Below are 230686 nucleotides of genomic sequence, written 5' to 3'. Positions count from 1 at the left end.
ATGAATGAAGGGTAGCTAGCGACAGCTCCACTTCCTATTTAGACTTTTAAGGCCTCGAATCCGAGGCCGACAGCGTCAAACTATGGTTTGAGGACAACTTTAATGCAATTATCTTCTTTATTTTGAAAAATTCGATAGCCAAGCGCGGATTCTTCTAGTGGCATCGTGTGTGTAATGATTTTTGTCGGATCGAGATCACCGTTTTTAATCTCTTCATATAAATAAGGCATGTAATGGCGAGCGGGAACATATTGTACAGGCCGCCATAAATTCCGGTGATCTGCAAAGTCCATCGGGGTAATCGCCATATTTTTCAGAAAAACCAAAAGAGCCGCCGGAATCATAGCGCGGATTCGAGTTATCGCATTGACTTTCCAAATCTTGTTCACAGTAGACGCAGACGCTACAAGCGACTGTGAACGGAATGACGACGCGATCCCCTTTTTTCACTTTTGTTACGTCAGGCCCTACTTCTTACTTAGGAATCTCGTGATTTTAATCACGAGTAGTTCAAACGAGGTCAGGTAAATGCTCATTCGATGCCTGCTCGTATAATTCTATAAATATGTTCGATTTTCTCCATAAATGGGTCTGACCAATGCATATTGGTATCTTCGTAGCTGTGCAATTTAATTGGATTACCGAACCCAAAGCCAAGAGAGAGTTGGCGATATTTGTTCCCTCTATCACTCATCTCAAGCTCAATTGATACGATCGCCTTATATTTTATCGTTTCAAAACGTAGTTTCGTTCGACTATCTTTCGATTCAATGGAAACAACTGTGAAATTGTTTTTGTGAAATAACAAAAGCTTGAGCATTTCCTCTGTGTAAATCCCTTGCGGGTATAGTTGCAGCAAGCCCTCTTCCAATCCCAATGTTTTGATTTGATTAATCGCTGTTTCAATGCTGTTTCGTTCATACCCTTTTGGAATATCTGTCAGATGAATATTTTCATAAATTGTGTCCAAATTGAAAATCATGGTCGTTCCCCTTTCTTTTGCATGTGAACTACTCAATTATCTTATCATTTTTTGGCGGATCGTCCTTTACTTTAATACTCCGTTGAATTAAAGTAATCAAGTCGAAATAATAGAGGGGCGTTAAACAAAGGATACAAACGAGATCCCAAAATAGGCATTTTAAAAGGAGTGGCTGGATGTGCTTACCGAACAAAAGATGAAAGCAGCTTTACAACAATATTTAGATGGGTTTAACCAACAGGATGCGGACGCGATCATTACCCTTTTTGCAGACAATGCGAGGATTGAAGATCCCGTTGGCAGTGAGCAAATCGTCCAAGGAAAAGAAGCAATTACTACCTTCTACAAAGGCGCTGTCAAGGTTGTCGAAAGATTGGAGTTAGATACACCGATTCGAAGTTCGTACAGTAACTACGCGGCGATGGCCTTCACCATTCATATGGTCATCGATGGACAAAAGCGGGTCACGCGAGCGATTGATGTGATGACATTTGACAACACTGGGAAAATTATTGACATGAAAGCTTACCACGGACCGAGCGACAGCGCCCAACCGCAGCTTTAACTTCCTTTATGAAAATGGCTCTAGCAACGATCGACAATGAGCGTTTTCTAGAGCCACTTCTTTTCCTTTTTCTTGACGTTAACACCTCAATTACCAATTCTGTAACGGCGCATTCGACCACTGCAAGGCACGCGCAGGAATCTTCTCCGATGCAGTGGCGCTTTTGACCCTTAGAGCCACGACACGCCGCCCCCCTTCCAGCTTTTCAAACAAGCGACTCCCGTTTCAAGGCGAGTAAACTGAGCGTCCAAATCACAATACTATTGACAATGAGAACAGCTGAACCTACGACAAAAGAGGTATCCGCGCTCAAATCAAATACACCCGTTACGAACGAACCGACAACAACTCCTAAAGAAAAGAGAGCATAAAAGACAGCAAACGCTTTTCCCCTGTTCTCCGCGCTGGTATGTTGAACGATCAAAGCGTTGATCGAAGGGAAAATAAACGCGAAACCCGTTCCATAAAGCATCATGATGCCATACATGACCGTTTGACCCGTTACCATGCTTAACAAAAATAAAGCCGCCCCAATGATCACCATCCCAACGGTCATCGTATATTCGTGCGGGAAACGATCAAACAAGCGATTGGTCGGCAAAATGAAAATAAAGATTGCAGTAATCCCAAATACGCCGAACAGCATGCCGCTTAATGCGCTGCCATAATTCAATGCTTCGACCTTCAATGGCAACATATACGCTAACACGCCTTGGGCAAACATTAAAGAAAATGAACCAATATAAGCGTACAGCAACGGCAATACTTTTAATAAGCCTACAAAAGAAGTCGTGTTTTGCTGACCCGCCTGTTTAACTTCAGTCAGCTGGGCAGGCGTATGCGGGAGCAACCAACGAGTAACACCTGCAGTTACGATCATTAAGGAACCGATCACGATAAAGACCCACTCGATCCCAAATTTACTCGTTACTATTCCTCCAAAAGCAGGACCAATCACGGCAGCAAGACCGACCGCCGCGCCGGATAAAGCCATCGTTTTCCCCCGTTTCGCGCCATCACCCCGATTCGCTAAAAATGTAAACGCCGCCGGCACGAGAATACCACCGCTTAATCCATGGAGAAAACGGGCAACCAATAACTGTGGAACAGTGTTCACAAACGCATAGGCGAACAACACCAATCCAGAAGCAACCAGTCCGAACAACAACACGCGCCGCGTTCCTTCCTTATCAATCCAAAATCCTGAGAATATATTTCCAACCATATTCGTCAACGAATACATACCCACAACGACTCCAATAAAAAAAGGAGTCGCGCCTAAACTTTGCGCAAATGGACTCATAATCGGTAATTGCGAAAATGTATCCACAAACGAAATCATGATGATGAGATAAATGAAGATTGTCATGCTCCTATTATACGATGTTAGGCCCAAATGATAAACGCGAAACTTTAAGACAAGTTGTTCCTAAACGATAAGGTAGGATCAAGGTGTGTTCGAGCCCAGTTTGGAGTTTGGAGGAAATCCTCACGTTAAGTCGAATAACTACCTTGAGATCAGTAACTTTCATTTACTTTAAATCGACTAATAAATGTAGATCTTTGAAAAGGAGACTGAGCGGCATGAAAAACAAGACGCGATTGCGCGTATTGCTTCCCATTTTTGGAGCGTGTGTGATTTTAGGGGGAACCGCCTTAGCGAAAAGTCCCGTTACGATATTCGTCAATGGGAGTCCACTGAATCAAGCGAATGAAGCGAAATTTGAAAATGGCAGAGTCGTTGCGCCTGTTCGCGCCGTAGCCGAAGCGATCGGAAGCCGCGTGGATTGGGACGCGAAAACACAGTCCGTCAACATCCAAACGGAAATAAGGAAAGATGAAGTTGAACAATGGATCCGACAACAAGGAAAAGAGAAAGATGATTATTATTTCGATGGGTTATCCGTGGAGGAAGTGAAGGATGATTTGAATCACGAATCCTTCGTCTTTGCAAAAATAGATGGCGCCGTTCATCTCGGAAATTTCTTCGTTTTTCACGAACAAGCCAACGATTCCTATCAACTGATCTATGAACAACCGTGGCGCGTTGAGTCCTGGGGGATAAAAAATTTCTCTGTAGATGGCGTTGAAATTCCGATGTATAAACTAACCACGCGCTCAGGCGGAACAGGGGTCGATGTTCGAGAGGCCCATCTCATGTTTATGAATGAACGAGGTCAGTGGATAGAGTCTTGGAGCGGAACACTCAAGGATCGATCCATTTTTCAAAACAAGCAACACCTCATCATGGGCGGTTACCAATTGAACGATGATCAGGGACAACTCTACTACTGGCAAACAGAAAAAACCATTTCCCTAGAAAACAACAAACAAATCGGCGAAGCCCGGACGACCACAAATGTGTATGAGTTCAAGCAAGGGCGATTTGTGGAGATGAATTAGCGATCGGGAGATTCATAATAAAAAGCGGTTGCTTTCATTTTAATGAGAGCAACCGCTTTTTTCATTCTAAACGTTCCATTCGAAAAATATGAGCAGCGGTCCTCCACTTTTCCGCGAGGCGAACGATCCACCGCGCTTAAGCTTGTCCTTTTACGCGCTTAAAAGCGAGCAGATTCCTCTATTCGTATTGAATCACCAAATCTTCATGCTTAACCCAGCCACGCTTTTTGAAATAGGCCATAATCACCCAGCTAATCAACGCGGGGGCAATAAAATGCAAGCCTAGAATCGCAATCAACACATCGCTCGTAAAACCCATCGTTTCAAACGTCATAATCTGTCCAACAAACCCACTCGTTCCCATCCCCGCCCCCGCCGCGTTATTCTCCAACTTCAGCCAGACGGTGCCAATCGGGGCCAACACCATTCCCGCAATCGTGGGTGGAACGATGATCAGCGGTTTTTTTAAGATGTTCGGCACTTGCAACATTGATGTTCCGAGGCCTTGCGCCAAAAATCCGCCGACCCCGTTTTCCCGATAACTTTGGACAGCGAAGCCGACCATCTGCGCGGAACAACCAATCGTCGCCGCCCCAGCCGCGAGCCCATCTAATGAAAGCATAAAAGCAATCGCCGCGCTCGATATCGGAGCCGTCAAGGCCCACCCCATTAACACCGCCACGATGATGCCCATCACAAACGGTCTTTGCTCCGTAGACCAATTGATGACGCCGCCAAACCAGGTCATGAACTGGTCGATTGGAATGCCAATTAGCTTCCCCGTAAAGAATCCGACGAAAATGGTTACAAACGGTGTGACTAAAATATCGACTCGCGTCAATCCGTAAACGAGTTTACCACACTCCGTCGCAAACAAAGCGGCCACGTAACTCCCAGACGGACCGCCAAGCTCCGCCCCATAAGCCCCCGCGAACAACGCCGAGAATAAAACAAGCGGCGGAGCCTTCAAGCCATAAGCGATCGCCACGCCAATCGCGCCGCCCATAATTTTCGTATCCATAGCGAATTTACCCATTTCAGTCAGGAATTCGCTGATCATTGGATTGGGAATTTGCTCGCCAATCGTTTTAATAATCAAACCAATAATTAAAGATGAAAAAAGTCCCAAAGCCATATAACTGAGCGCCGTAATAATGTACTCTCGCGGAGAAAGTAACACCCCTTGCTTTTTCAAAAATGTTCGCATCTTTTTTTCCCTTTACAAAGTATTTGTGAGTCATTTCACATAGGTGTCGTGACTTCTCAAGCGATTTCCTCAGGTTATCGCTTCTCGCCCCTTTTTCATATAAAAACTCACGTTCTATTATAGGAAACTTTCACAAAAGCGCAAGTCGGCTTAAAGCCAGGTTGAGCTCTGAACGCAAGATTGTTCGATTTGATCAACTTGTACTCACTTTAAATTCCCATTTTAAACCCATTATTTACAATCACTTGAACGGGCGCTATAATTAGACAAAATTAGACAAGGGTGCCTTGACCAGTAAAGGCATATTTAACTTTCTAAGTTACTAAAGTATAAAGTAGTGAAGATTCCAGACTTGTCTAGTTAGCTTTAAAATGTTTGTTCAGGAGGGAAAAGCAGAATGAACGAGATAAAACAGGAATTAGAAAATGTGAAAAAAAAAAAGGCATTCTCAATACATTTCTAAACTTTGATAAGATGATTACTCCAGCTATTATTAAGATTATTTTTTGGATTGGACTTGTCATTTGTGTTGTATTCTCATTAAGCTTGATCTTAGCGGGGCTAACCGCGTATGGTGGCGGCGTTCAAGTATTTATCGGTATTTTAACATTAATATTTTCTCCTATTATCGTAAGAGTACAGTGTGAGCTACTAATTATTGTTTTTAAAATTCACGAATCATTGGTAGAATTAAAAAATAAATAACGTTTAAATAGCGGCCGATCCGTTATTTCGAAAACCAAAACAGTCACCTTATGCTTAAGGTGACTGTTTCTTTTTTAATCCCCTGCTAATGACTAGACAGAGGTTTCTTGAATCCAAATAACTGCCCGGGTCGAGGACCGATCTTCCCTCTCATTCGCCGCGCAAATAAGGACACCAGAGCAAGTAGCGTAAGGCCCTCCCTTTTAGCGTTCAATCGGGGGATCCTGTTCTCTTTTAGCGGCCTGATTTAAAGTTCTCAAATTGACAACTTGATCATCGCTCGTTTTATAAACGATATGTTCTTGACTATATTGAGTTGGCGTATCCAGTCCCGTCGCCGCGGATAAAGCATACAGCCCCTGGCGTAAGGTGACCAAATAATTCAGTACCCTGTACTTTTTTTCTTCCACGACTAAAGCTTTTTGCAGGTTTGGATCTGTCGTCGCAACGCCGACCGGGCATTCACCCGTATGGCACTTTTCTGTTCCAATACAGCCAACCGTAATCATAAACGCGCGCGCAATATTAATAAGATCGGCGCCCATCCCAAGCGCAATCGCAATCCGGTCCGCGGAAAATAATTTGCCAGAGGCAATAATTTTAATTTTATCCCGCAGTCCGTAAGTGATCAACGTTCGGTCCACAATTTGTAATGCGGCTCGCAAAGGAAGCCCGACAGAGTCCGCCATTTCGCGGTAGGTTGCCCCCGTCCCTCCTTCTCCCCCATCAACCGTAATAAAATCGGGATATTTTGCGCGATCCAGCATCTGATTAGCCAGTTCCTCCATGTCGCTATGGTCCCCGATCACAATTTTAATGCCAACGGGTTTACCCGTGTGTTGTTTGATTTGATCCACAAAATCTAGCATCGACGGGATGTCGTGGAATTCCTTAAAGCGATTCGGACTATTGATCGTTTTCCACGGTTCAACACCGCGTGTTTGCGCAATCTTTGGCGTTACCTTTTTTCCGTCCAAATGGCCGCCGCGAATTTTGGCCCCTTGCCCTAATTTGAGTTCAAATGCTTTCACCTGCGGAATTAAACTTTGCTCTTTCAATTTTTCCCATGAAAAAGTACCGTCCAACTCGCGAACCCCGTTTAACCCGGGGCCAATTTGCATCATAATATCTACGCCACCGCTCAAATGATACTCAGACAGTCCGCCTTCTCCTGTGTTCATCCACGTTCCCCCCGCCATACCCAATCCTTGCGACAAGGCAGAGATCGCGTGATCTCCTAACGCTCCGTAACTCATCCCGCCCATCCCTATTTGCCCTTTTACGACAAAAGGGCGCTTACAGTTTGGACCGACCACGACAGCGTCCTCATCAGCAAGCAGCCATTTATCGATCGTATCTTCTGTCGGAATATCCGTGCGTGAAAATAAATAATCTTTTTCAATATACATTTTAGTCTGAATTTTCTCGGTGTTATCGACCCGCAATTCATTCATTTGTTTCGGAATCAACGTGTTCTTAATATAATAACCGGCTTGATCGAAATCTCGCTTTGATCCAAAGCCGATGACGGTTTTTAAATACTTCCCCGACTTTACTATCGTTTGAAAATCCAATCGGGTAAAAGGTTTGCCGTCATTATCCCCATCCATGATGTACTGCCTCAGCTCAGGGCCAATATGTTCTAAAAAATAGCGGGCCCGCGCCAATAATGGAAAGTTCTTAAGAATCGAGTGTTGTTCTTGTTTTCTGTCCAGGCGATAAACATACATTAAAAAAACGACAGGTGTAAGAAACATGACAAGTAAGATAGCCAAAACGATGATCGCAATTATTGTTAGTGTATTCAAATAAAAAAACTCCATTTCATTTGAATGATATGAATCACCACGAGGCTGCGCATGATTGATGGAGCTAGCACAAATAGAGACATAAGTTCGTGAAGGATTGAACATATCAATGTAGGAAAAAATCTGAGAGTAGATCAAACGAAGTTGATGAAGCGGGAGCATTTTCTTTCTATTTGCAAACGATTTCATTGACCAAGACGTTCTGAAGCGATTTTCGATCGTTTCAAACGGAATCAGTCGGCAATCAACGTTTTTTGTTTTGCTGCGCAATGACTTTAAAGCAGGCTCTCTATAAAGACGTATGTATCCGATGACAAAGATATGCCCCATTTTTAAATCGCGCCTCTAGAACAGCATGCGTTGCTTCCTGCCGTAATTGCTCAATGGGTGCTGACCCTTGCAAAATCTTAACGTTACCCTTTCCCGCAATCCCCTTTTCACCCACAAAACACACAACTTTTCACCTAGGTCTGCTATACTAGTCCTAGATGATTTAAATTATCGAATAGGTGGTCATAGCTTTGAAACTACTTAAATTCATCCTATCTTTTACGATCCTGTTGTTAATTTTGCCATACAATTCTGGGGATGCTCATCAAACAAGTGTCGCCCAGGCAACCAAACGGATCAATGGGAAAAACGTATCCCTCGTATACATTGACTTAAACAATAAAAATATCGAGGTGAAACCTGTTCTGGCGCGGAATCAGATAGGGGCAACAGAGAGCCTTGAAAGTATGGCCAAACGGTCCAACGCCTTCGCAGCTATGAACGGAACTTTTTTTATGTCGTATGAAAAAGGGGATTTTAAGCCGCCCTGGGGAACGATCTTAATCGATCGCGACTTGAAAAATCAAGGGTGGACAGGGGCCTCAATCGGGTTCAAGCAAGATAACACACCGAGCATTGGCGGAATTACGGACTTACATCACGACGATTTTCAGCATATGACAAGCGCGGGACCGACCCTGTTGAAAAATGGTCAGATCGTCCTCAATCCACTTGCCGAAGGCATGACGGATCCTAAACTAACAACGTTAAGCGGTCAAAGAAGTTTTATTGGCTACACCGCAGACAAAAAACTAGTCATGGGCACTGTTCCAAATGTGACCTTACCTCAACTGGCTCAAATCTGTAAACAACTTGGACTTGATTCTGCGCTTAATATGGACGGCGGCGCATCCTCTGGTCTGTATGCCTCTGGCAAATACATCACCGCGCCTGGTCGCTTACTGAGCAACGCCTTGGTCGTCGTTCCAAGAAGCCAACAACCGATTAAGATTAAAATCAACGGCGCATATCATACCTTTGATGTCCAGCCATTTATACAAAACGGTCGAACTCTAGTTCCTTTAGCTGGGATTGCTAACGTTTTGCAGGGTCAAGTCGATTGGGAACCGATAACGCGTACTGTAACGATCACGAAAGACCACACGACCATCCAATTAACAGTTGATTCCAAGTCCGCGCGAATGAATGGCGTTCTGACCGAAATCGATGCGCCCGCAAAAATTGTTGAAAATCGAACGATGGTTCCGCTTAGCTTCTTTTCAACATCCCTCGGCGCCTCGGTCGAATGGAATGAAGAAGAACGAACAGTAGAAATGATGACGAATCGTTAGTTGAAAAGGATAGATTCAATCGAAAATCGCTCTATATACATATTCACCAATCCCTTCAACCTGCTTCGCGCAGCGTTGCCGGGATTTTTATTTTGCTACAAAACCGAAAGCGCTGGCGCGTCCCAGGTAATCCCTTCCCGCAAGCTGAATCATGACAAAACAATAAATTTTGTTCACACATTTGACACAATTAACTTTACGTGTTAGAATATTTAGACAATTCAGAAAGGGGATGATGACACATGAAAGCGCTTACGAGGTGGTTTGGGAGGTTTATCGTGTCCTATTTAGCCATTCTGTTTGTCATCATGCTTCTTCCTGTGTTTTTGATTACACCGAATGTACCTGAATTTGATCGTGTGATGGAGTTTTTGTTTAAGAATAAAGAGCTGATTTAAGGCCGATTGCTAACATATGATAACTAAAAAAGGGCTGCCGAAGAAAGTTAGTGATATTCCAAGACGAGCCCGAATGCCCTACACCTCTTTACATAAATGGTGTAGGGCTATTTTTGGCTTTTATAAGCAAAAAATTTTACTGGTCTATAAACCTGTTTAACGCATCTTCAATTAGCGTATCCCCGCCAACCAGATCAAATGATTTGCCGATAGTGTGATTATTTTTTAGGGCGGCTACAATGGTTGCGGCAACATCTTCGCGAGGAATCGACGCTCGCTCTAGATCCACCGCAATGCTCACCTGCCCCGTTCCCGGATCATTCGTCAAAGGACCTGGACGAACAATCGTATAGTCAAGCCCGCTTTGCTCCAACCAACGATCCGCGTAATGTTTGGCCGCGCTATAATGCGGGGCGCGAGGTAACCATTTATCTCGATGATGAACCCCGATCGCGCTTACCATGATATAGCGTTTCACACCCGCTTGCTGAGCCGCTTCCATCGATTTAATTGCTCCGTCCAAGTCGACCAGCATCGTTTTGTCCGCGCCCGTATGTCCACCCGAACCGGCTGTAAACACAATCGCATCGACGCCTTTTGCCGCTGCGGCGATCTGATCAACCGAATGCTCCAAATCAACTACAACGGTCTCCACACCTTGCTTTTTAAATGTGGCGGCCTGCTCCTCTTTTCGAACCATCGCCACCGCTGTCAGTCCATTCGTTTGTTGTATCTTTTGGACAAGAAGTTGCCCAATCTGGCCATTCGCCCCGATAATTAGCGTTTTCATGTACCTGCTCCTTTCTTCTATTCACGAGCTTCATCCAAAAGGATACCATACTAATCCATATCTACACATCGTTGACAGACCCTCACTCCCCTTTTATGATTGAAATGGTAGGAAATGTTTTAACATGAGGAGATGCCTATGAAACGATTATACTTTGCAAGTTTAACGCTGTTCCTAGCGTTTAGTTTAACATCCTGTTCAACCCAAACGAAAGTTACACAGCCTGAGCCACTCGATGGAGCCATCCAAGATGCGCCTGAAAATGAGGGAACTCTCGAAGAAGCGGTCAGTCAAGCGATTCTAGCGCAATACAACTCCTCTGCCGAGGCAGAAACAACAACGGAAGGACACATCATCCTTGATACAGAGCGAATAAATGGTGGGGTGAAAGTGTATATGATCGCCAGCTATGGCGCCTTCGGTTTTGAGAATGGTATTTTTACAATCGTAGGCGGGACTGGCTCGATCCCAACGATCATGACTTTTTCGAAAGACGAAAACGGCGGTTACACATTGCTAGAATATAAGGAACCGTTGGATGGCTCACTCTATGCCAATTCACTAAAGGAAATGTTTCCGCCCGAATTACACACGAGACTATTTGCCGCTCACGACGAATATCCAGAGCTCGTTAAACAACAAGAAGAACAGGCGCGGGCCTATTTAAAAAGCATCGGAAGATCTGCCGAAGTAAGCGCGAGATATGTTGAGAAAGAACTACCGACAATCCATGTCGAAGCCTCCAATCGTTTGTTTGGTGAATGGGCAAAAGATCGTACTTTAATCCATAGCTGCCCCTACTGGCTCGGCACTAAAGAAAGGATAGAAAATGGCGAAAGGTACATATATGAAACCGCGCAACGGAAAATGAGTGATGGATCTGATCTCCTCATTTTTCAGAAGAAAAAAGAAGATGGAACGATCGTCGAAGAAGAAAAATATAAAATTGTGGGAAGCGAACCTGAATTCATAGATTGAGAGGCGGACATGTCTCGTAGGCGAGGACATCAGGACGTGAACAAGTGAGAAGCACGATCCTAAACGTCATGATGAAGGGCATCACGACGAGAACGCGAGCATTTGGCTGGCATAAACGTCATGATGAAGGGCATCACGACGAGAACGTGAGCATTTTGCTGGCATAAACGTCATGATCTACTAATTGAAAAAAGCCATCTAAGAAGATCAGCGAACTGATGATCAAAGATAGCTTTTTTCCTCCAAAAGTACATCACTTACGATGATTATAACTAGATCGGTCTGTAAATCACTTTCTCCGCGGTTTTACCAAAGAAGTGATAGCCCGATCCCCCTTCGCTTAATGTATCTAAAAGTTCGTCTGGTTTTGTGACTAAAACCCCGCCGACAACGTCCACGTCTCGTTGAAAGAAAGGCGTAGGGCGCATACTGCTTGTTGGTCCGACAATCACAATCTGCGCCTCCCTTTTACAGTAGGATAGCAAACTATGAATTGTATCGTTTATTAAGGTTGTCCCCGTCGTAATCAATACATCCGCTTGTGGAATGATTTCTCGCGCTTGATCGGCATGTCTAAAAAACGGCATTTCCTCCTCTTTTAACGCTCTTGCGTCCAATTCGAGCACAAGAAACGGTTGCTTATTCTTTTTAAAACGGCGCAAATAAGGAACTAGAGCCCCGATCACAACAACCAAAGCGTCCCCAGGAATATCGATGACATCGAGTGGGTCCACACCTTTTTCAACGACAAAATTTTGTGGTTCCCGAGCATCCAAACAAGCATGAGACAACGCGTTTAACACCGCGATCGCAAATGATTTTCTTACAGCGCTCTGTGAATGAATATCCTTCACATAGTTCGTTACTCTCGCTCCTTGTATTTTACCAGGAATCGGAAATCCCGAAGCCGAGCTTGGACAACAAACGGCCCCAGGAATCGACTTGATCGGTGTATAACTTACACCTCCATATCCATTGCTGAGTTTTACCCCGATGAAAAACAATCCGATCACTGCCCGTTCAATCGTAATCGATGCCAATCGCTCTTCTCCGAGAATTTCGGTAATCTCGTTCAGACTCGCTTGTAAAATATCATCTTTCACAATGACATCCAACATATTGATCCCCCCTTAAACCCTGAAATCTCATCTCATATCTTTTTTGCAATTTCAAAATGACAATCACCGAATAAACTAGGATATACACCCGATCGGTGAATCGTAAAATTGGATCGTTCAATAAATTCCCTAAACCGCTCAACATCACATAATGGATGATCAAATAATTTTTTAGATTGGCCGAGCTCATCGAGACCGCTATCCTGTTCCCCGCAATCCGGACTGCAAAAATAATGATTGGAAATCAATAGCCCACCCGATCGTATATAGTTTGAAATCTCAGTTAAGGTCGGCACAAGTTGTTTCCGATGTTGATAAAGTGTATGAGAGCAAATTACGATATCAAAAGATTTCGGATCAAGTGAGGATAATCCATCATTAACGACTGTTATTTTTTGCGCGCTTTTATCCCTGCCTATTAATTCATTCATAAAAGTTCTGCCTGCTTGGTCAATTAGAACGGTTGCGTCAACATTTGTATATAATCGAGAAAATTCATACGCGTACAATCCATATGGATGGCTCAAATCCAACATTTTGCATGGACGCGTAAGGATTTTCCAATATTTTATTTTCGTTATGATTTGCTGTAAATCAGCGTTTACAAGTTCACGGTGGTCATTCACATGAAGCTCCAGCTCCGATTCTGAACGTGTAGCTTGAACCTGATCCCCTTTTAAACGATCTTTCATAGCTGACATGTTTCTATCCCCTCTCCACTCTCCATAAAAGTTGATTATTTTAATCTAGGCATAACCTCTTGGGAAAATCTTACTAACGATTGTTCCAATAACCGCCCTGGCAGCAGACCGAAAAAAGAGGGCAACAAATTTAAGTGCTGTATGCCTAGCTCCTCTCTTAACTGAGCTATTTTCATTGCGCGCGTTTCGGGACCTCCAATAATCGCAAGCTGTCGCAAAAGTCCCTCCGGTTCGATATCCTGTTCAGAATTTATCTGAGCAAATCGTTCAGTACGAATCCTTTTAAAAACGGCTGAAATATCAAGGAGCGTAGGCCAAATTTCTTCACGCGCTTGCTCATCGTTTTCTCCTACATACACAAAACGACCCACAGGAACAGAATCTACCGCCCCTCCTGATTGTTTGTAAATATGGAGGCATCTTCGCAAACTATCGATCGATTGAATCCCATGCAAAAGTAAATGATAACCTGACTCCGCAACCCACTTGACAGACTCATCCGAATAAGCCGCAACATAAATGGGCGGACCCGACAATTGAACAGGTCTTGGAGAAAACCCCAGCTCCGTCTCCCCCATCTGAATCGTCCCATTTTTCCAATAATTCAAAATCTCACTTAAGTTATCGCGGAAAAGCTGAGTCCGTTGCGCAGCGTCGATCCCGAAGCATTCAAAGTAATTTCCACCGTGGCCTCTCGAAATCCCAAAGTTGACTCTTCCGCCCGAAATTTGATCCAATGTAGCCACTTCTTCAGCCAGTCTTAACGGTTGATGGAGCGGAACGATCAATGCTGAAAATCCGATGCGCAATTAAGACGATAAGGACGCAAAAGCCGCGCCTAAAATAAGTGGTGAATAACTAAACACATTCGGCCGTAAAAAATGTTCTTCATTAATCCAAATAGAAGAATATCCCCACGCTTCTAACTGTGGAATGATCGATTGTTGTCGTTCAATTGTCAACGCCTCTAAGCCGCCACTACTTCCAGACAATCCAAATCGCATCATTTATTTCCCCGCCAAAATTTCTTTTGCTTCTTCTTCCGTTAGATCATATTGGAAAAAGGTCTGATAAAAATTCATAACCTCCCGCTCCAAATCTACATTTTCAAATAAATCAGGGTACATGTGTTTTGCCGCAAATAACACCATCAGCGGTTGTTCACTCGTTCGATTTGCCCATATGTGCGCACCTAACGGTGTACTGTAGATGCGATCGTTTTTAACAGCTTTCAGTGTTTGGAAACGGACGTCTTGTTTTAAGTCTTCGATCTCGCTTGGCTTAGCCACAATGATCACGTCTGGATCCCATTGCAACAACTGCTCAACGGTGAATCCTTTATTCGCCACTTCAGCGCTTTCATCGGTTACGCTTATTCCACCGGCTTGCTCGATCCACCATTCAGCAATCTCATGAGGCTGCGACAAGTTTGTGAAGTTCGTATTCAAGGCTGTTACTCGCTCATTTTCTGGAATTTGATTCGTTACCGCTTTTATTTTTGCGATGGTTTCATCGAAATAAGTCGCGTAAGCCTTCGCCTCCGCTTGCTTGTTAAAGATTTCTCCAACCAATTTAATCGTTTCTTTCACTTCCTCAGGCTCTTTCCATGTTAAATAGATCGCCGTCAGCCCATTTTCCTCCAACTGCTTGACCACTTGATCGTCCATTGAAAAGACGATATCTGGGGCCGCAAGCAAGATTTCTTCGATATTCGGATCGCGCGACTCCCCTTGCATCGTCGGCTCCGTTCCTAAATTTGGCGCGAATTTCGGCAAGTATTTCCATCGATTTTGCTTGGCGAAACTTTCGGGTAGTCCGTTTATAATTTTATCCCCTTCACCAACTGCCAAGACAAACGTGCTTAGCACCGGAACGGGACCAATTAAAACTACTTTATTGATCTCAGCGGGGATCGTCACTGTTCGATCGGCCATATCTACAATTTCACGCGTCGTTTCAACTGATTTCGTTGCTTGTTCACCTGCATCTGTTCCCGCTTGCTTTGCGCCTCCCGAACAAGCGGATACAACCATGGACACTAAAATAAAGAACGTTAAAAAATATCGTTTCGAATGCTTAACCATTTTATGACTCCCTTTTTCCTCTTAAAGTAGTGGAACACAGACACGCGCTTCCTCTTTTTTATCCCCTGAGATCGGAGCCGCTGTCACCTCAATTGGCGTTGCGTACAATGCGCTTAATCGTTCGCTCGTTATGACTTCGCTCGGGGACCCATACGCTTGAATTCTTCCGCCTTTCATAATCGCCACTTTATTCCCTGCTAAAAAAGCGTGATTCGGCGCATGTGTAATTAATACAATGGAAATGCCTGTTTCAGAAATTTGTTTAATCAACCGTAAGATTTTACTTTCATTGCCGTAATCTAAGCTCGCGGTCGGCTCGTCCATAATCATAATATCCGCTTGTTGAACAAGCGCTCGAGCGACCAGCGCCATTTGCTTTTCACCGCCGCTCAACTCACTGAACACGCGATGTTTTAAATGTGAAATACCGATCTGCTTGATTATATCGTTTGCAATTTGCTGGTCTTTTTTTGATGGCGCGGAAAGATAACCGATATGCGGGTTTCTGCCCATGATGACCATATCGAATACGGAATACGGAAAAACAACGGTTGTCGATTGAGGAACATACGCAACTTTTTGAGCTACCTGTCTCGCGTCTAGTTGTTTCATATTCGAGCCATGGATATAAACGTCGCCAGACTGTACATCATAGATGCCAAGTAAGCAACGAATCAACGTGGACTTTCCTACGCCATTCGGACCCAAAATGCAGAGCACATCCCCTTTTTCTAAAGAAAACGAAAGACCATTTAAGATAGGACGTTGTTTGGAATGGCTAAAATATAAATCCTTCACTTCTAACATCAGGTCCACCCTTTCTTAATCTTTGATAGTAAGAAAACGAAAAATGGCGTACCGATCAACGCAGTTAAGATCCCGAGCGGAATTTCAATCGAACTCGCGGATCGACTCACGTTGTCTACAAGCAACAGAAAGGATCCCCCGATTAAAAATGAAGCGGGAAGCAAATAGTAGAAATTTGAACCAACGATCATGCGCGCCATATGCGGAATGACCAATCCAATCCAGCCCACAACTCCGCTAATACTAACAGCAGCTGCCGTCATCAACGTCGCGCACAAAATGACGATCATCCGTACCGCTCGAATTTTCACTCCTAATGCTTTAGCTTCTTCATCCCCAACAGACAGAACATTCACTTGCCAACGAATCACAAACAGCGCCAGCAAGGAAATGGAAATGGGGATCAGGGCGATCGTCATGTCCTGATTGCTTACTTTAGATAAACCGCCCATCAACCAAAAAGTAATGGCCGGCAACGTATCTTCTGGATCCGCGATATACTTTAATAATGAAATCAACGCTTGAAAAAAAGCGGAGATAACAAGTCCTCCTAAGATAAGGACGACAATCGAATTTTTACCGAATATGCGGCTTATCCCAATTGCAAGACCTACCGCCAACAGCGAAAACAAAAAGGCTGACAATTGAATCCCAAACCAAGGAAAAGAAAGCGTCATTGCCATTGCCGCGCCAAAGCCCGCGCCCGCTGAGACACCTAAAATATCAGGAGCAGCCATTGGATTTTTTGTCAAATTCTGAAAAGCGGCGCCCGCTACGGACAAGACTCCGCCGACAACAATGGCAGCGATAATTCGCGGAATCCTCACATTAAAAATAACTGTCTCCATCGTATCCGACCATGTTTGTTGAACATGTATAAATTTGGAAAACATGATTCCAAGCACAAGATCCGGGGGGATCGGATACCGCCCAATCGCAAATGACGCCATGGCCAACATGAGTAACAAAACAATCATCACGCTAAACTTGAAAGAAATTTTACTATCTAAACGATCCATCGCATCTCCTTCTCTTAAAAATAAAATAACTCTCCACACAACTACGCTGATTGTTCTAAAAATTAAAAAAATCCAGCTCAAAGAAGGCTAGATTAAATAACCTTTCTTCTTTATAGAGAGAATAGGCCATTCGGTTTCCCAAATAACCCCGTGGGTAATTGCTACCCAGGCCTTTATCCATGAGTTTCCTGTTAGGAGTCCAGGCTCGAAGAAAAAACGATATTCCGTTTTTAGTCGATCAATTCGTACGCGGCTCACCTCCTTGTCAAAAGTAAATTAACATACCTCCAACTACAACAGTTATAACAAGATATAACTAATTAGATCTAATTATATCCAGTTATGTGTAATCCGTCAAACATTCCCTTAAAACGACAAAAAACCTGAGATCTTTTTGCTTCAGATCTCAGGTTTTTTTCAATTGGGCTCAATTATATCCAGCAAACGATGATGAAGCGCTTATTTTGAGGGCTGCAATGAATCCCCTTGGTCCATTGTATACAATTGCTTGTAATGCTGATTGGTTTCCATTAATTCGCGGTGGCTGCCTTGCATTGAAAGATTGCCCTCTTTCATAAAGATAATTTTGTCCATTTGATCAACACCCGCTAGATGATGAGTAACCCAAATGATTGTTTTATCTTTCGCCGCGGCAAACATCGTTTCAATCAGGTTTTTCTCTGTAATCGGATCGAGCCCGATCGTCGCTTCATCTACTAAAATAATCGGTGTGTCTTGAAGTAACACTCTAGCAAACGCGATCCGCTGTCTTTCTCCGCCTGAAAAACGATGTCCCATTTCCCGCATTTGGGTGTGAAGACCATCAGGCAACGAGGCGATCAGCGTGGTGAGTTGCGCTTGTTCCGCTACTTTCATCACATCTTCATCTGTCGCGCTTGGGCGGCCCATTCGAATATTGTTGGCGACAGAGGTAGAAAACAAATGCGGTGTTTGATTTAAAACGGACACCGCTTTTGAAAGGAACCCACTGCGCATCTCTTGGCCGTTGACGCGGATCGAACCGAAATCGGGTTGAATCGCGCCTGCAAGTAGTTTGAGCAACGTTGATTTACCCGTTCCGCTACGTCCTAAAATAGCGATTTTTTCACCCGATTCAATGGTCAATGATAACTGATCGATGACGTCGCGCGATGAATTCGGATAAGCGTAAGAAATATTGTCGATCTCTATTTTAGCGGAACGGCTATCAGCCCACGCTTGCCCGCTTCTATAATTTCTCGGCAAATCCGTCCGCTCAATCGCTTGAATCCGTTCAACGGAATCGGTGTACGTCGGGATGCGCTCAACCGCTTCCGACAACGGGGCTAACGCATCGGTGACAGAGAAAATCATCAAGGCAAAGGCCGCAATAATCGTTGGCGCGATCACATTGATTTCCGCTTGTTTCCCCGACCAAACGACAACCATGATAATAACAACCGCAATGACGAGCTGCGTCAGCGCATCGCGCAAATAATGCCATCCTTGAATCGTCCGTTCTGTACGCATCATTTTTGCGTCTTGCGCAACCGCCTCATCTAGAAACTCCGTTGTACGACCACTCGCTTGCCAATCGGCCATACCAAAAATAGCATCCGTTAATTTTCCGTACAATGTCTGCCGTTCTTTTTTGCGTGTTTGATGATGTTTGCGCATGAAAAAGAACGATAAAAATGGAATCAAGAACACAACGACACCAAGAACCAAAGCCATGATCACGCCGAAGATCAGCTCAAATGAGCCGAACACGGCAACGACGATCGCATAAATCGCTAACCCGATCACGCTTGGGAAAATCGTTCGTAAATACAGATTTTGCAAATGCTCAATATCGTCCGATAAGACACTGAGTAAATCCCCTGTCTGATAGCGCGAGCGTAAAAATAAAGCTTGGGGTTCAAGAATGTCATATAATTTCCTGCGCATTTTTTCTAAAATACGCAACACGATATCGTGGCTCACAAGGCTTTCTAAGTATAAAAACACAGCCCGACCGATACTAAAGGCGCGGACAGCGACAATCGGAACGTAGACAACCATGATATTGACCGGTTGTAAGGCTGATTTTGAAATTAAGTACCCCGAAATAAAAAGAAGCATCGCCCCCGAGCCAATCCCTAACACACCTAACAAAACGGAAACGAGCATCCGTCCTCGATTCGTGTTCAAATAAGGCAGTACCCACTCCCTCATCGCTGTCCCCTCCTTTCGTTAAACGATGACGTTAATTTCGCGTATGTTCCATTTTTAGCTAACAAGTCGCGCGGTTGACCGGTTTCGACCAGTTCACCATCTTCTAACACGAGTAAATAATCCATCTCATTCATCCAGTGCATACGGTGGGTCGCAAAAAAGATGAGTTTATTTTTGAACAACGCCATCATCTCTTGTTTCAATTCATATTCCGTCTCGATATCGAGATGAGCGGTCGGCTCATCGAGTAAAATAATCGGGCGTTTACTCAACAAGGCTCTCGCAATCGCGACGCGCTGTTCTTGTCCCCCGCTTAACGAGCGTCCCCCTTCGCCAATCAGTTCATGAATCCCGTTGGGTAGTTCTTTGACAAACGACGCGAAACCGATCTGTTCAATTACTTTTTCTACCTCTTCATCGGTCGCGCTCGGTTCATAAAATCGAATGTTGTTCGCGAGTGAAGTCGGAAAAATGTACGGATGTTGCGGAATGTAGGCAATTTGTTCCAACCAATCTTCCCGTTTAAAAGTGGTAGACGCAATCTCATTGACGACAACCGCGCCTTCCACTGGATTCAAAAATCCAGCGAGCAAATGCAGCAACGTTGATTTTCCCGCCCCGCTGGCGCCGACCAAACCAATCATCCCGTTGCCTTGCCACGAAAACGAGATATTTTTTAAAATAACCGTCTCTTCCCTTTGCGCTGTCACATTTTCTAAGCGCAAGACACTTGTTTCATTCCATTCCATCGGTTGTAGCGGATCGATCGGCTGCGAAACGTTTTCCATCTGAATCACTTTTTCCACTTCCGCTAAAGCGATTTGACCATCCAATGTCGCATGAAAATCTTGCCCGACCTGACGAATGGGCAGAAAATATTCGGGCGCTAAAATCAGAATCGTTAAAGCAGGCAATAACGTAATCGCCCCGTCGATCAATCGAAATCCTAAACCAACCGCAACAAACGCGATCGCCAAGCTGGTAAAAAAATTAAGAGCAAAAGAAGATAAAAATGCAAAGCGCAACGTTTGGTTTGTCGCTTTGCGATATTCATGGCTCACATGAGATATCTTTTTACCGTGCGCCACACTTTGTCCAAGATAAGTTAGCGTTTCAAGCCCCTTTAAAGAATCAATAAAATGATTCGAAAGCACACGATACGTTTCATATTGTCGATCCGCCATTTTTTGCGCGGCGAGACCGAGTAAGATCATGAAGATAACAATAATCGGCACAGCGACAACAACGATCACGGCGGAGGCTTTATCCATAGTGAACACATAAATTCCAATAAAAGCAGGGACGATGAACGTTCGAATCATTTTGGGGATCGCCAATTCGATATACGCTTTTAGATCGTCGATCCCTTCCATCGCCAGCGTCACTAACCGTCCCGTTCCATACACCTGAATGAACGATGGACCCTGATCAAAATAAGCCCGAATTAAATTTTTGCGCAACATTTTACCCAAACGTTCCGCAAATCGTTCAATGATTACCCGCTGGACAAGGGAACAGAGATGTCGTAACAAAAAGGCGCCAAAAAAGAAACTAATGTCGTTGATAACGATGGAAAGCCCGACCCCTTCAAATAAAAAGGTAATTGCCCGAGCGAGAAAAATCGCTTGGGCAATGATTGCAACGGCTTCAATAACCGTTATAAATCCGAGCAAAATGTAGACTTGACGGCTTCCCGGGTAGGATGGCAAGCCTTTTTTGCGTCGACTCATGAATATCCTTTACCTCCATCTTGTTGAACGCGCTGACGAAACACATAGTAACTCCACCCTTGGTAACCAAGCACGAATGGGAGTAACGTAAGAGAAAAGTAAGACATCATTTTTAACGTATAAGCCCCTGATGCGGCATTATAAATCGTTAAATCGTAAGCGCTGCTAATTGTGCTAATCATAATCCGCGGGAACATCCCGATGAAGATGCTAGCCGTTAAGAAAACAATCGTTAAACTGGTCATCGCAAACGCCCAACCATCTCTTTGTTTCACATTTAAAAAGCTAGCAGCCAATAACGCGACCCAAGCAAGCAACGGGAGGAGAATCCAACTCGCTCCATGATTTGTGAAAATATCTGTCATTTTCCACCCGAACCCGACAAAAGCAAGTGTGAGCGCAATTGTAAAGGGAGCAATTCTTTTCGCCGCCGTTCTCGCCCGTTCTTGCAATGTCCCTGTCGTGCGAATCGTAATAAATTGCAAGCCATGCGTCAGGCATAAGAACAAGAACATCACGCCGCCTAATAGCGCAAAGGGATGGAGAAACTGAATGAATCCGCCGACCATTTCTTTGTTTTGATCAATCGGCATCCCCGTCATAAAATTAGCAAGCACAACGCCCCACAGGATCGGAGGCAAGAAACTTCCAATAAAGAGCGCCCAGTCCCAAGTGTTGCGCCATTTTGTCGCTTGAAGCTGTCCGCGAAACTCAAATGACACCCCTCGTATAATGAGAGCGAGCAACATAAACACTAGTGGAATGTAAAATCCGCTAAACATCGTGGCATACCAGTGCGGGAACGCGGCAAACATCGCTCCCCCTGCGGTAATTAACCACACTTCATTGGCATCCCAAAACGGACCAATCGTTTCGATGTAGGCGCGTTTTTCATGATCATTTTTTCCAAGAAAACGAACGACGGCGCCAACACCGAAGTCGAACCCTTCCAGAACAAAGAAACCGATGAACAAAATGGCAATGAGTATAAACCATAATTCATTAAGAGACAATGGCTGGTTCCTCCTGATCAAACGGATCTTGTGACTGGCTCTCGTCTGTCTGTTCGTCATGATCCTCTTTTTTAATATGTCTCACGAATAAATAAACACTAACGCACCCTAAAAGCGTGTAAATCATTGTAAACGAAATGAGTGAAAAGAGCACCTCATTAAATGTAACGGACGGCGACACCGCGTCTTCCGTTTTCATTAAGCCAAACACAACCCACGGCTGACGACCCATTTCCGTCATCATCCACCCTGTTGAATTCGCGATGAACGGCAATGCAATCGCAAAGACCATCCACTTTAAATAACGGGTTTTATCTACCAGTGTATCCTTACGCGCCGCATACCAACCGTATAGACCGAGTAACAACATGATTGTCCCCGCGCCTACCATTGCTCGAAAACTCCAAAACACGACGCGAACGGGAGGAATGTAGTTTCCAGGTCCGTATTTTTCGACATAATGTTCTTGCAATTGATTCATACCTTCAAGTGTTCCGCTAAACTTGTTATAAGCTAAGAAACTTAACATCCCCGGAACTTCAATAGAAAAACGATTCTCTTTCGCCTCAGGATCAATGCTCGCAACCAACGTAAACGGCGCGGGATCCTGACTCGTTTCCCATTGCGCTTCGGCTGCCGCCAGTTTCATCGGTTGAGATTCAACGATATATTGCGCTTGTTTATGACCTGTAAATAGCATTACAACAGACGCGGCCAACCCGATTGAGATCGCAATATTAAATGAGCGTTTAAACATATCTAAGTTCTGCCTGCGGGTAATCTTCCACGCGCTAATCCCCGCCACTAAAAAGGCGCCCGTTACAAAAGCAGTAAACAAAACGTGCGGGAACTGCGACCATAGATGAGGATTCGTTAAGATTTCACCTATACTATTCATCTGCGCCCGCCCGTCGACAAATTCATAACCAACTGGATTTTGCATAAAGGAATTCGCCGTTAAAATCCAGAAAGCCGATAACATCGTACCAATCGCCACGAGCCAAATCGATAACAAGTGGACACGTTTGGAGAGACGATCCCATCCGAATAGCCAAATACCGATAAAGGTAGATTCCAAGAAAAAGGCCAATAATCCTTCAATCGCTAGCGATGGACCGAACACGTCACCAACAAACCGTGAATACGTTGACCAGTTCATACCAAATTGAAATTCCTGTAAAATCCCTGTCACAACACCAACCGCAAAGTTGATGAGAAATAGCGTACCCCAAAACTTTGTCATCTTTTTATAAATCTCTTCGTCTTTAACAACGTACATTGTTTGCATAACCGCGATGATCAGCGCCATCCCAATGGAAACCGGGACAAAGAAGTAGTGAAAGATCGTCGTTGATGCAAACTGAATCCGCGCTAATTCAAGAACATCCATTTGCTTCGCTCCTTTAATAGAAAAGTCATGTACGTGATATCACAATGGAAAGCAGCATCTACTTCAAGCTACCAGATGGCAGCCGATGGATGACGGTCGGATCTGAACATGACCGTCATTTACCATGTTTCAACCATGCCATAGTAAATAACCTGCTGTTACTACCCATTATATCTTTAAAAAGGGAGCTAAAAACGCGAGCTTTGTTACGATTGATTGACGAAGAGGTGACAGATTTATGACAGGGATAGGCAAAAACAGGGGTAAATGTATGGATCTAGAAACAGAGTGAGATATATACATTTGCGGGCCACTTTTTATGATGGTAGGGGACTCGAAGGTAGTATTTTGTCGGACAATCAGATTAAGTTAGCTTCCTATAACTAAAAAAAGGACAAGGATTTCTCCCTGTCCTGACGTCCTTATTTGTTGACCGAGGTCACGTTTTTAATCTCGCTCCAGTCGAATGTACCTTCTCGAATTTTTTCTCTGCGTTGCTGATCAATAATATCCGTCGGCCGTCCCCCATTTGGCCAATCCGTGTCATGTCCTTTCCAAATTGGTCGGTCATGAGATAGTAAATAAGCAGCTAAGTCTGCGGCTTCCTGATCCGTTAATGGTTCAGACGCGCCAATCGGCATGTTGTTTTTAATATATCCCGCCATTTTCGTTAAACGTCCTAACCCCGCGCCATCATTAAATGAGTTGTCTCCCCAGAGAGCCGGACCACTATTCGCGCCTGTACCAGAGCCATCTACCGCATGGCAAGCAATACAACTCTTTTCAGAATATAAACTTTCTCCTCTTTCAATACTCGGCTCTGGAATCTCATCCATCGTGTTTAACATACGCCACGGTAAATCCGCTCCCACTTCAATTCCTTCAGAGATATACGTTAAATAAGAAATCATCGCGCGCATCTCATCGCTGTCTGCTTCTAACTTTTCCCCATTCATACTGCGTACCATGCAACCATTAATTCGATCTTCAAGCGTCACGGCATGTCCCGCGCGCGGGATGTATTGCGGATATTGCGTTGTAACCCCGACCATGGAAGAACTCAAAGATAATCCTCCGTCAGCATGGCAACTCATACAGGATAGTTCGTTACCAACCTTTTCGGGTAGAACCGTATTCGTTTCATTAAACACTTCTTCACCATATTGAATTACCGCAGTCATTGGATCGTTCGGATCTAAGTCCGCCATCAATGGCGGATTGTGCTCAGGCTCTTTCGTTGCGCCTTGCTCGTTAGCAGAACACCCCGCAAAAATAGCCAATAAGGCCACAATAGAAACAAATCCCCCTAATTTTTTTAACATCCTATCCCCCACTTTCAACAATATTAAATAATTTTACCTTGAAATCACTTTTTTTAAAACCCGATTAACAAAATAGTCATAAAGTTTTTATTCAATCTACATAAACTCCCCATTCTTTGAAGCTTGGAGAGAGCAGCGCGATCGCGTCAGTCTTTGGCTTCAAACGATATCCGCGCACCAACGATGAAAAAAAGAGGGGATAAGGTTTCCTCCTTATCCCCTCTTTATGTTCATTCGCGAAAAATCGCTCCACTTTACTCCTCATCACTTGCCCGATAACGGTTATATGGCAGCGGGTTCCAAGTGCGATATTTAAGATCTTCGCTCCGTAACGGCGATGGAATATCTTCAAATATTTTTCGGGCCACTTCCAACTCTCGCTCGGCTTCCGATTTATCTTGATACATGAATTCATCAGAAGCCTCATCTGGCGCTTGATTTACCTTTTCTTCCAAATTCTCCACGACCATTTCTTGTTGCTTATAGATCGCTTCACGCGCGGCCGCGACCCAATCTGGCTGTGTTGTTCGAAGCGTATCGGTGACATAGCTGTACTCATCAAAAATTCCTTTGTAAACCTGGTCCGCATTCGATCGAGCATCCATAATCGCTGTCTCTAAATCTTCGATCGTTAATTGCTGCGGCTCAAGCGGCGTTCTACGTTTCGGTCCGCCCAATCTTGAGTGAGTTAAGTAGTAAGGAAAAATACTATTGACCGTTTGACCGAGAGGTAAGATAGACTGATTATTCTCATCCAATCCTTTCGGTTGTACCCCTTGCATTGCAATCCGCGCAGATTCTGGACGCACAATTTCCTTAGGCGGCAATAGGCCGTAGCGCAGCATTTCCCGAATACCCGTGCCCGAAATTCTTAAATGGTATTGTCGATCATGCGGACACGTTTGCTCCGTCGCTAGACTATCGCAACGCGTACAATAATAAACTTCATGGAACAAGCGAATATCGATGCCTAGTTCTTCCGCTGTGTAAACATCAAAAATATTATGACACGCATATTGTTCATAGTAATCGCCAACCCCCGCATGATCACGACCGATCAGCGCATGTGTGCAACCATAGTTTTTCATAATGAGCGCATGTAACACGGCCTCGCGCGGGCCCGCAAAAATATACGTCACCCGTAATGGAGCGAGTAGTGTTCTCTCCTGTGGATAATACGTTTCAAGCACACTTCGATAAGACAGCATGCGAAACTCGTGACGCGTATATTCACGCTTCGCCATCTCTACTAACGGCTGGACGAACAAGCCATCCAACTCTTCTAACGCATTTCTATGAATATATTCATGTCCGCGGTGCAGCGGGTTGGCTCCTGTAATAAATCCGCCCACGGAGTTAAACTTCTTATCTTCATAAAATAGTTTCCATGTATCCTTTGGTTCCATCCGCAAACTTTCAAACGGACCCCAATGGACCCGACGCAACAATTGAATCGGTCCGCCTAAAGCGGTGTCCCCCATTCGGCGGTAAATCGCGTCAACACCCGGATGCTCGCGATCATTCGTGCCGAACAAATGCATCGCGCGGAATTCTCGATCATATTCAAAGATATCATCTAATTTTAGAATCGCGACAGGCTCTCTTGTTGTATCGACAAGCGCCACTTCATCCCCAACCGAAAGCGTCTTGATCGTCTCACTGTTACGTTCGCCAATCGGGGCAAAACTTAACGGCACTGGCCACACAACCCCGTTGCTTAAACGACCGTCTGTCAGCACGGACACGTAGTCCTCTTCGACCATAAAACCTTCATTTGGCGACAAAACACCTGTTGCGATCATTTCAAGTGTAATCACAGCCTCTAAATCTACCATAATCGTTGGGAGCTGTTTCGCTCGTTCCATCGCTTCATCGCGTTCGGTTCCCGTTAAGACACGATTCACCAATTTCCCGCCATGCGGCTGTTGTGGGTAACGCGCAAATGTCTCTTTATCCAACACGTATGTATCTTTATTCATCCCTCTCACCCTTTCGAAATCTCCTACCATTTAATATTCCATCTATTCCACGCTTATTCCTGCTACTTTTTTAGATTTTACTACAAGCTGACTCATCTGTCTTTAGATAAATCAGAAATAATGTCGAAAGAACGGATTCCGTATTGTTCCGTTCCATGTATAAAAATTGCATATTACACCGTTTAGTGAATAAATCATCAACGGGAATCACCCTTAGCAACCAATCACAATAAAGGGTTTAAGACTATTTAAGCGCAAGTTTAAAATTCATTATAATACGATTCAAGAAAAACGAAAAGAAAGGGGATAAGGTTTTTTCCCTTATCCCCTGTTCATATTACTGAGCCATATACGCGCTCATGTCTTGTTCCACTGTTGTGATGCCGCTAATTCCAAAGTTATCGACGAGTACTTTGGCCACGTTTGGCGATAAGAATGCCGGCAACGTTGGCCCAAGTTTAATATCTTTTACGCCAAGATACAATAAAGCCAATAGCACGATCACCGCTTTTTGTTCGTACCAAGCCAAGTTGTATTCAATCGGCAGCTCGTTAATATCGTTCAAGTTAAAAATTTCTTTCAATTTCATGGCAATCACAGCCAAGGAGTAGGAGTCATTGCATTGACCCGCATCCAACATACGTGGGATGCCATTAATATCACCAAGCGGAAGCTTGTTGTAGCGATATTTTGCGCAACCTGCCGTTAAAATAACGGTATCTTGTGGAAGTTGTTCCGCAAATTCCGAATAGTAACCGCGTGATTTCATTCTTCCATCGCATCCAGCCATCACAAAGAACTTTTTAATGGCCCCAGTTTTGACCGCGTCAACAATTTGATCGGCAAGCTGTGTCACTTGATTGTGAGCAAATCCGCCAACAATCTTCCCTGTTTCGATTTCTGTCGGCGCTGGCAACCTTTTCGCGTGTTCGATAATTGCAGAAAAGTCTTTTTTCTGCCCCTCTGCGCGATCTGGAATGTGCTTGAACCCTGGGTACCCTGTGGCCCCTGTCGTATACACACGATCCGCATAGCTTTCTCTTGGTGGCACAATGCAGTTCGTCGTGAATAGGATCGGTCCATTAAAACTATCAAACTCTGATCTTTGTTCCCACCAGGCATTCCCGTAGTTTCCATAGAAATGTTCATACTTTTTAAAAGCGGGATAGTAGTTTGCCGGAAGCATTTCCGAGTGGGTGTACACATCAACCCCTGTTCCCTCTGTTTGTTCCAATAGTTCTTCAAAGTCTTTCAAGTCATGTCCACTGACTAAAATAGCTGGATTATCACGAACGCCAATTTCCACTTCTGTCATTTCAGGGTGCCCGTATGAAGTCGTGTTCGCTTCATCTAGCAATGCCATCACGTCAACCCCATATTTCCCTGTTTCCAACACTAAATTAATAAGGTCATCGACTGACAAAGAGTCGTCTTCGATCGCAAGCAAGGCCCGCTCTGTAAAGTCTGCAATCTCATCACTCTTGAACTCTAAATTCAAAGCATGTTCAGCGTATGCCGCCATCCCTTTTAATCCAAATAAAACGAGGGAGCGCAAGCTGCGCACATCTTCATTTTCAGTCGCTAAAATTCCAACCTGCTGATCAACAGATTTCGTTAAGAAATCGCTGTGCTGTCCTGCCCATGTTGCAAAATCAGGGTAAGCGCGATCAGCTAACAGACCTTTTTCTACCAACATCTGTTTAATCGCGTCACGTTCCTCCAACGCTTGTTCGATGCGGTTACAAATCGATTCATCGCTAAAGTTGGCATTGGTAATCGTTGAGAATAGACCATCCCAAATGATCCGATCTGTTTTTGGCTGATTTAAGCCCGCCTTACGCGCTTGTTGATTGTATTCTGCTACACCTTTTAATATATAAATTAGTAAATCTTGAAGATTCGCTACCTCACTTGTTTTTCCACATACCCCAACCCGTACATTGCACCCCACATTTTTTAATGCCTCTTGGCACTGATGACAAAACATACTCATCTTTGTTTTCCCCCCTGTTGGTAATCGGTTGTTTTTCTTATCCTTAGGATACTACCGTAACGGAAATGGTTAAGTGAGATGCGTCACAGATGCAGTGGTGTCATAAAATAGTCACATTTAAGGCGAAGTGATGGGAGGTGATCTGCGAAAATCGCTGATGTTTGTACAGCGGGATTTGGAAAACAAAAAAAGCGCCGGTTCAAGCGCTTTTCTGTCATTACTAACTCATCTCATTCCGCAGCCGCATGCCGACGGCTAATGCACAAACACCGTTGTGTTTTCGGGAATCTGTTTATAGAACCATTCGCTTTCTTCCATGCCCATCCGAATACACCCGCTTGAACCACGCGCTCCCAAGCGATCGTCGATTACATTGCCATGCCGGTCTGTTGTCACACTGTGAAACAAATAGGACCCGTTGAATCGCACCCAGTTTAAACCCCCGCCCTCTAATTTTGGATTATAAAAAAAGTCGCCTCTTGCTCCGATTTTAAACAATCCCCTACTCGTCGGGGCTTCATTTACACCCGTCGAAACAAGAATTGAACGCTCTAATTTCCAGTCTCCCTGCGTTCCAACAAACACATTTGTCAGTTGCCTGTCCAAATCGACCCAGATGAGGTACGAGGTCTCGCTTGCCAACCCTTTTCCGTTCACATACGTTTCTAACTGCTTCTCAAGCAGCGGCGTTACATTCGTTTTCGGATCTTGCGGGATGTTTAGCGTTTTGATTCCATCCACGTTCGCTTTGATCCATACGCCATCCCCGCTTGTCCCTTTTGGACGGACACGATACCACTCATAAGAACGATCTTCTAAAATCTCAACCTGTTTGCCAGCCTCTAAAACACCGATTGCCGCCTGCTCATCTTTCTCTCTTTCTTTCTCATAAAAAGGGGTGGAAGCATCTATTCGAGCAAACACAATGGAGGGCTTTACCATTGCCTCCACCGCCTGATAATCTAACGCTTCCGACTCCTCAGACGTCGCCTCGCTCCCTTTGGCTTCAGCTGCCCGCGGTTGTTCACTCTGTTCCTTTTTCGGAAAATAAAAGACACCCGCTGCAAGCGCCAGTAGCGCAAAAATCCCCATCCATTTTTTCAATCTCACGACCCCCGCCTAATTTTCTTCCATCATTTAAAACGTCCACTCTTCTTTCTTTCGACAATATTCTTCAATTATATCATTCTAACGAGCCGATGCGGCAGACCTCACTGTAACGGGAATTTTGACCGTTGGAACGTCTTCTCGCACATCACCCACCTTTGTAACGGTCTTCCAGACCGTTACATTCCATATTCGCTGGATTTCTGCGGTTGATCCCTCTCCAACGGGAGTATCTACCCTTACAGCCGCGTCGGGTTGTCCACCCGATCTCTAGCGGGAATTTTGACCGTTGCGCGCGCCTTCGATCATCAGTAAAGCAAACAGCGACAGGAGACCGATCCGCCGAAGCGGATCGCGCCAACCCATCGCTGCCTATTTTTTCTCGTGTTACTCAAATATAAAATCTTCATCCTTAATCGGCTCAATGTTCGCTTTCTTATATCCGTTCCCCTTTTGGCTAAAAAAGTCGTGTGATTTCGTTTCTGTGGATAGCCCGTTTAACACAACAGGATTCACTTCTTCGTCTTCAAAGTAAGAATCGAATCCAAGGTTCGCCAATGCCTTATTGGCGTTGTACCTTACGAAAACTTTAACATCGCTAGATAGGCCGACCGGATCGTAAACATCACTCGTATACTCGACTTCATTTTCATATAATTCCTGCAACGAACGGAATACGAAGTCTTTCAATTCCTCTTGCTTTTCCGCGGAGAATTTTCCATACAGTTCCTGGGCCAGCAAACCGACATAGACACCGTGGATCGATTCGTCGCGGATGATTAGATTAATAATTTCGCCGCTATTCATCATTCGTCCTTGCCCGTAAAAATAGAGCGGATAATAGAAACCCGAATAAAAAAGGAAACTTTCTAAGAACACGGACATCACCATCGCCTTGTACAAAGACTCTTGATCCGTGATGTTATCATAATAGTTTCGAATCATGCCGGCTTTGCGTTGAAGATATGGATTAACCTGTACCCACCTGAATAGTCCATCGATTTCCTCTTTGGAAGCGAGTGTCATAAATATATTCGAATACGATTTGGCGTGCACCGCGTTTTCCATCGCGGCCATAAACGTGAGGACCGCTTTTCTTTGATGCCCTTCAACATGTTGCACGATGGACGTCATGCCATCATCACCTTGAATCGTATCTAACATCGTCAATCCAGCCAATACTTGCATGTAGGCGCGTCTTTCTTCATCGGTCAGCGACTTCCACGAGTGAATATCGCCCGTGAGCGAAATTTCCTCTGGCAACCAAAACTGACGCGTGTTTTGCGTATAAAATAATTGCGTGAAACTATCATCATGCTGCGACCAATTCGCCGCCGTGTAAACTGCTTTTGTCAACGTATGCCCTCCTAAACCGAGCAAGATAGGCATTCTTCTTGCCCTGTGTCTTTCGTTCTCGCGTAATAGAGCGTTTTTACTCCTTTGTGATGCGCGTAAAGATCGATTTTTGTTAAATCTCTGGTCGTGTCTGAATCTTTCATAAATAATGTAAAACTAATGCCTTGATCGACATGACGCTGAATCGTAGCGACCATATCGACGACGCGGAACATATCCATATCATACGCTTCTTTATATAAAAACCACGTTTGCGGCGTTAAACCTGGCATCGGATAATACGTTTTGGAATTTCCGTATGTCCGTTCCTCAATTCGTTCCATAATCGGCATAACGGAAGCTGTCGCCGATTGCACGTAGGAAATCCCGCCTGTCGGAGCGATCGCCAATCGATAGGAATGATAGAGTCCGCTCTCCTTAACTCTCTCGCGCAACGTTTCCCAGTCTGCGGGCGTCGGCAGTTCCATCCCTTCAAATAACTTTTTTACCGTATCCGATTTTGGATGGTATGGCGTCTTTACATAATCGTCAAAATAGGTTCCATCATGATAAGTCGAGTTTTCAAAGCCATAGAATGAACTTCCGTTCTCCATTGCTAGTTCATTCGATTTGAGGATCGAATAATAGTTTACAGCCGCAAAAAATACGTCGGCAAACTCTCTAGCCTCCTCACTTTCGTATGCAATCCCGTTTTGAGCGAGATACCCGTGTAAATTTAAGGCGCCTAATCCAATCGAACGCATTTCTCGATTCGCCCGCGCAACCGCTGGGGCATTGACAATATCGGTCGATTCAGAAACGATCGTCAACGCCTCTGTGCCTAGCCGTACTGCCCGCTCGATCGACTTATTTTTCATAATATTAGCGATATTTAGCGAACCTAAGTTGCAAGAGATGTCCAAACCGATCTGGTCCTCTTTCCCATAGTCCGCGTACTCCGAAAGTTCGCTGTACTGCAGAATCTCAGAACAGAGATTCGAGAATTTAACTTTTCCTAAATGATTCAATGCGTGCGCCTGATTGACATTACCTTCAAACATGACATAAGGATAACCCGACTCAAAACGAAGCGCCGAAATTTTTTCTAAAATCGCCCTCGGATTCACTCGATCTTTGCGCACATTCGGATTATTGACGAGCTGATCGTACATTTCATCAAAATCCATCTCGTCTAAGTGGACGCCATATTCTTTGTAAACCGTGTACGGGTAGAAGACATAGGCAAACTTGTTCTCGCGCGCGAGTTCGATGAATTTATCTGGAATCACCACGCCGATCGACAACGTCTTCACGCGAAAATCTTCGTCCGCGTTGATTTTCTTCGTCTCAAGAAAATCGTTTATATCAGCATGGAAAACCGATAAATAGACGGAACCCGCTCCCGGACGTTGCCCCATTTGATCCGCATACCGGAACGCGTGATCGAGCATTTTCATGACGCCAACGACACCCTTTGCCACGTTCTCAATTCCCTTGATCGATTCGCCCTTCGCCCGTATTTTGGAGACATTCAAAGAAACGCCGCCGCCGATTTTAGACAATTGTTTCGCCATCGATTCAGCCATGTTAATGTCGTTCAGACTGTCACCGACTTCAAGCAGGAAACAGGACACAAGTTCGCCTCGTCTCGCTCTGCCCGCATTTAAAAATGTCGGTGTGGCTGGTTGGAATTCTTGCTCAATCAATGCCGTAACATACGCTAACGCTTTTTCCGCATCCCCTTTTCCAAAAAACAGGGCGTTGACCGCGATTCGGTCCTCATACCGTTCAAGAATCCGCTCGCCATCGTTCGTCTTTAAGGCATAGTCGTTATAAAAGCGAAACGCGGACATGTACGATGGAAAACGGAACCTCTTCGCATAGGCCGCTTCGTACACTTTCTTAATTTCGTCAAATTCGTACAGCCCAAATAAATCAGCGTCGTAATAATCGTTATCGATCAAGTAATCCAACTTCTCGCGCAAATCATGAAAAAACACTGTATTCTTATTTACATAATCGATGAAATACGATCGTACGGCCTCTTTATCTTTTTCAAGCTTCAATTTCCCATCATGATCTCTGTGGATCACTTCGTTATTAAGCTGAATGTGACGCAAAGCAATTCCACCTCTCTCTTAAATTGTTCTATGTCCTGAGCTGTCCCGCTCAATTCAAACTTGTGTAAGAGCGGAACCTCAAATTCCTCTGCAATTAAATCTCCCGCCATCCCAAAGTTCGCGCCCCAATTTCGATTCCCGCTGACCGCTACCCCTCTTAGTAAGTGGCCATTGCTGTTCAAAAATTCACGGATGGGCGTGGGTACCTCTCCAAATCCAAACGTATATGTAATCAGAATGTACGGCTCTTCTGCGATCGTTCCTGGCATAATTTCTTTAACAGGCAAACCCGTTTTTTTAACGAACCTGCGCACATTCCCTGTCATAGAGGAGAAATAAATCATCATATGATGACCCCCTTCTTCTTAATTCATCATTTTAGGCGTAAATAAGTTTGCCCCACTAAATATAGTACAACTTTATCTACTTTTCCACTACTAATAGTTTAAATGTGTTGTTTTTTGAAAAAATACAGGTGTTTTCAACTTTTCAAATCGATCTCACTCCATAGTAAACAATCACATTTCGACCATTTTCGATCTTTTGCTCACTCGTTCATCATAAACGGAATCTCGGCTTTTTTACAAACAAATTTTAAAATTAGCAAAAGAAAATTCGCCCTCTGTAAACAGAAAGCGAATTTCGGAATGACCTATTAGCTACATTGCAACGATTTTATTTAGATTTCAAATGTCCGTATCATGGTCTTTTACATGGCGGTCCAAATGAGAAATACACTCGGTATTTCCGACAACTTGTTCAGAAATGAAGTCCAGCTTCTGAGTCTATCTGATCGAGCCATCCTCTTTGTTTCTCTCACCCAGGCGCCGCTCCCCTTATCACCCTACTTTATTTTGCCTTATTCATGGAGCTATGTTTTCGCCCGTACGTAAAATAGATGACCAAGCCGATGGCGAACCAAATCCCGCAGGCGATCCACGTGTGAACAGACAATTGCGTGATTAACAATAGACAAAGCAGGAACGCGCAAATCGGCAATACGGGAAAAAACGGCGCTTGAAAACCGCCAGTGGGAACACTTTTATTCCGCCTTAGGAAAATAACGCCGATGGAGACAGTGGTAAAGGCGAGCAGCGTACCCATGTTGACCAGTTCAATCAGTTTTGACAATGGAATGAAGCCCGCGCAAAAAGCAATCAATGCAGAAAAAACCCACGTATTTTTAACCGGTGTTTTATATTTTGGGTGCAACTCGTACATGCTTTTCGGCAACAATCCGTCGCGCCCGAGCGCGTAAAGCAATCTCGTGCCTCCGTACAACATTACGAGGGTGACCGTCATCATCGCAACAACCGCCCCCAGCGAAATTATACCGGCCATCCATTCATGGTTGATCAGCTGTAAGGCAAAGCTAACCGGATCGCTTACGTTCAACTGCGTATACGGAACCATCCCCGTCAACACGAGCGAGATGACGACATAAAGCAGCGCGCAAATGAGCAACGAACCGATAATCCCAATCGGCAAATTTCGTTGCGGATTTTTGACCTCTTCCGCAGCGGAAGAAACCGCGTCAAACCCAAGAAACGCAAAGAAGACAAGGGCCGCCCCGCTCATCACTCCTTCGATCCCAAAAGGCATGAACGGTTGCCAATTGACGGGCTTCACGTAAAAAATGCCGACAGAAATAAATAAAACGATCACGCCAAGCTTAATGAAGACCATGATCTTATTTAGCTTTGCCGATTCGTGAATGCCGCGCGACAATAAAACAGCGGTGGCCATGACGATCACGACTGCGGGGGCATTGACGTATGTTCCATCCGCAGGCGAAAAAGGGCCCGAGATCGCTGTTGGAAGAATGATCTGAAATCCGGCTAATAGGGTGGACAAATAAGAAGCCCACCCCGTTGCAACTGCGGCAACCGCAAGCCCATATTCCAATACCAAAGCCCAGCCGATCAACCAGGCGACAATTTCTCCAAACACAATATATCCATAAGTATAGGCGCTGCCCGTAACAGGGATGGAAGAGGAAAACTCCGAGAAACACATCCCGACCAACGCGCAGACGAGAGCGGCGATCAAAAACGAAAAAACGATCCCAGGTCAAGCATAGTTTGCCGCGACCGTTCCGGGCAAAATAAAAATTCCCGTGCCGACGATCGCCCCAATCCCGAGCAACACGAGATCAAATGCCCCCAACGACTGTTGCAGCGGATTATCCCTCTTTTTTGTCAGTAACTCGCCCAAATTTTTCTTTCTAAACAACACATTCCTCATCCATTATCCCTCATTTTCATCTCCCGCGAAGCAGATGTTGCCCCACATCCCCAGGAAACTCATTGATGTTCATCTTTTCAACAAAAAAAGAAGTAGCCTCCTCCGCCGCAAGTTAGGGCATCTCAACATAAGGTTGCTACTTCAGTTCATCTGCATGTAATCTGACTCTGCCGTTCTAGCGAAATCCGATTGCGCGACAGAAACATCCAAATATCTTTTGTCTAAATGTCCCGCTCATATTATATCCTTGATTCTAGCGCGGCAGCTCCATTTAGCCAATAGGGAGCCCGGCTTCAATTAAGTCGAATTTGTTAAGATTTTAGTCGATAACCGAGGAAAAAATGAGGCAACAATGTAATTTGACATCCATGCGGCGGCATCACAGTTTACAACATTGCGCTTTTTCACCCCTTAATTTTTTACCTTTCCCTTCTAGCGAATCGAAACGTTTTCATATCAACTTTCAGAAACTCGTCATCATTAAATAGACACCTGTAAAAAGCAGGATGATGTATGTAAATCGTCTAAATGTATTTTGACTGATTCGCTTAAATAACAGCTGACCGACAACAATCCCCGCTAATAATGATGGAACACCAGCCATAGATAGCAACCAAATTTCCTCATTCGTTCCGCTAAACAAGATTTGCAGCGCCAAACTAATGGAGTAGATAAAAAGATAGTAAGCTAGCGTTGTGCTGCGTAATTCTTCCTTTTTGATAGCGGATCCAGCAAAATAAAGCAACAATGGCGGTCCAGGCACGCCGATGCTTGCCGTTAGCAATCCCGAAATTGCGCCCGTAACCGCGTCCCGCTTAGTAGTCCGTCGAATCGTCACGTTCAATATAAGTAAAATCGTTAGGATAAGAATGAGGAAACCAACCGATCGTTTTAACCCAGTCATCGGTAAATGTAGATAAATCAAGATCCCGCCGACTACACCAGGCAAACTTCCCTTTATCAAGTTCCAAAGCAATAATTTATTTACTCCATCTCGGATCTGACGCATCATAAAGACCGACAGGAATAGCGATAGGATGATATTAATTTGGATCGCTGTATGAGCGGAATAGACCAGGAACAGAAAAGGGGTCCCCACAATCGAAAAGCCAAAGCCAGTGCTTGATTGCAGAAGAGAGGCCATGAATATAATCAGGATGAGAGCAATCAAATCCACCGCGGTATTCCCCCTTCCCCGAAAACATCGGGCGCGCTACATGCAACTACATTTTGACAGTATAGTACACTTTGAGGCTCAGACCAAGGGGGTCAACTGTTTATATTGCTAACCTCCTTATCCCATAGGCCCAAATGATCATTTTAACGATAAAAAGATGCGATAAGACAAGCGCCTTATGTATCATTGGTGATATCTAATTGCCTTCGTTATATAAAATATGAGAATGATCACGTTGAAAGGATTAAGATTGGATGGAAAAAATGTTTTTATTTTGGATGACAGCCTTTTCGCTGCTGGTTGTCTTGGTTTCATCGGTTGATGCCAAAGGGGATGGAACAGGTGGAAGGCCTGGCAAAGGCATCGCTTTTGCGCTCGAAACATCCAGCATTAAAAATGGAGAAAAACAGGTCCCCCTCGATCAAGAGATCAAGCTATCTTTTTCTCACAATGTCGTTCACCCGGGCATCACTCAGCAAAACAAGGCGGCGATCTCGTTACTCGATCATGCGGGTGAAGATGTTGACATTGAAATCCATCTCACGGATGACCAAATCGATTCAGAAAAACAGCGGGAAATTACGATCAAACCGACGGACCCGCTAACAAAGGGAACAACGTATCGTTTGCAAATTGAACCTACTTTTCAGGCAGAAAACGGCATGACATTAGATGAACCGATTGAACTCGCTTTTACAACAGAATCGGTGCCAAAACAGACAGTACAAGCTGGGTTTATCGTGATCGGACTTTGCGCCGTCGGCGCTTTGGTCTCTATCGTAGCAAGACAAAAAAAAATAACCGATACGTAAAAGTTACGCCGATTGAAAAATATTTAATCAATCACGGAAACATCAGCCACCTGACCATTGAAAAGAAAGGGTACGGCGAAACGAAACCGATTGATTCCAATGAGAGTGAAGAAGGGCAAAATGAAATCGAAGGGTAGACATCGTGTTTAACAAGAACGATTAAAGCTCCACACTCCACATACAGAAAGCCAAGTTTCTTCTCCGACGAAGAAACTTGGCTCTTATCATACTGTTTTCTGGGACATCCAACCTCGAGAATCAGCGACTAGGCATCAGCTGAAACAACGAGCTTCCCTCTCGCATGTCTTGTTTCCGTTTTTTCCAAGGCGCTCATCGCGTCCGCAAAAGGATAGATTTGTTCGAGAACAACGTCCAGTTGACCCGAATTAATTTCTTCAATCAGTATCTTCACAGCTTGCTGGATGTCGAGTTGATGTTCAAATTGATGGACGAAAATGCCGCGTTCCGCCAGAACCTGATCGTCGCCAGAAACCGTGATCACTTTGCCGCCGTCTTTGACCACATCCATACTATCTTTGACCGTCCCGCGCTGAATCGCCAACGCCGCGTCGACTCCACCCGGTTTCCAGTTTAATACATCCTCTTTCCAATTGGAGGCCCGATAATCGACCGCCGCTAGCGCCCCCTGCGCTTTCATATAGTCGTGGTTTTTACTTGAAGCGGATCCAATCACGCGAATGTCCCTGGCTTTGGCCAATTGAATCACAAGCGTGCCGATTGCCCCGGACGCCCCTGCCACAAACAACGTGTCGCCTTGTTTTAAATCAAGGGCGCGAATCGATTCCAACGCCGTTTTCCCCGCTACAGGAAGAGAAGCGCCTAGCGTGAAATCCATCGAATCGGGCATCTGGACCATCACTTGAGGCGAAGCGGCCACATATTCGGCCCAACATCCCCCTTTTGGATAGAGGCTACTGCTTAAAATGACGCGATCCCCCACTTTAAAATCGGTCACGTCTTTACCTGTTTTCGCAACGATTCCCGCCGCCTCCGTCCCAATCGTATAAGGGAATGAGGCGTCTTGCGGAATAAAATAACGATCATGCACCCCAACCCCAAATGCTTTTACTTCAACTAGCGCTTCGTTGTCGTCGATCTCTGGAATCGCCACCTCTGCCAATTCTACTCGATCATTCTTTGCGTCCACTCGAACAAACGCTTTCATTTTGCTCATCATTTCCGCCTCCTTATTTCAATGACATACCCTCTCATCAAATGCTGTCTACCTATCTCGGATGCTACTCATGCGCTGCTTCCTCTTTCCCCATTCAACTAATAATTAGCACACTAATTAAATGGGCAAAAAGGGATGAATTAATCATCCGTATCTTCCAGATTGTTCATCATTTGACGCATTAGCCGACGCAAAATTAACTTTTCCTCCGACGAAATGCCATCCAACAGCTTCTCTTGTTGCTGTTTCCACACATCTTGAACCGGTTTTTGCAGCGCCCGTCCTTCATCCGTTAAGTAAACACGACTCACCCTGCCGTCTTGCGGGTCTCGCTTACGGTATACCCAACCGTATTCCTCTAACTTTCTTAACATATTCGTCGCCGTTGGCGGTTCAATCTCCATCCGTTGGCTTAATTCCAATTGCGTGATGCCTTCCTCCATCCAAAGTTGGCACAACGCATGTTCTTGACCAACATGAATCTGGTAAACGCGCAACGTTTCGGCATAATTTTTTCGCATCTGCGCGCACAACCTTCTTAAATATTCGCGGATCTCATCCTCGACCATGGTGATTCTCCCTCTCGCAATTAATTAGTATGCTAATTATATTCAGATCTACAGTAAATGTCAATGACCGAGCAAGGGGTTTAAGGCTGTTAGTCGGAATTTGCAATCTAGGATCAACTCATTATTAGCGACCCATCTCCCCCCTTTTCCATACACAAAAGCAAGAAAGCGCTTGGAACCAAATTTGATGCGCTAGTATAGTAGTAGACCTTTGAAATTGTAAGTAGAGGCATCTTGTTAAAAGGAGAGGGTACAATGGGAAAATTATCGAATCGCATTGCATTCATTACAGGGGCCGGAACGGGACTCGGTCGAGCAATAGCCATTGCTTTTGCTAAAGAGGGCGCGACAGTTGCGCTCAATGGCAGGCGTGAGGAAGCGCTGCGGGAAGTACAAGCCGAAATCGGAGAGAAGCAAGCGATTATCTTGCCGGCTGATGTAACCGATCAATCTGCTATTCATGCGACACGTGACAAGTTGCTCGCTGCGACGGGAGGCCAGTTGGATATTGTTGTGAATAATGTCGGGGGCGTACCCACGCTCAATTCCATAAGTGAACTCACGTTGGACGAATGGAAGCAAATGATCAACTTAAACCTAACGAGCCAGTTTATCGTTGCGAATGCCTTCTTGCCAGCGTTGCGAAAAAACGGCAATGGAAAATTGATCTCTGTCACATCCGCCTTAGCCAGTTCTTATATGGAAACATATGGCGCTTATTCCGCAAGTAAAGCGGGCGTCGAAGCGTTAATGAAAACGCTTGCCATTGAAGAAGAGAAAAACGGTATCCAGGTGAATATATTTGATCCGATTTATTTCACTTCAGAAGGAAATCCAGATACCGATATCGATCCCGCTGATATTGTTGCCATTTTAATCGACTTGGCAGCCACCTCCTCCATCGAAAAAAGCGGTGAGGTCGTCAAGCCGCTAAAAGCATAATCGCAATAGATACCTAACATGGACAATGAGCAGGATGAACAGCCCTCTTGACAGTGGTTATTCATCCTACTCGCCCTTTTAAAAATGCAATAGTGGAAAAAAGCGGATGGGGTGATTGCAATCGACGTATCGGAAAAATGGAGAAACAAAGACATTAGGGTGACAAAAATCCCCGAACAGGGCGCTTTATTACGAAACAAATGGGAATCTTATTTCGCCGCTCATCTTAGCAATCAAGAAAAAAATGAGATTCATTTACTAGATCAGGAAAGTTGTCGCGGCCATCTGTGGCATGTATTCAGTTATGAAAAGAAAGATTGTCTTGAAGGTCAAAAAGCTGAAGATGCTTTTAACCTTGAGCCGAAAAATACGTGCTATCTCTTCTTCCAGGATGCGGATGAGGTCCTGCTCCTCGAAAATGCCTCAATGTTGAGCGCCGCGGACTTCGTTCATGTAACGAAAAAAGATATGTACATTGTGGATAACCAATTTCGTTGGACCTTTGTCATCACACACGAAACAGGTTGGCTCGGTCCCTATTTTAGCCGAAGCGAAAATACATAATAAATAGATAGAATGAAGACTTTCTTATTCAGTTAATACAAAATTGTAACGTCTATTTTGAAAATCGAGCCCAAATATGACCTTAAACATGCTAATATAGGTTTGCCTGGAAAAAACTAGATTCATAGGAGGAAATTGACTTGAGAAGAAGGTCTATTTTGGCGCTTTCGTTGTCCATTGCGGCCGGAAGTGTATTCACACCTTTGTTTGATGCGCCATCTGTTTATGCCGCTGACTCAAACACGAAAACAATATCAAAGGATGAAGCTGTAGCCCTCGCGAACAAATATGCGCCAATTCCCGCGGATTACACGCTAGATCATCATAATTTGGAAAAAGAATATTTGGAGCATTCCACTTCCGCTTGGGTCTTACACTTTTCCAAAGAACGGGCAGGCGGGATCCACTTTACGATCGACGCCCAGTCAGGAAAGCTATTGAGTTTTTCACGCTATCAGGAAAATCCGCTTGAAAGCAGCGGGAGCGTTGTCGATCGCGCTCAAGCGGAACAAACGGCCCAGCAATTTTTACAAAAAACAGTCGATCAACAGGAACGCGATAAGTTATCTCTCGCGAATGAATATGAAAACAATTTGACCCATTTTGGCATGGCGGGCGTCCATTCCTTTATGTATACACGGGTCGAAGGAGAGATTCCTTTTCCAGAAAATTTTATTCATATTTCAATCGATCAGGCAGGCAACGTGATTCAGTTTTCACGACGTTGGCACCTTGGAACGTTACCGTCCGCGAATCCAGCCGTTTCTTTGCAACAGGCTCAGCAAAAGCTGGCAGATGAGGCGAAGCCCTCTCTTACTTATGTTCGTTTAAGCGATCGCGTTGGCGATCATAGTCCTGGTGTCAAACCATACTCGTTAGTCTATCAATATGGAGCGAATGATGGCATGATGGTTGACGCCTCAAAGGGATCCGTGTTAAATCCGCTTGGCCAACCGCTCAGCGCCGATTCCAAAATTCAACCGCTCGGCGACACCAAAATTCAAGCCCCTGCCACGAAACGAATCAATCGAGATGAAGCCCAAAGTATCGCGGAAGAGTTTTTAAAAAGAATTCCCGGAACGTATACTACTGATGGATCTTCGGGTTCAGGAACGAGCATCGGCAGTGATGGGATTTCCCGCCACTCATGGAGCTTTGGCTACGTTTCTACTGACGAAAAGGATCAAAACAAAGAAAGCATCCGCTTAGAAATCGATGACACCGGGCAAGTAAGTGGTTTTTCTAATGATGAAGTTCGGTGGATGGGGCAAAATCAAAAAGTGGACAACCCTATCGCTTGGGATCAAGCCAAAAATAACGCGATCGACACGATCAAATTACTGTTTCCCGATCGGTTGGGCGAATTATATTTGGTCTCACAGAAACCATCTGATGACGTCTTAAAGAAGCAGTTCGAATCAGGAACTGGCGGATATTCTATCTCTTTCGGCTGGTTGAAGGACAATATTCCAGTTGAAAATGCATTTCTTCAAGTTGAGGTGAATGCGGAAACCGGAAAGATCATGCATTTGTGGTCAAGAGCGAACCAAAGCGAGTCGTCTAATCTTGATACGCTGAAGCCAACGATCGATGCCAACCGCGCCAAACAGATAGAGGCAGAAAAACAGAAAGTGATGTTAACTTATTTTCAACCCTCATTCAACGGGCTTTACATGCCATTCAGCGCCCCAGAAACAACGAAACCGAATTTGGTTTACCGCCCAGTTGGTGAGGCCGGCGTTGTCGATGCTGTAAAAGGGGAATGGGTGTCATTCCGAACATTACGTGAAAGTCAACAACCGCAGGACATCAATCAACATCCAAGCAAAACGGCTATATTATTTGCGATTCAACACAACATTTTAAAAACCGAGAATGGACAAGTAAATCCAAGCAAAGTGGTCACTCGCGGGGAACTCGTTGCCATGATGTTACCCATGGCGCAGCAACTTCCAATCAGCGCGAAAATGCATCGTTATGCAGATGAGACGTCGAGACAATCGTACACGTTTACGGACGTGAGTGAAAAAAGCAGCGTGTATCCCGCTGTTCAACAAGCGCTTCGCATCGGACTGATTCCAAAAGAAGGAAACCAATTCCATCCAAATGCGGAGGTCAGTCGCGTTGAAGTCGCTGAAATGATTGCCAAACTCGTTGGCTACGACAAACTGTTAACAAAACATGACATATTCAAAACGAGTTATCTGGACGTCGATCCGCGCCACGTCCCTGCTGTCGCCTTAAGCCAAGCGCTTGACCTCTGGAAAGGAACAGAAACCGAGTTCAAGCCAAATCAAAAGGTGACACGCGCAGAAGTCGCTGAAATCCTATATCAAATAGCTCAAACGTTTAAACTATAATGACTAGAACCAAAACAGCCGCCCCCCCTTCTTTCAAACTAAGGGGCGGCTATGATTTGGGCGCGCTATTTTTGAACGAAAAATCATCTGAATCCTTCCCCCTTTGCTGGCCCTACCACATTCCTTTCCCTGTTATGGAACCATCGTTTTCAATTCATTAAACGTACTTTCCAAACCGTCATCGACAACCGAGGCCTCCTGTATATGCGAAACGATTTTTTCATGAACGGAACTTAAAATCTTGTACGATTCATTGATCTGATCTTGAATTTGATTCGAGTAAGCCCTTTGGGATTCGATATGAGTTCCGACATTATAGACTTCCTGTCTTGTCAAATCAAAAGCCTGTATGATCGATCTCATTTTTTCCGATAAATTATGACAAGTGTCTTGCGCCTCTGCAATTAACTTCGTATTTTCTCTTGAATTGCTGAGCGCTTTGGAAACCTCCTCTTGAATCGCGTGGATAAGTTCCGTTATTTCCACCGTGGAAGTATTCGTCATATCCGCTAGTTTCCGAACTTCGTCAGCGACGATGGCAAAACCGCGACCATGCTCCCCAGCCCGCGCCGCCTCGATTGCCGCATTCAGCGCTAATAAATTCGTTTGTTTAGAGATGTCGCCAATTGCTTGTACAATCGAAGTAATTTGTTCCGATCGTTCACTAAGTTGATTCATAGAAATGGAATCGCGTTCGTTGTCTGATTGTAATTGGGTAATTACTTGGTCCAATCTTGTTAATGCTTTTTCTCCCTCCATTGTATTTTGGACCGATTGATCAGCGATTTGACTGAGGTTTTCCCCTGTAACTGAAAGAGTTTGAGCCTCTTGCGCTCCCTCCGCGCTAATGCTCTGAATTTTTTCAACCGTTTGCTTCAAGGAGTCAACAAGAACGCCTAGTTCGTCATGTTGGTCATTGACGAGTTCATGCTGCCTGATGATTGCCCCCATCTGTTTAGAAAGGGAATAAATTTCACCTTCCAGCTTTTGTCGCTCGGCCAATTGCGATGCCAACTGGTCCCCTGAATTTCCTTCCTGTTGATCAGTTTCTTTCTTTACGTCCTTTTTCCAAAACATACACATTCGCATCCTCTCTAAAAACAAATATCTTTTTAATTGATAGTCCTAACGGACTACTCTATATCGGAAAATCAAGCTTTATTAGCCGTATATCCTTCATATGCGCATATCTCGTCTGAGAACGCGCTCTAATCATAAGGTAAAACGTGAAAATACAGGCCTATTATACCACAATTGGAATGATGTCCTTAGGGATATGTTCCGTTTATACCTCGAAACGCAATCCCGTGGTTTTGTAACATTGCTTTGGCGAACACAAAAAAATGGTTCTGATTATGGAGCGAACATAATCAAAACCATTTTTAATCGATTATTATGAAGATGAAACACGAGTTTTGGCCGCGCTATTAAAGTGACCCCAATTTTCTTTCCAATTCAGCCACTTGCTTTAACATCGAATTTCGACTGTCACTCAATTGAACATTCGACCCTAACCCTACATCATGAAGAATCTCTCTTAACTTTTCAAAATTCTGTTTCTCCTGTTCGGTCAGGACTATATCGCGATCACCTTCTTCGTCAGAAGCTGGAAAAACATTACCTAATGTACTGTACAAACGTTGAAACATCAATTTATCATCATGGGACAGTGTCCCGCTTTTTAAAATCGCCACCCAAACCCCGCTTCTTGCTGCATTCAATTGATCCGCGACCCGATTCGGTTCGGTCCAACCATGATTACTTTGCTTTTCAATGACACCTTCTAATTTTACAAATGTATATTGAATTTTCGTAAATAAAATTTCATCCTCTATAAAATTCACTTTCAAGTGTCCCCATACGACAAGCGCGACTAACAAAATATTTAGCCCTATTGAAAAACGCATGATAGATCTTTGTCTTTTGTCCAATGTCTATCCCCTCCATGATTCCATATTACCCGTTCACAACATGATTATCCATTTATTTCTATAATTTATATGAACTAGTCCATTGGACCCGCCAATGATCAAAGACAAGCAACAAAATAGCGGATAAAAACGTGTTTTAATGCCTTTCATCACGATTTTCGCCAATGACCAATGAACTAAATGTGTCTAATTGTTGAACTTTTTATTGCCATATGTGAAAAGGGGGTGTTAGAATACTTTTACAAATTCTAATCATGCCATTCGTCAAAAGAATCTGAATTATAAAAATTCATTTAAAGGAGTCTTCATAAGCGTTTTTCATCTAGAAAAGGGCTTGATTGGGATGAAAAACAAAAAGGCAGGTGGTGTTCACAACTGTTTTGGTAGCCCTTACATTGTAATTTTTCCTAAATCAAATGACATACGATAAAAGGTAGGGGTCCTCGTCCTACCCTACACCCAAACTGGGTGACTAGAGGGTTTCATTGAATTCACGGTTGGATCAGATTTCAAAAGGAAAAAAAGGAGGTATGATGAATGGGTATTGATATGTCGGTCGCAGGCCTTCCGGAAATGTCATTCGTTACATGGATGATGGCTGCGCTTCCAATTATTGTCGTACTTACTCTGATGATGGGTTTTAAAATGAGTGGGTCTCGAGCGGGTGTCATTTCTTGGGTCATCGGCTTGGCCGTTACGTATTTTGCGTTTGGAGGCGGAGTCGACGTGCTCCTCAGCGGTACAGCAAAGGGGATTTGGGAAACGATTTTTGTTCTATCGATCGTTTGGACCTCTATGTACATGTATAACGTCGTTGATTTGACAGGAAGCTTTAAAGTTATTGCCGCTACCTTTACAAGATTAACGAACGGAAATCAGATGTTGCAATTATTGATTCTTGGTTGGGCGTTCCCAACATTTATTCAAGGGGTATGCGGTTTCGGAGTTCCGGTTGCAGTAGTGACTCCCCTCTTAATTGGACTCGGATTTAGTCCGATTAAAGCGGTTGTGACCGCATTGCTTGGACACTCTTGGGGAATTACGTTTGGTTCGCTTGGATCGTCTTATTCCGTTCTGCCAAGATTAAGTCCAGTCGACCCTGATGGAATGGCTTTCTGGGCCTCCCTCATGATCGCTTTTGGCGGATTAATGATTGGGTGGTGTGTCGTTCACAACTATGGCGGATTTAAAGCCGTTAAAGAAGGTTTCGTCGCTGTTCTCTTCATGTCCGTCGTGATGAGCGGAACGCTTGTGCTTGTCGTTAATTTCGTTTCGCCAAACCTTGGTTGTTTCGTAGCCGGAGCCGCTGGGCTAGTGGTCGGAAGCTTTGTGTTACCTAAACTGAAAGCCTATCGGCCAGCAACGGATGCGCCACCGATCAAGGAAGACCCTGAAGTCGCGGGCAAATCTTTTATCACTGCCTTCTCGGCCTATATTATTATGGTTGGCGTTGTATTCGTCGTTTACCTAATCAAACCGATCAAAAGTTTTCTGGATACATTCAAGGTTGGACTTCCCTTTGGAGAAACCACAACGTTGTTTGGTTATATCCAAGACGCCGAAGCGAAATACTCAGCATTGAAAATCGTAACGATGCCAGGGACCTTGATTTTAATTTCCATTTTCCTTGCCGCCTGGTTCTACAAATCGAAGGGTCTCTTACCTCAAGGCGCCATGAAAGATGCTTGGACTAAAACCGTAAGACAATCCGCGGGGTCATCTGCCACTATTATTTCCATGACGATGATGGCGGTACTCATGACAGTCGGAGGAATGACGACATATCTTGCCTATGGGATTGCAACAGCAACCGGAAGTTTCTTCCCGCTGCTTGCCCCGCAAATTGGGGTCATCGGCGCATTTGTCACGAGTTCATGCACCTCTTCGAACATTCTGTTTACCAGTTTGCAATATGAGGTAGCAAGTATTCTCGGGATGTCCGCCTTCATTATTTTGGGCGCTCAAACGACTGGGGCAACGCTCGCCAATGCTTTCGCTCCAGGCAACGCCGCCTTAGGCGCGGGTGTATCTGGTTTGGCTGGACAAGAAGGCGCGATCTTAGCCAAAACATCCGTGTACACCATACTGCAAGCCGGATTCGTCGGCGTCCTTGCTTATGTCATGATTAAAATGGGTCTGGGAATGTAAGGTCCATTCATACCCTAATCTTAAGAACACCAACTTTTAAAAGGAGGCTACTTAAAAATGGCCGAAACATATCCGGAGAAATCAGAAAAGGCAACTGTTACGACGATAAAGAAAAATGCGGATAGAACTTCACAATTGAAAGTGCTTAGCCTGATCTTCATGTTTATTATGTTTACCATTTCATTCTTTGCGCTTAAAAGCGGCAATGAAACGTTCATGTGGATTGCTTTAGGACTCATGGTAGCATCCGCGGGCTTTCTCTATGCGAGAAACTAATTAAATAGTACACAACGTCCCTGGGAGAGTTCCCGGGGATTTTTTATGAAAGCGTTGGATTGTACCCGAGTTTCCACTTCATCATAAACCATTTTCGTATTTTTGTCTAGCCTAAATTTTCAGTAAATTCATAATTTTATTAAAATAATCAATTGGTTAGAGAAAAAACGGGGTTCTGCTCCCCCTCCTCTTCGCTGTTCTACATTAAACATCAATGTCCTTCAGCCAACTCCCTCCACTACTTTAAGTCTATCCAGACATTTGTAAAATAGGTAATTGTGCCCATCGTTGTGTTCGTTTATAATTTAAAGTATTCATTTTGTAATTTGCTAACCAGGGGGTCCAACGATGTTAAATCATTCACTAAAGAAAGACGCAATCGCAAGACTAGAACAAGCATTGGAAGAGTACAAATACTCCGCCAGAAAAGTCGAAAACGACGCGATCGAGTTACATGACACACGTGTTTACAGCGTTAGTATCATTCAAAAAGTTGAAGATTACGTGAATCAGTTGGCCAATACGCCGAAGGAATTTGAGAAATACTTTTACGAAGTACATATTAATCTAGCAAGTTTTAAAGCGCTAAGCGAAATTTCGTATGATGAAAAAGAAATGATCAAGTTAGCTGGTGGAGGCTCCGCAGTCGGCGTTGCCGCGGGGGTCGCAACAGCGGCGTTTGCTCCAACGGCAGCAATGGCTATTGCGACGACATTTGGGACCGCTTCAACTGGCGCCGCTATTTCCACTTTATCGGGCGCCGCCGCAACGAATGCGGCTTTAGCTTGGTTAGGTGGCGGAGCTCTTGCCGCGGGCGGCGGAGGTATGGCTGGCGGTAGCGCCTTACTTGCGTTGGCGGGTCCAGTTGGCTGGGGCATCGGGGCCGCTAGTTTAGTCGCGGGCGGTTTATTTGCGCGCAAAAAGAATAAGGAAGCGGCTTTAAAAGCGGGCCAAGAACGAATGAAGATTGTCAAAGCAAGAAGAACGTTGGACGCCACATCACATGAAATCAATCATTTAAATGCCGCTACTCATTCTTTGGCAGCCCAGCTTGATCAAGCCTTATGCTCCTTTACAAACGAGACAAAACAGAACTCTTACCCTTCCTTTTCAGAAAACGAGCGTCATGCGCTCATGTCTATCATTAATAACACCCAGAGCCTATCTCGGTTGTTCATGAAGGAAGTCGGCAATTAGATGGCGACAAACGTTTGGAAAGATCAATTCATCGCCGCTGGAGTCGATGGATTTAACGAATGGAAAAACCGTTCCATCGCCCGCCAATTGGATCAAATCGTAAATGAAAAAATGGCATCTTTCGATCAACAAGATCATTATTTTGAAGAAGCGTTGACACATATGATGCGCATGCGCCAATTCCTCTCTGAACCGGGAGCAATCCTCGGTTCAGAGAAGGCAAAGCATGGGGAAATAGCTGAACACTTGGAAGTTAACGCGCGGAATGCTTGGTCTGTATTAAATGGAGAAGGTGAAGTCGCCACATTTGAAGGCGTAGGCAGAACCGCGCCTGAAGATTTTATTTTGGACGGGGTTAACTATCAGTCTAAGTTTATAAACGGGACGAACAACACGTTGAAGCATGTATTGGACCATTTCAATAAGTATGAAGACACAACAATGAATTATTCCATTCCAAAGGACCAGTTCGAAGTCATTTCAACCATCCGAGCTGCTCATGATCCTGAACAGTTGCATAGTCGCTCGATTCAAGCCATTTTAGAAAAAGTTGAGGAAATTGAATTTCGAACAGGGAGAAGCTTTGAGGATGTTATCAAACCTTCTATTTCTACCTATGATGATGTACAACTTGGCAAAGTTGGAGAGACCGTCTCCAGACATGAGAGTCAGTTGGCAGACGAAAACCAAAAAGTCTTAGAATCAATTGAACAGGATGCAAGGGAAAAAACGAAGGGAATCGAATCCAAACAAGGCCCCTCGGTTGGCGAGGGATTAAAGGTTGCGGGAGCGGCTGTCGTCGTTGCGGCAGGATTGAACACACTCACTGTCATCTATCGTAAAGTAAAAGCGGGAAAGAAGCTCAATCAATTCGATAAAGAAGATTGGAAAGATATTGGCCTAAGTTCCGCCGTGGTCGGCGCCAAAGGAGGGGTCACCGCAGGCAGTATCTACACGTTAATAAACATAACATCGCTTTCCGCTCCCTTTGCTGGGGCTGTTACAAGCGCCGCCGCTGGATTATCCTTGTTGATTTTCAACCTAAAAAGAGACAAGATTTCAACGGATGACTTTGTAGCGCAAGGTCAGATTCTCTGCTTAGAAGCGGGCATCGCGGCGATTGGCGGCGCCATCGGACAAACCCTAATCCCTGTGCCGATTCTAGGCGCAATTTTAGGAACCATCACCGCCAACATCGTGTGGGGATTCGCAAAAGATCAACTCGGCCACAAGGAGCATCAGGTCCAACAAACGCTAAACGCCTATGTTTTTTCCGTGCTCGAAACAATCGAAAGCGCTTATCAAGAAATCATCGCAAAAATAAACGACACCTACACGCGCTACAACACACTCATCGAAGCCGCTTTTGATTCCAACATGAATGCGGCGGTTTTAGCCGCGGCTTCAATAGACTTGGCTGTGGAACTTGGTGTCGATCAGAAAACTATACTAAAAGACGATGATGATTTAGACGCGTTCTTTTTAGAATAAAGATTGACTAATTTCAAGTGAAACAGGGGAGCAAAAGACCCTTCGAAAATCACTTCCCCTCTTCACTTGACGCTCAACGCGCATTCAGCTAGTATTGTGAACGATTCAATTACAGATAGAAACCCCAACATTGTAATCATTTGCGTAAGCTCCAATTTCTTTTTGTTTAACCGCCCTCCCAAACTTCTTCAAACAGTACCTATTCATCTAGGATTAAAATTTGAATATTTTTCGCAGGATTTTAAAGATGTCAAAAGTGGTTCTTCGATACACTTTGTTGTACACATATCTTTTCGGATTGCGCAGCCACCCATATCCTCTCGGCATTTTCAAACCGGCGCGGTGAACGATTTGCCTCTTTAGACTTGTTCTCGCAGAAATTCGTTTCTTTAAACTCGGTTTTCTAAAACCAAACTTCATAATAGACCCCGCCCCTTTCATAATTTAGCCATCCATCGCTTCCTATCATTCAAGTAGTCTACTCTATATTTTACCAGATAGATTGGAATTTTTAATTGAATATAAAATATATTAAAAAATTTGCCACTTCCCCCTCTTTCGGCTACCTTAAAGGTATCCTAACTTTTGAAAAAACGACTATACATACGCGAGGGAGAAAATAATGAAATTTGCTTATCTATTCATCATCTTATTTACTTTGAGTTCATGCGTCCCAACAGGCTCAGATCAACACAGCGATGCTCGAACTAACAACAATAAAACTACTCACGACTCGAAACGGCCTGCATCACAGGATTTCCCTACATATTTAGCTAAAAACGAACAGGAACTATCTGTTCAAGATGCTGAAACAGCTTATGAATTGTGCGCAAAAGCGCTGACTGACTACTATAAAGCGATCTGGAACGGCGAAGATATTGAATTAGACTCATTTATAGATAACGACAACCTTAAACACTATACGCAAAAGAAGATTCAAACCCAATCTAATGTGTATGCCGCATTTAATAGTAAGGCGTATGATGTTTTGATTGACGCTTGGGAGATAGAGTTTACGAATGATGAGGATGGAGGGTTTCTCTATTTAAAATTGCCTGCGGAAGTAATTATGACGCACGGTAGCCGTGGTGAAGTGACTGAGTTCCTTGTTCGGAATGTAAACGGCAAGTTGGCCATTGTCGATTGGTATACGGGCGCAAAAGATGGATATGACTTCACCGTTCGCGGAGAAGAACTAACGATTAACAACCCTGACATTTGGAAGGATAGCATAATAGAGTAGATTTTGCGCGTATTAAAGTGAAAACCCACTTGTCTCAGGAATTCGACTGACATTCATATCCTAGCGCGAAAAAAGCTGCATATTTCCTTCCTCTAAAAGGGGGACTCGCCCATATACTGAAAAAGTCGCTCAGATCCGCCAAAAAAACGGTCCTGCTTCTTTAACAAGGCCGACTAACTCGTAATCCCCTTTTTAAAAAGAGCCAAGTCTCCTATTTTCATGAGGAGACTTGGCTTGAATCTATATCTATATCACCGGATCACGAATCATACGCTACACTAGCGGATTAACGTGCCTTCTGGCAAGACGAGACGCGCTTTTTCCCTCACTTCTTCCCGCGCTAGCTCTTCCCCCATTATTGTGATGATGCCGCGGTCCTCTTGCGTGCGGATTAAGCGTCCAATTCCTTGCTTCAATCGCAACAACATATAAGGGAGATCAACCTGTTCAAATGGATCCGTCGCCTCTTTTCGCTTCGCTGTGAACAAGGGATCGTTCGGAGGAAAGGGCAAGGACCACATCAGGACATGGGAAAGCGCCTCACCCGGAATATCTAATCCTTCCCACAAACTAACAGCGCAAAGAATGCTGTCGCGATCATTCTGGAATTGGGAGATCAGATGACTAATCTCCGCTGAACCTTCGAATAGGAAACGAAAGTCCGCTGATTCCGAATAGTCACCAACAGCTTGCTGAAACTGGGTTAAGTCCTCTCGGGACGCAAACAAAATTAACGAGCCGCCTTCCGACTGCTTCAGTAATTGTAGTGTCTGTTTCATTTTATCGACCGCAGGATCATCGGGAATGAGATTGACTTTCATTTGTTCACTGTAATCAAAGGGCGAGGAGACGGAAAACGATTGATAGTTTTCAATCCCTAGACTGGATGCCACATGTTCAAAATCTCCTTGGATCGATAACGTCGCCGAAGAAAACACGATCGGCATTTTTTGGTGAAACAAGCGTTCCTTTAACACTTCCTTGACCATCTTCGGCATAATCACAAACGTGATTCCATCCTCATCTTCCTTCACCCAAGAGATAAGCTGCTTTGGCTCTTTAAATAACCCCAAAGCGAGTTGGATCATTTCCAGATGCTCCTCCACGATTTTAAGTTGGTAGGCATCCAGCGTAAACAAGCCGCTTTCCAACACAATCTGCTCTTCAATCTCGGCAATCATCTCGCGGAAGCGGTTGATCTCCCCAATCAGTGTGGAGTCCCATTCGATTTCTCTTCGATCCGAAGCGGGAACAGGATGGCTACGCTCGTCAAGCAAAGCAAACACCGCTTCACTTTGCCCGATCGCGTCTTCAACCGCATAAGCAAACGACTCGCGAATTTCCCCTTCCAGCAACCGCGTTACGATCGCTTCGAACACATCATGCTGTAATTGATAGGTCAACGCATTTTGCGCCGCTGTTTCAAGCAGATGCCCCTCATCAAAAACGACAGAACTGTGAGCAGGTAACAATGGCAATTGTCCGCTACGCTGTCTCGCTTCATACGTCCAAATATGTTCCATGTAAAAATCATGAGAACAAATAATTAAGTCCGTCGACTTCCGATAATGCTCCCGTGAGAGAGTCAAGGCGCAGCGATGCCGTTGGGAACAAACCAAACAATCTTGAAACACGTCCCATCCCAACTCACTCCATTGCGCATCGGTCATATCCGGGTAATCTTTTCGATCCCCATATGGATAGAAAGACTGCAACGTATCGGGCGAACGAACAAACGTGGGTAGCCCTTGGTAGATCTCACGGTAAAGATTCGCGTCCTCCCTCCCAGGTCCGCGAGCTTCATCTAACTTATTTAAACAAATATACTGATCATGAGATTTTCCTAAACGGGCATCAATCACAAGGTCCAGATGACGGGCCAGTTTTGCAATATCCCCCTCGGGCTTGACCAACTGCTCAATTAAAGACTCGTCCGCGCAGGCAATCACGGCCGGTTTTCTCGTATAACGGGCATATAGAATCGCGTACAACAAATAAACGAACGTCTTCCCCGTTCCAACGCCGCCTTCGGCAAAAACAGTTTCTTTTTTGCGATAAGCTTGTTCCAATTGGAAAGCCATATAAATTTGTTCATCTCTAACCTCAAATCCAGCTTCGGGCAAAATATCATAAAACACATCCCCAATCCAATCGCTCGCTTGCTGAACAAACGACTGCTTGGGGTCAAATTCAAACGGATACGTACTCAATCGATTTGTCCTCCAAATGTTCAAATAAACACTTGCCCATTATAGCACAACTGACGTCTACACTTTTCTCATAGTAGCAGGAGGTCCACAAGTTAGTAGCCACTTTTTCAGCAAAATCGCTCAGATTTCCTTTTATCTCCATTGGGATTTTATATCAATAGTTCACCCCTTTTTGGATAAGCTAACAACATCAAATTGCAGACGAAAGGAGTAGGTTTGGATGATTCATAAGGATCATGACAATAGAATCGTTAAAGTTGGAATAGGCGTCAGCATTCTTTCAACAATTTGCTTAATTGTTATGCGCATGGTAAGTCCACGCAGAAAAAATCATACTGGGATAACCCTTTGTCCTTTTCTCATGTTAAAGAAATTAATCCCCTCACGCCTACGTTAACTGACCACTGAATTAAACAACGTGGATGTGGAATAAATCGGAAGGAAGGAAATGAAATTGGTACGAAATTATAATATAACGAGGAATGTCATTCGAGTCATTTTGGTGTTAGGTTCCTTATTGGTAGCTTGGCGACTGCCTAAAAAATCTTTTGTGAAATATTTACCCGTAACCTTATTTTCGACCGCGGCTTTGTTTGCGCAAATTTACTATTTGACCGTACATAAGCTTTGGAAGTCAAAAGGCGGCATCTCCGTCATGGTGTGCAATACGTTGGTCCTGATAGTTGGGCCCTTCTTTTTCGCAAATTTATTAGTCTTTCATTTAGCAAAAGGAAGGTTTCTATTGTATGCCCTCATTAACATCGTCGCCGATTTCATCTATGCCTTCCCAATTATGGCATTGTTTAAAAAGCTAGGTTTCTTCAAGATAAAATTAAGCTCAAAAGTTTTTTATCTGATCATTGTTACAAATGCTTTTATAAATTATATTTTCCAAAAGTTCTATGAACAAGCCAATGTCAGAAATGTAATGCAAAATGAAACTTTACTTTTAGACAAGCGATAGCAGAACAAAAGATAGGTTAGGACTTGCCGAGAAGCAGCATTTGCTCTACGCCCGACGTCTATTTCGGCGAGTCCCGACTTTAATTTATACCTCTACCCTTTTTCTCAAAGATTTTGTTTAACTTTACTGAACGCGTTAACGGCAGATTCAGAAGTCGTTCCCCTAGGTCCACTCCAACCGCTAAAAAAAGCGCGTCCATTCCATTCCGCATCATCCTCTACTTCAAAACTCAGCACAATGTCCACTAACTGTGGGTAGGAAGTAGGGTAAGCGAGTTGAAAAATTTCAGTTAGAAACGTCCGTTCATCCTCCGTCTCTTCCCCACCCGTTCGGTTCATAATCTCCAACCCGTTTTCCCAAACGTAAATTACAAGCCCCCCGAAGCGCACTCTCCTTTTTAACATACCTTCTTTTTTAAACAATAAATCTATTACAAATCACCTATGGTTATGGTAGTATATACCTAATTGTTGGGAGACAAGCGGTTATTGAAATGATAGCGCATCTCCCCTGAGCAATTGGAGCGTTCTGTAAAAGTTACAAATAACTTTGATCATTACGTTTCCAGATTTAAAAATATAACAGTGTGGGATTCAAATGACGCAGGAGGGTTTAAAAAGATGAAAAAGTTACTTAAGTCACTCGTTATGACTGTACTAGTAAGTTCAGCAATGAGTAGTTTTGCGCTTTCAGCAAATGCCGCAACCGAGGTTCATCCTTATATCGATTCTAACAACCGCACAATGGTTCCAGTTCGATATATTACAGAACATTTTGGGGCAAAAGTAGATTGGAACGGTCAGGCGCGCAAGGTGTCAATCGATCACAAGGGAGCCCATATTTCTTTTACAATAGACAACACCCAAGCTCTCGTAAATAACAAGCCCGTTATAATGGACACGAAACCCGTCATTCAACAAGGCATCACCTATGTTCCCGTTCGGTTTATTGGCGAGGCGCTCGGCGCGGATATTCAATGGTTGGCGGAAACAAGACAGGTTTCTATTACGCTAGCAGGAAAAAATATGTTACTAGCTGTCCAGACCAAATTAACGGAACAACAAATCAAAGAATTAATTAAAGTGTATGATCTTGTAGAGACTGCCATTAGCAATTCACTTGACTCCGAATTATGGTTCACTGACCTGTTTGAAAGTTCGGCTAAAAAAGTCGCTTCCCCTAAATTAATTGGGATCGCATCTAAACGATTCATTGAACAGGATTTGGGACAGTATATAAGCTATTATCATGAGGCATCAGGAGAAGGTGGTTTATTCCCAACTATTTCTTTTGATGCTAGAATGCAAATCGTTGAAAATACAGAAAGTAAAGTCAAAGTGAAAACCTTCCAACTTGAGAATGAATCTTATCTTTGGAGCGAAACCGTCTATCTCACATTTGTAAAAGAAGGCGGCAAATGGACGCTGGATCGAGTGGATTCTGTTCCTTACTATGATGAGCATCTGAACCTGACAAGAAGTGAAGTCCAACAATATTTAACTTCTATTTATGAATCATACGGGGAACGAATTGAATTTGTTGGAGAAAAAACCGTCATGGTCAATACGGGTAGGGATGTTAATCATGGGCCAAAAACACCTGAAAAAACGTATGTATTCAAAGTAAGCAATCAGGAATACACGCATATTGTCCAATTTGCAGCTAAAACGGGCCAAATGGTTTGGGAGTAATCGATACATCCGTTGGAAAATCCCTATTCTTTTTAAAAGAATAGGGATTGTTATTTTTAAATAAGAGGATGACATCTTTCGAACTTATTTAGTACTAAGGTAAAATTTTAAGGTGGGAAAGCAATGCCGAATATGGATTGGACAAAACTCAATAACTTACAAATAGGAAGATATGCGGAGTATTTTTCAAAAATGGAATTCGCTTCATATGGCTTAGAAGTATACACCTCAGAGGTGGATGATCGTGGAATTGATTTTATTGTTAGAGATAAGAATGGTCGTTTCTGCGAGATCCAAGTAAAATCCCTTAGAGGGACAGGCTATGTTTTCGCCCAAAAAAGTAAATTTGATATTACCAACAGGAATCTTTACCTCGCTTTACTTAGATTTGAAGCTGGAAAATTACCAGATATGTTTCTAATACCCGCGCAAGTATGGGAAGTTCCAAATGAAGTTTTTGTTGACAGAAACTATGATAAGCCTGGACAAAAAAGCGCCCCAGAATACGGAATAAACATATCAAAAAGAAATTACTCCATACTTGATAACTTTAAATTTGAAAAGACAGTTGAATGTTTTTTAAAATAAAGAAAAAAGTAAGGTTGCGGATGTTCAAGACAAGTTTTGTTTCTCAAAACCTATCAAGCGCTCCCCTGGTCTAGGTCTTCGCCCTTGATAATCAACAATCAAATCAATCATAACTTACATCTGCTCGTAAACTACATTATAATCATGATTACATGAAACTATAAGTGGAGGGAATTCAATTCCTTCACGCAATAAAACAAAACTTAGTCTATCGCAGTTTCATAACAAGATAATCTAGGGAGGTTTCGGATATCGATGATGAAGGCAGTTAATACGATACGGATCCAAAAAGGCAGAGCTGATGAAGTGATTGCGCGCTTCGCAAAAGCAAAGTCGGTTCACACGTTTGCGGGATTTATCTTTATGGAAGTGTTGAGAAAAGAAAATACGGAAGAATATGATGAATTGCAAATTTGCACGACTTGGGAAGACCATGCCTCTTTCGAAGCATGGAGAGAAAGCCGAGCAGCGGAAAAAGCCCACACCCAGCAAAACAATCCGAGCCAAAAGCAAGAAAACAGTCCCATTCTTGGCGCTGAACTTACCACTTTTGAAATTTGTGTCCAGCATCACCCAGCAGAAAAATAACGCTAAATAAACATCGAGGTAAGATTTGTAAAATCACATCACCTTCCTTTCAGGAAGAATTGAGAAAAGCATCTTGTCCAATAGGGATAAGATGCTTTTTGAGATGCAGACTTTTATACACGAAACATGTTCAGTGTCTCCAAAAGAAAACCAGTTAATTGCTATTTGGCTCAAGATAAAAAGTCCTACCAATTAACCATTTACTAATCTTGTAGGACTTTTCTTTGACGTCTTTGCTATCGCTGCTTTATACTTATCGACGACTCTATCGTCAGTTCAAAACATGATCTGAACTGTTTCAGTGATAATTTGTAAACCCCTTTCAATCCTTGGACTAAAACTCATTCCCTATAATCTCTAACAATTGTCGTACTGAGCTCTTGTTAAATTGGATGCTCTGACTAGCAACCCCTTTTACCTGCCTCTCTTTTGAACCATACGTATTAATCTGGATATATTTCTCTCCACCTTTAACAAAAACCGTATAAGTAGCGTCTACAGTGCCATGCACACGGACATTCTTAGTCATTTTACTCATACTTTTGACTAATGCCACGAAAATCCCCTCCAACTATCTCTTATCCGTAACGATTAGACTTTCAATGTGTTTGATTCCGCAATCTCATCCCGAATCTTCTTAAATAAAGCTTAAGCTCCTGGATCGCGCTATCTTTTAAATCTAGTAAATTAAATTCGAAAAATGGAGATGTATCCATTTTGTTCCTTTCTTCCAAATCAGTGTAAAAACGATAAATGATTCCATTCGTTAGAATTGCGAATTTTGCTGAAGTTGTGCCAAAATAACGAAATAATTGTGAATCATGCTTTTCTAAAATTTCATTAACAGATTTTGCTTCGATTAAAATTACTGGCGAACCATCATGAATAATTGCATAGTCAACCTTCTAGAAGAGTCACAAATCTAAATATTCAATTATTTTAACACGCTGTTGGTGCCCAGTATAGGTGATTATGCTTAGTCATCCAAACATTGGGTATTATGACTTATTATAGCGCATATCGTCTTCTTCATGTGACATCTTCTCTTTCACCTAAATTCAACGAGGATTTGCGCTTTTTATAAGGGGAAGCCGTCAAGGTCGATTGATCATACGCTTACTTTCATTTGTTCGCCCGCGTCTTGCGCCTGCCCAAGTATAACGAAATAAAGTCCTTGGCGTCTTAGGAGCTTGTTTTGTTATACAGACTGATCCGACTAGCAGTCCCAATCCAGAACCAGTATCCACTCAACACCCCGCTACCTGGTTCCCGTTTAGTACTAGTCCCAAAGGGGTCCAATCGATCAAGATGCCCCTTTTTCTATTGCTACTTGCCCACCCGAACCGTTGCTACGCCTGCTTTTCCACCCATGTGCCCTTATGTAAACAAACAGGATTTTAAACTCCACGTGGTTCCGTTTTGGAACTGGTCCGCCCTATATATATTAAAATATTTAAAAGATTAAAGAGATGATAGATGATGATGATTGTGGAGTAATCGGATTACCTTTTTAGAATAAATCTAAACTAACAACCATTTCAAAAACCCACATTATAATGTTGTGGTAATTTTTCTCGGTATGATTTACATTTAGATTAAGACAAAGGAGGAATGAAGAATATGAGTCATCATGAGAAATGCACAATTGCCTACGTCGTAAAGTCGCTTCGTCTCCGTCAACATTATACACGCCAACAGTTGTCTACACTTGCCAGAGTCAGCATCCGCTCGATCGAGGAAATCGAATCAGGCAGGCGCACAAGTCCAAGACTGCAAACGCTTACGTATATCCTAGTCGTTTTGTGCGAAGGCAAGGCTGTGAAGGCCGACCTCACCGAATGGGAGTTACTCCGCGCCCTGATAGAAAGCATTTTAAAAGTGTCTACTTACATAACATATGGACGGTGGGAGCTGTCCTAATTCTTTCCCTTTTTTAAAAAAGTTACTGCTATGGGTCACGTCGATTTAATAGACTACGTTCCTTTCCTCCCTGACAGGGCTTCCACGACCCCTTGTCAGGAAGGAAAGTTGATCGCCATTCTAAATAATGGAGGCTGTTGTTCCGATGATGAAATTAGACTCTACCATTCCCCCTCTGCATCCAATTGTACTGTCCGACTGGATCGAAAAACTCGGAGAACGCGCTTTTGTCTGCTGGCTGAAATTTCACAGTTGGAAAACGGATCCTACTTCAAATGGGCAGCCGTATTGTTTGCAATCTTCCTTAAATCAATTGATCAAAAAGTTAGCTATCGGAAAAAATACGTTTTACGAAAAAATCTTAAAGCCGCTCACACGCTATGGCCTTGTCAAATTGAAACGAACCGAACAAGCGAATCGCGAAACACACCTGATCGTTTACTCTTTCCCGCAAAATTGCCCTGAAAAAGCGCGGCTGCCATTAACGCCAATCACTGCTGAACACGACACAGACCAAGCGGATCCCGATTTAAACGAGCCTATTGAGAGCTCTAGCTCCATTCACGCTTTCGTTCCCACTATACCAACCATCGACGCGACTCCCCCTGAAAAAGAGGAGCAGCTTCCGACCGAAATAAGCGATGGGATTTTTACCGAACTTCCCGAAGCGATCACCCATCTCTCTAGTATTGTCAACGTCTATGAACAGGTTTGCGAACACCCAGCCTATTCAACGGCATCTTTTTTGCGCACATTGTCCAAATGCTTAACTTACAACGTCAATCGACACTATTTTTCCGCTTACTTCCTTAAAGCGCTATTCAACGATTGGAACAAGCCCACGCGGAAAAAACCGGCGCAACAACAGCGGCCACCGCAAACGCGGGATTCACGCGAAGCCGCTCTACCGTTAATTGCTCCAATCATAGGAACAAGTCCGAAACGATTTCCTTCCCGATCCTCACAACGCCGCAATTCTGATCTGCCCGAATGGGTGATCAAGCAACAACAGCGGCAAGAGCTCGGTCTCGTGACCGACAAAGAGGACAAGCTCTCGCCCGAACAACAAGCAATCGCAGCTGATCTCTTGCAAAAATTGGAGGCGTTAGGCTCATGAATCCATATCTTTCAAAGCAACCCACATACGGCGATAAACGTTGCCCTGCCTGCGGGCTGACTGTAGCCCTGTTTCTCAATGGGGATCTCGTTCCTTGCGTCTATGGACCGCCCGCTTTTTATCACTTTGGGTGCAGACACCCGCCAACCGATACCCAACGGCAGCCCACTGATCGATTCCGTTAATTTCTATTAAACAATACCCACTTACAAAAGGAGGAATCTATGGATGTACCCGATTGTCTGGAAACCGAGCCCAAACTTCACACCCAATGTCCGTTCCATAACCACCCTGCCGCCCACTCCACCGTTAATCGTGTTGCATACGATGGCCGGTTTTATGGCGGGCACGCTCGCCCATTTTCAAAACCCAACGACCCAAGTGAGCAGCCATTACGGTGTCGGGCGCAACGGCGAGATCCATCAATACGTCAAAGAAACCGACGGCGCCTGGACGAACGGGCGGGTCCTGAAGCCAACCGCTCCGCTTATTTTACAGCGGCGCGGCAATCCGAATCGTTACACGATCACGATTGAATTTGAAGGAAAAGACCGCGGCGGCACGCTCGATGAAGCGCAGTACCAGGCGGGACTTTGGCTGATCAAACAGATCGCCGCCCGTTGGCAGATCCCGCTTACCCGCGATTACATCATCGGACACAACGAAATCGATTCCGTGAACAAAGTGTATTGCCCGGGTCCGCTTTTTCCATGGACCCTACTCATGAAAGATTTGCAAACAGAAAAATCGCTCGTTTCGATTTGTGACAATGGCCGCCCGATCGCGATGGGGTTTATTGAAAATGGACTGACCTACGCCCCGATCCGCAAAGTCGCGGAGGCGTTAGGCTATGACGTCAAATGGGAAGAACTCGCTCGACGTGTCAATTTAAGGAGGTGATGCTTTTGTACTCAAAATAATAAATTATTTTAAAATAATTGTTTACAAGGTAATCGAAAGGCGCTATACTTAAATCAATGAAGCGAAAGGAGGTTGGTCGACAAGGTTCGACAAGTTCCGACCGGGGTCAGACCCGTTCCTCTAGGGGTATAGGTATCCCTACAGCTTCAGACAACCAATTGAAGGGAGGTGAAACAAGATGATGTACACGACAAAAGACAATAAGCAAATTAAGCTTGGGTTTCTCGTCGGAGTCAGCGATTTGGGCAAACCGATCTTCAAAAGCCGCTCATACAAAAACGTCAACTCCGAATTTGCGACATTGGATAATGTCCAAGCCTTTGGCGACGCCCTCGCCGTCCTATCTGAATTGCCGCTGGATCGCGTGATCTTAGCGACTGAATCCGAAGTCATTCGCATGTAACTGAAATCCAAACTAAGTCCCATGTCCTTCCGTTAACCGCCTCGGTTGACCCGCCTCACGACTATTTCCTCACGAAAGGAGGTGCGCCTCATGCCTCGTGAAATTGACGAAACCGTCATCGCTTTGTATTTTGCAAAAGACGATGGAACCACCGTGAAATTTGAAATTCCCGCCGCAAGGGAAGATGTCACGGACGCTGAAGTCAAACAGCAAATGGAAGAAGTCCTCGAAATTGGCGCCGATCTATTCGGCATCGTCTCGATCAAAGGAGCCGCGATCACGCATCGCACAGTCACACCATTTGATGTTCAAGAAGCTTAATTTAAGAAAAATCTAAAACAACCCAAAAACAAAGGGGGGACCTACAGCATGGAACATCTGGACCTCATCCAGTGGATCAGCAACCTAGGTTTCCCCATCTTCGTTTCCTGGTATCTGCTCACCCGCGTTGAAAGCCGCATCGAAACACTCACCGCATCGATCACCGCAATGACCCAGGCGATCCAAAGCCAGGCCACTGCGCAAAAGGAAACGTAGACGGGGGAACTTTACACGCTCAAGCGCCAATGGACGCTAACCCTCTGTCGAATAGCAATTGAATAGATCCGATATTCGATAGAGGCATAGCGCCGATCAGTAGATTTTGGGACCTGTACCGATATTTTGGTAAACTAACATCGAACATCTCCCAGACAAAGCCAATTACTTCCTAGTTCTCCATATCTTCGGCTATCTTTTCGATTTCGCTTTTTGAAAATCCAGTTAATTTTGCGATTACCTCGGCTTCCAACCCTTCCCTTATAGCATTACGCGCCACTTCCAATGATTCCAACGTATCGGTGTCAATAAACTGCATCATCCTTTACTCAGCTTCGTCTTTGCCATGAAAACCCTTGAATAAAGCTATAGCGCTTCACGGAGTGAAGCGCCATAGCATGGATTTCGTAATCTTTGCAATTTCCATCAATACAAATAAGCGAGGGAGAAACCAATCTAAAGTTCACTAAGAAATAACATAAAGATGTACCCACCAACAAAAATAAATCCCACCGCAGACAAAATTAAAAATAACCTGCATGCAGTCAAAAAAATCTTGCCGAACCATTTACTATTGAGCCAGCTCACCCCGCCCCCCTCATTTTCCAAATCCATATCACGGTGATCATTTATGAAAGGATGACATCATTAGAGTCCTTTGTCTCCTTCTTCAAATGATATTGACCGTAAAAATCTAAAGCAATAAGAATGATACGCTCAATCAGACACATCAAATTATCACCCCCTCCTTTCATATACGTTATAGGTAAAATTTGGTTTCAAAAACCATGAACGCAAGTCTTAGGAGGATGTCTTTGATGTAGTTCGAGCAGGGATTAACCCACTAACGAGGTAAGGCGCTAAAGTGTTCTGTTGTGGATTCGACTGGGGATTGGTGAGACCTCGCCGTGGGCGGTTAATGTTTTCTGAGTGACATTTAGGCACTTAAACTATATGATTTAGAGAAGAACTTTTGTAGCTTTACCGAAAAGCATGCATCTTAAATTGGTTTGAAGGGAGTGTGAACGCATGAGAATGAAACCGTTTGAGCTGTGGTTGATTTGGCAAAATGTCGAGACACGTCAGCATTACCATGTAGGTAGGTTACTTCTTGAAGATGGCATCTATACATTTTCATATGCGACAAATGGGTATAGAAGAAAATTGGCAGAAGCTATGGACAATGGCTATCGACCTCACTTAGCATTCCCAGATACTAATAAGACGTATACTTCCCGTAATCTTTTCGGACCGTTTGCGCGACGTTTACCAGATTCCCGAAGACCTGATTATCCATCAGTACTCCGAGAATTGGGACTTTCATCAGATTGTACAGAAATAGACATTTTACGGGCAACAGGCGGAATTTTAGCGACAGATTCCTATGAGTTTGTTTCACCAATCCTGGTTAAAAACTGATTACCAAGCAAAAGTGTGGGCTGTTCATCCACAAGCACTTCCTCATCGCAAAGTCAATATTTCGATTACCGGCGAGCTAAGTCAATTTATGAACATTCAGGAATTGTTAAGACCACTACTCTTTTCGTGTATATCCCTAAACATCGTAAACAAGATCCGCAGCTGCGCCGCGCCTTTTATTTCTTCATCTGTGTAGTCATACCTTCCATACACGTTATAGGTAAAATCCAGTTTCAAGAACCCATTACCCCACGCAAGTCCAGAAGGAAGCCTTTGATGTCATCGCACTCCCATATCTCATAGGATTTTGACATGATCCGACTGCTGACTGGTCCAGTGACAAAGGTACAGCTAATAACGGCCCGTTAAAATCAGCTCCATACGGAAACTTAAATATTGTGTATTACAAGAAGTAATGATAGTATGTATGTGTATAACTAAGTACATAACTACACACATGTATAGTATAATAAAGATAATAAAAAAGTCGGGCGATTCATTCAACGCCCGACCACGCAACTACATGCCGCAAAAAGGTGCGGCTGACCAAATTATATATGCAACTGAAATAGTCACCTTACTTTGGCGAGCAGAGGTGGCTATTTCTTTTTATTCAAATGGACGACAATGCTTACAACTAATGTTAGCAACGCTATTAGCACTAAACTAAAATTAGCGATCAAACTAATTGCTTCGAATGTCGTCATGAGCTTCACCTCCCTTTTTGCAGGGAGTTCAGCCGCCACCTTGCTTTATGTAATTGCCCCTCTATTCTAGCAAATCCCTCCTACTACGTCTATTCATTCCTGAACAACATACCGAATAGAAGTCGGAATACTTAGCACGCCCATCAATTGAATGGGATTGCCGGCATGTTTGCCGCTTTCATCGAAACAAATAATTAAATCAGTTTTCTTTTGATAATCCATATTACACACCGCTTTTCTTGACAAGAGCATACCTCCCGCCGATAATGAATACTATAAAAGAGATACGTACAACTCATGTCACTCGTACATGCGTTTACGTAATCGGAGGAAAGGAACTCATGTCACACGTACATGCGTTCCTTTTTTGTTCTGTAGGATGCTACAAATCTCCCCGCTTCCTTCTCAAACAAAGCCTATCCCCACTGTTTAGACGCACTCATAAAAAATGGAGACTATCCAACAGCTACGTAACGGACGCTCAAATATATTTCATTTTAATTTTTGAAATTACTTTAGAAAGTGCGCGTTAGCATTAAAGTATGTTCTAACTGATTACTCGCCTCTCGATTAGTTGCTGACTCAAAATCTAGGCTTTTCATTGAATCATCTGTGAAAGGAATACTTTCAGGCTTGGCACTTGAATAGGCCGTCACCCTATGACAGTCAGATTTCTGCGCCATTATTGAAGTGTTTTTTGTCTGATATCCTCAACTTCCTCTGTTGTCAAGCCAGTGACTTCGGTAATATCCTTTGTGGGGAGCCCCTTAGATAGTAATTTTTTTGCTACTCTTTCCATGCTCTCTTTAGCCCCTTCTTCTCTTCCTTCTTCTCTTCCTTCTTCCCTAAACATATCCGCCAAAGTCATGACTGCGTCGCTCCCTTCTGGATAGGTTTTTTCAATCGTATGGATGATTTCGCTTACATCGAACTTTGTTAAGTTTTTACCTGCGCTGAACACATATCGCATCAACGTTTCAAAATACCCGATCCCTGTCTGCTTATTTTCTAATTCTTGTAGATAGGTTACCGCTCGGTAAATTGAGTTTTTAAAGTCTTTATTGTCTTCGTTGTGTATATCCCTAAACATTGTGAATAAAATCCGAAGTTGGGCCTCGCCTTTTATCTTTTCATCTGTGTAGCTTGAGATGTCGTACAATAGGTATTCGTAATTCGGTATATAGCCTTGAACGTCCTTTGGTAGCTCATTATACCCTTGTATCATATCGCCTAAATTCGTTTTTTACGTTCCAATCTCCTTTTCCATGGTAGATAACCAACGGAATAATCATTGGCAATTCACTCATATCTTCTTTTTTGCTTTTCGCTTCCCAAATCTCGATCATGTACTTCAGAAGTTGAAAAGCGGTTTCTCTACTCGTGTAGCTTTTATGCTCAAAAAGGAAATAGATAAAGCCCTCTTCATCACGTATATCCACTTTAAAAAGTAAATCCTAAAAGTTCTCCCGTAGTTCCTCGTTAATAAAACTATCTTTTTGTGGTTCCAACGTATCGGTGTCAATAAGCTGCATCATGTTTTACTAAGCTTCGTCCTTGCCATGATAACCCTTAGAATAAAGTTAAACGATTGGCGACTGGACCTCACAAGGTGAGGCGCGAAAGGGGTTATCGTGGATAATCAGGCTCCTGCTTCTAGCTTCAAGATCTCTTTTGCCCTGTCTCTAACTTCGTCTATTTGTTTATTATTTGATGCAATCGCTGCTTTTACCGCATCAATATTTAAACCCTCCTCAAATTTTTTTCCCCTTTGACGTTCGGGTTTGCTTAGATTTAAAAGTGTAATCTTCCTTCATTCTATTAACAACGTCCATATTCGATCCGTTTCCCTCGGCTAGTTTTTTAAATTCGTAATAATACCGAATAAAGCATGCTTTGCCTATGGCTTTTAAGAGCTTGTCTACTTTACTAATACTCATCTTTATCAATCGCCTCGTTTTACGTTACTTACCTTCCCGCCCCATATATTCAATATATCTCTCGATAGTTAGGACATAATGCCCCTTCGAGTTTTCATATTCTTTTTCAATCGTTTGTTTAAGACTTGGATTCCATTCTTTTTCTTCATTATAAATCCCGCGATTTAAGATTCCGTTTAAACGGCCTACATAATCATTCGCTGAACTTTCTCCAATTTTATATTCATCCATCAAAAACTTTTTAAAACTTCCTTGTTTCAAAACTAATCCACCACTTTATTAAAATGTCGGTTTATATCGTTCCAAGTAAAAACCATTCGCCAATCTAGAAATGTGCAAAGGTATTGTTCGATTGGAATCATCCTCAAAATAGTAGACATCCTTCTCTCTTAAAAACCTATTCCAAACCTCTCTCTTTCTTGTTTTATATTGATTATCGCTACCCCAGGCAACAATGATCGTATCTGCGGTTTCAATCGCTGATTGGAGATATTTGTTATTCTCTACGCCAACATTCTCTGACTGCGCTGATAATTTTTTCGAGTCTGTTTCAATATAAGCAAATAAATTAACGACTTCTAACGAACCATAATCATTATCTATGCAAAAATTCAGACAGCGATTAATAGATAAATCATTCTTTAATACATTTGCGACACTCGGATTCAGCATGATAATCGTCGCCTTCTTTAGATCCTCATTCCACTTTCTTGTTAGTGAATATCTAAATACAGGGTCTGTCGGATTATCAAAAATGGCATTAAACTCCATAATTTCCCCTGCCACTCCGCTCACTCTCCCTTACATAATTTGCTTTAACCAGGTAGTTTTCACATATTCTCTATGATTGTCTGATTCGTTTTGAATTTAATTCTTTGCATCTAAGTATAATAGTTTACTGAATATTAAGATAGATCCAACTTGGGTACTAATCATGAGATATAGAGAGACCCTTGTAGGAACTTCTTATGGAATTTCTACTGCATTCCCATAGAACCGCCGTTTTTCAATAGTCGTTTCAAGCTCAAATAGCCCTACATTTCCAAGATGGAGTTGTAGGGCATAGATACATCGTTTACATGACTTCGGTGGATCGTTTTACTTCGATTCCACATCATCAGCTACTTTTGCAATTACTTCGGTTTACAATTCCCGTCTCTATGATATGGCTCCATAATGACTGGCAGGGTCCTTCTCATCAAAGTACCCATTATCTGTTGCCGGGATCTGCCAGAAGTAGCGAATACTTATCCCTTCCCTTTTCGTTAACAAAAGAAATTCCTCCATAAAAATACCACGACCGGGGTCACATGATGGACTGCTTTGAATCCCAAATCCGCCAACAAGATCATAGCCACTTTCTACATACATCCTTAATTGGTCCATGATGGGCGCCAATATCGTTTGACAATGTTCACGGTATTTTTGGATATCGTATTCTTCTCTTGTCATTGAAGGCCTGTTTAATCCTAAATACGTAAATTCAGGACACGGCAGCTGAACAATACCGTAACTTTCTTGATCACACCACTCCACAGCGCTTTTCATCAGCCCTTTACTTCGGGCTTCCTCTGGGATAACCGTGTTTTGATTTAGGATGCAATGTGAAGCGATTATAATTTTTTTGCTACGCTCCATAGGACTGATCATTCCTTTCCTTCGTTGAATACCCCATCTTTAACAAAAGTGTTGCAGGTAATTGTTTAATTAAAAGTAATACGAGAATACAAGATAAAATCTTATCGACAAAGTTTGAGGTGATTCTGGGAATAAAAGCGGCGGCAAAAATGGATTGACCCATTTGGCTTAGCCACAGTACAAAAATGTCGATACCGCCTCCCGTTAACCCGCCAAACATAGCGATTGAGATTGGTGTTCCAATTAAAGGAGCAACGATAGAGATAATAATGCCCGATATAATAGCAGACCCCCAACCAAAACCATACTTCCTAGCAATTAAACCGACAACAAGCCCAATTCCGCCGTTTACCAGGCCGAACGGGATCGCCGTGGGGCCGGAAGTAACCCCCATAACTAGATTAGTAACAATTCCAACACCTAGGGCCCAAAAAGGACCAAGAAGAACAGCGATGAAAATAGTGCCAATGGCGTCAAGGAACAGCAATGGGATCTTTAAACTTGACACGATCGAACCAGCAAGCACATTTACGGCAATTGCAAGACCGGCCAAACCTAACTTAAATGTTTGCTTATTCATAAACCCTCCATTATCCAAATATGTTATTATATTCATTAAGGATTATTATATAGCATTAAATTATATTATGTATAAATTTTTATAATTAAGGGGTAAAGAATGATCAATATCTGCAATGTTTCATTTCAGTATGAAAATAACGGGCCCTCCATCCTGGAAAATATATCCCTATCAATTGATGAAGGGGAGTTTGTCGTTTTTTTAGGAAGGAATGGGTCTGGAAAATCAACTCTGTCCCGTCTCTTGAATGCGCTGCATATCCCAAGCAAGGGAAAAATCTTGGTAGATGATTTAGATACAAGCGTAGTTGAACATCAGTGGTCTATTCGAAAAAAAGCTCAAATGATATTCCAAAATCCAGAAAATCAAATTGTTGGCACAACGGTAGAAGAAGATATTGCATTTGGACTATCAAATATTGCTTATGAACAGAAAAATATGGATAAACAAATCGAGTGGTCTCTTGAAAAGGTAGGACTGCAAAATAAGAAGAAGAATTCTGTATATGCTTTATCAGGCGGAGAAAAACAAAAACTAGCAATTGCTGCCGCTTTAGCGTTATCCCCAAAATATCTCATACTGGACGAAGCCACATCTATGCTAGATGAAGCCGCAAGAAATTCTGTATTATCCACTATCGTTGAATTAAAGAATAAGCTTGGTCTCGGTATCATCTATATCACGCATCATTTGGAAGAGATCGTTCAAGCAGACCGCATCTTTTTATTCCATGAAGGAAAGATTGTGGGCGAACATACTCCTGCTTCATTATTACAGGAAGAAACGCTAGCGCAACAATGTGGATTAGAAATTCCATTTCTACCTGCGCTTAGCAATCGATTACAAGCGGGTGGGATCACTCTTCCAGCCTGGCCTACTTTAGAGGAATTGGTGACGGCATTATGGAAATAGTAGTAAAAAATTTATCTTTCTCCTATGATGCAAAAAGAACCCCAAACGTTTTGAAAGAAATAAATATATCTTTCCAACAGGGAGAGTTTGTCGGGATTGCTGGTCATTCAGGATCTGGAAAGTCTACCTTTATTCAATTGTTGAAAGGATTGTTAAAGCCTACGGAAGGTGAAATCTTAATTCAAGGAGCAAATCCACACCTGCAAAAGAGATACGAGCTTTACAATACGATCGGTTTTCTCTTTCAATACCCCGAACATCAATTATTCGCTTCTACTGTTTTTGAAGACATTGCCTTTGGTCTAAAAAATCAGTCAGAGAACATGAAAGACATTGAGATTGAAAAACGCGTCAAAGAAGCAATGCACAAGGTTAATCTTGATTTTAACTCATTCAAACATCGGCACCCATTAGACTTAAGCGGCGGAGAAAAACGCCGTGTCGCGCTTGCTGGCGTGTTGGCTCTTCGTCCCCAAACCATAATCTTGGACGAACCAACCGTTGGCTTAGACTTTCCATCAAGGACCGCCTTGTTTAAGGTTCTTCATCAACTGAACAACACAGGAGTGACCATTCTTTTAGTCACTCATAGATGGGAGGAAATTATTTCGCATACCGAACGGTTAGTTGTGTTTAAAAACGGAAGCATTATCAAGGACGGAAAACCCTTAACCGTATTATCAGATGTTGACTTTTTACATGATAACCATTTAAAGCCGTTGCCTTTTATTGCGCTCAATCATTTTCTCCAAAATAAAGGGTTGTCGGTTTCGGATCAGCCGTGGGATGTAGATCAAGTCGCCCAGGTGATTTTAAAAAGTTTGGGGGTGAAAAAGTGAATAATGGAGGGTTGTTATTTCAATCAAATACTTCCTACATAGGAGAAAGAGATCCTCGCTCAAAAATATTGTTTGCCATCGCAGTGACATTGGCCTTAATCATAAATAATAATTTAATCATGGCATCGCTACTACTAGCTGGTCTTATTGTTTTGTGGAAAATAGCTGAACTTTCTTGGAAGGTATTATTCATTGCAATCGGCTCCGTTCTTTTCCTTTTTTTGTCCACAATGATATACCATATTTTTATTTTACCGCCTGAAACGGATACGAATATAATAGGAAACGCGAATGCGCCTATAAATCTGGACGGGATCTATTCAGGACTCTCCATGTGCTTACAGATTGCGGGCATTATCATCATTTTGACTATGCTTGTTTTAACAACTTCCCCGATCATCCTTGCTGAAGGAATGGAGGCATTGATGAAGCCGCTAAAAAAGATTAAATTCCCCGTCCATGAAGGGGTCATGATGTTTACCATTTCGATCCGATTTTTGCCTATTCTAGCCAATGAGTTTGATAAAATTAGAAAAGCTCAAATCGCTAGAGGTAACGGTTTCCATCGAGGTACTATCCTGAAAAGGGCGCGTGGTATATTTCCATTGCTCATGCCGATGTTTGTCCAATCCATACTACGCGCGGAAGAGCTTGCAACAGCGATGGATGCCCGTTGTTATCAAGGGGATCGAGTAGAGAGAACACCTCTTAGATTACATAAATCATCGAGGGCTGATATCATTATCGTCTTTATCGCAATCCTTTTATTGCTCATCACTGTTTGTATTCGACTAGGGCTTTGCTAGTAAGAGCAAAACAGGTAACCCACTCACCTGCCTCATAGGGATTCGACATGATTCGATTGGGGACTGGTCCCTTTACCTTTAGCAAGGTGAAGCGAAGCTTGGCCGTGGGCGGTTACAAGCAGTTCCTCATCGTAAAGTCAGTATTTCGATTACCGGCAAGGTAAGTCAATTTATGAACATTCAGGAATTGTTGAACGACAAAGAGGAATTACGGTTAGTGTTGTGTTAAATAGTTTCGACAATATGTATACCAGATTGGTGTATATTCGTTTTGTAACAAAGCCGTTATATTGATCACTAGCATGCTTGCCGTTTTCATCGAAACAAATAATTAAATCAGTTTTCTTTTGATAATCCATATTACACACCGCTTTTCTTGACAAGAGCATACCTCCCGCCGATAATGAATACAATAAAAGAGATACGTACAACTCGTGTCACTCGTACATACGTTTACGTAATCGGAGAAAGGAACCCATGTCACTCGTACATGCGTTCCTTTTTTGTTCTTATGATTCTCTATAAATTTCCCCGCTTCCACCTCAAACAAGGCCTACTCCCATTCTTGCGAGATTTCATGTGCCCACCTATCTAGTAATTCGACATGATTCGAGCGGGGACTGGCCCCCTTCAGTAAGGTGAAGCAAAGCTTCGCCGTAGCGGTTATCTTTAATCAAATTCAATAAATTCCGTTTTTTATGCATACCGTAACTTCTCCTATTCTTCTGCTAGTTTTCTAATAGCCGAATAGACTTGTTGCGCGCTAGTGGCTTCTTCAAATTCAACAGCATTCTCTTTTAAATTTTCGAAGAATTTCTTTTGAACTTCTACAATACGTTGATCACCTATCCTCATATTTTCCGCCTTTGTCTCTACAAGCAAATACACATTTGTGTCGTCTTCTTTTTCAATCATATAAATAAAATCAGGAGTTGTAGAGCCACCCGTATATTTGGGCACTTGAATAGCTCTTCTTGGCAATTTCCCAAAGACAGTTACCCTCTTATGATAATCATGTCTCAGTAGTTCCCTTTCTGGCGTCACACTGTCATATCTCATTGGTGGAACTTCATAAAGGTAACGACCGTCTTCAATCGCTTGATGATCTATATTAACACCAAGAATTTCTGCATTTAGATCATCTACAAAACTATCCGTGTCAGGATTGTAAAGAGATGTATGCGCTTGAAAAGCTAATTTTTTATATTCGTAAGTCTGCGCGAATACTTCATCAAAACGCTTCTTAAATTCACGTGTTATATTTTGCAACGACACTTCACTTAAGTATCTTGAGTCGCCTCGTAAATCAGATTTCATCACGCGAAATAAATTTGTATGAATGGCTTTAACAGGAATACCTGTCGCCGTATGAATGGCTTTAACGAATTTTCCGTAAGACATTCCAGGTAAATAAATTAGTTCATATTCACCATCTCTTTCTTTTAACCCAACACTCTTCTTATCTTCGCTTGCATATACAGATTCATGTATTTGTATAGGAACTTGCCGTTCATATAATTCTGCATTACCAACGATATCATCAGCCATCTGTTGAATCGTCTGAGGGATGCGCTCGAATTTCAACATATAGCGATTCGAAAATTGCCGCCAAAGTTCTTTTACTTTTTCCCAGTTTTCTTTCCTTAATTTCACTCGGGTTTTAGTTTGAGAGTTTTGCGGTTCATCTACTCTACCCTCCCGTAATCGTGTGGTGTTCAATTCGGGATACAATTCAACCAACCATACAAAGCCATCTTTCTGAACACCATCTATTTCAACAGCCTTTTTAAATTCATTTTTACGATTGATTATGCCCAACTCATCCAAATTCCCAAGTAATATTTCATCTGTAAATGCTGAATCTGTTTTCTGACGCTCTGTAACTATTAAGGTAATCATTTCATCTGTTAACTTTTCTTCGTTCAATTGAAGCTTGGCGTCACTATTGATCTCACCTACAAGATTTTTTGCAAAATCTTTTTCATCATACCCAATTAAGAAAGCTAGTCTAGATGGCCATTCATCTTGCTGAACTCGCTTTCCTGTTTCGTCGACGGGGAGTCGTAATCCACGCCCAACCTCCTGTATTTTACTGTTTTCACTACCGGATGTTCGTAATTTAGCGATTACAAAAACATTAGGATTATCCCAGCCTTCGCGTAACGTCCATTTTGAGAATAGAAAGCGTCTTGTCTCCCAATCTCCCTTGTCATTTTTAAAGCTAAGTAACTTTTCCTTATTTTTCAATATATCATCAACTTGCGCTTGAATTGCCTCTTCACCTGAACCACGATCTTCACCAAAATAACCTGCGTGAACATTTTGCTTGTCGTCTCCGAGAGCTAGACTTATTTGAGTTGCCCTTAAAAATTCTAGATACTCTTGTTCTCTTGGTAAACGTTTAAATTCATATTCTGAGACTAATCGAGATAGTTTTTCTTTCAATAAACGCTCAAAAGTTTCCTTTAACCAACCGTCTTCTTTACGGTAACTATTTATATTATCAATAAAAAACAAACTTAACGTTTTGATTTTCGGCTCATTATTATCTCTAGCACCGTTTCTCAAGAAATTTTTCTGCTCAATTTCAAAATGCTTATCAATCGCATCCCTAATAATCAATTCTTGATAGGAAGATCGATACGTTCCTGGGATTAAAATCATCCCTTTGGCAAGCTCTAATTCATTGCTTAACAATCTAGAGCCGGCATATTCAATGTTTCCTTCAAATCCAGAGTCCACTTCGGCTAAATTATCGCCAACACGCAGTTCCCAATTGTTACTACCTTGTTTGAGCACCAATTCTCTCGCAGTAACACGGTCTATAATATAACGATTTTTTGCCTGTTCTTCTGTTAAGTTAGGATAGTAAATATCAATCCCTTTGACTAAGCCGTTGTTGAAACTATCTATAGCATTCAATTCAAATTGCGGATTTCCACGATAATAATCTTTTTTTATTACCTTGTTTTTTCCTCTCCCTATCGTGGTATCGGGAAAGGTAGCTCCAAAACGAACAATTATCTGGGGATTAATCGTTTCAATCGCTCGATAATTTGCCTTATCCCGATGAAAACGATGTGGCTCATCAATAATTACGATCGGACGAGTATTCTGAATCCCTTGTATTGGACTTGTTATGCCTCCCATTAATGTTTGATCATAGTCATTTTTCTTCATGTTTGAAGAATTTAACATGCCTGCATTGATCAATAGCACTTGAATTGTATTAGAATTTTGTCTGCTTCCCTCAACAAAATTAAGCAGATGCGCAGGGAAATTTTTCCGCCCAGATCTCGCTCTGAAATCTCCCGCATTGATAACATTTAGTTCAATCCTGGCATTCTCGTAAATGGGAGCAAAGTATTGCTTTGCATAGTCGCTTTGGATAAAATTTTTCGTTCCTTCCTTTATTGCTGGACTTGGGACAACTATTACAAATTTAAAGATTCCGTATTGCTGATGCATTTCATACATCAATCTAGTATAGACAAATGTTTTACCTGTCCCCGTCTCCATCTTGACATCAATATTAGATGATTCATGATATCTTCCGAGAATTAGAGGGTTAGCATACACATCTCCCGCATTTGGATCAGTGGAGGCATGATCTATGCCCGTAAAACTGTCCATTATCGCTCTTAGAGCTTCTTCTTGGTGAGGTAGTTCTTCTAATAAGATTTTCATCTTTTATGCCTATCTCCTTAATACCTTTTTATCAGATTGACTCTGCTATCGAGTTGTCTTAAACCAATCTCAAGTTCACGAACACTTTCTAGGTTAAATGAGTAGCCGTACAATACAATCGTTTGAAGACTTAGTTGATTAGTTCCGATTAAATTTAAGAGTGTTTTTGTTTGCTCTGCATTCCATTCAGGAAGAACTAAATATAATCGGTGTTGTTCAATATAAGCAGCCTTGTAACCGGCAATGTCGAGACTTTCCGCTTGCACATCCATTTTATACCCATCGGTTACGAGCCATGTTGTCACAATCGTATCGACACCGCTAGCATTCCCCTTTACCTTTAACCCTTCCGACGAAAATGGTTGAATCATATCATCGAATCCGCTTTCTAATAAGTTGACTAACTGTCCACTATTATCTACAAATAACCCCGATTCGATATCGAATGATTCAATATCATTTAGTGTAGGTTGCTCAGGAGCCACAGCATAATAATGCTTAAACCCACCATCAAAGTGTTCTGGTAATGCTAATCCAGCTTCTTCTTGAATTCTTTTACTCGCCCTTTTAATCCGCTCACGGCTCATTTGGTCTATAGACATATAGCCCGAATTATAGGCAGATTCGCCCCCTTTATTTGGAACCTTTGTTCCATTATTATCGAGGAGATATGTCATTTCAGGAAGTTGAACCATAATATACTGACGATTTCCACCGTCTTCAGCATTTAATTGCATGACTGCATCAGCGGTTGTTCCTGATCCCGCAAAAAAGTCTAATATAATACTATTTTTATTAGAAGCATGAAAAATAAGCCCTTTTTACCAATGCAGAAGGTTTAACTGTGTCAAACAACCCGTTAATTCCCATCAGTTGATTTAATTCCCTTTTTGCAGTTTCGGCTGTACCAATAGATTTAGAAAAAAAGCCCCAAAATGGCTCGGTTTGATAGTTTTTTTCCTCATTAGGTCTAATTTTAATAATTATTTTCCCTTCTCTTATGCTTAAACTTCCTTTATTCCTGTATTCTTCAATTGAATCTTTTCCTAATTTCCACTGCATCCCTTCTGGAGGACTTATTCCCTCGATGTCAAAGATCATTGTATTTCTACCTCGAGTCCCTTCAGAACTCATTGACTCCAACACATATTCTCTATAAACTCCATCCTTATCTGTAAAAGGATATTCTTTTTCACCAGTAACAATTAAATTGAAATGATTGACTGTAACATTAGAGTATACCAATATAGTTTCTATCTTAGGTTGTAATTTATCAAAAGACGTTTTTGTGTTTTGTGATTTTGTTTTTGATTCCCATCCAATACTCCCAACATAAGATATTTCTCCAAAAATTTCATCACATATCAACTTCAAATTCGAGTGTTCGTTATCGTCAATAGATATAAAAATTATACCTTTCTCAGAAAGTAGCCTCTTTGCCAACCATAGTCTTGGGTACATAAATGTTAACCACGCTGAATGTGTAGCTTTTCCTTGGATACTTTTCAAACGCTCTAGCTCTGTATCACTCATCCCAAACATATCCTTTAATGCTTGGTCGCTATATTCAAATTTATCGGGGTAAACAAATCCATCCGAACCTGTATTATAAGGAGGATCTATGTAAATCATATCAATAGATTGGCTATAATTATTTTGAAGATGGCGCAATACCTCTAAATTATCCCCTGTAAAAAACAAGTTCTTACTATTTCTATTCTCAGCTAGTCCATTATGATCAAGGTCGGGAACTATGACCGTTTTAGCAAACTCACCCGCTTGTTTCTTTGCATAGTCTTTCCCGATAAAATCTAATTGATATCCACTGGACAGTTCTTCGATATTTTTATCTTTCAGCATTCTTTGGAATTTATCTAGATCAAAATTTCCTTCCTCTACCAAATTCCCTTCTTCATCGAATTTGTCCGCAGTAAAAAATTGTGGAAGTTTTCCTCTTAATTCATTTATAAAAGCAGTATTGGGTTTAACTTCTTCATTGTATTTTAAGTTGTTCTTCAACAAAATCTAGTCACTCCTTATCAGTTACATCCGTTTCAGTTCCTTCAACTTAATTTTACTAGTTTATGAATAAAAGATAAGTTGAGTGTCAACTCCCCTTCTCTTGATCCCATCGACCCACCTAAAACAATCGTTTCTAGCCACATGATACCATATAAAACTTTCCTGTTTTTCCTTTTACTATAGATTACAGTTTCATCTAATTCTTTATTAACGTAGATACATCACCACAGAGGAATGGTCCCAAAGCTTGAACCGCCAACATCCAAGAAATAAATTTCTATCCCTGCCCCCTATATAATAAATCTACGCTAACTCTCTCGATTCCATATCATTTAAACTTTTACCATTATACTTCCATTGTATTCTGCCATTTTCTGAACCCCCTGATATGGCGGAAGCGGCAGAACTCGGACTATTGAATATATAGTCATCTGTGAATTCATAAAGATTTTTATTCCTATTTTCTTTTAGTGCACCGCTGCTAACTAAGGATTCCCTCAATTTTGTAATTCCAGGAGGCGCCGATGGTCTTTCTTGTATCACTGCTGTAGAACCTTTAAGAACGATGTACTTGTCCTCTTCAATTGTCATTTTAGCCTCTGCGCTGTTCACGCTAAAACGATAAATAAGTTCCCTTTTGATAGTTTCTGTATCAGACTCAATTCTTTGCGGCTCCAACACATCGATTCCGACGGATGATAGAATCAGTCGAATCGCATTTAAGAATTGTTTCATTTCCGCAGTATCTACTTCAGAAAGGTTGGGACTAGAAGGGATTTGATTGTTCGCAAGCTCCGCTCTCTCTGATTGTTGAAGCAAGCGATATATTTCAGATTCAAGATACTGGATTTGAGTTTTCGTGATATAGTCATCTTTTGAAGTAAATACAATCGCTTCATCCCAAAAATCCTTCTGTTTTTCACCACGAGCATGGCTTTTAAGTCTTGCGCCGACGGACTCGCCTTCACCAACATAAACGATCGCTTTATCTGGGTCTTCGATACTGTTTCCTAACAAAATATAACAACCAGGCCTGGTAGACTCTTTCCGATCTAGAAACTGAGATAATTTTGTTCTTGGAAATATAGTTGCATAGATTGTCATATTCGATATTTCAACGGTTCTAAGTCCATTTGGATTCCCATCTACTAGAAACAAACGTATTAAACTTCCTGCCATTTTCATCCCTCCAAAAACTCAAACGACATCCCTCTACCTTCCCTCATAAAATGAGATTTTACGATGGTGACGGCAAATAAGGCTTCGATTAGATTGGCGATTTCTGTTGCTGTTGTTTCTTTGTTTAATCCAATCTCCCCGATCCAAAGCAGCTGAGATTTTCCATCATCCGATTCTCTCACAGCATACCCGTACTGACTCAATCGATCGTAAATGCTTTGCCAGTTTTCCTTGGGCGTTCCTTTTGCATTGAATTTTAATTCGTAAAAAGGAAACAACGCTTTTTGTTGCGTTCTCAAATATTTATGAAATCCATACTGTGTGGATACTTTCTCCTTCCCCTTGCCAATGTCTAACACGATAAACCGCGATGTTTCATCCGCATATACCGCTCTCGGGTTCCCCCTGTATCCAATGGTCCCCAAATATAATTCACACGGGATCGCTTCGGGGTTGTTTTTGAGATAGAGATCATAATCGATGACGTACCCTTGCCAGGCGCCGTTACTCGTTTTGACTTCCCACCTCGGCTCTGTTTTTTCATTCCTTTTTACGCGAATCGCGCCATGAAACAACGTTCGATCAAATGGATATTCTAAGATGATTTGTTTGATTTCGTCAGCTACGACTTGGTTTGCTTCGAGATTGTCGCTTAATTCCGTGCTGGCATCTCGTGGTTTGAAAAATTGGTAAGATGAATAGGGTCCGCCAAACGGAGAGGTGGTTGCTTGTAGATAATCATGAAAACTCATCGTTTCTACTTGTTTTGCTTTTTCATGTAATTTTTCTTCAAAAAAGACTTCGTTGAGTAATGAAGGATTATGCTGTTGGAGGTATGTATAAAGCGCTTCATCCTTGATTTCTTTCCACTCGATTCCCTTATCCTCGCAGATTGATCGAATTGAAGGGGGAACGGCTTCCCCAATGATCATTGCCCTGTTGTCGCCCTGCTTGATTTTGTTTACCCGCTGCAGATAGTCTTCGATCTGATCGACGTCCGCTTCGATCACAATCCCCTTTTTCAATTCGACAACCAACAACCGATCTTGAGCGTCTTTAAACATGAGGTCCGTCCGCCGATTTTCCAACTGCCCCTGTCTTTCCAATAACGTAAGACCCGTTTCGATTAACTCGGGGTGAAGCGCGACAATATCTTCAATTTCCTGTTCAGATAGAACAACCATGCTGATCTCTCCCGATATTTCAATAGATTGGTATTGATTGAGCTCTCTTCACATTAGGTATTTAGCCTCAATTATACCACAACTAGAATTAACTTCATCGAGCGTAAAATCCATTCCCCCTCATGCTTTAAAACATTCTTTTGCCACTGGAAATTATTAAGGGATTTTTATATAAAAGGGGCGCGGACGAGGCAGTTTTTTGCGATTCTTAGCAAACCATCCCAAACAGCCCTACACTCACAAACGTAGAGTATAGGGCTTATCTAACAATGCGGTTTACTTAATGCAGTTCTTTTTGTAATTTTTCAATGTGCTCTTTAGTTAGTCCGGTTACTTTGGCAATTAGTTCTTTATCCATGCCCATCATCAGCATGTTTTTTGCAGTTTCTGCTTTTGCTTCTGCTTTACCTTCTGCTAGGCCTTCCGCTCTACCTTCTGCTCTACCTTCTGCTCTACCTTTTTTATGCCAAGAGGTTGTAATCTCCATCATTTGTTTGGCCTCCTCTGGTTTTAATTTGTTCAATTCTTGTTCGAATTGTTGTTCTTCTTGTCTTGATAACTTTAAATACGTTTCAAAAAATCCTGTGAGTAGTTGCGTTCGCGCTGGATCTTGTTCAAGTCGAACTAACATGCGCAGAAATTCTACCTTTACTTTTACCCGTTCATCCTTGGCGTAACCCATTTTGCTCAGTAATGCCGCTGCAACGGGATTATCCTGTTTCAGATAGTCGCGCCAATTCTGTTTTTTTAATTCAATTTTTAAATACTGAAATTTCATCACGTCGAAAAAGGGGAAAGAGATGTCTAAGGTGTCCTGTTCATCTCTGTTTTTATCGTAGCTGAAGATTGCGATCGGTAAGATTTTTCTGCGATATTTTTCATACAATCGGCTAAAGTAGACGAACATTCGGTCTTGGAAGTCAGGTTGAACGTAGGATTGAGGCTCGACATGAATAATGATTAAAGCCTGTTCGCCTTTTAAACGTGTTTCGACCAACAGGTCAACTCGTCGTTTCTCGCCCTGCACAATATCGGTATACACTTCTTCAGATAAGAAAGCAGTATGTTTGAAATCAATCGATTCATACGCTTTTGGAAAAAACAGTAACATAAATTCCTCAAAAAACGTCCGAATTAACTCTTTGAATAAGCGATCATGGTCAACTCTTTCTTTTGGTTCATCCGGATAACTGTCGTCTTCCATCATACGGTTCACCTTCCTCAAAACCTTACTGTATCTATATTATAGCAAGTTTTTGACGCGCGATCATTGCATTTTTTACGTTTGCCAAAGGAAATTGTTAGCCTGTACCTCACAAACACAATCCGCGCGCGACGAAGTATCCTCAAATCCCTTTTCCAAATTCAGCATTGACTCTCTCGTAACGTTATACTTTAAAGTAAAAAGGGAAGGGGGAACACGATGATGAAAGTTAAAGAAGTCGCTGATTTGGTTGGCATTAGTGTGCGTACGCTGCATCATTATGATGAGATCGGGTTGCTAACTCCTGAGAAGACAACCGAGTCTGGCTATCGTCTTTACTCAGATGAAAATATCGAGACGTTGCAACAAATCCTATTTTTCAAAGAACTCGACTTCCCTCTTAAAAAGATAAAAGAGATCATCAATCGTCCATCGTTTGATCGTCAGGATGCGCTCCAGCTGCATCGGAAGATGTTGCTAGAGAAACGCCAACGGATCGACAACATGATCACGACCATTGATAAGACCATCCGACATGCAAAAGGAGAGATTCAAATGTCGAACAAAGAGAAGTTTGAGGGTTTTGACTTTAGTCATAACCCCTATGAACAAGAGGCGCGTGAGCGTTGGGGAGATGAGGCGGTTGAAAAGTCGAACGCGAATCGAAGCAAGTTGTCAGAAGCGCAACAAAAGGAGATAAACGAGAACATGAATGACATCTATCGGAAATTGGCGGAACTCAGAAACACTTCACCTGACTCAGCGGAAGCGCAAGCGGGGATTAAGGAATGGTATGATTTTTTAATTCAGCAAACGGGCCATGCGTATTCCCTAGACGCATTCCGAGCATTGGGCCAAATGTATGTGGACGACGAACGATTCACAAAGAACATTGACCAATTTGGCGATGGCTTGGCAACATTTATGCGCGATGCGATGACTGTTTATGCGGATAACAACACAAAATAAGACGTAGCAACCGAAAACAGCCCTATGCCTCACAAACGTGGAGTATAGGGCTGATCTAACAATGTGGTCTACTTAATGCAGTTCTTTTTGTAATTTATCAATGTGCTCTTTGGTCAGTCCAGTTACTTTGGCAATCAGTTCCTTATCCATACCAATCATCAACATGTTTTTTGCAGCTTCCCCTTTTCCTGCTACCCCGCGTTCTGCTCTACCTTTTCCGCTACCAGGAGTAAAGTCTCTACTTAGTGTTTTGAGGTGATCCTAAACACCCTCCACCCTTTTGCCGATACTAGGATAATAGGCTTATATAAATAAAAAATAAAGGATGGAAAATGAAATGGGCAGATTTATTAGGTTTAGAACAATCAGGACTAAGATGTTATTTGGCTTTTCGTTAGTATTGCTATTGGTTGGTATTTTAGGCGTTTATAATTACCTGGCGGTTAACCATATGAGCAACAATACGAGGGTGATCATAGAGGAAGATACACCCATTGTAGCGCTAGCTGGGGACATCGCATTTAATGCCGCTGAGATGTTGGCTACTGTGAGAGGGTATGTATTAAGCGAAGGGGACCCTGAATACGTAGAACTATTCAACAGGTATTTAGAGGAGGGTAAGCAATTCCAGGAAGCTCTCTTGTCTTTAAACGCCTCGACCGAGGTTAACCGTTTGTTTGAACAGAAACATGAATGGGAAACGTTGGTTGTCAATGATGTAATAAATGAGTATCAAAAGGGAAACATCGACACAGCAATGGAAAAGTTAACAGAAATGACAACGCTTTCTAGAGAGGTCAAAAATGGATTTAAGAATTTAGCGGTTGAACAACAAGCCCAGTTAATGGAGCTCGGAAATACAGCTATAAGAGAAGGACAACAGACATTGGTATTCGGTATCGTTGTGTCTGTACTTCTTGTGGTTATAGGGATCGCAACAGCGATCGTTACTTCGAATTCAATTTCAAGTCCAATTAAAATGATCATTGAGCGTATGAGAGCGATCGCGGCAGGCGATTTAAGCATGGAACCACTGGAAACGAAGCTTATCGATGAAACAGGGCAACTTTGTCAGGCAACGAATGAAATGAGTAAAGATATGAGAGAATTATTAACTGAAATCAATCGTGTTTCGGAAACAGTCAGCAGTCAAAGCGAAGAATTAACCCAAGCGGCAAGTGAAGTGATGGCTGGATCTGAACAAATTGCGGCGACAATGGAGGAATTGGCCTCTGGATCAGAGATGCAAGCGGACCATTCCGGTGAGCTTTCTTCCCTAACAAGTGTGTTCACATCAAAAGTGGTAGAAGCGAATGAAAATGGTCATGATGTTCAGCAAGCCTCTAATGAAGTACTACAGTTGACAAGCGATGGTTACCAATTGATGGAAACCTCAAGAAGTCAGATGAACATTGTTGATGAAATTGTGCGAGATGCCGTGCAAAAGGTGCAAAATTTAGACAAGCAGTCGCAACGGATCTCAGAGCTTGTTTCTGTTATTCAGACGATTGCCGATCAGACAAATCTTTTAGCTCTAAACGCGGCGATCGAAGCTGCTCGCGCCGGAGAGCATGGGCGCGGATTTTCGGTTGTTGCAGATGAAGTCCGTAAACTAGCGGAAGGTGTCTCTGTTTCAGTCACGGATATCACTGATATTGTTCACAGCATCCAGCAGGAAACACATATCGTAACGGAGTCATTGCAAGACGGCTATATCCAAGTTGAAAAGGGAACGGAACATATGAGAACGACCGGAATGACCTTTGGCGATATTACGAAAGCAATTGAAGATGTCGTTCAAAATATAAATATAGTGACCACAAATTTATCGGATATTACAAATGATAGCCATGAAATGAATCGTTCGATTCAAGAGATTGCAGCAATTTCAGAGCAATCCGCCGCTGGAATCGAAGAAACATCCGCTTCATCGCAACAAACGAGTAGTTCAATGCAAGAAGTTAGCTCAAGCTCAAATGAATTGGCTAGCTTGGCCAATGATTTAAATGAATTAGTTCACCGTTTTAGAATTTAATTCACCTTTAACTGAAATTCCCGCTTTTTTATCTAATCAAGTCAGGTAACATCCTATATGCTCCACCCTTCTAGACAAGGGTGGAGCATATTTAAGATTTGGCGATAGATTTTAATGGAATACGATTCCAGTCCGGATATAATCTTGCGGAAAAAGCGGAAAGTGGACGCGCCTTCATACGTGCCGCTGAACATGGAATCCGCTTCACCCATTTTCAATTGCGCATGCGCCACTCGCTCGTTTCTTCATTTCAGCGCCTTCACTTTTGACGCTATAGGCTAAATAAAATTTGGGAAAGGGAAAACTTTTAGATTTACCATCAAAATGAGCGAGTATTCATACGTCCAAAGTTGAAGCGTTAGGCTTTCTTCCTTTTGGGCCAAATAAAGTTTGAAATTGAGATTACGAAATCGATCCCTAACGCGAGTGTCCATACTTTTAGCGCGCCAATCAAGGCCTCTGTTCGAGATGGATTATGAATGAGATAAACCATTCCTGTCAACAGGCCGGCGCCGATCAAATAAGCGAGTACATGTCTTCCCCAACTTTTTAAATAGTGAATGGCATAGTCCATTCCAAACCGTTGAATCGGCTTGGCCCCCTCCCTCGTTACATAATAACGGAATCTTTCATCTGTCCATTGAATGATGCTTTTCCCATAAGCGATAGAAACACCGATATAAACAGCCGCAAGAGCATGCATCGTTGTTGCCGTTGCTCCGCGATACAAATCCACACTCGTAGCCAGTAACAAAATTAAATCAATGACAGGCGTTAAGGCAAGTAATAACAAGCCGAGTTTATTTCTCTTTAGGACATACCGAGTGACTAAACCCAAAACAATCACGATCCAAAAGCCAATTTCACTAGCAATGATCATCCAGGCGACAAAATTCAAGCGTGGAACCCCCTCTCTTTTACTAATAAAATTCCCGCGCGACCCAACTGTATGTAAAAAAATACGAGTTATATACCTAACCATCCAAGCTTACATAATAACAGATGTATAATTTTCCCACCCCTGTAGACCCTAATAGGAATTGACGAGGGGGAGATTACGATGACGAAAAATACCCATGACACTGGAATGCTGCCAAAAACCTCTAAATCCTATTGGCCCGATTCCGTTGGATTACCTCCTTTTCCTCGCTTAGAGCAAAACATCGATGTGGATGTGGTCATTGTTGGCGGCGGCATGACTGGGCTTACGTCTGCCTATCTATTGGTAAATGAGGGGTTAAAAGTGGCTGTATTGGAGGCCGATCGATTACTGAATGGAACGACGGGTCATACGACCGCAAAAGTAACCGCTCAACACGGTTTAATTTATGATGAACTGATCAGCTCGATGGGCAGAAGCAAAGCGCGGTTATATTATGAAGCCAATCTGGACGCTTTGCAGTTTATCGAGCAGATGGTGGAGCAGCACCACATCGATTGCGACTTTCAGAAACAGGATGCATACCTATACGCGACGACGGAGGAATACAAGCTAAAAATTGAAAAGGAAGCCGCGGCCTATGAGAAGCTAGGCATCGATGGCGGGTTAGTGGATGAGATTCCTTTTGATATAGAGATCCAAAATGGACTTGTCATGAAAGAGCAGGCGCAATTTCATCCCTTAAAATACATGGCGCAGCTGGTCCGCTTGATTACTGAAAAAGGCGGATTGATCTATGAAAATACAACAGCGGTTAATATCCAAACGGATGATCAGCATCCAACCGTTCTCACCCGAGAAAACCATCGCGTGACCGCTAATCATGCGCTGATCTGCTCCCACTTCCCCTTTTACGAAGGTTTGGGCCTCTATTCTTCCAGAATGTATGCGAGTCGTTCCTACGTTCTTGCCGCAAAAACGAAAAAGAAGTACCCTGGCGGAATGTACGTCAGCGTGGACAAACCGACGCGTTCACTGCGTTCCGCGATGATCAATGGCGAGGAATTCGTGTTGATAGTCGGTGAAGATCACAAAACAGGTCAAGGTGGGGACACGCTTGATCATTACAAAAAGCTGGAGACTTTTGGCGAACAAGTTTTTGGACTTGAGAAAATCGCCTATCGCTGGTCCGCGCAAGATCTGATCACACTGGACAAGGTCCCTTATATTGGTGGAATAACAAGTAAGGAATCGAACATTATGATCGCGACAGGATACAGAAAGTGGGGAATGACGACCAGCGCCGTTGCCGCGTTCCTGTTCCGCGATGTTGTTTTGAAAAAAAAGAACCGATACCAAGATTTATATTCTCCCTCACGCTTTTACGCCAATCCAAGTTTGAAAAACTTTTTCGTCCAAAATGCGAATGTCGTCGGCCAATTACTAAAAGGTAAATTTGAAATGCCTCATAAAACGTGGGACGAGATCGGAAATGACGAAGGTGGGATTATTAGCATCGACGGGGAACGAAAAGGAGCTTATCGGGATCCAGCAGGCTGTCTCCACATTGTAGATACCACCTGCACCCACATTGGTTGCGAAGTGGAATGGAACAACGGGGATCGAACATGGGATTGCCCTTGCCACGGTTCGAGGTTCTCATACACAGGGGAAGTCGTCGAAGGTCCCGCCGAAAAGCCATTGCAGCAGTATGATTACAGCATGATTGATAATTTGACATCGGATGATTCCGGTTACTAAAGATAGTAAAAGGGTAGCTTCAGAGAAACGGTTTTCCACAACATCGTAAAAAGGCTTCTCTGAACAACTACCCTACTTTTACTTGTTATCACTGACCCCCACAACCTCCCCCCAGTTCTTCACATCCTCTTTTTTAGTTTAAAAAAGGCGGACTCGCCTATATCTCGGAAAAGTCCCCCCTTCCCATTTGCCAGATTCATTTTGTATCGGTAAACTAAATCATTGACAGTGTTTATGTCCCATGCCTGATGATAAATAAAAGGCTTTTTGATCAGTGAAGCATCGAAATAGTAGACAAAGATCAACTAAAAGGAGAGAGTCAGCTTATCCATGAAATATCAAGTTGTTAATGGTGTAAAAGTGTGGGGAGACCCGATGGAGGGCGCGGTGGAGCAGGCCGTAACGTGCGCGAAGCATGGTAATGTCGAGGCGGTTTTGTTAATGGCCGATCACCATGTTGGGTATTCGCAGCCAGTCGGCGGTGTCGTTGTGTACGAGGGTCAGATTGCTCCATCTGGGGTCGGTTATGATATTGCCTGCGGGAACAAAGCGGTTAGAACCAATCTCACCTACGATGATGTGAAACCTAAAATTTCAACAATCATGGACGAGATTGAAGACGCGATTGTGTTTGGCGTTGGCGGCGTGAATAAAGAGAAAGTCGATCATGAGTTGTTTGATGATGAAGACTGGAATGTATATAAAGAGTTTGGCCAAAGGGAGCATGATTCTCTCAAAAAGCTAGCGAGGGATCAGCTGGGCACGGTCGGTTCGGGGAATCATTATGTCGATATTTTTGTGGAAGAGTCGACGCAGGCGATCTGGGTTGCCAATCATTTTGGCAGCAGAGGTTTCGGGCATCGAACAGCAACGGGCTTCCTCAATTTAGCGAGCGGGCTAAAGTTTGGCGATAAAGCGCCGCAAGAAAGTATGAATCAACCCCCGACGCTGATTGACATGGATTCGGAGTTAGGCGACTTGTATTTTAGGGCGATGAGTTTGGCGGGCCGCTACGCCTATGCCGGCCGTGACTATGTGCTTGATCGCGTGCTTGATATTTTGAATGCGGAGTCCACTTTCGAAGCGCACAATCATCACAACTATGCCTGGAAAGAAGAACATAACGGCAAAGAATTTGTCGTTGTTCGAAAAGGGGCTACACCTTCGGCGCCAGGTCAGGTGGGCTTTATCGGGGGCAGCATGGGAGATATTTCGGTAATCGTGCAAGGTAAGGACACCCAGGAAAATAAAGACGCTTTCTACAGCACGGTCCACGGCGCGGGACGCGTCATGAGCCGAACACAAGCAGCGGGTCGAATGAACTGGCGAACAAGAAAACGCCGCGGCGGCGCGATCAGTGAGGACGAAATGATGACAGCAGTCAAACAATTCGGCGTAGAACTGCGCGGCGGCGGACCCGACGAAAGTCCGTTTGTATACAAAAAGTTGCAAGACGTACTCGACGCCCACAAAAATACGTTAGACGTCCTGCACGTATTGAAACCAATTGGTGTCTGTATGGCTTAATGTCTGAAACGCGGCTGCAAGGATTAAATCTACTGAACAAGCAATCTTGTCTACTAGAATAATCTAGCGGGCAAGATTGCTTGTTTTAGTCTCACGTTTACGCAAATTGCGATGGTGGCAAGCTGTTTACTTAATGCAATTCTTTTTGTAATTTATCGATTTGTTCTTTGCTCAGTCCTGTTACTTTGGCAATCAGTTCTTTATCCATGCCAATCATCAGCATGTTTTTTGCAGTTTCTGCTTTTCCTTTTGCTACTCCCTCTGCTAGGCCTTCCGCTCTACCTTCTGCTCTACCTTTTTTATGCCAAGAGGTTGTAATCTCCATCATTTGTTTGGCCTCCTCTGGTTTTAATTTGTTCAATTCTTGTTCGAATTGTTGTTCTTCTTGTCTTGATAATTTTAAATACGTTTCAAAAAAACCTGTGAGTAGTTGCGTGCGCGCTGGATCTTGTTCGAGTCGAACTAACATGCGGAGAAATTCTACCTTTACTTTTACCCGTTCATCTTCGGTGTATCCCATCTTACTCAGAAGCGCAGCTGCAACTGGATTATCCTGTTTCAGATAGTCGCGCCAGTTTTGCTTCTTTAATTCAATTTTTAAATACTGAAATTTCATCACGTCGAAAAAGGGAAAAGAGATGTCTAACGTGTCCTGTTCATCTCTGTTTTTATCGTAGCTGAAGATTGCGATCGGTAAGATTTTTCTGCGATATTTTTCATACAATCGGCTAAAGTAGACGAACATTCGGTCTTGGAAGTCAGGTTGAACGTAGGATTGAGGCTCGACATGAATAATGATCAAAGCCTGTTCGCCTTTTAAACGTGTTTCGACCAAGAGATCAACCCGCCTTTTTTCGCCTTTTACAATATCGGTATACAATTCTTCTGACAAGAATACGGTATGTTCGAAATCAATGGATTCATACGCTTTTGGAAAAAACAGTAACATAAATTCCTCGAAAAACGTCCCAATTAACTCTTTGAATAAGCGATCATGGTCGACTCTTTCTTTTGGTTCATCCGGATAACTGTCGTCTTCCATCATACGATCCACCTTCCTCAAAACCTTACTGTATCTATATTATAGCAGGTTTTTGGTATGCCAACTAACTTATTCAAAAAGGACATTGATCAATTCGGAGATGGCTTGAGGGAATCCCTTTTGAAAAATGAGCTTCTTTAAAAATCAACACTATTCCATGCTGTTATCCATAAAAAGGAGTCTGAGCATTAGCCGATTTAAGCGCATCCCTCGCCGCTGACGGCTACGAATAGAGATGATCCTAAAGAGTTAGAATAAGGTATTGGTGACTCTTTATGGTAATTCCATTTCATTCGTGGGGGGCGATAACATGTCTGATTTATCTCCGATTAAAAGACTTAAGGGTCGAATTACTCAGCGCTTTATTACCTCCTCTGATTTTGTGAATCGGTCGGATGCTAATCAACGCAAGGAAATGGAATTGTTCTACAGCGCAAGTGTAATCGATGAGAAGAAGTTAAAGTAAGATGTTTTGCTTCCCTTTTTGAAAGATCAGTTTTCCAATTAACGTCAATATTAAATCAACAGGCAATATTCGATAGTTTCCTTTATAATTGGGGGTACACAAAATTCGGATTCGGTATCGGTTCGACATTAATGGAAAACATCACATCTAAGAGGGGGCGCGAGGTGGACTATTTTTCGCTAATATTAAGCGTTTTATTTTTTGTGAACATCTTTTTTGGGATTGTCATTATCTTTTTCGAACGACGCAACTCCGGGGCAACCTGGGCTTGGCTGATGGTGCTTGTTTTTCTGCCGATCGTCGGCTTTGTCCTGTATTTGATCTTCGGGAAAAACTTGTCGCGCAAAAAGATGTTTAAGTGGGTCGGCAAGGAAAAGATCGGAATAAAAGAACAGATTACGGACCAAATTGAATCGATTAAACAAGGGACTTTCCCCTTTCAACATGACGACTGCTCAACGCGCAAAGAACAAATTTACATGCACCTCGTTGATGATGGGGCGTTGTTTACAGAAGATAATGAGGTGAAGATTTTCACCGACGGGCGGGAAAAATTCGATGCGTTGCTCCACGATATCGAACAGGCGACCAATCATGTTCATATTCAGTATTACATCATTCGCGAGGATGGGTTGGGGCGGCGTTTGGTGGAAGCGCTGACGAACAAAGCGAAGCAAGGCGTTGAGACAAAGCTGCTCTATGACTACATGGGGTCCAGAAAAATCACGTCCTCCTTTTTCAAAGCGTATCGCGAAGCGGGCGGACGGACTGAAGCTTTTTTCCCCTATTTGCATTTAAACTACCGAAACCACCGCAAACTGGTGATCATTGATGGCGCGATTGGCTATGTTGGCGGCTTCAACGTCGGGGATGAGTACCTCGGATTGGATCCAAAGTTTGGTTATTGGCGCGATACGCATCTTCGTACCGAGGGAAAAATTGTCCATGCCTTGCAAACGCGCTTTATCTTGGATTGGAATCAAGCGTCCCGTCGAAATAAACTGACCTACCAACCACGCTTTTTTCCAGATCCGCAACCAGCTGGCAACGTTTCGGCCCAAATTGTTTCAAGTGGTCCCGACACGGAGCAGCAGCAAATTAAAAATGGCTATGTGAAGATGATCTTCTCCGCCAAACAGTACGTTTACTTGCAAACGCCCTATTTCATTCCAGACGACACCCTGTTAGACGCCTTGAAAATTGCGGCTCTGTCTGGCGTCGATACGCGGATTATGATTCCCAACAAGCCCGACCATCCGTTTGTCTACTGGGCGACATTGTCCAATGCGGGCGAATTGCTGAAAGCGGGCGTCAAAGTGTACCTTTATGAGAAAGGATTCATCCATGCAAAAATGGTCGTCGCCGATGACGCGATCGCCTCGGTCGGCACCGCGAACATTGACCCGCGTAGTTTTCGATTGAATTTTGAAGTGAACGCGTTTTTATATGATGGCGAAACAGCGTCAGCATTGCGCAAAACGTTTGAAGACGATATGCTCGATTCAAAGGAACTGACGGTAGAAGATTATGAAAACCGCTCGATGTTCACCAAATTCAAGGAATCCGTCTCCAGACTGCTCTCCCCTATTTTGTAAGCGTCAGGAGACAAACGATAGACCCTGTCGAATCTAAATGAAACAGGTTAATAGCGATTCGACAGGGCGGGCGTCACCAAAGCATGAAAGGAATGATAGATATTTTCGGATACCTCTTTACCTTCGTCGCTAATTTTCTATTGAGTTATTTTTGGATTTATGATCAAGCTAGCTTTGGCAAATCTTTACGTTTTTCTATTTTTATCACGCTTGTCGTCGTTGTGATGGATTGGATTATAAGAAAAAGAATAACCGATTCGTCAACCGATCGTTATTAAAAGGATGGATATATTCAAATTACAAATTCTATTGTGTCCATTTCATTAGGCTCACACCTTTCTCCCTCTTCCATGTGGAATACATAGAGGTGTGCCAAATAATGGATCGCTTGAAATATTACAGTTCATTCGAAATACATCCTTTACCATAGTAGAAGTGACTACCTGCTCGGGTTTCCCCTGTGAATACACCTTTTGATTACTTACAGCCACAATATGATGAGCATAACGACAAGCAAGATTTAAATCATGTAAAACCATCACAATTGTTCGACCTTCTCTTTCGTTTAGCTCAAATAGTAAGTCTAATATTTCAATTTGATGCGCCATGTCTAAATAGGTTGTCGGTTCATCAAGTAAAATGAGATCTGTTTGTTGGGCCAACGTCATTGCAATCCATGCTCTTTGGCGCTGCCCGCCAGATAGGGAATCTACAGCTCGATGGGCGAATGCTTCCATCTGAGTAGCCTCTAAAGCTTGACTCACTGCTTGTTCATCCTCAGTCGACCATTGTTTGATCCAGCTTTGATGCGGATATCTTCCTTGCTTCACGAGTTGCAACACTGTAAGGTCTTCTGGCGCGATGGGGCCTTGCGGCAAGATCGCTAGTTTTTTGGCTACTTCTTTTGTAGATAACTTGCCGACTATCTCTTCTCCTAGTAATACATGCCCTAATTTTGGTTTGATAAGACGAGCAAGTGAACATAATAAAGTAGACTTACCACAGCCATTTGCCCCAATTAATACTGTTATTTTTCCAGCAGGAATGTGTAAATGTAAATCACGTATTATAATCGCGTCACCATACCCTAATGTAAGGGCTCTTGCTTCTAACACACTCATCTTCTCAACTCCTTTTTATATTTGAATCAGACTGTTTACATGTTCCGATTTCTATACAATAAAAAAATAAAAAAGGGCGCTCCAATTCCAGCAGTAAAGACTCCAGCTGGAATATCAAGCGGTAAAAATGCGGTCCTTGCGACAGTATCCGCCATGACCACGATGATTCCGCCTAGACATGCCGAAATCGGTATAAGACTAGCGAAGGAACGACCGACTAGCATTCGAGCCATATGCGGAGCAATTAACCCAACAAAACCGATCCCGCCCGCAAATGCCACCGCTGAACCTGCTAATGACACACTTATGAATAATAGGATCAAGCGATGAAGCTGTACGTTGACACCAAGTCCAAACGCGACATCATCCCCTAATTCTTTAACATTTACTGCTCTAGAAAACAAAAGGGAGAGTGGAATAAAAATAAGAACCCACGGTAACATGGACATAACCTCTCGCCAACTTGCGCCATACAGACTTCCCGTGATCCAAAGGTATGCTTTCGTCGTTGCAGCAGTCTCATTTATCACAATAAACATCGTCACGATAGCCCCCATAGCCGCCGCAACCCCAATACCGATCAATATGAGACGAATAGGGGTGACCCCTTTATTCCAGGATAGTAGATAAATCACGAGCGACACGAGCGCAGCCCCTAATAACGCCGCAAATGGCAGCCATTGAATACTAACTGTTCCCATAAAGTAAGTAATGAAAAGAATTGCGCCTACAGATGCTCCGCCCGTAATCCCTATAATGTCAGGGGAAGCAAGCGGATTTCGAACAATCCCTAGTAAAATTAAACCAGATACACCGAGCGCCGCTCCAACAAGAAAAGAAAGTAACGTTCTTGGTAGCCTCAGTGTATTCAGAATAAAGTGATGTTCATCATCACCAAATCCAAATAGGTGCTTCATAACGGCTAAAGGGGAAATAAAACTACTCCCTATTGATAAACTAAGCAGGATTAGGAACAAAGAAAGAATCACTAGAATAGAAAAAATGCATAGCGTTTTTTTATTTACCTGAAAGGAAATAGAACCTGTTTTATTTCTTATTGAATAAAATTTAGTCATTTCGTGTTAGCCCCCTACGCGCAATATAGATGAAAAAGGGGACTCCCAAAAAAGCGGTCATGACACCAATCGGCATTTCTTGAGGCATTATAATAAATCTTGCCGCTATATCTGCCAGAAGCAATAGACTTGCTCCAATCAAAGCGCTATAGGGAATCATCCACCTATAATCCAACCCAATCAGCCCACGAACGATATGAGGGACGATCAAACCAATAAATCCAATCGAGCCAGCTATGGCAACAGACCCGCCCGCTAGAAAAACGACAACAACCCCCATCGTGACCTTAACTAACATTGTTTTCTGACCTAATCCCTTTGCAACATCTTCACCTGAAATCAAGATATTAATCGACTTGCCTAAAGACAACGCGACTAAAATTCCAGGGATCATAAATGGTAGTACCGCTAAAAGCATTTCCATATTTCGGCCTGCGACAGACCCTGCCAACCAAAATAAAACACTTTGAATCCCTTGCTCATTTATAACTAATAATCCTTGTGTGAAAGAAACAAAGAGAGCGGTGACCGCAGCCCCAGCTAATACAATTTTAATCGGCGATAAACCATCGCGACCAAGAGATCCAAGTAAATAAACGAGCCCCCCAGCGACCCCCGCCCCCAAAAAAGCGATCCACATATAGTGGAGTAATGAAGTAACAGAAAAAAATGTCGCTGAAACAACAATGAAGAATACCGCGCCTGCATTAATACCCACTATATCTGGCGCTCCAAGTGGATTTCTCGTCAAAGCTTGCATGAGCGCGCCGGCTATGGCGAGGCTAGCGCCAATTACAGCGGCAATCACGGCTCTCGTCAATCGTGAAGTCGTTATAATAACATGTTCAGTTATGGACTCATCATAATGAACCACGGCATCCAATACAGTCTGCAATGGAATCGAGGTTTGCCCTAGCGCGACACTTAAAATAAAACAAACTAAACATAAGATTATCCCCAAAATTAAACCTACTATTTTGGATGTTGTATTGGAAAATATATTTTTCATGCTATCCTCTATCCTTTTTACTTCCGAGATTAGACAAGGCAGGAGGAAGATGACCTCCCGCCCCGTTTAAAAAATGATTATTTTTCTAATTCGAATCTGTCATATATATCGTCTAACATAAGGTTTGCCGCTTTAATTCCGCCTCCCATGTTCCAAGCTATGTAATCGACAACATACACCTGATCCTTTTTAACAGCGTCTAGATTCGCCCATAACGGATGATTCGTCCATTCTTCATACGTATTTTGGACTGCTGCATCATCTTCCATGAAAATATAGAAAACATCCGCATTCATTTCCGTTATACTCTCTTTGTCCGTTAATTTTGTTACCGGAAGATCAACCTGCTGATTTTCAGGACGTGTAAATCCAAGTTCAGCTAAAATGGAACCTGCAAAACCAGTATTATAAATACGAGCATGATCCGCTCTAAAGTTAAGGATAGAAACATTGAGTGGCCATTGATCCCCTAATTTCTCTTGTACTTTCCCTTTGAAGTCCGCTACTCGAGCATCCCATGCAGAAAGAATCTCAGCTGCTTTCTCCTCCTTATTCATCGCTTTTCCCATTAATTCAACTGTTTCTTTGAATTCAAAGACAGTTTCATGTGTGACTGTCGGCGCAATGAGCGATAATTGTTCATACACTTCTTCATGACGTAACTTTGACGCAATAATTAAATCTGGGTTTAACTTTGCTATCTCCTCCAAGTTCGGCTGCGTTTCTTGTCCAACGATAGAAACTCCTTCTAAATCAGCTTTAAGATAATCATAGATCGGTAGTTCTAGCCACGATTCAACCATCCCAACTGGTTTAATCCCAAATGCGGCGGCAGCATCGTTTGCGCCTTGGTATAAAGTAACAATCCTTTCAGGAGTCCCTTCGATTTTTGTTGTTCCCATGGCGTGGGTGATTTCCCGCGTCGTTCCTGTTGCTTCTGTTCCTTCTGTACCATCGTTATCTTTGATTGCGCCTCCCTGCGCGGATTGATTTCCACAAGCAGCTAAAAAAACAACGAAAGATAAAATGAGCGCAAGGAAAAATAGTGAGAGATTCCATCTAAAAGAGTATGTATTTGCGGACATAGTCGTCCCTCCTTTTATTGAAACTGATAATCATTATCATTATATGATGGGATTATATACTACTCACATATTAATATCAAGGAATTGAGAACAGTTTATTTGCGATTTGATAGAAGCCGATTTAAGATAAAATAATACGTCATTGTAATAAATAGAGACTGTTATTAAAAGAGATGAATTTATTCAACGATTATTTGGAGGGTCGGTTGACAAAATGACTATTTTAACGAGGTTCAGCGGCGTAGTTCTTATTAGGGCATCAGCAATCGCATCGATTTTAATCGGACTTATGTACATGCCAGCTGTTTTTAAGTTTTACGGATCGGTTATGGGACTTGGTCTCGAATCCTACGGCATTCTGGCGATTACAGAATGGTGGGGAACGTACGCGGTCGGTGGAGGGGTCGGTATCTTGCTCGGTTCGTTTTTGGCAAACAAATTGGGAGTTTCAAATACAGCTAGACGCATCAGTTTAGCTGCGGCTCTTATTTCTATGTTTTTGCTCATTGTAGCGCAACTTCCTCCTCTCTTTTGGTGGATGTTTGTTGCAACCGCTGTTTTTTCATGGCCCAGCGCGCTTGGTTGTTCCCTTCATTTTTTCTTGCTTCTGTTCGCTTTATGGGGAGCAATCGCAATCATCTACTCGATCGAGCGTGAAATACTCTAGGCAATCGTATACAGGAAACAAGAGCGTGATCCCCTATCGGATGACCCTCTGTAAACTTATTTCACTCTTGCAACCGACCAGATCCTCCCTATAAAATTGAACGTAACTAACACCTCGACGCGCGGGGAAAAAGAAATATCCAGAGGATGATTGCGCGCTCTAATGGACATTTCTCCCCTTACAGCGCTCGAGATCATCGATTTGCCTCCTGTAAGGGGCGGAAGTCCCGTTACAGATCGAAAAAGAGAGACCCTGGCTAGATTCAGTGACTCTAATGGACATGTTGGACCTCCGTAAAGAAAGTGGACATTAAATAACAGAAAAACAATTGGATTCATTTAATCATTTCGCAGCTTAACATGATGTACTAGACAGGGTTAAGCTGCTTTCTTGTTGAATTGCTGGGCAAATCGAACAGGAGATAAATATCCTAATGAACCATGAATCCTTTTACGATTGTAAAAGAATTCGATGTATCGGTAGATCTCATCATAGGCTTGTTGCTTTGTTTGAAATTTCGTGCAAGTAAATAAGCTCCTTTTTAAGAAGACTGTGAAAAGATTCAATACAGGCGTTGTCATAACAATTCCCTTTGCGGCTCATGCTTGCTTCCATTTTGTATGCTTCGAGTTGTTTACGGTATTCGACGGAGGCATATTGTGAACCGCGATCAGAATGGTGAATCAGCCCCTCCTTTGGCTTCTTTGCTTTGTAAGCATCATCTAAGGCGCCAAGGACTAAGTCTGTGGTCATCCTTGACCCGAGTCGCCAACCAACAATTTCACGTGTGCAAAGATCTAAAATGCTAGCCAAGTACATTCGCCCCTGACGGCAAGGGATATAGGTAATGTCCGCTACCCAAATTTGATTCGGGCGATCTGTTTCAAAGTTCTGGTTTAAGATATTCGGAGCGATGGTCTTCAATGAATTGAAACCTTACTTCTTTGAATTGCTGAAGATGTGCACTGCCTTTTTTAAAATCGCTAATTCCTCTTTTAAATCATCGATTTGTTGATTTTGTTCCTTTATGATTCGCTCTTGTTCCCATACTTTCTCGGTGTTTATTATCGGTTCATCCTCGAATTGCCGATATTTGGCCAACCATGAATGCAGTGTTTTAGCCGGTATGTTTAGCTCCTCGCCAATCTCAGTCACTGTTTTTGTTTGCTCTTGTATATACTTGACTGTTTGTCTTTTAAATTCCTCATTGTATCTTTGACGCGTTTCACGTTGTTCACTCATGTGAACACCTCCTCGTTAAGCTTTATTATAGTTTTCTCTTAACGGGTGTCCACTTTTTATTCTAGCTCTACAACTCCCGTTACAGATCGGAAACAGAAATCCTGGATAGATTCAGTGACTCTAATGGACATTTCTCCCCTTACAGCGCTCGAGATCATCGATTTGCCTCCTGTAAGGGGCGGAAGTCCCGTTACAGATCGGAAAAGAGAAATCCTGGCTAGATTCAGTGACTCTAGTGGACATTTCTCCCCTTACAGCGCTCGAGATCATCGATTCGCTTCCTGTAAGGGGCGGAAGTCCCGTTACAGATCAGAAACAGAAATCCTGGCTAGATTCAGTGACTCTAATGGACATTTCTCCCCTTACAGCGCTCGAGATCATCGATTCGCTTCCTGTAAGGGCCAAAAGTCCCGTTACAACTTCCCCCTCAATCTCTTCCTAACTCCTTTGTTCCAGTTGCATCCTCTTCTTCTGCTGCATGAGGAATAAAAACACACCCCATAAAACGAGAACCCCGCCCGCCACTTGCCAGTCCGTCACACGTTCGCCCAATAATAGAACCGCTAACAGTGTCGCTCCAACTGGTTCTCCCAAAATACTCATCGAAATCGTTGTCGAGTTGACATAGTTTAATAGCCAGTTATAAATCAAATGGGCAAGAGTCGGAAAGACAGCTAATAATAGAAAAATCCCCCACTCACGGATCGGATAGGCTACAAAAGAAACGCCCGCAATGAAATTGTAAAGCGCTAATGATAGGCCCGCGAAGAAAAATACACAAAAACTATAAACCCAATGCGTCATTCTTTTTACGACATTTTGTCCAATTAATAAGTAGCAAACAACTGCCACGACACTTAAAAAGGATAACAAGTCACCGATCAAAGCTGAACCACTGATTGCAATATCCCCCCACCCCACGAACACAACGCCGATAAAGGCCATCCCGACTGTCAACATTGTAGAGAGGCTGACTCTTTCTTTATAGACAAAAAAACCGCCGACTAAGGCAACAATCGGTTGCAAAGCGAGGATGATCGTAGAACTAGCCACGGTCGTCAATTTCAATGAACCAAACCACAAGGCAAAATGCAATCCGAGAAACACGCCAGAAGAAACTAACAACAACCAATTTAGTTTGGTTATTTTTGTGATTTCCGCTCTTTTCATCCACACAACGGGGAGTAATAACGCGCAAGCGATCAACATCCGATACATACTTAAAATCGTCGAGGGCGCCTTGGACCACTTCACAAAGATAGCCGCAAACGAAATGGCGATGATAGAGATGACGAAAGGTAAGACGATGGATGGGGTTGAGTTATCTGTATCGATTCAGTTCTCCTCCTATATGTATAGGTAACAAGAATAGCTTGCTAATTAACTAGTCTGTTGCAACCTCGATTTAAATCATGTATTTTTAATTATAGGTTAATTCCTATAAACCACGCAAAGGAGATCCTTTTCATGATCATTCAATTCATGCGCTATAGAAAATAATCGGTATAGACTATTTTAAATCTTTGTAATTTTTTTCAAGATAATTATGAAGGTTTATTTGTCTATGCCTTTTTCATTTTTCTATAAAACGAATGAATGAGGTGGATCCTTTGTTTGAGGTTAATAAAAGAATACGAAGCGCGAAATTTGTCAGTCGTTTTGAATCTATTTTTAAGTGCCCTATTTGTAACTTACCAATGCATGTTTTTGAGTTGAAAAGTTTACTATGTTCAAATAATCATACGTTTGATTTTGCTAGGCAAGGATATATTAATTTGACGACACGGCAAATTCAATCGAAATACAGCAAGAAACTTTTTGAAGCGCGAAGAAAGCTGATTATAGAAGATGGTTTTTTTAAACCGATGAATCGGGCAATTACTGATTTTATATGTCAGCATGCGCCCCGTGAAATGGAACCAATGTCTATCATTGATATGGGATGTGGTGAAGGATCGCATCTCTCTAACATTTGTGATGCAATGAGCTCTTATCATAAAAAAACCGTGACAGGAGTAGGTGTCGACATTTCAAAAGACGGCATCTCTCTCGCTTCTAGAGACTATGACAATAAGATTTGGATTGTTGCCGACCTTGTAAATACCCCTTTTCGGGATCAACAGTTTGATGTTATTTTGAATATTTTATCGCCTTCAAATTATGCGGAATTTAACAGGTTGCTAAAGACGGATGGCATTGTAATTAAAGTTATTCCTCAAGCTGGCTACTTACAGGAGTTAAGAAAGACGCTTTTCGATACACCGGAAAAACAAGTTTACTCTAATGTGGATACAGTTGAACTATTTAGCGCGAATTACCAGGTGATAGATTGTTTAAGGTCATCTTATACAGTAACCCTTAATCGATCATCCGTTCATTCCTTGCTAATGATGACTCCTTTATCGTGGGATGCCACGGAGAATCAGATTAGAACATTTTTAAAAGAAGAATCAACTGAAGTAACCGTTGATTTGGATGTATTAGTTGGTAAAAGGCGGAATTAAACTCGAATACGATCATAGACAAAAGGCTGGATGGTTGCCCGACCACATCCAGCCTTTTATCATTTGTTCCTTCTCAGCGCATTTATTTCCGCAAAATCTTTTCCATCGCTTTACCCCTTGCCAGCTCATCGATCAGTTTATCTAAATAGCGAATTTCGCGCATCGTTGCTTCTTCGATCTCTTCGACGCGGACGCCACAGACAACACCTTTAATCAACGCCCGCGCTGGATTCATGTGAGGAGCTTCTGCAAAAAAGGTCTCAAAGTCTGTCTCTTTTTCCAATTGCGCCTCTAATTCCTCCTGGCTATATCCCGTCAACCAACGGATGATTTCATCGACTTCTAATTTTGTACGCCCTTTTTTCTCTGCTTTCAAAACATAATGCGGATAGACTTTAGCGACACTCATCGTATAAATCTTGTGTTTGGCCATCGTACTGAGGCTACTCCGCCAAAACGTTTACTTGGAACGTAACGCCAAATTTGTCCTTTACTTGCCCATATAGTGGACTCCAATCCGTCTTTTGAAGGGGCATAATCACTTGTCCGCCGTCGTCTCCCAATGCGGCAAAAATCTCTCTCGCTTCCGTCTCTTCTTTGGGATGGATCGCGATCTGAATCGTATTGCCTGGTTGATAAGGCATCCCTTCAAACGTATCGCTGAACATAAGGTCCGCTTCCCCCACTTTTAACTGCCCATGCATCACGCGCTTCTTCATGTCCTCCGTCAACGGATGATTCGGGTCCCCCGGCATATCTCCGAACGTCATAATACCTAACACTTGCCCGCCAAGCGCTTTCTCGTAAAATTGGATAGCTTCTCTTGCTCTACCGTCAAAGATTAAGTACGGATTCATCTTCAATGACATCATTCAACAGCTCCTTTGTTTCGCTTCATTCTTTTACAAATGGTAGTCCTCACTCATTATTACCATAAATATGCTTTTTAGGGCAGAGAATTTGTTCTCAAGCCAGATTTATAACATCGGCATTTTTTGAAAAAGTCAAAGGATAAGCCTTATCATATTTGTATGAAAGTTCTTTATTTGTAAATCATTATCTGTTTTTGAGGAGGAGTAAAGAATGGATATTTTAAAAGACAAGGTCGCCTTGATTACAGATGGAAGCAGAGGGATCGGGGCGGCGACGACTGTTCTTTTAGCAAAAGCAGGCGCAGACGTGATCATTAATTATCATAGCAATGAAAAAGTAGCGAACGAAGTAAAAGCGGAAGTCGAATCTTTCGGTCGCAAAGGGAAAATCATTCAAGCCGATGTTCGAAATCCGAAAGATGTGAAACGAATGGTGGACCAGTCTGTTAGCGCGTTTGGAAAAGTGGACATCCTTGTCAATAACGCGAATATGGATTCCGTTTTTAAGCCATTCATGGAGACGACTTGGGACGAGTTTTCTGATAAATTAAACAATGAAATGCGGGCTGCTTTTTATGCCTGTAAAGAGGTTGTCCCTCATATGGAAAAACAAGGCGGAGGGAACATCGTCTTGATCTCCACCTCATTATCCCGCACTCCTGCCGGGGACTTTATCGCCCATGGTTCAGCGAAAGCTACGATTAATATGTTTGCCAAATATTTAGCGCAAGAATTGGGTCCAAAAAATATTAAAACGAATGTCGTCGCTCCCGACTTGGTGTTAACTGACGCCACAAAAGATCAACCAGCTGAACAACATGAATTCCTTCGTACCTTAACTCCATTGCAACGGATCGCAAATCCAGAAGATATTGCCGGCGCGATCTTGAGCGTCGTTGCCGATTGGAACGCGCACATGAATGGAGCCTACATCCCTGTGAATGGCGGAATCGACATGAGTTAATCATTTAAGCAGACCTTTTTTTAGAATCCAATTCAATTCGTCGGATTTTAGCCCCAGTGGCACATTCTGCCCTTACAGTGTTCGATATCTTGGATGATTGGCTGTAGCGGGAGTAAGCGCCGTTACACAGCGGATTTACTCATTCGATCAGCAAATGACGGCTCCAACGGTCAAATCTCCCCTTACAGCGATCAATATCACGGAATACGGGCTGTAAGGGACAATGGAGCCGTTGCAAATCATCATCCCGCCTGGACTGCTTTCACTCAAGCTCCGTTTAGTCAAACGCGCTACTCTTCCCCAGGAAACTTCCAGGAAATTTGGGCGTGACCTTCTCGATCGGTGTAGATCGTGAGCACCCCTTTTTCCTCCGCTTTCCTGATCAAAGCCCGAATTGAAAATAGGCTGAGTTCCGCATCCAGCGCAACCATCTCTGTTACAATCGCTTCCATCGATTGCCCTTCCGAAACACGACTCACAAACTCGATCAAGGCATGCAGTTCGTCATCGTTGAAACCTAGCTTCTGATAATCTTCAAGCAAATATTGCGGGACGGCAACCTCTTTGACCTCTTCAGACTCGATCTCGCCATCCAGAGTCAATTCAAATGGCGCGCTGCTTGCTTGGGGGGAAGTTACACCCACATGATGCACCGTAAAAATGTCCTCTCGCTCCTCCTGCCAAATCCATTCCATTTCGTGGCGCATCAACTTTTCAATCGACTCGTACACTCTCTCCTTACTGATCCCAATCGCTTTACTCATCGCCTCGAGGTTAATCCTCACCTTATGCGATTGTTGTTCATTCGCCGTAAAGCAAAAATACAAATAGGTCAACAATTCTTGCGTCGAGAAAACCGGCCATTGCCCTACTTTATCGATCTCGCCTATAAACAACATCAAAGTGAAACGAGGGACGGGAAACGAGCCTTTTTCATAAAGCCCATCGAAATCAACACTAGATTCCCCTTCATGCGGGTCCCATCCCTTTATATCAAATAAAAGGTAGTCTACCAGCCGCGCCATGTAATCTGACTTTTGGAAGTAATTTAAATCATTTTCCGTAAAAAAACTTCTTGGTAATTCGCACAAAGATGATGGCGAAGAGTCCATCACCGTAATCACCTCTTTCAATGTTTTATTGCTATACCCATGTTAATCTATTTTTCGGTTTCTAACCATGGTTAAAAATGAGCGGGGTGTTTGATAGAGGCAGGATATCTACCAAACAGTAAAAAGCGAAACACCCTATGGATGAGCCCATAGGGTGTGTCTTGAACAACTTAGTCTTACGCTCTCGCTTCGAGCGTATAGTGGCAAACAATCCATATATCTTCGAACAGCGTTCGATCCAGACCGTTGCGCGCGCCTTGCTCATCCGTTGCTTTGAGCGCGTCAGGAATGTCTTGGTCGCGGATCGTGATCGTCCAGTCTGCTGGGTTGATCTCAGATGCGCTGACTTCCCCCATGAATATATTTTTTATTCCCGTTAGCGCTTCTTGTGGCCGCTGCTTATCCTCGCTATTTAATCCCGTAGGCGGTCCATTCTGGCCCGCCTCTCCGTCCGCTGGCTTACTTTGCGTCCCAGCTTTGAAAGTGATTGGCTTGCCTTCAATGGTCAGGGTCAATTCATCCAATTCCACCGAATCATTCACCTTGACAAGCAAGATGACTTGCTGATCACGATCAAATCTAACCTCATGCTTTGACGAAGCGCGGAATCCATCGGTCCGAAGTTCGACATGTAATTCATGCGCGTCGGTTTGCGGATTAGGATCATTCAGGAACTCATGCCAGGCAGCCGACAAGTGTTGTTTTGCCGAAAAGGTTGCGATCAGTCCGCTGTCCTTTAAGACAGCATCTCTCTCTTCACGCGCCTTTTCCCTCAATCGTTTCCCGCCATCACGCGACGTATAACTTACATGCAATAACACGTCGGAAATGGTTGCGAAATCAAAGTGATTCGTGTCTTTCGGCAGCTCCAATAACCAACTGCTGTCCGCTCCCGCTCCTTCAAACGGTAAGTAACGAGCATCTTGAAAATTGAGCTCAAACAGGCCCGCGTCTTGTTGGGCATGGCTGGTGACCATCGTGTGAAAGGCCCCAACCGTTTCGTAAAATTCTGCTTTGTTCGGATCACTGTTGAGTCGCGTCTTCCCTTTCGTCAAAGTTAAGGTCGCATTGACACTTGTGTAGGGTCCACTGACACAAGGAATTGTCATACGAACCGCTTTAATCCGACGCATGTAATGCCCTGGGTAGTCGTAGTCAAACAGCGTTTCAGGCAAATGAATCTCACATTCCCCTGTTTCGCGTAAGCGAATCAACTGATACGGATCAAGCTGTAACAAAGAAATATCTTTGTTCAGTTCAAACTCGCGGCGATCGTTATTCAAGTAAGCGACATCCATTCGTTGCAACTCAAAGCGCAATCGTTCGCCAGACAACAACCCTCTGCGCAGATTATCCCAATGTCCAAACGTAATAAACGTTTCCTGATGTCGACCGAGCTCAAACTGGTACGCTTTTTCAGCGCGTTTCGCCGTTGTGTAAGCCAGTTCATAACTTTGGAAGTACAGGTTGGATAATTGAGTGACCATCCAATTGTACAAGTTCTCGTTGGTAAACTTTTGGACAAGGAAATCCTCTTCCACTTTCGCTTGCTCGATTTGCAGCTTCGCATCTCCCAGTTCTCGTTCGGTAATCGCGATACGGATGTTCGCCTCAAGGATTTGAACCTTGATTCTGTCCAATTCTCTATATGCCTGATCCCTTTGGAATTTCCACTCTTCTCTGCGCCGAGCGTAACTACCGAACACCGCGGCTAGTTGACCGCCCGATTCAGCAACAGACCCCATGATATTGAATGCATCGGCAAAGCCTTTTAATGTACTCGCGCTCTTTTGGCCGCCGATGGTCGTGGCAGTCGCCACAGGACTCCCAAACGTTCCAGCGACACCGATGGTTACATCGGGTAATGATGCGATCGGCGCCGCCCCAAATGTCATGAATTGAGAAATCGTTCGAAGCCCCACCGCTGCTAAAGCTAGTTTATAGTGACCTTTTTCCCACAAATTCAAATCTTCTTCAATCAACCAGGTGTAATGGCTTCTACGATCATCGACAACTTCGTAGTAACGTTCTAGCCCAGCAACCGCTTCTTTCGCTTCCGCGATCCGTTGGGCTCGAATTTCAAGCCCCGCTTCCTGCAGTTGGATTCCGTGCGTCGACCGCAAATGAGCCAGTTGTTCGCCATCTTTCTTTTCAAGCGCGGCAAGCAAAGCAGAGCCAAGCCCGCTCACATCTTGGCAGAGCTCCAGCGCTTTTCGATGCAGCGTTTGATAACGATAGTGCGGCAATGGCGCATGTAATTCGTTCACTGCCCGTGAAATATCAGCTCCAGCCGCAGCGGCCTTCACCAACATCCCTGGATCAATCGGCGGCGCGAACAGTGGCAATTGCTGCGCTTGCCCCTCAATATCTAAGCAATGGCGAATTTTAAACAGACGATCTTCCACCGTGTTCCAATAGCCTGTTAGTTTATCATTTTTCGGGACGCAGAAGAACAAGCTCCGTCCAAGCGGCAGCGATGAAGCATTGCCAGGACCCATCGTTTCTGGTAATTGAGGCAATAAGTCTTCCACCTCGATTTCCGCGTTCGAAAGTCGGTCCAACGCTTCGTTATCCATTAAATCTTTGAACGATAGCGCTACCGATTCTTGCGGCGCGGGAATGCTGTGTGGTCGCTCTCCCAATATTTGCGCGGCCAATGTGTAAATGTGTGTCGCTTCGTCGATCGATTCACGGGTTGCCTGTTGAAACAAGTTATCTCCCCACGCAATCAAATTGTCGACATATTTCATCACGACGGACTTCATGTAAGCAATCGGTCGCAGATTGGCGATCACATGCGGATCAAACGGATTACGTTCCCACTCCTTCACCTGTTCAGCAAGCGACTCCAACAGCGACTGTTGCGAACAATCCTCCGTTACCGCTGGCGCTTCATCCAAACGATTGATCAACAAGAGCATTTCGCGCAATCGTCGCACTTCTTCTTCATAAAATGGCTTTACTTTCCAAAACCTGCGAGCGCCGGGTTGCTCCGACTTTTTCTTTTCCTGTTCAGATAAAGGCGTCGTTGGATCAAAAATAGCATGATACCACTTTTGGGCTTCTTCAAATCGTTGATGTTGACTCAAGCGACTCGCGATTAAAAACGGAATGTGGAAAAACAGTTCCCAATTATATAGGCTGTACGCCCCATCCGCTGAAAAATCCAAATCTGAAGCGACAGGGCAATCGGATACAAACTCTTTTTGCGGTTCGTACGCGCTAAATTCAAATTGATTCGGGAATTGTTGGCAATATAACAAACTACCCACTTTCGGATCAAGCAGTCCGTCCACCCCATAGCGAATCAAATTCTTATTCAATTCGATGACATACGGATGATAGAACGTATAGAATGTGTACCTTTTCCCTTTCAATTGCATTAAAGCAGGGCCATAGCCCTCTCCCAGGGTATAAAAATTGGCAATCGACCCCGACATAGCACCAGTGGTGGGCTCCATCATTAGCATCCGATTTACGTTCCGATCAGGCATCCCAACATCTGAAAAATCGAAATGCTGATTTCCAATTTGCGGGTTGATTCTTCCTCCTACTGATCCGTCTAGAAATGGTTCATTTGCAATAGGAATCTGCGCCGCTGGATTTCCTGCAATCGGTGTCCCGACAGTCCAATCAGCGTTTAACTGCGGAGCTATCGGAAACTTGACACGTCCCGTAATTAGCAGATCATGCTGATCAATTAAATCAAAATTCCCGTATCGACCTGGATCGAAAACGAACTCTGGCGGGAGCCAACCCAGATCACCTCCTAGGATGGAAGCCCTCCCATAGGCATCCTTCGGTTTGACAAAGAAGGTCCGCTGATTCTCTCGGTCCACAACAAAGAACACGCCCTGCGAACGGAACTGAGCTGTTTCCTTTGTATCTGGCAGCAACAAATAAGGAGCTTGCTTTTTCAAAACAACCTGATTCACGATCTCTTTCGCGTGATTTTGAGCTGGTAAAATCAGGCTGCCATGGGACTGCAATCCCATTCTTTCGCGTGTCCAGATTTTGGGTGCTTCGGGCGCTATCGTGGACATCACTAACGAAAAATTCGCTTGCTGGACCTGTTCGGGTAATCTCCAAACGTTCGCAATAGGAATATGTCGCTTTACCTGATTAACACTAAAATCATAGGAAAACATGCCAATCAGATAGTCCTGTCCGTCATAGCAAGCAATAATCTCACTTTGCGCCTGAAAATAGATCGATTCCTTCTTGAGCAGCTGATGGCTTCCCTTTCCTGTGACAATCACATCCTCCGTCGTCTGTTTCGGCGACCACTTTCCATCTTGGAAGACACTCCAAGCCAACTTGATCTCCCAGTACTTTTTCGGCATTTTATCCGCGTTGCTTGCCTTTTCAGAGGGAATCTCCTCGACCACTCGCTCGGTAAAAATCGGCCAAAACAAAGTTAGTCTTCGATTGAAAACGGTCGGAATTAGGTGGTCTCCTTCAATGTCCAAATCTATTCGTTCCCAAGCGGTCCACCGCGAGTCGTTAACTCGTTGACGGTAAAAGTAAACCCGCGGAATGTTTCGAGTACGCGCAAAAACATGAACGATATCTGTTCCTGTTCCATTTTCCGTTTCATGATACAAGCCCGCTACTTCTAAATTGGAAACTTCCATTAATTTTTCTAGATAGCCGCGATAGGCCCGCTCCACCGCTTCAGTCGTCACATCACCTTGCATTAGTTCATCTTCTAAGTCTTTGAAAAACGGTGATTTTTCGGTCCTTAACTCCGGCTCAATCCAATTTTCTGGATACAAAAAGACTTGGCGGTTCGCTTCCCAAACACGGTAACGTTTTCTCCATTGCTTCCATTCTTTGGCGTCAGCCGACGACAACACGGGCTCTTCTAAATTCATCAGGCAGCGTTCCACAAACAATTGCGCCGAACTAATCGCCTGGGTGATGCGCGATGTTTGCTTACAGGAACTCATTTCCACATCGATTAATAAGTGACCGAACAAGTCGTTCGCATCGCTTATGTCGGTATTACGGACGACAATATAGTCGACTAAAGCTTGGCGCTGTTCTTCGCGCAACGTATTGCGAATCCCTTCCGCAATCGCGATCCAAGCTTGTTCGTCATACTTCGCTTTAGCCGCCAATCGGGCCCGACGCGCCATCTCCTCGCTGACTTCAGCCGTTGTCAATGTAAACAAGCCTTCAACGGAAAGTTGCGACCGCGAAAGAATCCTAAAGATCTGCTCCAGTCGTTCGATCGTATCGATATCCGCAATTTCCTCACTTGATAAATCAAGACCTTCTGGACCGATTATTTTCGTTAGCGCTTGGGAATCCCAGCCAAAATAGGCGCTAAGCTCATCCACTACCTGCGGGCGATTCACCGCATCTTGCCCGCTTTGAAACATGAATGCCAGTAACGCAAGAAAAGCGCGGTCCCCTTTTCGCGGGCGAGTCTGTTGCTGCTTGTTTAAAACGCGCTGCAACTTCAAGCCTGCTGTAAAGGAGGCTGACTCCGATTCTGTTGCCGTCGGCAGTTGGCCGAGATCAAGCCAGTGTTCGTTTGCTCCCCCTGCTAATACGATTGGTAAATATGTCCCCGTAATCTCCATTCGATGAACGATTTGACCCGCCTTTTGCAAGCGAACGATGCCGTCATAAATGTCCGAAAACGACGCTCGATTGATGTTCAGTTCGATCGACGGAGCCGCTTCTGTTTGTTCATCAGATTGATCCACGTTCGACTGATCCGATTCCCCCGACTCATCTGTTTCGACTTCAGGGACAGACGGAGCCGCCGCCAATTCGCTGGCCAAGATCGCTTCATAAACAGGAACCGAGGCGCCTGGCGTTTTGATCTGTTCGACTAAAAGCTGACCGGCGATCGCATCCACTGACAGTAAACCGGCTAGTCTGTCCTTGATCCACTGCTCCCTCCGTTGCTGACCGTCCAACAATTGTCGGTCTTTAGCCTCTTCCGAATCGTCCCCGCTCGCTTGCAACCGTTCCTCCGCGTAAAGATTGACAATCCCACTGCGTAGTTCAGTCAAGAATTCCGTAATTTCCTCATCCATCTTTGCTCGCTCGGAATCCCCCACTGTATCTTGCAGCCAATATCCCCATTCAGCTACCGTAATCCGCGTCATTCGCGCTTCTTCCACATCCCCCATAAACGCGATTGTTTCCCGCGTCGATGCAAAAGGGAGATGGGCGCTGAGCTGTTTATAAGCTAACAATTCGACGACAGTGATCCGCATGCTGCGCGCCAATGAGACATGACGGTACAACGCAGACAAAGCGGCTAAACTTAACTGATCCGTCGGCGACAGTTCGTTTTGCAACAACGTGAATTCTTCGGCGGAGATCCGCAAGACAGATTGAATCGTCTCCGCATGCTCGGTGAGCGACTCCGATTCCCCCGCCAGTTTCCCTTCGCTTGTCAATTTAAAACTTTCATTAATAGGCGAAGTGACGGCCCGATTTAAGAATAACCGATGATATAACGGTTGCTGTTCGTTCGATTCGCTTAAGGTTGGGATCGCCCGCGTGTTGATGTCCCCAAACCAGCTCAACAGCTCTTCCAACGACAGATCAGAATGCTTTCGCAACGTCACAAGCTCGGCAAGTTTCACGATGATGGAGGAACCGGCCGTTTTAAGCAATGGATCCACGCCTGTTCCAAGCGTCTCGATCGCGAGATCGAGCTCAAAGGTAGACCAATCCAAAGCTCGTTGCAAACGAACAAAGCGATGCAGGCGACTCAGCATGTCAGCAAATAAATCTTCGGCTTCTTTGCCGCTAATTTCCGCGCCTTTATAAGCAAACCACGCTTGCCCTAGGTCGCATAGATCTCCTTCTGATTCAGAAGCGTCCGCTTTTCCAATAAAGCGAATACCAAATTGAGCATTCGGGTTGACATATTCAGCGCGTAACAACGCAAGACATTCCTTAAAAGTAAGCTGCGCCCGCTTTAATACAAGCGGAACGTCTCCTTTTAACGTATCGACCCACTCCAATTTGGATTCAAACTGCCAAAAATTTTCAGGCTGGCTTGATTGCCCATTTGTCGCTGTAATTAGTTTATATTCGATTGGATACAGGCCTAACCGCTCACAAGCGATCTTCACAGCCGTCGGTTCGTCCGATTCACGCTCCAACAGCTCCATTACTTCGGCGCGATCGACCCCAATATGATCCAAATACAACGTTGCTTCCCGCGCAAACAGATCGAATGGCAAACGCCACGGATAGACAGCCTTTTTCAGTTCCTCATACGCCGCTGGTTGCAAATACTCGGGATGGGCTCGCAATTCATCCGCAGTTAACGTCGTGTTGCGGGCGACTTGGCCTGTCTTTCCGACGAGTTGAAACACTTGCTCTTCCAACACTTCATTTACAAGGTCAATGTACGGTAACGTCGTGTTTGTATTTTCACAATTCAGTAAAATTCGGCCAATATCCGGGCGTCTTTCAAAGAATAATTCGAGCGCGCGCCCTTTTTGCTCCGCCGGTCGGTCTTGTAAAAAGTGAAGCAAATCGGTCAAATATGCAGCAGGACTGTACACCGAGCGACAAGGTTCACAATCGCAATAGTCGATCCTTCCAAACAGATCCGCCCATTTCGCCTTTGCTTCGTCAATACTTTTGGTCATCCGTTTTTGTGAACTGGCATCCACGCCATCTCCGAACATGAACAACGAATTATCCAGCAATTGGTCATGACTTGGAATGACCATCGGGGTGTTTTGGTGAAAATGACGACCCAAGCTAGCGATCATCGATTGCGTCATGCTTGCTCGTTGCAACGCATTTTTATGAACGACTTGAGCTCGCTCCGCTCCTCCTAATTTCACGCTATAAGCTTGGATAAACGTTTCTTGGTCCATGCTCGCCACTCTCGTCGCTGAATCGAGTTGATCATCCAACAACACTTTGACTGCGTCATACTTTTCAAAGCGCGGGGCCAGTAAAAAGGCGCGACGCGCTCGCTTTAAACCATCGATCACTTTTTCCCGATCCGATGCCCCTTTTAATATGTCAGGGTGCTGCTCAATCGATTGCTCGATCGACATCGCTCCGAGTTCAAAATCCGGATTGACGTCCAACGTCTTGAGGAGATCGCGATACAACGGTTGCGCTTGATGGTCTTCACGCAGTCGCTCGGCAAACACCGCCGTTGGAAATGCGTCCTCGACGGTGCGCGACAGAACGCGCGCGTAGGTTACCCGTTTGTCCTGATCCGTATCTCCGCTAATCCCGTCAGGAACCGCATCTGCTTGATCATCGCCAGCCGATTGATCGATTAGCCGCAACCAATCCTGCTGCTTTAACCGACCCAAGTCACGCAGCGCAGTGAACTGCCCTTGCTCGAATTGCTTTTTCAGTACACTCGTCAGCGGCGCATGCCCAGCCGTAACCACCCCAATTTTCAGCGTCGTTTGAACTTCCTTTACCGCTTTTTCCGACAACACACCTTGCTGGCTCAACTCCGTCCAAAATACGTTGGCATCCCCTTTGAACGCGAGCGCATGTTGAACAAATGTTTGTTGTTGCTTGGATGTCATCCCCGTCAGTTTAACGAGCGCGCCAAGCTGGAGCCGAACGCCGTCTTGCGGACTTTCAAGCATCTTTTTGACCGAGTAGTTATCTAATTGAGTAACAAATGTTTTTTCATCGCCACTTTCGGAAATAAGATTCAATTCGACGGCTTTTTGCGCTGCTTGAACTAGGACATCGCTATCTTTGACAAGAAAATCAGTCAAACTCATCGGATTTTCCATTCGTAGCGCGCCATACAATGTTTCCAACGGCGCCTTCGTCTCCGCTTGTAGTTGATGCGCCAGTACATAATGGGTAATTTGCTGTGAATCAAGTCCCGTTTGTTCCTTTAGAAAATCAACTTCTTCATCTGTCAATGAGGCGGCTTCCGCTCCATCTAAATGCGGGCTCAATCCTTGCTCGACGATCTCAAATTCGGAAGCCAGTTTGATCTTCTCACCTGATATGATAATATCGACTTGCTCATCCAATGTCGCATGATGCAACACGGGAGATGCGCCTAGCTCTGTTCCATCTGCATCAAACACACGGAGCAACAGATTGATGTAGTCGCTAGCAACGGTCGTTTGAATCAGATATCGACCATCCCGACCCACTTTTACCTCGGCTAGCTGTTCCTCTACTCGCAACCGCTTATCGTAGGCGCGGGCGATCCCGTCGGGAAGCGGGGACCCATCGACTTTCAAGACACGGCCCTGTACGCGAAGCTCGCTTCCTTTTTGCGTCGGTTCTTCTTGTTTTGACGGTAGTTCCTTTGCATCAAATGTAATCGCGAGCAGACCCGTCCGCTTATCGTGCTCCCATTTAAACTCATGTTTAACTGATTTGAGAAGTTGGTTTTGAAAGTAAACATCGACGGTCAGCTCATTTAACTCCTGCTCAAACTGACGCGCGAATTGTTTCTCAAATTGTTCCTCCTGTTGCGCTTGTAACCGCTCCAACCGCATCTTCATTCCAGGTGTCGTTAACGGTCGATCCTTCAGCATTTTTTGCAGAAACTCTTTTAATTGAACATCTAAGTTCTTACGGAGCGGCCGTTCAATCCCCGCTAGGTCCAGACGCATCGTAAACTGCCCGGTTTGATCTGTTTTTGCCTCGCCGATCACCGCTTGTTTATGCTTGATTTCGATTCGTAAAGCGGACACGCCGAGATCTTTTGAACGATCTCGCGCGTTTCCGGTTAATTGATAAATTGACATGAAGTGCCTCCCCTTTTTTATCGTAGAGTGATTTTGATTTTATCTTGCTGGACCGTGCACTTTATCTAACCAATAAAGCGTTCTGAGCTCCATCATTCGGAGTTGTTGTTGGTTGCGAATTTGTTCATGGGTTGGAGTAGGTCGTCTTGGCTCTAGATGTCGCCGCATAATCCTATCCCCATTCACTTTATTAGATAAAGTGGTATCGCGCGTACTATCTCCATTGCCAATAGTCCTTCCTACGTGATTCTGGCTTGCGCGCCTTGGCGTCGCTAAACTTACTTTTTGACGCCTCCCTAGCCCACCTACTGTTCCACCAAAAATAATGAGATTATCAAGATCATCGCCTTCCATACCTATCGCAAGTCCGACTCCGACCCCTAACGCGCCACCCAAGGTATTGATCTTACTCTCTAATTTTTTCATACGATTAATTATCCTTTGCACGTTGCGATTATGAATCTCTCGCTTTAGGCTATGTCCCCGTACAACCATCGCTCCTCGGTCAGCATCCTCAATTAAAAATTCCATATTATTAAACATTTGGTTTGCTTGGTCTCGAGCCGCCCTTAACAGTTTCAAATTCGCGCCTACGGGGACGCCATCATACCAAAGAGTAAAAAGAGCGGAACGATATTCTTCTTCAATCCCTTTATCCAATAAAAAGTCTAATCTCTCAACAAAATCCTCTATCAAGAGTGCTTGTTGCAGCAGATCAATAATCTGTTCACGAGTGAACTCCTTCTTCTCATTCGATTCCTCCGTTTGATTTAATTCAGGTTGATCGCCAGATGACTCAGGATTCGGGTAGCAGTTTTCTCCTATCGATAAATACCCATCAATCTCCTGGCTTTGCAATCCCTCTGGATCCACATACTTCAACGGATTATTTGAGACATAGGCATACAGATTTAACCCATCGACAAAGCCTGCCGGATCGGCGCTTGCCCATCTTCCTAACCAAGCGAGATAATAGCGCGCTCCGTAATAGTAGAGTCCGGTTGTTTCATCGCGTTCCTTCCCGGTATAGCGATACCGCTTCAAGCTTGTTTCCGCCGCATTGCGTCCTGATTGATAGGCCCTTTCGCCGAATGGAAGATACTCCTCATACGAGATCAAGCGGCCTACTTCATCCAATTCAATTGATGCCGATTGGAGGTGATTATGCAATTGATAGCGGATCACGGGCTTCGAATCGAGTATCGCTTCGCTCGTGTCGATTTTTTTCGTTTCTATTAAAGCGATGCGCGCGTTGCCGTCCAACACATGCAAGGAAGTCCGCTCTAATTCAAGCTGACCCTTTCGACTTTTTCGGTAGATTTCAAACCCGCCAAAATAGATTCGCTGTTCGATGGTTGAGCCACCTCGGTGTCGATGTGTTTTTCGAACGCGTTCTCCTGCTGCGTCATAGGTATAAAATTCCTCGCCGCCCCCGCCTAAATCGACTCTGCGCAATTGATCATGCGGGTCCCAGTCGAGCTTCGCTAGATGCGGCATCTGAGTCATGTTGCCATGGGCATCATACGCGTAGCGCGCGGAATACATTTCACCCGCGTTGCGTACAACATCCGTGTCATCTCCAGGTAAACTTGTTGATAGCAACCGGTGATTTTCCGCCTCATATTGGTAGTGTCGGGTCCATTGCTGATCTTGAAAAGCCGGGTTCGACAACCGATGAGCCAGACGAATCAAGTTGCCAACCTCGTCATACTCGTATTCCTCGACATACCGACGCATCGCCTCGTTATCATGAGCGTGCGGCAGTTCGGCAATCGGTAATTCCTTTGGCGCCGCGGACATCGGTAAGCCCTGACCTGATGCCTCTCTTCCCTCCGCCTTTTTTAACCGATAGAGCGGATCATAGCTAAATCGACTGTTCGGTTCGACCACACTATTTTTGAAAAAAGTGGTCTGCTGGGCCTCATCGTGGATCTCGGTTACATTCCCGACTGGATCATATGTGTAGGCGAGCGCTTGCAATCGCGCGCTGTCCGACAAACGGATTGTCTCCAAACGAGTTAAACGAAAAGTCTGTTCATCATACACGTAGCTCGTTTCGACGCCGTTACCATATACGATTCGCTCCCGTTGACCACGCGCGTTGTAATCAATTTGTTCAACAAAAGCAGCCTGGGATTGTTGTTGCCCGTTTGGCAACACACCTGCTATTTTTGTAAGTAGGCCTGACGATTGATAGCTATAGTACAAAACGCTTTGATCGGGCTGCTGTTGCGCAATCGGGCGATTAAGCGCGTCAAAGCGGGCTGTCTGTTCATAGGAGTCGCTTTCCATGGAAGGATTCGCAGACCAGTCGATCACGCTGTCAAATGATTCCGTTAGCGTTCTGCGTTGACTTAACGGATTCCCTTTAAAATCGTACGCATCGATCACAACAATTCCCGCCTGATCAAACTGTCGATATACTTGCCCGCGTAGATTGTATTTCTCCGCTTGCGGTTGGGCCTCCCCATATTCCACCTTTGCAGACAGATAGGGATCGCCGCTGTCCACTGAATGAATCCACGTTTCCGTCGGTCGGCGCAACGCATCGTAGCGCATTTCGAATTGGTGACCGCGTTCGTCCCATAGCCGAACAGGCTGCTCATCGGCACCCACAAACATCCACCTCATGCCTTGATCGACACTGTTCGTTTCAAGCGGGCGACCGAGCAAATCGTAGCGCGTCCGCATCACAACACGTTGTTTTGCGTCGGTAACTTCGAGGGGATTACCGGATAGATCGAACGTAATGCGTTGTTCATATTGACCCGCCTCCCCATTGTCTTCGATCTGCAAAAACGCCTGACCTAACGTATCCAAGTAGCTCATCGCAGGTGTATTTGCATGTTGGGCGGCCAACCACGCCGCCCGTCTGTCGGGATCGCTCGGTTCCGCGCCTGTAGGATCGGGATTGTTACGCTCTCGGTACCACTCGCTTTCGAGGACGGTATCATTGCCATCCCATTGCGTTTGCGACCACGGATCGAAGGCTACCTTTTCAAACGAACCGTCTGGAAAATCCGTTCGAATCAAACGACCGAGCGGATCATAGCGTAAAATGGAGCTGACGCCCCACATCACAAGCTGCGCTTCTTCCTCATAGTCATGCCCATCGGTAAAAAAGGGCTCATATTGTTTGACGGGATTGCCCTTGTTGTCGTAGATCGTTCGACCGCTGCCGATCCATCGCATCGGTGTGTCTACCATCTGAACCTGATTGTCGATGATGATTAGGGCTCCCGTTTGCGGATCGCGGTCAGGCGCTTTCCCTGCCTCCGCTCGCGCCTTTGTCATCAGTTCCCTGCCGAGTCCATCCTGATACGAAAGGAGATGTTGGACCCGACTCACTTCATTTGGACCCAGTTCAAAATGGTGCGTTTCCCGCGCGATCGTATGGATTCCGACAGGTTGACGTTCCCGTTGAAACGCGTCCAGATCGATCATAAAGCGGGTGGTCGCCTGTTGTAGAAAGTGATGCGGATCCGCTACACTCTCAGCAAGCGTATTCGGTTTTCGCTCCACAAATTCAGCGAGTGAATCTCCCGTTTGTTCTGACGGCTTAGCCATCAACGCCGTGGCCGCAACCATTCCCAACGCATCGAAACGCGCGACCGAGCGATTCCCATTGGGATCAATCAGTTGTTCCGCTTGCAACGTCCGATAATCGTAGCTGATCCGCGTAACATCGCCCGCTACCCCTGGCAGTGGATCGGGCGCCACCGTTTCGATTGGAAACAACGCGTACTTGTCATATTTCGTTGTGGTCATCGCTCCAAACGGATCTGTATAGGCGATCGGATGATAAAAGCGAGTCGCGTCAAACGTTGGATAACCCGAAGCGAGCCACCAATTACCGTCCATTTCCACGTACCCCGCTTCCGCAAGCAACATTCGATCAACGCGATCGCCGTATACTTCCGCAATCAATCCCGGCGTCAAGGCAAGTTCGTACGTTTCATACGGGAACGCGAACACGTCCACTTCACCCATCGGGAGCGGACCCGATAAGTCGTCTTTCCAATACCGAATTCGAGCGGATTGAACCAGCTTTTTTTGCGGTGTTTGCTTGTTCGACGCGACCTCAAATGGGATCAGCTCCGACGTTTCAACCAAGGAAACGAGTTCGTCCATTGAAAACAAGCCATTCGCTATGGTCGGTGGAAGTCCCGTTAACTCATACGCCCGCTGTTCAAGCAAGGTCCCGATGCGATACACATCCGCCTCCGCCCGATTCACATAATCGGATTCGGTGTAGATGACAACCGTTTCCATTTGTGGCGCTAGCTTCGCTTGATCATTGATTTGCGCGTTTCGACGCGGATAGGCGATAGCGGCAGCTTTCCTTGTGTTTCCGAATTCATCCACTTCCAAGGTTAGCTCCCGCGCTACACGCGGATCTTCTGGATTACGCTCATAGTGATAGGTCACCGCCTCGCTTTGATAAACATAAAACACCGCATCGTGATCATCGAACGCCGCTTGCAACCGCTGAATCTGATAGGCATACTCCATCACCTGAAAAGGATGTTCACTTTGTGGCGTTCCATCGATCCTATATATTTCTGTACGCAGCGGCTGCCCTTTCAACGCTTGACACGCTTGCCTTTTTTCTTCATTTGTCAAGTTAGGCGGGAACAATGTTGGCGCTACATTGAACGCCTTAGAATCGCCGGCGTAATATTCATTTCTAAAATGGTCTGTCATTCGTTGCCGTCCGAGCCAAGCCCCTGTATGGAACCATGTTTTGGTCAAGACGGGCGGTTGATCAAGTTCGTTTGAAACAGAAAACTGATCGGTATCCCATTGTTTCACAAGACCGAACCCACGAAATTCCCGTTCAATTCCATCATAGTAACCGTGATGGTACGAATAACGCGAGCTGTACGTTGCGCCTGTCACATGCTCAATGAGTTCGGTCCGTTCCACAACTTGGACAGGAAACGGGAGGGGCGTGAGCCACGGTTGCCCTCTTTTTTTATCTTCCAAATAAAATTGAGTCGAGGAGGTATAATGCAGTTTCTCCTCTTTACCCAGATTATTTTGAATCGATGTTAACAAATGCGGCTTTACTCCGCCCATCAAATCCATATACAACACGCGTCGCGCCCCATGTGTCGGTAAAGGAGAAGACCAGACAAGGCAAGTCACGCCGATTCCAAGTAGATCCGCAACCTGTACGTAAGCTAAATTGTCAATCGGGGGAAAGGAAGATATCTTCTGTTTTTCACCCCAGGCATTTCCCGCCTGATTGAACCAGACTTCAATTGTCGTCTCTCCCAAATAAATTAAATCCGTCGTTCCTGATCCATCGATATCCGCCAAGCGCAAGCGCTGAGGGTCAAGCCGATCCATCGAAGCGAAACGCGGCGAACGATCCATCGTCACCTTCGCCCCGAAACGCCCATACCCAAGGTTTGGCCAATAGCAAATTTCTCCATTGCGAATGCGGACGAGGTCTGTCAAACCATCCCCCGACATATCCGCTAAATAAATTGATTCGATCGCATCGGCGAAAACGAGATTCGGACCTTTTTCCTCATCAATCTCCTTCTGTACCCTTTGCGGCAAACCAAACCCTTCGCTCCCTTTTGTTGGGTAATATGTGAATACTGTATCTTCCGTCAACAACAGATCGAGCCGTCCATCGCCTGTCAAATCGATAAAGCGAAGATTGGGATCATTCCAATTGACATTCGGAATCGAGTGCAACGGGGTAAATGGTTGCCAACTTCCCTCTTCATTGCGTTCATAAAATCCTGCCCGTGTTCCGTCGTATTCTACTAAATCGAGCTGTCCGCTCCCTGTCACATCGGTTAATTGGTGTTTACGGCGCGGCGAACGAGCCAACGCGGGAAGCGGATCCACCAACTTCTGAGTTCCAAATTTTCCATTTCCCAAATTTCGCTTGTAATACCAAGCATTGGGCCCTTGCGCCAGTATGCCAGGCAAACCTTCTCCATCGAGATCAATCAGCCGGTAGGCGTCGCCATCGATTCCCGCCGGCGCATTCTCAAGACTGGTCGGATCAAGCTCTTTCAGTTGACCCTGCAACACCGATTTTGAATAGTTCAGTTCAAGCGGCGGAAATGTCTGTTGTTCGATGTGACCATTTGCCCCTTTACGAAAACCGATTTGCTCCACTTTAATCAGTGTCGTCAACGCTGCCCCGTGTTCATATGTAAAGTTCGTTGACCGCGTGAGGGTCGGTCCTTCGCCTAATTCAACAAAATGGTGATACATCAACACGCGTTGACATAAACGATACGTTCGGATTTCAAAACCGGATCGATAGCTTGAAAAAGGATCTTTTCTAACCGACCACTCGCGCGTTAGTTCATACTGGGGTATTTCCGCTAAATCACCATGTTCCCCATAATCGAAAACGACTTCAAATAACCACTCGCTAGCTTCAAATGGCCGCTGATTGCCGTAGCGTATTCTTTTAAGATATAAGTTTGAAAATTTAGATAATTTGAAGCGATGTTGTTCGTTCAAGGCATGGGACTTTACATTAAGCCCATCTTCCCGTTTGTATTCGTAAACGATAATATTCCCTTTTGTGTCATACGACTGTTCCAAATTCCACTGGAAAATTTTATTCGGATGTTGTGGATCCGCTATGCGCGCTTCCTCTTTTTTTCCATAAATACTTGTCACTTGGTCTTTGGAAACGCTGCGCCAATGGATGATTCCACTATGGACTTCAGTCCATCGTTCGATGCGGATAAAGAGGCCTTCGATTCGCGGTCGATAGCGGCGGACCCTGTATTCCACACCCTCTTCTACACGATGGAAAACATCAGATGTCGCTTCCCCCGTTTCGCTTGCGTTTGCGTTGAACGGGACGAGATCTTCCGCTCCCCCAAAAATAAACGTATCCGCATCTTCCGAATCCCGATAGGTCGGAATTCCTTTCGCTGTTTTCCGTGTAATCGACGGGATCGAGACAGAACAGCCCAATCCAAACGGACTATTCCCTGCGCCCGAATCGTAGGACAGCGACAACGCGGGCTGAAATTCCTGACGGCCAGGGGATATATAAAGGGGGATCGACAACGATGCCGCGCCTGTATTCGAGTGGACTGACAACTTTTCATCCATACTTTGGATCGCTCCACCGCCTTTCGGTAAAGAAAGCTGAGGAGCGGAAAGGATCGGTAATCCTCCTCCCGAAGAAAAGGATTGCTGGGAAGAAGTTTCTTGACCTCGCGATTGTTGCGGTTGCTGCGCCGAATCCCGAATTCCTGCGCTTCTTTGATCCTGTATTCGATGCTTGCTCATCTGCGTCACCTCTTTCCTTTTGTTCCGTTTAGCTAGGGTTCAATTGACAAAAACATTATACTTCATGCCTGGTTAAATATGGGTGCCCAAACACAAAATGGGTCCAAGTCCCTCCACTTTTTGGATAAGATAGGACCAACCCACAGGTTCTGTCCCGATTGAAAGGGGATTTATTTAGGTTAAAACAACCACATCCATAGAACTAGTCGACAAGAATGAAGGGCGGGCGCTAATTCGAGCTACCTATACCGATCACGCCTAGCGCAGGCTCTAATACTCTTCCAGTCGGAAGCGGTAACGTATATTCTATTTATTTTCGGATTCACATGAGAAGCGGATCGGGTTAACGGGGTGGGAGGAAGGGATTGAGTGAAGTTTTAAAGGGGCTATCAGGCACCTTTTTGCTTCGGATGTGTTTGAAGAACTACTAATAACCCGTTATACTGACAGGTAATGCATATAGAACGGCTGCTTTGCCAGTTAGGGGGTCAGAAAAATGGGTGTACTCTTGTTTATTGCGGGTTTTATCGGAATCTTGGTTTCGTCTATCCTGTTGTTTGTGGATCTTATTAATAAAAGGCGGTTGCGCTATAAAGTTGTCTCATTGGCCCTCTCCTTCGGATTGATTGGACTGGCTTATTTAAATTTTTCGGTAGAAAATCCCAAAGAGACGAAGGCGCAGCCGACTGTCACAGAGCTTGAACCTGAAACCTTGCCGTGGGCATCGGATGAGGAACCTGATGAGGAGACGCTCGCCTTGCAAAAGGAACTTCGCAAAGTGATCCACGACGCGTTCGGTTCCTGGAACGGGTTTAATGGCAGGGATACGATTTTACAATTGGATTACAATTCGGAACGCAAATCCGCTTTTATTCGCGTATTCGGCAAAGACGGATTAACGACGAATCTCATTAAAAGGACGATCTGGCAAGATGCTCATGACGTGTTAAAAAAGGTAAAATTGATGAACGGCGTTGAGGCGGTTGATTTCCAAATCGTTTTGCCATTAAAAGCGGATAACGGCGACATCGCGCATGAAATCGTAATGAAAATGACGTTCAGCGCCAAGGCATTCGCCGCAATCGATTGGGGCGACTTCCCTTTTGAAAAAATGCCGCAAGCCGCGGATGTGTATTGGGTCCACCGAGCCCTTGACTAGCCGAAACCGCCATCGTAGCGGAGAATTGAATATACAGTGAAGATTTGAACGCAACCGCGAGCGGCGGGTTCCGGGATTCAGGCGGCGGGGATTGTCGCGGATATACGAGGAATTCGTGAGGCTACCTTCGAGTTATCGCGCCTTATTTTTGAAAAGGTTAAAATTAAATTCCGTTTTTACGCCCTTATTTTTTACTTTTATTACAAATTTAGTGAACCAGTATGAAAGATAACCGACTGCAACATTATTCAAAAAGATATAAAAAAAATTCATTCCCTTTCTAATATCGATCAAATCTAACCATCTTTCAATCGGTACAACACCGAATGCAAATACGGCGCTTAACCCGATAGTGTATAAATAAAAGTTTTTGTTTTTATTCGTACAATATTGATATAACAGTAAATAAGATGCGGGCAGCAGCGAAGCGGTCATCGCGATTGAAGTTTGCAACGGCGGGATCAAGAAATATTTTCGGACGATTACTGTCATATTTTCCATTGCCAAGTTGCTATATCCCCACAACATGTGCCCCGTGTAGCCAAAGAAAAAAATTTCAAAAATGCGCGCCCGATCCACTTTGAAATAAACAACGATGAGTGGGATGACAAACATGGCAACAACAACCCAAAATTGCCAATGACCCCAATCGGAAAAATGGCGCCAATAAGTAGTAATGATGGAATTTAGATCCTCTGACTCCTTATAAATTTTTGTCCAATACTCATTGTAATCCACTCATTTACCTCCTCAAATAAATGGTTGCCCCTGGTTATCCTTTAACTTGCCCCATTTTTATTTTTATAATGCAACTTAAGTCACGTCCGCCGCTAGTCACGGTTGCTTACCCCCATAAAATTTGTAAATTCAACCGTGTGTAGCGCTTTCCGCGACTCATTTTTTTACAAAAGCAGCCATTAAAAAAGCTGTGGTATCATAAAATGTCATAATGATCCGATGGAACGCAACAAAATCATTCGACTCAACTCTAGTATCTTCTCTCCATTCGCTTGAACAATCACTCCGCCTCTTATAAAGAAGCAAACCAGCCCTAATCGTTTTTCCATTCAACTACCAAGTCCTCAGTCGGGTATTGACCCTGCTCGCTTTAAATGTAAGTGGTGGACTTCTTTCCTTTAGTAAAACTTATGAAATTTGTGAGGTGTCAATCCCCTATTTATTTCTCTTTGCTGACACTCATCCAATCGAGAATTCGCTTACTTCCATATAATAGACTAAAATACAAGATAGCGTTCTAAGCTATCGGAGCTATGTTCACGTATATAAATGAAAGGATTGATAGAATTGAAAGGAAAGCCTCTAAGAATTACTGTAAGTTTGTTGCTTTTATTTTCAAGTTTTATCCCCGCAACAGGCGCGACCCTCGCAAAAGCAGAATCTGATCAAACATGGATAATCGAGGAGCTAGAATCTGTCAAAGAAAGGATCGACGGCATTATAGCCAAAATCGGGTCTGATGAACCCGTAGAACCGACGCCATCCGACCCGGAGACACCCGGGACACCGGATCAACAAGTATATGAGTTAGATTTAAAGGAATGGAATGTCTATAATGATGGAACCCATCCGGAAGAAACAACAAAAGGAATTAACAGGGCATTGGTTTGGGCAAAGGAGCAGGGATACGACACATTAAAACTGCCGGCTGGGACTTTCCTAATCTCCAAGGGTGATGGAACATACCAAAATCGAGCTGACTCGCTCATCACTTTAATCAGCGATATGACCTTGCTGCTAGACGATGACACCGTGTTGCAAAAAGAAACCAATGGATACGACCAATATTCTTTGATCCATGTAAGTCCCCTGGTCGACAATGTAACGATCAAAGGCGGGACACTGATTGGGGATCGAGACACACATGATTACACAACCATCAGAAACACGCACGAATGGGGGCATGGAATCAACATTGTCGGCGGAAGAAATATAACTGTCGATGGGGTGAACATTCAAAAGTTCTCTGGGGACGGGGTCTACATCGGCGGATCCACTATGCCTGGAAGTTATCCGATAACCGCAAGCGGTCTGGAGGTAGGAGGCATCGATTCCAACGGCAAACCCATCAATGAATCAGGTAAAATTCGCACGAAAGAACTAAGAGATTTTAGCAACATCACGCATGAAAGGCACAAAATCGTCAATATTTGGCTAGCAGAAGGCCTAAACAGCAAAAATTTCGAAGTCTTTTACTATGACGCAAATGGCAATTTCTTGAGCAAAGATATCGGGCGCGTGTACACCAAATATTCGATCGCTCCTAAAGAAGCCGACACTTACAAAATTGTTTTTAATGCCGCTAACACATCCAAAGTAAAAATGACGATGATGTCGATAGAGAACGCGAAAGATGTGCGGATCGTAAACAACGACATTGGACACAATCGCAGACAAGGCATTACAGCGGGCGGTGAAGATATTCAAATCCTAAATAACAATATTCATGACACCACAGGAGTTGCGCCCCAATCCGGGATTGATATTGAACCTGGCTTCTTCCCGGCGAGAAATCAATTAATTAAGGGGAACACATTCAAAGATAATAAAATCCAAATGGTGCTGGCCTACGGAAATGATGCTGTAATTGAAGAAAATACCTTTATCTCAGACAGAGAAAAAGTCCCAGGCACGATCGGCTTACACGTCCACGCTGATTATGTCGGAGTCAAAATAAGTAACAATACATTTGAACAAGTCGGACTAACATCCTACCCAGCAAATGCCGAAATCAATGGTAACCACTTTGTCCGCGGGGGCGCAACGCTGTACGGCGCAAACAATATTTTCAAAAACAACACGATTACCGATGGCGGTTTGAGTGTAGGTTCCGGGAATAGCGAGGGAACCATCATTTCAGACACAACCATCATCAGTACAGGAGACCACCCTAAAAATGGCGGAAGTCTTACGATTAGCGGCAAACCGGTTATTGTAGAAAACGTCCAATTAAAAGGAACACCGGAAACGCCCGTCACAATTGCCGGTTATAGCGCCAAAGACACCGTGTTCAATGGATTAGTCATGGAAAATGGAGCCTCAGGAACCACAGGCCTGCCTTCAGGAACCTATGTGAACAGCGCCTTCAACTATACAGGAAACGGAACCTCAGCTTTGGCCGTGCAATATAACGCGGATGTTACGATAAAGGACTCCGAATTTAACGATGTTCGATTGGGCCTATACAGCATAACCGCGAAAGCCCAAGTCGAAGATTCCGTTTTTAACTACACGGGTGATTTAGAAAATCCTGCGATCTACGTGACGACAGGGGATCATTTAACCGTAGAAAACAGCGTATTTAATGCGAAGAATTTAACGAAAGAATCCGTTTATATTGTCAAAATTGGTCAACATGCTTGGAAGAATCGCCCAGCTAAAATAAATAGCGCGACCGTTAAAGGCAATCAAATCTACACCAACCTCGCGGCAAGAGGGATTTACACCCCTGACGCAGGAATTGGCGCTCCAGCGTTTGACATCCAAAACAATACGTTATATGGCGCAAAACTGTATCTAACGGACAAAGATATCAATGTAAATAATAAAGAAATGCCTTATGAATGAGATCAATCATCCAACAACCCCGTTTCTAAGCTAGATGCGGGGCTGTTATTCTTTTAATTATGAACTTGTTTAAGATTGCTCTTAACGTACGAAGCGATCTTGCAAAGCGCTTCGCTCTCGGATACCTCTCCCGATAAATCTGGCAACCCCGGCCATGCCTGATCCTTCCATACCTGATCAAATTGTTCCCTTTCACTTTTGTAGCGAGGAATTACATGATAGTGAACATGTTTATCTACCATCATTAACATCAAATAATTAATGACATCATAATGAAATAACTCTTGAAGAGATCCTTCAATAACTTTAATCATCTGATAAAGATCCCCATACTCTTCTTGAGCCAATTCACCAAAAGTCGCGCATTCTCTTTTTAACGATAGAATTCCCGACCCTAAAGTAGCTTGGTGAGGACGAAGCGACCATACCCAATGTTCTGTTTCATAGATCGTCAAATCCTCTACCTTAAATTTATCTTTAAAAGCTTTTAACCCGTTGCGCAACTCGTTCACTCCTTAGTTTTTGCCTTCCATTATACTTAAAAAGGGTCTTCCACAAGCGACGGACTCTTTATCTCACTGAATCCCTTATAAGACTTTTGGTCTTAAGGTATAAAGAGGCCAGTTTTGAATTTACCGGAATTTCGTAATTAGTTCTCATGATTTCATCATATATTTCCCTCTTAAATATATCTTTCTCTCTATCAGCGATTACCTCCGCAATATAATTTGCTCTGATTTTTCTATAAGCTTCCAGATCAAAAACAGAAGAGAAGTTTTCGATTTTCCCGATAATCTCAAGCGTTAACAGCGTCCTGGCGCATTTAAAGCATTTCCCGCAATTAAAATCACCCATTACACACACATCCAAATATTTATACGCGGGAGTATACTCTCCGACTAACCGCGTTTTCTCAACCCTAGTGTAGGCGGATCCCGAAGAATAAAGGTTGATACTCTCAGTCGATAACATCGCCATATTAAAAATTTCATAATAAGCTTTTTCCCTAGATTCTTTCAGATTAAAGGCCGAAGAGTAATAGTATACACCAAACAACCTTTGAAGAATTAAAACAACGGACATACTTCTAAACGTGTGGGTAGATTCAAAATTTAACTGCAAGATCTCACTAATATTGCTATCTACCATTATTAAATCCATTCCCAATTCATCAACAAAAACTTTTGCCTTAGCGGCTCTTTTATGAAACAAATCTCTCGCCTTGTCCCCCCCAAGAGATCCGTGGGAACCAACGTTGAAATTTGCAAAATGAGTTATTTTAAATTTATGAGAATCCTCTTTTACGAGATTCTCATAAATTGTGCTAAAAGAGTCAATACCGCACGATAGACCCGTTCCTACGGCCTGTTCCGTGTTAATGCATGCATAGGTTAAATGTTCACAGAAGACTTTGATCGGCTTATGGCCATACACTTGTGAGATAACTGGAAGAACATATTTATTCAGTTGATAAAATAATTGGTTTGATAAAGGCCCCGCTACTTTAATGTCATAGTTATTTTTAGAGGCAAATAATAATAGCCCCACTAAAAAACCATCTACTCTATCTTGGGTTAAATAATGTCCATATCTCTCCTCAACCTCATACCACAGAACATCTTTCTTCCCGTTAACTTCAAATTCAGCTTGTATTCTAACACCTGATTTAGCGGGGACAATTTCGGGCTTAAATATAGTAAGAGCGTTTTGTAACTTATGTATTTCATTTGCCATCTGTTCGATCTCCCTATCATTACCATTATGTCTGTTTATTTATCCTAATTTCACACTTTTCATAAATGAAAACTTCGGAACTGTCTTAGCCTATCGCAATGAAAACGCCATTTACTAGATTGAATTTTCAAAATGACAAGCTAGGTCTATTATACCATAAAGTACCATAACTTCGTAACTGCTTTACCTCAAATCACAACACCCTGCCCAGATAAAATCCGCCTAAAAATATCGTTATAATCACGATAAAATGAAGGACGGTCCACGCCCAGCGACCATAACGGAATGAACGAGCCCGAATCGGATTACGGTCCTCCCTAGGAACGATGTTACCACCGACCCACTCAAACACCAGCATAAATATCCACCACCACGTATAGGAGGTCCAGACATCCCAATATTTTTCGTACCGAATGAGTTTTGGTTTATAGAGGAACATCGTTTCTAACAACATAATGATATGGACAAACGCCCAGTAAAAGGGGATTTTCCACGGCCATCGAGTCGGGCTGTAGCGAACGCCTAACAGGACCAAAAGTGGGAGAGCCGTAAACATTTGTGTGAGTGGAATAGGAACGTTCGGAATCAAGGTCACGGGGAAGGAATAAAAATTGAATTGCACAAACAACAAACAAAGAAGGCTGCCAACGACAGCGCTTGTAAAATAAAGGGCGCCGTATCGTCTCCAATTATGCCGCGCAATCATACATGCGCCAGCTATGCTGAACAGAGTGACAAACAAGAGAAGCGTCTTTTTCAGAATCATTGGGCACCTCGCGTCCTCTCCACAACGAAAGTTCTAATCGGCTTTATTCATCCCCATTTTTTACCTAACTTATGTACTTTCATCCGACCCTCCGCTTGATACAATAAAAGCGTTTGGAAAGTGAATCGTCTTCCCTGGAAAGAGGATTAGCGGGAAGTCGCTAATAAGCGAGCCGCGCGCCGAATGGCGGACAGCTCTACCAACGCGCGCCCCCCCAACAAAAAAAGGCATGCCCGCTAGATCTAACTCAAGGGCATACCCGTCTTTTTCATGTATTATTCCGCGCTAAATCGCAACAAGGTACCGACGTTGTTTGGGATAAAAGCGTCAGGGAGATGTTGGGCTATTTGCTGGATGGCGTACCAACCCGTGCAATGACCTGGAACGAGGTAGTCTGGCTTGATTTTTTTGAATTCGGTGATCGTGTCGGGAATGATCTTTTCAAAAAAACCGCCAGTTAAATGGAAGCCGCCGATGACGGCATGAATCTTTTCCACTCCTGTCAACTCTTGCGCATAGCGAATCGTGTTGATAATACCCGCGTGGCCGCAGCCTGTAATGATCACGAGTCCTTTCCCCTCAACATGAACGACAAGCGCTTGATCATCAAGGATTAGCGGATCATTTTCCCACACGCCTTCGCGTTTTGTGTAGTGAAATGGAAAGCCATTTTCAAACGAAGTTTGGCGCGGGATTTGTCCTGTCACGAGGACCGCTTGATCCACCAGCGTCGTAGGACCCGTTTCTTTGCGGACTTCTATTTTGTTCGGGTCGAGCTGATTGAGCTCAAGCGGCGGTGAAAAACACATTTCGCGACCATCCGGAAAAATCACTTTTCGTTCCAAAAAAGCGTCTGGATGAGCGACAAGTGGAATCGCCCGACTTTCGCCAAAACGATCGATTAATCCAGGCAAGCCAAGCGTATGATCAGCGTGACCATGACTGAGCGCAATCGCTTGCATTTCGCCGAGTTCGATCCCGAGCGTTCGCATGTTATGCAACACGCCGTTCGGGCTGACCCCTGTGTCCAATAAAACCGTTTGCGTTTGCTCCCCTTTTTTCACTTGAATCGTGGCGCAAAAACCGTGCTCAGCAATCAATGGTGACAAGCCCACCGCTGTATGAAGCGTAGCGCAATCAAAACGTTGCGCATGTTCCGCCCCCGCCATAAACACATCAATTGTATTGTCCATCACAATCATTATTTTTAACTCGTCGACTGTTACCAACGTCGGTTTCGTCATTTGATCCCAACCGCCTTCCCGCGTTCATTTTTTATGTCCATCGACAATCGTCAACAGCTCATATGTGAACCCATTCACATGGTGGAGAATGTTTGTTCAGGGAACGAAGCTCCCGTTCCCTATTAGAATACCATGTTCCCCGCGGCTCACCCCTGCTTTATTGAGACAAAAAAATGAACTTTTCTAACAGCAGTCGATCCGATTCCCCAATCCTACCGCTCCCTGAAAGAATGATCGCTTCAATGCCTACGACCTACGATCGCTTTTCTACACATGAGTGGATTCCGTTTCCACTACCGCTCCCTGAAAATCTGGCCCCACAAGGTCAAATAAGTCGGGCGTCTGAAGTAGGGCGGCGATGATCTGCTTAATGACGGTGACGGGGACGCTGTTGCCGAACTGTTTCCAAGCCTGACTATCGCTTACAGGAATCTTAAAATCATCGGAGAAACCTTGGGCGCGGGCGCATTCACGCGGCGCTAATTTGCGGACTCTTCCATTGATCAGATAGGCCCCTGTTTTGCTGCCGGCCCCACCGCCATAAGCAGAGAGGGTGACGGCGTGACCGAGGTCACTATAAATGCGCTCGCCTTGCCCCCCTTTGTTGATCGTTCCAATCCGAATCGGTTGCAGTGGAAGCTGATCGACAGCATCTTCAGACGGGATTTTGGTCGCATCGATCCGAATATCGTCTCGTTCGATCACATACGCTGTTGTTTCTTGATCGGGCAATACAATATCGCGCAAACGAATCGGTTCATACGTCGGGGAAGGAAATTGGAATGACGTGAGGTTGAGATCTTTACGGATGGCAATGATGTAAATTCTTGCTCTATTTTGCGGTAAGCCGAATGCACTCGCGTTTAGCACAGTGTGCCATACTTGGTAGCCGATTTGATCCAACACGGTCTGCACGGTACGTAACGTTTTTCCACCGTCGTGCTTGGCAAATTGACGCACGTTTTCTAGAAAAAGCAGTTTCGGTTGGTGAAAGTTGGCGATCCGAGCCACATCAAAAAAGAGGGTCCCCCGCGCATCTTCGAATCCCCGTTGCTTGCCGGAGATGCTGAACGCTTGACAAGGAAACCCCGCGCACAAGATATCATGCTCGGGAATTTCATCCGCTTCAATTTGCGTGATGTCGCCAGCGGGGCGTATTCCGTAATTTTCAAAATACGTTTGTTGCGCATGCGGATCCCATTCAGAAGCAAACACACACTCCGCCCCAAAAGATTGGAAGGCTTGATGAAAACCGCCGATCCCCGCGAACAGATCGATAAATGTGTACCCTTTTAAAGCCTGTCCATCCAGAGAATTACTGTTCATGCTCTATCTTCCTTCTTTTCATTTTCTCTTTACCATTTCATCCAATCCTAAATAACGGACGCGTTGGTATGTCGCATAATGGGACCGATATAGTAAATGGCTCGCCTCTTTGATCGAGAGCCTGTCTGAATACTTCTGCAAAAAAGCCTCTTCTTGCGGATCCCATCTCCGACGCAGGCTTGGGGTTTCTTGTTCATAAAGCTCATAAACAAACGCCAACTCTAGCAATTCCGCTAACTCAATTTGCAACGCATCCGCGATTTCTATCAGGGGTTCTGTCCCCCACTTTTGTCTAATGTAGCGTTCTCTCTCCAACGGCTCTCTCCTCTCTTCACTTCGTCTATCTCTAAACTTATTATACACTATTCCACCAAAACGAAGAGAAAAGGGCCTGCCCCTAAAACTTAGGCAGAACCCTTTCGCCCTACACCCCAATAACGCAAACCCGCAGCTTCGACTTTTTCAATGGACAAGGCGTTTCGAGCGTCAAAGACCCGATCACCTTTCATCCGTTCACGAATCCTCTTCCAATCAATTTTTAAAAAGGAAGCCCATTCCGTGCAAAGTAAGACCGCGTCCGCGTCTAGGGCCGCCTCGTAAGCGTCCGCTGCGATCCCCACCTTGGGAAATTGTTCTTTGACAGGATCGGTCACGATCGGGTCGGTCGCTCGAACGGTCGCTCCCGCTGCATGCAACAACGGGAGCAACTTTAAGGAAGGCGCTTCGCGTAAATCATCCGTATTCGGTTTGAATGCTAAGCCGAGTAACGCAATTTTTTTACCTTTTAGACTGCCGAGCTCGCGTTCCATTTGGGCGATAACCCAGCCCGGTTGTTCGCGGTTAATACGCTGTGTATCGCGTAAAATGGACATTTCCTGCCCAGCCGATTGACCGAGCGCATAGAGCGCTTCAACATCTTTAGGGAAACAAGAGCCGCCGTATCCGACACCCGCTCGTAAAAAGTGGGGACCGATTCGTTGGTCCAATCCCATTCCTTTAGCCACTTCGCTTACATCAACAGACAAGTGAGCGCACAATTTAGCAATATCATTCATGAAGGAAATTTTTGTAGCGAGGATGGCGTTGGAAGCGTATTTGATCATTTCCGCATTGCGCGGTGAAGTGTGAATAATCGGGGCATTTACGTTAGCATATACGGTTTGCATCGTCTGTTTCGCGCGTTGCGAAGAAGAGCCGAGCACGATCCGATCAGGATGACGAGCATCTTCTAACGCTTTTCCTTCTTGCAAAAATTCTGGATTGGAGACGACATCAAATTCGACCTTTACATGGCGGCGCTCCAGCTCCCGCTCGATCAAATCGCGAACCCAATCAGCCGTACCGACAGGCACGGTGCTTTTATTAACGATCACTTTGTAATCGTTGATATGTGTTCCTATTTCGCGGGCGACCGCTTCCACATAATGAAGATCGGGCTCACCGTTTGGCAGCGAAGGGGTACCAACTGCGATAAAAATAACTTCCGCATCAGGTAACGCTTCTTTTAAACTTGTTGTAAATGTGAGGGAGCCAGCTGCCAGTTGACGTTGGATCAACGATTCTACGCCGGGCTCATAAATCGGCAGAATACCCTGCTTTAATTTTTTCACTTTTTCGGGGTCGATATCCACTCCGATCAGTTCGTGGCCGAGCTCGCCTAGAGAAACCGAAGTCGTTATCCCAACATAGCCCGTGCCGATCACTGCAATCTTCATGGTCTCACCTTTCCTTTCTTGAACTCATCTTCTTCCTGTTTCTGTTGATCGTATTTCCGCTTGCGAAAAAAGAACATGTGACTTTTTTCACAGCGGGATCGTTGACGAGTTGCTATACTAAGGGAGTATGATTCTTCAAAAGAGAATCATACGGGGGGAGTTTTAATTATAGAAAAGCAGGCCGACTCAAAATGGACCTGCTTTTTTGTTTTTCTTTGGAAGCCGCGCCTACACGTTATAAAAATCGCGCAAGTAGCAAATTTGTTGCTGCAAGCCAAATTCCAATGGGATTTGCGGATTGTAGCCAAGCATTTGCTCCGCCTTTGTAATATCGGCCCACGTATGTGGCGGATCACCGGCTTGGGCAGGCAACCACTCAATCTTCGCCTTAACGCCAAGCAAACGTTCCAGGAGGCTGATCACATCATTGATCGCGATCCGCGATTTTCCGCCGATATTGAACACCTCGCCATGGCATACACTTTTCGCCGCTAACAAATTAGCCTCAACAATATCGTCCACATACGTAAAATCACGCGACTGACTCCCGTCGCCAAACACAGGGATCGCTTCATCCCGCAACATCGCCCGAATAAAGCGATGAAAAGCCATATCCGGACGCTGACCGGGTCCATACACGGTGAAATAACGTAAAGCGACCGTCGGTACGCCGTAATTAGCCGCGTACAATCCGCACAATTGTTCACCTGACAATTTCGTCACCCCATAGGGAGAATGCGGTTGCGGCAACAGCTGCTCCGAGGTTCTGCCCGTCGTCACACCGTACACGGATGAGGATGAGGCATACACAAATTTAGCGATCGATCGTTGTTTCGCCGCTTCTAATAGACGTTGCGTCGCCAAAATATTCTCGTTGAGGTACCGATCGAAACGCTGACCCCAACTGGCCCGCACCCCTGGCATCGCCGCTTGGTGGAAAAGAATCGTGTCGGGCGTAAACAACGATTCCCAATCGACTTCTGAAATCCTTTTGCCGATAAACTCGAACTGCTCCCGCTCAAACAGCGGTTCTAAATTTTTCAGCTTCATCTTCGGATCGTAGTTGTCAGTAAAGCAGTCTATTCCGGTTACGTGATAACCATCGCGCAGCAATCGATCGCTTAACGCCGAACCGATAAATCCGGCGCAGCCCGTCACGATTACTTTTTTCATGGTGATTCACCCGCCTCTTCCTTTTTCTGTGGGATGAGCTGTTTAACGATCAAATAGCCGTGACGATACCCGAACACCGCTTGATAGTGATCGCCCCATTTTTGTAACGAATTGTTCACCAATCGCCTACGCAACTCATTTCTAGCCCGAACATTGGCGCGGTTCGTCAGCTGTTTGCCGTGGATGCGACGATAGTACAACTCGCGATCAATCCAGCGGATTGGATAGCGCTCGATCAATTTGATAACCATCCGTCGGTCTTCCATCATTCGCCCCTCATACGGATCATCCGTCTCCCAGCCCCCAACGCTGCGGACGGCTTCGGTTCGATAACAACGCGGGTGCAGCATATAGGTCATATACGTTAAAAATTGATACTTATCATCAAAAGAACGATGGCGGATCCGCTTGACGCGGACCCATTTTTGACCTTTGTTCTTGCGCCATAAGCTGACGTTGCCATAGAATAGCGCGGCTTCGGGATCTTTCTCGAGCGCTTTGTGAAAGTAACGCAGGGCCTGCTTCGCTAAACGATCATCAGAATCCAATTGAATGAAATAAGGGGTGTCGACTTCTTGCAAGGCGTAATTAAGCGCATGCGAGATGCCTTTGTTTTTTGGAAGGGAAAGAAAGCGAATGCGAGGATCAGATAAAAAAGGTTTTATTTTTTCAACGGTTTTGTCTGTGGAGGCATCGTCGATAATCAGCAATTTCCACTGGTCAAAAGTTTGCTGCTGGACGCTGCGAATCGACTGTTTAATCGTGTCAGCGCGGTTGTAAGCGGGGATCACAACAGTAAATGGGGCCTCATTCATCCTGATCGCCAGCCAAGTTCAGGCTCGATTTGTCGCCCAGCGTAAAGTTAAGTTCCGTTGCGTTCCCTTTTAAACGCCCTTTCAGTCTCACTTCACGGCCGAACACACTGTTCACGATCGGCGTGCTCAAATCTTTCAGGCTCGCTTCTTCCAACAAAATACTCGATGCCACCTGACAGTTCTCCACATGGACCCTCTCTTGCGTAGACACATACGGCCCGATTACAGCGTTTTTCAGCACACTGTTGGCGCCGATGATTACAGGTGGAATGATTTTGCAATTTTCAAGTGTCACGTTATCGCCGATCGAACTTTTGTCGCCCCACTCTCGACGCATGACTGCCTGATTCGCGTCTAACCAACGCGCGACTGTACCCACGTCGGAATACAATTTTTCTGTAACTGTGTAGGATATGTTATAGCTTTGCTCGAGCAACCAAGAGATCGCATCAGTGATTTCATATTCGCCGCGGGCCGAAGGAGGGATCGCTTTGACCGCCTCAAAAATCGGTGATTCAAACAGGTAAGCTCCGATGACGGCCAGATTGCTTTTCGGCTGCTGTGGCTTCTCTTCTAAACCAACGATTTCGTTTCCATCAATTTCCGCGATCCCATAATCTTGAGGATTTTCTACCTCCGATAGCAAAATCGCTCCATCACTGCCTTGTTTACGGTACGAATCGATCAATGTCTGTAATTGCTCGCCAATTAAGTTGTCGCCTAACAACAAAATAAACGGGTCCTTCCCGATAAATTGTTCTGCTTGCTTCACGGCATGCGAGATTCCTTTTTGTTCCGTCTGATAAATATATTCAACGTGGCATCCGAATGGTTGACCGTTCCCGATCAAAGCGGGAATCCCTTCTTGGGAAGGATGCATCACAATCCCGATTTCTTTGATACCACTTTTCACTAAGTTTTCCACACAATATTGCAGTACGGCTTTACCCGCAACAGGTAACAATGTTTTCGGTTGGGAAAAGGAAAATGGCTGTAGTCGCGTTCCTTTTCCCGCGCAGAGGATTAACCCTTTCATCGAAGACCACTCCTACATTTTTAAGTTCGCTCAAGATCTCCCCCAAACGATTTTCTTTGTTTATCATCGAATCTAGTTGTACTCTTTTACACTCATTAGCGCCCTTACCTTTTAGCCCCCAACACCAACATCTTTTTGCTCGTTTGGTTGTTTCTATAACGTATGTATCCGCCGCCGCGGATGAAACGGCGTTTGTCCATCCGCATTCATCTAACCGTTGTCCGCAGCTAGTAAAAATACGGGCGCAGCTCATAAAAAAGTCTCTTCCCGCAAGAAGCAGAAAGAGAAGAAAGAAGCCGGTTTACTCCGCTTTAGACAACAAGTATTTCCCATAGCGGAGCGGATTTTCATACGTTCGATACCACAATTCATCGAGGCCGGCTTGCCCGAAGCTGTATCGTAAATCGCGGCCATTCATCTCGATAAAATAGACGTTTCCTTTGTGATCGAGTCCAATGTCTAGTCCGAGATCGGCGAGGTCGCCCAATTTTTTGGCAAGTCGTTTTGCAATTTGAATCGAGACCCGTTCAATGTCATGTCTCGTCTTCACCGCGTCAAACCGATTCGCGGCAAAAAGTTGTTCACAGCTTCTCACCTTTCCGCCGCGGGCGACGTTCGTCACATGACTGCCTTTAGCCGCCACTTTTCCGACCATGCCCGTCACTTGCCACTTGCCGTTATCCGCTTTTTGAACGGAAACGCGAATATCGAAGGGTTGCCCTTTGTAGCGAGCCAACGGAATCGTTTCCGAAATGAGGTAACGTTTGCCTTTCACCCGTTTCATCACAAGTGGAATCATGTTGCCCCGTTTTTGCTTGATCCGTTTGCCGCTGCCGATCAGTTGCCAACTACCGTCTTCTAACCGATCGAGTCGCATAATCCCCTTACCGACACTGGAGCTAACGGGCTTCAGATAAAGTGAGGGATGACGGTCCATCGTCAGCTTCAAATTTTCTTTGTTGCATTGTTTCGTCGAAGGTAAGTGCGGCCTTAAGCTTTCATCGCTCCACAATTGGCTGTGAACCGTATATTTGCTATAACGTGTTCGTTCATTGAAAACGGCGTTGCGACGGCAAAGTTTCGCTAGTTTCAAACGGCTGCCAGACATTGAGCGATTATGGATCACCTTTGGTAACTGACGCGTAACACGCTTATATCCTTTGCCTGGGTGATACCGATACGCCTGCGTCACCCCGCGGTGAAGATCGACGAGCGGCAATGAAAAGTACAACAATTTAATATCAAGTTTGCGAGCCGCGCGGTTATAAAATGATACTTTTTCGCGTCCGGTTCGACCTGAACGAAGCTTTTTCCACATCCGGTGATCGAGTAAAATACCGATTGTTCGTTTCATCCATCGTTCACCTTCTTTTGCTCTAGCAAAAATTTCGCATAAGCGACAGGCTGCTCATACGTCGCTTTCCACGTGTCAGGCTGCCCACCTTGCTGAAAACTGTAGCGCTGATCGCGTCCATTCATTTCAATAAAATACGGATGACCTTGTTCATTGATGCCAAAGTCAAACCCGACATCGGCCAGATGCGGCAACTGTTCCGCTAAATATTTAGCCATCGCTAAGGCCAACTCACTCACGTTGCGACTCACTTTTTGAACACTTAACCGCGGATACTCCGTAAGCAGCTGTTCCAGCGCAAACACTTGCCCCCCTTGGGCCACATTACTCAAAAAATGTCCGGGCCGCGCCGCCTTGCCGATCATTCCCGTGATCCCCCACTGACCGTCGCCGCCTTTTTGCGCGGAAACACGAAGGTCAAACGGCGCTCCTTCATAGGTCGCCAACGGGATCGTCTGTTGGATCAGAAAGGCATGATGTTTTGTAAAGCGTGTTAATTTCTGATAGAGTTGTTCCTCTTTCAAACGAGCGGTAACCAGTTTGCCTTTGTTGCGATAAGAGGCGGTCCATTGCCTTTTTTCCGCGTCATCTTGTTTATCTAGTTTAATAATGCCTTTGCCGACGGTCCCTTTATCTGGTTTCAAAAATAAGGAATCAAATCGTCCCATCATTTCTTGCAACGCATCTTCATTCAATACAGCGGTCGCGGGTAGATGGGGAACAAATGTTTTTTGCTCAGCGAGTAACTGATGAATCTGCCACTTTGAATACCGATTCCAAAAATTAAACAAGTCCACACCGTGTTGGACCAGCTGTTTCGAACGCCTCCAATGGGCTTTTGAATGGAAGATGGCCCGATTGTGGATCACGCTCGGCAACGAGAACGCCTTTCGCTTCCATTTACCCTTCACTTGGACGAACGCTTTAACCCTCTTTTTCTTCAATGAAATATCTCGTAGCGTAAAAAAACAAGGCGTTAGCCCATATGCCTGTCCCGCCTGTTCATAAAATGCAATTTTCTCATGGCCTGAGCGGCCCTTTCTAATGCCTGCTAGCAATCGATCGTTGATCAATATTCCTAGACGCTCACGGTTCATACGCATCACCTTTTTGGTTTCTCACGATACTGTATGACACGAGTGGATATGCGTTCAACAAAGCGGAATATTTGGGCCAAAAAACCAAAAAAACCAAGGATTCGAATGAATTCCTTGGTTTACTTCCATCGCTCAGTCTGCTATTTAATTTTCTAACCAATTGTAAAAAGGGAACGGTTCCGTCGCTTTCGCTTGATCTTCTTGTGGTGAAGCCGTCTGCTGATTGGGATTGGGCATGATATTCCCATGTTGTCTTCGGCGAAATTTCAAACTAAACTCACGCGCTTGGGCCGCCGTTGAAATCCGATTGCGCTGCCATTCATATAAAATCCGATCGATGTAGCGAATGAACAATTTGTTAGACACAACAGCCTCACGCAACGCGGCGACAATCAGTTCATCCTTATGTTGATCCTGATCTTGCCACATCGCAATCGTTTCACATTCAATCGGGGATAATGGACGACCAAATTCCTGCTCAAAAATCGTAAAAAGATTCGTTGCGTCGGGTTCCGCTTGCTCCGTTTGATCTTTGGCTTGTTGCGCTGATCGGGCCGCATGCTCCACCGCGATTTGTTCGGCGATCTTTTCATATAGCGGGTCCAATTGATAAGATTCCGCTCGCATGCCTGTGTCCGCCTCAATCCGATCCTCAATCGCAAGATACCCCTTTTGCACCAACTTTTGCAACATCACGATCACGTCACGTTCATCCGCGCTCATCCGATCCTGAATCTCAGAAATGGTTGGAAAATCCTTTCCCTCTTGCTTAAACGTTAAAATCTGAATAATAAGCATCATTTCCTGATCAGTTAGGCCGATCCCTTTGTAATAACGCATAAACATCGTCGGCAGCGAGAGATGCCCTTGCCTCAATAACTGCATAACCCATTGTTCCATGTTTCGATCCACCTCTCCCCCTATTATACAACCTCCACACCTCCTTTGTCAGAACCAATCTTGCCGAAAAAAGGCGACCCTACCTCCTCTGTCGTCGATTCCACTCGATTATTAGGGAATTATGCTGAATTTGGGGATGGAAGGAGGTTGCGATGATGGAAGCAGGAATGGAGGGGAAAACACGAGGGGGAGCAGCGCTCAACAGCGATATGGGCGAGTTTTTTCGGATATGAGAGACTTCAACACGTTTACGTTTATCGGCGACTCCCGTTTTAGACGTGGAAAATGATCAGTGGAGGTGAGCCGTGGCTCGCTATTATTGCTACATCAAATCGCCCAAGCTAAACCCTTTTGACATCCTTATAGAACCAGTGCACATAGCCGCACTGATCACAGATTAAGATTTCGGCCGATCGATTGGCGAAGTCCAAATTAAAAAAGGTCGCTGCCGCTGTGTTCAATTGAGCCCGTCCGCGCTCGAATCGATTGTGTTTGCAATGGACGCATTGGACATCAATCCCGTTCACTTGATAGACGCCCGGACCGAATGACTCCTTTAAATTCTTAGAAAAACTACGGATAATTTTTTTCATGCCTGTCTCCCTTTTAAAACATTGATTTAAGCGAATAAAAAACGGCAAATAACCAGCCAAAAGTAATTCCTTATTCTTTGTATATTAGCATCGCGCTAAAGAAAAAGACAGGCGTAGAAAACTTAATATCCACGATTTCACCGTTTAATTCACTCAAAAATGCGTTCATCTTTTTATCCAATGACTTTTCGGTCCAACCAATAAAGGTTTTCACTTTTATATCCATCATCTCCTCCAGATCCTGTTTACTAGATCATGACTTTTATCAGTAACGGGGGGCGAACCCTTCCCCTAAGAGACTATTTTCCATACCTTAATTCGCGCCGCAAGTCATGATAATGTCGAGAACGGTCTTTAATATGGTCCCGCGCGTTCACTTTGATCGTACCCAGTGATCGATCATCGACGAAAACGTCAAGCGACCAGACCCCTTTTTTAGGAAACGTCATCTCCACCGAACTATAAAAATCCAGGTCCCCGACTGGCCTGTCTAACGACGTGATATCCGACGAAAAAGCGGAGAGTTGTTGGCCCGTCCGGTCATGGGTAGACGCGATTGTTAATATCTTTCCACTCAAACTTTGCCCTACTCCTTTAATATACCAAGCATAGTTGCTCGGTTTGTTAATAACAAGATACCCTGCATCTGTCCACGACTCTTTTTCAAGTCCAAATCGATCCGATTCGCCTAACAACACGCGCAATTCATCCTCTCCATACTGAATCGCAAACGTCTCTTCAACCTGGGCATGTTCAACATAAACATAAGCGATCAGAGAGACAATAATTAAGATTGAGGCAACGACAGATAGTTTGGTTGAGGTTATCATTTTCGCTCCACCTCCACGGATCAATGCCGATCACCTCCTCTTTTTTTCTACTCCAAAAATTGATAGCTAGCGGAAAAAACAACATCAGCAATCGGCTCATCCCACACCCCCTACTTGCTAGACGCGGATAAGTCGGAATTCGTTCCAGTTCAAACTTGTTAAAAGAATATATTTTCTATGTAAACAATCCCCATGCAAATGAGCCAAACTGTTATTGGAATGGCCAAGCTTTTCATTGCATGTGAAAGCCTATAGTTGTTCTTGTTCTTTAGTAAAATGCGATCGGTAATAAAAAACAAGATAGAAGCGCCTAAACTTACATAGAGGAGGACAAGACCGAATAGAAGGTGGAAAACACCTGAAATTATGTGTTCATAGCGATCGTTTTCTAACTTTGTGGAAACAACCGCTCCTAGTTTGTCGCTTATGATAGAAGTAAGCGTTCCATAAATGAATATAACAGGGAAACTATACATTAGATAGATTAGCGTAATGGAGACAACAGAAAACAAGTAATTTGACAGGGAGGTGATCGGTTCTCCAAATGGACTTGGTCGGATGATTCCTAGCAAAATCGCGAATAAAGAACCCGCAATTGAAGCGGTAATTATCTTCCTAAATAAAATAACGATCAACTCCCACCCGATTCATAACGATAACCAGTACAATTAAAAGCGCGATTCCAATCACCGCGGCTGTTTTTTCTTTCCAATTCATAACTCCAATTGTATAGCTTCTTATAGAAACGTCAACACGGCGTAAACGAGGAAAAATGTGATGACCGCGCTACCGATGGTAAAGAGGACTTTCTCCAAAACTAATTTCTTTTTATTAAAGTCTTTTTGCACTTCCCGTTTTTTCATATAATCTAAGATTTGCCGATATGTTTGAATGTCTTCGACCTTTTTTATTTTCTCAATTGAAAATGCCGCGTACATCATGAACGCATAAAACAGGAGAGGGATCATGAGCGCCATTGGTCCCCAATACTTGTACAACACAATTGACAGAACCATGAATATAAACGATCCGAGCATGAAAAATGACAATCGATTTAACCTCTGAATATTTGCGTTTCTTTTCATCATTAGCACATCCCCTTTAACTAAATCGTCTAAGGAAACTTTAAAATATTCGCTAAGTATTAAAAGACTTTGTAAATCAGGATAGCTTTTTCCAGTCTCCCAATTTGAAATCGTTTGTCTCGAAACGTGGACGACTTCCGCAAGTTGCTCTTGAGAGATCGAAACAGAATTCCGATAATTTTTTAATTGATTAGCAATATTCATAAAGCCACTCCTTCCGACACCTTTAGCTTAATCAGAGATTCATTTTTATTCTATCAAAAGTCTTTTACAAGCCTCTAAAATCCTTTGCCAAAAGGATTTGGCAAGCCAATTTTACCGGAAAGATACGTGTTTGTCACCGTTAATCTCCTGTCTTGTTTTTTGAAAAACAAAAGATCCTCTCCATTGTTCAAAAGTTGGGCAGAGGATCTTCTTACGTATGGATTGCCTTATTCTGATGACTTACTCACGTTTTGCTTGGCGATCTAAACTGATCACCGCGAATCGGTAAAAATTGAAAGGTAACACCGAATTTGTCTTTTACAATTCCATAGGCAGGGCTGATATGTGTTTCCTGCAATGGCACTTTGACTTCGCCGCCTTGCTCCAGTGAGGTGAAAATTTCTCTGGCTTGGTCAGCTTGTTTCGTTAAAATAGATCGTTACTTGATCGCCACTTTTCGAGGTTTGACCTGGGAATTGATCCGAACCAACGCGCGCGCCACGAGACCTTCGGCTTCTTTCGGTAGAGGATATTGCGGGTTGTCTGGCATGTTTTTAAACGGTTCCATGAACAAAACTTTTGCGCCCAATGCCTGTTCGTAAAATTCAATCGCTTCCTTCGCATTTCCGTTCATCACGAAATAGGGCGACAGTTTTATAGTCATTTTTTAGAATCAACTACTGATTTTATCTCACAAAAAGGTGTTTGCTTAATCGAGCGGAGCGTCCCCACTCCCTATTTAACGCGCTTTTTTCTTTGAAAAATTGAGGTTTATTTCAAGCTCTTTTCGTTTTTCTTGATTGTTTAGACGGACCAAATATTTCGTGAACCAATAGGCAAGGTAGACAACCAGGAGGTCCAGAAAAAAGAGAATTCCAAGGTTCATCCATTGCTTGGTCTCAATGAAGCCCATTGCCTGTTGAAGCGGCACGAACCCGAAGATGATGACAGCAGCCAATACAACTGCGCGCCAGTAAAAGTTTTTTTGACGATCCGTACAGCGCTGATACAGTAGCAAATAACTAACAGGCAGCAAAGAGGCGGTTATATTAATCGAAGCCGGTAAAAACGGGATCAAAAAATAATGACGAACGATGAGTCCAACTTTTTCAAACATGATATTTGAATAAGCCCACAACATATGCGTAGTAAAACCGAAAAAGAAAATTTCAAAAATACGTGTTCGATCGACCACAAAGTACAGAACAACGAGCGGCGCCAATAAACTAAACGCAACGAACCAAAATTGCCAATCGGAGAAACTGGAAAAGTCCTTCCAATAGTTAACTAACAATGAAATAAGTTTCTCTCTTGTTTTACCAATCTCATCCCAATATTCGTTATATTCCATATTAACAACCTCCCCTACTCCTATTTTTGTTGTTCCTTTTAATCGGAGAGATTAAGGAGATTGATGCGCGATGAATAGCAACCTGAATTCCCTTTCCCGTAACCTCTAATTTGCTCAACACACCTATCTTTTTCATCGCTTTACGTAGATGGTCGATTTGGACCGTCTAATTTTTTATCGCCATAGCCCGCCGCCGATTCAATTGCTGCTTTCGGTTGCTCTGTCAGTCGTTCATCACGCTCTTCAACATTCAAACTCGTCCTCTTTTTTGATTTTTTCATCATAAAACCCTCCTTTTTCTTATTTTTTAGGGTGCGCCAAATCTACCCCGCTTATCCGCATAGTGATCTGACGTTGGGAGTCGGGCCAAGAGCGCGCGTTATATGAAGAATTACAAATTTAAGCGGACTTTCTCCTGCTAAATGCTTGAGCGAACAACGGAAGGACAGCAGGTTTTCGGATTTCACAAATTTAAGCGGACTTTCTCCTGTTAAATGCTTGAGCGAACAACGAAAGGACAGCAAATTTTCGGATTTCACAAATTTAAGCGGACTTTCTCCTGTTAAATGCTTGAGCGAACAACGAAAGGACAGCAAATTTTCGGATTTCACAAATTTAAGCGGACTTTCTCCTGTTAAATCGCGCTCCGACCACCCGAGTCCACCAGCCTTCTCCCTGTCCTCGCCCGCGTGACAACAACACAAAAACCCCAGCTCACTAGAGCTGAGGTCTGCCATTAACTCACTTCTTTTCGCGCTTCTTCACCAACAAATTCACGGAAGAAGTCGCCGCTGAGCACTTCTTCTTTGACTAATATTTTTGCGCCTTCTTCCATTAGGTCACGTTTTTCGTCTAGGATCATGCGTGTCTTCTCTAACAACCCATTGAGGATTTGCGTCGTTTCCTCTTGGATCATCTCTTTCTGCAGCATCTCAAGGCTGACGATGCCGAGCGAGGACATGCCGCTATCGATGATCGCATGAACGAGACGCAACGCCTGATCAAAGTCGCTTTTGGATCCGGTGCTGCGGTGGCCGTACTTGATTTCCTCCGCGACAGCCCCGCCTAAGCAGATCATGATCTGCTTTTCTAAATGATCTTTCGTATGCAGGTAACGATCTTCCTGCGGATTTTGGCGGACGTAGCCAAGCGCTTGTCCGCGCGGGCTAACCGTCACTTGCGAAACAGAATTCGGATTGACTTCCTCCGAAACAAGCGCGTGACCAAGTTCGTGGATCGCGACGCGTTCACGTTCCTGGGCATTCGTTTCACGGTCCGTTTTCTCACCCATCATCACTTTGTCAATCGCTAATGAAAAATGGTCAGGCGTGATTTCTTTCGCTTCTTCACGGAAAGCGTAAATGGCCGCTTCGTTCGTGACGCTTTCAATTTGCGCTCCTGAAAATCCATACGTTTCCTGCGCGACGCGGTCGATATCGACCTCTTCGGCAAGCGGTTTATTTTGCGTATGAATCAGCAAGATTTGCTTTCGCGCCTTTTTGTCAGGCAAATCCACGGATATTTTTCGGTCAAACCGACCGGGACGAAGTAATGCATCGTCTAACATATCCATACGGTTCGTCGCCGCCATAATTAAAATACGCGGCTTTTCGCTCGTGGACATCCCGTCCATTTCAGTTAACAATTGATTCAATGTTTGGTCATACTCGCGGTGCTGACTACCTTCCCGCTTTCCGCCTAACACATCAATCTCATCGATAAACACTATTCCGCTGTCTTGATTGTTTTTCTCAGCTAATGTTTTTACCTCTTTAAAAAGCTCACGAATACGCTGGGCTCCAACCCCAACGTACATCTCCACGAACTGCGAGCCGCTAGCCGCGACGAACGCGGAATTTGTGTAATTTGCGGCCGCTTTTGCCATCAATGTTTTCCCTGTCCCTGGCGGTCCAGTCAACAGAATCCCTTTGAGCGGTCGAATCCCATAGTGGGCTGTTTCGTCTTTATGAATTAAAAAATCAAGCGCCTCTTTTAATTCGCCTTTCGCGCGCTCCTGCCCGCCTATATCCTCAAAACGAAAATCAGTTTTTGGGACGGCATTTTTTATTTTTGCCCCTTGTCCCATCGCCATCGCCCCAGATTGTCGCGAAATAAAGAAAAACAACAAGCTGACCAATAGCGCCCCGATAATTAACGGAGCAATATTAACGCCAATGAAGGCTAGAAAGATGAACAATCCAGGAATCATGCCAAAGACGATTTCTTTACTCAATGGGTTTCACCTCTTCCTTAAAGGGAAGGACAGCATAAAGATGGTTCGAACCTTTTTGCAAAAACACATAAACGTTCTCCTCGTCCATACGGGAAACGGTTTTCTCAATGTGTCGTTCCATTTTTATTTTTTCCATTATTTTGGGGATTTCAGAATATTCTTGCTTTTTCATCGCCTCTGCAATTGAAAAGTATTCTTCCTCCCAAAGATCTTTCATCTGTTCATCGACGACTGGCAGCTGCAGCACAACTTTTTTTCCAGTCTGGTCAGAGATGAAATCTTTAATATCCTTATAATCTGCGGCAAAGGTGTTCGGGTCTGTGAAATTAAGTTCGGCTTTCACCTGATCGTGATAAAAATGAATGTTGCTCAGTTCCACCTGTTGCTTTTCCGCAATAAACGCTCGAATCGGTTGCTGGACATAGAAATGTTGATAAGTGTTCCATCCGCCAAATAAAATTCCTAAGGTTAATGCTAACGATAACATCATGGGCATCGCACGAATTTTCATGCTGTCGCCCCCTTTCTATGCGCCTCTTGTTCTTTATTTTTTTCGAATACAAAAGTTTCTTTATCAGTATAACACAAGATTATACGTTACGGGCGCAAGAAACTTTTCCCTACGCGCTTTAAATTGTCTTGCTTTGTTTATGAAAATAAAAAATAACCTTTCATATCGAAGAAAGGTTATTATCTAACTTGTTTGAGACTAAATGCGCGCAGTAATTGTCCAGTTTTCATGTCGAAATACGCGTAATGATATTTCCCCTGCGCATCAAGGTAGATCGCTTCCCAAATCGGTTTTCGCTCCTCCAGCCCTGCTTGTAAACGAAGACGCGTCAGCTCCGCCTCTTCTCGCATAAGCGCGCGCTCGATTTGTTCCGCTGGAATTAAGTCCGCCATCCGTTCCACGTGTTCCAGCATCCCATCTTCGCGAAACCAAACGATCTTTTGCTCACCTTGTTGCGTGACTCCTTGGACCACAATGTAGCGTCGCTCGCCATGATACAGCGTCACGTCGGCGGTTTCCGCCAAATCGGTCTGTTCAGCGGCGGACGTTTCGCCAAGTTCCCGCCAAACGTGTTGTTGTTTCAGCGCTGAATAACTTAGTTGTCCTCCGACCACCCCGACTAACAGCAAGGCCAGCGCCAGTCCAATCAACGTTTTTTTCATTTATCTATTCTCCTTTAAGCCAACTTGCGGTTAGTAGATGTTGTTACTTGCAGAAAATACTGCTACTCATGTTCCACTCACAGCAGGTCATAATAGTACTACCGCGCAACGGGGAGGTGAATGCGTGGCCCAACATGAAACAGCCCTCCATTCCTTGGATGATATCCCAGCTGAAATCGTGGAGCGATTGATGAATGACCATCATCTTTCCTGGGTATCACTATCATCCGACTATCGTTTCCAAGAAGACGCAACACCTTCGTTCAGACAACCTGATTTCGCTTCTTGGATAAAATTAGATTAATCTAAAATCTGGGACATCCTAACCAGATCGATTCGCCCATATTGATGTCAATGAATGCAGTTTGAACCAAAATCACACCTACCTATACCTCGTGGAAAAGAGCCTCGTCAAAGAGGCTCTTTTTTTATTTACTTAACGTTGCAATTGCTCAAACATCCGATTCGCTTCAGAAATCACCCGCTCCTCATCAATCGTCAACAAGCTTCCATTGGAAACAAGTTGTTTACCGTCGACCCACACATCTTGGACATCATAGCCCGAGGTGGCGTACACCAAATGCGAGACAGGGTCGTGGAACGGATGAAAATGGGCGCGATCAGCGCGAATCACGATGAAATCCGCTTTTTTTCCAACTTCCAATGAACCCGTTTGTTCTCCGATAAACATGGCTTTTGCCCCATCGCGGGTCGCCAAACGCAATGCTTGCTGAGCGGGAACAACGACAGGATTTTGTTCGACCCCTTTATGCAATAACGCGCTCATTTTGATCTCTTCGAACAAGTTTAAGTTGTTGTTGCTTGCGGAACTGTCCGTTCCTAATGAGACAGTGATCCCTTTCTCCAGCATTTCAGGCAAACGGGCCACACCACTCGCTAACTTTAAATTGCTAATCGGATTGTGGGAAACATGGACGTTATGGGAAGCCAACAAATCGATTTCCTCATCGTTCAAATGGACTGCGTGAGCGACGAGCGTTGGGCGATCAAAAACACCCAATTCCGCTAAATGAGCAGGTGGGCGCAATCCGTAATCCTTCACATTTTGCTCCACTTCGCGTGCCGTTTCCGACATATGAATGTGCATCGGCAAGTCCAACTCTTGCGCTGCGGCAACGATTTGGCGGATATAATCCGGTGTACATGTATAGGGCGAGTGCGGCGCCATCATCGTCGTAATCCGCCCCTCTGCTTGCCGATGCCAATTTTGGGCAAAAGAACGCGCTTCGGCTAACTTCGCTTGCTGCGCTTCAGGCGGAAAACCAATCACACCGCGGCATAACGACGCTCGCAACCCGCTTTCAGCGACGGCTTCAGCGACTTGGTCCATATGATCGTACATGTCGACAAAACTGGTCGTTCCCGTCCGCAACATTTCGATTAACGATAAATACGTCCCCCATTTGACATGTTCCGCTGTATACTGACCCTCCAACGGCCACATTTTCGTTTCTAACCATTCTTGCAACGGTAAATCGTCGGCATACCCGCGCAGTAACGACATCGCCGCATGTCCATGCGTATTGACTAACCCGGGCATTACAATCTGACCTTTGCCATCGATCACTTCATCATAGTCGCTTAAATCTGTGGGCGTTGGTCCAACATATGTAATCCGTCCTTGCTCAAATCCGAGCGCGCCTTGCAACAATGTTTCGTCTTGTTCGTTGACGGTTACGAGCGTAGCATTGATCATTATTGTACTCATCGTTTTTAAATCTCCTATCTTTCATTTATCTTATGTACATTCTAACAGATTACATCCCTCTTTCCCGCAAAAAGCCGAGCATTTCATCCAGTGATTCGTTTTGCCGTTGCGTCGTGATGGAGGCGAACAGATCACCCTGCTTTTTTAAGCGCTCGGGCATCGTTAACATTGTAAAGTTTTCGGGTAAAAACCCGCGTTCAATTTCGGACCAACGCACAGGGGCTGAGACCGAACCAAGCGGACGAGCGCGGGGCGAGTACGGAGCCGGTAAGGTGCGACCTTCGCCGTGTTGTAAATAATCAAAATAAAGCTTGTCGCCTCGGTTTTTGATCCACCGTTCCAAGGTGACCTGCCTCGGGTATTTTGCGGCAACGTATTGAGCAATGAATTTATTCAACAAATGCATTTCTTCATATGTATAGATCGGCTCGATTGGAATATAGATTTGCAACCCGGTCGCTCCTGACGTTTTTGGTTGGCTGCTAAGTCCGAGTCCATCTAACACTTTTTTAATATTTAAGGCGACTTCCAACACCCGTTCAAAATGATCCCCATCCGATGGATCCAAATCAAACACGAGTTCAGTAGGCATTCGTTCGCGTTGCCTCGTATTAAAACTAACATGAAATTCCAAACACGCTTGATTTCCTAGCCAGATGAGTGTCGCAAGATCTTGAACAAGGATGTAACGGGTGTCTCGCCAAACATGGGTTGAAATCCAGTCAGGGGCATGTTTCGGAATATTCTTCTGATAAAAAGACTTGCCGTCCTCGACCCCATGTGGGTAACGAATCGTCGTCAACAACCGATCTCGCGCATAGGCTAAAAAATAAGGGGAGACTTCAATCAAATAGCGGATAAAATCAATTTTGCGAAGTCCGATTTCAGGCCAAAGCGGTTTTTCGGGATTTGTAATCTGAAGCTGCTTCCCTTCCACGTCAATTTCAAGTCGTTCTTGCATAAAGTCGCCCCTTTTGTCAATAACTTCATCAAAAAATATGTTAAAAGATCCCAAAGGCCATCCCATTTGTATTATACTTAGTATAAAGCGGAATTGAAAAAACATGTAGATCCATACTACTCAGTGATGAAAGGAAGTGAACACACAATGAATTTGAAACCGTTTACACCCTTCGAACCCGTCCACGCCGACCAGATCCCGCATGGGGAGCAGTGGATCGCGCAGGTGAAGTGGGATGGTGTGCGCGTCTTAACCTACTATGATGGACAAACAGTCCGCTTGTTCAACCGAAAATTACATGAGCGTACTTTCCATTATCCAGAGGTCGCCGCAATCGACACCTACTGTAACGCTGATTCCGTTGTTTTGGACGGGGAAGTGATTGCCCTCGGCGAGGACGGTAAACCGTCATTTCACGATGTGATGCATCGCGACGGGATCAGAAGGTTAGAACGGGTACAAACCGCAGCGAAGAAAACGCCGATCTCCTACATGATTTTTGATGTTGTATATTATAACAATGAATGGATTCACAACAAACCTTTGCGTGAGCGATTAGCTTTACTCAACGAAATTATTACACCTAATGAACAGATTCAAGTCGTCCCTTCAATTGCTGAAAGCGAACAATTGATGGAAGTGATGGAGCAGCAAAACATGGAAGGGATTATCGTCAAAGATTTAAACAGCCCGTATCAAGTCAAAGGGAAAGACAAACGTTGGCGTAAAATCAAAAATTATCGCGATATCAATGCGGTGATCGGCGGGGTTACGTTACGCGATGGGATTGTAAATGCGATGTTACTTGGTTGCTATGATCAAAAAGGGCATTTTTGGTACATCGGTCATGCGGGCGCCGGCAAATTAAAAAAGTCGGACTGGCAAGAACTAACTAAACAGATCGATTCATTTAAAATTGAAGAGCGACCTTTTTTTAACAAGCCAAGTCGTGAAAAAGAGGCGATCTGGTTTGAGCCCCGCCTCTCAGTAAAAGTTCAGTTTATGGAATGGACGAAACGACTGACGTTACGTCAACCGACGATTCAAGCGTTCGTTGATGCCGAGCCAGAGGAATGTATGATCACGACGGAATTTGTAACCTAAGTGATGTAAAGCGCCGTTTTTGTGGACAGCGCTTACAAGAAGACGAAATAAAGAGTAAGCGTAGAGTTACACCGTCACTTTTCTTTTCCGCTTTTTTGTTGTCGATTCTTTTTCTTCTCCAACGTCCGCTTTTTTTTCTTGCTTCGTCGCTTCGATACTCGCTTGCAAAGCAGCCATCAAATCAACGACATTGCCGACACGCGGCGTGTCAGGCGCTTCTTGAATTTCTTGTCCTTCAATTTTGGCGTGAATCAGTTCTGTTAGTTTCAAGCGATATTCATCGGTGTATTTCGATGGATCAAAGGCCGTCGCCAAGTTTTCGATCAATTGTGTCGCCATCTTCAATTCCGATTCGCTCACTTCTAACCCTTTTGGCAAGCCAGGCACATGCTCAACTTCGCGCACTTCGTCCGGATAAAAGATTGTCTCCATGACGATGCAATCTTCATATAAACGGACCGCAGCCAAGCTTTCTTTGGAACGAATCGTAATTTTTGCAATTGCGATCATACCCGTTTGCCGCATCGCTTCGCGCAGCAAAGAATACGCTTTGTCCCCCGTTTCATGCGGGGCGAGAAAATACGTCTTATCAAAATAGATCGGATCAATTTCCGCCAACTTCACGAAATCCAAAATTTCGATCGCTTTGCGCGTTTCAGGGGCAATCGCCTCAAAGTCTTCTTCGCTCATCATCGTAAATCGGCCTTTTTCATACTCGTAACCCCGAACGATCTCCTCCCCCTGTACTTCGCGATCACACGTGGGACACACTTTGGTATATTTAACAGGCGTTCCACATTCTTTGTGCAAGTAGCGGAAGCGAATGTCTTTGTCTTCTGTGGCGCTAAACATTTTAACAGGAATGTTGACCAAGCCAAAGCTGATCGATCCTTTCCACATCGTATGCATAAAAAAACACCCCTTTTGTTTAGGGTGCCTCGAATCTTGGAAACGATACGAACGGCGGCCGGGCAAGATCCTTCCAGCAAACAACCGTTCGCCGCCATTCGTTTGTTTCCCTATTTTTATTGTTCATCAAACCATTGTTCTATCATCGGCAGCAACTCATTCATCGGACGGTTTACTAGCGGCGTTTGCGGCAAGGAACGGATGAAAAATCGACCATACCTCGACTCCACGATCCGCTTATCGTACACGATGACAATCCCTTTGTCCCGTTGCGTGCGCACAAGTCGACCAAAGCCTTGTTTGAAGCGAATCACCGCTTGCGGCACGGATAACTCCATAAACGGGTTGCCGTTGCGGGCTTTGATTTGTTCATTTCTCGCTTCGACAACCGGATGGTTCGGCGGCCAAAACGGGAGACGCACAATCGCCAAACAAGATAACGCCTCACCTGGGATGTCGACGCCTTCCCAAAAACTGCTCGCCCCAAGCAAAATACAATTGGGCGTCTCAATAAATTGCTTCGTCAATTTCGTGCGGCTATTGGAGTCGATACCGTGCCCAAGCACGGTGAATCCCGCGCCGCTCAGCTGTTGTTTCAAAGGTTCATACACTTGACGCAACATCTGATACGAAGTAAACAAGACCATCATCCGGCCCGCAGTCACCTGAGCCAAATCTCCTAACGATCGGGTAAGTTCTTTAATAAACGCGGATTCCTCGTTCCGCGTAAGGGCGGGAATATCGTTCGGCACACAGAGCATTGTCTGTTTTTCAAAGTCAAACGGCGATCCATGATGGATGCTTTCCACCGCCTCGGTTTCCAAACCTAACCGCTTCATCGTGTAATCAAACGATTGATTAACACTGAGTGTCGCGGAAGTGAGCGCGACGCTTTCTTTTTGCTTAAAAAATTGTTCCCGTAACTGCGGAGCAATCTCAATCGGCGTCATCCTTAAAAATACGCCGCGGCGCGTGGAGCGCGTATCGAGCTCCATCCAATACACATGCCCCTCTTCAGGTTCGATTAATAATCGTTGCAACGCTTCATTCCACTTTTCCAGCTCTTTGATTTGTCCCGCAAGATCGACTGCCAAACTTTTTAATTGTTGTTTAGCTGCTTCCACATCGTCAAACAAACCGACGTACACTTTTTCCAACGATGTCTTCAGCAGCCGAATCCAGTCTTGAGCATACGTAATCGACTGGGTTACTTGCTTTCGCCCCCGCCATTCGCCAGGTTGATAGCGCTTGACAAGCCGCCCCTGTTCGGGGCTTTCTTTGCCTGCGCGTCGGCCCCAATTGTACAATTGGTTGAACAAATCCTTCGCATATTCTTTCAATTCAACCGTCATTTGTAAGCTCGTTTCCACTTCGCTTCCGATCTCTTTCCAGATCGGCAAGGACACACACTCTTGTGTAATGCGATCCAATAAGCCGCTACCGCGATCAACCGTTAATTCATTTAAAAGCGCGTCCATTTGCAATGAGTTAAAAGAAAGACCAAGATGGTTACTCGCCACTTCTTCAAACTGATGCGCCTCGTCGATAATCGCATAGCGATACGGCGGCAAGATCCGTTGTTCCGCTTGCAAATCGGTGAACAGCAAAGAATGGTTGGTGATCACGACATCCGCTTCCGCCGCTTTACGACGGGCAGAATAATAAAAACAACGGGAGAACCACGGACATTGGTTATGCAAGCAGGAGTTGGCGTCACTCTGGACTTGGCGCCAATACAACTGCCCTCCAGACGGTAGATTGATTTCCTCGACATCACCTGTTTGCGTTTCGGTCAGCCAAGTTAAAATCTGCCCTTTCGATAGCTGCACATCATAATTATCGAACGAATCAGATAGACTCATTTCAAATTTTCGTAAACATAAGTAGTTATTTCTTCCTTTGAAAATCGCCGCTGTAAAGGGAAAATCAAGCAACTTCGCCAACAAAGGAAGATCCTTCGCGTACAACTGTTCCTGTAACTGAATCGTGTGTGTGCTAATCACAACTTTTTCATCGGATTCTTGGGCGGCCCAATACAACGCTGGCGTAAGATAGGCCAGTGATTTGCCCGTGCCCGTGCCTGCTTCCACCAATAAGTGGCGTCCATCTGAAAAAGCGTCGTAAATTTGTTGCATCATCTCCCGCTGGGCAGGTCGCAATTCAAAGTCTGTCATATGCTCAGCCATTTGCTCGTACAGTTCAGATACAAATGTCGGAAAAGCGGGAATAGCCTCCACATCAATCACTGCATGCCCCGCTTCATCTTTTCGTTGCAACGCGATTTGGCGAAACATTTCTAACTGTTCATCGTCGTCGCCGAGTTGGGGACGAAGCAGGCGTTGCTGTTCAATCGATTCAATCAATAACGAGATATTGGAGGAAAAATTTTTCGTTAAATCAATCAGACGCTGAATGACAAGCAGCGGCAGCGCGTTTAGTTTCTCAATTAAGGTTAAAAAAATATCAGCCGTTGCCTGCGCGTCTGAATCAGCCTGGTGCGGCGCTTCGTGTTCCACATCAAGATCGGACGATAATTCCGACAATTTGTATCCGGTCTGTCCTGGCAACAGCAGGCGCGAAAGTTCCACTGTATCAAGAATCGGTCCTGTAAACGGCAAATATCCTGCATCGCTCAAAGCCGCTTGCAAAAAGCCGAGGTCGAAATGCACATTATGAGCGACAAAGGCAGCCCCGTCTAAAAGCGGCAACATCTTTGCAATCGCTTCATCGATCGGCGGCGCGTCTTGTACCATCGCATCGTTAATTTTCGTTAATTGTTGGATAAAAGGAGGAATGGGGATTCCCGGATTAACTAATGTGGACAGTTGCGAGACAATTTCCCCTTGTTCAATCAACACCGCTCCGATTTGGATGATTTGATCCCCGTCTTTCGGTTTATTGCCTGTTGTCTCAAAATCCACCACCAAAAACTTATTCAAACTGATTCACCTCAGGTTGTTTGCTATGCTACCACATATTCTACCACAACCTTGAAACGGATACGACGTATATGAAAGAGGAGAAGCATGGAATTATTAGGCCAAAGAATAAGGAATGAGACTATGTTGGTGGCAATTATCGGAACAAACAGTGGGTGCGCGTAAACCATCGGATGTTAATTTAAACTTTAACTTAAACTCTGCTCTATGCTTTGACATTTTACGAACCTGAGCAATCATGATTCTCATACACATTCTTATGCTTCACCCATTCCACTAAGTAGCAGGATATATCCTATTGTGATAAGGGCAATAATCTCCTTGTAAAAAAGGAACGAACAAAAGAGCAGCAATGCTGCTCTTTTTAAGTATTAGTCGATGTAGAAAATCCTCTTTAATTTGCTACTTCATAACTGACCCTGTTAGTACTTTCCACCATTTTAAAAATGTTCTTCCCACACTTCACGGGCGCGATCCCGTTCCCCGTTTAAATAGTGAGCTAAACCAAGCCACAGTCTACCGTCTTTCATCGAGGGATCCAGCTGAACTGACTCTGAAAAATAACGCTGAGCCCGTTCATAATTCGCTCTCGCCATCGCCATTCTGCCCGCTTGAAAATAGCCGAGCGATTTAATCGGCGGATGTGATTCGCCAATCATCTGGTAACAAAGAGCCTCCGCTTCTTCCCACTGCTGTTTACTAGTCAACACTTGAGCAAGGCCGGCTAAAGCCAACGTGTAACCTGGATCCTTGTCCAATAAAGTCCGAAACACGTCCTCCGCCTCCTCATATGCCCGCTGATGGTATAAGATCCACCCGTATGAAAATTGGTAATCAGGGTGCTCAGGAGCCAACTCGATCGCTTTTTGAATGTGATCAACGCCAAGCGGTTGTCCATCAGCATGCCATAAATTCCATCCGAGGCCGTGCCAAGCATCCGCATCATACGGGTCCTCTTGCAACGCCATCTGAAAACACAGCGCCGCATTGCCAAATTGACGCATACGCTCAAATATTTTCGCTGTCTCCACTAGCGCTTCGCGATCATCCGCCGTATTGCGAATCTGAGTCAACGTGTAGTTCGCCTTGTCCTCTTCCCCCTCCGCAATATAACAATGGGCGAGTTGGATCAGCGCCTCCCAGTCCTCTTGATCTTGTTTGGCCAACTGCAGCCAGATCGGTTTGGCCTTGCTGTATTGACCCAGCTCCATCCAAACGAGAGCCCGATTAAAATGGGGATCCTTCAATTTTGGATACAACGCGATCGCCTGCTCAAAAAAATGATCCGCTTTTTCCCACTCTCGTCGGGCAGCCATAATACAGCCTTGGGCATTCAACGCCGTCGCTTGCAACACATACTGATCGGTCGTCTTGCTTAACAAATAAAAATGACGATCGGCCTCATCAATTGAGCCATTCATCAGTTCGCTAAAAGCAAGAAACATCCGAGCCACATCCAGGTCGGGCTCCTGTTCAAGCACTTCGCGAAAATGATCAGACGCATGCGGATACATCAATAAGTTATAATAACCTTGTCCTTTTCGAAACATGCGGGCCACATCACCAGACATAAACGACACCATATTCGATGACGGTTTTTCCTCCGCCATATTTTTTATCTCTTGTAAAATTTTATCGGCAACATCGTCAGGGATTTCTTTAAACGGTCCTTTTTCCGCTCCCAGCGCCTTCGTATCGTCTGTTCCGAGTTGCTCCGTTTGCATCTGCTTATCGAATACGCTTAATTGTTCCTCAAAACTTAACCAGCTGTCTAAAATGTCATCACTCATCTGTCGCAATTTAAACAGTTCTTTGCGCAGTGTTTGTTTTTGCTCAGACGACTCAGCTGCAACCCACCGCTCTTCGACTTCGTCCAAGCGCTCCATCAAGGAACCAAATAGGTGTTTGACCAACATATTCCAAACCACCTTTAATCTTGTTTCCCTATATCATTTTCCAATCTCACTGGAAACATGCCCGTCAAAAGAAAAAACAGTGTGAAAGTCACACTGTTTACAAATTGTTTACAAGATCGTCGCGTGGATTTCTTCACCGATAATTTCCACAATGTTATTTTGATCATCCATAATTGCCACTTTTGGCTGGTGGTTCTTCGCTCGTTCATCGCTCACTTGGCAGTAGGAGATAATAATCACTTTATCGCCAGGCTGCACGAGGCGGGCTGCTGCTCCGTTCAAACAGATCGTGCCCGAACCGCGCGGACCTGGAATTGCATAGGTCTCAAGGCGAGCTCCATTGTTATTGTTCACGATTTGGACTTTCTCGTTGGGAAGGATATCCACAGCATTTAATAAGTCCTCATCGATCGTTACACTGCCAACATAATTTAAATTCGCTTCGGTTACAGTAGCTCTGTGAAGTTTAGCGTTCATCATTGTCCGAAACATGCCGCTCTCCCCTTTTTATCGTAATCATTCGATTATCAATTAATCTTGTTTTTCCAAATCGGACCGCAAGAGCGACGATACAATCCATCGCTGTTTCCAGCTGTTCGATCGGTTCCAAGGATGGATACGTTAACAACTCAACATAGTCTATTTTAGCGAGCGGTTTCGTTTCGATCAAAGACCGTACCTGCTCCTTCACGGCCTCACCGTTTGTCGCCGTTTGGAGCGCTTGTTCCGCCAACGTTAACGCTTCATTCAACACAACCGCTTGGCTGCGTTCCTCCATGTTTAAATACACATTGCGCGAACTCAACGCCAGACCATCGGCCTCGCGGACAATCGGACAGGGTATGATTTCAACGGACATATTTAAATCTTGGACGAATCGTTGAATAACCGCCAGTTGCTGAGCGTCTTTCATGCCAAAGCAAGCAAAATCAGGCTGGACGATGTTAAATAGCTTGGTCACAACCGTCGCCACACCATCAAAATGACCCGGTCGAGAAGCCCCGCATAAACGATCCGTCACCTCGGACACGCTAACCGTCGTCAATGACTGCGCGGGATACATCTCTTTCGCGCTTGGAGCAAACAAAATGGAAACGCCGCGTTGCATCGCTTGGGCTTGATCTTTTTCCAAGTCACGCGGATAACTTTCAAAATCTTCGCCAGGCCCAAACTGTGTTGGATTAACAAAAATGCTCATCACAACAATTTCGGCCCGCGCTTTCGCTTCATCGACCAAACTCAAATGACCTTCATGCAAAAAACCCATTGTCGGAACGAGCGCAACCCGCTGCCCTTGCTTGCGGTACGGCTCCAATGTGGATCTCAATTGTTGGATCGTGTCGACTATTATCATAGCTGCTAATTCTCCCCGTACAATTGTTGGATCGTTTCATCCTTCATTGTAAAACTATGCTCAAGCGTCGGAAACTGACGCGTTTTTACTTCTTTTGCATACTGCATAAACGCCCGCTTAATATCATCGCCGACAGCGGCATACGGCTTCACAAATTTCGGTTGAATCGAGCTCGCGTATTGAACAAGGTCATGGAACACAAGCACCTGTCCGTCGCAATCAGGGCCCGCTCCGATCCCAATCGTTGGGATCTCTAACTTTTCCGAAATCAATCTCGCTAATTGATGCGGCACGCATTCTAAAACGAGCGAACAAATACCCGCTTCCTGTAACGCTAACGCGTCTTCAAGCAGCTTCGCGGCATCTTCAGCAGATTTGCCTTGCACCTTGTATCCACCCAGCTGGAAAACAGATTGCGGCGTCAGCCCAATATGACCGACAACAGGAATCCCACCCTGGACAAGCTGTTCGATGATCGGACACAACTCACTGCCGCCTTCTAATTTGACCGCTTTTGCCAACCCTTCCTGCATCACTCTCGCAGCGCTTTTCAGCGTTTCCTCAGTTCCGATGCGGTAACTCATAAACGGCAAATCCGTCACCACAAACGAATTTTTCGTCGCCCGTGTGACCGCTTTCGTATGGTGGATCATATCGTCTAGTGTGACCGGGATCGTTGAATCAAATCCAAGCACAACCATTCCCAGCGAATCGCCGACAAGGACCATCTCCGCCCCCGCTTCATCAGCTAACTTCGCTGTCGGGTAATCATAAGCTGTGACCATGACGATCGGCTCCCCCGCTTTTTTCATCTCACGAAAAGTAGCCGTCGTATACTTCTTCTTTTTTGACATGTTGTCCTCCATTTCTCCTGAGCAACAGACAATAAAAAAACCCTTCGGAAAAAACTGATCCGAAAGGTGGACAATTGGACACAGATGGGTACCGCGCTATGCAAACGGAATCTTCTGTCTCGGTCCAGTAATGGCTCAGAGCAGATTTTTTTCTTCTAAACAAGCGTGCATAAAAAATGCCTTTATGAAATTGTTGTAACATCCATCGGAAGGCCATTGGATTCACCCATCAATAGGTCTCCACTTTAAAAAGTCAACACAACCTACCGCGGACTTCACTCCATTTCGACGAAAGGCGCAAATGGTATCCAGAATTTTTGAGCTCGCTCAAAAGATACCCCTGAAAATCTGTGACATCCGCCGAAAGGCTGTTGGATTCGCCCATCATTAGGTCTCCACTTTAAAAGTCAACACAACCTACCGCGGACTTCACTCCATTTCGACGAAAGGCGCAAATGGGTCCAGATTTTTTGAGCTTGCTCAAAAGCTACCCCTGAAAATCTGTGACATCCGCCGGAGGCCACTAAATTCAGACGAGGGTTGAGCCCTCACTAAATTTAGTACACGAGCATTGGGTCCTCCGCTAAAAAAGTAATCACAACTGCTGAATTTAGTGCTATTCCCTTACCGTACGGATATAGCCAATTTCTTTTAGTATAGCAGAACTGAAGCAAGTTTCAACCCATATCAATATCAGCGGAATAAATGTGTTCGGTTCGGCCGTCCTCCATCCGCAAGAGTAACGCTCCTTGTTCGTCGATTCCAATTGCGATCCCTTGGAGTGTCGCGCTGTTGACGCGACGGGCAGTAATCGGCTTACCGAGCATCAACGCATGCGCTTCCCAGCGCGGTTTTATTGCAGAAAAACCTTGTTCAACGTATAAAAAATAGAGTTCTTCCAATTTTTCCAATAACCGTTTGATCAACGGGGTCCGCAGCGGCGCTTGGCCTTGCTGTTCGATGCTCAACGAAGTGGCGATATCCGCCAATTCTGACGGAAACGAAGCGGAGCTCACATTAATCCCGATCCCAAGCGCAATATAATCAACGCAATCCGATTCTGCTCGCAATTCGGTCAAAATCCCGCACACTTTTTTTCCGTTTAACAACAGGTCATTCGGCCATTTAATCATCAGCGGCAAACCCGTCTGTTCGCGAATCGTTTCGACAATCGCGACCGCGGCGACAAGCGTTAATTGGGGACAGCGTTGCAACTCCAATTTGGGCCGCAATAAGACGCTCATCCAAATCCCGCTGCCTGGCGGCGAGTGCCAGGAACGCCCCAATCGGCCTTTTCCCTTCACTTGTTCATCGGCAATAACGACCGTTCCTTCGGGCGCTCCCGCTCGCGCTAACGCGTGGATCTCTGTTTGCGTCGATTCCACGGTTTCAAAAAAATGGGTTTCACACCCTAACCTCTGTGTGTTGAGACCCGCTTTGACTTGTTCAGCATACGGAATATCCGGGGTAGCCAACAGCCGATAACCCGAGCGACGAACCGCCTCAAACTGATAGCCTTGCGCCCGCAGCTCACTTATATGCTTCCAAATTGCGGTGCGCGAACAACCTAACGCCTCGCTGAGCGCTTCCCCCGATACAAACTGACCGTTCGCTTCTTTAAATAATCTCAGTATTTGTTCCTTCACGTTCGTTCCAAACCTTTCTTGCCGCCGCCAACAGGGGTTCCCGCTGATTGGGGAGTCCGTTGAGCGCGACCTGTTCAAATAACGTATGTAATGTTTCCCCGACCCACGGGCCGGCTTCGCGTCCAAAAACATCGATCAATGCCTGTCCACCGATTGCGAGCTGCCTTGGTTCGCGAATCTCGATTTGGGCATCCAACCGACGCCAACGCTGTTCAATACGCGAAGTTTCAGCAAAGTCTACTTGTGAACTTCGCCAACGCGTCAACTGTTCTGCTTCTAACATTAACGCAAGCCCGTAAGACAGCAAGAGTCGTTTTGCCTGGCGATCATCCGTCGTCGCCCTAGGCAGCGCCCGAACCGCAGCCAGCAAATGAAGCTTGTCCCGCTGTTCCTGATTTGAAAATCGCCATGAACGCAACAGTCGGCGACAACGCTCTAATTCCCAGTCCGCCTGTAACCATAACGCAACCCAACGCCCTCGTTCGGAAAGTACTGAATAGCCTGACGGCAACGCTGCAATTGGGATGGATGCAAATAATGCGATCCACTCGTCAAACGGCAACAAACCAGGCGTCGCCAAGAGCGATAATGCGCGTCGTGGGCGAACTCCCCCGACCATCTTCGCCAGTTCATCGCGAATCCGTTCGCGAGAAATGGCGGTAAGCATGGGCGCGCAATCCAACATTGCCGCCCACGTTTGCGGTTCAATTTCCAGATCAAATCGGGCGCTAAAACGGATCCCGCGTAAAATCCGCAACGCATCTTCCGAAAAACGTCGTTGCGGATCGCCAACCGATCGAAGCAAGCGGCGCTCCAAATCTTGCTGTCCGCCAAACGGATCGATCAACTGACCGCGCCGATTAACAGCCATCGCGTTGATCGTGAAATCGCGCCGGGCTAGATCAAGCGTGATGTCGTCGACAAACTGAACTTGATCCGGCTGCCGATGGTTACTGTATGAGCCGTCGATTCGAAACGTCGTCACTTCAAAAGCATGATCCTGCCAAAACGCGGTCACTGTACCGTGTTTGATCCCAGTCGGGATCGCTCGCGGAAACAGCGCTAACATTTGATCGGGGGTAGCCGAGGTCGCGATATCAATGTCTTGGATTGGATAGCCAAGCAGCCGATCACGCACACAACCGCCTACTTCGTAGGCGGTATGACCGTGTTGTTCAAGATATTCAAGCAATCCGCGAGCAGCTTGCTCCATGTCGATAACCCCCTAGCGCGTGTTCGCGGCGGGCTGAGCGCAAATCCGTTCATAAATCGCTTCGTATTGGCTCGCAATTTGATCCTGACAAAACTCGTGGTACGCGCGTCCCAATGAATTTTTAGAAAAGCGATCGTACAGCTTTTGATCACTTAACAAGCGAACGACTTGTTTCGTCATCCCCTCGACATCACCGATCGGTCGCAAAAAACCCGTTTCCCCATCGGTCACCACTTCGGGAATCCCGCCCGCCGTTGTGCCCACAACCGGCAACCCGCAAGCCATCGCCTCCAACGCCACAAGCCCGAAACTTTCTTTTTCCGAGGTCAACAATAACAGATCGGCAAGCGAGTACATAAAAGCAAGCTTTTCCTGTTTACCTAAAAAGCGAACATGTTCACTCACTCCTAGTTCAACCGCCAATTGGCGCGCCGCCGCGGTATCAGGCCCCTCACCGATAAACAACAATTTTGCTGGCATATGTTGAAGCGTTTGATGAAAAATACGGACCACATCTAGCACCCTTTTGACTGGACGAAAGTTGGACACATGGATCAAAATCTTTTCTCCGCTAGGCGCTAATTCTTGACGATAATCACTCACATCGCGCGGATAATATTCACGTTTGTCGATAAAATTGTATACTTTTTCAATCGGTTGCTCGATCCCTAACACTTGCTTGGTCTTATCGATCAAGTCTTGCGAAACGGCGGTAACGACATCGCTCCGCTCAATTCCAAATCGAATAATATCGCTGAGCGATCGATCGTGCCCGAGCACCGTTATGTCCGTGCCATGTAACGTTGTCACGATTTTGAGTTGCTCGCCGACCATTTCTTTCGCCAAAAAAGCGCTAATCGCATGCGGTATCGCATAATGCACATGCAGCACGTCTAACTGTTCATTTCGGGCCACTTCCGCCATGCGGCTGGCCAAGCTCAATTCATACGGCGGGTAGCGAAACACATCATAGCTGCTCGTTTCCACTTCATGATAGTAAATGTTTTTATAAAATTTGCCGAGTCGAAAAGGCATGTCCGACGTAATGAAATGGACTTCATGACCCCGTTCGGCCAACAATTTGCCGAGTTCAGTCGCAATAACGCCGGAGCCGCCCACGGTAGGGTAACAAGTTATTCCAATTTTCATCGTGTCCTGGATCCCCTTTAAACCAAGTAGTCTAGCGCTAAAGTGGTGTTCGTTTTGAAACCCTCTGCAAAACCCGTTCCAATTTTTCGACCAAAAAGATATTCCCTGCTTCTGATTTGTTCAAAATAACCGCTGTTTAACGGCGTAACAACGGTTCCATCAGACGGTAAAAATTGACTTTGGTAGCATTCTAGGGCGTCCATTTTTTGCTCATACACATTCGTCACATCGACACAAAAATCAGGCTCGACAAAATCGTTTATAAAATAATAGAACACCGATTGCGGACGATGGGCCGCTCCTGTTTCAGGGGCATAATGACGAATGCCCGCGCTAAAAGCCGCCTCGCGAACCAAACGGCTAGCATGTTCATGGTCGGGATGACGATCTTTCCAAAAAGGAGCAAAAATCAATTTCGGTCGCAGCTGCCGAATGACGGCGACAATCGCCCGAATCTGCTCATCGCTGACCCGTAACTGGCGATCGCCAAGTTCCAGTTGAATCCGTTGCTCGGCGCCCAACGTCTGACGAGCCGCTTCCGCTTCGCGTAATCTCGTTTCCACGTCCCCATTCGACGACAGTTCCGCCAATGTGAGATCGCACAAAGCGATTGTCCTTCCTTGCAAACGATGTTTCAGCAGCGTTCCGCCTACCCCAATTTCAATGTCGTCAGCATGCGCCCCGATTGCCAAAATATCAATCGTCATCTAGGTCGATCGCTCCTTTGTATTTATCAACGGTCTCGCGCCAATCGAAAAAACCTTTTTCAACCGCCATTAACAACAGCTCCGCTGTGGCCGCATTCGTCGCCAACGGAATACCGTACACATCGCACAAACGAAGCAAGGCGCTGACATCTGGTTCATGCGGTTGAGCCGTTAACGGGTCGCGGAAAAAAATGACCAGATCAAGCGCGCCTGTCGCAATGAGGGCTCCGATCTGTTGGTCGCCGCCCATCGGTCCCGACTTCAATCGTTCAAGCTGCAAGTTGGTATTTTCCATAATCCGCAGGCCCGTCGTTCCTGTTGAATACAAGTTATGTTCCGAAAAAATTTGTTCATAGGCAATCATAAAGTTGACGAGTTCTGTTTTCTTTTTATCATGGGCAATTAAGGCGATATCCATGTTTTTTCGCTCCCCTTCGTGCTCGTTATTCCATAATTTGGTCTAAGCCGTAAACTAACCCTTCAATCTCCATCACCTTGTTGATCGCTAACCGAATGCCTGGCATAAACGATTCGCGGTTGATCGAATCATGACGGATACTTAACGTTTGCCCGGTATGTCCAAACAACACTTCTTGGTGGGCGACCAAACCTGGCAAGCGGACACTGTGAATTCGAAAACCGTTTACAACCCCGCCACGCGCGCCGTCGATTACTTCCTCTTCTTCTGGGTGGCCTTGCTTTAATTCTGGGCGCGTTTCTTGAATCATTTCAGCTGTTTTAATCGCCGTCCCAGACGGAGCGTCTAGCTTTTGATCGTGGTGCATCTCGATGATCTCCACATGCGGCATATATTTCGCCGCCTCGCGGGCAAACTTCATCATCAAAATCGCTCCGATCGCAAAGTTGGGCGCAATGATCGCTCCGACCCCTTTTTCCCGACAAAGCTTGTCCAAACTCTCGATATCTGCCGCGCTGAACCCAGTTGTGCCGACAACAGGACGAACCCCTAAACGCAGCGCCGTTTCCATATTTTCCTTCGCGGACTGTGGCGTCGTCAGATCGACCAACACATCAGGCTTCGTTTTCTCCAATGCTTCCGCGACATCGCCAAAATAAGGCGCGCCATTTTCCTCTGTATACACTGAGCCAGGACGGCCGATTTCTGCGACAAGCGTAAACGCCTCATCCGCATGAACCATTTTCACCGCTTCGACTCCCATTTTCCCTTTTGAACCTGCAATCGCTACTTTTATCGTCATCGTTCTCTCCTTTTCCGAACCTCTTTATCTTATAAGCTTAGTCTATGTACAACGTCTATTTTCCATGTTTCGGCGGATGTTACGAAAAAAATCTGGACATCTGTCCGCCAAGCCGCAAATAATTTTGTAATCGATTGTTGTTTTCAAATTATACAGGAAACAAAGATACTTGGAAAGAAGCGCCGCCTATTCCTGTTCTTTCCGCGTCCAACGATTTGCGTCCCTTGTATTAAACTTATGCATCATTTTATAAAATGACTCTTCTAAATCAATATTTAATGAATTGGCGAAGCAAGTCAAAATGAACATGCAGTCAGACAACTCCATTTCGATACTGTTTTCTTCTTCATCATCGCGCTTCGGTTTTTCGCCATAATGATGATTGACCTCACGAGCCAACTCCCCCGCTTCTTCCGTCAAGCGAGCCATTAATGACAACGGGCTAAAATATCCTTCTTTGAATTGAGAGATGTACTGATCGACTTCGCGCTGCATCCCCTTGATCGTTAACTCTTTGTTCATCGTTCTGCCTCCCTTTCCTATTCCAACATTTGTTACAATATTATAACATGCGTTTATTAGCTTCATCTATAATTGGACATCCTGACATTATACAGAATAACGGTAGACTGTTGCGCTGTAGGCCCTTTAGTGGAATTTTAAAGTTTTTGGGCCCAAAGAGTAGCTTGCAGATTTTTAAGGGAAAAATGGACGCGTTGATTCCAACTTTTGAGGTGGTAAAAGACGATGAATACGATAGAGACTCATTTTAAAAATGTATTTATGATTTTGGTCGGCTCAGCGATCACAGGCTTTGGCATTAATTATTTTAACATTGCGAACCATTTAGCTGAGGGCGGCGTAACGGGGATTACAATTTTACTGAAGTTCATTTTCAACTGGGATCCTGGGTTAGTCAACCTCGCTTTAAATATTCCATTGCTTATTTTAGGATGGCGGACATTGGGCCGTCTCTCTCTGATCTATACTGTAATCGGCACCGTTTCTTTGTCTGTGTTTTTGAGTCTGTTTAGCTCTTTTCGACTTCCTTTGGATGATTCGCTGTTAGCGGCTTTGTACGCGGGGGTGACTGTTGGAATCGGACTCGGCATCGTTTTTCGCGCCGGCGGGACAACAGGCGGCGGCGACATCATCGCCCGGATTTTAAATAAATATAAAGGGTGGAGTATTGGGCGCGTCATCTTTATGGTCGATGTATTTGTAATCGGACTGTCGTTGTTGTACTTGAATTTAACGGGAGCGATGTACACGCTCGTTGCTGTGTTTATCGGCACCCGCGTGATCGATTTCGTGCAAGAAGGCGCTTACTCGGCAAAAGCGGTGACGATTATTTCCGATAGCAATCAACATATCGCCAAAAAGGTGTTGAAGGAGATGGAGCGAGGCGCAACGTTGTTAAATGGCCGCGGCGGTTGGACAGGCAGCTCGAAGGATATTCTCTATTGCGTCGTGAATCGGAATGAAATTGTGAGGCTCAAAGCGATTGCGCATGCGATCGATCCCTATGCCTTCATCATCGTTAGCGACGTCCGCGAAGTGCTCGGTGAGGGCTTTACCCACGACGAAAACAAACGGCCATTGAAAGAGGCTTAGGGTCCGATCCGGGATGGGGAGAGCGGTCAAGCAACCACTGATGGAAACATGGGCGGGCGGGCCGAGATTGGGGAGGGAGTGAGCGCTAGCTGACGGATCAAGGTAGGGCTAATTCTAAAGGGAGATAAGACCTTTACAGACGAGACCACCGCATACAGCCCAGCTCTAGCGGGAGTTGTGACCTTACAGAGGGATAGGAGATGATTTTCAAGGTGGAATCCCACGCTAAAGGGAGATATGACCTTTACAGACGAGAACACCGCTTACAGTCCAGCTCTAGCGGGAGTTGTGACCTTTACAGAGGGATAGGAGATGATTTTTGCGGGGAATCCCACTCTAAAGGGAGATATGACCTTTACAGACGAGACCACCGCATACAGCCCAGCTCTAGCGGGAGTTGTGGCCTTTACAGAGGGATAGGAGATGATTTTTGCGGGTAATCCCACTCTAAAGGGAGATAAGACCTTTACAGACGAGACCACCGCATACAGTCCAGCTCTAGCGGGAGTTGTGGCCTTTACAGTGGGATAGGAGATGATTTTTGCGGGTGATGGCTCGAGGTCCGAGCTTAATCGTTTGATGAACGACCGAACAACGACACCGAGCTCGGACGGATTCTCATTAGGATAATGATCAATCGCTCAGAGTACTGACAATCCCGCCGAATCACTTAAAAAAAAATTCCTTCGATCATGTCTTTCCTTTAAACGATATCGTTTTTTGACGCGTTTTGATATTAACATTTATTTTGTATATCCCAAATAACTTCATTTGCATCCAAAACCTCAATATAGATCGGGATATTTTCTCCGCTACCTACTTCTATGAAATTATTTGGATTTTTATATTCTTTAAATAATGCAAGATGAAATTCTCTGTAATTCGGATCATCCATTTCCAAACCGTTCGTTGAATCATACATCGTCTCAAATTCATAGATGGCTTTTTCACCGTTGTCCCAAATTACTTTTAATAAAGTTCCATTTTGATATCGGGACAATACGCTTACAACTTCCTCCCTATGTATACTCATTTTTTCCACCCCTTTCCATAAAAATAATCACTTGCAGAAAATATGGTTGCCACTTTACTAGGAGGTAATAACGTTTCTGCCTAAAAAACGTTGCGAAATAGAGCCTCCGCACACCAAATCTCTCATTGTCCACACTGGATAGCCTCCCCTGCGCTAGGTGAGCAATCGCGCAACATTTTTCCAAACCAGATCGTCCAAATCTACAAAGGAGGGGAAATTAAAATGAATAAGATACTCACAGCTATATTCTTGCTTTGCATTACCGCTTGCGGGGCGCCGAATCAGATGGATCGCGGCGATCACTTACAGGATTCCGATGTAACAAACACAACGGATGAAACTGTTGAGGGTGACTTCGTCTTCCGACTCGTGAGTGAAAAAGGCGCATATGAGGTAGGAGAAGAGATCAATTTATACGGTGAACTAGAGTACATAGGCGACAAAGAAGAAATCACGATTCATCACTCCTCATCTGCTATTCTTTTTCCAATGCGCGAGCAGACGAGAGGATATGAAATCGATTACCCCGTCAATGATATTGGATTGACCACAACGCTTAAAAAAGGGAGCGTGACCCCTTATCGAGAAAAATACGCAAAAAGCGGAGGATTCAGCGCCGATCAGGACCCGATGGATTATGTGATGTTTATGGAAGATTTTTTAAATACGGATGATTTTCCACCTGGCAATTACATTGTACATGGCGTCACCCAGTTCTCCAGTGATTCAGGGGAGGATCGAGATCAACAAAGATTTGCGATCAAAGCAACCGTCAATTTTAAAGTGATTGACTAGCGCAACTCTTTTTCCATCATTTGATGTCCTGATGCTCCCTATCATAACACGAGTTTTGACAACTAACTCCAGGTAATTGTTTTACTCACGCTTATTTAGTTGGACTTTTGTCAACTACGAGTGACGGTCAACGCCCCTCACTTTTCCATGCAGTGAGTTCCAACGCGTCTACATGACCGCGCCCACCTCAACAAGCAACAAAAAAGCAAGCGTCATCGCTTGCTTTGTCCCTATTCACTTCAAGCAGCATTACCCCTTTTACATTTGAAACCGTGTACCGCGATACATCCGCCAGGCAACATAGGATAACGCCGTGAATAGAATCAGGCTGATCATGGAGATCATCGCTATCGGCGAGTTACTGTTCATATACAGGGCAAGGGTGTTTTGTTCTTTGCCTAAAAAGAGGTTGCCTGTGACTTCTTGCAATTGCTGTAATGAATTTTGCGTAGCTTCCCAGTCGACATCTTGTCCATGGGCTTGTTGATTGATGAATTGATAGATCGAGTCCATCATTTGGATCGTCGATGGCGTCTGATTTAAGGCGATGGCTGGTTTAAGCGTTGAATACAATTGATAGTTTAGTTGCAACGATTTACGCAATCCTTCTTGTCGGGATCGCCCCGCTTGATTCATCATCTCGCCAACCTGTTGCGAATAAGTAGAATGATAGCTTTTCCAAATCGGTTGGTTCGGATGTGATAAGGCATCGACAAGAATTCGGATCTGCTTGGCCCGCAAAATGGCTTCCTTTTTATCCGGTGTCACGTCGGCTAACGCCTTTTTTCCCTGGACGATCGTTTGCGTGGCGAGTTCTAGCGCCTCAATACTGATCCGCCGTTCTGTTCCGATATGTGTAAACAGCTCCCCTAACTGTTCTAGTTTCCCTTTGGCGTGGGCTAGTTGTTCCTGTTCGACGAGCGTCACGATTTCTTGAGAAAGGCGGTCTAAGGTCTCCATGTTATTTTGCTGATTGTTTCTTCCCTCGGATTCTGCGGCAGTTACCGTTCCCGCTACCGTTTGACTGAAACTAGAAAAAATTGCCAGGAAGATGATGATTGTCCATTGTTTCCACTTTTTTTTCAACTTGTACCCCTCCCCTGGGTGAACGCAACGTTTGCTATCTACTATTCATCTTATGGGGAGGTGGACAAGATTAGACCCCTTTTTTAGGTCTCACAACAAGATAGATGATCGTCAAGGATAGAACCGTTAGTAAAAAGGTGAACCAGCCGACAGTCGAAACGTGAGAGGGGTACATCACCGATGGCAGCCAAGGATGCAAGCCGACCAAATAGTCCATTGCGTCATTCCAGACGAGCCAGATCGCAACGGGCAGCAAGTGGATAAATCGAATCGTATAAAAGCGAGCGTAGAGCAAGCTTTCAAAGGCCATTCCCCCGTGTGAAAAAATCAGCATGTAGTCGGTCCATTGCCGTTCTCCGCCTAACGCCCAGCCCCAAATAATGACCGCGACTGCCCACACACCGTATTTTAGATTGGTCACAGCGGCAAACGCTTCTAAACTCGGAAAGCTGCGTCCAAGCCACAACGCGATCAAAAAGAGCGTGAAAAGTCCGCTAGCAGCGGGACTGTCAGGGACAAACACACGCAACAGCGCCGGCTCCGTTTGGGCTAACTGGTTTTTGTACCAATAGAAGCCGTAGATAGTCCCTAAAAAGTTGACGACGATTAAACTGCCTAGAAACCAAGATTTTTTCAAAGATGACCTGAACCATTGCATGAACAATCTGTTGTTCCTCCCAAATTTTGTCTCAAATAATGATAAAAAAACTGACTGCCGATACAACTGCAGTCAGTTTCATATTTTAACACATCATCTTTACTTTTGTTCAGCCAAGAATTCGACTAATTGATCTAATTCTTCATCCGTGCCATCGAACATTCCAGCAGACATAATGCCTGCCCCGTTGACAATGACATCCTTAATCTCATCTGCCGACAATCTTGAACCGACATCCGTTAACGGGGGTCCGCCGCCTCCGGACATATCCGCGCCGTGACAACTAACACAGCTCGTTTGAGCCGCCCAGATTTCAGCGCCAGGATCATCAGAATCAAGTTCTGCCGCTGGGGGCGCAGCTGCTCCGCCCGAATCCCCGCCAGGTTCTCCAGCCTCAGCCGCTGCTTCTGCTTTACTTGCTTCCATTTTTTTGTATCCGTCCATTGCCTCCCACGTTAAGAAAGCAACGCTGATTACACCTAGAAACATCAAGCCAGAAGCAACAGGACGTTTTGTCCATCTACGCTCAGGTCCGCGGTCCAGGAACGGGGCTAACATCAAGCCACCGAACATTAATCCCGGAAGCACCACAGTTCCCATTAGAACCCAAGGAGTCCCTGATGCCCAAGGATATTTTAACAATTGATAAAGGAATAAAAAGTACCAGTCGGGCAGCGGTGTAAACGACGTGTTCGTCGGATCCGCCATATCCGTTAATGGCGCAGGCTGACTCACCGTCAAAATTAAATAACCCATTAAAGCAACCGCTGCAACCATCCATTCTTTCAGTAGAAAGTTAGGCCAAAACGCTTCCGTTTTACCCGGAAATTCAGAGTAAGATGGCGAAATGTTCGGATGTTTTTTCGCGGGAACACGCGAATCGCCGACATATTCGATCTTTGTCTTATCGTTGTTTGCCATTGCTCATTATACCTCCTTCTTCTCGTCGATTAACTATTCTTCTAAATTTTATAGAGGTCCAGAAATACCTTGTCTACGAATAATTACAAAGTGCGCCCCTAGAAGCCCCAATAATGCGCCCGGCAAGAAGAATACATGAATCGCAAAGAAGCGAGTAAGCGTTTGAGCGCCAAGAATATCTCCGCCTGTGAGTAGGGTTTTGATAAAGTCTCCGATAAACGGAACCGTAGCAGCAATCTCTACCCCTACTTTTGTCGCAAAATAAGCTGTGTTATCCCAAGGTAATAGATACCCTGTAAAGCCTAAACCTAACATGGTAAAGAAAATCATCATTCCAACAACCCAGTTTAACTCACGTGGATGCTTGTACGACCCGGTGAAGAACACACGAAGTGTATGTAAAAACATCATGACAATGACGAGACTGGCTCCCCAGTGGTGCATTCCGCGAACAATGACACCGAACGCCACTTCATTCTGTAAGTACTTTACAGACTCATAAGCGTGAATGACGTCTGGAACATAATACATCGTTAAAAACATACCGGATAAAATTTGGATGACTGTAATAAAGAAAGTCAATCCGCCAAAGCAGTACACGAACGCAGAAAAATGATGCGCCGGGTTCACATGCTCAGGCACTTCATGGTCGGCAAGATCGCGCCACATCGGTGTAATATTGAGGCGCTCATCGACCCAATCATAAACTTGCTTGATCATCTAAACTTACGCCCCCTTTACTGGATTTGGCTGCGGCTTACCAAGGTAAACTTTGCCTTCTTGCACATCTACTTCATACACGTCTAACGGCGCTAACGGCGGCGTGTGCGGCACGTTATTCCCGTCCTTCGTGTAGAAGCCGTCATGGCATGGACAGAAGAAATGGTCCGGATGCGATTGATTCGTATTCCATTGCACCGTGCATCCGAGGTGCTTACAAATTGGCGATAAAGCAACAATCTCTTCCCCGCGCTTGTAGACCCATGCGGACATCGGCGTTTCTGTCTGGTACCAACCATCAACTGTTTTAACTTTAAAGTCAAAACGTTGCGGTTCGCCGCTCAACTCGTCCACTGTCGTAACAGGGACCAAGTCTCCCTCTCCCGCCCCGCTTTTCAATGCGGGATCTAGAGCGAAACGAGCCATCGGAGTGATCATTCCCGCTGCTAGAAACCCGCCGGTTCCCATCAGCATGTAGTTCAGGAATGTCCGCCTGGAAATGTCTTTCTTACTCATTGATTCTTGACCTCCTATCCTTACATCTAAAAAAGTCCATTCTGGACAACATTAACACGATGATAACACTAGGACATACCAATCATAAGAAAGGATTTCTAAAGTGTCAAGAATATCTTTCCTTCCACTTTGTGAACAATTTGTGACAACTGTTCAAATTTTGTAATAATTGCGACTGGTAATCCTTTTTTTACATTGCTAAGTTTGCGCTGACTTGTTTTTCCAGCGTTCCATAATCAGATTCGTCAGCTTCTTCCCTTCTTTAACCATTGTCGCTAAATCTTCCTCATCTTCGGCTCGTCCCAATAAATAAACAGACAACCCTTGCTCCTCCAATTTCTCCGCCAAAAGAGGGTTCGTCGTCACACATTGCTGGTAACGAAACGGCTCGCTAATCAATAGATCATATCGCCACTCCGGGTCTAGCGCATATAGCGTAGGAAATAGCAACACTCTTCCTGTTAGTTGCCGTTCCGTATAGACGCAAATCTCCTCCAACCACTTTTGTTCCTTAACGACATCAACGCCGATTTGCTCCACTGAAAATGAAAAAATTGGGATTAAAGCCGTATCGATAAACTCTTTTTCCGCTTCAAATTTCTCTATATCTTCAGCTGTCCATCGCATTTTTCGTCCCCCTTCCCTACATCCATTACGTCTCATGGTAATGTTTTCAGAATTCTTTGCGAATAACATGTGTCGAAATGTAAAAAAACCCGGGGTCTTCCCGAGTTTTTATGTTTATATTGTTTGTAACTGATCTAAGCTATGTTTGTCAACGGTTGTTCTCGTGTAGATCGCCTGCCCAACGACGTAGTTCATTCCATTCCTCGGTCAATTTCATAAATAACGGCTTGTCCCGCTTTACGAGGGCCGCGTCGATCTGCTCTGTCAACTCTTTTAAACGATTGCTTCTCATCAGCTGATCAATCACCAATTCCGTCATCAGACTTGCCGCCATATTATCTTGCGTAACGCGTGGTTGTGTTTGTCCTTGGCGCTCCGTTTTGCCTCGTCCTTCCAACACGATTAAATATTGCGGACAGCTCATCCGATCTTTAAAAAAGATATTAATATAAACATCTTCATTCGGATTCTCTTTTATATCATTGAAAGCTTCCTCTACATCATAGTTCAATCTCGATTTCTTTTGGTATAAAAAAGGGGTTGCATGCGAACAAACCGTGGAAATAATCATTGTCTTCTCCCGATTATACAAGTCATCGGTAAAGTGAACTTTTTCAAGCAGACGGTCATCCGTAAGAAAATAATTAAACAGCCACGATCCTTCATTTTTCTTAAATTGATAGTTATTTAAAAACCAACGTATAAATTCCCTTTTTGCTGAAATGGTAATCGCTTCACCCATCGAATGAACCTCCTTACGGTTTTACATTTATTGAAAATACCAATGATTGAAATCGTCTGTTTTCAAACGCTAATTTTCGGGATCTAGGATGATATCTTTCATTGCAGATCCTTCTACTGACTCTAATAACTTTTGTCCGAGCGTCGTTGTCTGATAAAGAAGCGGGGCCCCCCCCGGTTCAGCCAACCCTTTGCGCAATAGTCCGAGATGAACCATCATTTTTAAAATACGCTGCCTTGCAATGCTGTCAGGTTGATCATAATAAAAAGCGCGAACGCGAGGTGTAATCATCTGAAGGAGTATCTCTTCCGAAACCCACTGCTGAGCCGCGCGGCCAATCAGTCTTGTCAACATCGGCAGACCGACCACCGGACGTTTGTACAATCGCAACCAGAATTTGTACAATTCCATTGCCAACCACTCAGCTGGCAGCTCATTCGCTTCCTGCGCTTCATTTGTCACATACAAACAATGCCCCGGCTCTTCGCGAATATATCCTCTGTAGTAACAAAAATCATAGATGAGAGAAAATCGATCCGGGTATTCTCGAAAATGACGACCGTACCCAAAACGCCAGCCGCCTTTTTCAATCGGCTCTTCTTGCGCGGCAAGCAATTCAAATAACTGCTGTTGGTTTCTGCGATAAATGACGCCTTCGACCGTCAAGGTCGGTTCATGATCCAACACATAGCGTAAAAACAAACGCATATCTTCGATCATTGCAAACCCTTCATCCCGATACGCATAAGGTTGCGGATACGCTGGTTGCTCGCCCAATTCGCGGCGTAAAATCTCATCCGCCCAAATTTTTCGCATATCCGCGGGAACTTCAAAAGATGAACTCGCCTGGCGAGTGACCCCTCTGAAAACCCATCCTTTTTTTAATGCCACTGAAACGAGCTTACGGTATGTTGCTCGATCCAATTCTTGCGGATATGAAAATTTCGCCTTCACCCGCAAATCTTCAAGCGAAAATTGTTGTCTGCCATCCAATACGATGTGCATTAAAAAGTTGAATTCTGCCTGATTCAACCCGTCAAGCTGTTGTTCAATGCTGCTCTGTCTTTTGATGGAGGCAAGTAACGATTGAATCAGTTCGTTTTTCGAATTGATGTTGCAATCGCAAGCATATGCGCGGGCCAACTCATGCAGCTGATCAATGTCAGCGTAGCTCAACATTTCTGCGAGGCGCAACGTGCATCCCTCCTTCATCTTATTTTCATTATTGACCGTACCCGCCCGCTGTTATACCCAATGTTTACCAACTTGCGCGAATATGAAATGGGCAGTGCCGTTCTAAGATAGCGAATTTGCAGGAGAAAAACCGATGAAGACAGACTCTACTCAATTTTGAGCGCAAACGCGTCGTCATACTGGCGATGAAGACCAGCTCTACTCAATTTTGAGCGCAAACGCGTCGTCATACTGGCGATGAAGACCAGCTCTACTCAATTTTGAGCGCAAACGCGTCGTCACACTGGCGATGAAGACCAGCTCTACTCAATTTTGAGCGCAAACGCGTCGTCATAGCGGCTCTTCTCCCTTTTCACCCAGCCCGCCAACGCAAAAAGAGCGCTGCCCGCTCAACCGCAGACAGCGCTCTTTTACCTATTAATAATACTGCTTGCCATGGGAAGGGCCCCAGTGGCCACCATAGCTAGAGCAATGGGAACTGCTTTCCTCACAATGTGAATGATGCTTTGTAATGTGATGATGGTGGTAGTAGTGCTTATAATGTTTGTGCGTGGTACACATTGGTTTTTTCGTGCACCCGCATCTCCTTCGAGGTCTTCTGCACAATCCGCATCTTCTTCGACGCTTATAGCCCATCATACCTGCCCCTTTCCAACGGTGATAGTTTAACTTATGATTCATCCCGTCTGCAGGTATAGGCGGATCGACTAGGAACGGCAATTTATCCGCAGGTGTCTAGTTGAGTCGCGAATCGTACAAACGAGCCTGCCATTCTTTTCCTTGCTCATGTTGCTCGTCCAACGCGAAGAGGTGTTTTAAATAATTTTTAGCTTGCTCCAGGTCATCCATCAAAAAATGAAGTTCAACTAATTTCAAATAAATCGTGTCTTCATGCTCATTGCGGCTCAACGCTTGTTCAAAAACAGTTCTGGCCGCATCGAGACGGTCTTCTTTTTGCAAGGCTTCCCCTTTTACTTGATAGGCGCCAAGGTGGTCTTCGTCCAACGCTAACAATTGATCGCACAGCTCGATAGCGACTTGCCCTTGATCAAGTTGCAACGCGGTCACAGCGCACCCTAACAATGCTTCCTCTGACACAGGGTCCGCCGCGCGGACAGCTTGAAACAACGTATACGCTTCCTCAAAGCGTCCCATCTGGCTAAACAGATTCCCTTTGCTAATCGCGACTCTTTGTTCGTATTCCGTGCCCTTCAGTTGTTCAAACAAATCGAGCGCTTTTTCCCACTCACCTAAATCAACATAAAGTTCACTCAGAATGAACGCGACATCGGGTTCATCTTCATGCGTTTCCAAAATGCGCTCCAAGTAACGGCAGGCCACTTCAGGCAAATTTTGCATCAAATAAAGATCCGCCAGCAACACGGATACGCCAATATGATCGGGCTCAAGCTCCAAACATTGCAACAGTTCGCCCATCGCTTGGTCCAACTGCCCGACGTCAATCAGCATTTCCGCTCGCAACGCCCGAATTTCGATTTGCATGTCTGTTGATACGTCATGGAAAAAAGGTTCTAGCTCAAGTAGCAAAGTTAAAGCGGTGTCGAGGTGACCCAGTTCATAAAAAATATCCGCGAGTTGAAAAGCGACCTCAGGATCTTGTCGCGCGTAAGCGAGCATCCCCCGTAATTGCCCCAGCCCCTCCTCTACTTCTCCCGTTTGAATTTGTTCAATCGCCCGCTCAATTTGTTCGTAAATTGTTCCGTTCAAACTCAACGCCCCTTATCCTCTTTTTTCGTTGTCTGCTCATAAAATGGTGGTTGTTATTCAGTCACAAAAAAGCCGTCCTGATTCCAGTACGGCTTCTAAAAATAAACGTAGCTATCCCGTCCGCGACAACCAGCTCATCGACACGACGGTAATCATAATCCCTAAGAAACCACCGACTAACCCGACGTTCGGCGCGGTCGCTTCCCGGTAACGGTTAAACTGCAGTGGATCGCCAACCCCGGCGATCATATGATACCGAATATCTTTTTTTGCGGCTGGCTCAGGCTGTTTGGAGCTTGCCGATAATTGGTCGATCGACAACACGACGTTGGATGCGGTTAGCTGCTGCCAATCCCCATCCACGACGATACCGCGATCCGCCTCTAGCGTCGCGTACATGAGCAAGCCAAAGACCAACATAAATAATATAGATAATGTCGTTACCCATCTTTTCATGGATGGCGGCAGTCGAAAAACGCGACGCGTAATCGGAAAAGACCATCTCTCTTCTTTGGCCAAACGGGCCATAACACCCTCCGCCGTCACACTCGATTCCAGCCCATCCACCTTTGCAGGTCGCGACTCGTCTGCAAATCCCATGTTGAATAGAACACTGCTTTCTTTCCAGATCACAGATTCCATTCGACAGTTTTCACAAATCCGTAAATGATGCTTCATCGCTCTCATCGAATGTTCGGGTAACGTTTGTTCGACATACCCCGCCATCAAATGAACAGCATCTGAGCATCTCATGTTTTCGTCAACCCCTCCGCGCTGCCTTCTTCAACAACGTAGGCTTCTAATTGATTTTTTATACTTGTTCGAGCTCGAAACAACAAAGATTTCACCGAACTTACCGTTGAATCTAACCGATTCGCAATTTCTTTATAATCACGATCTTCATATTCGCGTAAAATGATCGCCTGGCGTTGTTTATCCGGCAAATTGCCAATCGCTAGCCGCACCAACTTTTCCCGTTCTGTGCGTAACAACTCATGCTCGGGCAACTGTTCATAGGTAGTGATCGGATCTAATTTACTATCCTCAATATACACTTCAGAATTACGGCTCTTACGCAACTCGCTTAAAACCGTATTCCGAGCAATCGTATACAGCCAAGTCGAAAAAGAAGCTTCCTCATCGCGAAACGTTTGTAAACTCCGATAGGCTTTATAAAATGTTTCCTGACACAAGTCCTCGGCGAGGTGATCCAGATGGGTTGTATTTAACATATGTATGATGAACGCCATAATTCGCCTTTCATACCGCTTGATGATTTGCTCGTAATATTCGACACGACCATCTTTAATTTCTCTGATCAACTGGGAATCTGATAACATCTCTGTTTCCCTACCTCCTCGATAAACTAACGGACGAATACAGATCGCCCTTTTGCCCCTATAGACGTCGCCGTTTGGAAAAAGGTTGCGCCATTACGCGTTTATTTTCTCACTATGTAACGATATTCGTCAAAGTTTGTCGGATTCCTGCAAAATTCCAAAAAAATATATCTTCCCAAAGATTAGGAAGATAGTCGATTCAATCGGTGACTCGTTAATAACTAAATGCATATGTGCGATGGCGCGTTAATAGTCGCCCTGCCCGCGGTTGAAGGCCTTGTTCGGCGACAGGCTTGCCGCTAATCCATGTTTGATCCGGTTTAAAAAGCGTTCCCTGTCCACTTACTAAATGGCGCTTGGCAACGAGTAAAAAATCAGCGTCGGCTCCGACCCGCAACGATCCTTTTTGCGGATAAATACCGAATAATTTAGCGGGGATGCTCGCCCTTGTCTTCACGAGTCGAATTAAAAAAGAACGCGCTTCACATTCACTTATCAACCGCGGCAAGCGATATTCTTGCGTATCGAGCCAGTACCCTCCGAATACGAGCGGATCCCGTTTGCTAACGATTTTTTCCCAGGCGGTCAGCTGTGGTCCCCCGCTCACTTTGTACACATCCCGCGAACGCGGCGGACGCCGATGTCCTGAAAAAGGAACGATCAGCGGCACTTCGCTCAATTGCGGCAACGGATCATCCGCTTTGTCTACTTCAAGCACCATGCCATATCGTCGCAAACGGCATTTCCACCGTTGCCAATCGATGGCATTGACCATTGTCGACGGCAACGTGACTACCTTTACTTGTTTGCGTTGCAATTCCTCAAGTAAAGGAATACTCAACGGCTCCGTTAACGTCGCTTGAAACACGTAATCATACGGGAATAAAGCGACAGGGGCGCGCTCAGCGCTTTCTAATGAACGAACATAAGCCGTCACCCCGTGCCCATCATGCGGATCCGCCCCTGCTTGGTGTTGACTCGAAATAAACCCTGGCAGCGCATAATATGATCTCGCATCGATGATCCGTTCCGCTCCGCTTAGTCGAATTCGCTGCTTGATCGCTTCAATTTTTCCATCCACAATCAACATGTCCTCTTGCTTTAAACCACCGCCGTATACGAGCGTTCCACCTTGAATAATCGTCCTCATACTCGTCCCACCTTCATTCGTTTTCGAGCCTGATCCCAAAGTTGTTGTTCATCGGCTATTTCAATTTTTCTGCCAAGCGCTAAAAATAGGAAACTGGCAGCAATCGCAAATACATCCGTCCCATGATAAGCCATCAAAATCAAGCGGGTCGGTTCAGCCAAAAGTCCGTACCACCCTTCCGTAAACACATGCCCCCAATCCAACATTAGCCGACTCTTGCGCAACCCTTCGAACAAGACGTGCAGGGCGAACGGGAGTTGCACGATAGAATGAAGTAGAAAATGGGTCGACCAATGAAACTGAAAAACGCGTTTACCAAGGTATCCTTGCAACGTAAACAGCAAAAAAGCGCACCCGCCAAACAAGATAATCATCACTTCATAAATTTTTGATATCAGATCGTTTTGAGGAAATAAGTTCCATAAAAGAAAGGGAATGACCCATATTTTTATGAATACCATCAAAGATAAAAGCCCGATTGTCAGGCATAAATATACAATGTACTTCCGCAAAGTCGCTTTCCTCCTTATGCTTGGCAAAGATCCGAGGCTTGTTTGTTTAAAGATATGTCGGCAACGGTTGAAAGATGACAAGCTAGTAGGGCTTTCGGGTTATTTTTTATATTTTGTCACTGTTTTTTAAGCTGTTTTTAAGCAAAATGGGGTTAAATAGAGGATGAACAGGAGAAACAAGCTACTGAAAAGAATGTTTCGGTTAAGACCCGCCTCGGATATCATAGGTAGAGGCGGAATGGATTGAACGAAAGGATGGGACTCGGATGAACGTAAAAACAGTGAAGACAATCATTATTTCATTTGTCGCGGGGGCGTTTTTAACAGGGGGCTTTTGGCTGGGGGTGCAAAACGCATCCTATTTTAAGGAAACGTCAACAGCGGATCGCTCCACGACTTCTAATGCGGACAACACGCAAAAAGGCGCGGTCAAAAATGTGTCCTTAATGGAGACAACGGGCAGCAATGTGATTGCCGACATGTTGGACCTCGCGGGACCCGCCGTCGTTAAAATTGAAACAGAGTCGACACGACGCGGCTCTTCGAATCGCGATCTGTTTTTCCGCCATTTCTTTGGCGAAGACTATCAGATTCCGCAACAAGAACGGACGACCCAATCACTCGGAACGGGGTTTATCATTAGTAAAGACGGCTACATTTTAACAAATCACCATGTCGTCAACGGCGCCCAACAAATCAAAGTCAACATGAGCGGAGCGGAACAAAAATATACAGCAAAAGTGATTGGACAAGATCCAGAACTCGATTTGGCGGTGTTAAAAATTGATGCGGGCAAAGAGCTACCGATCCTTGAGCTTGGCAATTCCGACCAAATTCGCGTCGGCGAATGGTCGGTCGCAATCGGTAATCCATATGGACTCGATCATACCGTCACTGTCGGGGTGATCAGCGCCAAGCAACGTCCACTCAACATCGGGCAAGCCCGCTTCAAAGATTTATTGCAAACAGATGCGTCGATCAACCCTGGCAATAGCGGCGGACCGTTGCTAAACTTGAGTGGGGAAGTAATCGGGATTAATACGGCGATCAATGCGGAAGGACAAGGGATCGGGTTTGCGATTCCGATCAACACGGTCCAGGAAGTACTTGACGATCTGATCAACAAAGGAAAAGTGGCTCGCCCATGGCTCGGTATTTCGATGCAAGATTTGACGCCTGAACTGGCACGTTACTTAGAGGTAGATGTGAAAGAAGGAGCTGTGATCGGCTTTGTATCGGAAGGCAGCCCCGCTGAAAAAGCAGGTCTGGCCCAAGGGGATATTATAGTGGAAATTGATAAGCAAAAGGTAACATCCAGCGAGCAACTCGCTGAAATCATCGGCAATGCAAAAGTCGGCGACCGCCATCAACTTTTACTGTTGCGCAATGGACAGATGAACACGGTGAGCGTCACGATCGGCGAAAAGAATTATAATAGTCAGTAACAACACCCACTATCGCCTCAGGCCCAGCCTGGGGCTTTTATGTAAAAAAAGGCAGGTGAATTTCTCGGCTATGGATAAAGATCACATTTTAGTCGTTGACGATGATCATAAGATTACGGCGATGCTGAAACGGGCATTAGAGTACGAAGGCTATGTTGCGCGCATTGCGCATAGCGGCGAGGATGCTTTGATCGCCTTGTTTGAGCAACCGTTCGATCTGATTATCCTCGACATTATGCTACCGGGGCTAGACGGTTGGGAAACGTGCCGTGAAATACGGGCCCATGCAACTACACCAATTATCATGCTCACCGCCAAAGACGAAGTCGAGCAACGTGTCAAAGGCTTGGACCTCGGCGCCGATGATTATGTCGTCAAACCGTTCGCCTTAAACGAATTGCTGGCCCGCATTCGAGCGCAACTGCGCCGAAATCAGCCCGAATTGGAACAACAAACGGTATTCCAATTTGCCGACATTACCTTGAATAGCGAGAGTCGCGAATGTCAGCGGGCCGAACGCCCTGTCAATTTACGCGGCAAGGAGTTTGATCTGCTGCATTATTTCATGATCAATCCAAATAAAGTGCTAGCTAAGGAACAAATCTTAAACCAAATTTGGGGCCGCGACTATGACAAAGAATCGAATGTAATTGAAGTCTATATCGCCGCGCTCCGCTCCAAACTTGAGCGCCAGCAACAGCCCCGCCTGATTCATACCGTGCGCGGTCTTGGTTATATCCTCAAGGAGGAAGCGTGACATGCCGATTCGCTTGAAACTGGCCCTCTGGTACAGCGGCGTTTCTTTTTTGATCATGAGTTTATTTTGTTCTTATCTATATCTCTTTTTTACACACCGAGAAGTCGGGCAAATCGATGCCCACTTGATGGAACGAGCCCAGGAAGTGCGCAACTCGATCACCTTCATCGACGCTTACCCGTTTCCAATGCAACGACTTGTCCTGCCTGATATTGATGTATTCGCCTCCGCGGAAGTGTTTTTGCAAATTGTCGATCGACACGGCAATCCACTGTCCCGTTCAGATACGCTCGGCGGACATACGTTGCCGATCAGCGAACGCGCCCTCGGACAAATGGTTAAGCGGGAAACGTATTTCGAAACGAAACGGGTCCACCAAACGTTGTTACGCATTTTTTATGAACCATTATACGTAAAAAGAGAATTAGTTGGCATTTTACAAGTTGCCGAATCTCTTTACAGTTTTCAACGGGCGCAGGCCACGTTGAAATGGCTATTAGCAATCGGAGCGTTAACGATCACCGCCATTTCCGCGGCGGTCGGCTGGTTTTTGGCGGGCAAAGCGTTACAACCAATTCATCGGATCATCGACACAACCGCTTTGATTGAACGGACCGGAGCGTTGCGCCAACGGATCGACTACACAGGACCGCCCGACGAGATCGGCGAACTTTCAACACAGATCAATCAAATGATGGACAAAATTGAAAATATGTACTCCGAATTGGAAGAAGCTTATGACGCCCAACGCCGTTTCGTCGCCGACGCGAGCCACGAGTTGCGCACCCCGCTCACCTCGATCCGCGGCAATATGGACTATTTGCGCAAATTGTATCTCGAACAAAACGTTTTTTCAGTGGAAGCAGCCGATGACATTATCGAGGAATTAGAGCGGATTTCAAGGATGGTCCACGATTTATTAGCGCTAGCGAGAGCCGACGCTGGCTACAAAGTCCCGATTGAGTCACTGCCTGCTCGCGAACTAGCGACAGATTGGATCGAACTCGGTCAGCGCTTAGCCAACGGTGGGACTGTCGCCTTTGCGCGCGATTCACTGGAGAAATTGGATGGGATCACCATCCGCGGCAACCGCGATTTTTTGCGGCAAGTCTTTTTAATTATTTTGGAAAATGCATTTAAGTACACAGAACAAGGGAGCGTCTGTTTATCGTTTCAAACGAGGAAAGCCGATAATCAAGTTAGCTTCACCGTTACGGACAGCGGGATTGGGATTCCCGCGGAAGATCTGCCGCGCCTGTTCGATCGGTTTTATAGAGGGACAAGAGCGCGGAACTATCAGGGAACTGGGCTTGGCCTATCGATTGCCAAATGGATTATCGATCGTCATGCGGGAACGATCGAAATCAGCAGCCAAGCTGGACAGGGCGCGACCGTTATCGTCACCCTGCCTAGCGGCTAGCGATCAAATCTTATTTTAGGTGGCTCACTTTCCCGATCAAAGCGCCAACGACATCTAACATTTCAGTTGTCTGATTTAAAGTTGACATCACTTGTTTTCGACTTAGCTTCAATTTTGGAATTTTAAGGTTCGGTGATCCTCCCGACAGCGACCGTTTTGTCTGATGCGCTAGCCCCTTGACAGCCCCGATCCGTGACGCTGGCTGTTGGCGATGTTGCTGTATTGGTTGGCCTGGGCGCTGCAGCGTTGGAAGTGGACGTTGACTGCTTGACGGGCGCGACCGTGGTGGTGGAGTAACAGTTTTGTCGAACAATGCTTTAATGTTACCAAGCAATCCGCCGCCACGACGCGCCTGCGGTTGAGCAACCCCTGTCGTGACGGAGGCAGAGGGGCCTCCTCCTTTTTCTTTTCGAGATGGAACAGAACTTGCCGCCGACTGAACGGCGCTCCTCCTTTTACGACTACCACGCCGCTCCTCCCTCTCTTTCATTAACTCCTTCATAAAAAGTTGACTTTCCCGAACAATCTTCTGATTATCGACCGGTTGGTCCGAACGGAAATGCTTCATTCCCTCAGGATGCCGCGTTAAATAGAACAAAATCTCTGGATTCGTTTTTAACCTCGCATGATTTTCCTTCATCCATTGCTGCAGAACGGGGTTCGTTGCTAGCAGTAATTTAAACTCCTTCTTTCTCATCTTTACACCCCTTACCTTTTCAAACACTTTTTACCTGTGATCATCATATGGGCTAACGCTCGCTAGCGCTTCGACATTCGCCTACAAAAACGCAAGTTGGGCTCCCTTTACAAATTGGGCGGGTGGATCGGGACAGATGCCCATACCAACATTTGCAACACGGCGTAGTATGTTAGTGTTCACGAGGAACAAAATGAATCTTCTAAAGGAGGACTTCTTCAATGAGTCATTACAGCGGTGGATTGTTCGGTGACGACGGCTTCCTAATCATTCTGGTGTTGTTCATCCTCTTAGTCATCGTATTCTCTGGCTTAGATTAATCCCGCAAATTCAATCACATTCATGCGCAAATAAATTTCATTGTTTAAAAAATAAACGAGGAGGAATTCATTTATGAGCATGTGGAATGGATCTTTTGGCGGAGACGACGGTCTATTAATCATTTTGGTGCTGTTCATCCTCTTAGTCATCATATTTGCTGGCTGGGACTAATACTGAGCTAGGAAAGCAACTGTTTAGTTAATGGAAAAAATAGCATAAATTAAAAAATACAGGGAGGAATTCATTTATGAGTATGTGGAATGGAGCTTTTGGCGGAGACGACTGTTTACTAATTATCTTGGTGTTGTTCATCCTACTCGTCATCGTTTTTGCTGGCTTCGATTGCTAATCTTTGACGCGAGTCAATAGACACGCTATGTGGTAATCTACCTAGCGGGTGAGAAAAACGCGTCGTTTTTCTCACCCGCTTTAATGGATGGTAGTGGACAAGCTCTTATTCTTCGGCCGTAAGCTTGCTAGTTATTTGAACAATTGATTTACTTTTTCCTCATCACCCACCTGCTTTTGGATAAGTGATTTTAATTCTTCCTCACTTCGAAATTCTCTCATATCTTCCCCGAGCCAATTTTTAAATTTTTCTTTCGTTATAGTGTATTCCCGATCATGGAAATGAAACGTAATCCAATCCACATTTTGAATCAGCGCAAATAAAAATGTAGCGTTATAAATAACCGCTTCTTTACCATTTTTATCAGATTCGTCCATGTCATAATTTAAAATAATGCCGTAGGGCTCCTCTTCTGTTTTCAATTCAAACCCTTTAAAATGGTCGGCTTTCTGCAAGCGGCTTACAATATTCCCTACTGCGCTCGCATTTCCAACATAAGCATCTTTAAATTCAAATAAATCTCCAGCATAACCGTCCGTTATTTCAACTGGTTCTTCACTTCCGCTGTTTGAATTACAACCACTCCCAATTAAAGTGGCTAAAAACAAAAAAAATGAGATTTTAAGTGTTTTCTTCATTCGTTCCCCTCCTTGAATCAACTTTAAAATGGTAATCACTACTTTCCTGATATTACGCCAAAATGAGTTTCCTCTCCATTCCTAAATAGCTTAATTTTTTCATATTTCTTTTTAAGTTTTACCTGGTATAAATGGTTGTGTCTCAATGATGGATCGGAATAATTATCGGTTTCATTACTAGTATATAAAATATGTAAGGTATCACCGTTTTCCTTAACATCAAAATCTATAAAATGAACCGCTTTTTCACCCTGTTTTACAATCGCGCCGTTTAAGTACACATAAATCACTTTTGGACTATTCAAATAAAGATGGACTCCATTCACCTGTTCAACACTTTTTAAAAATGATTGGATGTCTGCGCCAACGTCTATTTCCTTTACGGGGAAAAAAGATGATTCAGATCCACACCCAGATAACAAAAGAATACTTACAAGTAACGCAATAAAAAATCTCATAGGATGGATCCCCCTATCAATATTTGACACAACCATTACGCGGTGATTTACGAGAGGAAACCGTTCTGATCAGCCTCATCAGGTACAGTCCACGTCGAAATCCAGTGAGATTTGGTCATGATCCGCGATCCAACAAAAAAGGCGCCACAGGGCGCCTTTCCTTTAATCACACTTTCCAATCTTATCTATCGCTCTACAACCGCAGCTAATAGCTCGCCGAATCCCGGAAATGAAATGTCGATCGCCGCCGCGCCGGAAACGGTCGTTTCCCCTTCCGCGACGAGTCCAGCTACAGCCATCGCCATGCCGATGCGGTGGTCGCCGTGACTATGACACGCCGCCCCCTGCAATGGGCGTGGGCCTTCAATTATCATCCCGTCATCGGTCGGTTCGATCGACGCCCCCATTTTACGTAGTTCGGCAACAGTCACATCGATGCGGTTCGTTTCTTTTACTTTGAGTTCAGCGGCATCTTTGATGACTGTCCTCCCTTCCGCTTGTGTGGCAATTACAGCGATAACCGGGATTTCGTCAATTAACCGCGGGATTATTTCGCCGCTGATTTCGATTCCGCGCAATGGGGCATGCTCTATGTACAGGTCCGCGACCCGTTCGCCGCTCTGTTCCCGCTCATTTTGGATCTCAAGTTTTGCCCCCATTTCAATCAACACATCAAGAATGCCTGTGCGCGTCGGGTTGATCCCGACATTTTTGATCAATAGGTTGCTGCCTGGAACGATAGCCGCCGCCGCCAATAAAAAAGCCGCGGAAGAAATATCGCCGGGCACATGAATCTCTTCCTGTTGCTGCAACGTTTGACCGCCCTCAATCGAGACACCGCCCGCAAAGGTTTCCAATTTTACGCCGAATGAAGAAAGCATCGCTTCGGTATGATCGCGTGACAGATGCGGCTCATAAATGGTCGTCGTACCGCTTGCTTGCAATCCAGCCAGTAAAATCGCGGATTTCACTTGGGCGCTTGCGACCGGTGAATGGTATTCGATCCCTTGCAATCCGCCGCCGCGAATCGAAAGCGGAGTGAATTCACCGCCCCCGCGCCCATCAATCCGAGCGCCTAACTCACGCAACGGTTGCGCGATCCGATTCATCGGACGTCCTGCGATCGACTCATCGCCAATCAACACGGAATGGAACGGGCGTCCCGCCAATATCCCCGCCATCAAACGGATCGTCGTGCCCGAGTTGCCCACATCCAAAATATTGGCGGGCTCTAGCCAGCCATCCATGCCTTGACTATCAACCGTCACCTGATCGCCGCGAGCATGGTCAATCACCACGCCCATTTTTCGAAAACAATCGATTGTGCTCATACAATCCGCGCCAGGCAAAAAACCCGATATATGCGCTTTCCCTTTTGCCATTGAACTAAACATGACGGCCCGATGCGAAATTGATTTGTCGCCGGGCACGGTAATCTCACCTGCTACTTGCTTCACTTTCGTTGTCGTTAGCATCTTTTAAAGTCCTTCCCTTCTCAGACGCCTGCCTATTTATTCTCGAGAATAAACGCGGTACCCTTCTTCGGTTAGCGCTTCTCGAGCCCGTTCTAAATCTTCATCGCTCCTAAATGTCACCGTTAACACACCCATTATGTCTTCGCGAATTTCCAAAATGCGAATGTTGGTGATGCTAATTTCCTTTTCGCCGAGCAACGTCGTAATTCGCCCGATCACACCTGGGTGGTCCGCTACATCAACGAACAAATCGTACATGGGAGCGATCGCGCCCTTTTTACGCTCTGGAAATTGATCGCGAAAAGACCTCGCCTCTTGGAAAAAATTTTGAATGCCCGCCCCGTCTGACTCACGCACAAGGGTGATGATTTCATCCAACACTTTTTTCCAATCTTCAGCCAAATCAAGCATCACTTTACGGTTATTGAGCAAAATATCGCGCCACATTTGCGGGTTGCTAGAGGCAATCCGCGTAATATCCCGAAAACCGCCCGCAGCCAACTGATGATACCACGGAGATTCGTCGCTGTATCGCTCGACTTGTTTGACCAATGCCGCAGCGATGATATGTGGAAAATGACTGATTGCCCCGACGATTTGGTCATGCTCAGTTGGGTCCAAAATTACGATATTCGCCCGCGTTTGAGCGAGCAAGGCTTGCAGCGAATCGACTGCCTCTTGCGGAATGCTTTGGTCTGGCGTTAATACATAGTAAGCATTTTCGAACAAGTGATCATGGGCCGCCTCCACCCCAGATTTATGGGAGCCAGCCATTGGATGTCCACCGATAAAGTGAACATTTTTCTTTTGGAAATCGCTTGTCCACTCGACAAGGGTCCCTTTGGTGCTGCCTGTATCAGAAATGATCGCCCCTTCTTTCAATGGCGTATAGCGAAGAAATGAAATGAGTTCAAACAACTTGGCGACAGGCGAGCAGAGGAAAATAAAATCAGCGTCTTGCACCGCTTTAGCCAAATGGGTTGTGCCCTGGTCGATCACGCCAAGCGCTAACGCCTGTTGCAGCGTCTCCTCCTCGACATCGAAACCGATAATTTCTGTCTGTTCATTTTTAATGGCAAGGGCGAGGGACCCTCCGATCAGTCCCACACCCAACACCGCTACCTTCTTTTTCACGTGGCAAGCACCTCACCCAACGCTTGCAAAAAGCCCGCGTTTTGCGCTTCGCTGCCGATCGTCACTCGAATCGAAGTGGGGAAGCCAAGCGGTACACCAGAGCGAATAATGTACCCCTTTTTAAGCAAAGCATCAAAAATTTCGTTACCGTTTTGCCCCGTCTCTACCAAAATAAAGTTACCTTGCGTCCGATAATAGCTCAATCCCAATTGATCAAAACCGCGATACAATTGCTCCCGTCCTTTGTCATTCACCTCGCGGCACGTATTAACAAAATCTTGGTCCGCTATTGCCGCAATCGCCGCAGTTTGAGCGACACTGCTCGTATTAAATGGTTCACGGACCCGATTGATCTTATCGATCACATCCGCTGACGCGACTCCATAACCCATTCGCAGTCCGGCGATTCCGTATATTTTGGAAAATGTGCGGTACACGATGACATTTGGATACTCGTTTAACAAATCAAGCGATTGCGGATAACTGGCATCCGTCACGTATTCATAGTAGGCTTCATCAAGGGCAACAAGTGTCGTCGCTGGCGCTTGATCTAAAAATTGACGCAGCTCTTGTTCAGAAACGATCGTGCCAGACGGATTGTTCGGATTACAGATCCAAACGATCCTCGTCTTGTCATTAATCGCCGCTAACATGGCCGGCAGATCATGCCTTCCATCCTGCAACGGAACTTCAATCACCTCAGCGCCTTCAACCGTTGAAGTTGTTTTATAGACGGAAAAAGTAGGCGTAGCCATGACGGTGTTCAAACCTGGCTCCAAATAAGCGCGGGTCGTCAACATTAATAGCTCGTCCGATCCATTCCCAAAAATTAAGCGATCCTCGTCCACCCCAAGAAAAGCGGCTAGTTTCGCCCTCAATTCCATGCTTCCCCCATCTGGGTAGTAGGCTAATCGGTCTAACAACGGCTGAAGCGCTTCTTTTACGCGCGGCGAACAACCGAACGGGTTTTCATTCGACGCTAATTTTACAATTTCCTTCAGCCCTAATTCTGCTGTTACTTCGCTAATCGGTTTACCCGGCTGATAGACAGGCAGATCAACGATTTGTTTCTTTGGAATCATATCTCTCACTCCTCGCGCTACAGTTTACATTTCTTTTTATCTTACTCCAGACATGAGGGTTTGCACAAATGTTTTAAGCTCCGCCAACGCTTGCGGCCGCTTTGCTTCATCACGCAACATCTCTTCGCGCTGTTCAATTTCACGCACAATCGCGCTGCCGACAATCACGCCGTCCGCATGTGAGCTTAATTGATCCACTTGTTCTTTCCGAGAAATACCAAAGCCAACCGCGACAGGCACTTTCGCGAGCGCGTTCACCTCATCGAGAAAATCGGATAAGCCAGCGTCCAGCTCGCTTCTCGCCCCTGTCACCCCTAAAGAGGAAACACAATAAATGAAGCCGCGCGCGTTTTTCACGATCTTTTCAATGCGTTGCTTGGAGGTCGGCGCAACCAGTGAGATAAATGGAATATCAAAAGAAGACGCCAATTGCTCTAATTCTGCGCTTTCCTCAACCGGTAGATCCGGCACAAGCAACCCGTCAAACCCGGCTTTCTTCATTTTTTCTAGCAAGTTGTCATAGCCGAATTGCAACACGGGATTAAAATAGCTAAACAACACGAGCGGGATTTCAAGGCCGCGTTCACGCATCGTCGCTCCCAACTCAATACAATCTCCGAGTGTAATCTTATTTTTCAACGCCCGTAAAGACGCTTGTTGAATCGTCGGTCCATCCGCCAACGGATCAGAATAAGGAACGCCTAATTCAATGATGCCCGCTCCCGCTTCTTGCAACGCTAAGCAAATATCAATCGTCGCCTCTGGGGTCGGATCGCCCGCTGTAATAAACGGCATCAACAAAGGCAACGGTTTTTCTTCGAAGATCGCTTCAATACGGTTCTGCTTTGTTTGTTTACTCATCGGCTTTTCCTCCTAAATGACGTTGAATCGATTCGACGTCTTTATCTCCTCTTCCCGACAAGCTAATCACGATCAAATGCTCAGGCGGTAAACTTGGCGCGAGCTTGATTGCTTCCGCCACCGCGTGAGAGCTTTCAAGAGCGGGAATAATTCCTTCAGTTTTACATAATATTTGCAAGGCGTCTAACGCTTCCTTGTCCGTAATCGGATGGTAAGTCGCCCGGCCCGAATCTTTCAAATAAGCGTGTTCAGGTCCAACACCTGGGTAATCCAATCCAGCGGAGATTGAATACGGTTCCTGAATCTGCCCATGCTCATCTTGCAATAAGTACGTTAGTGAGCCATGGATTACTCCTTTGCGTCCTTTCGCAAAGGTCGCCGCATGCTGATCGGTCTCAACCCCTTTACCAGCCGCCTCAACCCCGATCATCCGCACGTTCTCATCTTTCATAAACGGATAAAAGAGTCCCATCGCATTGCTGCCGCCGCCAACACAAGCGATTAACGTATCCGGTAAGCGTCCTTCCGCCTCCAAAATCTGTCGCTTCGTTTCATCGCCAATCACGCGTTGAAAATCACGGACAATCATCGGATACGGATGCGGTCCAACGACTGAACCGAGTAAGTAAAACGTATCTTCAACATTGGACACCCAGTAGCGAATCGCTTCATTTGTCGCGTCTTTCAACGTTTTCGTGCCTGACAACGCAGGAATCACTTCCGCCCCTAACAGTTCCATTCGAAACACGTTGAGCGCTTGGCGACGAATGTCTTCTTCGCCCATGAACACTTTGCATTCTAAGCCTAGTTTCGCCGCGACTGTCGCTGATGCGACCCCGTGTTGGCCCGCCCCTGTTTCAGCAACGATTTTCGTCTTACCCATTCTCTTGGCAAGTAACCCTTGTCCCAAGGCATTGTTCAATTTATGCGCCCCTGTATGCACAAGGTCCTCACGTTTCAAATATATTTTTGCCCCGCCTAAATGCTCAGTTAAACGATCTGCGAAATAAAGCGGCGTTTCCCGTCCCGCAAAATAATGAAGATATGATTGTAACTCCTTATAAAAGCTTTCATCTTTCTGGACCGCGCGATAAGCTTGCTCTAATTCTTCCAACGCGTTCATTAATGTCTCGGGTACGTACTTCCCCCCGTATTCTCCAAATCTACCGATTTCGTTTGGAACTGTTGCCATACCGTTTCACCTTCTCAGCCAAAGTTTTTATTTTTACAACATCTTTCTTTCCATCCGTTTCCACACCACTCGCCAGATCAACGCCATCGATTGCATAATGAGATAGTAAATCTGTCACGTTCTCCGCTGTAATCCCGCCCGCGACAAGCAACTGAACGCCATGTTCATCACACCATTCCCGATAGCGCCCGATTTGCTCCCAGTTAAACGCTTTACCTGTTCCGCCAGCCAACTGGGGATCATACGTATCCAACAACGCATAGTCGATCACCGCTCCATACGCCTCTGGCAAAGCGGTCGATCGCCCCTCTCCGACGTGAAACACTTTGATCAAATCGACTGAACAGGCTTGTTTGACCTGCTCGCAAAAAGAAGGCGGTTCGTGACCATGCAATTGAACCGCGTCTAAACCCGCCTTTTGAACCGCCGCAACGACTTCCTCGAAGGTCGGATTGACCCACACCCCGACCTTTTTCATCCCAGTCGGAACATGCGGGGTCAATTCGGCTAGCTGCTCCACCGTAATTTGCCGTTTGCTCGGAGCCAGGATAAAACCGACATAATCAACAGCTTGCCCCTGTAGCTTTCGAACCCCATCAAGATCTTTAAAGCCGCAACATTTTAGCTTTAGACTCATCAGTCAACCAACTCTTTGACCGCGACCGTAATGTCTTGTTGACGCATAAAGTGCTCGCCGACTAACACACCACGGGCTCCAAGTCCCGCTAAATAATCAATATCTTCTCGCGAACGAATCCCGCTCTCACTAATCACAGGCAGGTCACTTGGAATGAACGACATGAGACGCTCTGTCGTTTTTAACGTCGTTTCGAACGTCTTTAAATCACGATTGTTAATCCCCAGCACCGATGGTTTCGTATGCGCCAATGTTTGTTCAATTTCTGCTTCGTTATGCACTTCAATCAACGTATCCATCCCAAGTTCCGCGGCCAAATCCGCCAACTCGCTTAACTGACGCGGTTCGAGAGCCGCGGCGATCAGTAAAATGCAATCGGCCCCGATTAGGCGCGCTTCGTACACTTGCAATGGATCGATGATAAAATCTTTTCTAAGTAAAGGAGTTGTAGGGATCTCCCGTTTAATCGTCGTTAAATAGTCATTATTTCCCTGGAAAAACTTCTCATCTGTCAATACGGACATCGCTTCTACGTTGGCGTCCGCATAGGCCTGAGCTAACGCAAGCGGATCAAAATCAGGGCGAATCACGCCTTTAGACGGCGAGGCCTTCTTCACCTCGGCAATCACGCTCACTTTTCGCTTACTTGATAACAATCTATCCACAAATGGCAACGGAGCGGCAACCGCGCCGAGCGCCTCTTCGATCTTACCGTGATCAAGCCGCCTTTTCAAGCTTTCTACTTCTCGTCTTTTTTCTGCAATAATCTTATGAAGCATGAGAGATCCTCCTTGTGAAGCCGACTAATTCATCGAGCTTTTGTGTAACTAATCCATCATCTATGAGTTGCCTAGCAAGTTCAACGCCTTCTGCCAACGATCCGCATTTCTCCGCTAAATATAACGCGGCGGCGCTATTGACGAGTACAATATCGCGATCGGCGCCTTCCGCTCCCGCAAAGACTTGGCGGATGATTTCCGCGTTTTCATCGGCATGACCACCGGAGATCGACTGCAATGAATGAACGCCAACATTCAATTGCTCGGGCGTCACGCGATAGCTAAAGATTTCGCCGTTTTTCAATTCAACGATTTTGCTTGGGGCGCACACGCTAATTTCATCAAGCCCGTCTTCTCCCGCAACAACCAATCCACGCGTTAAACCCAGTTCGCGCAACGCATACGCCACTTTTTCCGCTAAGCTCGCATCATAGACCCCGATAATTTGGCGGTCTGCGCCCGCTGGATTGGTCATTGGACCTAGTAGGTTAAATACGGTGCGGAAACCAATTTCACGTCGCGTTCCGACCGCATGTTTCATCGCCTGATGATACAATGGAGCGAACATGAAGCAAAGGTTCGTTTCTTCTAAACAACGCGTCGCTTCTTCAACGCTTAACTCAATATGCACGCCAAGCTTCTCGAGCACATCGGCGCTGCCACTGCGACTTGAAACGGCTCGATTGCCATGTTTGGCAACGCGGGCTCCGCCTGCCGCCGCGACTAAAGCAGACGCCGTTGAAATGTTAAACGTGTTGCCTCCATCGCCGCCTGTGCCGCATGTATCAATTAAGTTTTCGGTTTGGGCCTGCAATTGCGTCGCGTGAGAGCGCATTGACTGGGCAAACCCCGTCAACTCCTCGATCGTCTCGCCTTTGATCCGCAACGCAGTTAAGAAACTGCCTAACTGGGCTGGCGTAGCCTCCCCTTGCATAATCAGGTCCATCGACTCTCTCGCTTCTGCTCTACTCATATGTTCTAAGTCGACTACTTTATTTAGCAGCGCTTGAAACATGCTCATCATCCTCCTCTAATCTCTTAATCTGTTTTGCAACCTGAATCGCCCGAATCAATGCTTTCGCTTTATTTTCCGTCTCCTCAAATTCGGTTTCTGGCACAGAGTCGGAAACGATGCCCGCTCCGGCCTGAATATAGGCTTTCCCGTTTTTGAAGATGATCGTGCGGATCGTAATGCAAGAATCCATATTACCCGTAAAACTAAAGTAACCAATCGCTCCCGCATACGCATTACGGGCCGTCTGTTCTAATTCCGCAATAATCTCCATTGCCCGTAATTTGGGCGATCCGGAGACCGTTCCCGCTGGGAAGCAGGAGATAAGCGCGTCGAATGCGCTTTTGTCTGGATGTAACTTCCCTGCCACATGGGATACGATATGCATTACATGCGAGTATAACTCGACTTCTAAATACTGCTCGACATTCACGCTACCCGCTTTGCAAACACGCCCGATATCCTCTTTGCCTAACCCGACTAACATGTCATGCTCGGCTCGTTCCTTTTTATCAGCGAGTAATTCTTCGATCAACTTCGCATCTTCCGCTTCTGTTTCGCCTCGTTTTCTCGTTCCCGCAATCGGTCTCGTCTCTACTCTGCCTTCTTCAACGCGGACGAGTAGCTCAGGCGATGTCCCTACTAATTTTTCATCTTGCGAAAATTGCAAGTAATACATATAAGGCGAAGGATTCAAAGAGCGCAACACACGATACACATCCAACGGCTGCGGCGGTTCCGCCACTTCAAAGCGTTGCGAAACAACCACTTGTGAAACGTCGCCCAATTTGATGTACTGTTTGGCGCGATCAATCATCTGTAGAAATTCCGCTTTCGTCATGTTCGAATTTACTTCAATCGGTTCTATCTGTTCTGGCATCATGTATAGATCGCGAGATTGTTGATCCGATTTGCGAATGTTTTGGGCCATCTGTCGTATCCGCGCGCAGCAATTATCATACTTTGCTTGGATGGTTTCCGCAGTATCGTTTGCCTCGACATGCACGTGTTCAATCACTTGAATCTCCTGCTTTAAATGGTCAAACACGATCACCGAATCAGCAAACATAAACTTCACATCATCCATTTGCAAGTCGTTATCTGGACTGACGGGCAAATCTTCAAAGTACGTTAAAATATCAAATCCAAAGTATCCGACCGCGCCGCCTGTAAAACGCGGGGTTCCCGACAAAACCGGACTCCGATATGCCGCTAGCGTGTCACGCAATAGATACACCGGATTGCCTTCTTTTTGTTCGAGCCGCCCGTCGCGATGCTGGATCTTCGTCAGCCCTTGCTTCGTTTCAAACGTTAATAACGGGTGTAAGCCGATGAATGAATAGCGAGCCCAACGCGAGCCGCCTTCTACACTTTCTAATAAAAAGGAACCATCACGTTGTAATTTCTGATAAATGCTAATCGGTGTCTCTTGATCCGCCATAAACGTCATCCGAATCGGAATTAAATTGTAATCGTGATAAAGGCTTTCAACTTTTTCTAATGAGGGATAATACATAGGGCCACCTCTCCTTTTATGAATGCCGCTTGAGAAGTGGAGTGAGGGAATAGGGTGAGGTCTTTATGGTTTTTAAAACAAAAAAAAGTCCAGGGACCTTTGGAATCCTGGACTTGATATGTATAGGAAATAGACTAGATGACACACGGGTCCTCTAATCATTGCAAACATATCAGACTCTACTCTTCCTCAGCTCAACTAACTTCTCTACTCTCAGCTCAACTCATTCTTAGATTTAGTTTATTACAACTAGCTTTATGCTGTCAATACATTTCTTTACATCGATCCGCCTGTTTTTGTTAAATCAGGTCGCAATTTCACAGCCTCGCCTAAAAACACATGACGCACTTGATCCGCTCCGACATCTGTATTGACGAGCAGCATTAAACGAATGCAGCGCGGCAAACTGCCGGGAACGGGAATTTCAGTCGAACACATCAACGGAACCAACTCCCAACCCTGCAATGCCCGAATCGCTTTCGCGGGAAAATCCGCGTTCAGATCCGTCGTTACCGTAACGAGCACCGAGGCGACGTCATCCGCTTGAAAATCATTTTCACGAATAATTTCCTCCATCAATTCACTAGTCGCCTTTAAAATTTCTTCTGATCGATTTTCGTTCACCGTTGTCGCTCCGCGTATGCCCCGTACACCCAACTTACTCCACCTCTTTACATATTTTCAACGTTTCAATAATATCCGCTTCATCTACATTTTCGACGATCTCCACCGCGCCGATCGCTGTTGGCAACACAAACACGAATTTGCCGTCTTTGCCTTTTTTATCGTGACGCATTGCGGCCAAAATATCGTCAATTGCAAATGCCGACGGTAATTGAACAGGGAGGTGGTATTGTTTTAAAAGGGAGATCGTCCGTTCGGCCACACGGTCCTCCGCTTTCGTTAAGCCAATCCGTTCCGCCAGCAATGCCGCCGCCACCATCCCGATCGATATCGCTTCACCATGAATCAGCCCGCCATAGGACGAGATCGCCTCAAGGGCGTGTCCAAATGTATGGCCCAAGTTGAGGATCGCTCGTAAGCCTTGCTCACGCTCGTCATTGGAAACGACTTCCGCCTTGATCGCGCAGCCTTGTTGAATCGCCTCTTCGATGAACGGAGATTCCAAGGAGAGTAACGAGGATGCGTTGTCGCTTAACCAATTCGTAAACGATTCGCTCCAAATCAGTCCGTGCTTTAACACTTCCGCAAAACCGGCATAGATCTCCCGTTTGGGCAACGTCGTTAACGTTTCCGTGTCGTATAAAACGAGGCTCGGTTGATGAAACGCCCCGATAATATTTTTACCGAGCGGATGGTTGACCGCCACTTTTCCGCCGACACTGCTATCGTGGGCGAGCAACGTGGTCGGAATTTGGACAAACGGAACCCCGCGCATGTAAGCCGCCGCGCAAAAGCCAGTTAAGTCCCCGATCACTCCTCCGCCTAACGCGAGGAACACAGAGTTACGATCCAGCCCTATCTCGAGCGCTTTACCCGTAATTTCTTCTAAATAGGCTAGACTCTTCACTTGCTCTCCCGCGGGAACGATATGATAGCCGCAACGATAGCCCGCCTGCTCCAATCCATTGACGACCTGTTCCAAATAGAGCGGGGCAACATGTTCATCGCTGACGATAAATAATGTTTGTCGCGGCTCAATCCCGCGCGCCGCCAACTGTTGCGGTAGCTGACGAAGCAGACCTTTACCAATCAAAATCGGGTAACTTCGCTCACCTAAATCAACCGTCAGCTGGTTCATTAGCGGCTCTCCAAATAACTCGCGTATTGGGCAACGCTCTGTTTCATCTGCTCTAAGTTATCGCTATGGAACGTCTCAATCATCGCTTTTGCCAATTCGATTGTGACAACCGCTTCGGCAACAACCGCCGCCGCTGGCACCGCGCAACTATCAGATCGTTCAATCGTCGCTTCGAACGGCTCTTTCGTCGCTAAATCAACGCTTTGCAATGGCTTGTACAACGTTGGAATTGGCTTCATTACGCCGCGCACAACAACCGGCATTCCCGTTGTCATGCCGCCTTCAAAACCGCCCGCTCGATTGGAACTGCGATAAAATCCGCCCTCTTCGTCCCAAACGATCTCATCATGCACTTCTGAACCGGGTCTTGCGCCCGCTTCAAATCCGATTCCAATCTCGACCCCTTTGAATGCTTGAATACTCATGATCGCTTGGGCAAGACGCCCGTCTAATTTGCGATCCCATTGGACATGACTGCCCAATCCAATAGGCAAGCCTTCCGCGATCACTTCAACAATCCCGCCTAAGGAATCCCCTTCCGATTTTGCTTTGTCGATCAAGTCCATCATTTGTTGGCCCGCTTCAGGATCCAAACAACGAACCGAAGAAGCTTCCGCCACTTCGATCAAATCCGCTAACGGCATCTCCATCTCTTTCGCTTCAACGGATCCGATCCGCTTCACATGACTTCCGACGCGAATGCCAAACTGTTCTAGCAATTGTTGGGCAACACCCGCGACCGCAACGCGAACCGCTGTTTCGCGCGCGCTTGACCGCTCTAAAATGTTGCGCATGTCCTCTTGATTATATTTTAAAGCCCCGTTCAAATCTGCGTGACCAGGTCTCGGTTTTGTCACCTCACGTTGAAGTTCTTGTCCTTCAGCTAACGGTTCAACGCCCATAATATGTTCCCAATGCGTCCAATCTTTATTTTCTACGATCAAGCAGATCGGCGCCCCTGTCGTCAATCCGTGACGCACGCCAGCAACGATCCGAACTTGATCCGTTTCGATTTGCATCCTGCGACCGCGACCATGTCCTTTTTGTCTGCGTTGCAGCAGCGTATTAATCTTATCGACACTGATCGGCACATTGCTCGGCACTCCCTCAATGATTGCGGTCAACTGAGGGCCGTGGGATTCTCCAGCTGTCAAATATCTCATCCAATTTCCTCCACCCTTTAACGCTTTTAAGCGCCATATTATTTATGTGCTATTATAGTATAGCTATGTCGAAAATGGTAGTATTAAAGTTGAAAAGAACATCTTGACAAGGTCGCGCCAACTTGATTAGCTACGTTAGTAGTTCTTCCGCTGTTCCATCGACGGGATCTTCTGTATAAGTCTTTTATTATAGTAATGAAAACTTTCGCCTAGCAGAATCGAACAGATTGTTCCACTCGCCAACTGCCATCCGACCGACTCCGCGGCGTAGTGGTAAGCAAACGATAAGCCGGTAAATTCTCCAAGAATAATCCCAGCAAGCATAAACATGGCGTAACCTGCTCCTGCGGCTTGGGCCTTATCCATGATCCGTGATTTAAACATATATGCCGCTCCCCGTTGATAACAAAGGTACGTCGCTAACAAGACAATCATCAAATTAAACATGTGGCGCACTCCCTCCTCGTCTCTACTTTTCCCTTATTCCGGCAATTTTCGATAAAAAAAGGTGTCTTCGGGTTCAAATAAATAACGCTTCGGTTGAAAAATTTGTTCAGTGCTGCCGACGAAGAACACGCCGCCAGGTCGAAGCGCCTGACTAAACTTTTCATAGAGCGTGTGTTTTGCCTCTTCCGTAAAATAGATCATCACATTTCTGCAAACGATCAGATCGAAACCCGTTTCAAACGAATCCGCAAGCAAATTATGACGTCGAAACCGAACCGCTTGCTTAATTTCATTAGAGACATGATAAAGTTGTTCCCGCTGTTCAAAATATTTTGCCCGCAGCGGTTTCGGACATTCCGCTAAAGAACGCTCTGGATAAATCCCTTCCTTTGCTCGCTCGAGCGCCCCACGATCAATGTCCGTAGCTAAAATATCCACATTGCGTAAACTCGTCAATTGTGTCAAGCCCATCGCCAGCGAATACGGTTCTTCGCCTGTTGAACAGGCCGCGCTCCATATTTTTAATCTCGGTTTCTCACGTAATAGACGGGGCAGAATTTTCTTCATCAATATTTCCCAACGTGAATAATTTCTGAAAAATTCAGATACATTGATCGTGATGCGATCTAATAGTTCATCGTATAGCTCTTGATCCGCGGCGATTGCTTTTAAATAGCTTGAAAAATCATCATAACCTCGTTTGTTTCGAAGCGAAGTCAGACGTCTTTTCATTTGCGCTTCTTTATATAAAGAGAGATCAATCCCCGTTTTATTCTTCACTTGCGCGATAAATTGCATAAAATCCCGTTCTGCCATTTGCCTCACCTTTCATTCCTGTCCACACCCGTATTTTCTATCTTGCTTTCTTTAATTCTACACAGCTGGAAGAAACTCCTTCATGAAATGAAAATAAGGTAATTTTTGTTAATGGCTATTCAATAATCTTACACAAATAAATAGAAAAGGCCGCCCATCAGACCATCGCTATGATCTTCTTTAGGCAGCCTTCTATTCAGCGGACGCTTGTCCCACTTTTTAGATTGAAGTAGGCAGCGCTGCTCCGCTCCATTGTACTTAGATCCACTTACTTAGCGTTTTATCGTAGCTTGTTAGATCTTGATCCGTAAACCATAATCCCATTTCACGTTCCGCGCTTTCGGCTGAGTCAGAACCATGGATGATGTTCATCCCCACGCTGATGCCATAGTCGCCGCGAATCGTGCCAGGCGCCGCTTCAGACGGGTTTGTTGTTCCCATCATCTGACGAGCCGTTGCAATGACCCCAGGCCCTTCCCAAACCATCGCAAAGACAGGACTTGACGTAATGAAATCAACCAGTTCCCCAAAGAAAGGACGCTCTTTATGTTCACCGTAATGTTCCTCAGCTAGTTCTTTGCTGACAGACATTAATTTAGCGCCAACCAATTGAAATCCTTTTTTCTCAAAACGTGTAACAATTTCGCCAATCAGGTTACGTTGCACCCCATCAGGCTTGACCATAATGAATGTTTTTTCATTTGCCATTGTGTAGCACCGTTGCCAAAAACGAAAAAGTCAATCTCCTGTTTCATTAAAAACAAGAACCGTGTTTGGCTAACGGTTACACCTCCTTCAATCGTGTTCGTCATGTATTTTTGTAAAATATATGGACTTATGTATGTGATCTATTCGACGACCAAACGGAAGTATTCCGAATAGATCTGTTTCGCTTTCATCTATGTGATTTTATCAAATCGTCTCTATGAAAAGCAAATAAATTCAACTATGTTTCCCTTTTTCCAATAAAATTAGCAATTTCATCTAATGATTCCTTTGCGGAACCATCTGACAGCGACGCTAAACAAGCTTTCGCTTTCAAAATATAACGATCCGCCAACTGTTGAGCAAACTCGATCCCTTCACTGTTAGCAATTCGTTCAATCGCCTCGCTCATCTTCGCCTCGGAAATGATTAGCTGGTCCTTGTCCGTCGTTTGAACGGGTTCCATCATCTCGCGAATCGTCGTCCCTAACGGGGTTGCGTGGTAACAATACAGGGCGGGTAACGTAATGTTTCCCTGGCGTAAATCACTGCCGGCAGGTTTGCCCAATTTCTTTTCGTCGCCGACAAAATCTAGAATATCATCGGTAATCTGAAAAGCCATACCGACATAATAACCATAACGGTACAATGCGGTCACGACAGACTGCGGCGCTCCAGCTACGATCGCGCCTAATTGACAGCTGATCGCGATCAACAACGCCGTCTTTCGTTTGATGCGGCGCAAATAATCGCGCAAAGATTGATCCCAATGATTAAAATCGCGAATCTGATTAATTTCGCCGATCGTCATCTCCATGATCGCCTTGGACAAGATTTGGTGGACTTTAGGATTTTCCAACGTCGTCGCCATCAAGAGCGCTTCCGCAAAAATATAGTCTCCCGTATACATCGCAATCTTATTGTCCCACATCGCCTTCACCGTTTGCTTCCCTCTGCGCTTTTCCGCGTCATCAATAACGTCGTCGTGCACAAGTGAAGCCATATGAATCAATTCAAGAGCGACTGCAATATATTTCAACTTCGTTCGATCGTAGTCGCCAAACTTACCGGACAGCAACACAAAAATGGGACGAATCCGCTTGCCTCCGGCCTTTAATAGATGATTGGACGCGTCGTGCAACAAAGGGTCCTTTGTCGTAATCGCTTTTTCCAGTTCATTCTCAAGATACTGTAGGTCATTCTTCATTTGAAAAAAAATATCGGCTAGTTTCATACGGTCACCCTAGGTTAATTTCACTTTGGGGGCTTGTCCCCAGACCTCTACTTCCGTTGCGTGAGAAATAAGACCTAACTCCTGCGCGCATTGAAAATAATATTCCAAGCCCTGCTTTTGCTCTAAACCAAAATCATGGCCTAAACCTAAAAAATATTGCCGCCAAAAACGCTCTGTTCCGCCATGTTTGCGTAAAACGAAGTCAATGATTTCTCCAATCTGCTCCGTCCCTTGTTGCTTGGCCCGCAAAAATTCGGCATGAACTTCTTGTAACGCGGATCTTTTCGTTTCAATCGCGTTTTTGCGGACACACCATAGCGCAAAGGTCATCCACATCCCTGTATGGTTATACCATAACTGACCTAAGTCGTAAATATAAGGCGCGGGTTCATTCCATTTCGCGTGAATGGCATGATCGCCAATCAACAAAGCGGCATCAGCTTGCTCAAGCATCGTCGAAATGCGCGGAGACATCATCTCATAAGTCGGTTGAAACCCTTCAAACTTTTCCAAAATAATCTTTAATAAATTAATCGATGTCGCTGATGTATTCGTCAGCGCGATCCGCGCCCCATCAAGACGAGCCAACGGCCGTTTACTAAATAAAAAGATCGAACCAACAGGTCCTTTGGCGCTAACGGACAAACCATTGAGCGTTTCGTATTTACCTGCATGTTCCGCGTAAGTAAAAGCGGAGACCGGGCCTAAATCGATCGATCCTTCAGCCAGTAAGCGATTCAATTCGGCAGGAACCGCTTCGACAAACGAAACCTTTGACTCCAATCGTTGCTCGCGAAAAAAATAGGTAACTGGAAGCACATTTGAATAGGCGTTAATCCCAATTCCCAACCGCTCCCCCATCTGTTACTCCCCCCATCTTGTAAACAAAGAATGAGGAACTCCAAGTGTGTCGAGCGTTTTCCCAACCACAAAATCAACGATGTCAGCCAGCGTTTCAGGTTTTTGATAAAAACCTGGCATAGCTGGTACAATCTTAGCCCCAATTCGGCTCAATTTCAACATATTTTCTAAATGAATCGCATTGAGCGGGGTTTCGCGAGGAACGATCACTAGCTTCTTGCCCTCTTTTAGCATCACATCTGCGGTTCGTTCCAACAAATTTCCTGAGGCCCCTTGGGCAATCCCGCTTAACGTGCCCATTGAACAAGGAACGATCACCATCGCGTCAGTTCGATAAGAGCCGCTCGCGATCGGGGCGGTAAATTCGCGCAACCCATGGTAATGCAACTCACCCGCGCCCGCTTGTTCAAAATGTTCAGCCAGAATTGCGTCTCGATCACTTGTATTCCAATCCAATTCTTCCTTAAAAACTTGCCAGCCCGCTTCCGTCACGATCAAATGAACCTTATGATCGCGCTTCAACAATTCCTGCGTTAACCGCGCCCCGTAAACGACTCCGCTTGCGCCTGTGATCCCAACTGCAAAGATTTTTCTCATGAGAAAACCACCAAGTCGAGTAAAGTAAACACAAACACAACAACACTGAGCACGCCATTCATCGTAAAAAAGGCTGTGTTCAGTTTCGATAAATCGGTTGGGGACACTAAGCTATGTTCATAGACTAAAATCAAGGCCGCGACAAGCACACCGAGCGCAAACCACAGTTGCAAACCGGCCATAAAATAGATCGTAATAAAGCCAATGACTGTCAACACATGAAGCCAGCGGGCCATTAGCAACGATTTCGCCAAGCCGAAGCGTGTCGGAATTGAATACAATCCTTGCTCCCGATCAAACTCCATATCCTGACAAGCGTAAATAACATCGAATCCCGCGGTCCAAAGGGCAACTGAGATAAATAAAATCACGCCAACCTTATCGATCCCGCCTGTTGTTGCTACCCAACCGCCAAGCGGCGCCAGTCCAATCGCAACTCCTAATACGAGATGGCATGTCCACGTAAAACGTTTCGTGTAAGAATACAACACGAGCGCAAACACCGCGAGCGGCAACAATTTAACAGCAAGCATGTTTAACTGGAACGCGGCAACAAACAATAACGCAAACGAACCGATAATAAAAAGGTAGACTTCTTTCACAGAGAGAAGCCCAGCTGGAATCGCCCGTGTCGCTGTGCGCGGATTTCCGGCGTCGATCACACGATCGATCACCCGGTTCAGCGCCATCGCCGCGCTGCGAGCCCCAACCATCGCCATCGTGATCCAAAACAATTGAGCGCCAGTCGGCCACTCGCCCAGAACGACAAAACTTCCTAAGATCGCTCCCATATAAGCGAAAGGCAACGCAAAGAGCGTGTGTTCAAACTTGATCATTTCTAAAATAATTTTGAGTTTGTTCATACCTAAACTCCTCTTCTAAGCCCGTCCGAAACGCGCCACTGGTGATTCATTCTTTGCTGGCAGCCCTGCATCAATTGTACCATTTCTTCGCGGACATGATGCAGATTCGTAAACTTTAGTAATTTTTGCAACTTTTCGAACGCTTCCTCATAGCTTTGCTCAAGTAGATCATGCGCTTCATCGAGATTGACTTCATACGCGCGATTGCGCAAAAAGCGCGGCGCAACCTGTCCGATTCGGCTTTCCTCTAACTCCACGATCGATCGCTCTATCATGACGACCGATTCCATGATCTCTTTCCAGATCGGACTTTTCCCAAATCGGGTGTAAAAACCCATATATAATGAAGCGTCAATTTGATGTTGCATATAAAAACTAAGAGCCACATTCATATTTCTCGTCGTATAAAGCTTCGTTTTCAACTCATTAATCTCGCTAACGGCGAGCGCCAAATGACGTATCAGTCCAATGTCCTCAATTTCAGACAATAGAAAGTAGTATTTGCTGCTGTAATAATCGCCCGCGAGCACAGACAACTGTCGTTCACGTACCCCTCGTTCCGTCGTCTGTGGAAATAAAGTCACTTCATCGTGACAATCTAACCCCATTTGAATTAAGATCGTCGGCACTAAGTAATCCTTAATCTTGTCCATCGGAACACCCGAATCTTGTAGAAATAGAAAGAGTATTTTCATCCTCAGCATCGGAATTGATGGAACCTCGACATATCGTTGCACAAATTCGCACTCCGCCTGTTTTCTTACCTCACTCAAGATATCAAAGAAGTCTCCGTTAGGCCGTTGACTAACTTGTTTCATATGCTTTTCCCCCAAATAAACAATGTTTACAGTATATCACACTGTAAATGAGTTTTACATAATGTTTATTATAACTTTATGGGTATCATTTTTAAATCTCATTGTATGTTATCTTTCCAATGCACCCCATAGGAAAGCGTTGTATATTCTTGTAAAAATGTTTTTTTCTGACGTGATTGACCCAATGCCGCTTCTAATTCTTCTGATCGTTCGCTCGATAATGCAATCAGTACTTCATCTTCCCCTTTATCCGTATATAAAATTCGAACATAAAGACCTTTTACATTCGTGGTTAATGTATAAGTCGCTTGCAGGACGGAAAAAAGGTCGTCATAAATCTCTTCAACATAAATCGGCTTTTCTTTATCGATTCGATAGTTGATAAACAAATTATCATTCTGCCATTTTACTTGTGAAATAGGAAGACGGGTATCGAATGAGGATAACACATTAACAAAATTATCTTCTTTTAATTCATAACGCTTCATAGGTTGAAAAACAGCCGTATGGCCTTGTTCTCGGTCCAGTTCCACTGTTGGTAAAAATGATATGACCAGGGCCAGCATGGTGGCCAGACCGATCGCAACGATTAAGTTTCGCGTTAATATCATGCCTAACCCCTCCTCTCCTATTATTCTACTGCGAGGAAAGGGGCAGTATGATCAATTCAAAAAATAAAAAAGCAGGCATCTGTGAACTAAACCTCAAAAGTTAGCTTTGAAGCGCTAACTTTTGAGGATCACATCCTTGCCTGCTTATTCTTATCCTCACTCTATAAGTCTTTTTCGTCGGTCGTTTCAATCGGTCCAAATTTCGTAAAAATCGTCGCGTTACCTCTGATCTTTACGGCTGAAGTATGCTCTGTAAACTGGGCGATCATCACTTCACCTTTGTCCAATTTTTCCGAATGATGAAATCTCGTGTTTTCTCCTCGTGTCAAGCCGATTACATTTACACCATTTTCCTTCGCCTTGATTACAAAATAATCGTTCGTTTCAGCCACGAGCGCGTCCCCCTTGCAAGACCATTTGTTATTATTATACCTTTTTATCGTTCGGTCTAGCTATTTTTCCGCAAATCTTTTGCTAATCTTTCATTAAGCTAAAGACTTCTGCCCGAGCCGCCGCGTCTTTTTCGAAACAACCGCGCACAGCGGACGTCACCGTCTTCGAACCTGGCTTTTTCACGCCGCGCATCGTCATGCACATATGTTCCGCTTCAACCACGACTGCCACGCCATACGGTTGCAATTCATCCATGATCGAGTTAGCGACAACAGACGTAATCCGCTCCTGCAACTGTGGGCGTCTGCAAACGGCCTCTAACGCGCGGGCCAACTTACTTAGGCCAACCACTCGCCCGCCCTTTGGAATGTACGCGACATGCGCCGTTCCAAAGAAAGGCACCAAATGGTGTTCACACGTTGAATAAAACGGGATATCTTTAACGAGAACAAGTTCCTCGTGTTGTTCACTAAAGATCACTTTGAAATATTCGGTTGGATCAATAAACATTCCCTGAAAAATCTCTTCGTACATTCTTGCGACCCGAGCGGGGGTCTCGATCAGTCCTTCACGGTCCGGATCTTCACCAACCGCTTCCAAGATCATTCTAACAGCTTGCTGAATTTTTTCATGATCTACAGCCATGCTCTCTTTCGCCTCCTACCTATAGCCAAAAAACAATGGTATTATCATAGCACTGAACGTTCGAAATTGCAAAAACTTACACGTTTCGAGGCCAATATGCGATTCATTCACAAATACATATTAACAAAAGAGTACGTTACTGATAAAATGAAAGTTGGTATTTTCATTATATGCATCGTATAAATCGTTTCTAGACGAGAACCAATATGGAGCCACCTCGGCTTGAAAGTAGGGAGAATAACATGAATAAAGGATTAAAATGGGTTTCCATTTTAACCACGATCGGTATGTTTATCGTTTTAGTGATGGGCGCGCTCGTCACGAAAACGGGATCAGCGGACGGTTGCGGGAACACGTGGCCGCTCTGTCATGGTAAATTTGCGCCGCTCGCTAGCTTGGAGTCATTAATCGAATACAACCATCGACTCGTCTCAGGTATCGTCGGATTGCTCGTCGCTTGGCAATCAATCTGGGCCTGGAGAAAGTTAGGTCATGTGCGCGGAGTCAAGTTTTTCGCTTTCTTCGGATTTTTCCTCACCTTTGCCCAAGCTTTACTCGGAGCCGCCGCAGTCATGTGGGGACAATCATCCGCCGTATTAGCGTTACACTTTGGCTTATCTTTGACGGCCTTTGCCAGCGTCTTGTTGTTAACCATCCTCGTATATGAAACGAGTTGGTTCAAAGAAGCCGCGTTACCGCCCGTCTCAACCGGTTTAAAAATTGGGATTTGGTCGTTGACAATTTACTGCTATATTGTCGTGTACCTGGGGGCATTCGTCAGGCACACGCAAGCATTCGGTTGTTACGCTTGGCCTAAATGCACAGACCAATGGATTCCAGCGCTGACAGGTCCCGCCGGTTTCCAAGTTATCCATCGAATCGCCGCCTTTTTATTTCTTGTGTTCATGGTCGGCGTCACCGTTTATATGGTACGAAAAGTTCAACACCGCAAAGACCTCGTTGTCGCCTCAATCTTGTCGCTTGTTTTAACGATTGGACAAGTGCTTAGCGGCGCCTATGTTGTATTAACCGGCATTTCATTATTTCCATCTCTATTGCACAACATGATCATCTCCGCTTTGTTTGGCGTACTCTGCTACCTCTGCTTCCAATCGTTGGATCAGAAACAAAAAACGGGTGAGGGACTGCAACCTATACAGGCTGATTCTAGCGGGCAAACACTGAACCCATCGATTCCTTCCGTTGGAAAAGAGGAACCGATCAGCGGCTAATGAGTGATCGGATAAAACCGTGACGGTAAAATAAAGAGAAAAACAGAGGCTAGACTCCTCATCCCCACTCCGTGGCGCGATGGTCGGGTCTTGACCTCTTTTTTTTGTTCACGGATGAAAAAAAGCCGATGATTTCATGCCATCGACTTTTGATGTAATTTTTTATTAAACGCCGCCGTGCACAGCATCCTTCAATGACTTCCCTGGTTTGAACGCTGGCACTTTGCTTGCAGCGATTTCAATTTCTTCGCCTGTTTGCGGGTTACGTCCTTTTCTCGCGGCGCGTTCGCGCACTTCAAAATTTCCAAAACCGATTAATTGTACTTTATCACCGGTTTTTAATGTTTCCTCTATCGCCCCAAAAACCGCGTCAACCGCTCTGGACGCATCCTTTTTCGTAAGTTCCGCCGTCTCAGCGACGTAGGCAATCAATTCTGTTTTATTCATCGTTTTACCCTCCTCAATAATCAAGCTTGTCTTATTACTACTGTCTGCCCAATTTTAAGGAGTTTATACTAGATTCTTTTTAAAAAACTTAATCGGGATGGATACAAGAGTCGCAAAAAGAGGCGAGATGAGTACTCATCAGACCGATGATGACCCACTTTTACAAAATACCAATCGGTGAGGGTACTCATCGATAAAACGAGAACGATGTAGTGGTCTAAAATCCCGTTACAACGACGGCCAAATCGTTTCATAGAATGTAGCGGGAGTTCTGACCTTTGCAGTCGAAAAACGAACCGAAAGCCACTTCTTCTCATCTGTAGTGGTCTAAAATCCCGTTGCAACGACGGCCGAATCGTTTCAAAAACTGTAGCGGGAGTTCTGACCTTTGCAGTCGAGAAACGAACCGAAAGCCACTTCTTCTCATCTGTAGTGGTCTAAAATCCCGTTGCAACGACGGCCGAATCGTTTCAAAAACTGTAGCGGGAGTTCTGACCTTTGCAGTCGGAAAACGAACCGAAAGCCACTTCTTCTCATCTTTAGTGGTCTAAAATCCCGTTGCAGCGACGTCCGAATCAATTCGAAAACTGTAGCGGGAGTTCTGACCTTTGCGCGAGTGGACAGCCCCTCAATCTTGCAACGGCTCTTCAGAGTCGATTTCCCATTTGTCCTTCATTCCGTGAGTATCTTTATACATTTTAATAAAGGAATTTAGTTGAATATAAATTAAAAGTAGTACTCCAAAAATACCTCCTAACAGCGCCCCAAAGTAATAGGTAGCATTTAATCCTATAAAGCAAAAGATAGCGATCACTAAGATACTGACAATCGTAAGCATTTGAACCTCCCTTTTACACCTTTCTTACAGTGTTTTGCTATTTAAAAAATTGTATGCGGATGTTAGTAAAACAAACACGAGTCGACCTTCGAACGCGCCCAATCGATCTCCATCAGCGAATTGCCATCCGCCATCGCGCACTCTCCCACCCGCGACAATACAAAAAAGGTTGATCCCGCTTTTCGCTAGGATCAACCTGTCTGGTTCACACGAGTCTATAAGATGATGGCGATTAAGCCGCCGGAACCTTCGTTGATGATGCGTTGCAATGTTTCTTGCAATTTATATCGCGCATTTTCTGGCATCATGCCCAATTTGGCTGAGATGCCTTCATTGACAATGGAGCTGAGCGATCGGCCAAAGATGTCCGAATTCCAAATGCTAAGCGGATCGTCCTCGAAGTCTTGCATCAGGTAACGAACGAGCTCTTCGCTCTGTTTTTCCGTGCCGATAATCGGGGAAAATTCCGATTCGACATCGACCCGAATCATGTGAATCGACGGAGCGGTCGCTTTCAACCTGACACCAAAGCGGCTGCCTTGACGGATGATCTCCGGTTCATCCAAAGCCATCTCCTCAATAGAGGGCGGCGCAATTCCATAGCCCGTTTGACGGACCATATTCAAAGCGACGGACACCCGATCGTATTCCTTTTTAGCAAAGGAGAATTCTTGCATCAATTGCAATAGATGATCTTTGCCGCGGATTTCGACGCCGACAACTTCCTTTAAAATCTCGTCGTATAAATGATCGGGAGCATACAAGTCGATCTCGGCGATCCCTTGCCCCATATTCATATCGGACAAAGCCGCTTTTTCGATAAAGTCATATTCAGTGAACTGACCAACGACCGCATCCACATCGCGTAAACGCCGAATTTCTTGGACAGTCTCTCTGACACTTTCCTCATAATTTTGACGAAGCCAATGGTCCTCATGTAAGACCATCACCCAGCTTGGTAAATTAACGTTCACTTCATGAACTGGGAATTCGAACAACACTTCTTTTAGTGTCGTCATGATATCGGATTCAACCATGTCATCCACGCTCACCGTGAGCACGGGCACATCATACTTTTCGATCAACTCTTGACGCAATTCTTGCGTCTCCGCGCGATCTGGATGCACGGAGTTGACGACGATAATAAACGGTTTGCCGACTTCTTTTAACTCTGCGACAACACGCTCTTCTGATTCAATATAACCTTCACGCGGAATTTCGGCTATCGAGCCGTCTGTCGTGACGACAACGCCTAGCGTGGAATGATCTTGGATCACTTTGCGCGTTCCAATCTCTGCCGCTTCCTCAAACGGGATAGGCTCGTCATACCAAGGGGTATTGATCATCCGCGGACCATTTTCATCTTCATACCCTTTTGCGCCATTTACCGCGTACCCAACACAATCGACCATACGTACGTTAATATCCAATCCTTCAGCCACATGAATTTCAACTGCCTGATTGGGAACGAATTTAGGTTCGGTCGTCATGATTGTGCGTCCTGCCGCGCTTTGAGGCAGTTCATCCTTTGCGCGGGAACGATCTGACTCATTGACTATATTCGGTAGAACCACGAGCTCCATAAACCGTTTGATAAAAGTTGATTTACCCGTTCTAACCGGACCTACAACTCCTATGTAGATATCTCCGCCAGTGCGCTCAGCGATATCCTTAAAAATATCGACTCGTTCCACTATACTTACCTCCCTTTCGATAATGGGTGCTAGAATTCAGTTAAAATATGATGACGTTATAATATATGAGATGAATCGGTCATTATGATTAATGTTCCGCTCATCCAATAAAAAAAGAGCAATTGGCTTGTGGCGCAATTGCTCTCGTCCCTCGCGCCCCATTGCCTTTTATACAGTCTATGGCATGGACTACGCGAGTATGACTCGTATTTTTATGTTTTGTGGTTTGTTTAATTCGTTTCAGCTAGCCTAATCTCGCCGTCACGAAGCGCGTAAGCAAAGGATTTTGTCGGCGCATATAGTGAATGATCTGGGATTAGATCGCGAAGCTCGGTCCGCGTTTCCAGCTGTTCGTTGTTGCTGGCGCTGATCTTGTCCAAGTCCGTTTGGTAATCGATCCCAACAACCCCGTCCGCAGATAGAATGATCGGCAGCGGATCGCCTGTGATTGGACTGACTACCGTCGTTTTATCGTTACTAATACCGATCTTCTTAAAGTCAATTTCTTGATAGCCGGACCCGCCTGGATACGGACCCGCAATCGGCATTTCTTTCTTCGTTTCAAGATAAAATTGAATTTTCAATTGAATCGTGGCCACTTGATCCGCTAATCTCAGATCGATTAAGCGAACCGTCGGCTCTACTTCTACATTCGTCAACACAAATAAATAAGGTCCGCCCTGTTCAAATGCCCCACCTGGGATATACGGCATGTAACGCTGATTAAGTTTTTGAAAATCAAGCGGGTATTTCTCATAAATAGGCGTGCTCGCGTCTCGCGTCACGATCGGTAATACGCCCGTCTCCGTCTGATAGGCTTCAACCGCGTCCTGAACGAGGGATACTTGTTGTTCAATTGGCAATTGATTTTCCATGCGACGCTCCTGCGGGTACATGCATCCCGTTAACAGCAACGCCAGCGCCATGCTGAAGGCGAGCCATCGTACGCCGTTTTTCAACCCTTTCATTCTTCTGTCTCCTCTTCTACCGATTGTTTCGATGATCTGTTTCTATTTACGATTGATTTCCATGTGTTTTCGATAATGGATACCTCACACCGTTCAAAGACGCGCGTTTGACAGGCAAGCCGAATTCCGACGGCTAAGTCCTCTTCGCTTAACAACCGCTTTTCTCGCGGCGAAGGAAACGACACACCGTCTTGATCTGACAAAATTTGAATTTTACACGTCGTACAGGATCCTTTTCCCCCGCATCTATTGTTAATGTAGACCCGATTTTTCAAAGCGGTCTGCAATAAAATTTCACCCTTGTTAACGGAAACGACTTTCCCTTTTGGTTGAAATGTAACGGATGTTTTCATAACAATACGGCTAGGATAAGCAGAAAGGATGGTAAAAGTAAGATAAATGCAATGAAGGAAACGCTGAAACGGAAAAATCCGCGTAATTTTTTACGAGCGAATACGATCAAGACGTTTGCTAAAAACATCAAGCCGATCGCCACGAGCGATGCCATCTCCTTATCCACAGTAGCTACTCCCTCTTTCTATGAATTAAATTCGATTAAAATCTCTCCTATTATAGCATATCTCGACTGCAAAGAACCTTTTGGGCAAACATCGAATACGATAGAAAAGAGAAAGTTGTATGTTTTTTTTGAGAGGAGTTTTCAATATGTACTTAAATCAACAGCTTTGGAGAAAACCGCAATCGTCGAAACGCAGAAGAACTCCAGGCCCCGCGCCCCGTCCCAAGCCGATGGCGGCGAAGCTAGTCTCTCCGAAGCAGGATCCCAGTCAAACGAAACATTCGCTCCTCACGATCCGAAATCAAATGAGGGGGTTTCGCGAACAGCTTGAGCAAATGGAAAAAACGATGGATACCCTTTTTCATGTGATGGATGCGATTGAAAAGTTAAACAGCCCGAGCAAGTCAAGCGGCAATCCGAGCAATCTACTCAAATCTTTTCAAAATATCGATTTTAAACAGGTGATGAATCTCTTGCAATCTCCGCTCGTGCAAGCATTAGTGGAGACGATGGTGGAAGAAGAACCGACCAAAAAAGAATAAAGAATGCGCGGACTTGGCTCTTACTGTCTTCTTCAGAGATGGTAAAAGCCTTCTCTCGTTTTTAGGCCAAAATTAAAAAGAGGTCACGGTAGTTTCCCGCGCCTCTTTTAACTGTACCTTAGCCCTCGTTAAAGGCTTCGTTATTTAGAACCCAATATCATTCTATGTGGACAGTGAATAGTCCGTAACATCGCGAATAGCCCATTCTCGCTACGAAAAATCTATTTATCTAAATTTTTGCTCATTAACGAGAGCAACGTCTTCATATCTGCATTTTGAATATCGTTCTTCTTTAAATACTGTAAAATGCGCGCCTCTTTTTCTTTGCTCAAATTGACATTGGCCAACTTCGACACTTGACGAATCAAGCCTAATAACTTTTCTTCATTGCCTAACGATTTTCGGTCGACTTTATTCGCCAATGCTTCAATTTCTTTCGCATCGATCGACGCATTCGTTTTTTTCTGTAATTTATCAAACAGACGTCTTCTAAAATCTTTTGACATGTTGTGGGGGCCTCCTCCTTATAAGTAGGTTCACCACCATGTTATGAGGAGACGCCTAGTTTTGTGCGAGGTCTTCCATCTCATGCTTTTTTAAACGGCCCATTAGATCTTCGACGGCGTTACGCGGGCATTTATCGGCGAACAGGACGTTATACAATTCGCGCGTAATAGGCATCTCAACTCCAAGGCTTGTTGCCAATTCATAGGCCGCCTGGGTCGTTTTGACCCCTTCGACAACCATCCCCATTTCGTCCAACACTTGTTGTAAGGAGTTGCCCTTCCCTAGCAGGTTGCCCGCTCGCCAATTCCGGCTATGTTGACTCGTGCAGGTGACGATCAAGTCGCCTACACCCGCTAATCCAGAAAAAGTAAGTGGATCCGCTCCAAGACGAACACCGAGCCGACTAATTTCCGCTAAACCCCTTGTCATTAACGCCGCTTTTGCGTTATCGCCAAACCCAAGTCCATCCGACAAGCCCGCCCCTAAAGCGATAATATTTTTCAAGGCGCCGCCTAATTCAAGGCCAACCACATCGGGATTGGTGTACACCCGAAAATACGGGCTCATAAAAATGTCCTGCGCTTCTTCCGCCGTCTCGATTTGATCCGCCGCAACGACGACCGTTGTCGGCGACTGACGACTCACCTCTTCCGCATGACTCGGTCCGGACAAGACCACCAACCGATTATGTAAAGCGGACGGTATTTCTTCCTTTATAATTTCTGACATGCGCTTATGTGTTTCTAATTCGATTCCCTTGACCGCATGAACGAGCAACATCCGCTCGCTTAAAAAGGGGGTCGCTTGGCGCGCCGTTTCGCGAATGCTATGCGACGGAATTACAAATAAGATCATCGCTTTCCCTTCAATGGCTTGTTGCAAGTTCGTCGTTGCCGTAATCGTTGACGGCAACTCAATCCCAGGCAAATAACGCCGATTCGTATGCTGACTTGTGATTTCTTCCGCCTGCTGTTGTCGCCGCGTCCAGATTGTCACCTCATGTCCGTTGTTCGCCAACACCGTCGCTAGCGCCGTTCCCCAACTGCCCGCTCCAATCAAACCGATTTGCATTGCTTTCCCAACCCCCATTTCCATTCTCGGCCAACACTTATCACTTCGATGCGCCCAGTTTATTTTCTGTGCCCTTAATTAGGCGCGCAATATTCTCATGATGACGGACAAAGCCGAGCGCGGCAATCGCCAACGTCGTTAACACATACGGCCCAGGATCGCCATGAATAAACATTAATATCGGCGCCAATGTAAAAAAGACAAGTGAACCAAGCGATACATAACGCGTTAAAAAGATGACGATCACGGTGACGACAACGGCCCAGATAAATACGAAAAATGAAAGCGAAGCGATGACGCCAACCGTTGTCGCCACACCTTTACCTCCGCGAAAACCAAAGAAAACCGGCCAATTATGCCCGAGTATCGCCGCTAATCCCGCCAGCGCGACCGCGGTTGCGTTTCCGTCCGCAATCAACGACGCTAGTCCAACCGCAACGATCCCTTTTAGCGCGTCCAATAGCAGCACAAGGATTCCCGCGCCTTTGCCTAACACCCGCAACGTATTCGTGGCGCCCGCATTGCCGCTGCCATGCTGTCGAATATCGATCCCCGCTACCCGCTTGGCAATAATAAAACTAAAGCTAATCGAGCCTAAAAGGTAGCCGATCAGCGCAGCCACCCAGATGATCATGTTTGTTCCCTCTCCCTTATACGCGCTCTTATCCCGCCCGCCGCATCACCTTTAATTTTCTGATTTATTTCTGACGATGATGCGAATCGGTGTCCCTTCAAACGGGAACGCTTCTCTAATTCTATTCTCTAAATAACGTTGATATGAAAAGTGCATCAATTCTGTATCATTCACAAACAAAACAAACGTCGGCGGTTTGACCGACACTTGCGTCGCATAGTTGATCCGCAATCTGCGCCCTTTATCTGATGGCGGCGGGGTGACTGTTGTCGCCTCTTGGATCAAGTCATTCAACACGTGCGTTGGAATCCGCATCGCATGCTGGTCAGACACCTCTTGCACTTTTGGCAAAATTTGTTGAATCCGTTGGGTCGTTTTCGCTGACACAAATAATATCGGCGCATAACTCAAAAACAAAAATTCATCCCGAATTTTCTGTGTAAACTGGTGAAAAGTTTTATCGTCCTTTTCTAACGCATCCCATTTGTTGACGACGATAATCGCCGCTCGCCCCGCCTCATGGGCGTAACCTGCGATCCGCTTGTCCTGCTCAATGATCCCTTCTTCCGCATTGATAATCGTCAAGCAAACGTCTGAACGTTCAATCGCTCGCAAGGCTCGCAGCACACTATACTTTTCTGTCGACTCATACACTTTGCCGCGTTTACGCATCCCCGCCGTATCGATGATCACAAATTCCTGATCATCTTGGGTGAGCATCGTATCAATCGCATCCCGTGTCGTCCCCGCAATTTCACTGACAATGACCCGTTCTTCGCCAAGCAAAGCGTTTACTAACGATGACTTCCCCACATTTGGTCGCCCGATCAACGAAACGCGAATCACTTCCTCATTATACTCCTCGTCCGCTTTAACCGGAAAATGTTTAATGACCGCATCTAATAGATCGCCAATCCCGAGTCCGTGCGTACTAGAGACTCCGATCGGCTCATCAAATCCTAACGAATAAAATTCATAAATGTTGCCCATTCGCTCCGGGTTATCCGCCTTATTAACCGCTAATACGACCGGTTTTTGCGAACGATACAACATTTTCGCCACTTCTTCATCGGTGCTCGTAATGCCCGTTGTCGCATCGACCACGAACACGATCACATCCGCCTCATCAATCGCTAATTCCGCTTGATAACGAATATGATCTAACAGCTCATCATGGTCATCGAACGCAATTCCACCCGTATCGATGAGATGAAAGTGATGATCCAGCCATTCGGACATACTGTAAATCCGGTCCCTTGTCACACCGGGTACGTCTTCCACGATCGAGATCCTTTCCCCTACGATCCGATTAAACAATGTTGATTTGCCCACATTTGGCCTGCCGACGATGGCCACAACTGGATTAGCCATATATATCCAACCTCACTTTCAAGCCTTTATATTACTTGATTTCTTCTATTCTTGCAATGCTTGTCGATTTTGCTCGTTTTCTTCGAAATACAGTCGGCCACTTTCCAAAGCCAAGAAGATACCGAGTCACCGCCAATCCACAGGCGCTTATCCACCACACATCCTGAAAAAAAGCGGAACCGAGCAACATCGATCCGGTTTTTTGCCAGTTAAAAAGTTGTAAACAAAGATCGCTAAGAGCTAAACCGAGCGCCAGTAAAATCCATTGATGGGACAACCTTTGGGCCGTTACAAATAACAGCAGGATCGTAAAGCCCGCCACGAGCCATTTTTCATTGGTAAACATGAGAATCGGATCTAAACGAAACAATAGCTGCATAAGAAAAATGGAGACGCCGATCAAAATACTTGCCGTCGCAAGCTGGACCCGATGTTTAGCGCTTGCTTCTTTAATCCACAAGTAAGCGGCAACGATAATCGGCAGAAAAAAAGGAATGACCCTCACATGACCCGCAAAAAAGGGAAGGATCCACCACGAACTAAACAGACTCAATCCCGTAAAAAGCAGCATGGCGGAATTTGGGAAAAAACGATGTCGCCGAAAAAAACGATCCAACCAACCACTCCAAATCACAATTAATAAACACCACATGGCGATTAACGCCAAATAACCATCGTTCAACGAATAAGCCTCCTCATAAACTCACGCGTAACGTATAAGATCTCTTATCCTCATTATTCCTCATTTGAATCGTGTCAAAACAAAAAGGTCTGAAAGGATTTCAGACCTAAGGTTGTTTCTTCGGTTGATCCGCCACGACATAGCGAAAAGTTAGCTTATCTTGAACCGGGATCCAGGCCCCGACCCCTTTTTGCGTCACATTTTTAATGATCAACTTTTTTTCTCCGCCGCTAATATTTAAGTACACTTCGCCATACGTCACCGTTCCTCGCTCACTAGCAGCTGGGGTGAACGCTTGCAAATAGCCGACTTTTTTGGCTGGCACTTTTAGCATCGTATCATGTTTCGTCCCTCTGCCAATCGTGCTTTTAAACGCTAAATTTAATTTTGTATTTTCTTTCGCTTTTGCAATCATTAATTTTTTAACATCATCTTCGGCAAACACTTCCGTCGTTAACCCGCCTGTAGCTGTAAATTCCTCATTTTGCTCATACGATAACTCAACGAGATCTGTGCCGCCACGGTTATCTGCGTGATTGATGTTTACTTGTTTGTACTCCCAGTTTAACGACGTTTCCTTCGACTCATAATTCAGCGCCCAGTTTCCTAGATAGATATTCGCCCGAAAACCGACCGCCAGTTTCGATGATTGGATCGTCGATTCATTTAAAAGTCGGATCAGGTTCGGATTAGCGATGGAATAGTCCGTCGTTTTAAACAGTTCAAGCGCCGTTGGACTGGGTTGCACATACTCCGGGTCCATATCTGGATTCGGGTACGTGTTGTGTCTCGAAATATCTTTGACAGTATCCGGGATTTTCACTTGCTTCTCTTCTTTCGCCGCTACTGAATGATGCGCGCCCAACCCGACAGGCGCCAACTGAATCATACACATCGCCACGAAAACAATGAGGTACTTCTTGACCATACTTACCCTCCTCTTCGGTGATCATTAGATAGTATGGTCGATCATTGCCTAAATAAAAATGGAGATTGCAGGTAAAAGGAACAGTTCGTCATAGGACTAGACATCTTTTTCATAAACTAATAATAACAGCCCAGCTTGCGGGCGCGTAAAGGAGGTGACAGACAACAATGGCTTTTTACACCATGGTAGTAAACCTCTTCGGAATCAAATTGCTTAAAAATGGGGAAGGAAATTTCTTTATTAAATTAGGCAAGGGAAGAATCCGACCGATTCGTTCTTAAGGCATGCAGGGCAGGTTAGAGAAACAGGCGTGGGAATTTCCATGCCTGTTTTTTCTGTTTAGGGTGGCAAAAGGCGATGGGGCGTGTGGGTGGACGGGCGGACTGTGAGGCGCATGAGGCGCGAGTCGGTGCGGTCATATGGCTGTGGGGACTTCTCTAACGGGAGATACGACCGCTACAGACGGGAGAACGCGCCGGGCGGAGATGCAACGGGAGATTAGTCCACTACACGAGGATAAAGGGAGATTCACGGTCGGAGCATGAGCGCAACGGGAGATACGACCGCTACAGACGGGAGAACGCGCCGGGCGGAGATGCAACGGGAGATTAGTCCACTACACGAGGATAAAGGGAGATTCACGGTCGGAGCATGAGCGCAACGGGAGATACGACCGCTACAGACGGGAGAACGCGCCGGGCGGAGATGCAACGGGAGATTAGTCCACTACACGAGGATAAAGGGAGATTCACGGTCGGAGCATGAGCGCAACGGGAGATACGACCGCTACAGACGGGAGAACGCGCCGGGCGGAGATGCAACGGGAGATTAGTCCACTACACGAGGATAAAGGGAGATTCACGGTCGGAGCATGAGCGCAACGGGAGATACGACCGCTACAGACGGGAGAACGCGCCGGGCGGAGATGCAACGGGAGATTAGTCCACTACACGAGGATAAAGGGAGATTCACGGTCGGAGCATGAGCGCAACGGGAGATACGACCGCTACAGACGGGAGAACGCGCCGGGCGGAGATGCAACGGGAGATTAGTCCACTACACGAGGATAAAGGGAGATTCACGGTCGGAGCATGAGCGCAACGGGAGATACGACCGCTACAGACGGGAGAACGCGCCGGGCGGAGATGCAACGGGAGTTTAGCCCACTACACGAGGATAAAGGGAGATTCACGGTCGGAGCATGAGCGCAACGGGAGATACGACCGCTACAGACGGAAGAACGCGCCAGGCGGAGATGCAACGGGAGTTTAGCCCACTACACGAGGATAAAGGGAGATTCACGGTCGGAGCATGAGCGCAATGAGGACAATCACCCAGAGTTAGTTGTCAAAACTTCACTTAAAACGCTGCTGCTCTCCAACTCCCCTTCACTTGCTGCTCCATCATCGGCCGCCTCACCTCGCGCGCATCCATTCCACCATCCACGACGCCTAACACACCTTCTTCCCCAATCAAAAAAAGGGTGACCAAGGAACTTATCTTTCCTGGACAACCCTTTTTAAGATCGTTGACTATACGCGGCGCAGTCGATACCGCGCATGGTCGCCCAATGATACGTGTCACCGCTGATGACGACGGGCTGGGCGCCCATTTGTTCAAGCCTGTCCACTCCGAGCGCGGTCATCACAATCCGTAATTGATGATGCAGCTGCTCGATAGCGAGCAACGCTTCTTTTTCCGTCGCTTGCAAAGCGAGTTTCAAAAAATAGCCGGCCATGCCAACACCTTTGGCCCCTATGGACAGCGCTTTGGCTATTTCTAGGCCGTTGCTAATCCCGCCTGTCGCAATGATGTCGACTCCCTCCCGTAAGGGAGCAACCTCAAGAAGACTTTGCGTCGTATTCAATCCCCAATCGTGAAACATATCCAAACGATCCACTCTGCGTTCATTTTCTATTTTGGCGAAATTTGTTCCGCCAGAACCGCCAATATCAAGCGCCGCAATACCGAGAGTGGCTAATTTTTCCGCAGCCTTAAAATCGATTCCAAAGCCGACCTCTTTAATCATAACTGGGCACGGCGCGGCTTCAACAATCGCTTCGATCCGCTCTAATACGCCGCGAAAATCACGGTCCCCTTCCGGCATAATCAGCTCCTGCATCACATTCAAATGAATCTGCAACATATCCGCTTCTATCATTTCCACCGCTTGCAACGCCTGAGCGACGGTCGCTTCCGCCCCCAAATTAGCCATTAGAATCCCATTCGGATTCAGCTGGCGGGCAACCGTATACGATTCAATTGTTCGCGGATCCTTGATAGCGGCCATCTGTGAGCCAACAGCCATCGCAAGACCACACTCTCTAGCGAAAATTGCTAGCTTTCGATTGACTTCGGCCGTCTCATGCGCGCCGCCTGTCATCGCATTAATAATAATCGGCGAACTAAAAGAAAGTCCGCCGATTACAGTGTTTAATGATGTTAAAGAGAAGGCTGATTCTGGGATACAGTTATGAACAAACTTCACGTCCTCAAAACCATGCCGCCCGCTTAGTCCCGTTTGGTACGCGAGCTCAATATGTTCTTTTTTCCGTGAAGTTCTTTGCATAGCTTGCCCTCGCTCTTATTGTTTTAACTTTCTTGCTAAATCGCCTAGGCGATCTCCGATCGTAACGCCCATTCCACCGCTGCTTGGTTCTGGTTCGTAGTTGGAAACTTCACTCGATCCGCCGCCGCGATCTTCGTATTGTTCGCTTTCCACCTCACGGATGCTCAAGCTAATGCGTTGTTCTTCTTGGTTAATGTCCAGCACCTTAACTTGAACTTCTTGCCCTTCTTGCAATACTTCTTGCGGGCTGCCGATATGGCGATTGGATATTTGAGAAATGTGCACAAGACCTTCAACGCCAGGAGCCACTTCAACAAACGCGCCAAAGTTTACTAATCGTTTTACCGTTCCTGTTACAACGCTATCAACTTCTAGCTTATCGCCAATCGTTTCCCACGGTCCAGGTTGGGCTTCTTTCATGCTCAAGCTGATGCGCTCGTTTTCTTTATCTACCTTTAGTACTTTCACTTTCACTTGGTCGCCTTCACTCACCACATCGGAAGGTGTTTCAACGCGCTCCCAAGATAGCTCAGAAATATGCACGAGTCCGTCAACGCCGCCGACATCTACGAACGCTCCAAAATCAGTGAGACGCTGAACCGTACCGTCGATAACCGCGCCCTCTTCAAGTTCTTCGTACACTTTTCCTTTTGCATGGTCCGCTTCTTCTTCTAACACAGCGCGATGGGATAAGATTACTTTATTTTTTTCTTGATCGAGTTCGATCACTTTCAATCGTAATTCGCGACCTTTGTAATCAGAAAAGTCCTCGACAAAATGGCGTTCTACATGTGAAGCAGGAATAAATCCTCGAACACCTACATCCACGACTAAACCGCCTTTTACGACGTCTGCTACTTCAGATTCAAAAATCGTTCCTTCTTCAAACTTTGTTTGAAGCGCTTCCCACGCCTTTACAGCGTCGACCGCTTTTTTCGAAACGATGACTTCATCTTTCTCATCGTTAATCTTTGTTACTTGGACAGTTAATTCTTCACCTTCTGCGATCACATCAGCAACTTTCTCTATATGTAGACTAGAAACTTCACTGATCGGAAGAATCGCTTCCGTTTTATGTCCAATATCTACTAAAGCTTGTTTAGCGTCAATCTTTGTTACCGTTCCTGTTAAGGTTTCCCCTACCTCGATCGTTCTTACTTCCGCGTTTTGCATTTCATCAGCCATTGACCATTCCTCCTTATTTGTCAACAAAAACTTAAAAAACCATCATTTTTTATGTGAATTAAATGATTGCTATTATTAGGTAATCTTTAGTATGAACAGTTTGACGCAATTGATTCAGGTCGACGCGACCTGCCATCTATTCTCTCGAGGTGTTACGGATGAGGAGAGTCGGTTTGCTTCCGATAGAGATCGACGATTTTCTCGACCGCTTGCTCAATCGAAAGTCCTGATGTGTCCAACACGACCGCATCGTCGGCGCATTTCAAAGGAGATGCTTTCCGTTCACTGTCCATTTTATCACGTTGGGCAATTTCTAATTTGAGTTGTTCCAGATCGGGTTGATACCCTTTCTCTACCCACTCTTTGAATCGTCGTTTCGCCCTTTCTTCGATGGACGCGGTTAAAAACACTTTAATCTCCGCATCGGGTAAAACACGTGTGCCGATATCGCGTCCGTCCATTACCACATGTTGTTGCTCCGCTAACTGTCGCTGCTGTTGGACCATTTGTTCACGAATCTTGGCATGTTTGGCCACAGCGGATACGTGACGGGTTACTTCCGGTCGACGAATCTCGTTGGTTACTTCTCGGTTTCCAATCAATACAAGCTGTCCATGTGACTGCTGCTCCAATGAAATCGCGCTGGCATCGAGCAACTTAAGCAGCGCCTGTTCGTCCTCTGGAGAAACCTGCTGTTCAATCGCAAGCCAAGTGAGCGCGCGATACATAGCGCCTGTATCAATATAGGTAAAGCCAAGTTGTTTCGCTACGAGCTGGGCTACAGTGCTCTTGCCTGCGCCAGCAGGTCCGTCAATTGCAATCTTCATTCTCTATCCCTTTCTAGCCATAGAAAAAAGCAGGAAATTCTGCCTGCTTATATGCTCAAAATTTATTCGATTACGTCGATAAAAGAATATGCTGATCAAGAGCCTCAGACCGAAGAACAAATTGCAGCATCTATTTAATTATCACTACTAACATAGTAACACAGTCTGCCTCAAGATGCAATGCCTTCCAGTTTTTCAACTTCCACGATCCAACTCCGAAAAGTGTCAACGCGCAACAATGTTTGTGTTAAAACGAGGGATAGCAATAGAATGAAGATTGCAACGACGAGCCATCTTTCAATAGAAACGGAAAACTTGATAAACTTTTCATCGTAACTCGGATATTTACTTCTTCGCATTGGGCGCACCTCCGTCTTTACAGTATGCCCAGCAACAAATTGCTTTATGTAAAAAAATGGCGTTGAAACATCGATGTTTCAACGCCATTTTTCAGCTGATGTCACGCTTGATCGGGCCTGATTCCATCTAACTTTTCGACCGTCACTTCCTCGCCGCTTTTAGCGTCGATAAACACTCTATAGGCCTCTTCGCCTAACCAACCGACATATTCGTAGCATAATGTTTCTTGATTACGGTCATTAAGCACAACCGCTAAGCGACTTTCTTGCACATGTAAATTCGGATTGACTTCTTTTCTCGCTTGCTCCTTCGTAAGCGCGGGCTTACTCAACTTACGATCTTGTTTATGGTTAAATACATAGTCTTCCGCCTGGAATCCAACGACATTGCCTGTGTCGAGCGCTACTTGCAACGTCATCAGTTCAGGGTAAATGCGAGCCCCGTCTTCCGTATGAACATACGTAATAACCGCTAGATTTCCGTATTGTTCTTGCGTCATCGCCTCCATGTTCTCGAACTGATGCGCTTTTAAAAATTCATCCGCCCGTTGTTGCGCCTGAGGTAAATCAAGCTGCGGGTTTTTAACGTCCCGATTATCCAGCAACCAAACAACATGTCCACCTTTTTTCGTAATATCTAGATTGATCTCATGCTCTTCTTTGCCGCGTGGTTTGATCGTCACGCTGTATGCTTGATACGTATTCCCTTTACCTGTTTTTTCTACTTTAATATCGGCGTCACGCTCATTGATCCCCGTAAATTTCATCGCGACTTGCCTTGCCTGTTGTTCGTTTATCGGCTTACCTTTTATGTTTTTATCATCTTTTTGCTTCTCTAACTGCAACATATTAACACTCGGCCCAAAATCAAGATCAGCGTACTCATCTACCACTTTATCGGCCGTTTTATCAATCGTTTTGAAACCTTCCACAATGGTATTGTCACCCAAATTTCCGCTATCCTGAGCCGATGCTAACGACAGCTCTACATCCATCCAACGTAGTTGCTGTCCAAGCACTTTGTCCTGCACGTTTCGTAATTCTCCTTGTATTTTCGATGCTTGCTGATGATACATTTGCAATTTTTGAATCTCTTTTTCATTTAAGGGTTCTTTATCGAGGTCACGAATTGCCGCCCGATAGGAAAAGTCACCGATATCCGCCAAAAATTGCTCTGTTTTGCTAAATGGCAGTAATGATAAAGGTAGTTGTCCCACATCGGAACGAGCTAGTGAGCTGATCCGCCACACATTACTCAACGTTCCATCGATTTGCCTTCTAGAGTTGATTGCCATTGTTTTTCCTAATTCGTCTTGCAATTGATCCATATGAAACGCAAGATCATGGAACGCTCGCTGATACTGGTTTTCCGCCTTGATTAACACTCTGTTTTTATCTTGATTTTCCTGATATCCCCACACCCCAAGACCGATCGTCGCCACGGCTAAAATCGGCGTTAAGACACGGGCTATCTTACCGTACACCATAACCTTCACTCCTTAACGTATTAAATAAATGCGATTGTAAAAGAAAGCTTGCTCTCCTTCCTGCTTTTTCCGTTGCCAGCTATTGACGTTAATGGTCTTATTGTGGTTTTTATTGAGCGGCTTTATGCAAAACGAAAAAGATCGTTCTTTATCGCGGCAAACAGCAACTTGCCCCATAAAAAACGATCTCATTTCAGCTCATAGGTTATTGTGATAGTTCATTAAAAATCTATCTCTTGAATCTCAAAATCTCGCTCATTGTTGCACAGGCATTGCTTAAAACCCGTTTCTACTTGACCCGCCCGTCCCTTTTTTCCAACAAGCGTATACTTTTCACCACATAAATTGCAGCGGATCATCACTTTTTGGCGATCTTTATGCAGCAACATCGCGCTACTCCTCCTTTCTCTATTTGTAGATTGTTGTCCTTTATTTTGCCCAATATGGCCTCATTTTAGACAGATCATCATGTCAGCCGATTTTTTGGTTTATACTGAAACTATGCGCAAAAGGAATCTGAGGGGGTTGAGAGATGAGCAAGACGATCATTGTCGAGACGGGTGGAACGATTGCGATGGCGGCAGATCCGCTCAGCGGAGCAGTCAAACTGCAAGACAAACGTCCATTGCATGCTATTTTACCGCAGCTGCAAGCGTTTGGAACGATTGAAATGGATGATTATCGAAACGCGCCGAGCGCCCATATGACTCCGCCTTTGATGTTAGCGTTGGCTAAGCGGGTGGAAGCTCATTTGCAACAAGAGGATGTGACAGGCGTTGTCGTCACACATGGAACAGATACGTTGGAGGAAACGGCCTATTTTTTAGAGCTCGTGGTCGATTCTAGGAAGCCAATCGTTGTGACCGGAGCGATGCGAGCGAGCAATGAGCTCGGGGCGGATGGTCCGTTGAACCTGGTAAACGCCGTACAAGTCGTTGTGGATCCAGCAAGTGTCGATCGCGGCGCCGTCGTCGTTTTTAATGGGGACATCTACGCCGCTGCGGAAGTGAACAAAGTTCATACCGGCAGCCCCGCTGCTTTTCAATCGGAATACGGTCCGATCGGCGCAATCGCCTATAATCAAGTTCGTTATTGGCGACAAGCGCCGCAGCAACGACGTCTGTTTGCCGCGGCAGAGTTGAAAACGAACATTCCATTGGTTGCCGCTACCACGGGGATGCAACCAGAATGGCTCTCCTATCTATTGGATGACACGATCGATGGCGTCGTAATTGAAGCGCTTGGCAAAGGGAACCTACCGCCTGCGATGCTGCCGACGTTAGCGGCAATGCGACAACAAGGTAAACCCGTGATCATCGCTTCCCGCTGTCCACTCGGGTTGGCTGAACCTGTTTATGATTACGAGGGCGGCGGAGCGGAATTAGCGCGATTGGGTTGCTTGTTTAGCGGTCGCTTAAGCGGACCAAAAGCAAGACTGAAGCTGATGCTCGCGTTGGCCTGCGAGGCCAATCACGAGAACCTGCAAACCCTTTTCCCTGAATAAAAACAGAGACGGTCTAAAGCGAGCGTCGCAAGTGAACGCAGCCTAAAGACCGTCTTTTTTTAAGTGGATGACAGAATTCGGAAGATCGCTTTTTGTTTATCAAACTCGAAATGCAACGCGCCGAGCGTGCCGTTCCGATTTTTCTTCAAGTAAAGCGAAACCTTTTCTTTTCGTTCTTCTTCCCTCTCGTCTGCTTCCTCTGTCGCTAGTCGCAACGTTAAGATGACATCCGCCGCAGCCTCCACCGAACCGCTCATCGGATGGCGATGAATCTGTTCGGGAGCAGCGACAACGATCGGAGTATCCCATTGGCGTGACCATTGGTGCAACGCATAGGACACGAGCGCATAATTTTGTTGGACGATTCGCCCCTCTTTGTCGCGGTAGGGAATACGCAACAAATGATCAATAAATACAATTGGCGCCCGCCCAATCGTCTGCTTGATCCGCTCGATATAATCTTCTACCTCGGGCAGCATTGTATCGACGCCGCCTTCAAACGTCCACATATTTTTCGCTAGTTTCGCGTAATTTTGATTGGCTTGATTGACCTGTTCCAACGGGACTTGCCCCGCAATCACTTGCTTGGGCGCCACCCCAAGCAAGCGGGCGATGCTGCGGGCCCACAACTCAAACCCTGTCATATCCCATGACACATACACGACAGGGGTATCCTCGGCGGCAATGTAGTCGGCCATCTGGCGCAGCAACATCGATTTGCCAATCGAACCTTCTCCGGTAAATAAATAGAGGCCAGTCCGCAACCCCCCGACCAACTTTTCATCTAACTCGCTAAATCCAGTCGAAATGCCGGGCGATTCACCGTGATGCCGTTTTTGAAATTCTTCCAAAAAAACGACGAGATTGCGAGCATCTGCGGAAACAGGCGTTTTCAGTGATTCGTCAACAATGTCTTTGAGTAGTTTTCGAAACGCTTCGGGCGGATTTTTTACCTGGACGAAAAAATGATTAATATCGCGAAATCCCTCAGGCAAAAAGACGGTATACGTTTCCCGAGCGACTTCCTGCAAAAGCCCTGCGATCCGATTGCTTTCCCTGCGGCCCTTGTCATCATTTGGATAACAGATGAACACCCGTTTATCCGCCAACTTTTTCGCGTGGGCTTCCTTAAAAGTGGAATCTAACAGACTCAACGTCGGTAAATCAACCTGTTCTAAAGAAAGCGCATCAAACACATTTTTACACAATAAAACATCTTCGGAATGGGATAAGATTTGTTCATTATAAAAAACATCCCCGCGCCCGACTAACGCTTTGTATTTTGGTTTTGCGCCATTGATGCCGCGACCAATTAAATCAACGAGCAATCCATTCGCATCGCGAACCGGAAAAACAAGACAATTTGTAAAGTAACCGCCTAACTTTCCTTGCGGCGTATAAAAACCAATTTGGAAAGGTTCAAAGCCCAATTCAAATTTTTCAGCTGTTTCGGCCTTTATGCCGCGTCGCCGCAAATAGTCTGTTGCCTCTCTCGTCAAGCCTTTGCGATAATACTGCAACAGTTTCGTTAAATCGTCACTCGAAACACGCCGCGGCAAGCTAGCGCCGAAATCGTCTTTTTGAAGGTCCATAGGCAACTCCCCTTTCGGAGTGTAAACAAAAGACGCGTATGTGACATACGCGTCTTTTGTTCTATCCTATGATAGGTGTTTACTCGAAATGCTCACATAATTGTTCAACCGCATTCTCGCCAATCACCAGCTTGCCGTACTCCGCCAGTACATATTTTGTAACCGTAGAAGCCTCGCCATATTCCGATAATAGAGCGATCACTGTATTGTACAGAGATTGATTCTCAAGATCCAGCTCATCTAGAACTAAATAATAACGTTCATTGTATCCGTAAATCTTTCCGCCTTCTGTTAACACCTCGCGGACTCGATGACAAGCATCTATTAAGTATTCGAAATCTTGGAAGTAGTAAATTACGTCATCACTTTCTTCCAATGTAACCTCCATTTCATAAATGTCGTCATCATATTCGTTATCATCCATAAAGGATGTTTGGCTTCTTCCTCTTGTTACAATCACTACCATCCCTTGCGCTGGCAAAGCGAACACTTCAACGGCTACAGGCCCGATGACCTCAAATCCTAATTCCTCATAGGCATGCTCCATCATGTCGTTGAACAAATCATGGACCTTTGGGATGTCACGCCAGATGTCCTCTTTTTCTATGCCTCTTTCGTGTAAATCATCAAATGTTAAGAAAATCCTTATTTTGTCCTGACCAAGGCGCTCAACACGCATTTTCCGACCCTCCCCTTGCCAATCCGGTAGTACTATAGGTTATGAAATATAGCTTTTTTATGTTCTGGATTGAAATCTATAATTGTCACTATGATACCATGTCCCAGCTTCATAGAACAACCTATATTGTTTCTGAGCTGTATTCCCACCTGCTAAACACTATATTCTATGCGCCAACTCGGGTCAACTGAACCTCCTTTTGCCTTTCGTTCTAAAACGATGGGCTGGCGCTTATGCTGAAGGTAGGACCAAAAGAGGACAATCTTAAAAAAGGAGCCTGATCATACATGCGTCAAAAAGGACTCGCTCTCATTTTCTGTTTCTGGTTCATGATAGTAACCGTCGCTTGTACCGCGGTAAATTCAGAAGCGCCGCAAGCCACTGTTGAATCGTCGGAAAACAACGTCAATCCTCAGCCCAACGTTGAACAAAAACAAACAGCCTATTATGTAGATTCAGGATTGTTTAAAATTCATGCGGTAAATGATTCGGAGAAGGTTGGTGAAGCAGAAAAAATCGCTTTGCTTACGTTTGATGATGGACCCAAAGGGATCGTCACCACTGAAATTCTTGACATTTTGGACAAGTATGAAGCGAAGTCACTCTGGTTTGTTAGCGGCTTTAATTACGGCGTCTCAATCGATCAACCAGATCCCGCCAAAGCGGACCGTTTTCGGACCCTTGTCAAAGAAATTCATCAACGCGGGCACTTGATTGGTAACCACACCTGGTCACACGCCAACTTACGACAACTAAGCGCGGAGGAGCAAAAACGGGAAATCGCGTCGATGAATCAACTGCTTGAAGAGATTACCGGCGAGCCTGTTCGCTTTTTTCGTCCCCCCTTTGGCGCGGATACGGATGTTCAAAAGCTATATATGAAAGAAGCAGGTATGCAGACGATGAACTGGTCCGTTGGTTCTCTTGACTGGGAGCTAAAAGAGGCGGAGCAAGTTGTGGAGCAGGTTGTCTCGACCATTCACCCTGGCGCCAACATTTTGATGCACGATCTGCCCATTCAAGTGGAAGCGCTAGACACCATTCTCGCCCAGTTGCGCGAAATGGGCTATCGCTTTATGTTGCCGACCGAGCTAGAGCCGTCTCTAGCAGAGAGTTGAAGAGGCTAAGCATTTGGGAGCCGAAGGCGATGAGCGGAAATCAGCCCGCGATATACAGCGGGTTATAAGCGAGGGACGCGAGAGTGGATCTAGTGCGGAAACGACGGTGTTTTGAGATCCGACAGGTTCGGCGACCAGCCACCCAAATGTCGGATTCTAACGGGAGTTGAAGCCCTTGCAGCGAAACAGAAACGATAAAACGCGCTCTAACGGGAGTAGAGACCTTTACAGCGCAAAGCGGGCCCATTATGGATACGGTCATTTACTCTAACGGGAGTTGAGGCCCTTGCAGCGAAACAGAAACGATAAAACGCGCTCTAACGGGAGTTGAGACCTTTACAGCGCAAAGCGGGCCCATTATGGATACGGTCATTTACTCTAGCGGGAGTTGAGACCCTTGCAGCGAAACAGAAACGATATAGCTCGCTCTAACGGGAGTAGAGACCTTTACAGTGTCGCTGAAAAGGTTTTAAAAAGAACAAAAGCAGGCGTCCGCCTGCTTTTACATATTTTATATTCGACGCCAATCCGCGCGCGTTTTCACGGTGGGACCCCTTGCAATCACATTACCTTTAAGTGGAGTTTCGACAACTATAGTCTGATTTCGCTGGAACATCCTCGTTATAAGTGAACTTTTGACAATTACGAAGGTTCGTCAATTCACACGAATAATCGGCTCTCCGCCACCAAGCCCCGCCGTGTTACTCTTGAAGTTCACGCAACGCCATTTTTAACCGCTTTTTTCTGCGCGCCGAGAATAAATAACGACTTACATCATAAATTGCCATTCCCCCACCAAGCAGCCCCGCCGCTAACGGATAGCTTAACACGATGAGACTGAGGATCCACAACCCTAATAGTAAGTGGGTCAACCCAAATATCCGTTGCGACTTACGCGCTACACCGACGGCGCCAAACAACTGTTTTCCATATTTGAGCGTCACCATCCGAATCAACACCAGCGCCGATAGAAAACAAAACAAAGACAACAGCAGATGCAACGGTTTGAAAAATATAAATGTGGCCCAGTCACTCATTGCGGATAAGGAATGATTTAATGTAGGAAAAAATTTGCCCGACAAAATAAACAAGCCCCAAGCGAATACGAGCGTAATGAGATCGATTAAAAACAAGCTTTCCTCCCCCTTCATTGAGTATTTATGACTTAACGAAGGGGGTTATGCCAGCCGTCGGCTTAAAATTATGACCGTTTGGCAATCGTAAAATTATCCTCCAGCAAAAGCCAGTTTTGCGGGAACGACAAGCCTAATTTCCAATAACTAATCCCTCGCAAGCCTAACCGCTTCACGAGATCAAATTTTGCCTGGATCGACCGCGCGTCTTCAAACCAAACTTGGTGTTGTTTGCTTTCCTCATCATAATAAGTAAAATGGGGCGCTTGCGCCTGCTCGTCATATTCAATCGCCGCCTGTTGCTCGCGAGCCAAACGAATGGCCGCTTGCGGGCTGAGCGCGCGAGCAAACGCTCCACCTGGCTGATAAGGCAGCGTCCAGTCATAACCGTACAAATTTTGACCCATCATGACTTTATTGGCGGGCATCTCGCTCAACGCATAGCGCAGCACTTGCTCAACCGGGCCGATTGGCGAAACAGGCATCGGCGGACCGCCGCTCCACCCCCACTCATAGGTCATGATGATCGAAAAGTCGACAATTCGACCATGCGCCGCGTAATCGTGAGCCGTATACCATTCTCCCGTTTGCCCCGCGCTCGTTTTCGGCGCCAACGCCGTCGAAATCAACCAACCTTGTCTATGAAACAAGTCGGCAGCGCGTCGTAAAAATTGATTATACGATTCTCGATCGTATTCATATAATCGTTCGATATCAAAATGAATATCGCGGAACCCGAGCCGCCGAGCCGTCTCCGTAATCGTATTCAAAAGACGATCCTGAACTTGCTGATTCGTTAAAACAAGATGAGCCAATTCAGGGCTAAATTGGTCATTTTCTTGATTTGTGATCACCATCATCAAAGTAACGTTTTGCTCTTCCGCAATCTGTCGGAGGTTGTCAAGCGGCGGGGCTTGAAGACTCCCATCGCGACGGATCTGAAAACTAAACGGAGCCAAATAAGTTAAATGAGGCGCCGCTTCGCTGGCGCTATTTTGCAACCCTTCCGAAACCGCCATTCCACGCGGTTCCACATACGCATTGACTTCGATCGAACGTTTTGGACGCTTCGGAATCAAGAGCCGTTGACCGACCGCCAGCGAAGCCGTCAAAGCGATCTGATTCGCTATTGCCAACTGTCGCGGATGAATTCCAAAACGCCGCCCAATCAAAAACAAACTATCGCCGGGTTGAACAATGTAATACCCTCCAGCAGGAGTTGGAATGACCAACGCCTGCCCGACAACGAGCGTCTGAGTTGGATCTAGTTGATTTGCCGTAGCAATCGCCGCAACCGTCGTCTGGTAGGTTTGAGCGATTGTGTATAGCGACTGTCCCGTTCGCACCACATGAATCTGCATCACGCGCATCTCCCTTTTTATACATTTAACCTGTTAGGCATATGTACCACATTATTCCATTCATCCTAAAAAGGTACGCTTTTTTCTCCACTCAAAAAAAGGACTGTTTCAGTCCCTTGCTGAAACAGTCCTCAATCCATCGTTGGTTCATCAATCTCATAGTTATATCCTTGTTCGATTAAAAAAAGCTGTCGCTTTTGAGCCCAGTCTTCCTCTTTCGTTCCTTTTGAAACGATGGTGTAGAAATAGGAACGGTTATTTCCCTGTTTTGGGCGCAGCACGCGGCCTAAGCGTTGAGCTTCCTCTTGTCTCGAACCAAAAGCGCCGGACACTTGAATGGCAACGCTCGCGTCAGGCAAATCCACCGCAAAATTAGCCACTTTAGAAACGATTAAACAAGAGAACCGCCGCTCCCGAAACTGCTGGTATAGCCGCTCGCGTTCCGTGTGGGGCGTCTTGCCTGTTATGACTGGCGCCCCCGTCGCTTCCCCTAATTGTTCCAATTGATCTACATATTGTCCAATAATGAGCACTTGCTCATCCGCATGCCGTTCCAACAATTGTTTAACGACCGTTTCTTTTAGCGGGTTTTCCGCGGCAATCCGATTTTTACGTCTTGACTCGGCATACACATACTTTTCCCGTAAGGCGAACGGCAACCGAATCCGAATTTCAGCGCAACTGGCCGTCGCCAGCCATCCCTGCTGCTCTAATTCCTTCCACGGCATATCAAACCTTTTTGGCCCAACGAGCGTGAACACATCTTCTTCGCGACCGTCTTCACGCACAAGTGTAGCGGTCAACCCCAGCCGCCGTTTCGCTTGAATATCCGCAGCCAATCGAAAAATGGGAGCGGGTAACGTGTGAACTTCATCATAGACGATGAACCCCCAATTTCGCTCATTAAACAATTCCATATGGGCAAAACCTTTGTCCTTGCTCGCCCGATGCGTTAGCATTTGATATGTCGTTACGGTAATCGGCTTAACCTGTTTATAATCTGAACTATATTCGCCAACTTGCTCTTCGCTCAAATCCGTCTTGTCTAAAATCTCGCGAATCCATTGTCGAACTGATGTAACGTTCGTCGTCAGCACGAGCGTCTCCATCCCAATTTTCGCCATGGCGGCAATGCCGATTACTGTTTTTCCCGCGCCGCACGGCAACACGAGTACCCCATTGCCTCCAAACACAGATCCGCCAACATAATACGATTCAACCGCCTGCTCCTGGTAATCTCGCAATTCCGCTTTGAGCGCGATCGGTAATCGAGTACCTTCCACATAACCCGCAATGTCCTGGGTCGGATAGCCGAGCCGGATCAATTCCTGTTTGATGACACCACGAGCAAACGGCATGACTTCTACTTGATGTTCTGTCCGCTCCTCTCCAAAAAAAGATCGCAAGTCGCGGTATTGCAATACTTCTGTTAAAAGCAGCCGATCCTTACATGTCAAAAAAAGCTTGTCCCCTCGTTGTTCAATCCGCAATAATCCATAACGCGCTGTATAATCCCGAATTGCGCTT

The 230686-nt window shown here is 45.1% G+C and carries 224 protein-coding genes, 5 pseudogenes and 1 riboswitch (2 of these 230 running past the window's edge); of the genes and pseudogenes, 57 read left to right on the top strand and 172 right to left on the bottom strand.

What is annotated here, in order from left to right; translation table 11 throughout:
- Positions 1 to 15, top strand: the final stretch of a protein-coding gene (locus BEP19_RS04035) for a YwbE family protein (RefSeq protein WP_120188539.1). It extends 186 nt beyond the left edge of the window; only the last 15 of its 201 coding nucleotides appear in the window; its start codon lies off the left edge, out of view; its stop codon occupies positions 13 to 15.
- 65 nt (positions 16 to 80) lie between these two features.
- On the opposite strand, the gene BEP19_RS18265 is transcribed toward BEP19_RS04035, so the two are convergent.
- The 3 genes and pseudogenes from BEP19_RS18265 to BEP19_RS04025 all read right to left on the bottom strand — a co-directional run bounded on the left by BEP19_RS18265 (position 81) and on the right by BEP19_RS04025 (position 982).
- Positions 81 to 293, bottom strand: coding sequence for a hypothetical protein (locus tag BEP19_RS18265; RefSeq protein WP_425452710.1), 213 nt, complete (start codon positions 291 to 293; stop codon positions 81 to 83).
- A pseudogene (locus tag BEP19_RS18260) lies at positions 289 to 474 on the bottom strand (alcohol dehydrogenase catalytic domain-containing protein); the annotation flags it as partial. The gene BEP19_RS18265 and the pseudogene BEP19_RS18260, both read right to left, overlap by 5 nt.
- Before the next feature lie 58 nt (positions 475 to 532).
- Positions 533 to 982, bottom strand: coding sequence for a DUF3908 family protein (locus BEP19_RS04025; protein ID WP_120188538.1), 450 nt, complete (start codon positions 980 to 982; stop codon positions 533 to 535).
- A gap of 178 nt (positions 983 to 1160) precedes the next feature.
- On the opposite strand from BEP19_RS04025, the gene BEP19_RS04020 reads away from it, so the two are divergent.
- The gene (locus tag BEP19_RS04020; protein ID WP_120188537.1) at positions 1161 to 1547 is read left to right on the top strand and encodes a nuclear transport factor 2 family protein; all 387 of its coding nucleotides are present in this window, start codon (positions 1161 to 1163) and stop codon (positions 1545 to 1547) included.
- A 205-nt stretch (positions 1548 to 1752) separates the two neighbouring features.
- On the opposite strand, the gene BEP19_RS04015 is transcribed toward BEP19_RS04020, so the two are convergent.
- Complete coding sequence (locus tag BEP19_RS04015) at positions 1753 to 2916, bottom strand: MFS transporter (protein ID WP_120188536.1); 1164 nt, start codon at positions 2914 to 2916, stop codon at positions 1753 to 1755.
- Between the two features lie 215 nt (positions 2917 to 3131).
- Between BEP19_RS04015 and BEP19_RS04010 the strand changes: the two genes are divergently transcribed.
- The gene (locus BEP19_RS04010) at positions 3132 to 3950 is read left to right on the top strand and encodes a stalk domain-containing protein (protein WP_120188535.1); all 819 of its coding nucleotides are present in this window, start codon (positions 3132 to 3134) and stop codon (positions 3948 to 3950) included.
- 178 nt (positions 3951 to 4128) lie between these two features.
- On the opposite strand, the gene BEP19_RS04005 is transcribed toward BEP19_RS04010, so the two are convergent.
- Positions 4129 to 5157 carry a PTS sugar transporter subunit IIC gene (locus BEP19_RS04005; RefSeq protein ID WP_120188534.1) on the bottom strand — a complete coding sequence of 343 codons (1029 nt, stop codon included), beginning with the start codon at positions 5155 to 5157 and terminating at the stop codon, positions 4129 to 4131.
- Between the two features lie 375 nt (positions 5158 to 5532).
- Here BEP19_RS04005 and BEP19_RS04000 point away from each other — a divergent pair, with 375 nt between their 5' ends.
- Complete coding sequence (locus tag BEP19_RS04000) at positions 5533 to 5862, top strand: DUF4282 domain-containing protein (protein WP_281269265.1); 330 nt, start codon at positions 5533 to 5535, stop codon at positions 5860 to 5862.
- Between the two features lie 203 nt (positions 5863 to 6065).
- Here the strand turns inward: BEP19_RS04000 and BEP19_RS03995 are convergent, their stop codons facing one another.
- Positions 6066 to 7670: an FMN-binding glutamate synthase family protein gene (locus BEP19_RS03995; protein WP_245983306.1), complete on the bottom strand. Its 1605-nt coding sequence runs from the start codon at positions 7668 to 7670 to the stop codon at positions 6066 to 6068.
- 521 nt (positions 7671 to 8191) lie between these two features.
- On the opposite strand from BEP19_RS03995, the gene BEP19_RS03990 reads away from it, so the two are divergent.
- A complete protein-coding gene (locus BEP19_RS03990) occupies positions 8192 to 9292 on the top strand; it encodes a stalk domain-containing protein (RefSeq protein ID WP_120188533.1) in 1101 nt (366 codons plus the stop codon).
- Between the two features lie 242 nt (positions 9293 to 9534).
- Positions 9535 to 9690 carry a hypothetical protein gene (locus BEP19_RS17535; protein WP_170145248.1) on the top strand — a complete coding sequence of 52 codons (156 nt, stop codon included), beginning with the start codon at positions 9535 to 9537 and terminating at the stop codon, positions 9688 to 9690.
- A gap of 136 nt (positions 9691 to 9826) precedes the next feature.
- Here the strand turns inward: BEP19_RS17535 and BEP19_RS03985 are convergent, their stop codons facing one another.
- Entirely contained in the window at positions 9827 to 10480 is a 654-nt protein-coding gene (locus BEP19_RS03985) for an SDR family oxidoreductase (protein ID WP_120188532.1), read from the bottom strand.
- A gap of 138 nt (positions 10481 to 10618) precedes the next feature.
- Between BEP19_RS03985 and BEP19_RS03980 the strand changes: the two genes are divergently transcribed.
- Positions 10619 to 11458, top strand: a complete 840-nt coding sequence (locus tag BEP19_RS03980) for a transcriptional regulator (protein WP_120188531.1) — start codon at positions 10619 to 10621, stop codon at positions 11456 to 11458.
- A 44-nt stretch (positions 11459 to 11502) separates the two neighbouring features.
- Positions 11503 to 11625 carry a hypothetical protein gene (locus BEP19_RS18110; protein ID WP_281269264.1) on the top strand — a complete coding sequence of 41 codons (123 nt, stop codon included), beginning with the start codon at positions 11503 to 11505 and terminating at the stop codon, positions 11623 to 11625.
- 105 nt (positions 11626 to 11730) lie between these two features.
- Here BEP19_RS18110 and BEP19_RS03975 read toward each other — a convergent pair whose 3' ends face one another.
- The 20 genes and pseudogenes from BEP19_RS03975 to BEP19_RS03880 all read right to left on the bottom strand — a co-directional run bounded on the left by BEP19_RS03975 (position 11731) and on the right by BEP19_RS03880 (position 36790).
- Positions 11731 to 12576: a DUF364 domain-containing protein gene (locus BEP19_RS03975; RefSeq protein WP_120188530.1), complete on the bottom strand. Its 846-nt coding sequence runs from the start codon at positions 12574 to 12576 to the stop codon at positions 11731 to 11733.
- Between the two features lie 32 nt (positions 12577 to 12608).
- Positions 12609 to 13277, bottom strand: a complete 669-nt coding sequence (locus BEP19_RS03970) for a class I SAM-dependent methyltransferase (protein ID WP_120188529.1) — start codon at positions 13275 to 13277, stop codon at positions 12609 to 12611.
- 35 nt (positions 13278 to 13312) lie between these two features.
- The gene (locus BEP19_RS03965; RefSeq protein ID WP_120188528.1) at positions 13313 to 14086 is read right to left on the bottom strand and encodes an LLM class flavin-dependent oxidoreductase; all 774 of its coding nucleotides are present in this window, start codon (positions 14084 to 14086) and stop codon (positions 13313 to 13315) included.
- Complete coding sequence (locus BEP19_RS03960) at positions 14087 to 14284, bottom strand: hypothetical protein (RefSeq protein ID WP_120188527.1); 198 nt, start codon at positions 14282 to 14284, stop codon at positions 14087 to 14089.
- Positions 14285 to 15361, bottom strand: coding sequence for an ABC transporter substrate-binding protein (locus BEP19_RS03955; RefSeq protein WP_120188526.1), 1077 nt, complete (start codon positions 15359 to 15361; stop codon positions 14285 to 14287).
- 21 nt (positions 15362 to 15382) lie between these two features.
- Positions 15383 to 16168 carry an ABC transporter ATP-binding protein gene (locus BEP19_RS03950; RefSeq protein ID WP_120188525.1) on the bottom strand — a complete coding sequence of 262 codons (786 nt, stop codon included), beginning with the start codon at positions 16166 to 16168 and terminating at the stop codon, positions 15383 to 15385.
- Positions 16168 to 17187 carry a FecCD family ABC transporter permease gene (locus BEP19_RS03945; protein WP_120188524.1) on the bottom strand — a complete coding sequence of 340 codons (1020 nt, stop codon included), beginning with the start codon at positions 17185 to 17187 and terminating at the stop codon, positions 16168 to 16170. Before BEP19_RS03945 ends, BEP19_RS03950 begins: the two co-directional genes overlap by 1 nt.
- Positions 17188 to 17276: 89 nt before the next feature.
- Positions 17277 to 17410: riboswitch (molybdenum cofactor riboswitch) on the bottom strand.
- A 236-nt stretch (positions 17411 to 17646) separates the two neighbouring features.
- The gene (gene cydC, locus BEP19_RS03940) at positions 17647 to 19380 is read right to left on the bottom strand and encodes a thiol reductant ABC exporter subunit CydC (RefSeq protein ID WP_120188523.1); all 1734 of its coding nucleotides are present in this window, start codon (positions 19378 to 19380) and stop codon (positions 17647 to 17649) included.
- The gene (gene cydD, locus BEP19_RS03935) at positions 19377 to 21110 is read right to left on the bottom strand and encodes a thiol reductant ABC exporter subunit CydD (protein ID WP_120188522.1); all 1734 of its coding nucleotides are present in this window, start codon (positions 21108 to 21110) and stop codon (positions 19377 to 19379) included. Before cydD ends, cydC begins: the two co-directional genes overlap by 4 nt.
- Positions 21107 to 22183: a cytochrome d ubiquinol oxidase subunit II gene (gene cydB, locus BEP19_RS03930; protein ID WP_120188521.1), complete on the bottom strand. Its 1077-nt coding sequence runs from the start codon at positions 22181 to 22183 to the stop codon at positions 21107 to 21109. The genes cydD and cydB overlap by 4 nt, the downstream gene beginning before the upstream one ends.
- Entirely contained in the window at positions 22113 to 23513 is a 1401-nt protein-coding gene (locus BEP19_RS03925) for a cytochrome ubiquinol oxidase subunit I (protein WP_120188520.1), read from the bottom strand. Before BEP19_RS03925 ends, cydB begins: the two co-directional genes overlap by 71 nt.
- 422 nt (positions 23514 to 23935) lie before the next feature.
- On the bottom strand, positions 23936 to 24835 hold the full coding sequence (locus BEP19_RS03920) for a c-type cytochrome (protein WP_120188519.1): 900 nt from the start codon (positions 24833 to 24835) through the stop codon (positions 23936 to 23938).
- Positions 24836 to 25089: 254 nt separating this feature from the next.
- Positions 25090 to 26814, bottom strand: coding sequence for a sulfate adenylyltransferase (locus tag BEP19_RS03915; RefSeq protein WP_120188731.1), 1725 nt, complete (start codon positions 26812 to 26814; stop codon positions 25090 to 25092).
- Between the two features lie 337 nt (positions 26815 to 27151).
- Positions 27152 to 28807, bottom strand: a complete 1656-nt coding sequence (gene hcp, locus BEP19_RS03910; RefSeq protein ID WP_120188518.1) for a hydroxylamine reductase — start codon at positions 28805 to 28807, stop codon at positions 27152 to 27154.
- Between the two features lie 255 nt (positions 28808 to 29062).
- Entirely contained in the window at positions 29063 to 29911 is an 849-nt protein-coding gene (locus BEP19_RS03905; RefSeq protein WP_120188517.1) for a L,D-transpeptidase family protein, read from the bottom strand.
- A 390-nt stretch (positions 29912 to 30301) separates the two neighbouring features.
- Entirely contained in the window at positions 30302 to 31270 is a 969-nt protein-coding gene (gene nrdF / locus BEP19_RS03900; RefSeq protein ID WP_120188516.1) for a class 1b ribonucleoside-diphosphate reductase subunit beta, read from the bottom strand.
- An 11-nt stretch (positions 31271 to 31281) separates the two neighbouring features.
- Positions 31282 to 33369: a class 1b ribonucleoside-diphosphate reductase subunit alpha gene (gene nrdE, locus BEP19_RS03895; RefSeq protein ID WP_245983302.1), complete on the bottom strand. Its 2088-nt coding sequence runs from the start codon at positions 33367 to 33369 to the stop codon at positions 31282 to 31284.
- Positions 33339 to 33716 (bottom strand): class Ib ribonucleoside-diphosphate reductase assembly flavoprotein NrdI, encoded by a 378-nt coding sequence (nrdI, locus tag BEP19_RS03890; protein WP_120188514.1) that lies wholly within the window; start codon positions 33714 to 33716, stop codon positions 33339 to 33341. Before nrdI ends, nrdE begins: the two co-directional genes overlap by 31 nt.
- Positions 33717 to 34218: 502 nt before the next feature.
- Positions 34219 to 35613, bottom strand: a pseudogene (locus BEP19_RS03885) (amino acid permease).
- A gap of 463 nt (positions 35614 to 36076) precedes the next feature.
- A complete protein-coding gene (locus BEP19_RS03880) occupies positions 36077 to 36790 on the bottom strand; it encodes a sulfite exporter TauE/SafE family protein (protein WP_120188513.1) in 714 nt (237 codons plus the stop codon).
- Positions 36791 to 37044: 254 nt separating this feature from the next.
- Between BEP19_RS03880 and BEP19_RS03875 the strand changes: the two genes are divergently transcribed.
- Entirely contained in the window at positions 37045 to 37602 is a 558-nt protein-coding gene (locus tag BEP19_RS03875) for an Ig-like domain-containing domain (protein WP_120188512.1), read from the top strand.
- 265 nt (positions 37603 to 37867) lie between these two features.
- On the opposite strand, the gene BEP19_RS03870 is transcribed toward BEP19_RS03875, so the two are convergent.
- Both BEP19_RS03870 and BEP19_RS03865 read right to left on the bottom strand, forming a co-directional pair.
- Positions 37868 to 38797 carry an NADP-dependent oxidoreductase gene (locus BEP19_RS03870; protein ID WP_120188511.1) on the bottom strand — a complete coding sequence of 310 codons (930 nt, stop codon included), beginning with the start codon at positions 38795 to 38797 and terminating at the stop codon, positions 37868 to 37870.
- 140 nt (positions 38798 to 38937) lie between these two features.
- Positions 38938 to 39366, bottom strand: a complete 429-nt coding sequence (locus tag BEP19_RS03865; protein ID WP_120188510.1) for a MarR family winged helix-turn-helix transcriptional regulator — start codon at positions 39364 to 39366, stop codon at positions 38938 to 38940.
- Between the two features lie 255 nt (positions 39367 to 39621).
- On the opposite strand from BEP19_RS03865, the gene BEP19_RS03860 reads away from it, so the two are divergent.
- From BEP19_RS03860 to BEP19_RS03850, 3 genes are all read left to right on the top strand, one after another.
- Positions 39622 to 40308, top strand: coding sequence for an SDR family NAD(P)-dependent oxidoreductase (locus tag BEP19_RS03860; protein WP_120188509.1), 687 nt, complete (start codon positions 39622 to 39624; stop codon positions 40306 to 40308).
- Positions 40309 to 40419: 111 nt separating this feature from the next.
- Complete coding sequence (locus BEP19_RS03855; RefSeq protein WP_425452709.1) at positions 40420 to 40872, top strand: DUF4275 family protein; 453 nt, start codon at positions 40420 to 40422, stop codon at positions 40870 to 40872.
- A gap of 140 nt (positions 40873 to 41012) precedes the next feature.
- Complete coding sequence (locus BEP19_RS03850) at positions 41013 to 43232, top strand: S-layer homology domain-containing protein (protein WP_120188508.1); 2220 nt, start codon at positions 41013 to 41015, stop codon at positions 43230 to 43232.
- Between the two features lie 132 nt (positions 43233 to 43364).
- On the opposite strand, the gene BEP19_RS18105 is transcribed toward BEP19_RS03850, so the two are convergent.
- The gene (locus BEP19_RS18105) at positions 43365 to 44309 is read right to left on the bottom strand and encodes a methyl-accepting chemotaxis protein (protein ID WP_281269263.1); all 945 of its coding nucleotides are present in this window, start codon (positions 44307 to 44309) and stop codon (positions 43365 to 43367) included.
- A 350-nt stretch (positions 44310 to 44659) separates the two neighbouring features.
- The gene (locus tag BEP19_RS03840) at positions 44660 to 45163 is read right to left on the bottom strand and encodes a hypothetical protein (RefSeq protein WP_120188506.1); all 504 of its coding nucleotides are present in this window, start codon (positions 45161 to 45163) and stop codon (positions 44660 to 44662) included.
- Positions 45164 to 45700: 537 nt separating this feature from the next.
- Here BEP19_RS03840 and BEP19_RS03835 point away from each other — a divergent pair.
- The 4 genes from BEP19_RS03835 to BEP19_RS03820 all read left to right on the top strand — a co-directional run bounded on the left by BEP19_RS03835 (position 45701) and on the right by BEP19_RS03820 (position 50275).
- A complete protein-coding gene (locus BEP19_RS03835) occupies positions 45701 to 47311 on the top strand; it encodes an L-lactate permease (RefSeq protein ID WP_120188505.1) in 1611 nt (536 codons plus the stop codon).
- Between the two features lie 57 nt (positions 47312 to 47368).
- Positions 47369 to 47587, top strand: coding sequence for a hypothetical protein (locus BEP19_RS03830; RefSeq protein WP_120188504.1), 219 nt, complete (start codon positions 47369 to 47371; stop codon positions 47585 to 47587).
- A gap of 348 nt (positions 47588 to 47935) precedes the next feature.
- Positions 47936 to 48784, top strand: a complete 849-nt coding sequence (locus BEP19_RS03825; RefSeq protein ID WP_120188503.1) for a hypothetical protein — start codon at positions 47936 to 47938, stop codon at positions 48782 to 48784.
- Positions 48785 to 50275 carry a hypothetical protein gene (locus tag BEP19_RS03820; RefSeq protein WP_120188502.1) on the top strand — a complete coding sequence of 497 codons (1491 nt, stop codon included), beginning with the start codon at positions 48785 to 48787 and terminating at the stop codon, positions 50273 to 50275.
- A gap of 213 nt (positions 50276 to 50488) precedes the next feature.
- Here BEP19_RS03820 and BEP19_RS17925 read toward each other — a convergent pair whose 3' ends face one another.
- A complete protein-coding gene (locus BEP19_RS17925; protein WP_120188729.1) occupies positions 50489 to 50695 on the bottom strand; it encodes a hypothetical protein in 207 nt (68 codons plus the stop codon).
- Between the two features lie 202 nt (positions 50696 to 50897).
- On the opposite strand from BEP19_RS17925, the gene BEP19_RS03810 reads away from it, so the two are divergent.
- Positions 50898 to 51518, top strand: coding sequence for a hypothetical protein (locus BEP19_RS03810; RefSeq protein WP_120188501.1), 621 nt, complete (start codon positions 50898 to 50900; stop codon positions 51516 to 51518).
- A gap of 278 nt (positions 51519 to 51796) precedes the next feature.
- Here BEP19_RS03810 and BEP19_RS03805 read toward each other — a convergent pair whose 3' ends face one another.
- On the bottom strand, positions 51797 to 53728 hold the full coding sequence (locus BEP19_RS03805; RefSeq protein WP_120188500.1) for an ATP-dependent DNA helicase: 1932 nt from the start codon (positions 53726 to 53728) through the stop codon (positions 51797 to 51799).
- A gap of 448 nt (positions 53729 to 54176) precedes the next feature.
- Here BEP19_RS03805 and BEP19_RS03800 point away from each other — a divergent pair, with 448 nt between their 5' ends.
- Positions 54177 to 54692, top strand: a complete 516-nt coding sequence (locus BEP19_RS03800; RefSeq protein ID WP_147393764.1) for a hypothetical protein — start codon at positions 54177 to 54179, stop codon at positions 54690 to 54692.
- Positions 54693 to 54796: 104 nt separating this feature from the next.
- Here BEP19_RS03800 and BEP19_RS03795 read toward each other — a convergent pair whose 3' ends face one another.
- Positions 54797 to 55096 (bottom strand): hypothetical protein, encoded by a 300-nt coding sequence (locus BEP19_RS03795; protein ID WP_147393763.1) that lies wholly within the window; start codon positions 55094 to 55096, stop codon positions 54797 to 54799.
- A gap of 216 nt (positions 55097 to 55312) precedes the next feature.
- Here BEP19_RS03795 and BEP19_RS03790 point away from each other — a divergent pair, with 216 nt between their 5' ends.
- The 3 genes from BEP19_RS03790 to BEP19_RS03780 all read left to right on the top strand — a co-directional run bounded on the left by BEP19_RS03790 (position 55313) and on the right by BEP19_RS03780 (position 57559).
- Positions 55313 to 56383, top strand: a complete 1071-nt coding sequence (locus tag BEP19_RS03790) for a copper amine oxidase N-terminal domain-containing protein (RefSeq protein WP_120188497.1) — start codon at positions 55313 to 55315, stop codon at positions 56381 to 56383.
- 123 nt (positions 56384 to 56506) lie between these two features.
- Positions 56507 to 56971, top strand: a complete 465-nt coding sequence (locus BEP19_RS03785; RefSeq protein ID WP_211329306.1) for a DUF4365 domain-containing protein — start codon at positions 56507 to 56509, stop codon at positions 56969 to 56971.
- 255 nt (positions 56972 to 57226) lie between these two features.
- The gene (locus BEP19_RS03780) at positions 57227 to 57559 is read left to right on the top strand and encodes an antibiotic biosynthesis monooxygenase (RefSeq protein ID WP_120188496.1); all 333 of its coding nucleotides are present in this window, start codon (positions 57227 to 57229) and stop codon (positions 57557 to 57559) included.
- A 334-nt stretch (positions 57560 to 57893) separates the two neighbouring features.
- Here the strand turns inward: BEP19_RS03780 and BEP19_RS03775 are convergent, their stop codons facing one another.
- Positions 57894 to 58115, bottom strand: a complete 222-nt coding sequence (locus tag BEP19_RS03775) for a hypothetical protein (RefSeq protein ID WP_211329305.1) — start codon at positions 58113 to 58115, stop codon at positions 57894 to 57896.
- Between the two features lie 94 nt (positions 58116 to 58209).
- Positions 58210 to 58464 (bottom strand): annotated as a pseudogene (locus BEP19_RS03770) (type I restriction endonuclease); the annotation flags it as partial.
- Between the two features lie 715 nt (positions 58465 to 59179).
- Between BEP19_RS03770 and BEP19_RS03765 the strand changes: the two are divergent.
- The 7 genes from BEP19_RS03765 to BEP19_RS03740 all read left to right on the top strand — a co-directional run bounded on the left by BEP19_RS03765 (position 59180) and on the right by BEP19_RS03740 (position 62457).
- The gene (locus BEP19_RS03765) at positions 59180 to 59479 is read left to right on the top strand and encodes a helix-turn-helix domain-containing protein (RefSeq protein ID WP_170145246.1); all 300 of its coding nucleotides are present in this window, start codon (positions 59180 to 59182) and stop codon (positions 59477 to 59479) included.
- A gap of 145 nt (positions 59480 to 59624) precedes the next feature.
- Positions 59625 to 60596, top strand: coding sequence for a hypothetical protein (locus tag BEP19_RS03760; protein ID WP_120188494.1), 972 nt, complete (start codon positions 59625 to 59627; stop codon positions 60594 to 60596).
- On the top strand, positions 60593 to 60781 hold the full coding sequence (locus tag BEP19_RS17365; RefSeq protein ID WP_147393762.1) for a hypothetical protein: 189 nt from the start codon (positions 60593 to 60595) through the stop codon (positions 60779 to 60781). The genes BEP19_RS03760 and BEP19_RS17365 overlap by 4 nt, the downstream gene beginning before the upstream one ends.
- A gap of 43 nt (positions 60782 to 60824) precedes the next feature.
- Positions 60825 to 61496 (top strand): N-acetylmuramoyl-L-alanine amidase, encoded by a 672-nt coding sequence (locus tag BEP19_RS03755; protein ID WP_120188726.1) that lies wholly within the window; start codon positions 60825 to 60827, stop codon positions 61494 to 61496.
- Between the two features lie 199 nt (positions 61497 to 61695).
- Positions 61696 to 61920 carry a DUF1659 domain-containing protein gene (locus BEP19_RS03750; RefSeq protein WP_120188493.1) on the top strand — a complete coding sequence of 75 codons (225 nt, stop codon included), beginning with the start codon at positions 61696 to 61698 and terminating at the stop codon, positions 61918 to 61920.
- Positions 61921 to 62010: 90 nt separating this feature from the next.
- Entirely contained in the window at positions 62011 to 62241 is a 231-nt protein-coding gene (locus BEP19_RS03745) for a DUF2922 domain-containing protein (protein ID WP_120188492.1), read from the top strand.
- A gap of 48 nt (positions 62242 to 62289) precedes the next feature.
- Entirely contained in the window at positions 62290 to 62457 is a 168-nt protein-coding gene (locus tag BEP19_RS03740; protein WP_120188491.1) for a YvrJ family protein, read from the top strand.
- A 172-nt stretch (positions 62458 to 62629) separates the two neighbouring features.
- Here the strand turns inward: BEP19_RS03740 and BEP19_RS17530 are convergent, their stop codons facing one another.
- Positions 62630 to 62779 (bottom strand): hypothetical protein, encoded by a 150-nt coding sequence (locus BEP19_RS17530; RefSeq protein ID WP_170145245.1) that lies wholly within the window; start codon positions 62777 to 62779, stop codon positions 62630 to 62632.
- 707 nt (positions 62780 to 63486) lie between these two features.
- Here BEP19_RS17530 and BEP19_RS03735 point away from each other — a divergent pair.
- Positions 63487 to 63867, top strand: a pseudogene (locus BEP19_RS03735) (HIRAN domain-containing protein); the annotation flags it as partial.
- A gap of 608 nt (positions 63868 to 64475) precedes the next feature.
- On the opposite strand, the gene BEP19_RS17920 reads toward BEP19_RS03735, so the two are convergent.
- The 8 genes from BEP19_RS17920 to BEP19_RS03700 all read right to left on the bottom strand — a co-directional run bounded on the left by BEP19_RS17920 (position 64476) and on the right by BEP19_RS03700 (position 68738).
- Complete coding sequence (locus BEP19_RS17920; protein WP_245983301.1) at positions 64476 to 64583, bottom strand: putative holin-like toxin; 108 nt, start codon at positions 64581 to 64583, stop codon at positions 64476 to 64478.
- A gap of 93 nt (positions 64584 to 64676) precedes the next feature.
- Positions 64677 to 64829, bottom strand: a complete 153-nt coding sequence (locus tag BEP19_RS17525; protein WP_170145244.1) for a hypothetical protein — start codon at positions 64827 to 64829, stop codon at positions 64677 to 64679.
- A 436-nt stretch (positions 64830 to 65265) separates the two neighbouring features.
- A complete protein-coding gene (locus tag BEP19_RS03730) occupies positions 65266 to 65808 on the bottom strand; it encodes an Rpn family recombination-promoting nuclease/putative transposase (protein ID WP_120188489.1) in 543 nt (180 codons plus the stop codon).
- Positions 65792 to 66022, bottom strand: a complete 231-nt coding sequence (locus BEP19_RS18100; protein WP_211329304.1) for an Rpn family recombination-promoting nuclease/putative transposase — start codon at positions 66020 to 66022, stop codon at positions 65792 to 65794. Before BEP19_RS18100 ends, BEP19_RS03730 begins: the two co-directional genes overlap by 17 nt.
- 522 nt (positions 66023 to 66544) lie before the next feature.
- Positions 66545 to 66781, bottom strand: a complete 237-nt coding sequence (locus tag BEP19_RS03715; RefSeq protein WP_245983298.1) for a hypothetical protein — start codon at positions 66779 to 66781, stop codon at positions 66545 to 66547.
- An 18-nt stretch (positions 66782 to 66799) separates the two neighbouring features.
- A complete protein-coding gene (locus tag BEP19_RS03710) occupies positions 66800 to 67306 on the bottom strand; it encodes a DUF1643 domain-containing protein (RefSeq protein WP_120188487.1) in 507 nt (168 codons plus the stop codon).
- 372 nt (positions 67307 to 67678) lie between these two features.
- Complete coding sequence (locus tag BEP19_RS03705; protein WP_120188486.1) at positions 67679 to 68158, bottom strand: CD3072 family TudS-related putative desulfidase; 480 nt, start codon at positions 68156 to 68158, stop codon at positions 67679 to 67681.
- The gene (locus BEP19_RS03700) at positions 68148 to 68738 is read right to left on the bottom strand and encodes a CD3073 family putative ECF transporter S component (protein ID WP_120188485.1); all 591 of its coding nucleotides are present in this window, start codon (positions 68736 to 68738) and stop codon (positions 68148 to 68150) included. The genes BEP19_RS03705 and BEP19_RS03700 overlap by 11 nt, the downstream gene beginning before the upstream one ends.
- 99 nt (positions 68739 to 68837) lie before the next feature.
- Here BEP19_RS03700 and BEP19_RS03695 point away from each other — a divergent pair, with 99 nt between their 5' ends.
- Genes BEP19_RS03695 through BEP19_RS03685 form a run of 3 tightly spaced genes read left to right on the top strand, consistent with a single transcriptional unit; the run spans position 68838 to position 71295 of the window.
- Positions 68838 to 69650 carry an ATP-binding cassette domain-containing protein gene (locus BEP19_RS03695; RefSeq protein ID WP_120188484.1) on the top strand — a complete coding sequence of 271 codons (813 nt, stop codon included), beginning with the start codon at positions 68838 to 68840 and terminating at the stop codon, positions 69648 to 69650.
- Positions 69641 to 70489, top strand: a complete 849-nt coding sequence (locus BEP19_RS03690) for an ATP-binding cassette domain-containing protein (RefSeq protein ID WP_120188483.1) — start codon at positions 69641 to 69643, stop codon at positions 70487 to 70489. Before BEP19_RS03695 ends, BEP19_RS03690 begins: the two co-directional genes overlap by 10 nt.
- Entirely contained in the window at positions 70486 to 71295 is an 810-nt protein-coding gene (locus BEP19_RS03685) for an energy-coupling factor transporter transmembrane component T family protein (RefSeq protein WP_170145243.1), read from the top strand. The genes BEP19_RS03690 and BEP19_RS03685 overlap by 4 nt, the downstream gene beginning before the upstream one ends.
- A 717-nt stretch (positions 71296 to 72012) precedes the next feature.
- On the opposite strand, the gene BEP19_RS03680 is transcribed toward BEP19_RS03685, so the two are convergent.
- The 6 genes from BEP19_RS03680 to BEP19_RS03655 all read right to left on the bottom strand — a co-directional run bounded on the left by BEP19_RS03680 (position 72013) and on the right by BEP19_RS03655 (position 80574).
- Complete coding sequence (locus tag BEP19_RS03680) at positions 72013 to 74982, bottom strand: type III restriction-modification system endonuclease (RefSeq protein WP_120188481.1); 2970 nt, start codon at positions 74980 to 74982, stop codon at positions 72013 to 72015.
- A 17-nt stretch (positions 74983 to 74999) separates the two neighbouring features.
- Complete coding sequence (locus BEP19_RS17915; RefSeq protein ID WP_245983361.1) at positions 75000 to 75719, bottom strand: hypothetical protein; 720 nt, start codon at positions 75717 to 75719, stop codon at positions 75000 to 75002.
- 58 nt (positions 75720 to 75777) lie between these two features.
- Positions 75778 to 77004 carry a site-specific DNA-methyltransferase gene (locus BEP19_RS03670; protein ID WP_120188479.1) on the bottom strand — a complete coding sequence of 409 codons (1227 nt, stop codon included), beginning with the start codon at positions 77002 to 77004 and terminating at the stop codon, positions 75778 to 75780.
- Positions 77005 to 77307: 303 nt separating this feature from the next.
- On the bottom strand, positions 77308 to 78183 hold the full coding sequence (locus BEP19_RS03665) for a GIY-YIG nuclease family protein (RefSeq protein WP_120188478.1): 876 nt from the start codon (positions 78181 to 78183) through the stop codon (positions 77308 to 77310).
- Positions 78184 to 78185: 2 nt separating this feature from the next.
- Entirely contained in the window at positions 78186 to 79367 is a 1182-nt protein-coding gene (locus BEP19_RS03660) for an endonuclease NucS domain-containing protein (RefSeq protein ID WP_120188477.1), read from the bottom strand.
- Between the two features lie 280 nt (positions 79368 to 79647).
- Entirely contained in the window at positions 79648 to 80574 is a 927-nt protein-coding gene (locus BEP19_RS03655) for an Rpn family recombination-promoting nuclease/putative transposase (RefSeq protein ID WP_245983297.1), read from the bottom strand.
- A 219-nt stretch (positions 80575 to 80793) separates the two neighbouring features.
- On the opposite strand from BEP19_RS03655, the gene BEP19_RS03650 reads away from it, so the two are divergent.
- Positions 80794 to 81540 carry a MerR family transcriptional regulator gene (locus BEP19_RS03650; protein WP_120188723.1) on the top strand — a complete coding sequence of 249 codons (747 nt, stop codon included), beginning with the start codon at positions 80794 to 80796 and terminating at the stop codon, positions 81538 to 81540.
- Between the two features lie 337 nt (positions 81541 to 81877).
- Complete coding sequence (locus BEP19_RS03645) at positions 81878 to 83575, top strand: methyl-accepting chemotaxis protein (protein WP_120188476.1); 1698 nt, start codon at positions 81878 to 81880, stop codon at positions 83573 to 83575.
- A gap of 358 nt (positions 83576 to 83933) precedes the next feature.
- On the opposite strand, the gene BEP19_RS03640 is transcribed toward BEP19_RS03645, so the two are convergent.
- The gene (locus tag BEP19_RS03640) at positions 83934 to 84473 is read right to left on the bottom strand and encodes a hypothetical protein (protein ID WP_120188475.1); all 540 of its coding nucleotides are present in this window, start codon (positions 84471 to 84473) and stop codon (positions 83934 to 83936) included.
- Positions 84474 to 84635: 162 nt separating this feature from the next.
- Here BEP19_RS03640 and BEP19_RS03635 point away from each other — a divergent pair, with 162 nt between their 5' ends.
- Entirely contained in the window at positions 84636 to 86216 is a 1581-nt protein-coding gene (locus BEP19_RS03635) for an FAD-dependent oxidoreductase (RefSeq protein WP_120188474.1), read from the top strand.
- A gap of 330 nt (positions 86217 to 86546) precedes the next feature.
- Positions 86547 to 87743 carry an RtcB family protein gene (locus BEP19_RS03630; RefSeq protein WP_120188473.1) on the top strand — a complete coding sequence of 399 codons (1197 nt, stop codon included), beginning with the start codon at positions 86547 to 86549 and terminating at the stop codon, positions 87741 to 87743.
- A 130-nt stretch (positions 87744 to 87873) separates the two neighbouring features.
- Here BEP19_RS03630 and BEP19_RS03625 read toward each other — a convergent pair whose 3' ends face one another.
- A complete protein-coding gene (locus BEP19_RS03625; RefSeq protein WP_245983294.1) occupies positions 87874 to 88788 on the bottom strand; it encodes an Rpn family recombination-promoting nuclease/putative transposase in 915 nt (304 codons plus the stop codon).
- A 307-nt stretch (positions 88789 to 89095) separates the two neighbouring features.
- Between BEP19_RS03625 and BEP19_RS17520 the strand changes: the two genes are divergently transcribed.
- From BEP19_RS17520 to BEP19_RS03615, 3 genes are all read left to right on the top strand, one after another.
- Positions 89096 to 89251 (top strand): hypothetical protein, encoded by a 156-nt coding sequence (locus tag BEP19_RS17520; RefSeq protein ID WP_170145242.1) that lies wholly within the window; start codon positions 89096 to 89098, stop codon positions 89249 to 89251.
- A gap of 164 nt (positions 89252 to 89415) precedes the next feature.
- Positions 89416 to 90846 (top strand): cardiolipin synthase, encoded by a 1431-nt coding sequence (gene cls / locus BEP19_RS03620; RefSeq protein ID WP_120188471.1) that lies wholly within the window; start codon positions 89416 to 89418, stop codon positions 90844 to 90846.
- Positions 90847 to 90929: 83 nt separating this feature from the next.
- Positions 90930 to 91124, top strand: coding sequence for a hypothetical protein (locus BEP19_RS03615; RefSeq protein WP_120188470.1), 195 nt, complete (start codon positions 90930 to 90932; stop codon positions 91122 to 91124).
- A 51-nt stretch (positions 91125 to 91175) separates the two neighbouring features.
- Here BEP19_RS03615 and BEP19_RS03610 read toward each other — a convergent pair whose 3' ends face one another.
- The 4 genes from BEP19_RS03610 to BEP19_RS03595 form a co-directional block, all read right to left on the bottom strand.
- Entirely contained in the window at positions 91176 to 91967 is a 792-nt protein-coding gene (locus tag BEP19_RS03610; protein WP_120188469.1) for an ABC transporter ATP-binding protein, read from the bottom strand.
- 35 nt (positions 91968 to 92002) lie between these two features.
- On the bottom strand, positions 92003 to 93043 hold the full coding sequence (locus BEP19_RS03605; RefSeq protein WP_120188468.1) for a FecCD family ABC transporter permease: 1041 nt from the start codon (positions 93041 to 93043) through the stop codon (positions 92003 to 92005).
- Positions 93036 to 94052, bottom strand: a complete 1017-nt coding sequence (locus BEP19_RS03600) for a FecCD family ABC transporter permease (protein ID WP_120188467.1) — start codon at positions 94050 to 94052, stop codon at positions 93036 to 93038. Before BEP19_RS03600 ends, BEP19_RS03605 begins: the two co-directional genes overlap by 8 nt.
- 77 nt (positions 94053 to 94129) lie before the next feature.
- Positions 94130 to 95137 carry an ABC transporter substrate-binding protein gene (locus BEP19_RS03595; protein WP_120188466.1) on the bottom strand — a complete coding sequence of 336 codons (1008 nt, stop codon included), beginning with the start codon at positions 95135 to 95137 and terminating at the stop codon, positions 94130 to 94132.
- A gap of 214 nt (positions 95138 to 95351) precedes the next feature.
- On the opposite strand from BEP19_RS03595, the gene BEP19_RS03590 reads away from it, so the two are divergent.
- A complete protein-coding gene (locus tag BEP19_RS03590; protein WP_120188465.1) occupies positions 95352 to 95804 on the top strand; it encodes a hypothetical protein in 453 nt (150 codons plus the stop codon).
- A gap of 377 nt (positions 95805 to 96181) precedes the next feature.
- Here the strand turns inward: BEP19_RS03590 and BEP19_RS18255 are convergent, their stop codons facing one another.
- The 4 genes from BEP19_RS18255 to BEP19_RS03570 all read right to left on the bottom strand — a co-directional run bounded on the left by BEP19_RS18255 (position 96182) and on the right by BEP19_RS03570 (position 98381).
- Positions 96182 to 96385, bottom strand: coding sequence for an IS3 family transposase (locus BEP19_RS18255; RefSeq protein WP_120188464.1), 204 nt, complete (start codon positions 96383 to 96385; stop codon positions 96182 to 96184).
- Entirely contained in the window at positions 96294 to 96728 is a 435-nt protein-coding gene (locus BEP19_RS03580; protein WP_120188463.1) for an IS3 family transposase, read from the bottom strand. The genes BEP19_RS18255 and BEP19_RS03580 overlap by 92 nt, the downstream gene beginning before the upstream one ends.
- 12 nt (positions 96729 to 96740) lie before the next feature.
- On the bottom strand, positions 96741 to 97046 hold the full coding sequence (locus BEP19_RS03575) for a transposase (protein ID WP_120188462.1): 306 nt from the start codon (positions 97044 to 97046) through the stop codon (positions 96741 to 96743).
- Between the two features lie 438 nt (positions 97047 to 97484).
- Positions 97485 to 98381 carry a DMT family transporter gene (locus BEP19_RS03570; RefSeq protein ID WP_120188461.1) on the bottom strand — a complete coding sequence of 299 codons (897 nt, stop codon included), beginning with the start codon at positions 98379 to 98381 and terminating at the stop codon, positions 97485 to 97487.
- Between the two features lie 275 nt (positions 98382 to 98656).
- Here BEP19_RS03570 and BEP19_RS03565 point away from each other — a divergent pair, with 275 nt between their 5' ends.
- Positions 98657 to 99550 (top strand): putative RNA methyltransferase, encoded by an 894-nt coding sequence (locus BEP19_RS03565; protein WP_245983290.1) that lies wholly within the window; start codon positions 98657 to 98659, stop codon positions 99548 to 99550.
- A gap of 82 nt (positions 99551 to 99632) precedes the next feature.
- Here the strand turns inward: BEP19_RS03565 and BEP19_RS03560 are convergent, their stop codons facing one another.
- Positions 99633 to 99983 (bottom strand): DUF2200 domain-containing protein, encoded by a 351-nt coding sequence (locus BEP19_RS03560; protein ID WP_120188459.1) that lies wholly within the window; start codon positions 99981 to 99983, stop codon positions 99633 to 99635.
- A 10-nt stretch (positions 99984 to 99993) separates the two neighbouring features.
- A complete protein-coding gene (locus BEP19_RS03555) occupies positions 99994 to 100419 on the bottom strand; it encodes a VOC family protein (RefSeq protein ID WP_120188458.1) in 426 nt (141 codons plus the stop codon).
- 214 nt (positions 100420 to 100633) lie between these two features.
- On the opposite strand from BEP19_RS03555, the gene BEP19_RS03550 reads away from it, so the two are divergent.
- Positions 100634 to 101386 carry an SDR family NAD(P)-dependent oxidoreductase gene (locus tag BEP19_RS03550; RefSeq protein ID WP_120188457.1) on the top strand — a complete coding sequence of 251 codons (753 nt, stop codon included), beginning with the start codon at positions 100634 to 100636 and terminating at the stop codon, positions 101384 to 101386.
- A 147-nt stretch (positions 101387 to 101533) separates the two neighbouring features.
- On the opposite strand, the gene BEP19_RS17515 is transcribed toward BEP19_RS03550, so the two are convergent.
- From BEP19_RS17515 to BEP19_RS03535, 4 genes are all read right to left on the bottom strand, one after another.
- Positions 101534 to 101671 (bottom strand): hypothetical protein, encoded by a 138-nt coding sequence (locus BEP19_RS17515; RefSeq protein ID WP_170145240.1) that lies wholly within the window; start codon positions 101669 to 101671, stop codon positions 101534 to 101536.
- Positions 101672 to 101676: 5 nt separating this feature from the next.
- On the bottom strand, positions 101677 to 102501 hold the full coding sequence (locus BEP19_RS03545; RefSeq protein WP_147393761.1) for a hypothetical protein: 825 nt from the start codon (positions 102499 to 102501) through the stop codon (positions 101677 to 101679).
- A gap of 173 nt (positions 102502 to 102674) precedes the next feature.
- The gene (locus tag BEP19_RS03540) at positions 102675 to 112232 is read right to left on the bottom strand and encodes a Tc toxin subunit A-related protein (protein WP_120188455.1); all 9558 of its coding nucleotides are present in this window, start codon (positions 112230 to 112232) and stop codon (positions 102675 to 102677) included.
- A gap of 39 nt (positions 112233 to 112271) precedes the next feature.
- On the bottom strand, positions 112272 to 119513 hold the full coding sequence (locus tag BEP19_RS03535) for a SpvB/TcaC N-terminal domain-containing protein (RefSeq protein ID WP_120188454.1): 7242 nt from the start codon (positions 119511 to 119513) through the stop codon (positions 112272 to 112274).
- 496 nt (positions 119514 to 120009) lie between these two features.
- On the opposite strand from BEP19_RS03535, the gene BEP19_RS03530 reads away from it, so the two are divergent.
- Positions 120010 to 120672 (top strand): hypothetical protein, encoded by a 663-nt coding sequence (locus tag BEP19_RS03530; RefSeq protein WP_120188453.1) that lies wholly within the window; start codon positions 120010 to 120012, stop codon positions 120670 to 120672.
- Between the two features lie 132 nt (positions 120673 to 120804).
- Here the strand turns inward: BEP19_RS03530 and BEP19_RS03525 are convergent, their stop codons facing one another.
- Together BEP19_RS03525 and BEP19_RS18095 are read right to left on the bottom strand one after the other, a co-directional pair.
- Complete coding sequence (locus BEP19_RS03525) at positions 120805 to 121410, bottom strand: hypothetical protein (RefSeq protein ID WP_120188452.1); 606 nt, start codon at positions 121408 to 121410, stop codon at positions 120805 to 120807.
- 206 nt (positions 121411 to 121616) lie between these two features.
- The gene (locus BEP19_RS18095) at positions 121617 to 121739 is read right to left on the bottom strand and encodes a hypothetical protein (RefSeq protein ID WP_281269262.1); all 123 of its coding nucleotides are present in this window, start codon (positions 121737 to 121739) and stop codon (positions 121617 to 121619) included.
- A gap of 238 nt (positions 121740 to 121977) precedes the next feature.
- Here BEP19_RS18095 and BEP19_RS03520 point away from each other — a divergent pair, with 238 nt between their 5' ends.
- Complete coding sequence (locus BEP19_RS03520; protein WP_170145239.1) at positions 121978 to 124257, top strand: right-handed parallel beta-helix repeat-containing protein; 2280 nt, start codon at positions 121978 to 121980, stop codon at positions 124255 to 124257.
- Positions 124258 to 124310: 53 nt separating this feature from the next.
- Here BEP19_RS03520 and BEP19_RS03515 read toward each other — a convergent pair whose 3' ends face one another.
- The 24 genes and pseudogenes from BEP19_RS03515 to BEP19_RS03400 all read right to left on the bottom strand — a co-directional run bounded on the left by BEP19_RS03515 (position 124311) and on the right by BEP19_RS03400 (position 144886).
- Positions 124311 to 124760 carry an HIT family protein gene (locus BEP19_RS03515; protein ID WP_120188450.1) on the bottom strand — a complete coding sequence of 150 codons (450 nt, stop codon included), beginning with the start codon at positions 124758 to 124760 and terminating at the stop codon, positions 124311 to 124313.
- 67 nt (positions 124761 to 124827) lie between these two features.
- Positions 124828 to 125991 carry a hypothetical protein gene (locus BEP19_RS03510; RefSeq protein ID WP_120188449.1) on the bottom strand — a complete coding sequence of 388 codons (1164 nt, stop codon included), beginning with the start codon at positions 125989 to 125991 and terminating at the stop codon, positions 124828 to 124830.
- Between the two features lie 193 nt (positions 125992 to 126184).
- Complete coding sequence (locus tag BEP19_RS03505) at positions 126185 to 126757, bottom strand: CBO0543 family protein (protein ID WP_120188448.1); 573 nt, start codon at positions 126755 to 126757, stop codon at positions 126185 to 126187.
- Positions 126758 to 127032: 275 nt separating this feature from the next.
- On the bottom strand, positions 127033 to 128001 hold the full coding sequence (locus BEP19_RS03500) for an MBL fold metallo-hydrolase (protein ID WP_211329303.1): 969 nt from the start codon (positions 127999 to 128001) through the stop codon (positions 127033 to 127035).
- Between the two features lie 267 nt (positions 128002 to 128268).
- A complete protein-coding gene (locus BEP19_RS03495) occupies positions 128269 to 129327 on the bottom strand; it encodes a DNA cytosine methyltransferase (protein ID WP_120188447.1) in 1059 nt (352 codons plus the stop codon).
- 18 nt (positions 129328 to 129345) lie between these two features.
- A complete protein-coding gene (locus BEP19_RS03490) occupies positions 129346 to 129642 on the bottom strand; it encodes a hypothetical protein (RefSeq protein WP_120188446.1) in 297 nt (98 codons plus the stop codon).
- Positions 129643 to 129731: 89 nt separating this feature from the next.
- Positions 129732 to 131042, bottom strand: a complete 1311-nt coding sequence (locus BEP19_RS03485) for a UDP-glucose dehydrogenase family protein (protein WP_120188445.1) — start codon at positions 131040 to 131042, stop codon at positions 129732 to 129734.
- A 228-nt stretch (positions 131043 to 131270) separates the two neighbouring features.
- Positions 131271 to 132215: an NAD-dependent epimerase/dehydratase family protein gene (locus tag BEP19_RS03480; RefSeq protein WP_120188444.1), complete on the bottom strand. Its 945-nt coding sequence runs from the start codon at positions 132213 to 132215 to the stop codon at positions 131271 to 131273.
- Entirely contained in the window at positions 132212 to 133030 is an 819-nt protein-coding gene (locus BEP19_RS03475; protein WP_120188443.1) for a glycosyltransferase family 2 protein, read from the bottom strand. Before BEP19_RS03475 ends, BEP19_RS03480 begins: the two co-directional genes overlap by 4 nt.
- Positions 133023 to 134066, bottom strand: coding sequence for a glucose-1-phosphate thymidylyltransferase (locus BEP19_RS03470; protein WP_120188442.1), 1044 nt, complete (start codon positions 134064 to 134066; stop codon positions 133023 to 133025). The genes BEP19_RS03475 and BEP19_RS03470 overlap by 8 nt, the downstream gene beginning before the upstream one ends.
- Positions 134067 to 134367: 301 nt before the next feature.
- The gene (locus BEP19_RS03465; protein WP_120188441.1) at positions 134368 to 135420 is read right to left on the bottom strand and encodes a YheC/YheD family endospore coat-associated protein; all 1053 of its coding nucleotides are present in this window, start codon (positions 135418 to 135420) and stop codon (positions 134368 to 134370) included.
- Complete coding sequence (locus tag BEP19_RS03460) at positions 135417 to 136517, bottom strand: YheC/YheD family endospore coat-associated protein (RefSeq protein WP_170145238.1); 1101 nt, start codon at positions 136515 to 136517, stop codon at positions 135417 to 135419. The genes BEP19_RS03465 and BEP19_RS03460 overlap by 4 nt, the downstream gene beginning before the upstream one ends.
- A gap of 144 nt (positions 136518 to 136661) precedes the next feature.
- Positions 136662 to 137417, bottom strand: a complete 756-nt coding sequence (locus BEP19_RS03455; protein WP_120188439.1) for a DnaD domain-containing protein — start codon at positions 137415 to 137417, stop codon at positions 136662 to 136664.
- Positions 137418 to 137758: 341 nt separating this feature from the next.
- Positions 137759 to 138010, bottom strand: coding sequence for a hypothetical protein (locus tag BEP19_RS03450; RefSeq protein WP_120188721.1), 252 nt, complete (start codon positions 138008 to 138010; stop codon positions 137759 to 137761).
- A gap of 70 nt (positions 138011 to 138080) precedes the next feature.
- Positions 138081 to 138239 (bottom strand): sporulation protein Cse60, encoded by a 159-nt coding sequence (locus tag BEP19_RS03445; protein WP_245983287.1) that lies wholly within the window; start codon positions 138237 to 138239, stop codon positions 138081 to 138083.
- Between the two features lie 70 nt (positions 138240 to 138309).
- The gene (locus tag BEP19_RS03440) at positions 138310 to 138840 is read right to left on the bottom strand and encodes a hypothetical protein (protein WP_147393760.1); all 531 of its coding nucleotides are present in this window, start codon (positions 138838 to 138840) and stop codon (positions 138310 to 138312) included.
- 158 nt (positions 138841 to 138998) lie between these two features.
- On the bottom strand, positions 138999 to 139475 hold the full coding sequence (locus tag BEP19_RS03435; RefSeq protein WP_245983284.1) for a hypothetical protein: 477 nt from the start codon (positions 139473 to 139475) through the stop codon (positions 138999 to 139001).
- A 102-nt stretch (positions 139476 to 139577) separates the two neighbouring features.
- A complete protein-coding gene (locus BEP19_RS03430; protein WP_120188435.1) occupies positions 139578 to 140129 on the bottom strand; it encodes a helix-turn-helix transcriptional regulator in 552 nt (183 codons plus the stop codon).
- A gap of 244 nt (positions 140130 to 140373) precedes the next feature.
- Positions 140374 to 140793: pseudogene (locus tag BEP19_RS03425) on the bottom strand (VOC family protein).
- A gap of 75 nt (positions 140794 to 140868) precedes the next feature.
- Positions 140869 to 141480: a hypothetical protein gene (locus tag BEP19_RS03420; protein WP_120188434.1), complete on the bottom strand. Its 612-nt coding sequence runs from the start codon at positions 141478 to 141480 to the stop codon at positions 140869 to 140871.
- A gap of 140 nt (positions 141481 to 141620) precedes the next feature.
- Positions 141621 to 141764, bottom strand: a complete 144-nt coding sequence (locus BEP19_RS17510; protein ID WP_170145227.1) for a hypothetical protein — start codon at positions 141762 to 141764, stop codon at positions 141621 to 141623.
- A gap of 452 nt (positions 141765 to 142216) precedes the next feature.
- Positions 142217 to 143713: an AAA family ATPase gene (locus BEP19_RS03410; protein ID WP_120188432.1), complete on the bottom strand. Its 1497-nt coding sequence runs from the start codon at positions 143711 to 143713 to the stop codon at positions 142217 to 142219.
- Positions 143706 to 144224, bottom strand: coding sequence for a hypothetical protein (locus BEP19_RS03405; protein ID WP_120188431.1), 519 nt, complete (start codon positions 144222 to 144224; stop codon positions 143706 to 143708). The genes BEP19_RS03410 and BEP19_RS03405 overlap by 8 nt, the downstream gene beginning before the upstream one ends.
- Positions 144225 to 144403: 179 nt before the next feature.
- On the bottom strand, positions 144404 to 144886 hold the full coding sequence (locus BEP19_RS03400) for a cell wall elongation regulator TseB-like domain-containing protein (protein WP_120188430.1): 483 nt from the start codon (positions 144884 to 144886) through the stop codon (positions 144404 to 144406).
- Positions 144887 to 145010: 124 nt separating this feature from the next.
- On the opposite strand from BEP19_RS03400, the gene BEP19_RS03395 reads away from it, so the two are divergent.
- Positions 145011 to 145190, top strand: a complete 180-nt coding sequence (locus BEP19_RS03395; protein WP_120188429.1) for a hypothetical protein — start codon at positions 145011 to 145013, stop codon at positions 145188 to 145190.
- A 132-nt stretch (positions 145191 to 145322) separates the two neighbouring features.
- Here the strand turns inward: BEP19_RS03395 and BEP19_RS03390 are convergent, their stop codons facing one another.
- Together BEP19_RS03390 and ligD are read right to left on the bottom strand one after the other, a co-directional pair.
- Positions 145323 to 146615, bottom strand: coding sequence for an amidohydrolase (locus tag BEP19_RS03390; RefSeq protein WP_120188428.1), 1293 nt, complete (start codon positions 146613 to 146615; stop codon positions 145323 to 145325).
- Positions 146616 to 146664: 49 nt separating this feature from the next.
- Positions 146665 to 147576, bottom strand: coding sequence for a non-homologous end-joining DNA ligase (gene ligD / locus BEP19_RS03385; RefSeq protein ID WP_120188427.1), 912 nt, complete (start codon positions 147574 to 147576; stop codon positions 146665 to 146667).
- Positions 147577 to 147723: 147 nt separating this feature from the next.
- Here ligD and BEP19_RS03380 point away from each other — a divergent pair, with 147 nt between their 5' ends.
- Positions 147724 to 148680: an ATP-dependent DNA ligase gene (locus tag BEP19_RS03380; protein WP_120188426.1), complete on the top strand. Its 957-nt coding sequence runs from the start codon at positions 147724 to 147726 to the stop codon at positions 148678 to 148680.
- A 66-nt stretch (positions 148681 to 148746) separates the two neighbouring features.
- Here the strand turns inward: BEP19_RS03380 and ku are convergent, their stop codons facing one another.
- The 13 genes from ku to BEP19_RS03315 form a co-directional block, all read right to left on the bottom strand.
- A complete protein-coding gene (gene ku, locus BEP19_RS03375) occupies positions 148747 to 149589 on the bottom strand; it encodes a non-homologous end joining protein Ku (protein WP_120188425.1) in 843 nt (280 codons plus the stop codon).
- A 116-nt stretch (positions 149590 to 149705) separates the two neighbouring features.
- Positions 149706 to 152528, bottom strand: a complete 2823-nt coding sequence (gene dinG / locus BEP19_RS03370; RefSeq protein WP_170145237.1) for an ATP-dependent DNA helicase DinG — start codon at positions 152526 to 152528, stop codon at positions 149706 to 149708.
- A 440-nt stretch (positions 152529 to 152968) separates the two neighbouring features.
- Complete coding sequence (locus BEP19_RS03365) at positions 152969 to 154444, bottom strand: tetratricopeptide repeat protein (RefSeq protein WP_120188423.1); 1476 nt, start codon at positions 154442 to 154444, stop codon at positions 152969 to 152971.
- 108 nt (positions 154445 to 154552) lie between these two features.
- Positions 154553 to 154936, bottom strand: a complete 384-nt coding sequence (panD, locus tag BEP19_RS03360) for an aspartate 1-decarboxylase (protein WP_120188422.1) — start codon at positions 154934 to 154936, stop codon at positions 154553 to 154555.
- Entirely contained in the window at positions 154911 to 155798 is an 888-nt protein-coding gene (gene panC, locus BEP19_RS03355; protein WP_120188421.1) for a pantoate--beta-alanine ligase, read from the bottom strand. Before panC ends, panD begins: the two co-directional genes overlap by 26 nt.
- Before the next feature lie 5 nt (positions 155799 to 155803).
- Positions 155804 to 156652, bottom strand: a complete 849-nt coding sequence (gene panB, locus BEP19_RS03350) for a 3-methyl-2-oxobutanoate hydroxymethyltransferase (RefSeq protein ID WP_120188420.1) — start codon at positions 156650 to 156652, stop codon at positions 155804 to 155806.
- 677 nt (positions 156653 to 157329) lie between these two features.
- Complete coding sequence (locus BEP19_RS03345; RefSeq protein WP_245983277.1) at positions 157330 to 158298, bottom strand: biotin--[acetyl-CoA-carboxylase] ligase; 969 nt, start codon at positions 158296 to 158298, stop codon at positions 157330 to 157332.
- Positions 158270 to 159511 (bottom strand): CCA tRNA nucleotidyltransferase, encoded by a 1242-nt coding sequence (locus tag BEP19_RS17910; protein ID WP_120188419.1) that lies wholly within the window; start codon positions 159509 to 159511, stop codon positions 158270 to 158272. The genes BEP19_RS03345 and BEP19_RS17910 overlap by 29 nt, the downstream gene beginning before the upstream one ends.
- Before the next feature lie 12 nt (positions 159512 to 159523).
- Positions 159524 to 160660 carry an N-acetyl-alpha-D-glucosaminyl L-malate synthase BshA gene (bshA, locus tag BEP19_RS03335; protein WP_120188418.1) on the bottom strand — a complete coding sequence of 379 codons (1137 nt, stop codon included), beginning with the start codon at positions 160658 to 160660 and terminating at the stop codon, positions 159524 to 159526.
- Positions 160661 to 160677: 17 nt separating this feature from the next.
- Complete coding sequence (gene bshB1 / locus BEP19_RS03330) at positions 160678 to 161367, bottom strand: bacillithiol biosynthesis deacetylase BshB1 (protein ID WP_120188417.1); 690 nt, start codon at positions 161365 to 161367, stop codon at positions 160678 to 160680.
- Entirely contained in the window at positions 161357 to 161785 is a 429-nt protein-coding gene (mgsA, locus tag BEP19_RS03325) for a methylglyoxal synthase (protein WP_120188416.1), read from the bottom strand. Before mgsA ends, bshB1 begins: the two co-directional genes overlap by 11 nt.
- Positions 161786 to 161810: 25 nt before the next feature.
- On the bottom strand, positions 161811 to 162587 hold the full coding sequence (dapB, locus tag BEP19_RS03320) for a 4-hydroxy-tetrahydrodipicolinate reductase (RefSeq protein WP_120188415.1): 777 nt from the start codon (positions 162585 to 162587) through the stop codon (positions 161811 to 161813).
- A gap of 186 nt (positions 162588 to 162773) precedes the next feature.
- A complete protein-coding gene (locus BEP19_RS03315; RefSeq protein ID WP_120188414.1) occupies positions 162774 to 163109 on the bottom strand; it encodes a nucleotide pyrophosphohydrolase in 336 nt (111 codons plus the stop codon).
- A 225-nt stretch (positions 163110 to 163334) separates the two neighbouring features.
- On the opposite strand from BEP19_RS03315, the gene BEP19_RS03310 reads away from it, so the two are divergent.
- Positions 163335 to 164201, top strand: a complete 867-nt coding sequence (locus tag BEP19_RS03310) for a YitT family protein (RefSeq protein ID WP_120188413.1) — start codon at positions 163335 to 163337, stop codon at positions 164199 to 164201.
- Between the two features lie 736 nt (positions 164202 to 164937).
- Here the strand turns inward: BEP19_RS03310 and BEP19_RS03305 are convergent.
- The gene (locus tag BEP19_RS03305) at positions 164938 to 165234 is read right to left on the bottom strand and encodes a hypothetical protein (RefSeq protein WP_120188412.1); all 297 of its coding nucleotides are present in this window, start codon (positions 165232 to 165234) and stop codon (positions 164938 to 164940) included.
- A 222-nt stretch (positions 165235 to 165456) separates the two neighbouring features.
- Between BEP19_RS03305 and BEP19_RS03300 the strand changes: the two genes are divergently transcribed.
- Positions 165457 to 166029, top strand: a complete 573-nt coding sequence (locus BEP19_RS03300; protein ID WP_120188411.1) for a hypothetical protein — start codon at positions 165457 to 165459, stop codon at positions 166027 to 166029.
- A 258-nt stretch (positions 166030 to 166287) separates the two neighbouring features.
- On the opposite strand, the gene BEP19_RS03295 is transcribed toward BEP19_RS03300, so the two are convergent.
- The 13 genes from BEP19_RS03295 to BEP19_RS03235 form a co-directional block, all read right to left on the bottom strand.
- Entirely contained in the window at positions 166288 to 167115 is an 828-nt protein-coding gene (locus BEP19_RS03295; protein ID WP_120188410.1) for a sporulation protein YpjB, read from the bottom strand.
- Between the two features lie 70 nt (positions 167116 to 167185).
- Positions 167186 to 167773, bottom strand: coding sequence for a DUF1405 domain-containing protein (locus tag BEP19_RS03290; RefSeq protein ID WP_120188719.1), 588 nt, complete (start codon positions 167771 to 167773; stop codon positions 167186 to 167188).
- Between the two features lie 99 nt (positions 167774 to 167872).
- The gene (locus tag BEP19_RS03285; RefSeq protein WP_120188409.1) at positions 167873 to 168694 is read right to left on the bottom strand and encodes a menaquinol-cytochrome c reductase cytochrome b/c subunit; all 822 of its coding nucleotides are present in this window, start codon (positions 168692 to 168694) and stop codon (positions 167873 to 167875) included.
- Positions 168695 to 168742: 48 nt separating this feature from the next.
- Positions 168743 to 169414 (bottom strand): menaquinol-cytochrome c reductase cytochrome b subunit, encoded by a 672-nt coding sequence (qcrB, locus tag BEP19_RS03280; protein WP_120188408.1) that lies wholly within the window; start codon positions 169412 to 169414, stop codon positions 168743 to 168745.
- Between the two features lie 6 nt (positions 169415 to 169420).
- Positions 169421 to 169930 (bottom strand): QcrA and Rieske domain-containing protein, encoded by a 510-nt coding sequence (locus BEP19_RS03275; RefSeq protein WP_120188407.1) that lies wholly within the window; start codon positions 169928 to 169930, stop codon positions 169421 to 169423.
- 198 nt (positions 169931 to 170128) lie between these two features.
- The gene (locus BEP19_RS03270; protein ID WP_170145236.1) at positions 170129 to 170557 is read right to left on the bottom strand and encodes a DUF2487 family protein; all 429 of its coding nucleotides are present in this window, start codon (positions 170555 to 170557) and stop codon (positions 170129 to 170131) included.
- 148 nt (positions 170558 to 170705) lie between these two features.
- Positions 170706 to 171299 (bottom strand): YpiB family protein, encoded by a 594-nt coding sequence (locus BEP19_RS03265; protein WP_120188405.1) that lies wholly within the window; start codon positions 171297 to 171299, stop codon positions 170706 to 170708.
- Positions 171300 to 171368: 69 nt separating this feature from the next.
- Positions 171369 to 172493 carry a hypothetical protein gene (locus BEP19_RS03260; RefSeq protein WP_120188404.1) on the bottom strand — a complete coding sequence of 375 codons (1125 nt, stop codon included), beginning with the start codon at positions 172491 to 172493 and terminating at the stop codon, positions 171369 to 171371.
- A gap of 735 nt (positions 172494 to 173228) precedes the next feature.
- Positions 173229 to 174221 carry a tetratricopeptide repeat protein gene (locus BEP19_RS03255; RefSeq protein ID WP_147393759.1) on the bottom strand — a complete coding sequence of 331 codons (993 nt, stop codon included), beginning with the start codon at positions 174219 to 174221 and terminating at the stop codon, positions 173229 to 173231.
- A 111-nt stretch (positions 174222 to 174332) separates the two neighbouring features.
- The gene (locus tag BEP19_RS03250) at positions 174333 to 174974 is read right to left on the bottom strand and encodes a zf-HC2 domain-containing protein (RefSeq protein ID WP_120188402.1); all 642 of its coding nucleotides are present in this window, start codon (positions 174972 to 174974) and stop codon (positions 174333 to 174335) included.
- Positions 174971 to 175561, bottom strand: a complete 591-nt coding sequence (locus tag BEP19_RS03245) for an RNA polymerase sigma factor (RefSeq protein ID WP_120188401.1) — start codon at positions 175559 to 175561, stop codon at positions 174971 to 174973. Before BEP19_RS03245 ends, BEP19_RS03250 begins: the two co-directional genes overlap by 4 nt.
- 214 nt (positions 175562 to 175775) lie before the next feature.
- Positions 175776 to 176711 carry an amidohydrolase family protein gene (locus tag BEP19_RS03240; RefSeq protein ID WP_120188400.1) on the bottom strand — a complete coding sequence of 312 codons (936 nt, stop codon included), beginning with the start codon at positions 176709 to 176711 and terminating at the stop codon, positions 175776 to 175778.
- Positions 176708 to 177223: a hypothetical protein gene (locus BEP19_RS03235; RefSeq protein WP_120188399.1), complete on the bottom strand. Its 516-nt coding sequence runs from the start codon at positions 177221 to 177223 to the stop codon at positions 176708 to 176710. The genes BEP19_RS03240 and BEP19_RS03235 overlap by 4 nt, the downstream gene beginning before the upstream one ends.
- A 266-nt stretch (positions 177224 to 177489) precedes the next feature.
- Between BEP19_RS03235 and BEP19_RS03230 the strand changes: the two genes are divergently transcribed.
- From BEP19_RS03230 to BEP19_RS03220, 3 genes are all read left to right on the top strand, one after another.
- On the top strand, positions 177490 to 178668 hold the full coding sequence (locus BEP19_RS03230; RefSeq protein ID WP_120188398.1) for a S1C family serine protease: 1179 nt from the start codon (positions 177490 to 177492) through the stop codon (positions 178666 to 178668).
- Between the two features lie 70 nt (positions 178669 to 178738).
- Complete coding sequence (locus tag BEP19_RS03225) at positions 178739 to 179425, top strand: response regulator transcription factor (RefSeq protein ID WP_120188397.1); 687 nt, start codon at positions 178739 to 178741, stop codon at positions 179423 to 179425.
- A gap of 1 nt (position 179426) precedes the next feature.
- Positions 179427 to 180845 carry a sensor histidine kinase gene (locus BEP19_RS03220; protein ID WP_120188396.1) on the top strand — a complete coding sequence of 473 codons (1419 nt, stop codon included), beginning with the start codon at positions 179427 to 179429 and terminating at the stop codon, positions 180843 to 180845.
- A 10-nt stretch (positions 180846 to 180855) separates the two neighbouring features.
- Here the strand turns inward: BEP19_RS03220 and BEP19_RS03215 are convergent, their stop codons facing one another.
- A complete protein-coding gene (locus BEP19_RS03215; protein WP_120188395.1) occupies positions 180856 to 181542 on the bottom strand; it encodes a hypothetical protein in 687 nt (228 codons plus the stop codon).
- A 221-nt stretch (positions 181543 to 181763) separates the two neighbouring features.
- Between BEP19_RS03215 and yjcZ the strand changes: the two genes are divergently transcribed.
- Together yjcZ and BEP19_RS03205 are read left to right on the top strand one after the other, a co-directional pair.
- Entirely contained in the window at positions 181764 to 181862 is a 99-nt protein-coding gene (gene yjcZ / locus BEP19_RS03210) for a sporulation protein YjcZ (RefSeq protein WP_120188394.1), read from the top strand.
- 73 nt (positions 181863 to 181935) lie between these two features.
- Positions 181936 to 182034, top strand: a complete 99-nt coding sequence (locus BEP19_RS03205) for a sporulation protein YjcZ (RefSeq protein WP_120188393.1) — start codon at positions 181936 to 181938, stop codon at positions 182032 to 182034.
- Positions 182035 to 182343: 309 nt separating this feature from the next.
- Here the strand turns inward: BEP19_RS03205 and BEP19_RS03200 are convergent, their stop codons facing one another.
- The 25 genes from BEP19_RS03200 to folE form a co-directional block, all read right to left on the bottom strand.
- The gene (locus BEP19_RS03200) at positions 182344 to 182850 is read right to left on the bottom strand and encodes a DUF4825 domain-containing protein (RefSeq protein ID WP_120188392.1); all 507 of its coding nucleotides are present in this window, start codon (positions 182848 to 182850) and stop codon (positions 182344 to 182346) included.
- Between the two features lie 38 nt (positions 182851 to 182888).
- Positions 182889 to 183308 carry a hypothetical protein gene (locus BEP19_RS03195; RefSeq protein WP_120188391.1) on the bottom strand — a complete coding sequence of 140 codons (420 nt, stop codon included), beginning with the start codon at positions 183306 to 183308 and terminating at the stop codon, positions 182889 to 182891.
- Positions 183309 to 183493: 185 nt separating this feature from the next.
- Entirely contained in the window at positions 183494 to 184783 is a 1290-nt protein-coding gene (aroA, locus tag BEP19_RS03190) for a 3-phosphoshikimate 1-carboxyvinyltransferase (RefSeq protein WP_120188390.1), read from the bottom strand.
- 36 nt (positions 184784 to 184819) lie between these two features.
- A complete protein-coding gene (locus BEP19_RS03185) occupies positions 184820 to 185917 on the bottom strand; it encodes a prephenate dehydrogenase (protein ID WP_120188389.1) in 1098 nt (365 codons plus the stop codon).
- Complete coding sequence (hisC, locus tag BEP19_RS03180; RefSeq protein WP_120188388.1) at positions 185914 to 186999, bottom strand: histidinol-phosphate transaminase; 1086 nt, start codon at positions 186997 to 186999, stop codon at positions 185914 to 185916. Before hisC ends, BEP19_RS03185 begins: the two co-directional genes overlap by 4 nt.
- Positions 187000 to 187035: 36 nt before the next feature.
- Complete coding sequence (gene trpA, locus BEP19_RS03175; protein WP_120188387.1) at positions 187036 to 187860, bottom strand: tryptophan synthase subunit alpha; 825 nt, start codon at positions 187858 to 187860, stop codon at positions 187036 to 187038.
- Positions 187853 to 189052 carry a tryptophan synthase subunit beta gene (gene trpB, locus BEP19_RS03170; protein ID WP_120188386.1) on the bottom strand — a complete coding sequence of 400 codons (1200 nt, stop codon included), beginning with the start codon at positions 189050 to 189052 and terminating at the stop codon, positions 187853 to 187855. Before trpB ends, trpA begins: the two co-directional genes overlap by 8 nt.
- Positions 189024 to 189689 carry a phosphoribosylanthranilate isomerase gene (locus BEP19_RS03165; RefSeq protein ID WP_120188385.1) on the bottom strand — a complete coding sequence of 222 codons (666 nt, stop codon included), beginning with the start codon at positions 189687 to 189689 and terminating at the stop codon, positions 189024 to 189026. The genes trpB and BEP19_RS03165 overlap by 29 nt, the downstream gene beginning before the upstream one ends.
- Positions 189689 to 190468 carry an indole-3-glycerol phosphate synthase TrpC gene (gene trpC, locus BEP19_RS03160; protein WP_120188384.1) on the bottom strand — a complete coding sequence of 260 codons (780 nt, stop codon included), beginning with the start codon at positions 190466 to 190468 and terminating at the stop codon, positions 189689 to 189691. Before trpC ends, BEP19_RS03165 begins: the two co-directional genes overlap by 1 nt.
- On the bottom strand, positions 190458 to 191483 hold the full coding sequence (gene trpD / locus BEP19_RS03155; protein WP_120188383.1) for an anthranilate phosphoribosyltransferase: 1026 nt from the start codon (positions 191481 to 191483) through the stop codon (positions 190458 to 190460). Before trpD ends, trpC begins: the two co-directional genes overlap by 11 nt.
- A complete protein-coding gene (trpE, locus tag BEP19_RS03150; protein WP_120188382.1) occupies positions 191461 to 192996 on the bottom strand; it encodes an anthranilate synthase component I in 1536 nt (511 codons plus the stop codon). The genes trpD and trpE overlap by 23 nt, the downstream gene beginning before the upstream one ends.
- Before the next feature lie 276 nt (positions 192997 to 193272).
- Positions 193273 to 193653, bottom strand: a complete 381-nt coding sequence (gene aroH, locus BEP19_RS03145) for a chorismate mutase (protein ID WP_120188381.1) — start codon at positions 193651 to 193653, stop codon at positions 193273 to 193275.
- Position 193654: 1 nt separating this feature from the next.
- The gene (aroB, locus tag BEP19_RS03140) at positions 193655 to 194758 is read right to left on the bottom strand and encodes a 3-dehydroquinate synthase (RefSeq protein ID WP_120188380.1); all 1104 of its coding nucleotides are present in this window, start codon (positions 194756 to 194758) and stop codon (positions 193655 to 193657) included.
- Positions 194758 to 195921, bottom strand: coding sequence for a chorismate synthase (aroC, locus tag BEP19_RS03135; protein WP_120188379.1), 1164 nt, complete (start codon positions 195919 to 195921; stop codon positions 194758 to 194760). Before aroC ends, aroB begins: the two co-directional genes overlap by 1 nt.
- Before the next feature lie 135 nt (positions 195922 to 196056).
- On the bottom strand, positions 196057 to 196368 hold the full coding sequence (locus tag BEP19_RS03130) for a hypothetical protein (RefSeq protein WP_120188378.1): 312 nt from the start codon (positions 196366 to 196368) through the stop codon (positions 196057 to 196059).
- Positions 196369 to 196401: 33 nt separating this feature from the next.
- Positions 196402 to 197184: a CheR family methyltransferase gene (locus BEP19_RS03125; protein ID WP_120188377.1), complete on the bottom strand. Its 783-nt coding sequence runs from the start codon at positions 197182 to 197184 to the stop codon at positions 196402 to 196404.
- A gap of 258 nt (positions 197185 to 197442) precedes the next feature.
- Entirely contained in the window at positions 197443 to 197892 is a 450-nt protein-coding gene (gene ndk / locus BEP19_RS03120) for a nucleoside-diphosphate kinase (RefSeq protein WP_120188376.1), read from the bottom strand.
- A 238-nt stretch (positions 197893 to 198130) separates the two neighbouring features.
- Positions 198131 to 199123 carry a heptaprenyl diphosphate synthase component II gene (gene hepT / locus BEP19_RS03115; protein ID WP_120188375.1) on the bottom strand — a complete coding sequence of 331 codons (993 nt, stop codon included), beginning with the start codon at positions 199121 to 199123 and terminating at the stop codon, positions 198131 to 198133.
- A 9-nt stretch (positions 199124 to 199132) separates the two neighbouring features.
- On the bottom strand, positions 199133 to 199984 hold the full coding sequence (locus tag BEP19_RS03110; RefSeq protein WP_120188374.1) for a menaquinone biosynthetic enzyme MqnA/MqnD family protein: 852 nt from the start codon (positions 199982 to 199984) through the stop codon (positions 199133 to 199135).
- 3 nt (positions 199985 to 199987) lie between these two features.
- Positions 199988 to 200581, bottom strand: coding sequence for a UbiX family flavin prenyltransferase (locus BEP19_RS03105; RefSeq protein WP_120188373.1), 594 nt, complete (start codon positions 200579 to 200581; stop codon positions 199988 to 199990).
- Entirely contained in the window at positions 200578 to 201444 is an 867-nt protein-coding gene (locus BEP19_RS03100; protein WP_120188372.1) for a UbiA-like polyprenyltransferase, read from the bottom strand. Before BEP19_RS03100 ends, BEP19_RS03105 begins: the two co-directional genes overlap by 4 nt.
- A 2-nt stretch (positions 201445 to 201446) precedes the next feature.
- Positions 201447 to 202262 (bottom strand): heptaprenyl diphosphate synthase component 1, encoded by an 816-nt coding sequence (locus BEP19_RS03095; RefSeq protein WP_120188371.1) that lies wholly within the window; start codon positions 202260 to 202262, stop codon positions 201447 to 201449.
- 98 nt (positions 202263 to 202360) lie between these two features.
- Complete coding sequence (locus tag BEP19_RS03090) at positions 202361 to 202873, bottom strand: hypothetical protein (protein WP_120188370.1); 513 nt, start codon at positions 202871 to 202873, stop codon at positions 202361 to 202363.
- Between the two features lie 161 nt (positions 202874 to 203034).
- Positions 203035 to 203265, bottom strand: a complete 231-nt coding sequence (mtrB, locus tag BEP19_RS03085; RefSeq protein WP_120188369.1) for a trp RNA-binding attenuation protein MtrB — start codon at positions 203263 to 203265, stop codon at positions 203035 to 203037.
- 82 nt (positions 203266 to 203347) lie between these two features.
- Complete coding sequence (gene folE, locus BEP19_RS03080; RefSeq protein ID WP_120188368.1) at positions 203348 to 203911, bottom strand: GTP cyclohydrolase I FolE; 564 nt, start codon at positions 203909 to 203911, stop codon at positions 203348 to 203350.
- A 242-nt stretch (positions 203912 to 204153) separates the two neighbouring features.
- Between folE and BEP19_RS03075 the strand changes: the two genes are divergently transcribed.
- Complete coding sequence (locus BEP19_RS03075; RefSeq protein WP_170145235.1) at positions 204154 to 205143, top strand: COX15/CtaA family protein; 990 nt, start codon at positions 204154 to 204156, stop codon at positions 205141 to 205143.
- Between the two features lie 165 nt (positions 205144 to 205308).
- Here the strand turns inward: BEP19_RS03075 and BEP19_RS03070 are convergent, their stop codons facing one another.
- The 6 genes from BEP19_RS03070 to BEP19_RS03045 all read right to left on the bottom strand — a co-directional run bounded on the left by BEP19_RS03070 (position 205309) and on the right by BEP19_RS03045 (position 209610).
- The gene (locus BEP19_RS03070; protein WP_425452721.1) at positions 205309 to 205608 is read right to left on the bottom strand and encodes an HU family DNA-binding protein; all 300 of its coding nucleotides are present in this window, start codon (positions 205606 to 205608) and stop codon (positions 205309 to 205311) included.
- A 610-nt stretch (positions 205609 to 206218) separates the two neighbouring features.
- Positions 206219 to 206428 carry a hypothetical protein gene (locus tag BEP19_RS03065; RefSeq protein ID WP_120188365.1) on the bottom strand — a complete coding sequence of 70 codons (210 nt, stop codon included), beginning with the start codon at positions 206426 to 206428 and terminating at the stop codon, positions 206219 to 206221.
- A 215-nt stretch (positions 206429 to 206643) separates the two neighbouring features.
- The gene (spoIVA, locus tag BEP19_RS03060) at positions 206644 to 208122 is read right to left on the bottom strand and encodes a stage IV sporulation protein A (RefSeq protein WP_120188364.1); all 1479 of its coding nucleotides are present in this window, start codon (positions 208120 to 208122) and stop codon (positions 206644 to 206646) included.
- A gap of 230 nt (positions 208123 to 208352) precedes the next feature.
- Entirely contained in the window at positions 208353 to 209090 is a 738-nt protein-coding gene (locus BEP19_RS03055) for a hypothetical protein (RefSeq protein ID WP_120188363.1), read from the bottom strand.
- Positions 209087 to 209443 (bottom strand): 2Fe-2S iron-sulfur cluster-binding protein, encoded by a 357-nt coding sequence (locus tag BEP19_RS03050; protein WP_120188362.1) that lies wholly within the window; start codon positions 209441 to 209443, stop codon positions 209087 to 209089. Before BEP19_RS03050 ends, BEP19_RS03055 begins: the two co-directional genes overlap by 4 nt.
- Positions 209440 to 209610 (bottom strand): DUF2768 family protein, encoded by a 171-nt coding sequence (locus BEP19_RS03045; RefSeq protein WP_245983273.1) that lies wholly within the window; start codon positions 209608 to 209610, stop codon positions 209440 to 209442. Before BEP19_RS03045 ends, BEP19_RS03050 begins: the two co-directional genes overlap by 4 nt.
- Before the next feature lie 146 nt (positions 209611 to 209756).
- On the opposite strand from BEP19_RS03045, the gene BEP19_RS03040 reads away from it, so the two are divergent.
- Entirely contained in the window at positions 209757 to 210152 is a 396-nt protein-coding gene (locus BEP19_RS03040) for a hypothetical protein (protein WP_120188361.1), read from the top strand.
- A gap of 221 nt (positions 210153 to 210373) precedes the next feature.
- Here BEP19_RS03040 and BEP19_RS03035 read toward each other — a convergent pair whose 3' ends face one another.
- The 13 genes from BEP19_RS03035 to BEP19_RS17505 form a co-directional block, all read right to left on the bottom strand.
- The gene (locus BEP19_RS03035) at positions 210374 to 210658 is read right to left on the bottom strand and encodes a stage VI sporulation protein F (RefSeq protein WP_120188360.1); all 285 of its coding nucleotides are present in this window, start codon (positions 210656 to 210658) and stop codon (positions 210374 to 210376) included.
- Between the two features lie 55 nt (positions 210659 to 210713).
- On the bottom strand, positions 210714 to 211730 hold the full coding sequence (locus tag BEP19_RS03030) for an NAD(P)H-dependent glycerol-3-phosphate dehydrogenase (RefSeq protein ID WP_120188717.1): 1017 nt from the start codon (positions 211728 to 211730) through the stop codon (positions 210714 to 210716).
- 40 nt (positions 211731 to 211770) lie between these two features.
- Positions 211771 to 212361, bottom strand: coding sequence for a glycerol-3-phosphate 1-O-acyltransferase PlsY (gene plsY / locus BEP19_RS03025; protein WP_120188716.1), 591 nt, complete (start codon positions 212359 to 212361; stop codon positions 211771 to 211773).
- Positions 212362 to 212415: 54 nt separating this feature from the next.
- Entirely contained in the window at positions 212416 to 213735 is a 1320-nt protein-coding gene (der, locus tag BEP19_RS03020) for a ribosome biogenesis GTPase Der (RefSeq protein ID WP_120188359.1), read from the bottom strand.
- Between the two features lie 31 nt (positions 213736 to 213766).
- Complete coding sequence (locus BEP19_RS03015; RefSeq protein WP_120188358.1) at positions 213767 to 214417, bottom strand: YphA family membrane protein; 651 nt, start codon at positions 214415 to 214417, stop codon at positions 213767 to 213769.
- Between the two features lie 106 nt (positions 214418 to 214523).
- Positions 214524 to 215345, bottom strand: a complete 822-nt coding sequence (locus tag BEP19_RS03010) for a YfkD family protein (protein ID WP_120188357.1) — start codon at positions 215343 to 215345, stop codon at positions 214524 to 214526.
- 1359 nt (positions 215346 to 216704) lie between these two features.
- The gene (locus tag BEP19_RS18090; RefSeq protein ID WP_281269260.1) at positions 216705 to 216836 is read right to left on the bottom strand and encodes a hypothetical protein; all 132 of its coding nucleotides are present in this window, start codon (positions 216834 to 216836) and stop codon (positions 216705 to 216707) included.
- A 28-nt stretch (positions 216837 to 216864) separates the two neighbouring features.
- Complete coding sequence (gene fni, locus BEP19_RS03005; protein ID WP_120188356.1) at positions 216865 to 217914, bottom strand: type 2 isopentenyl-diphosphate Delta-isomerase; 1050 nt, start codon at positions 217912 to 217914, stop codon at positions 216865 to 216867.
- A 15-nt stretch (positions 217915 to 217929) separates the two neighbouring features.
- Positions 217930 to 219099: a 30S ribosomal protein S1 gene (gene rpsA / locus BEP19_RS03000; RefSeq protein ID WP_120188355.1), complete on the bottom strand. Its 1170-nt coding sequence runs from the start codon at positions 219097 to 219099 to the stop codon at positions 217930 to 217932.
- Positions 219100 to 219251: 152 nt separating this feature from the next.
- Complete coding sequence (gene cmk, locus BEP19_RS02995; protein ID WP_120188354.1) at positions 219252 to 219926, bottom strand: (d)CMP kinase; 675 nt, start codon at positions 219924 to 219926, stop codon at positions 219252 to 219254.
- 170 nt (positions 219927 to 220096) lie between these two features.
- Positions 220097 to 220285: a hypothetical protein gene (locus BEP19_RS02990; protein ID WP_120188353.1), complete on the bottom strand. Its 189-nt coding sequence runs from the start codon at positions 220283 to 220285 to the stop codon at positions 220097 to 220099.
- A gap of 101 nt (positions 220286 to 220386) precedes the next feature.
- Complete coding sequence (gene ypeB, locus BEP19_RS02985) at positions 220387 to 221772, bottom strand: germination protein YpeB (protein ID WP_120188352.1); 1386 nt, start codon at positions 221770 to 221772, stop codon at positions 220387 to 220389.
- Positions 221773 to 221993: 221 nt separating this feature from the next.
- Positions 221994 to 222161 carry a hypothetical protein gene (locus BEP19_RS17505; protein WP_170145226.1) on the bottom strand — a complete coding sequence of 56 codons (168 nt, stop codon included), beginning with the start codon at positions 222159 to 222161 and terminating at the stop codon, positions 221994 to 221996.
- 143 nt (positions 222162 to 222304) lie between these two features.
- Between BEP19_RS17505 and BEP19_RS02980 the strand changes: the two genes are divergently transcribed.
- Positions 222305 to 223276, top strand: coding sequence for an asparaginase (locus BEP19_RS02980; RefSeq protein WP_120188351.1), 972 nt, complete (start codon positions 222305 to 222307; stop codon positions 223274 to 223276).
- 59 nt (positions 223277 to 223335) lie between these two features.
- Here BEP19_RS02980 and BEP19_RS02975 read toward each other — a convergent pair whose 3' ends face one another.
- Both BEP19_RS02975 and BEP19_RS02970 read right to left on the bottom strand, forming a co-directional pair.
- On the bottom strand, positions 223336 to 224868 hold the full coding sequence (locus BEP19_RS02975) for a DnaB-like helicase C-terminal domain-containing protein (RefSeq protein WP_120188350.1): 1533 nt from the start codon (positions 224866 to 224868) through the stop codon (positions 223336 to 223338).
- A gap of 79 nt (positions 224869 to 224947) precedes the next feature.
- A complete protein-coding gene (locus tag BEP19_RS02970) occupies positions 224948 to 225547 on the bottom strand; it encodes a genetic competence negative regulator (RefSeq protein WP_120188349.1) in 600 nt (199 codons plus the stop codon).
- 287 nt (positions 225548 to 225834) lie between these two features.
- Here BEP19_RS02970 and BEP19_RS02965 point away from each other — a divergent pair, with 287 nt between their 5' ends.
- Positions 225835 to 226665 carry a polysaccharide deacetylase family protein gene (locus tag BEP19_RS02965; RefSeq protein ID WP_120188348.1) on the top strand — a complete coding sequence of 277 codons (831 nt, stop codon included), beginning with the start codon at positions 225835 to 225837 and terminating at the stop codon, positions 226663 to 226665.
- Positions 226666 to 227366: 701 nt separating this feature from the next.
- Here BEP19_RS02965 and BEP19_RS02960 read toward each other — a convergent pair.
- The 3 genes from BEP19_RS02960 to BEP19_RS02950 form a co-directional block, all read right to left on the bottom strand.
- Complete coding sequence (locus tag BEP19_RS02960; protein WP_120188347.1) at positions 227367 to 227798, bottom strand: hypothetical protein; 432 nt, start codon at positions 227796 to 227798, stop codon at positions 227367 to 227369.
- A 68-nt stretch (positions 227799 to 227866) separates the two neighbouring features.
- Positions 227867 to 229159 (bottom strand): glycoside hydrolase family 18 protein, encoded by a 1293-nt coding sequence (locus BEP19_RS02955; protein ID WP_120188346.1) that lies wholly within the window; start codon positions 229157 to 229159, stop codon positions 227867 to 227869.
- 131 nt (positions 229160 to 229290) lie between these two features.
- Positions 229291 to 230686 carry the 3' portion of a DNA repair helicase XPB gene (locus BEP19_RS02950; RefSeq protein ID WP_120188345.1) on the bottom strand. Its footprint extends 257 nt past the window's final position, so 1396 of the gene's 1653 nt are visible here — the last part of the coding sequence; the start codon falls outside the window, past its right edge; the stop codon is at positions 229291 to 229293.

It is taken from the genome of Ammoniphilus oxalaticus (genome assembly GCF_003609605.1).
GTDB lineage: Bacteria > Bacillota > Bacilli > Aneurinibacillales > RAOX-1 > Ammoniphilus > Ammoniphilus oxalaticus.
Note: the sequence above shows the minus strand (reverse complement) of the source record. Positions and strands in the feature narration are given on the sequence as shown.

What these genes read in the sequence shown, in the direction of transcription:
- BEP19_RS03125 (WP_120188377.1), bottom strand. Translation starts at nt 197,184, where the DNA reads ATGGCAGAACGGGATTTTATGCAATTTATCGCGCAAGTGAAGAATAAA.
- BEP19_RS03985 (WP_120188532.1), bottom strand. Translation starts at nt 10,480, where the DNA reads ATGAAAACGCTAATTATCGGGGCGAATGGCCAGATTGGGCAACTTCTT.
- mgsA (WP_120188416.1), bottom strand. Translation starts at nt 161,785, where the DNA reads ATGGATATCGCCTTAATTGCCCATGATAAAAAGAAAACAGAACTCGTC.
- BEP19_RS03920 (WP_120188519.1), bottom strand. Translation starts at nt 24,835, where the DNA reads ATGTTAAAAAAATTAGGGGGATTTGTTTCTATTGTGGCCTTATTGGCT.
- trpE (WP_120188382.1), bottom strand. Translation starts at nt 192,996, where the DNA reads ATGTATTATCCCTCATTAGAAAAAGTTGAAAGCCTTTATCACGATTAC.
- BEP19_RS03495 (WP_120188447.1), bottom strand. Translation starts at nt 129,327, where the DNA reads ATGAACAGTAATTCTCTGGATGGACAGGCTTTAAAAGGGTACACATTT.
- BEP19_RS03550 (WP_120188457.1), top strand. Translation starts at nt 100,634, where the DNA reads ATGGATATTTTAAAAGACAAGGTCGCCTTGATTACAGATGGAAGCAGA.
- BEP19_RS03065 (WP_120188365.1), bottom strand. Translation starts at nt 206,428, where the DNA reads ATGCTTACGATTGTCAGTATCTTAGTGATCGCTATCTTTTGCTTTATA.
- trpC (WP_120188384.1), bottom strand. Translation starts at nt 190,468, where the DNA reads ATGCTTCATAAGATTATTGCAGAAAAAAGACGAGAAGTAGAAAGCTTG.
- BEP19_RS03980 (WP_120188531.1), top strand. Translation starts at nt 10,619, where the DNA reads ATGAAACGATTATACTTTGCAAGTTTAACGCTGTTCCTAGCGTTTAGT.
- BEP19_RS03705 (WP_120188486.1), bottom strand. Translation starts at nt 68,158, where the DNA reads ATGGAGCGTAGCAAAAAAATTATAATCGCTTCACATTGCATCCTAAAT.
- BEP19_RS17365 (WP_147393762.1), top strand. Translation starts at nt 60,593, where the DNA reads ATGAATCCATATCTTTCAAAGCAACCCACATACGGCGATAAACGTTGC.
- BEP19_RS03790 (WP_120188497.1), top strand. Translation starts at nt 55,313, where the DNA reads ATGAAAAAGTTACTTAAGTCACTCGTTATGACTGTACTAGTAAGTTCA.
- BEP19_RS03230 (WP_120188398.1), top strand. Translation starts at nt 177,490, where the DNA reads ATGAACGTAAAAACAGTGAAGACAATCATTATTTCATTTGTCGCGGGG.
- folE (WP_120188368.1), bottom strand. Translation starts at nt 203,911, where the DNA reads ATGGCTGTAGATCATGAAAAAATTCAGCAAGCTGTTAGAATGATCTTG.
- BEP19_RS04015 (WP_120188536.1), bottom strand. Translation starts at nt 2,916, where the DNA reads ATGACAATCTTCATTTATCTCATCATCATGATTTCGTTTGTGGATACA.
- panB (WP_120188420.1), bottom strand. Translation starts at nt 156,652, where the DNA reads ATGTCAAAAAAGAAGAAGTATACGACGGCTACTTTTCGTGAGATGAAA.
- dapB (WP_120188415.1), bottom strand. Translation starts at nt 162,587, where the DNA reads ATGACGATAAAAGTAGCGATTGCAGGTTCAAAAGGGAAAATGGGAGTC.
- BEP19_RS03010 (WP_120188357.1), bottom strand. Translation starts at nt 215,345, where the DNA reads ATGGTCAAGAAGTACCTCATTGTTTTCGTGGCGATGTGTATGATTCAG.
- der (WP_120188359.1), bottom strand. Translation starts at nt 213,735, where the DNA reads ATGGCTAATCCAGTTGTGGCCATCGTCGGCAGGCCAAATGTGGGCAAA.
- BEP19_RS03950 (WP_120188525.1), bottom strand. Translation starts at nt 16,168, where the DNA reads ATGTTAGAAGTGAAGGATTTATATTTTAGCCATTCCAAACAACGTCCT.
- cydC (WP_120188523.1), bottom strand. Translation starts at nt 19,380, where the DNA reads ATGAGGGAGTGGGTACTGCCTTATTTGAACACGAATCGAGGACGGATG.
- BEP19_RS03035 (WP_120188360.1), bottom strand. Translation starts at nt 210,658, where the DNA reads ATGTCAAAAGATTTTAGAAGACGTCTGTTTGATAAATTACAGAAAAAA.
- BEP19_RS03090 (WP_120188370.1), bottom strand. Translation starts at nt 202,873, where the DNA reads ATGATATTAACGCGAAACTTAATCGTTGCGATCGGTCTGGCCACCATG.
- trpA (WP_120188387.1), bottom strand. Translation starts at nt 187,860, where the DNA reads ATGAGTAAACAAACAAAGCAGAACCGTATTGAAGCGATCTTCGAAGAA.
- BEP19_RS03760 (WP_120188494.1), top strand. Translation starts at nt 59,625, where the DNA reads ATGATGAAATTAGACTCTACCATTCCCCCTCTGCATCCAATTGTACTG.
- ypeB (WP_120188352.1), bottom strand. Translation starts at nt 221,772, where the DNA reads ATGGTGTACGGTAAGATAGCCCGTGTCTTAACGCCGATTTTAGCCGTG.
- BEP19_RS04005 (WP_120188534.1), bottom strand. Translation starts at nt 5,157, where the DNA reads ATGCGAACATTTTTGAAAAAGCAAGGGGTGTTACTTTCTCCGCGAGAG.
- BEP19_RS03105 (WP_120188373.1), bottom strand. Translation starts at nt 200,581, where the DNA reads ATGAGAAAAATCTTTGCAGTTGGGATCACAGGCGCAAGCGGAGTCGTT.
- BEP19_RS03405 (WP_120188431.1), bottom strand. Translation starts at nt 144,224, where the DNA reads ATGAAAATTCGTGCGATGCCCATGATGTTATCGTTAGCATTAACCTTA.
- BEP19_RS03915 (WP_120188731.1), bottom strand. Translation starts at nt 26,814, where the DNA reads ATGAATAAAGATACATACGTGTTGGATAAAGAGACATTTGCGCGTTAC.
- BEP19_RS03300 (WP_120188411.1), top strand. Translation starts at nt 165,457, where the DNA reads ATGAATAAGATACTCACAGCTATATTCTTGCTTTGCATTACCGCTTGC.
- BEP19_RS03615 (WP_120188470.1), top strand. Translation starts at nt 90,930, where the DNA reads ATGAAAGGAATGATAGATATTTTCGGATACCTCTTTACCTTCGTCGCT.
- bshB1 (WP_120188417.1), bottom strand. Translation starts at nt 161,367, where the DNA reads ATGACGATTGATATTTTGGCAATCGGGGCGCATGCTGACGACATTGAA.
- BEP19_RS03690 (WP_120188483.1), top strand. Translation starts at nt 69,641, where the DNA reads ATGGAAATAGTAGTAAAAAATTTATCTTTCTCCTATGATGCAAAAAGA.
- bshA (WP_120188418.1), bottom strand. Translation starts at nt 160,660, where the DNA reads ATGAAAATTGGAATAACTTGTTACCCTACCGTGGGCGGCTCCGGCGTT.
- BEP19_RS18095 (WP_281269262.1), bottom strand. Translation starts at nt 121,739, where the DNA reads ATGGAAAAACGATTAGGGCTGGTTTGCTTCTTTATAAGAGGCGGAGTG.
- BEP19_RS03050 (WP_120188362.1), bottom strand. Translation starts at nt 209,443, where the DNA reads ATGAAAACATCCGTTACATTTCAACCAAAAGGGAAAGTCGTTTCCGTT.
- BEP19_RS03875 (WP_120188512.1), top strand. Translation starts at nt 37,045, where the DNA reads ATGGAAAAAATGTTTTTATTTTGGATGACAGCCTTTTCGCTGCTGGTT.
- BEP19_RS03665 (WP_120188478.1), bottom strand. Translation starts at nt 78,183, where the DNA reads ATGGCAGGAAGTTTAATACGTTTGTTTCTAGTAGATGGGAATCCAAAT.
- BEP19_RS03400 (WP_120188430.1), bottom strand. Translation starts at nt 144,886, where the DNA reads ATGAAAAAAACGTTGATTGGACTGGCGCTGGCCTTGCTGTTAGTCGGG.
- rpsA (WP_120188355.1), bottom strand. Translation starts at nt 219,099, where the DNA reads ATGGCTGATGAAATGCAAAACGCGGAAGTAAGAACGATCGAGGTAGGG.
- BEP19_RS03270 (WP_170145236.1), bottom strand. Translation starts at nt 170,557, where the DNA reads ATGCGATGGACAGCTGAAGATATAGAGAAATTTGAAGCGGAAAAAGAG.
- BEP19_RS03700 (WP_120188485.1), bottom strand. Translation starts at nt 68,738, where the DNA reads ATGAATAAGCAAACATTTAAGTTAGGTTTGGCCGGTCTTGCAATTGCC.
- ku (WP_120188425.1), bottom strand. Translation starts at nt 149,589, where the DNA reads ATGCATACGATGTGGAAAGGATCGATCAGCTTTGGCTTGGTCAACATT.
- BEP19_RS03095 (WP_120188371.1), bottom strand. Translation starts at nt 202,262, where the DNA reads ATGAAACAAGTTAGTCAACGGCCTAACGGAGACTTCTTTGATATCTTG.
- fni (WP_120188356.1), bottom strand. Translation starts at nt 217,914, where the DNA reads ATGCAAAGAACTTCACGGAAAAAAGAACATATTGAGCTCGCGTACCAA.
- BEP19_RS03575 (WP_120188462.1), bottom strand. Translation starts at nt 97,046, where the DNA reads ATGAGTGAACAACGTGAAACGCGTCAAAGATACAATGAGGAATTTAAA.
- yjcZ (WP_120188394.1), top strand. Translation starts at nt 181,764, where the DNA reads ATGAGTCATTACAGCGGTGGATTGTTCGGTGACGACGGCTTCCTAATC.
- BEP19_RS03365 (WP_120188423.1), bottom strand. Translation starts at nt 154,444, where the DNA reads ATGTTGGTCAAACACCTATTTGGTTCCTTGATGGAGCGCTTGGACGAA.
- BEP19_RS03475 (WP_120188443.1), bottom strand. Translation starts at nt 133,030, where the DNA reads ATGAATGAGGCCCCATTTACTGTTGTGATCCCCGCTTACAACCGCGCT.
- BEP19_RS03470 (WP_120188442.1), bottom strand. Translation starts at nt 134,066, where the DNA reads ATGAAAGGGTTAATCCTCTGCGCGGGAAAAGGAACGCGACTACAGCCA.
- BEP19_RS03560 (WP_120188459.1), bottom strand. Translation starts at nt 99,983, where the DNA reads ATGGCCAAACACAAGATTTATACGATGAGTGTCGCTAAAGTCTATCCG.
- BEP19_RS03220 (WP_120188396.1), top strand. Translation starts at nt 179,427, where the DNA reads ATGCCGATTCGCTTGAAACTGGCCCTCTGGTACAGCGGCGTTTCTTTT.
- BEP19_RS18105 (WP_281269263.1), bottom strand. Translation starts at nt 44,309, where the DNA reads ATGTTTTGGAAAAAGGACGTAAAGAAAGAAACTGATCAACAGGAAGGA.
- BEP19_RS03925 (WP_120188520.1), bottom strand. Translation starts at nt 23,513, where the DNA reads ATGGATGTTCTTGAATTAGCGCGGATTCAGTTTGCATCAACGACGATC.
- BEP19_RS03535 (WP_120188454.1), bottom strand. Translation starts at nt 119,513, where the DNA reads ATGAGCAAGCATCGAATACAGGATCAAAGAAGCGCAGGAATTCGGGAT.
- BEP19_RS03310 (WP_120188413.1), top strand. Translation starts at nt 163,335, where the DNA reads ATGAATACGATAGAGACTCATTTTAAAAATGTATTTATGATTTTGGTC.
- trpD (WP_120188383.1), bottom strand. Translation starts at nt 191,483, where the DNA reads ATGTTTCAAGCGCTGCTAAATAAAGTAGTCGACTTAGAACATATGAGT.
- BEP19_RS03745 (WP_120188492.1), top strand. Translation starts at nt 62,011, where the DNA reads ATGCCTCGTGAAATTGACGAAACCGTCATCGCTTTGTATTTTGCAAAA.
- BEP19_RS03635 (WP_120188474.1), top strand. Translation starts at nt 84,636, where the DNA reads ATGACGAAAAATACCCATGACACTGGAATGCTGCCAAAAACCTCTAAA.
- BEP19_RS03680 (WP_120188481.1), bottom strand. Translation starts at nt 74,982, where the DNA reads ATGAAAATCTTATTAGAAGAACTACCTCACCAAGAAGAAGCTCTAAGA.
- trpB (WP_120188386.1), bottom strand. Translation starts at nt 189,052, where the DNA reads ATGGCAACAGTTCCAAACGAAATCGGTAGATTTGGAGAATACGGGGGG.
- BEP19_RS02990 (WP_120188353.1), bottom strand. Translation starts at nt 220,285, where the DNA reads ATGCGAAGAAGTAAATATCCGAGTTACGATGAAAAGTTTATCAAGTTT.
- BEP19_RS03445 (WP_245983287.1), bottom strand. Translation starts at nt 138,239, where the DNA reads ATGATGGATATAAAAGTGAAAACCTTTATTGGTTGGACCGAAAAGTCA.
- BEP19_RS17505 (WP_170145226.1), bottom strand. Translation starts at nt 222,161, where the DNA reads ATGTTGCTGCATAAAGATCGCCAAAAAGTGATGATCCGCTGCAATTTA.
- BEP19_RS03765 (WP_170145246.1), top strand. Translation starts at nt 59,180, where the DNA reads ATGAGTCATCATGAGAAATGCACAATTGCCTACGTCGTAAAGTCGCTT.
- BEP19_RS02970 (WP_120188349.1), bottom strand. Translation starts at nt 225,547, where the DNA reads ATGCGTGTTGAGCGCCTTGGTCAGGACAAAATAAGGATTTTCTTAACA.
- BEP19_RS03215 (WP_120188395.1), bottom strand. Translation starts at nt 181,542, where the DNA reads ATGAGAAAGAAGGAGTTTAAATTACTGCTAGCAACGAACCCCGTTCTG.
- cmk (WP_120188354.1), bottom strand. Translation starts at nt 219,926, where the DNA reads ATGAAGATTGCAATTGACGGACCTGCTGGCGCAGGCAAGAGCACTGTA.
- BEP19_RS03630 (WP_120188473.1), top strand. Translation starts at nt 86,547, where the DNA reads ATGAAATATCAAGTTGTTAATGGTGTAAAAGTGTGGGGAGACCCGATG.
- BEP19_RS03695 (WP_120188484.1), top strand. Translation starts at nt 68,838, where the DNA reads ATGATCAATATCTGCAATGTTTCATTTCAGTATGAAAATAACGGGCCC.
- BEP19_RS03655 (WP_245983297.1), bottom strand. Translation starts at nt 80,574, where the DNA reads ATGATGGAAGACGACAGTTATCCGGATGAACCAAAAGAAAGAGTTGAC.
- BEP19_RS03110 (WP_120188374.1), bottom strand. Translation starts at nt 199,984, where the DNA reads ATGGGGGAGCGGTTGGGAATTGGGATTAACGCCTATTCAAATGTGCTT.
- BEP19_RS03970 (WP_120188529.1), bottom strand. Translation starts at nt 13,277, where the DNA reads ATGTCAGCTATGAAAGATCGTTTAAAAGGGGATCAGGTTCAAGCTACA.
- BEP19_RS03030 (WP_120188717.1), bottom strand. Translation starts at nt 211,730, where the DNA reads ATGCAAATCGGTTTGATTGGAGCGGGCAGTTGGGGAACGGCGCTAGCG.
- BEP19_RS03055 (WP_120188363.1), bottom strand. Translation starts at nt 209,090, where the DNA reads ATGAAAGGGTTGAAAAACGGCGTACGATGGCTCGCCTTCAGCATGGCG.
- hcp (WP_120188518.1), bottom strand. Translation starts at nt 28,807, where the DNA reads ATGAGTATGTTTTGTCATCAGTGCCAAGAGGCATTAAAAAATGTGGGG.
- BEP19_RS17520 (WP_170145242.1), top strand. Translation starts at nt 89,096, where the DNA reads ATGTCTGATTTATCTCCGATTAAAAGACTTAAGGGTCGAATTACTCAG.
- aroC (WP_120188379.1), bottom strand. Translation starts at nt 195,921, where the DNA reads ATGAGATATTTGACAGCTGGAGAATCCCACGGCCCTCAGTTGACCGCA.
- cydB (WP_120188521.1), bottom strand. Translation starts at nt 22,183, where the DNA reads ATGACGAACAGACAGACGAGAGCCAGTCACAAGATCCGTTTGATCAGG.
- BEP19_RS03305 (WP_120188412.1), bottom strand. Translation starts at nt 165,234, where the DNA reads ATGAGTATACATAGGGAGGAAGTTGTAAGCGTATTGTCCCGATATCAA.
- aroB (WP_120188380.1), bottom strand. Translation starts at nt 194,758, where the DNA reads ATGAACCAGCTGACGGTTGATTTAGGTGAGCGAAGTTACCCGATTTTG.
- BEP19_RS03430 (WP_120188435.1), bottom strand. Translation starts at nt 140,129, where the DNA reads ATGAATATTGCTAATCAATTAAAAAATTATCGGAATTCTGTTTCGATC.
- BEP19_RS03290 (WP_120188719.1), bottom strand. Translation starts at nt 167,773, where the DNA reads ATGCAATGGTTCAGGTCATCTTTGAAAAAATCTTGGTTTCTAGGCAGT.
- BEP19_RS03755 (WP_120188726.1), top strand. Translation starts at nt 60,825, where the DNA reads ATGTACCCGATTGTCTGGAAACCGAGCCCAAACTTCACACCCAATGTC.
- panD (WP_120188422.1), bottom strand. Translation starts at nt 154,936, where the DNA reads ATGTTTCGGACAATGATGAACGCTAAACTTCACAGAGCTACTGTAACC.
- BEP19_RS03960 (WP_120188527.1), bottom strand. Translation starts at nt 14,284, where the DNA reads ATGATGCGATTTGGATTGTCTGGAAGTAGTGGCGGCTTAGAGGCGTTG.
- BEP19_RS03830 (WP_120188504.1), top strand. Translation starts at nt 47,369, where the DNA reads ATGGCCGAAACATATCCGGAGAAATCAGAAAAGGCAACTGTTACGACG.
- BEP19_RS03285 (WP_120188409.1), bottom strand. Translation starts at nt 168,694, where the DNA reads ATGGCAAACAACGATAAGACAAAGATCGAATATGTCGGCGATTCGCGT.
- qcrB (WP_120188408.1), bottom strand. Translation starts at nt 169,414, where the DNA reads ATGATCAAGCAAGTTTATGATTGGGTCGATGAGCGCCTCAATATTACA.
- BEP19_RS03265 (WP_120188405.1), bottom strand. Translation starts at nt 171,299, where the DNA reads ATGGGTGAAGCGATTACCATTTCAGCAAAAAGGGAATTTATACGTTGG.
- BEP19_RS03165 (WP_120188385.1), bottom strand. Translation starts at nt 189,689, where the DNA reads ATGAGTCTAAAGCTAAAATGTTGCGGCTTTAAAGATCTTGATGGGGTT.
- BEP19_RS03820 (WP_120188502.1), top strand. Translation starts at nt 48,785, where the DNA reads ATGGCGACAAACGTTTGGAAAGATCAATTCATCGCCGCTGGAGTCGAT.
- BEP19_RS17915 (WP_245983361.1), bottom strand. Translation starts at nt 75,719, where the DNA reads ATGCAATTAAATGCTGAAGACGGTGGAAATCGTCAGTATATTATGGTT.
- BEP19_RS03600 (WP_120188467.1), bottom strand. Translation starts at nt 94,052, where the DNA reads ATGAAAAATATATTTTCCAATACAACATCCAAAATAGTAGGTTTAATT.
- BEP19_RS03595 (WP_120188466.1), bottom strand. Translation starts at nt 95,137, where the DNA reads ATGTCCGCAAATACATACTCTTTTAGATGGAATCTCTCACTATTTTTC.
- aroA (WP_120188390.1), bottom strand. Translation starts at nt 184,783, where the DNA reads ATGCTAACGACAACGAAAGTGAAGCAAGTAGCAGGTGAGATTACCGTG.
- BEP19_RS03865 (WP_120188510.1), bottom strand. Translation starts at nt 39,366, where the DNA reads ATGGTCGAGGATGAGATCCGCGAATATTTAAGAAGGTTGTGCGCGCAG.
- BEP19_RS03590 (WP_120188465.1), top strand. Translation starts at nt 95,352, where the DNA reads ATGACTATTTTAACGAGGTTCAGCGGCGTAGTTCTTATTAGGGCATCA.
- BEP19_RS04010 (WP_120188535.1), top strand. Translation starts at nt 3,132, where the DNA reads ATGAAAAACAAGACGCGATTGCGCGTATTGCTTCCCATTTTTGGAGCG.
- BEP19_RS02980 (WP_120188351.1), top strand. Translation starts at nt 222,305, where the DNA reads ATGAGCAAGACGATCATTGTCGAGACGGGTGGAACGATTGCGATGGCG.
- BEP19_RS03555 (WP_120188458.1), bottom strand. Translation starts at nt 100,419, where the DNA reads ATGTCATTGAAGATGAATCCGTACTTAATCTTTGACGGTAGAGCAAGA.
- BEP19_RS04025 (WP_120188538.1), bottom strand. Translation starts at nt 982, where the DNA reads ATGATTTTCAATTTGGACACAATTTATGAAAATATTCATCTGACAGAT.
- BEP19_RS03465 (WP_120188441.1), bottom strand. Translation starts at nt 135,420, where the DNA reads ATGAAACGAACAATCGGTATTTTACTCGATCACCGGATGTGGAAAAAG.
- BEP19_RS03315 (WP_120188414.1), bottom strand. Translation starts at nt 163,109, where the DNA reads ATGAACAAAGAGTTAACGATCAAGGGGATGCAGCGCGAAGTCGATCAG.
- BEP19_RS03240 (WP_120188400.1), bottom strand. Translation starts at nt 176,711, where the DNA reads ATGAGGACGATTATTCAAGGTGGAACGCTCGTATACGGCGGTGGTTTA.
- nrdI (WP_120188514.1), bottom strand. Translation starts at nt 33,716, where the DNA reads ATGATGATTTATTTCTCCTCTATGACAGGGAATGTGCGCAGGTTCGTT.
- ligD (WP_120188427.1), bottom strand. Translation starts at nt 147,576, where the DNA reads ATGCAAGAACGACTTGAAATTGACGTGGAAGGGAAGCAGCTTCAGATT.
- BEP19_RS17920 (WP_245983301.1), bottom strand. Translation starts at nt 64,583, where the DNA reads ATGACGACATTCGAAGCAATTAGTTTGATCGCTAATTTTAGTTTAGTG.
- panC (WP_120188421.1), bottom strand. Translation starts at nt 155,798, where the DNA reads ATGATAATAGTCGACACGATCCAACAATTGAGATCCACATTGGAGCCG.
- BEP19_RS03780 (WP_120188496.1), top strand. Translation starts at nt 57,227, where the DNA reads ATGATGAAGGCAGTTAATACGATACGGATCCAAAAAGGCAGAGCTGAT.
- BEP19_RS03275 (WP_120188407.1), bottom strand. Translation starts at nt 169,930, where the DNA reads ATGAGTAAGAAAGACATTTCCAGGCGGACATTCCTGAACTACATGCTG.
- cydD (WP_120188522.1), bottom strand. Translation starts at nt 21,110, where the DNA reads ATGAGTCGACGCAAAAAAGGCTTGCCATCCTACCCGGGAAGCCGTCAA.
- BEP19_RS17530 (WP_170145245.1), bottom strand. Translation starts at nt 62,779, where the DNA reads ATGATGCAGTTTATTGACACCGATACGTTGGAATCATTGGAAGTGGCG.
- BEP19_RS03200 (WP_120188392.1), bottom strand. Translation starts at nt 182,850, where the DNA reads ATGAAGAAAACACTTAAAATCTCATTTTTTTTGTTTTTAGCCACTTTA.
- BEP19_RS03825 (WP_120188503.1), top strand. Translation starts at nt 47,936, where the DNA reads ATGTTAAATCATTCACTAAAGAAAGACGCAATCGCAAGACTAGAACAA.
- BEP19_RS03380 (WP_120188426.1), top strand. Translation starts at nt 147,724, where the DNA reads ATGAATTTGAAACCGTTTACACCCTTCGAACCCGTCCACGCCGACCAG.
- BEP19_RS03195 (WP_120188391.1), bottom strand. Translation starts at nt 183,308, where the DNA reads ATGAGATTTTTTATTGCGTTACTTGTAAGTATTCTTTTGTTATCTGGG.
- BEP19_RS02965 (WP_120188348.1), top strand. Translation starts at nt 225,835, where the DNA reads ATGCGTCAAAAAGGACTCGCTCTCATTTTCTGTTTCTGGTTCATGATA.
- hisC (WP_120188388.1), bottom strand. Translation starts at nt 186,999, where the DNA reads ATGATTCCAAAGAAACAAATCGTTGATCTGCCTGTCTATCAGCCGGGT.
- BEP19_RS03975 (WP_120188530.1), bottom strand. Translation starts at nt 12,576, where the DNA reads ATGTTGGATGTCATTGTGAAAGATGATATTTTACAAGCGAGTCTGAAC.
- BEP19_RS03870 (WP_120188511.1), bottom strand. Translation starts at nt 38,797, where the DNA reads ATGAGCAAAATGAAAGCGTTTGTTCGAGTGGACGCAAAGAATGATCGA.
- BEP19_RS03130 (WP_120188378.1), bottom strand. Translation starts at nt 196,368, where the DNA reads ATGTTTAATTTGATGATTGTCTTGTTAGCGACGTACCTTTGTTATCAA.
- BEP19_RS03505 (WP_120188448.1), bottom strand. Translation starts at nt 126,757, where the DNA reads ATGATTCTGAAAAAGACGCTTCTCTTGTTTGTCACTCTGTTCAGCATA.
- BEP19_RS03540 (WP_120188455.1), bottom strand. Translation starts at nt 112,232, where the DNA reads ATGTCAATTTATCAATTAACCGGAAACGCGCGAGATCGTTCAAAAGAT.
- BEP19_RS03485 (WP_120188445.1), bottom strand. Translation starts at nt 131,042, where the DNA reads ATGAAGATTGCAGTGATCGGCACGGGCTATGTTGGGATAACGACTTCG.
- BEP19_RS03455 (WP_120188439.1), bottom strand. Translation starts at nt 137,417, where the DNA reads ATGGAACAATGGGTTATGCAGTTATTGAGGCAAGGGCATCTCTCGCTG.
- BEP19_RS03810 (WP_120188501.1), top strand. Translation starts at nt 50,898, where the DNA reads ATGAAATTTGCTTATCTATTCATCATCTTATTTACTTTGAGTTCATGC.
- BEP19_RS17910 (WP_120188419.1), bottom strand. Translation starts at nt 159,511, where the DNA reads ATGGAGCAAGCTGCTCGCGGATTGCTTGAATATCTTGAACAACACGGT.
- BEP19_RS18255 (WP_120188464.1), bottom strand. Translation starts at nt 96,385, where the DNA reads ATGACAACGCCTGTATTGAATCTTTTCACAGTCTTCTTAAAAAGGAGC.
- BEP19_RS03460 (WP_170145238.1), bottom strand. Translation starts at nt 136,517, where the DNA reads ATGAACCGTGAGCGTCTAGGAATATTGATCAACGATCGATTGCTAGCA.
- BEP19_RS03795 (WP_147393763.1), bottom strand. Translation starts at nt 55,096, where the DNA reads ATGTTAAAAAGGAGAGTGCGCTTCGGGGGGCTTGTAATTTACGTTTGG.
- BEP19_RS17510 (WP_170145227.1), bottom strand. Translation starts at nt 141,764, where the DNA reads ATGATGAAAAAATCAAAAAAGAGGACGAGTTTGAATGTTGAAGAGCGT.
- BEP19_RS03075 (WP_170145235.1), top strand. Translation starts at nt 204,154, where the DNA reads ATGAATAAAGGATTAAAATGGGTTTCCATTTTAACCACGATCGGTATG.
- BEP19_RS03510 (WP_120188449.1), bottom strand. Translation starts at nt 125,991, where the DNA reads ATGGCAAATGAAATACATAAGTTACAAAACGCTCTTACTATATTTAAG.
- BEP19_RS03440 (WP_147393760.1), bottom strand. Translation starts at nt 138,840, where the DNA reads ATGATAACCTCAACCAAACTATCTGTCGTTGCCTCAATCTTAATTATT.
- BEP19_RS03730 (WP_120188489.1), bottom strand. Translation starts at nt 65,808, where the DNA reads ATGATACAAGGGTATAATGAGCTACCAAAGGACGTTCAAGGCTATATA.
- BEP19_RS03645 (WP_120188476.1), top strand. Translation starts at nt 81,878, where the DNA reads ATGGGCAGATTTATTAGGTTTAGAACAATCAGGACTAAGATGTTATTT.
- BEP19_RS03250 (WP_120188402.1), bottom strand. Translation starts at nt 174,974, where the DNA reads ATGAGATGCTCAGATGCTGTTCATTTGATGGCGGGGTATGTCGAACAA.
- BEP19_RS03750 (WP_120188493.1), top strand. Translation starts at nt 61,696, where the DNA reads ATGATGTACACGACAAAAGACAATAAGCAAATTAAGCTTGGGTTTCTC.
- BEP19_RS03945 (WP_120188524.1), bottom strand. Translation starts at nt 17,187, where the DNA reads ATGGATCGTTTAGATAGTAAAATTTCTTTCAAGTTTAGCGTGATGATT.
- BEP19_RS03955 (WP_120188526.1), bottom strand. Translation starts at nt 15,361, where the DNA reads ATGGTTAAGCATTCGAAACGATATTTTTTAACGTTCTTTATTTTAGTG.
- BEP19_RS02975 (WP_120188350.1), bottom strand. Translation starts at nt 224,868, where the DNA reads ATGGACCTTCAAAAAGACGATTTCGGCGCTAGCTTGCCGCGGCGTGTT.
- BEP19_RS18265 (WP_425452710.1), bottom strand. Translation starts at nt 293, where the DNA reads ATGGACTTTGCAGATCACCGGAATTTATGGCGGCCTGTACAATATGTT.
- BEP19_RS02955 (WP_120188346.1), bottom strand. Translation starts at nt 229,159, where the DNA reads ATGCAGATTCATGTGGTGCGAACGGGACAGTCGCTATACACAATCGCT.
- BEP19_RS03245 (WP_120188401.1), bottom strand. Translation starts at nt 175,561, where the DNA reads ATGTTATCAGATTCCCAGTTGATCAGAGAAATTAAAGATGGTCGTGTC.
- BEP19_RS03040 (WP_120188361.1), top strand. Translation starts at nt 209,757, where the DNA reads ATGTACTTAAATCAACAGCTTTGGAGAAAACCGCAATCGTCGAAACGC.
- BEP19_RS03530 (WP_120188453.1), top strand. Translation starts at nt 120,010, where the DNA reads ATGGGTGTACTCTTGTTTATTGCGGGTTTTATCGGAATCTTGGTTTCG.
- BEP19_RS03390 (WP_120188428.1), bottom strand. Translation starts at nt 146,615, where the DNA reads ATGAGTACAATAATGATCAATGCTACGCTCGTAACCGTCAACGAACAA.
- BEP19_RS03610 (WP_120188469.1), bottom strand. Translation starts at nt 91,967, where the DNA reads ATGAGTGTGTTAGAAGCAAGAGCCCTTACATTAGGGTATGGTGACGCG.
- BEP19_RS03225 (WP_120188397.1), top strand. Translation starts at nt 178,739, where the DNA reads ATGGATAAAGATCACATTTTAGTCGTTGACGATGATCATAAGATTACG.
- BEP19_RS03420 (WP_120188434.1), bottom strand. Translation starts at nt 141,480, where the DNA reads ATGGAATATAACGAATATTGGGATGAGATTGGTAAAACAAGAGAGAAA.
- BEP19_RS03785 (WP_211329306.1), top strand. Translation starts at nt 56,507, where the DNA reads ATGCCGAATATGGATTGGACAAAACTCAATAACTTACAAATAGGAAGA.
- hepT (WP_120188375.1), bottom strand. Translation starts at nt 199,123, where the DNA reads ATGAAACTAGCCGATATTTTTTTTCAAATGAAGAATGACCTACAGTAT.
- BEP19_RS17535 (WP_170145248.1), top strand. Translation starts at nt 9,535, where the DNA reads ATGAAAGCGCTTACGAGGTGGTTTGGGAGGTTTATCGTGTCCTATTTA.
- BEP19_RS03500 (WP_211329303.1), bottom strand. Translation starts at nt 128,001, where the DNA reads ATGACGAAACCGACGTTGGTAACAGTCGACGAGTTAAAAATAATGATT.
- BEP19_RS03835 (WP_120188505.1), top strand. Translation starts at nt 45,701, where the DNA reads ATGGGTATTGATATGTCGGTCGCAGGCCTTCCGGAAATGTCATTCGTT.
- BEP19_RS03800 (WP_147393764.1), top strand. Translation starts at nt 54,177, where the DNA reads ATGAAATTGGTACGAAATTATAATATAACGAGGAATGTCATTCGAGTC.
- BEP19_RS03740 (WP_120188491.1), top strand. Translation starts at nt 62,290, where the DNA reads ATGGAACATCTGGACCTCATCCAGTGGATCAGCAACCTAGGTTTCCCC.
- BEP19_RS03480 (WP_120188444.1), bottom strand. Translation starts at nt 132,215, where the DNA reads ATGAAAAAAGTAATCGTGACGGGCTGCGCCGGATTTATCGGTTCGGCG.
- BEP19_RS03100 (WP_120188372.1), bottom strand. Translation starts at nt 201,444, where the DNA reads ATGAACAAACTCAAAATTATTTTAGAAATGATCAAGTTTGAACACACG.
- BEP19_RS03450 (WP_120188721.1), bottom strand. Translation starts at nt 138,010, where the DNA reads ATGAAAAAAATTATCCGTAGTTTTTCTAAGAATTTAAAGGAGTCATTC.
- BEP19_RS03605 (WP_120188468.1), bottom strand. Translation starts at nt 93,043, where the DNA reads ATGACTAAATTTTATTCAATAAGAAATAAAACAGGTTCTATTTCCTTT.
- BEP19_RS03860 (WP_120188509.1), top strand. Translation starts at nt 39,622, where the DNA reads ATGGGAAAATTATCGAATCGCATTGCATTCATTACAGGGGCCGGAACG.
- ndk (WP_120188376.1), bottom strand. Translation starts at nt 197,892, where the DNA reads ATGGCAAATGAAAAAACATTCATTATGGTCAAGCCTGATGGGGTGCAA.
- BEP19_RS03650 (WP_120188723.1), top strand. Translation starts at nt 80,794, where the DNA reads ATGAAAGTTAAAGAAGTCGCTGATTTGGTTGGCATTAGTGTGCGTACG.
- BEP19_RS03205 (WP_120188393.1), top strand. Translation starts at nt 181,936, where the DNA reads ATGAGCATGTGGAATGGATCTTTTGGCGGAGACGACGGTCTATTAATC.
- BEP19_RS03660 (WP_120188477.1), bottom strand. Translation starts at nt 79,367, where the DNA reads ATGGTTGTTCTATCTGAACAGGAAATTGAAGATATTGTCGCGCTTCAC.
- BEP19_RS17925 (WP_120188729.1), bottom strand. Translation starts at nt 50,695, where the DNA reads ATGAAGTTTGGTTTTAGAAAACCGAGTTTAAAGAAACGAATTTCTGCG.
- BEP19_RS03625 (WP_245983294.1), bottom strand. Translation starts at nt 88,788, where the DNA reads ATGATGGAAGACGACAGTTATCCGGATGAACCAAAAGAAAGAGTCGAC.